Source organism: Streptomyces sp. NPDC002004 (genome assembly GCF_053593975.1).
The window spans coordinates 1-181,042 of the sequence record NZ_JBSFDP010000014.1 but is presented as its reverse complement, the minus strand read 5'-3'; the positions used below and the strand labels follow the sequence as shown (position 1 = coordinate 181,042).

Below are 181,042 nucleotides of genomic sequence, written 5' to 3'. Positions count from 1 at the left end.
GGCCGTCGGCGGGACCGCGCGGGCCGACGGGACGAAGGGCCGACGCGGGGGGGGCGGGCGTGGCGCGGCGGGCAGGCGCGGGGCCGAGGGGCAGCGCGGCGCGGAAGGCAGAGACGACGCGCAAGCCAGGCGCGGGGCCGAGGGCCGGTGCGGCGCGGACGAGGGGGCCGGTGGCGATGCGCGGGATGCACTGGCGGTGCGCGGGCCCGGCCGCGGCAGTGCGCGGGGGCCCGGCCCTCTCGGCCGACTGCCCGCTCAGCTTCCCGGCCCCCAGATCACCGCCCCCATCCACGCTGCCGTGATCAGCAGGCACGCGAACAGCTCCACGAGCACGCTCGTGCCGACGGTCCGCATCACCGTGCGCGTCGAGGCAACCGCCTCGCCGTGGCCGCCCAGCCGGATCCGTTCGGAGAGGTAGATGCCGCCGACGAAGCCGGGGATCGAGCCGAGCACGGGGATCAGGACGAAGCCGACGAGGGCGCCGGAACCCGCGTACACCGCCGTCCGGCGGGTGGCGCCGCTCGCGCGCAGCCGGCGGGGCGGCAGCTGCCAGCGCACCGCCTGGGCCACCAGGAGGACCAGGGTCGCTCCGACGAGCACCGACCAGGCCACGCCGTTGCGGTCCTGGAACGCCCACCACAGGACCGCGGCCCACACCAGCCACGCCCCCGGCACGCCCGGCACCAGCACTCCCGCCAGGCCGAGCAGCATCACGACGCCGACCAGCAGGAGTTCCCACGCTCCCATCTGCCCAGCGTGCCGGAGCCGGGGCGGCCCCGCAGTTCGCGGCGCCCTTTCGCGGGTATGCCCGGCCGTCGCACGGCGCCGTGAGGCGCCCCTCGCGACACAGCGCGACGGCCGCAGCGGGCCCCGGGTACCGACGGGGAGAGCCGGGCGGGCGTGCGGCGCTCACGGCATGAAGGACTTCACGACCCAGGACTTCACGGGCTTCAGCGCGCGAGCGCGCGCCCACCTCGGGACGCAGCGGCTGGGGCGCATGGCGACGGTGGCCCCCGAGGGCCAGCCCCGGGCGAACCCCGTCGGATTCTTCCCGTAGGACGACGGCACGATCCTCGTCGGCGGCCCGGCCATGGGCACCACCGAGAAGTGGCGCACAAGCACGGCCTCGGCAGCCACCTCGGCGACGAAGTCATCCGCCATCCATCCGCAGAAGGTGCTCAGCCGGGGGCTGGAGGACGTCGAGCAGGAGACGGGCGGGACCGCCTAGCGGGACCGCTCCAGCGCGAGCAGGTACTGCTTGCGCTCCAGGCCCCCCGCGTAGCCGGTCAGTGAGCCGTCCGCGCCGATGACGCGGTGGCACGGGCGCACGATCAGCAGCGGATTGGCGCCGATCGCTCCGCCGATCGCCCGTACGGCGGCACGGGACGCCCCGATACGTGCGGCGATCTCGCCGTAGGTGGCGGTCGCGCCGTACGGGACGTCGTCGAGCGCGGCCCACACCGTGCGCCGGAAGTCGGTGCCGTCGGCGTGGCACGTCAGCGTGAACTCCTTCAGCTCCCCGGCGAAGTACGCCACGAGCTGTGCCTCGGCGTCACGGAACCGCTCGGGGGCGTGCCGCCATTCCGGCCGTACGCTCCGGCCGCCCTTCTGCCCCGGCACGGACAGCGAGGTCAGCGCGCCGGACTCGTCGCAGGTGAGCAGGAGTTCGCCGAGCGGGCTGTCGAGCGTCGTGAAGTACGTGACGGGGGAGGTCCCGGCCACGGGCGGCCGGGCGGCCGTCGCAGGGCTCGGGGTGCCGGTGGCCGTGCTGCGGGTGCTGGTCATCGTTCGTCCCACTCTCGTGCGGTGCTGAGGTGTCGCAGGGCGTAGGAGCGCCAGGGGCGCCAGGTGTCGGGGGCGCGCTCGCCGGGCGGGACCGTGTCGGGGTCGCCGAGGGCGCGGGTGCGGACGGCGGCGGCGGTACGGGCGTCCACGCCCGGCAGACGGAGCAGGGCGCGCTGGGCGTCGTCGCGGTCGGCGCCCGCGTCGAGGCGCAGGGTGCCCTCGGCGAGGGCGGAGGCGAGGCGGCCGACGGGGGTGCCGGGTTCGGCCGCGGCCAGGGTCTCCGGCGTGGGGAAGACATGGGTGAGGGCTCCGCAGGGGGTGCCGAGCGCGGTGCCGTACCGCTCGACGAGACGGCGCGCCCCGTCCGCGCCCGCGAGCGCGCGGACCGCGAACTCCTCGGGGTCGGCGCAGCCGGGCGAGCGCAGTCCGGGGCGGGCGGCGACGAGCGGGGCGAGCACGGGATCGGCGCCGAGCCGTTCGTCGACGGCGTACGGGTCGGCGTCCAGGTCGAACAGCCTGCGCAGCCGCTGCACCGCCGTGGTCAGGTCGCGAAGCTCGGTCAGATGCAGCCGTGCGTCGAGCCAGCCGCCCACGGCCGGGGAGCCGGTGGGTACGGCCTCGTCGACGGCGACGATGCCGGTGCCGTGCGGCAGGCGCAGGGTACGGCGGTACGTACGGGTGCCGGGGGCGCCGCCGACGTCCTCGATGCCGGACAGCGCCTCGCCGGCGAGCAGGTCGAAGACGGCGCCGGCCTGGTAGGGACCCCGGTACGCGAGCCTCAGGGGAATCCCGGCGGCGGGTGTGCCGCTGCGGGGGGCGTCGTCGGCGGACGTACCGGTGCGCGGCAGGTCGGCGGCGGGTGCGGCCGTACGGCGGGCCTGTGCGTCCCGGCCGGGCGCGAGGGTCCGCAGGGCGGTCGGCGTCATGTCGTACACCGCCCGGACCGTGTCGTTGAACTGCCGGACGCTGGCGAACCCGGCTGCGAACGCGATCTCCGTGACCGGCAGACCCGTGGTCTGCAGCAGCACCCGGGCCGTGTGCGCGCGCTGGGCGCGGGCGAGGGCGACGGGGCCCGCTCCGACCTCGGCGGTCAGCTGCCGCTGTACCTGGCGGGCGCTGTAGCCGAGCCGGACCGCGAGCCCGGCGACGCCTTCGCGGTCGACGACCCCGTCGCCGATCATCCGCATCGCGCGGCCCACGACGTCCGCCCGGACGTTCCAGTCGGCCGAGCCCGGGACCGCGTCGGGGCGGCAGCGGCGGCAGGCCCGGAAGCCGTGTCGCTGGGCCGCGGCGGCGGTGGCGTAGTACCGCACGTTCTGCCGCTTCGGCGTCACCGCCGGGCAGCTCGGGCGGCAGTAGATGCCCGTCGTCCGGACGGCGAAGAAGAACTCGCCGTCGAACCGGGAGTCCCGGCTGCGTACGGCCTCGTACCTGGTGTCTTCGTCCATCACGCCTCCCAGTGTGCGGGGGCGCTGCCGCGCGGGCTGGCGGGTTTCGGACACGACGTTGCCCCCGTCGCCGGGGGCCCGGCCACGCGCGGTGCCGAGGGCCCGGGTCCTCCCTCGCCCCCTGCCCGGGGGCGCCGCCGGCCCGCCCCCGGGACCGGGACGGGCGACCGGTGGCCCGCCCGGGGTGCGCTCCGGGCTGCCGACCGCCGGGCGCCGCTGCCCCCTCGTCCACGGGGGCCCGCCGGTCTCCACCGCGGGGGCGACCCGCCACCGCGGCGGGAAGGCCGACCGGCACCCAAGCGGCACCCCCGCCGTCGGCCACGCCTCACCGCCGACGGGCGGGACCAGCCCGGTCGGGTACGCCCGGCCGGGCCCGGGCCGGCTCCGCACCATCGCGCCCCGCAGCTGGTCGTCGTCCGGCCGCGACGGGAGGAGAGCGGTCGGCGTGGCCCGGCGGGCCGCCACGGCGGGAGGGCCGCCGGGAGCCGGGACCCCCTCGGCGCCGCGGTGGGGCGCCTGCCGAAGGCCGGCCGGTACGGCCTTGGGCGGGCGCTGTGGGTGCGGGCCGCTCGGGGTGAGGGCCGCCGGGGTCAGTGGAAGCGACCCTGTTTGATCTGCATGGCGGCGCGGCCGTCCGCGCCCTTGCGCTTCCAGTCGCGGCGCATCTCCGCGCGGAGCCTCGCGTCGGTCTTGGCGACGATGCGCTGGTTCTCGCGCAGGAGCTTGCGATAGCTGTCGAGGCGGCGCTCGGGCAGGGTGCCGTCGGCGAGGGCCGCGCGTACCGCGCAGCCGGGTTCCGCCTCGTGGGCGCAGTCGTGGAACCGGCAGTCGCGGGCAAGGTCCTCGATCTCCGCGAAGACCTGTCCCACCCCGCTGCCCGCGTCCCAGAGCCCCACGCCGCGCAGCCCCGGCGTGTCGATGAGCACGCCGCCGCCGGGCAGGACGAGCAGGTTCCGGGTGGTCGTGGTGTGTCGGCCCTTGTTGTCGATGTCCCGCACGGCCTCGACGTCCATGACGTCCTCGCCGACGAGCGTGTTGGCCAGGGTCGACTTGCCGGCGCCGGACTGTCCGAGCAGCACGCTGGTGCCGTCGGCGACGAGGGCACCCAGCACATCGACGCCGTCCCGCGTGGTGGAGCTGACGGGCAGCACCTGCACCCCGGGGGCGACGGTCTCCACGTCCTCGACGAGATGGCGGAGCGTGACCTGATCGGGCACGAGGTCGGCCTTGGACAGCACGATGAGCGGCTGCGCCCCGGACTCCCGGGTGAGGGCCGAATCGTGCAGCAGCGCATCACCGGTCGAGCTGGACATCGCGAGGGCGAGGAACCGCTCGATCCGCCCGAGATCGAGTTCGACCGCGAGCGACACACAGATGACGATGTGATCGATGTTCGTGGCCAGCACCTGGCCTTCGGAACGCTTGGACGACGTCGACCGCACGAAAGCAGTACGGCGCGGCAGCAGCGTCCGCACGTATCGAGGGTCGCCGACGGCATCGACGGCGACCCAGTCACCGGTGCACACGACCTTCATCGGATCCCGTGGGACGACGAATTCGGTATCGGCCCGCACCGTGCCGTCCGGGGTGACGACATCGCACTGGCCGCGGTCGACCCGCACAACACGGCCGGGCACCAGCCCCTGCTCGGCGTACGGAGCGAACTCGGCGGACCAGCCTTCGTCCCACCCGTAGGAGGCGAGGGGGTGCTGGGCATCGGAAGTGGAAGAGGTGTCGAGCGAAGCGTGGAACAAGGGGAACCCTTCGAAGGGTGGCCCCGGCGGCGCGCTCGGCGCGCGGCAGATGTGTGGATGTCAGCCGGAGACCACAGGGGCGGAAACGATGATGAACTCCTGAATGCGGGCAGCGCCCGTCACCGTGACAGTCATCAATGTCCTCACCTCCTGCTTCCTCAACGAACCAACACCGTTCCCTCGGGGACGGAACACGACCGTGCCCAGGAACGAGGAAACCGTAGCCCCACCCCTGGGCACGCCGCCAGCGATTAACTGTCCAGGCTCATCCGTACGACGCCCGCAGCCGGTGGACGACCTCACGCCGCGACGCGTACGGCGTTCTGTGCGAGGTTCCTGGGGGCTGCGGGCATCAGCTGCGCGGACCGTGTCCTGGCCGCGGCCCGCCGTCCCGGATCCGGCAAACGGCGATGATGTGCAGGGCCGAATCGGAGCCGGGACCGCGGGGCCGCAGCTGGGGTCCGGTCAGGCGGTGGCCAACGCGCACTGGCCTCGGTCGGCCTTCATCGGTCCGGCGGCGCTGGGACGGACCTCGAAGTCGAACATGGCGGTGGGCACGTACAACGAGCAACAGGCGTTGGGGATGTCGACGATGCCGCTGATACGTCCCTCTATGGGGGAGGAGCCGAGCAGCAGGTAGGCCTGCTCTCCGCTGTAGCCGAACTTCTTGAAGTACTCGACGGCGTTGAGGCAGGCCCGGCGGTAGGCCAGCGTCGCGTCGAGGTAGTAGTTCGTGTCCGTGTCGTGGTCGACGGAGATCCCGATGAAGGTGAGGAACTCCGTGTACCTCGGCTCGACGTTGCCCGGTATGAACACGGGGTTGGTGGAGATGCCGTACGTCTCCATGCCGCCCTTGATCAGGTCGACGTGGAAGTCGATGAAGCCGCCCATCTCGATGGCGCCGCAGAAGGTGATCTCTCCGTCGCCCTGGCTGAAGTGCAGGTCGCCTCCGGAGAGCTTGGCGTCCTTGACGTGCACGGGGTAGAAGACCCGCGAACCGCGCGTGAAGTTCTTGATGTCGTGGTTGCCTCCGTTCTCACGGGCCGGAACCGTGCGTGCGCCTTCCGCGCCGATGCGCTTGGCGAGGTCTCCGGTGGCCGTGCCCGCGAGTGCGTTGGTGCTGTCCGGCGGTACGGCGAGTGGCGGGACCCGGTTCGGGTCGGTGTCGATCAGCGCCTGCTCGCGGGCGTTCCAGCGGGCGAGCATCTCGGCGGACGGGGCGGTTCCGAACAACCCGGGGTGGGTGATGCCGGTGAAGCGGATCCCGGGAAGGTGGCGGGAGACCGCCTGCTGTCCGTGGAAGTCCCATATCGCCTTGTAGGCGTCCGGGAAATAGTCCGTCAGGAAGCCGCCGCCGTTGGCCTTGGCGAAGATTCCGGTGTAGCCCCATCCCTGGCCCGCCGCGTCCCCGGTCTGCTGCGGCACGGGGCCGAGGTCGAGTATGTCGACGACGAGCAGGTCGCCGGGCTCGGCGCCCTCCACGCCTATGGGACCGCTGAGCATGTGAGGGATGGTCAGGTCGATGTCGCGTACGTCGTTGGCGGTGTCGTTGTTGCCGACCTGGCAGTCGGTCCAGTCGCGGCATTCCATGCGGAACTCCGCTCCCGGCTTCACCATGGCGACGGTGGGGACGTCCGGGTGCCACCTGTTGTGTCCGGGAACATCCTGGTCACGCATCGACTTACTGTGGTCCACATTGAAGATGACTTCTGGCATAACAGCTCCTCGTTTCCGATCCCGTCACGTTTGTGCGCCCACGCTTCCGGCCGCCGGGGCAGCCGGGGACGGCTGCCGCGAGTTCCGGGTGAGCGGCCACAGAGCCGCGAACACCACCACGCCGAACACCGCCAGAGCGATGGCGGTTTCGGTGGGGCTCACCCAGTAACCGGAGAGCAGCAGTGCCGCGGGAATCACGCCTGTGACCCAGCCCTCGATCGCCGTGACCCAACCCGTATAGATTTTGAGGCTGTCCATCTTGAGACCGAGCAGCAGGAAGAACAGGAACCACAGGAACGCCCAGTAGAGCCAGATGACCCCGAACGGGTAGTCCCTGAAGAGCCGGAAATTGACGAACGAGTACCCGAGAGCCGCCACCGCCACGAACAGCGAGTAGTAGCCGACGCCGGTACTGTCGAGTCCGGCGAGTAGGCCCACACCTACATACAGGTAGGTGAAGCCGAACAGATAGATGCCGGATGCCGCCAAAATCCCTCTGGGGTCGCCTGCGGCGACGAAGATGAGATAGGTCGGCGTCAACACCTGCAGTGCGCCCACGAAGAGGTTGAACACCGCTGCCGCCTTGGCGTCGACCTTCCCGAGCAACAGCATTCCGTTGATGAAGAGCACCGCACCGACGAAGAGCAGTCCCACGTTCTGCACGGGGACACACCTCCTAACTCCGCGCAGACGCCCTCAGGGACGCGGCAACCGCGAGAGCGCGGGGTGCTGGTGCCGTGGCACCCTTGTGCGCGGCGGCACTTCGGAGACTACTGCCGGGGCCTCACGGGCCTGCTCCTCCTGGTCATGAAGGGCGGCGACCGCCGGCGAGGTCAGAGTGAGGCCGGGCGACGAGTACACACGTCTCGCAGCGCCTGCACAGACAGGGCAGCCATACGTCGCGGGCGCCGTCCCGATCGCCAACTTCACGTCGAAAGGCCCACATCGGCTGCATAGATATTCATAGGTTGCCATCAGCAGCCTTCCGGATTCCGGTGGACGCTGGCCAACCCGAGTACGTGCGGTGCACACCCGACTGGCGCACGCCACAGCGCATTTCCTACCTTCAAGGAGACGTCTCGTAATTCCACGTGTCAAGTACTGGACGACCGGGCCCGGACCTTCTCGGACCGACCCGACGACGAGCGTCGTCGCTGCTGCCGCAAGACCCACCGCGAGACTCGGAACGGCGTACAGCGGGGATTTGCCCGACCTGCCCCTTCTCACGCAGGTGGACCACCTCGTAACCGAATGTGGAGAACAGCCGTACAGGCGCCGCAGAAACCGACTCCGGCAACGGTCACGACCTGCTCCGGCAGTGCATGCCGTGCAACGAGACCGAGAAGAAGCCCCAGTACGAACACCCCGGACGCATTGACGCCGAACGTCGTCCACGGAACGTCGCCCCCGAGTGGGGGAAGGCCGGCCCCCGTGCGTAACGGGCCGTCCCGCCCGGCAGGCCACCGAGCGCGACCGCCACCGGCACGTCCCCGCGCAGACGTGCGCGGAACGGCTCCCGAACTCCCGTCAGAGGCCCCATGGAAATAGCCGCATCCCTATCCATCGGAACACCTCCCCCTTATCTCCGGGGATTGCAGCGCCGACGCACACTCGACTAAAATTCAAGATCATCGGTGTTCATCGGTTTGCCGGTGCCCTACCCGTTCACCGGAGCAGTGGCCCCACCGATGGAGGACGGCCATGGCAAAAATTCTTGCGGTGCTCTATCCGGACCCCGTGGGCGGTTATCCTCCGGACTACGCCCGCGACGAGATTCCCACCATCACCGGCTATCCGGGCGGTCAGACCGCGCCGACCCCGCAGGCCATCGATTTCACCCCGGGGCACCTCCTCGGCTGCGTCTCAGGAGAACTGGGGCTGCGCCGGTTCCTGGAGGACCGGGGTCACACCCTCGTCGTCACGAGCGACAAGGAAGGGGCGGATTCCACACTGGACCGCGAACTCCCCGACAGCGACGTGGTCATCTCGCAGCCGTTCTGGCCCGCCTATCTGACCCCAGAACGCATCGCCGCGGCTTCCCGGCTCAGACTCGCGATCACCGCGGGGATCGGGTCGGACCACGTCGACCTGCCGAGCGCCATCTCCCACGACATGACCGTGGCCGAGGTGACGTTCAGCAACAGCATCAGCGTGTCGGAGCACGCCGTGATGCAGATTCTCACTCTGGTGCACAACTACATGCCGGCTCACGAGTGGGTGACCGCCAAGAAGGGCTGGAACATCGCCGACAGCGTCTCGCGCGCCTACGACATCGAAGGCATGGACGTCGGCGTCCTCGGCTCCGGCCGAATCGGCCAGGCGGTACTGCGCCGCCTCAAGCCGTTCGACGTCACGCTGCACTACTGCGACGTGCACCGGCTGCCCAAGGATGTCGAGAAGGAGCTGGGGCTGACCTGGCATCCCGACGTCCGGTCGCTGGCCTCCTCCATCGATGTGCTCTCGATCCACACTCCGCTGCATCCACAGACGAAGAACCTCTTCGACGACGAACTGATCGGGGCCATGAAGCGCGGTTCGTACATCGTCAACACCGCACGGGCGCTCATCGTCAACCGGGACGCCGTGGTGCGGGCCCTCAACAGCGGCCAACTGGCCGGTTACGCCGGTGACGTCTGGTATCCGCAGCCCCCACCGCCCGACCATCCCTGGCGCACCATGCCCTACGAGGCGATGACGCCGCACGTGTCCGGGTCGACCCTCTCGGCGCAGGCACGCTACGCGGCCGGTACACGGGAGATCCTGGAGTGCTGGTTCGACGGGCGCCCCATCCGTCCGGAGTACCTGATCGTCGAAGGCGGTGGGCTCGCAGGGACGGGCGCGAGCTCCTACACGGTCGCCGGATGACCGGCACGGGCGGAGATGACGTCCGGCGGACAAGAAATCAGCCCAAGATTCAATAGAAGATCCACCACCCCGGCTGTGAGCCGATTCACGGACGATTTACTGGACGGACACGGGCGAGGCCTTTAGCGTCCATAAATAGATTTCTTTTCATTATGCAGAGATACCGGCGCCGCGCGTATTCTCTCGTAAGAAAACCAGGCGAACGCCGGGAAGGTGGATCAGTGAGCATGGACGCAGTGTGGGTCCGGGGCGTGACCGGCATCCAGATGCACCACGTGACCGACCTCCAGGACGCCGGCAGGTTTTTGGGCAACGCAGCGATGGCCCTCCGGGCCGCGCACGTAAGGACCGGCGCCGACCGGTACTCCGGCATCGCCGCCGAGCTCAAGGCTCTGGTGGAGCGAGTGCGTGAGCTGGAGGACGAGGCGCGGTCGAGCATGCACGAACTGCACTCCACCGACCCCGAGCGGTTCGTCCGCTGCCGGGACGGCCACGAGCCGTGGCCCGGCGAGATCCCGGCAGGATTCATCCCGCGCCACACCTGCAAGGACGAGTGCCTCTACCACGACCGCGAGGTCCTCGAAGCGATCATGCAGTGCACCTGCGGCCGCCCGCCGTGCCAGGCCTGCGAGATCGGCGGGAAGCTCTGACGAGCCCCTGGGCTCCCGTCGCAGAACCGGATCGAAACACCACCTGATCACTTACGGCCCGGATCACCCCACTCGCGGTGATCCGGGCCTGCTGTGACCACAACCACGTCACCCGACTCCAGCCGCTGCTCGATGCCGTCCCCGCCGTGGACAAAGGCCGGCGGGGACGGCCACGCCGCAAGCCCGGCTCACATGTCGCCGAGCGCGGTTTCGGCGGTGCCGAGCCGCCACGGCCGTGACAGTGCGGCCGACAGGGCCGTGACGACGAGCTCGATTCGGCTCGCCCCGATCCCACCGCCGCGCAAGTCGCGGCGCTCCCCCGGGCGAGGGCCACGAACCGTTCGATGCGGCCGAGGTCCAATTCCGCGGCGACGGACACCGCGACGATCGCATGGACGGCACCGAACCGCGCACCCGCCTTCCGTTCCGGGGCCGGTTTCCGTCGCAGTCGAGGAGGCTGTCCGTTTCTGCCCATCGGGGGTCGCGATCTCACCTCGTTCGCCCGATCGGATCCGGCAACCATGGAGGCCCGCTCGGCAGACACGTTCTGCCGCCCCCACCAGAACGGACATGCCTCATGAACAACAGGGATCTGGTCCTCAAGGCCGTGGGCGAGATGTTCGGCGACAAGGACCCCTCCGCGGTGGACCGCTGGGTCTCGCCGTCGTTCAGGCAGCACAGCACACTCGCCGCCGACGGCCCCGACGCCCTGCGGGACCTGGTCTCCTCGCTGCCCGCCGACTTCCGCTACGAGCGTGCCCGGGTCATCGCCGACGGAGACCTGGTCGCGCTGCACGGCGTCCACCACGGCCTCGGCCCCGCGCCTCTGGTCGCCTTCGACCTCTTCCGTGTGGAGGACGGCAGGCTCGCCGAGCACTGGGACGCCCTGGCGCCGGTGGTCGAGGACACCGTCAGCGGCCGCTCCCAGACCGACGGCCCGACCCGGGTCGGCGACCCGGCGAACACCGAGGTGAACCGCAAGCTGGTCTCCGAGTACGCAGAGAAGGTGCTCAAGGGCGCCGAGTACTCCGCGGCGGCCGACTACACCTCCACCGAGACCTACCTCCAGCACAACCCGGACGCAGGTGACGGCCTCGACGGCTTCGGCGTTGCCGCCGACAAGTGGGCCGAACAGGGAAAGAGCGTCGTCTACCGGACGATCCACCGGGTCGTCGCGGAGGGCGACTTCGCTCTGGTGCAGGCCGAGGGGGAGTTCGGCGTTCCGGTCGTCTACTACGACCTGTTCCGCATCGCCGGCGGCAGGATCGTCGAGCATTGGGACGTCATCCAGGAGATCCCCGCCGAACTGCCGCACGGCAACGGTCTGTTCTGAGCACGGATAGCAGCACGACCGTCCCCCTCGCGTGAGGAGACCCAGGACTCATGGCCGCATCGATGACCGAGACCGAATGGCGCGCCTTTCTCGGCGCAGGCACCCGGGCCGCGAAGGTCGCCACCACCCGGTCCGACGGGCGCCCGCATGTGGCACCCGTCTGGTTCCTGCTGGACGGCGACCACATCGTCTTCAACACCGGCAGGAACTCCGTCAAGGGCCGTACGCTGCTCCGCGACGGGCGGGTCGCCCTGTGCGTGGACGATGACCGGCCGCCGTTCTCCTTCGTCGTCGTCGACGGCCGGGCGCAGGTGAGTGAGGACGTGCCGGAGGTCCGCGACTGGGCGGCCCGGATCGCCGCCCGCTACGTGGGAGCGGAGCGGGCGGCGGAGTACGCCGACCGCAACGGCGTGCCGGGGGTCCTCCTGGTGCGGATGTCGATCGACAAGGTCACGGCCGTCAGCGGCGTGGCCGACTGACGTGCGGCTCGCTCCGGTCCACGTCCACGTCTCCCGGACAGCTCACTCCGGCTGCGCGGCGGCCCCCGAACCCGCCCCGCCGACGGTCTCCGGAACCGCCTCCGGGTTCGCGTCCGGCGACAGGCTGTCCATGAAGGAACTCACCGAGAACACCGCCCGGCCCGGGCCCGCCGGACCGTATCCGGGCGGGGAGGACAGGCCGAACTCGTCCATCGTCGCCCGGTACGCCTCCAGGAGGCGGATGTGGTACTCGAGCGGCGCGCCCTGGGGGTTGGCCTTCCCGAGGGGCGTCGTCGGCTCGGGGCACCACGTGGTGAAGCGCGGTGTGATGCCCTGCGACATGAAGAAGCGCAGGCCCTCCGTCGTGGAGGCGATGGCCTCGTCGACGGTCGTGAAGCCGAAGGGCTCGGCCATCTCCACGCCCGCCACGAAGTTGGGGATGACGTTGCGGGCGCCGAAGATCTCCGCCGAGTCGAGGATGCGGCGGTGCCACTCGTCCCGGCCCACGTACCGCTCCTTGCCGGGGCAGTAGAGCTCGAACAGGCGGCGGTCCCAGACCTCGTAGTTGGGGTGGTAGATCTTGACGCCGTAGTCGTGGAAGCGCTGGACGTCGTCCTTGGGGAGAGCCTGCGCCACGACCTTGCCGATCCAGCGGCCGGGGAAGCGCTCCTCGATGGCCTTGGCGTACTGCCCGTAGAAGTCGGCCTCGTCCTTGCCGCCGATGTGGGACGTGATGGCGCCGCCCGTGAGGGTGTAGGCGGTGGAGGCCTTCGCCGTGTCGTGCTCGTCGATGATGGCGAGCGCCTCCAGCACCTCCTCGACCGGCTTCACACCCGTGTAGGGGCGGCCCGCCGCCTTGTGCTGGCGCCAGTTGTGGTTGATGTCGCAGTACTGGCACTCCTCCTTGGCGCCGAAGTACTGGCAGACCCGGAAGACCGTCAGATAGATCAGGTAGCCCCACTGGATGGTGGGGGCCACCTCCATCACCGACTTGCCGTTGGCGAGGGTGTGCCGGTAGTAGTCCGGCATCGGGGGCAGGCCCACGTCGGCGATTCGGCTGCCGTCGAGGTAGAGGCCGAGCATGCCGTCCTCGGCGGCGGCGACGCGGTAGGGCGAGGACGGGTTCACCCGGACGGACACCACGGTGCGGCGCAGGTCGTAGGGGCCGCCGGTGAGCACGATCTCCTCCGGCGGACGGCGCAGCGCCGCGGCGCCCAGCTCGGGCAGCGTGCCGTGGTCGAAGGAGAAGATGAAGTACGACTTGGGCTTGACGTCGCCGGAGGCCTCGTTGGCGGTGTCGCTCAGCGCGGACTCGTCGAAGGCCAGGCCGCCCCGCAGCAGGTCCTCCTTGAACACGGCTTCCCGCGGCACGTGCGGGAATCGCTGCATCAGGTCCTCGACCAGGGCGGTGCGGCTCTGCATGGCGTTCTCCTCGCTCCTTCGTTCTTCGCTCCCGTGGGCGCCGGTGCTCCGGGGATCACGTTATGCCCCCACGAATCGGGCGCCCGCACCGGGGACCGTGAGGGTGTCCCCGTGCCGGGCCGGTTCCCCGGAGCGGGCCCCGTGCGCCGCGCCGGCTCCGCGCTCCCCGCGCCGGCCCGCGCGACCGGCCCTGCACACCACCGGTGCGCCCGGTCCGGCGCGGGGATCCCGAGTCCAAGGCGGGCGGGGAAAGTCCAAGAGGTCGGCCCGTGGCGGGCTTGTGCCGCGTGGGGCGCGCGGATCTGATGGACGCATGCCCTCCTACGTGGTCGCCTCGTCCGACGAAGACAGCACGCCGTACCACGACGACACCAGGCCGTCCTCCGACCGCCCGCTGCCCTACTACGAGGACGTCGCCCCCGGCACCGGGGCCCTCCCGCCCCGCGCCTGGTACGCGGCCTCCGACGCGGCCCGGCTCTCCCTGAACGGCACCTGGCGGTTCCGTCTGTCGGCGGCCGCGGACGCCGAGGACGAGGAATTCGCCCGTCCGGGGTACGACGCCGGCGCCTGGGACGGGATCGCGGTGCCCGGGCACTGGGTGCTCCAGGGCGGCGGCAGGTTCGGTGCGCCGATCTACACCAACCAGCTGTATCCGTTCCCGGTGGACCCGCCCCGCGTGCCGTCCGAGAATCCGACGGGCGACCATCTGCGCGCCTTCGACCTGCCCGGCGGCTGGCCGGACGGCGGCGGTGCCGTCCTGCGCTTCGAGGGGGTCGAGTCGTGTGCGCGGGTGTGGCTCAACGGCACGGACATCGGCGAGTTCAAGGGCAGCAGGCTGCCGCACGAGTTCGCCGTGGGGCATCTGCTGAAGCCGCGCGGGAACGTCCTTGCGGTGCGGGTGCACCAGTGGTCGTCGGGCTCGTACCTGGAGGACCAGGACCAGTGGTGGCTGCCCGGCGTCTTCCGTGAGGTGACCCTGCTGCACCGGCCCGAGGGGTGCGTCGCCGACTTCTTCGTGCACGCGTCGTACGACCACCGCGAGGGGACCGGGACGCTGCGCGTCGACGCGGACACGGACGGACGGGTCACCGTGCCGGAGCTGGGGATCGACGTCCCCACCGGGGGGACGGTCACCGCTCCCGTGGAGCCGTGGACGGCGGAGACCCCCCGGCTGTACGCGGGCGTGCTGGCCACCCCCGGGGAACGGGTGCCGCTGCGGATCGGTTTCCGGACGGTCGCCGTCGAGGACGGCGTGCTCACCGTGAACGGGCGACGGGTGCTGTTCCGGGGCGTCAACCGCCATGAGTTCCACCCGGACACCGGGCGGGCCGTGGACCTGGAGACGATGCGTGCCGACGTGCTGCTGATGAAGCGGCACAACATCAACGCCGTGCGCACCGCACACTATCCGCCGCACCCGGCGTTCCTGGACCTGTGCGACGAGTACGGGCTGTGGGTGATCGACGAATGCGACCTGGAGACCCACGGGTTCACCGGGGACGGCTGGCGCGGCAACCCGGTCGACGACGAACGCTGGACCCCGGCGCTGCTGGACCGCGCAGCGCGCATGGTCGAGCGGGACAAGAACCATGCGTCGGTCGTCGTCTGGTCGCTCGGCAACGAGTGCGGGACCGGGCGCGGGCTCACCGCGATGGCACGGTGGATCCGGGAACGCGATGCCGGGCGTCCTCTCCACTACGAGGGCGACCGGACGTGCAAGGACACCGATCTGTACTCGCGGATGTACGCCGACCACGGCGAGGTCGAGCGGATCGGGCGGCGCGAGGACGGCGGGCCCGAGGGGCGGCGTGAACTCCCCTTCGTCCTCTGCGAGTACGCCCATGCGATGGGCAACGGACCCGGCGGGCTGTCCGAGTACCAACGTCTGTTCGAGACGTACGAGCGGCTCCAGGGCGGCTTCGTCTGGGAGTGGATCGACCACGGGCTGAGGCACCCGGAGCACGGGTTCGCGTACGGCGGCGACTTCGGCGAGGAACTGCACGACGGGAACTTCGTCTGCGACGGACTGCTGTTCCCCGACCGGACCCCGTCACCGGGGCTGACCGAGTACGCGAAGGTGATCGAACCCGTCCGCATCGAGGGCGAGCGGGCGGCGGGGACGGTACGGGTCACCAACCTGTACGACTTCGCGGACCTCGGGCATCTCGCCTTCGAGTGGTCGTACCAGGTGGACGGCGAGACGGTCGGGTCCGGGCCGCTGGCCGTCGCGCCCCTCGCACCGGGCGAATCGGCCGAGGTGACGCTTCCGCCGCCGCCCGGGGTGGAAGGCGGCGGCCTGGAGACGGGCTGGACGGTGCGGGCGGTGCTCGCCGGGAACACGGCGTGGGGCCCGCGCGGCCACCCGGTGGCGTGGGGCCTGGTCCCGCACACCGCACGGGAGTTGCCGCGCGTCGCCGCAGGGGCGCGGCCCGTGCGCGAGGCGGGACTGGTCACGCTCGGGCCCGGTGCCTTCGACGGGCGCACCGGCGCACCGGTGTCCATCGGCGGCATCGAGGTGGCGGGGCTGCGGCTCGACGTGTGGCGGGCGCCCACCGACAACGACGAGGGCGCGAGCTGGCAGACCGGACAACGGCTCGGCACGGTCTGGCGCGAGCTGGGGCTGCACCGTATGCGGCACCGCGTGGACGCGGTGGAGGTGACGGACGACGCGCTGACCGTGCGCACCCGTGCGGCCCCGGCGGCCCGCGCGCTCGGCCTGCGCACCGTCCACCGCTGGACCTCCGACGGGGAGCGGCTGCGGCTGACGGTGTCGGTCGCGCCCGAGGGCGACTGGCCGGCGCCGCTGCCCCGGCTCGGCATCCGCTTCGGCCTGCCGGCGGCGTACGGCTCGGCGCGCTGGTTCGGCGGTGGTCCGGGCGAGGCGTACCCGGACACCCGGGCCGCGGCGCTGCCCGGCCGCTGGCGGGCCCGGGTCGACGACCTGCAGACCCCGTACGTCCGCCCGCAGGAGAACGGTGCGCGCGCGGACGTCCGCTGGGCCGAACTGTCGGGTCCGGTGGGCGGGTTGCGGATCGAGGGCGACGACACGTTCTGGTTCACGGCGCGTCGCTGGACGGCGGAGGACCTGGACGCGGCACGCCACCGCGGGGACCTCGCCCCGGGTGACACGGTGTGGGTGAACCTCGACCACGGCCAGCAGGGCATCGGTTCCCGGTCGTGCGGCCCCGGCCCGCTGCCGGAGCACGAACTGCACGTCGGACCCGCCGAGTTCACCTTCACGTTCTCGCACGTCCGTCGCGCATGACACCCGATTCGGGCCTTCCTCGCCCCTGGACCGGAATCCGCCAGGTCTCACGTGGCGCCCCGGGCGGAGGGAGCACACCGTGTCCCAACAGCATCTGTGGCGCCGGTTCGTGCCGACCGGGCCGGATGCGTCGCCCGGGTCGCGTCCGGGGCGGCTGGGCCGGATGGCTGGGCCGGATCGGCGGAGTGGCGGCGGCGTACGCGGTGTTCCAGTCGCTGGTGCAGGAACGCCTCGGTCTCGCTGCGGCGCACGAGCCGACGCGGCCGTGGCCCATCACGAGGGCTGCCGCCGGCCGGTTCTCGCCGGGGATCTCCAGGCTGTCCTCGCCGCTCGGGGACGGGTCCTCGTAGGTCTCGTACCCGCCGGAACGTCCGCGGTGCCGCCCGCCGCAGGCCGCCGTCGGAGGTACGGACGTCCTGCCCCACGGGTATCGGGCGCGCGGGCCCGGCGGCCCGTCAGACGGCCGCCGCGGTCTGGGTCCACAGCGCGAGGTCCCCGTCGCGCGGGCCGTGCACGGTGCGCGGCGGCCCCGACCCGAAGAGACGTACGGGATGGGTGGCGTCCCAGGCGGCCCAGCCGGGGTCGCCGTCGACGGCGAAGCGGAGCCAGGCCGAGTGCATCGCGTCGGCGAGGTCCTGCGGGGCGTCCGGGCCGGCGAGCCAGGCGGCCTCGGGGACGTGCAGGGCGTCGAAGACGAAGCCGAGTTCCAGGGCGTGGCAGGAGCCGAGGCCCGGAACTCCGGAGGTCCACTCGAACTCGTAGACGAAGGTGTCCGAGGGGGACGCCGAGCGGGCGCGGGCACCGGCGAGGTGGTGCAGCGGGAGCCGCAGCAGATGGTCGGTGATCATCTGGCCGACGATGTCGCCGCTGCCGGCGCCGGGGCGGCTCGCGCGGTACCCGCGGGGCACGTCGGGTCCGCAGCGGCAGCGGGCCATCGCGGCGGCCAGGGCGACCGGGCCGAGACGGTCGATGCGGTCGAGCAGGCCGGTGGGGGCGAGCCAGAGCTTGTACTCCTCGCTGGTCCAGCCGAGGAGCAGGTCCACGTCGCGGGCGGCGGTGCCGTCGACGAGCGCGGCCAGCGGGTCGTGGGGCACGAGGTCGCCGTCGACGACGACGCCGAACGCGGGGCCGCCGAGCAGCGGGCTGCTGCGGCGGGTGACCTCGGCCTGCGCGTCGAGCAGCGCGTCGCGGTCCACGGTCTCGAATGCGCGTGCCGTCGCCGGGACCTTCAGCCGGGCCGCCATCCGGCGCACCATCCGCCGCACCTTGTCCCGTTCGACGGCCTCGGGCGGACCGCTCTGGAGGACGGCCCGCCGGAACAGGCCCCGGGCACGGGGGCTCGCGAGCAGCGCGCCGATGCTGATGGCGCCGGCCGACTCGCCGAAGACGGTGACCCGTCCGGGATCGCCGCCGAACTCCGCGACCGTGTCCTGCACCCAGGCCAGCGCGGCGAGCTGGTCGCGCAGGCCCGCGTTCGGCGGCGCGTCCGGGAAGAGGCCGTAGCCCTCCACGCCGAGGCGGTAGTTGAGCGAGACGAGGACCACGCCGTCGCGGGCGAAGGCGGCGCCGTCGTAGACGGGCACCGCGGAGGAGCCCCTGGTGAGCGCGCCGCCGTGGATCCACACCATGACGGGCAGCCGGGCACCCCGGCCGGGCTCCGGCGTCCACACGTTGAGCGTGAGGATGTCGTCGCCGGGGATCAGCGGGTCGGCGAGCAGCTTCGCGTAGGCCTCGGTGTACGGCACCTGGGGCGAGGTCGGCCCGAACGCGCCGGCGTCGCGCACACCGTCCCACCGCTCGGGCGGCACCGGCGGCATGAAGCGCCGCCCGGGGCCGAACGGGGGCGCGGCGTACGGGACGCCGCGGAAAACGGCGACCGGCCGTCCGCCGCCCCGGGGGACCGTCTCGTACCGGCCCCGCACGGCCCCGTACGGCGTCGTGACCACCGGGTCGCGCCTGGCGTGCCCGCCGTCCTCGGGCTCCTGGGTGCTCAAGCGGCCACCTCCGCGGCATCGTGGGCGGGCCGGTCCGCACCGGGGGCGTCGAGATCGTCGTGGGGGTGCCGCATGGCCACGGACTCTAGTTCTTCGGGGGCGCAGGGCCCAAGGAGGCCACGGGTGCGGCCGGGACGCGGCGGTAAGTGCGTGGGCCGGGCGTGCCCGCCCCGGTGCCCGGGGCTCGGTCGCCGGTCGGTTGCGGGTCGCCCCGCTCGACCGGATCGGCCCCGGAGCCGCCCGGGCCGGAGCCGTCGTGCGTCGCGGTGCTCACCCTCACCCACCCGGGTGTCCGTTTCCTTCAAGACCGGGTGCCCGCGCCTTTCTACGCTGCGTCCATGGACAGCAATGACACCACCGGCAGCACTCCCCTGCCCCGTTTCGACGTCGTCGGCCTCGTCGTCTCCGACCTGGCCGCGTCCCTCGCGTTCTACCGGCGCCTCGGACTCGAGTTCCCCGAAGGAGCGGAGAGCCTTCCGCATGTCGAGGCCGCGCTGCCGGGCGGGCTGCGCCTCGCCCTCGACACCGAGGCAACGGTCCGCTCCTTCCACCCGTCCTGGCGGCCCCCGGCGGGTGGCGGGCGGGTGGGGCTCGCCTTCCGGTGCGCGGTTCCCGGCCAGGTGGACAGCGTGTACGCGGAGCTGGTGAAGGCCGGGTACCACGGTGAACTGGCACCGTGGGACGCCTTCTGGGGGCAACGGTACGCCGTGGTGCACGACCCGGACGGCAACGGCGTGGACCTGTTCGCACCGCTGGGGGACGACGGGGCCTGAGCCCCGGCTCGGCGAGACCCGAGCTCCGGCTCGGCGTGACGGCCCCGGGCCTGGCGCGGGGCGCGCGGCGCGGGCGCGAGGAACTGCCCTCAACTCCCGGCTCCCGGCTTCCGGCTCCCGGCCTCAGGTTCCGGAGCCCACCCCGGTGCGAGGGGCGGTGCTCCGGCGTCCGATCAGCTCCGTCACCGGAGCTCCCGCCAACTCCCTGACGTCCCTGGCCAGATGGGCCTGGTCGGCGAACCCGGCGCGCGCCGCCGTCTCCGCGAGGGGGACGCCGGACCTGGCCAGGGCGAGAGCGCGCTGGAGGCGGAGCACCCGGGCCAGGATCTTGGGCCCGTAGCCGAAGGCGGCGAGGGAACGACGGTGCAGCGCACGGGCGCCGAGGCCCACCGATGCGGCGGTCGCGGCGACCGGGCGGCCGTCCCCCAGGGACTCCACGACGGCCTTCAGCAGCGGGTCGAAGGGCTCGGCGTCGGCCGCCAGCCGCAGCGCCAGTGCGTCGAGGGCGGCAGCGGGCTCCGGAGCCGAGCCGACGCGCTCGCCGAGACGCCGCACCCGGGCGGCCGGCCACAGGTCCGCCAGGTCCACGCGCCGGTCGCGCAGCTCGTGCGCGGGCACGCCCAGCAGTGCCGGTGCGGTGCCGGGGTAGAAACGGACGCCCGCCCAGGGGCCCCTGGCTGCGGCGCCGGGGCGGTGGGCCTGTGTGTCGGGCCCGGCGACCAGGAGCCGGGTCCCGTTCCACAGCAGGTCCATGCATCCGTCGGGCAGCACCGCGTGCGGCATGCCGTCGGCGGGCGGGCCCGACCGCGTCCACAGGACGGCGCCCGGCACCCGGGACGCCCGTTCGGCGTATCCGGAGCTCATGTCGTCGAACGCCACGCACCGAAGGCTACGCTCCGGGCTCCTCGTCGTTGCTCCCCGGTGCGGGGCGTGCCCCGGAGCTCCTGGACTCGGGCGCCGACCGCGCCCTGCCGTTCTGTTTGGCATGGGTGCGCAGACGCGAGGTGACGTCGTCCGGGGGCAGGAACTTCGACCAGCGCTCGGGGAACTCCGACGGCATCTCGACGTCGAAGGCGGCGTCGTCCCCGTCGTCCCCTTCATCGGCGTCGGTGTCGGTGCCGGCGGTGTCCTGCGCGTGTCGGGCCGCCGCACGGGCCACGTACTCGGCGGCCAGGGCCTCCCGGAGCCGTTCGTTGGCGGCGCGGGCGGCGGCCGTCGCGACGGAGGGCCAGACGCGGTCGATGGCCGCGTTCACGGCGGCCCCGACCAGCACGGCGAAGGCCGACACACCGATCCACAGCAGGACGGCGACCGGGGCGGCCAGCGAGCCGTAGATGGTGGGGCCCTCCACCGTCTGGGTGAGGTAGATGCGCAGCAGGAAGCTGCCCAACACCCACATCGCGAGCGCGACCAGCGCGCCGGGGATGTCCTCGACCCAGGGTGAGCGCACGGGCACGGACACGTGATAGAGCGTCGTCAGGAAGACGATGGACAGCACGATCACGGTGGGCCAGTACAGGACCTGGACGACGGACGTCGACCAGGGCACCACCTTCATCACGGCGTCCGGGCCCACCACCATCAGCGGCAGCGCCACGGAGCCGATCAGCAGCGCCACGATGAACAGCAGGAACGACAGCATGCGGGTCCTGACGATCCCGCGGGCACCGTCGAGGCCGTACATGACCGTGATCGTGTCGATGAAGACGTTCACCGCGCGGGAGCCCGACCAGAGGGCGAAGAGGAAGCCGATGGAGATGACGTCGGGTCCGCCGCCTCGCACGATGCCGTTCAGGATGGGCCGTGCGATCTGGTTGACGCCCTGGTCGCTGAGGACCGTCCGGGACGCCTCCAGGAGGTTGTTCTCCAGACTGGCGATGCTGTTGGTGCCGGTCCAGCGGTCGACGTAGCCGAGCAGGCCGATCAGGCTGAGCAGCAGGGGCGGCACGGACAGCAGGGTGAAGAACGCCGCCTCCGCCGCCAGGCCGAGGATGCGGTACTCGATGCACGAATTGACGGTGTCCTTGAGCAGCAGCCAGGCAGTCCTGCGTTTGGAGACGTTCCTGTAGAGGGCGCGGGCCCGGTGGAGACGGCCACGCGGCCGATCAGGTGTTTCTTTTGCCTGGTGCACCTCCTTACCGTATCCGCATGGCGACCAGCACCCACACAGTGACCAATCAGCCTCCGCCCCTGGTCGGATACGACGTCTTCGCCGCGGACCGGGCGCTCGTCGAGGCCGTCGAGCGGCACCTGGACCCGGAGCTCGTCGAGGCGGCGCGCGACGAGCTCTCCCTGCTGGGCCGGACCGCCGGATCGGCGCAGGCGCAGGAGTGGGGCGTGCTGGCGAACGAGCATCCGCCGAAGCTGCGCACGCACGACCGCTACGGCCACCGCATCGACGAGGTCGAGTTCCATCCGTCGTGGCACCGGCTGCTCGGCAAGGGCGTGTCCGCCGGGCTCACGGCCGCGTGGGCGCAGCCGGGCGGGCATGTGCGCCGTGCGGCCGGGTTCCATGTGTGGTCGCAGGTCGAGGCGGGGCACGGCTGTCCGCTGTCGATGACGCACGCGGCCGTGCCGGCGCTGCGCACCGACCCGGAGCTGGCTGCCGAGTGGGAGCCGCGGCTGACCTCCCGGGTCTACGACGCGGGGCTGCGGCCGGCCGCGCAGAAGGCCGGCGTGCTCTTCGGCATGGGGATGACGGAGAAGCAGGGCGGCAGCGACGTACGGGCCAACACGACGCGTGCGGTGCCCCTGTCGGAGGACGGCACCTATGCGCTGACGGGTCACAAGTGGTTCTGCTCGGCGCCGATGTCCGACGGGTTCCTGGTGCTGGCGCAGGCGGTCTCCTCGGGGGACCGAGGGGGGCTCACCTGCTTCCTCGTGCCGCGGGTCCTGGAGGACGGGTCGCGCAACCCGTTCGCGATCCAGCGGCTCAAGGACAAGCTGGGCAACCGCTCCAACGCGTCGAGCGAGGTCGAGTTCGACGGCACCTGGGCGCGCCGGGTCGGCGAGGAGGGGCGCGGGGTGCGCACCATCATCGAGATGGTGGCGGCGACCCGGCTGGACTGCGTCCTCGGCTCGGCGTCGCTGATGCGCCAGGCCGTCGCGCAGGCGATCCACCACTGCACCCACCGCGAGGCGTTCGGCGGGAAGCTCGTCGACAAGCCGCTGATGCGCAATGTGCTCGCCGATCTGGCACTGGAGTCGGAGGCCGCGACGACGCTGGGACTGCGGCTCGCGGCGGCCTACGACAACGCCGAAGCCGGGGACGAGCAGGAGCGTGCGCTGCTGCGGCTCGCGGTGCCGGCCGCCAAGTACTGGGTGACCAAACGCTGTACGCCGCTCGTGGCGGAGGCGCTCGAGTGCCTGGGCGGCAACGGCTATGTGGAGGAGTGGGGCATGGCCCGGCTGCTGCGCGAGGCGCCGCTCAACTCGATCTGGGAGGGCGCGGGGAACGTCCAGGCCCTCGATGTGCTGCGTGCGCTCCAGCGCGAGCCCGAGGCGCTGAACGCGTTCCTGAGGGAGGTCGGGCGGGCGCGTGGTGCGGACCACCGCCTGGACGGGGCGATCAAGGACCTGCTGACCGAACTCGCGGACCTGGACGGCATCGAGGCGCGGGCCCGGCGTCTGGCGGAGCGGATGGCGCTGGTGTTGCAGGGGTCGCTGCTGGTGCGGTACGCGCCGCCGGAGGTCGCGGACGCGTTCTGCGGCTCACGGCTCGGTGCCGACTGGGGCAGGGCGTTCGGGACGCTGCCGCACACGCTGGACCTGGCCTCGGTCGTGGAGCGGGCCCGGCCCATCGGCTGACGGACCCGCCCGGGGACGGACGTATGCAGCGGGGGTGGTGCTGCGCCGACACGGCACCACCCCCGCCCATATGCCCCGTAGGCACATGCACACCGTTGGAGCACGGTGCAGGGGCAAGCCTGAGTCACCGTACGGCTGTTCGCCAGGGTTGCAGGAGGTTGCAACGCATCGGGCAACCCGGGCGCTTTCCAGCCGCACCCGGGGCACGATGAGTACGGGCACGGCCCGCTCCCCACAGCGCGGGGCCCGCTGCCCGGGGCAGGGGTGTCCGCGGGCGGAGGCCCGCCTCCGGACGGTGCGGGGAGGAACCGTTGACGTTGTCACCGATCGATCTGACGAGGCTCGCGGCAACGGATGCCGAGGGGGCGGCCCGGCTGCTCAAGGAGGTCCGGGCCGACGCGCTGTCCGGCCGGCGCCCCCGGATCGGCCCCCGCCGGGTGATCGGCGAGTCCTGGGAGCGGCTGCTGCGCGGTGGCGTCGACCCGGAGCACGACGTCAGGGCGGGGCTGCTCAGCCTGGAGGACATCGAGCACAGACGCCGCACGTCCCCACTGGCCGACGTGCTGCCGGTGCTGCGGCAGGGCCTCGTCTCGTTCGCGGACTCCGCCCACCACATCATGGTCGTGTGCGACGCCGAGGGCCGGGTGCTGTGGCGCGAGGGCAATGCGGCGGTGCTGCGCAAGGCCGACGGGCTGGGCTTCGAGATCGGGGCCGACTGGGGGGAGTCCGTCGTCGGCACGAACGGCGTGGGCACCCCGCTGGTGGTCCGGCGGCCGGTGCAGGTCTTCTCCGCTGAGCACTTCGTGCAGAGCCACCACTCGTGGACCTGCGCCGGGGCGCCCGTCACGGATCCGCGCACCGGGCAGCTGCTCGGCGTGGTGGACGTCAGCGGTCCCCTCGACACCATGCATCCGGCGACGCTCGCGCTCGTCGACTCGGTGGCGAAGCTCGCCGAGGCGGCCCTGCGGGAGCGGCACACTGCCACGCTGGACCGGCTGCGGTCGGTGGCCGCCCCGGTGCTCGCCCGGCTCGGCGGGCGCGCCCTGGCAGTGGATCCGCACGGCTGGGCCGCGGCGGTGACCGGGATGCCGCCGGTGGACCGGCTGGCGCTGCCGAAGTCCTTCACGGCGGGCCGGATCTGGCTGCCGGCGCTCGGGGAGTGCCTGGTCGAGCCGCTGCCCGGGGGCTGGCTGGTCCGGGTGCCCGACGAGCCCGACGCGCCGGCGGTGACCCGGGTCGTGCTGGACGTGCGCAGTCCGCGCCGCTGGTCGGTGACCGTGTCGGGCGGCGCCGGCGACTGGACGCACGAGCTGAGCCGGCGCCATGCGGAGCTGCTGTATCTGCTCGCCGTGCACCGCGGCGGGCGCAGCGCCGCCGAGCTGGCCGTCGACCTGTTCGGCGACCCGGCGCGCACGGTGACCGTGCGCGCCGAACTGTCCCGGGTACGCCGCTACCTCGGCGGTGTGCTCGCACACCGCCCGTACCGCTTCGGCGACGACACCGACGTGCGGGTGCTCCTTCCGGCCGATCCCGTGGACCTGCTGCCGCCTTCGACGGCACCGGCGGTGGTGGAGGCACGCGCCGGGCGCTCCCCCCACCTGTCGCGGGATGCTCGCCGGGCCGGGCGGTAGCCGCGAGCTGCGCCGGGACCGCGGTCTCCCACGCCGCGGAGGGCATGGGCGCGGAGGCGGCGGCGTGACGGTGGCCGTCGTGTCCGCGGTGCTTCCGCCGCGGCGGACATGCGATCCGCCGCGGCGCCAATCCAAAAGGACGCCGTCGACGTAGTACCCGACAGAGGCGCAATCCGGGGTGAGCCCGGGCGCCCGAGGCCGGTCCGCTGGTTCCCGGTCGGCGGGGACCTCGGACCGCAGGACGTGCTCCTCGTCCTCACGAGGCGACGACCGTGACCGTGCCGCGGTCGCGGCCATCCCTCTCGTGCCGCCGAGGGTGCACGAGACGATGGAAGAAAGGGGTGCATCCCCATGCGAGCACAACGCGCGAGGCGTCTCCTCGCGGTGTCCGCGACCGGCGTTCTGATGGCCGGCGGCGCCGCGATCGGCACGGCAGGCACGGCCCATGCCGCAGCCCCCGCCGCGCACACCCATGTGGTCACCGACATGTGCGGCAACTGGGGCAACAACTGCTTCGGCCGCGACGGCTTCCGCTTCAACCACGGGTTCCGTTTCGACAACCGCTTCGACAACCGGTTCGACAACCGCTTCCGCTTCGACCACCGCTTCGACAACCGCTTCGACAACCGCTTCGACAACCCCTTCTTCTTCGACCACGGCTTCAACCGCAGCGGCTTCGTGATCATCGTGGGCTGAAGCCGAACGGTTCGCTCGCAGTCCCCTCTGGTCGGGGGAGTGCGGCGGGCGGGCGCCACGGGACGCGCGGCCGATCATGTGCACCCTTCCGTACGTGGTGGGCGGGAGGGTGCCGGTCGTGGTGCGTCCGGTCCCCCGGCCGGCCCCGGTGCAGGCCGGCCGGACCGCTCCCGGTGCGCCGCGGTCGGCACCTGCGGCTTTGGTCCCGATGCGCGCCACGTGGTCCCATGGCCCTCATGAGCACCCTTACCGTGACCACCTGGTCCATGGAGCAGACGTCTCCCGCCGACCTGATCCCGGCGGCCGCACCGGAGGGGGACGTGCTGATCGTCCGGGCCGAGGTGCCCTCGCCGGAGTTCAGCCGCTTCCTCTATACGGCGGTCGGTGGCGACATCGGCTGGACGGACCGGCTCGGCATGACGTACGCGCAGTGGGCCGAGGCCCTGCGCAGGCCGGGCACGGAGACCTGGGTCGCGTACGAGAAGGGGACGCCCGCCGGGTACGTCGAGCTGGAGGCGCAGGAGGAGGGCGTCGTCGAGATCGTCTACTTCGGACTGATCCCGGCCTTCCGGGGCCGCCGCATCGGTGGTCACCTGCTGGCGTACGGGGCGGCCCGGGCGTGGGACCTGGCGGACCGCTGGCCGGGGCGCGCGCCGACGAAGCGGGTGTGGCTGCACACCTGCAGCAAGGACGGCGAGCACGCGATGGCCAACTACGAGCGGCGGGGCTTCAAGCTCTTCGACACCGCGGTGGAGCAGGAGCCCGAGGTGGCCACGCCGGGTCCGTGGCCGGGAGCGCTGGCCGGCTGAGCCCGCCCGGGCTTCCGGGCCCTGTGACCGACGACACCCCTGTCCCGACATCCGGGACAGGGGTGTCCATATTTTGGATAACGGTGGACTCGTTCTAGATCCCCGTGACACGCTTCCGTCATGTCTCGAGCTGGAATTGCCTTGGTGAGTCGGCGGCACGTCGACCTCGGCCGCATGTCCAGCGCCATCTGTCGCGCGAGCTGACACCCTCCAGCACCGCCGCGATCGATCGACTTTTCCCCGACCTGCGCAGCGCCGCGCCCTGAGCCGCGCCTGTGCGCATTCGTGCAGGTCAGAGCCGCTTTCCTGCCTGTCCCGAAGGACGTACCAACCATGGCCGCCACCCCGCAGAACCCTTCCGCCGCCACATCCCGCCGCAAGGCGACCCGGCACCGTGGCGAGGGGCAGTGGGCCAGGGGTCACTACACGCCCCTGAACGGCAATGAGCAGTTCAAGAAGGACGACGACGGTCTCAATGTGCGGACACGCATTGAGACGATCTACTCGAAGAACGGGTTCGACTCGATCGACCCCAACGACCTCCGGGGACGTATGCGCTGGTGGGGGCTGTACACCCAGCGCAAGCCCGGCATCGACGGCGGCAAGACCGCGATCCTGGAGCCGGAGGAGCTCGACGACGAGTACTTCATGCTCCGCGTCCGTATCGACGGCGGCCGTCTCACCACCGAGCAGCTGCGCGTCGTGGGCGAGATCTCGCAGGAGTTCGCGCGGGGCACCGCCGACATCACCGACCGGCAGAACATCCAGTACCACTGGATCCGGATCGAGGACGTCCCCGAGATCTGGAACCGGCTCGAGGCCGTGGGCCTGTCCACGACCGAGGCGTGCGGTGACACACCGCGCGTCATCCTCGGCTCGCCGGTCGCCGGGATCGCCGAGGACGAGATCATCGACGGCACGCCCGCGATCGAGGAGATCCACCGCCGGATCGTCGGCAACCCGGCCTTCTCGAACCTGCCGCGCAAGTTCAAGTCCGCCGTCTCGGGCTCTCCGCTGCTCGACGTGGCGCACGAGATCAACGACGTGGCCTTCGTGGGCGTCGAGCACCCCGAGCACGGCCCCGGCTTCGACGTCTGGGTGGGCGGCGGCCTGTCCACCAACCCGAAGATCGGCCAGCGCCTCGGCGCCTGGGTGCCGCTCGACGAGGTGCCGGACGTCTTCGAAGGCGTGGTCTCGATCTTCCGCGACTACGGCTACCGCCGCCTGCGCAACCGCGCCCGCCTGAAGTTCCTGGTCGCCGACTGGGGCATCGAGCGGTTCCGCGAGGTCCTGGAGGACGAGTACCTGAAGCGGAAGCTGACCGACGGCCCGGCGCCGGCCCAGCCCGTGCAGCGCTGGCGCGACCACGTCGGTGTGCACCGGCAGCAGGACGGCCGCTACTACGTCGGCTTCGCCCCGCGCGTCGGCCGCGTCGACGGCACACTCCTCACGAAGATCGCGGAGCTGGCCGAGGCGCACGGCTCCGGCCGGGTGCGCACCACCGTCGAGCAGAAGATGATCGTGCTCGACGTCGAGCAGGAGCAGGTCGACTCGCTCGTGTCGGGCCTGGAGTCGCTGGACCTCACCGTGCAGCCGTCGCCGTTCCGGCGCGGCACCATGGCCTGCACGGGCATCGAGTTCTGCAAGCTCGCCATCGTGGAGACCAAGGCGCGCGGCGCCTCGCTGATCGACGAACTCGAGCGTCGCCTGCCCGAGTTCGACGAGCCGATCACCATCAACCTCAACGGCTGCCCGAACGCCTGCGCCCGTATCCAGGTCGCGGACATCGGTCTCAAGGGCCAGCTCGTGCTGGACGACGACGGCAACCAGGTCGAGGGCTACCAGGTGCACCTGGGCGGCGCGCTCGGTCTGGAGGCCGGGTTCGGCCGCAAGGTACGCGGACTGAAGGTGACCGCCGCGGAGCTGCCGGACTACGTCGAGCGGGTCCTCACCCGCTTCCAGGCGGAGCGCGAGGACGGCGAGCGCTTCGCCACCTGGGCGGCACGCGCCTCCGAGGAGGCGCTGTCGTGAGCACCGCGAGCGAACGGGAGGACGTGGCATGAGTGAGCGTGCGGCGCCCTTCTACTGCCCGTACTGCGGCGACGAGGACCTGCGGCCCAGCGAGCAGGGCCATGGGGCCTGGGAGTGCGCGGCCTGCAACAGGGCCTTCCAGCTGAAGTTCCTCGGACTGCTGACCCAGGGACTGCGGCGCGGCGACGACGGTGGAGGGGAACGAACATGACGACCGCTCGGCAGGAGCGTACGGCGGACGAGCTCAGGACACTGGCGGAGCAGGCCGGACGCGATCTCGAGAACGCCTCCGCCCTGGACATCCTCACGTGGGCGGCCGACACCTTCGGTCCCCGTTTCTGCGTGACCTCCTCGATGGAGGACGCGGTGGTCGCCCACCTCGCCTCGCGCGTCATGCCGGGCGTGGACGTGGTGTTCCTGGACACCGGCTACCACTTCCCGGAGACCATCGGCACCCGCGACGCGGTCGACGCCGTGATGGACGTCAACGTCATCACGCTGACGCCGCGCCAGAGCGTGGCCGAGCAGGACGCCGAGTACGGCCCGAAGCTGCACGACCGCAACCCCGACCTGTGCTGCGCACTGCGCAAGGTCAAGCCCCTCGAGGAAGGCCTGGCCGGGTACGCGGCCTGGGCGACCGGGCTGCGCCGCGACGAGTCCCCGACCCGCGCGAACACGCCGGTCGTCGGCTGGGACGAGAAGCGGCAGAAGGTGAAGGTCTCGCCGATCGCCCGCTGGAGCCAGGACGACGTCGACGACTACATCGCCGAGCACGGGGTGCTCACCAATCCGCTGCTCATGGACGGCTATCCCTCGATCGGCTGCGCGCCCTGCACCCGCCGGGTGCTGGAGGGCGAGGACGCCCGCGCCGGCCGCTGGGCGGGCCGCGGCAAGACCGAGTGCGGGCTGCACGGCTGACCATGACCGCGATACAGGATTCTCAGGAGAGTCAAGTGACGGGAGCCACCATCTGGCTCACGGGTCTGCCGAGCGCCGGCAAGACCACCATCGCGTACGAGCTGGCGGGCCGGCTGCGCGAGGAGGGCCATCGCGTCGAGGTGCTCGACGGCGACGAGATCCGCGAGTTCCTCTCGGCGGGCCTCGGCTTCGGCCGCGAGGACCGGCACACCAACGTGCAGCGCATCGGCTTCGTCGCCGAGCTGCTGGCGTCGAACGGCGTGAAGGTCCTGGTGCCGGTCATCGCCCCGTACGCGGACAGCCGCGAGGCGGTACGAAAGCGCCATCAGGCCGAGGGCACACCGTACGTGGAGGTACACGTGGCCACGCCGGTGGAGGTGTGCTCCGTACGTGATGTGAAGGGCCTGTACGCCAAGCAGGCCGCGGGCGAGATCTCCGGTCTGACCGGGGTCGACGATCCGTACGAGGAGCCCGAGACGCCGGATCTGCGGATCGAGTCGCAGAACCAGACCGTGCCGGAGTCCGCCGCGGCGCTGTTCGCGCTGCTCACCGAAAGGGGTCTCGCATGACGACCGTCGCCCATGTCGCAGAGGGGACGTCCAGCCCCTACACGCTGACGCACCTGGACGCGCTGGAGTCCGAGGCGGTGCACATCTTCCGCGAGGTGGCGGGCGAGTTCGAGCGGCCGGTGATCCTGTTCTCCGGCGGCAAGGACTCCATCGTCATGCTGCACCTGGCGCTGAAGGCCTTCGCCCCCGCGGCCGTCCCCTTCTCGCTGCTGCACGTGGACACCGGGCACAACTTCCCCGAGGTCATCGAGTACCGCGACCGTGTGGTGGCCGAGCACGGACTGCGCCTGCACGTGGCATCGGTGCAGGACTACATCGACCGCGGTGTCCTCAAGGAGCGCCCGGACGGCACCCGCAACCCGCTGCAGACCGTGCCGCTGACGGAGAAGATCCAGTCGGAGCGGTTCGACGCCGTCTTCGGCGGCGGGCGGCGCGACGAGGAGAAGGCCCGCGCCAAGGAGCGGGTGTTCAGCCTGCGCGACGAGTTCTCGCAGTGGGACCCGCGCCGCCAGCGGCCCGAGCTGTGGCAGCTCTACAACGGCCGCCACGCCCCCGGTGAGCACGTGCGGGTCTTCCCGCTGTCCAACTGGACCGAGCTGGACGTCTGGCAGTACATCGCCCGTGAGGGCATCGAACTGCCCGGGATCTACTTCGCGCACGAGCGCCCGGTCTTCAAGCGCAGCGGCATGTGGCTGACGGCCGGCGAATGGGGCGGCCCGAAGGACGGCGAGACGGTCGAGAAGCGGCTCATCCGCTACCGCACCGTCGGCGACATGTCCTGCACCGGTGCCGTCGACTCGGACGCCACCACGCTGGACGCCGTGATCGCCGAGATCGCCGCCTCCCGGCTCACCGAGCGGGGCGCGACCCGCGCCGACGACAAGCTGTCCGAGGCCGCGATGGAAGACCGCAAGCGCGAGGGGTACTTCTAACCATGAGCACGACCACGACCGAGGAACTCTCGGCCACCACGCTGCTGCGGTTCGCCACCGCCGGCTCCGTCGACGACGGCAAGTCGACCCTGGTCGGACGGCTGCTGCACGACTCCAAGTCGGTCCTCGCGGACCAGCTGGAGGCCGTCGAGCACGCCTCCCGCAACCGCGGCCAGGACACCCCCGACCTGGCCCTGCTCACCGACGGCCTGCGCGCCGAGCGCGAGCAGGGCATCACGATCGACGTGGCGTACCGTTACTTCGCCACTCCGCGGCGCCGGTTCATCCTCGCCGACACACCCGGCCATGTGCAGTACACGCGGAACATGGTCACCGGCGCGTCCACCGCCGAACTGACCGTGATCCTCGTCGACGCCCGCAACGGCGTCGTCGAGCAGACCCGCCGCCACGCCGCCATCGCCGCGCTGCTGCGCGTGCCCCATGTCGTGCTCGCGGTGAACAAGATGGACCTCGTCGACTACGCCGAGCCGGTCTTCGCCAAGATCGCCGAGGAGTTCACGGCATACGCCACCGAGCTGGGCGTGCCCGAGGTCACCGCGATCCCGATCTCGGCGCTCGCCGGCGACAACGTCGTGGAGCCCTCCGCGACCATGGACTGGTACGGCGGCCCCACCGTTCTGGAGCACCTGGAGACCGTCGCCGTCAGCCACGACCTGGCGCACTGCCACGCCCGGCTGCCGGTGCAGTACGTGATCCGGCCGCAGACCGCCGAACTCCCCGACTACCGGGGCTACGCGGGCCAGATCGCGGCCGGCACCTTCCGGGTCGGCGAGGAGGTCACCGTCCTGCCGTCGGGGCGCACCTCGAAGATCGCCGGCATCGACGTGCTCGGCGAGTCCGTCGACGCCGCCTGGACGCCGCAGTCCGTCACCCTCCTGCTGGAGGACGACATCGACATCTCCCGGGGCGATCTGATCGTCCCGAGCGGTGACGCGCCGGCGACCACGCAGGACGTCGAGGCGACGGTCTGCCACGTCGCGGACCAGCCGCTCACCGTCGGCCACCGCGTGCTGCTCAAGCACGGCACCCGCACGGTCAAGGCGATCGTCAAGGACATCCCCTCGCGGCTGACCCTCGACGACCTGTCCCTGCACCCGCACCCGGGGCAGCTCGTCGCCAACGACATCGGCCGCGTCAAGATCCGCACCGCCGAACCGCTGCCGGCCGACTCCTACGCAGACTCGCGCCGCACCGGCTCGTTCATCCTCATCGACCCGTCCGACGGGACCACGCTCACCGCAGGCATGGTCGGCGAGTCGTTCGCCGCGCCGGAGCCGGTCAAGTCCGAGTCCGACGACGACGGGTGGGACTTCTAGCCATGACCACCAAGGACGTCTACTCGACCTTCGCCAAGGAGGGCGGCCGCGTGGGCAGCGGCGCCCTCGGCAGCGGTCAGGGCGGAGTCGCGCGATGTGCGCGATGACGTACGCGCACTGCATGCGCGCCCTGACCCCCCACGCCGTTCGAAGGAAACGAAGACATTCCGTCCCCCGGCCACGCCCCTGAGAGCGTGACCGCCGGGCCACCGAGAGGACACCCTCCCGTGCCTGCCAGTTCCCGCGCGTCCCTGCGCCGCGGCCTCGTCGCCGCCACCACCCTGCCGCTGCTCGCGCTCGCCGCCACCGCCTGCGGCTACGGCTCCACCGCGGACGCCGAGAAGAACGACAACGCCCAGGTCGCCGCCGGGGCCAAGAAGATCGACGGCCTCGGCTCCGTCAAGATCGGCTACTTCGGCAACCTCACCCACGCCACCGCCCTCGTCGGCCGCCAGCAGGGTCTGTTCCAGAAGGAGCTGGGTGCCACCAAGGCGCAGTACACGACCTTCAACGCCGGGCCCTCCGAGATCGAGGCGCTCAACTCCGGCTCCATCGACATCGGCTGGATCGGCCCCTCGCCGTCCATCAACGGCTACACCAAGTCCCAGGGCAAGAGCCTGCGCATCATCGGCGGCTCCGCGTCCGGCGGGGTGAAGCTGGTGGTCAACCCGAAGAAGATCAAGAGCCTGAACGACATCAAGGGCAAGAAGATCGCCACCCCGCAGCTCGGCAACACCCAGGACGTGGCCTTCCTCAACTGGATCGCCGAGAAGGGCTGGAAGGTCGACGCGCAGAGCGGCAAGGGCGACGTCTCCGTCGTCCGCACGGACAACAAGATCACCCCGGACGCCTACAAGTCCGGTTCCCTCGACGGCGCCTGGGTGCCCGAGCCGACCGCGTCCAAGCTGGTCGCCGAGGGCGGCAAGGTGCTGCTCGACGAGTCCTCGCTGTGGCCCGACAAGAAGTTCGTGATCACGAACATCATCGTGTCGCAGAAGTTCCTCGAGGAGCACCCGAAGGTCGTCGAGGCCGTGCTGCGCGGCTCGGTCAGGACCAACGCGTGGATCAAGTCCAACCCGGACAAGGCGAAGGCCGCGGCGAACGCCCAGCTGAAGGCCGACTCGGGCAAGGAGCTCCCGGCGGACGTCCTCGACCCGGCCTGGAAGTCCATCCAGACCACCGACGACCCGCTGGCCGGAACCCTCGGCACCGAGGCCGCGCACGCGGTCAAGGCGGGCCTGCTGGACAAGCCCGACCTGAAGGGCATCTACGACCTCAGGCTGCTGAACAAGGTCCTCAAGGACGAGGGCCGGCCGACGGTCGCCGACGCCGGTCTCGGCGTCAAGTAGAGCCCGGAAACCGACAGTTCCCAGGAGGTGACGACCATGGCCACCACCCTCGCCAAGGCCGCTGACGGCGTCGCAGCGGCCGGCCAGGCCGCGCGGATCGAGCACGTCTCGAAGTCCTTCGCCGGGCCCGCCGGGCAGCAGCTCGTCCTCGACGACATCACCCTCGATGTCGCACCGGGCGAGTTCGTCACCCTCCTGGGGGCTTCCGGTTGCGGCAAGTCGACCCTGCTCAACCTGGTCGCCGGGCTGGACGCCCCGACCGCGGGCAGTATCACGACCAACGGCCGCCCGGCCCTGATGTTCCAGGAGCACGCCCTGTTCCCGTGGCTGACCGCGGGCAAGAACATCGAACTCGCCCTCAGGCTCAGGGGCGTACCGAAGTCCGAGCGCCGTGCGCAGGCCGAGGAGCTGCTGGAGCTCGTACGTCTGAAGGGCGCGCACGGCAAGCGGGTGCACGAGCTCTCCGGCGGAATGCGGCAGCGGGTCGCGCTGGCCCGCGCGCTCGCGCAGGACAGCGGGCTGCTCCTCATGGACGAGCCGTTCGCGGCGCTCGACGCGATCACGCGGGACGTCCTGCACGACGAGCTGACCCGTATCTGGCGCGAGACGAAGCTGTCGGTCCTGTTCGTCACGCACAACGTGCGCGAGGCGGTGCGGCTCGCACAGCGCGTCGTCCTGCTGTCGTCCCGGCCCGGCCGGGTGGCACGCGAGTGGACGGTCGACATACCGCAGCCGCGGCGCATCGAGGACGCCGCCGTGGCGGAGCTGTCGCTGGAGATCACCGAACAACTGCGTGGGGAGATCCGCCGCCATGGCCAGCACTGACACGACGACGGACCGCACACCCGAGGGCAAGGCCGACACCGACGCCCACGACCTGGCCGGTCTGGAAGCGGGCCTGGACGCGCTGGAGGCCGTTCAGACCAGCCGTACGCCGCTGCGCGAGACCTTCGTACGGAAGATCCTGCCGCCGCTCGTCGCCGTCGCGCTGGTGCTGGTGGTGTGGCAGGGGCTGCTCTCCTTCCGCGTCGTCACCGACCCGAGCAAGCTCCCCTCGCCGTCCGCGGTGTGGGGCGAGGTGACCGACGCCTGGCTGCAGGGCACCCTGCTCGACTACATCTGGACCAGCGTCTCGAGGGGCCTGCTCGGCTTCCTGCTGGCCCTCGCGATCGGCACGCCGCTCGGTCTGCTGGTGGCGCGCGTCAGGTTCGTGCGCGCGGCCATCGGGCCGATCCTGTCCGGCCTGCAGTCCCTGCCCTCCGTGGCGTGGGTGCCCCCGGCCGTGATCTGGCTCGGCCTCAACGACTCGATGATGTACGCCGTGGTCCTGCTCGGCGCCGTCCCGTCGATCGCCAACGGCCTGGTGTCGGGTGTCGACCAGGTGCCGCCGCTCTTCCTGCGGGCGGGCCGCACGCTCGGCGCCACCGGGCTGCGCGGCACGTGGCACATCGTCATGCCGGCGGCCCTGCCCGGCTATGTGGCCGGCCTGAAGCAGGGCTGGGCGTTCTCCTGGCGGTCGCTGATGGCCGCGGAGATCATCGCGTCGTCGCCCGACCTGGGCGTGGGGCTCGGGCAGCTGCTGGAGAACGGCCGCAACACCAGCTCCATGTCGCTGGTCTTCCTCTCCATCTTCCTCATCCTGACCGTCGGCATCGCCATCGACCTGCTGATCTTCAGCCCGCTGGAGCGGTGGGTGCTGCGCAGCCGCGGACTCCTCGTGAGGAGCTGAGTCGCCATGCACCGCCCGGTCCTCCTGGTCATCGCCCACGGCAGCCGCGACCCGCGCCATGCCGCGACCGTGCACGCCCTCGTGGAGCGGGTGCGGTCGCAGCGGCCCGGGGTGCGCGTGGAGACGGGGTTCCTGGACTTCAACGTCCCCTCCGTGCGGGGTGTGCTGGAGTCGCTCGCCGCGGAAGGGGTGCGCGACGTCGTCGCCCTTCCGCTGCTGCTGACCCGTGCCTTCCACGCCAAGGCGGACATTCCGGCGGTGCTCCGGGCGGCGCCGGCCCGGCTGCGGATCCGGCAGGCCGATGTGCTCGGCCCGTCGCCGCTGCTGACGGCCGCGCTGGAGCGACGGCTGTACGAGGCGGGGCTCGACCCCGCCGACAAGGCCTCGACCGGGGTCGTGCTGGCCTCGGCGGGCTCATCGGACCCGGAGGCGATCGCAGTGATCGCTGAAATCGCGCGGGAGTGGCGGCGTACCGGTTGGTGCGCCGTGCGGCCTGCGTTCGCCTCCGCATCCCTTCCCCGCACGGAGGACGCGGTGCGCGCCCTCCGTGCGGAGGGGGTCGACCGGGTCGCGGTCGCCCCCTATGTCCTCGCGCCCGGTTTCCTCCCGGACCGCATCGCCCGCGGCGCCGCGGAGGCCGACGTGCTCGCCGACGTGCTGGGGGCGGCGCCGGAGGTGGCGCGGGTGCTGCTGGAGCGGTACGACGGGGCGGTGGCGGCCGAGAGGCCGATGGCCGTCCCGGCGTAGGCCTCGGGCCGGCCCGGGGAACGGTGTCCCTGGTCGGGGTCTCCCCTCTGTGCACCCCGGCCCGGGCTTCCACGCCTACGCGCGGTGGGTGCACCTGCGGCGCCGGCGGTTGACCGAGGGTGGTTGGGTGCGCCGTTTGTCCGTCGTGGGTCGGGTGCGCGCCGCTTGTCCGTCGTGGGTGGGGTCGCGCCGCTTATCCGTCGTGGGTCGGGGTCGCGTCCGGCCTGCGGTGCTTGGGCGGTGCGCCTCGCCTCGTGGTGGGTCGGGTGCGCGCCGGGACCTCCGTCCTCGGACCGGCGCGCCTCCGTCACACGTTCAGCCACTCGGCACTTGCGCGCCGGCCACTGCGGGCGGAGGTCCCGCCACGCCCCCTCCGGCCGGTTCGGCGGCTTTCCTGCCGTGGCGGGTGCGGTGATGAGGGGCCCGCTCCTCGCTGTGGGCAGTCGTTCCGCTGGGCGGAACGGGTGGGCACAGCCCCCGGTGCCGGGTGCCGCTGAAGGAGGCCGGATGTGGTGCCGGGTAGGCGGGGCGCCCCCGGCGCCGGGAGGCCGGCGTGCGACGTGCGGTGTGGTGCCGGGCGGGCCAGGGTCCTGGGTGGCCCCGGCTGGGGCCCGGGGCCAGGGGTGCTCCCCGGGTGGGGTCAGGTGAGGCGGAGGGTGCCCGTTCGGGTTCGCTTGAGTTCGAAGAAGTCCTCGTGCGTGGCCAGGACACGGAAGCTGTCGAAGAGACGGGCCGCCTCCTCCCCGCGCGGGATCCCCCGCAGCACCGGCCCGAACCACACGGTGCCGTCGACATGGATCGTGGGCGTACCGACGTAACCGCCGGTGCCGGACTCCGTGCCGGCCTCGTGGCGGCGAGCCACCTCCGCGTCGTACGAAGCGTCCCGCGCCGCGTCCGCCAGCTCCGAGGGAAGACCCAGCTCGGCGAGCGCCTCGGTCACCACCGCGTCGAAGTCCTCGTTCTTCTGTCCGTGGATACGCGTGCCGAGCGCGGTGTAGAGGTCGCGCAGCACCTCCTCGCCGTGCCGCCGCGCCGCGGCGACCGCGACCCGGACCGGTCCGACGGAGTTGTCCACGAACTCCCGGTACCACTCGGGCAGTTCCTTGCCGAGGTTGTGCAGGTACAGGCTCATCACGTGGAAGCGCAGGTCGATCGGGCGTTCGCGCTCGACCTCCAGCATCCAGCGGGAGGCGATCCAGGCGAAGGGGCAGGCGGGGTCGAAGTAGAAGTCGACGCGGGTATCGGTGGTCATGACATGGACGCTATCGGCGCGGTGGCGCACCGCACTGGGCCACTTCGGACCACTCCGCACGGGCCATTGTGCTCACCGCCTACCGGGGCGGCGCGTCGGCGCCGAAGCGGGTTCCCTGGTGGAAGTAGAGCCGCCAGCCCCGCTCGGTGAGCCGCCACAGGGAGCTGCGATGGGCCCGGCGGCCCGCGACGTCCGTGTCGTACGTCAGGTGGACCACGTCCGGGGCGAGCTCGACGCCCCGGACGTGGGACATCGCACCGGGGCCGACGGCGGAGTCGGCCTCCGCCGCGAGCGACTCGATCATCGCGTCGCGGTCCCAGCGCCGCCCGGAGGCTCCGAACTCGGTGAACTCGGGGTGCAGCAGCTCGTCGACGAGCCGCGGGGAGCGGCGTATGCCGGGGTCGAGGAGGCGGAGTTCCGCCTGGATCGCGGCCTCGACGGCCGGCGTGCGCTCAGTCACGGGTGAGCTCCACCAGCTTGGTGACCGTGTTCCAGTTGCGGGTGGTCGCGACGAGGCCCCGGTACAGGCGGGGGCGGCCGAGTGCCTCGGCGAGCTTGGAGCGGCCGAGGCCGTCCGGGACGTACAGATAGAGCTCGCGCTCGCCGATGCGGAACTCCTCCGGCAGGAAGGCCCCCACGTCGACGGACTCGAACCTCTCGGGTCCCACGGGCTCCGAGAGGTAGGTGACGTGCAGCTGCTTGGCCTCCAGCTCGGCGGCCGGGAAGGGGCAGCGGTCGACGACGCCGGCGAGATAGGCGTGGTCGCGGACGAGCACGTCGACGGTGAAGCCGAAGTTCTTCTCGATCGCGGCCGTGAGTCCGGCGGCCAGCCGGTCCGCGTCGTCCTCGCCGCTGCGGAACACGGCGTTGCCGCTCTGAAGGTACGTCGCGACGTCGTCGTGTCCGAGCTCGCCGAGGATCCTGCGGAGCTCGGCCATCGGGAGCTTCTTGGCGCCACCCACGTTGATGCCGCGCAGCAGCGCCGCGTATGTCGTCGTCATGGGCACACCATAGGGCGGCCGCCGTGCCCCGTGGGGGTGGGCACGGCGGCCGCCGGTTCATGGGAAAGGTACGCCGGGGCCTCCCCCGGCGCACCGTCCGTTGCTACTCGACGATCTTGAGCAGCTTGTTCGGGGTGCCCGCACCGGGGTTGGAGATCTTGTCCGGGGTCGCACCGTCCGTCAGGGCCTTGGCGACCTCCTCGGGCTTGGCGTCCTTGTGGCCCGAGAGGTAGACGGCGGCGGCACCGGTGACGTGCGGGGTCGCCATCGAGGTACCGGAGATGGTGTTGGTGGCGTCGTCGCCGGTGTTCCAGTCGGAGGTGATGTCCGAGCCGGGGGCGTAGATGTCCACGGCCGAACCGAAGTTGGAGAAGTCCGACTGCTTGTCGTCCTTGGTGGAGGAGGCGACGGTGATCGCTTCCTTGACCCGGGCCGGCGAGCCCTGGCCCGCGTCGGCCGACTCGTTGCCCGCGGCGACCGCGAAGGTGACACCGGAGGCGATGGCCTTGCTGACCGCGTCGTCGAGGGCCTGGTCGGCGCCACCGCCGAGGCTCATGTTGGCGACGGACGGGCCCTGGTGGTTCTTGGTGACCCAGTCGATGCCCGCGACGACCTGCTCGGTGGTGCCGGAGCCCTGGTTGTCGAGCACACGCACGGCCACGATCTTCGCCTTCTTGGCGACGCCGTGCGCCTCACCGGCGATGGTGCCGGCCACGTGGGTGCCGTGGCCGTTGCCGTCGTCGGCGTTGTTGTCGTTGTCGACGGCGTCGAAGCCGTAGGAGGCACGCCCGCCGAAGTCCTTGTGGCTGATGCGCACACCGGTGTCGATGACGTAGGCGGTGACGCCCTCGCCCGCGCTGTCCGGGTAGGTGTACTTGCCGTCGCCCTTGGTGTCGGCCTGGTCGATGCGGTCGAGGCCCCACGACGGCGGGTTGTCCTGCGTGGCGTCGATGTGGAACTTCTTGTTCTGCACGACCTTGGACACGGACGGGTCGGCGGCCAGGCGCTTGGCCTCGGTCTCGGAGAGGCCGGAGGCGGAGAAGCCGTTGACGGCGGAGCTGTAGTTCCGCTTCAGGGTGCCGCCGTACTCCTTGGCGAGGTCCTGCTTGGCGTCCGCGGACGCCTTCTTGTCGAGCATCACGATGAAGCTGCCCGAGACGGCGCCCTTTGCCTCGAGCCCGTACACCGTGCCCTCGGCCGGTGCACTGGCACCCGCGAAGGAGCCGGCGAAGACGGTCACGCCGATCGCGGTCGCAGCGGTGGCTATGCCCGCAGTGAGCTTGATCGTCTTTGCGCGCTTGTGAGTTGCCATGAAGAGGGATCTCCTCGTGGTGTTTTTGTGGGGGGAACCCCGAGGATCTCCGGAAGATCTCCGGGGGTTGACTCGAAACCCTGTCGGATTGACGGGAGCAGATCAAGGGCTACATGCACCTGTGACTTGTTCAACAAGGGTTCGTAATAACAAATCGGACGAAATTCCACAGCCGGGCATGCGACAACCCCCACGGGGTACCCGGAAACAGGGTGCAACCTCATGTGGATGTAAGGGGCTTCGTCCTTCTTCGGGAGGAGACGGCCCCGGTCCATCGGGGGGAGAACTCGGGGTCCCGGCTCACCGGGCAGCACGACGAGCGGTCCTCGTCCGGACCGTACGGTCGGCGTGGAGCGGGCGGCAGGGGGCCGCCCGCGGTCACGAGGGGGACGGCCCGTCATGGGGAACGGACGAACGCCGGTACGGGGCCTGGCCGCCCGCGCCGGAGGCTGGAGCGCACGGCACAGATGGGCGGCCGTCGGGATCTGGGTGCTGTTCGTCGTGCTGGCGATGGGCCTCGGCTCCGCGGCCGGACGCGTCGACGTCAAGGAGAGCGGACAGCTCAACGGCGAGACGAGCCGGGCGGCGCGGATCGTCGAGGACTCGGGCATCGAGCAGCCGGCCGACGAGAGCGTGCTGCTCCAGGCACGGCGCAGCGGCCTCCAGGCCGGCGATCCGGAGTTCCACAAGGCGGTGGACGCGGTCGTCACCGCCGTCCGGCGCACGGGCAGGACCACCCATGTGACGTCCCCGTACGACACGAGGACCGTGTCGCGGGACGGGCGCAGCGCACTGGTCCGGTTCGACATGCGCGGGGACGCCGCGACCGCCGCGGAGCGCGTCCAGCCCGTGCTCGACGCGGTCGCCGGGGTCGCGAAGGAGCATCCGGCGCTGCGGATCGAGGAGATCGGCGGCGCGAGCATGGGCAAGACGTTCAAGGACGCGTTCGGCGACGACTTCCAGCAGGCCGAGTACTCGGCGGTTCCGGTGGCGCTGGGCATTCTGCTGATCGCGTTCGGCGCACTGGTGGCGGCACTGCTGCCGGTGGCGCTCGCGGTCACCGCGATCATGGCGACGATGGGTCTGATGGGAATCGTCAGCCACCTCCAGCCGATGAGCGACAACGCCAACTCCGTGATGCTGCTGGTGGGTATGGCGGTCGGCGTCGACTACTGCCTGTTCTATCTGCGGCGCGAGCGCGAGGAGCGCGAGGCGGGCCGGGACCCGGAGACGGCGCTGCGGATCGCGGCGGCCACGAGCGGCCGGGCCGTGATCGTGTCGGGTGTGACGGTGTGCGTGGCGATGGCGGGCATGCTGTTCACCGGGCTCGCCGAGTTCGAGGCGATGGGCCTGGCGTCGCTGATGGTGGTCGCCGTCGCGATGGTCGGCTCGGTGACGGTGCTCCCGGCGCTGCTGTCGCTGCTCGGCGGGCGGGTCGAGAAGGGCCGTATCCCGTTCCTGCGCAGGAGCGGGAGCGGGAACCACGGCCGTGGCTCCGCGAACGGGAGCCGTGTGTGGGGAGCCGTGCTGCGCGTCGTGCTGGCCCGGCCCGTGGTCTCGCTGGTGGTCGCGGTGGGCGCGCTGGTCGCGATCGCCGCTCCGGCGCTCGGCATGAGGACGCAACAGCTCACACTGGACCAGGAGTTCGGTGACTCACTGCCGATCGTGGCGACGTACAAGCGCGTCAACGAGGCCTTCCCCGGTGGTTCGGAGCCCGCCCGGGTGGTCGTGAAGGCGGACGACATCAACGCGCCGAAGGTGCGGGCCGCCCTGGAGGACTTCCGGGCGCGGGCGGTCAGTTCGGGCGCGTCGCGCGGTCCGGTCGAGGTGACGGTGCACGCGGCGCAGAACGTCGCGTTCGTGTCGGTGCCGCTGGTCGGCGGGTCCGACCTGGACAGGGCCGGCCGGAGCCTGGACGTCATCCGTGACGAGGTGCGTCCGGCGACGCTCGGCAAGGTGGCGGGGGTCGAGGCCCCGGTGACCGGTCAGGTCGCGGGGTCGAAGGACTTCAACGACCAGCTCATCGGGTCGGTGGCGCCCGTGTTCGCGTTCGTGGTGGTGTTCGCCTTCCTGCTGATGCTGCTGTCGTTCCGTTCGCTGACGATCGCCGTGACGTCCATCGTGCTCAACCTGCTCTCGGTGGGCGCCGCGTACGGCATCCTGGTCGCGGTCTTCCAGCACGGCTGGGGTGCCTCGCTGGTCGGCGCGGAGGGCGTGGGCGCCATCGTGACCTGGCTGCCGCTGTTCCTGTTCGTGATCCTCTTCGGGCTCTCGATGGACTACCACGTGTTCGTGGTGTCCCGGATCCGCGAGGCGCGGCTGCGGGGGCGTACCACCGAGGACGCCATCACGCACGGCGTGGTGACGACGGCGGGTGTGGTGACGAGCGCCGCGGTCATCATGGTCGCGGTGTTCGCGATCTTCGGAACGCTGTCGATGCAGTCGATGAAGCAGATGGGCGTCGGCCTCGCGGCGGCGGTGCTGATCGACGCGACGGTCATCCGCGGGGTGCTGCTGCCGGCGGTCATGGCCCTGCTCGGCGAGCGCAACTGGTACCTGCCGAGGTGGCTGCACCGGCTGCCCGATCTGACGCACGACGAGGAGCCGGCACCGGCCGTGGCGCCGCGCGCTACGGCGGGCGAAGAGGTACGGGTCTGAGGCGTGCACCCGAGGCATGCGACAGGGACGGTGTGCGGCCGGGGCGGGCGCTCCGGCCGCACAACCACTGTCCGTGGCTCAGGCGGCGGGGGTGACGTCGAAGGAGTCGAGGGTCCGGCCGAAGTCGCGCGTCGACAGCAACAGCTTGTACACAATCGCGAGTTCGAAGAGGAGGAGCATGGCGCCGGCCGCGAGCGTCGCGGCGACCACCTGGTCGAGCAGCGGTCCGACGACGAAGACGGCCATCTGGAACTCGATGCCGCTCACCAGATGCGTACGGATGCGATGACGCAGGAGGAAGGAACGGGCCCGCAGGTACAGGGGGAAGCGGTGGCGGAACTCCTGGTGGAGGTCGATGACCCGGGCGGGCTGCACGGGGAGCGACGGGGGCGCGGCGTCCGGGCCTGACAAGGGGTACGCGGCGTCGGGGCCGGACGAGGAGTGACCGGCGTCCGGGCCGGAGAAGGGGTGCACGGTCTCCGGGCCGGCCGCCGACTCCGCGGCCGCGACGGCGCGGGCCGGGCCCGCCTCGGCCGGGGCGCCGGCCTCGGCCGCCCTGCGCAGGTCCTGTTCGACGTCCGCCTCGGGGTTGGCGCGCAGCAGGTCCTCCATGAAGGCGACACCCGCGGAGTCCTCGGCCCGGCGGGCCTCCCGCATGCGGGCCTTGATCTGCTTGCGCATGGTGTGACGCGTCTTGAAGATCTCCAACGAGTTGATGTAACGCAGGCCGTCGAGGGAGACGACGACAGCGGCGAGCCAGATGTAGCGGATGTCGCCGGTGCGCTCGTACTGACCCGCCATCAGCGCCACGCCACAGGCCATGACCCGGACACGGTCGAAGATGTAGTCGAGCCAGGCGCCGAACACGGAGCCCTGCCCGGTCAGTCGGGCCACCTTGCCGTCCATGCAGTCCAGGACGAAGCTCAGGTGGTAGACGAGCGCCCCCGCCACGAGCCAGTGCCACTCCCCCATGGCGAAGCAGGCGGCCGAGCCGAGGCCCAGCAGCAGCGCAGCCCAGGTGATCTGGTTCGGGGTGATGCGCGTCCACTTCGCCGTGACCCGCACGAGTGGCGTGGCGACCGGGTCGACGAGCAGCACGGTCCACCACGCGTCGCGCTTCTTCTGGGTGATGCGGCGGACCTCGTGCAGGGGCGGTATGTCTCGGGGCATGGGCGGGTCAACTTCCTGCGTCAACGGAGAGTTCACCTCACGCTAAGAAGCGGTTCTCACCATGTTCAAGAAGTCCCCTGCGCAACCTTTGACCGGGGGTAAGGGTCTTACGAAGCAACCGGGTCCATGCCCGTCGCCCGCCTCACGCGCCCCTTTCGTCCGGCGCACACCGGGCTCAGGAGTCGCGCTCCGGGAGTTCGGCCTCGATGAGGTCGGCGGCCCGCTGCGTGCCGCCCTCGGCCGCCATCTCCTTGCGGATTCCGGCGAACCGGCGCTCGACCTCCGGATTGTCGACGAGGGAAAGGACGGCCTCGCGCAGGGCGCTCGCGGTGGCCTCCTCCATCGGTACATGGCGCGCGACGCCGAGTCCCTGGAGCATGTCGGCGTTGCCGAACTGGTCGGCTGCCTGCGGTACGGCGACCATCGGCGTCCCGGTGGCGAGCCCTTCCTGGCAGCCGCCCGCGCCCGCGTGCGTGATGAACGCGTCGGCCTGCCTGAGGATCGCGAGTTGCGGCACCCAGGAGTGCACCTCGACGTTGGCGGGCAGGGTGCCGAGTTCGGCCGGGTCGACGAACGCGCCGATCTGGAGCACCATGTGCCAGCCCGGCAGATCCCCGAACGCCTGGACGCATGCGCGGTAGAAACCGGGCTGCTTGGTGAACGCCGAGCCCAGTGAGACGAGCAGTACCTTCTCGGCGTGCGCGGGCCGCTGCCAGTCGCCCTGGCTCGCCCGGTCGCCCTGACAGGCGCCGACGAAGGTGTTGCGGGTCTCGTCGACGCGGTCGGCGTTCGGCTGGAGCACCTTCGGGATGAGCACGAGACAACGGTCGGGGACGCCCATGAAGTCCTCGACGGTGATGTCCATGCCGTTGTCCGTGATCCAGCGCTCGAACGTCTCGTAGAAGACCTTGCCGCGCGGCGTCTGCTTCATCGGCTCGAACATCGGTTTGCCGACCTCCTCGTGATAGCCCTCCCAGGCGACGAGGTTCGGGGAGAGCTGCACGATCGGTACGTCCCAGCGGTGGGCCAGCACCCGGGCCGGATAGCCCGTGATGTCGTACAGGACGAGGTCCGGCTCGTCGCCCGCGTACAGCTCGGCGAGCTGCGGCAGGGCCTGCATCGCGTCGGTCAGGAACGGCTCGAGGTTGTCCACCAGTTCGGTGCCCCAGTCGTCGGGATCCCCGTCCATGGGCAGCGTCGAGTTCCAGATCCGGGGCTCGGCCCCGGTCTCCGCGACCTTTTCGGCGAAGGCCGGCGGGATGGCGTACGTGACCCGGTGCCCGCGTGCGACAAGCTCGCGGATCACCTCGATGCTCGGGTTCACATGGCCGTGGGCCGCGATCGAGAACATGGCGATGTGGGCGCGGTGCTGCGTGAAGTCCGTGGTCATGCCGTCACCCTAAACGAGACGATACGTCTCGTCCACTGAATTGATGTGCCCCCGTCCCCGTGCGGACACTCGCCGTGAGGGTGTCGCACGCACCTCGCCTCCCGCCCCACCTGGGCGAATGCGACACTGGCCGGCGGATGCCCACGGGGATCCGGGGTCGTACGACAGGTCGTGGGAGAAGCGGGAGGCGGCTGATGGACGAGGCGCGGGCGCGGGAGGTGCTGGCCGCCGCGGGTGTGCTGCCGGGCGGCGGGGCGGCGGACGCGGAGCTGCTGGCCCTGGGCGAGAACGCGGTGTTCGGCGCCGGCGACCTGGTGGTCAAGATCGGGCGGAGCCCCGAACTGCTGGAGCGGGCACGGCGGGAGCTGGCCATCGCCGAATGGCTCGCGGAAGCAGAAGTTCCGGCGGTTCGGGCGGCCGAGGCGAAGCCGCTGCTGGCGGACGGGCACCCGGTGACCGTGTGGCGACGGCTGGCCCCGCCGGTGCGCGCCGCGGGAGCCCGCGACCTGGCCGAGCTGCTGCGGATCGTGCACGCCCTGCCCGCGGCCCCCTTCACGCTGCCCCGGCGCGAACTGCTCGGTGGCGTCGAGCGCTGGCTCCGGCTCGCGGGCGACGCGATCGACCCGGCCGACGCAGCGTATCTGCGCGAGCGCCGCGACGGGTTCGCGGAGGCGGCAGCCGCGCTCGCACCGCACCTGCCGCCGGGGCCGATCCACGGCGACGCGCTGCCGCGCAACGTCCATGTGGGCCCGGACGGCCCGGTCCTGGTGGACCTGGAGACCTTCTCGTCGGACCTGCGCGAGCACGACCTCGTGGTGATGGCACTGTCCCGCGACCGGTACGGTCTCGCCCCCGAGGAGTACGACGCGTTCACCGCCGCCTACGGCTGGGACGTGCGCGCGTGGGACGGATGCGCGGTGCTGCGCGGCGCCCGGGAGACCGCGAGCTGCGCCTGGGTCGCCCAGCACGCTCCCAGCAATCCGAAGGCGCTCGCGGAGTTCCGCCGCCGGGTGGCCTCACTCCGCGACGGGGACACGGCGGTGCGGTGGTACCCCTTCTGACGGCCCGGGCGCACGGCCCGCGCCCGTCAGGGGTACGGACCGGCAGGTCGCCGTCCGTCAACGGCACATGCGGTGCCTCAGGCAGCGTCCGCTCGGGCATGGGCCCGGACTTCTTCGAGGTATCCGGCGATGGCGTCCCGGTTGCGGGCGAGGCATTCGATGCGCCGGTCCATGCGGTGAAGCTCGGCTTCCAGTGTCGCGATCATCTCGGGCTCGGCGTCGGAGAAGACGATGAGCCGGGGCTTGTCGAGGCAAGGCAGAATCTGCTTGATGATGCGGGTCGGCAACCCGGCGTCGAGCAGCCCGCGGATCTGCAGGACGCGGTCCACGAACCGTTCGTCGTAGCTGCGGTAGCCGTTCGCGCAGCGTTCCGACACGATGAGGCCCTGCTCCTCGTAATAGCGCAGGAGCCGGCGGGAGACGCCGGTCCGCTCGGAGAGCTCCCCGATGCGCATGTGCTCCACCTCACGCGGTGTCAGGTTGACCTTCACATCGATGTGAAGGTTTGAGCATACCTGCCATGACAAACCAGAGCACCGTTGAGCCTGTTGACGGGCAGGTACCGACCAGCGACGAGAAGCTGCCGATGGCGGCACTGCTGGCGCTGGCCACGGCCGTGTTCATCACCAGCCTGACCGAGACGCTTCCCGCCGGAGTGCTCCCCGCGATGAGCGGCAGCCTCCATGTGAGCGAGTCCGCGGCAGGTCAGTCCGTGACGGTCTACGCCGTCGGCACCGCCCTCACCGCCATACCGCTCACCGCCGCCACCGCGGGATGGCGGCGCAAGCGGCTGCTGTTGACGGCCATGGCCGGATTCGCGGCGGCCAACACCGTCACGGCCCTCTCGTCCGCCTACCCGCTGACCCTGATCGCCCGGTTCGTCGCCGGAGTGGCCGCGGGACTCGCCTGGGCCCTGCTGGCCGGCTATGCCCGCCGCATGGCACCGGCCCAACTCCAGGGAAAGGCGATCGCCGTTGCCATGGCCGGCGTCCCCGTCGCCCTCTCCCTGGGTGTCCCCGCGGGCACCTTCGTCGGCCAGGCCCTCGGCTGGCGGGTGGCCTTCCTGATCATGACGGGCCTCACCCTCATCCTGCTCGGCTGGATCACCGCGACCGTCCCGGACCACCCGGGGCAGCTTGCGGAGGAGCGGCCCCGGACACTGCGGGCGCTCGCCGTCCCGGGCGTGGCACCGGTCCTCTTCGTCACTCTCGTCTTCGTCCTCGCCCACACCATCCTCTACGCCTACATCGCCACCTTCCTCGACCACATCGGCATGGGCGAGTCGACCGACCTGGTCCTGCTGACCTTCGGGATCGCCTCCCTGCTGAGCATCTGGTTCACCGGAGCCCACATCGACCGGCGGCTGCGCACCCTCACCATCGGCAGCGTCCTCCTGGTCGGCGCCGCGGCCGCCGTGCTCGCCGTGCCGACCCGCACCGGCGCCCTCGTCTATCCTGCGGCGCTGTTGTGGGGCCTCGGCTGGGGTGGCGTCCCCACCCTGCTGCAGACTGCCGCCGCGGACGCCGGAGGCGGCGCTGCGGACGCCGCCCAGGCCATGCTGGTCACCCTGTGGAACGCCGCCATGGCCGCGGGCGGAGTCATCGGCGGCATCCTGCTCGGCACCCTGGGCGCGACGTCCTTCCCCTGGAGCGTTCTCCTGCTGCTGATACCGGGCCTCATCGCCGCCGTGGGCGCCCGTGCTCACGGCTTCCCGGCCGAGCGCCCGGGCACGGCCGCGTGAATCCGGGCCCCCGTGGGGCGCGGGCGCACTCCAGCACCGGGCCCACGGGGACCGCCCGCAGAAACAGCCGGGAGCAACCGGTCCGTTCGGAGCTCCACGTGCCGGCCCACCCCTCGGCAATCGATCCGTCCGGCGCCCATCTGCCCCGCCCCACCCGTCAACTGCCCGTGCGCCGCCGGGATTCCATGGCCGCCGGCCGTCACCCCACGGGTTGCACCAGCTCGCGCAGCGGCCATGTCCCCTCGACCACGGCCTGCTCGTCGCCCTTGCGGCGCAGGAAGGCCTGGAAGTCCGCGGCCCACTCCGCGTACCACTCGATCTGCCGCCGGTGCAGCTCCGCAGGGCCGAGGGCGGCCACCTTCGGGTGGCGCTCGGCTATCGCACAGGCGAGGCGGGCCGCCGCGAGCGCGTCGGCCATGGCGTCGTGCGCGGTGTCCAGCACCGTGCCGTACTCGGCGCAGACCGCTTCCAGATTGCGCTTGCCGCGGCGATAGCGCTCCACCCGGCGGTCGATCGTGTACGGGTCGATGACGGGCGCCGGGTCCACCCCGCCGAGGCGGTCACGCAGTGACGGCAGCCCGTACCGTCGCAGCTCCGCGGAGAGCAGGGTCAGGTCGAAGGCGGCGTTGTACGCGACGACCGGGACGCCCGCCTGCCAGGCCGTGACCAGGGCAGCCGCGATCGCGTCCGCGACCTGGTCCGCCGGGCTGCCTTCGGCGGCCGCGCGTGCGTTCGTGATGCCGTGCACCGCCACCGCGTCCGCCGGGATCGGGACCCCCGGGTCGGCCAGCCACTCCCGGTGTCCGACCGGCTCTCCGCCCTTGACCTCGATCAGCGCGCCGGTGACGATGCGCGCCTCGCGCGGATCCGTCCCGGTCGTCTCCAGGTCGAAGCCGATCAGCAGCTCGCGGTGCCAGGCCATGGCGGCCCCCTCCTTCGTGGTGCGTTCCCCCAGTGGTCATCACCCTCGCACGAGCCACTGACAATCCGCCCCGGGCCTTCCGCTCGTGTGCCGTCCGGCACCTCGCAGGCCGCCTCCGCCGACGGGACACACCGTGCCGGGAGCAGCGTCCGCCGGCGCGCCCGTCACGACACCGGCCGGGAATCCGTCCACGCCGATTCGAACTCCTCGCGATACACCTCAAAGAGTCCCCCTTCGCCCTGTTCGCCTGGTTTGACCACGCGACGGCCGCCCCGGAGGACGAGGACGGGCGTCTCCAGGCCGCGGGTACTCCGGAGGTAGGACTGGACGACCGCTATGCCGTCGGATCCGTCGCCGTCGACGAGATAGGCGGTGAAGCGCGGGGTCTCGTCGAAGACCTGGATCTCGAAGGCGCCCGGGTCGCGCAGCCGGGAGCGCACCCGGCGCATGTGCAGGATGTTCATCTCGATGGACCGGCCCAGCTCACCGCGTTTGAGGCCGAGCTCCCGCTCGCGGCGCTTCACGGCACTGCTGGCCGGGTTGAGGAACAGCAGCCGCACACGGCAGCCGGACTCGGCGAGCCTGATCAGACGGCGCCCCGAGAAGTTCTGCACCAGCAGATTCAGGCCCGTGCCGATGGCGTCGAGGCGCCTGGCATCGCCGAAGATGTCCTCGGCCGGGAACTGCCGCAGCAGCCGCACCCGGTCGGGGTGCACGCCCACCACGTCCGCGTACCGGTCGCCGACCAGGTCCTCCACGGCATCGACGGGCAGCCGCCGCGCCGACGGCGCGTCCGAACCCGCCCCCAGCATCTCCAGGAGCCGCGCCGAGGCGCGCTCGGCCTGGGCGAGCACGGCTTCCGACAGCGCCCGGTTGCGCGAGACGACGTTCCGCGTGACCTCCAGCTCGTCCAGGGCGAGTTCGACGTCGCGCCGGTCGTCGAAGTACGGCTCGAAGCAGGGCCAGTGCTGCACCATGAGTTCGCGCAGCTGCGGCAGTGTGAGGAAGCTCAGGACGTTGTCGTCCGCGGGGTCCAGCAGATAGCCCTTCCGGCGGCTCACCTCGCGCACGGCGACGGCCCTCTGGACCCACTCCTGGCCGGCGGGCCCGGCCGCGGCGACGACCCAGTCGTCGCCGTGGACGGGTTCGTAGACGGGCCGCAGAACGGCGGCCACGACGGCCCGCAGCCGCTGCTCCACGAGGTTCAGCCATATGTAGGCGCGGCCCGCGCGTTGAGCGCGCGTACGCACCTCGCTCCAGGCGTCGGCGCCCCAGTCCAGTTCGGGTCCGATCTGCGATCCCATCTCCACCGGCCGCGCCAAGGACACCGCTCCGGGCGGGACCTCCGTGGAGCCCTCCTCGTGACCCTCGTCACCAGGAGGCAGCTCCAGCCCTCCCGAGCTCACCCGCGCACCGCCTTCCGCCCCCGAGCACCCCTATTCAACGATCAAGGAAGGGTACTCCGGGAGCGGTCCGCGGTGCAGCCGGATGCACAGGGCAGTTTCTCAACTCCGGGGACGGGGCTTGCCGTTCTGATCGGCGAGGTCGGCCGGAGTGAGCGGATTCATAGCGGTCACATCGCGCGGGACGAGCGAGAACCCCTGCCAGTGCACCGGCATCGGCTGCTGGTCCTCGTCCCGGGCGACATGGTGGAACCCGATGTTGACCCAGGTGATCGGATGCGTCAGCGTCTCGCCGTTCACCCACTTGTCGACGGTCGTCGGAACGCCGGTTGCGCAGGACGGGTTGTCGCTCGCGTACTGCTCGCACTTGCGGTACTGCGTGAAGTACACGTCGTGCCGGGTGAAGGCCCGGCCCAGGAACTTGCTGGTGTGTCCGGGCACGATCTCGTACGACCTGGGGTGGCCGTCCTTGTTCTTGCCCGCGGTGCTGACGACGCGCCACCAGCGCATGTCCTTGGCGTCGCCCGCGAGTTCCTTGGTGACGGGGGTGCGGGTGGTCTTCGTGGTGGGGCTGCCGTTGCCGTGCGGCGCGGTCACCTGGGAGTCGTACTGCTCGACCCGGCTCTTCGAGGAGCCGTCGAGGCCGAAGTCGAGCCGCCAGAAGACGTTGTGGCTGTGGCTGGTGGCGTAGGAGCGGGCGCCCTTGCCGATGGGCCAGCCGCGGCCGTCACCGGCGTCGTAGTCCCACGGCGAGAGGCTGCCCGTGGCGCCGACGTTGGAGCTGATGGCGCCGTCCGACGAGAACCGCCACTCGGTGATGTACTCGTACCAGGAGGCCTTGTTGACGGTGTAGACGAGCAGGTCCTTGCCCTGGGCGCTGTAGAGCTTGCCGCTCCCGCCGGTGCTGTCGTCGTCGTGGAGGCGGTAGGCGTGGCCCCGCGCGCGGGTGGTGACGCAGATGCCGTGCACATTGCCCACGTCGGGCACCTTGACGGTCTTGATGGTGCCGCCCGGGCATTCCGAGGGGCGCAGGTTCTGCAGGGAACGGCCGAAGTCGGTGCCGGTGACGTCGTCGTACTCGTTCTTGCCGTCGTCGTAGGGCACGTGGACCTGCCCGAGCCGGGCGGTGGTGAGCACGGGTATGGGCTTGGGCTCGCTCTTCGGCTGATAGCCGACCTTGTCGAGGACGAGGCCGGAGAGCGTGTTGTAGTGCCAGCACATGCGCCAGGTGGTGCCGCCGTCGAGCGTCTGGTCGATGCGGTAGGCGGCGCTGCAGTCGGCGGCGGCCGCGGACGGGCGCGGGGCGGCCGGGGCGGACCCGGCGGCCGATGCGGACCCGGCGGCCGCCGCGACGGCCAGCAGCGCGCCGGCTCCGAGGGCGAGTGCGGCCCGCGCGCGGACGCGCGAGAGTCTTTCTACGAGCATGCGAAGGGCTCCTCGTACGAGAAGGACACGGGTGAGGTGGCTCAGCGGAGGCGGCCGACGGTGTGCGCGCTGAGGTCGACGACCATCGCGCGGGTGTCGATCCACGGGCCGTTCCTGACCTTGGCGACGACACGCAGGCACCGGTGCTCGCCGCAGGCGGTCAGGCCGGACGGCACGTGCGCGACGGTCTCCTTGCGGAAGACCATGCCGCTGAGCTCCAGCTGGCCCGGGCCGGTGAGGGTCTTGCCCGTCGCGTTGCGGTAGTCGGCCTTCAGCCCCTTGCCGAGCGGGTCACCGATCAGCAGCCGGACGGCCTCGCGCAGCTCGTCGGGGCTGGGCGGCGGCTGTACGCCGTGCGCCCGCTCGGTGTCCACGACCTTGCCCGCGGCCAGATCGACGGTCTTGGTGATCACCGTGTCGCTCTTGTAGTCGTACGAGACGACCTCGGCGCGGCGGTCCGCCGACGCGCCCGCCCCGTCCGGTTCGGCGAGGTTCGTGGAGAGGTGCTGCGGGCCGCGGTCCCCCTCCGCGTCCCTGGCCGCCGCGCGCAGGCCGCGGTCCACGGCGATCCGCTCCGCGCGGGCGATCTCGTCGTCGGTGAGCGGGTCGCTGCCGACTCCGCTCGCCCCCTCGTGGGGTGCGGCCTCCACACGGCCGTCCGGCGCGACCGCGTCGCGCTGTGCGGCGCCCGCGGCGGCCGTTCTCTTTCCGTTCGAATCCCCCGGGCCCCCCGAGCCCGGAAGGGTGATGGCGACCATCAGGGCGGCACCGGCCGCCGCGACCGCCGCGCCCGCCACCACCTTCCCCAGATGGCGTCCGGCTAACGCGCGCACATCCTCCCCCAATTCCCCCTGTTGTCACCGCAGTGGGCATATGGCATATGTGGTCACCCTGTAGGACGTCCGGAAGTCCTAGGAGGTTCCGCCACTTTCGGGGAGACTCGGGCCGGAGTGGCCCCCACCCCCCGGGCCGGAAGTGGAAGAGTCGTATCCATGCAGGTCTGGCCTGGACAGGCGTATCCCCTCGGTGCCACGTACGACGGCGCCGGAACCAACTTCGCGGTCTTCTCGGAAGCCGCGCACCGGATCGAGCTGTGTCTGCTGCACGACGACGGCTCGGAGACGGCCGTGGAACTGCGCGAGACGGACGCGTTCGTGCGGCACGCGTACCTGCCCGGCGTCATGCCGGGGCAGCGCTACGGCTTCCGGGTGCACGGCCCGTACGCGCCCGAACGGGGGATGCGCTGCAACTCCGCGAAGCTGCTGCTGGATCCCTACGCGCGGGCGATCAGCGGATCGATCCACTGGGGCGAGGCGGTGTACGGCTACCACTTCGGTTCCCCCGACCGGCGCAACGACATGGACTCGGCGCCGCACACGATGTCCTCGGTGGTGGTCAACCCGTACTTCGACTGGGGTGACGACCGCCGCCCGCGCACCGACTACCACCGCACGGTGATCTACGAGGCCCATGTGAAGGGCCTGACGATGCGCCACCCGGCGCTACCGGACGAGCTGCGCGGCACCTACGCGGCGCTCGCGCACCCGGCGATCCTGGAGCATCTGACGGAACTCGGCGTGACGGCACTGGAACTGATGCCGGTCCACCAGTTCGTGCACGACCACCGCCTCGCGGACATGGGCATCAGCAACTACTGGGGCTACAACACGATCGGCTTCTTCGCCCCGCACAACGCCTACGCCTCCTGGGGCGACCGGGGCCAGCAGGTGCTGGAGTTCAAGTCGGCCGTGCGCGCGCTGCACGCGGCCGGCATCGAGGTCATCCTGGACGTGGTCTACAACCACACCGCCGAGGGCAACCACCTGGGTCCGACGCTCTCCTTCAAGGGCCTCGACAACGCCTCGTACTACCGGCTCACGGACAATCCGCGGTATTACATGGACACCACGGGCACCGGCAACTCGCTGCTGATGCGCTCCCCGCACGTGCTCCAGCTCATCATGGACTCGTTGCGGTACTGGGTCAGCGAGATGCACGTCGACGGCTTCCGGTTCGACCTCGCGGCGACCCTGGCGCGGCAGTTCCACGAGGTGGACCGGCTGTCGTCGTTCTTCGACCTGGTGCAGCAGGACCCGGTGGTCTCGCAGGTGAAGCTGATCGCGGAGCCCTGGGACGTCGGCGAGGGCGGCTACCAGGTGGGCAATTTTCCGCCGTTGTGGACCGAGTGGAACGGCAAGTACCGCGACACGGTGCGCGACATGTGGCGGGGCGAGCCGCGCACCCTCGCCGAGTTCGCCTCACGGCTGACCGGCTCGTCCGACCTGTACCAGTCCGACGGGCGCCGCCCCATCGCCTCGATCAACTTCGTGACCTGCCACGACGGCTTCACTCTGCACGACCTGGTCTCGTACAACGGCAAGCACAACGAGGCCAACGGCGAGGACAACCGGGACGGCGAGAGCCACAACCGGTCCTGGAACTGCGGCGTGGAGGGCGAGACCGACGACGAGGCGGTCCTGGAACTGCGCGAGCGGCAGATGCGCAACTTCCTCGCGACGCTGATGCTGTCCCAGGGCGTGCCGATGATCAGCCACGGGGACGAGTTCGCGCGCACCCAGCGAGGTAACAACAACGCCTACTGCCAGGACAACGAGCTGTCCTGGGTGGCGTGGCCGGAGGACCCCGAGGAAGCCGAGAGGCGCCTGTCCTTCGTCCGCTCGATGGTGTGGCTGCGCCGTGACCACCCGGTGTTCCGCAGGCGCCGCTTCTTCCACGGCCGACCGGTCGAGGGCACGCACGACGAGCTGTCGGACATCTCGTGGTTCACCCCCGAGGGCGAGCAGATGCGGCAGCGCGACTGGAGCGCCTCCCACGCGCGGGCGCTCACCGTGTTCCTCAACGGCAACGCGATCTCCGAACCCGGCCCGCGCGGGGAGCGCATCGCGGACGACTCGTTCCTGCTCATGTTCAACGCGTCCCCGGAGTCACTGGACTTCGTGGTGCCGGTCGACCACGGCCACCAGTGGCAGGTCGTGGTCGACACCGCCAGGAAGGAGACGGTGACGCCGGGCATGGGCGAGAAGGTGTCCGCCGGGGACCGGCTGACCCTGGTCGACCGGAGCATGACGGTGTTGCAGCGGCCGGCCTGATCACGGTGTCCGGCTCGGTCCGGGCCATCACGGTCCCGGGCCGTCACGGTCCCGGGTCGTCACGATCCTGGCGGGCGCCGGGCCGGTCACGGCCCTGCGGGGGCCGGACGCTGCTCCTGCGGGACGACTCCGGGCTCGGCGCCCCGGGGGTGGTGCGGGGCCGGGCGGGTCGCCAGGGCGATGGCGAACGCCAGCCCGGCCGCCGTGCTGGCCACGGCGAACGCGGCGCTCGCCCCGTACGCCTCGGCGAGCCGGCCCGCGCCGAGGACCGAGAGTGCCTGTCCGCCGACGACCGCGCTGGTCGCGAAGGCCATCGCCTCCGCGAGCCGGGACGGCGGCACGGCGCGTTCGGTGAGTCCGAACGCGGTGATCAGATGCGGTGCGTACGCGACGCCGAGCACCGTGACCTCGACGTACAGCGCCTCCAGGCCGTCCGCCCACAGCAGCGGAAGGGACAGCAGCAGGGCGGCGCCTGTGGCCAGACGCCAGCGCAGCCGCAGTCCCATGCGGGCGGGGACGGCGGCCAGGGACAGACCGGCGACGGCGCTCATGACGCCCATGGCGGCGTACACGAGGCCGGCCTGGTCCGGCTGCCCCAGCCGCTCGGTCAGGGCCGCGATACCGGCCTGGCAGGCGCCGAACATGGCGCCCTGGAGGGCGAGGGCAGCCCGCAGGCCGTGGACGGAGCGGGGCATGCGCGGACGGGTCCGCGACGCGCGCCCCGGCCGCTCGGCCGCCGCGTCCGCCGCTGCCGCCCCGGCCGTTCGGGCCGTGGGGTGGAGGGCGAACCCACTGCCGCACACGGCAACGAGGAGCGCCGCCGCGCCCAGGGCGTACGCCGGATGAGCGAGCACCGAGGCGAGGCCGACGAGCCCGGGGCCGAGCACGAACGCGGTCTCGTCGAGGGTGCCTTCGAACGACAGTGCGGCGTTGAGGAGTCGTTCGTCGGCGTCGGCGCGGTGCGCGAGGGCGACGAGGCGCGTCCTCGCGAGCGGGCCGATGACGGGCACCGCGGCGCCGGCGAGGGCGCCCAGGGCGATGAGCACCGGCGTGCCGAGCCCGGCCAGGGCGCCGGCGACCAGGCCCGCGACGGCGAGCCCGTCGAGCAGCGAGAGGCACAGCACCACGGACCGTTGGCCGTACCTGTCCGTCAGCCGTCCCACGACCGGCCCGCAGGCCACCTGGCCGGCCGCGAGCGCGCCGCCGACCGCACCGGCGGTGCCCAGGGAGCCGCTGGTCGCGGCGACGAGCAGCACGCTCCCGAACTGGATCATCGCGACCGGCAGGCGGCCGAGGAAGGAGACCACCGGGAGCAGGGCCCCCGTCAGGCCGACGACCTTGCGATAGGTGTCCAGGGTGCCCTGGGACGTGGTTGCCATCGTTCGAACGCTAGTCACGCGCGCGGGGCCACCTGCATGCGCCGATGACACGAAACACGCCCATCCGGGTACGTACGTTCGCATGACCCCTGAACGCTCCGAGCATGTGATCCCCGCGCCGCCGACCGCGACCTACCGGCTGCAGTTGCAGCCGGGGTTCCCGTTCGCCGCCGCCGAGGCCGCCGTGCCGTACCTGGCGTCCCTCGGTGTGTCGCATCTGCATCTGTCGCCGGTGCTCGAAGCAGTGCCCGGGTCGACGCACGGCTACGACGTGGTGGACCACACGCGCGTGCGGGGCGAGCTGGGCGGCGAGGACGGACTGCGGTCGCTGTCCCGGACCGCGCGGGACCACGGTCTGGGTCTCGTCGTGGACATCGTCCCCAACCACATGGCGGCGGTGCCGCAGCTCAACCGCCCCCTGTGGGAGGTGCTGCGCGACGGCCCCGAGTCGCCCTGCGCGCGCTGGTTCGACATCGACTGGCAGGCACACGACGGGCGGGTGCTGCTCCCGGTGCTCGCGCACCGGATCGGGGAGGAACTGGACGAGCTGGAGGTCGACGGGGACGTCCTGCGGTACGGGGAGAGTTCGTTCCCGCTGCGCGCGGGCACCGGGAAGCTGCCGCTGCCGCAGTTGCTGGACGCACAGTGGTACCGGCTCTGCTGGTGGCGGCTGGCCCGGACGGAGCTGAACTACCGGAGGTTCTTCACCATCTCGGACCTCATCGGGGTGCGTGTGGAGGACCCCGAGGTGTTCCGGGCGACCCACGCGAAGATCGTCGAGCTGCTGGACGAGGGCGTGGTGGACGGGCTGCGGGTCGACCATCCGGACGGGCTCGCCGACCCCGGCGTGTACCTGCGCCGTCTGCACGAGGCGACGGGCGGCAAGTGGACCGTGGTCGAGAAGATCCTCGCGGACGGGGAACGGCTGCCCGACGCGTGGCCGGTCGCGGGCACCACCGGGTACGACGCGCTGCGGCACGTGGACGGCCTGTTCACGGACCCGGAGGGGGCGGGTGAACTGCGGGAACAGTACCGGCGTTTCGCGGTTCCCGAGGCCGATCTGGGCGGCGACTGGACGGCGACGGTGCGCCGCGCGGCGTACGAGGTGGTCCGGCACGAGCTGGCCGCCGAGGTGGAGCGCCTCACCCGCGCGGGGCACCGCATCTGCTCCGCCGACCCCGCACTGCGCGACCGCGCGCCGTGGGCGCTGCGCACCGCGATCGAGGAACTGCTCGTCCGCCTCCCGGTGTACCGGCCGTACGCCTCGGGGGGCGCCGAGAGCGTCCTGACGGAGGAGGCAGCCGCCGACGCGAGGCGGGCGTTCGACGTGCCCGAGGAGGCCGCCGCGGTGGACGTCGTACGGGATCTGGTGCTCGGCCGACTGGGTCACGGGCCCGACGCCACGGGGTTCCGCGCGCGGTTCGCGCAGATCGCCTCGGCGCTGCGTGCCAAGGCCGTGGAGGACACCGCGTTCTACCGGTACCCGGCGCTGCTGTCGGCCACGGAGGTGGGCGGCGCACCCGGCTCCCCGGCGGTGGCCCCGGAGACGTTCCACGCGTTCTGCGCGCGCGTGCAGCACGACTGGCCGCTCACCGGGACCGTGCTGTCCACGCACGACACCAAGCGCAGCGCGGACGTACGGGCCAGCATCGCCGTCCTCACCGAGTGCCCCGGGGAGTGGGCGGAGCTGCTGGCCCGGGTGACCGAGGCCACCGGGCGCGGGGGCGGCGCCGGCGCGCCCGACGGAGTGATCGCCTGGGCGGCCTGGCAGACGGCCGTCGGCTGCGGGTTCCCGTATCCGGAGCGGGTGGGCCCGGCGCTGTTGAAGCACGTCCGCGAGACGGGGCTGCGGACCAGCTGGACCGAACAGGACGCCGACTACGAGCAGGCCGTCACCCGGTTCGTGGAGGCGGGTCCCTGCGGGCCGCCGCTCTACACGGTCGCGGAGTTCACCTCGCGGGTGCGGCCCCAGGTGCGGGCCAACGTCCTCGGGATGGCACTGCTGCACCTGGCGATGCCGGGGGTGCCCGACGTCTACCAGGGGACGGAGAGCGAGTACCGGGTGCTCGTCGACCCGGACAACCGCCGAAGGGTGCGCTTCCGCCGGAAGTTCCTGGAGGACGTCGAGTCCGGCCGCCGCCCCAGGGATCTGTCCGCCGAGAAGACCGCGCTCACCATGGCCGCGCTGCGGCTGCGCGCCCGCCGCCCCGAGGCGTTCGGCGAGGCGGCCACGTACGAGCCGCTGCACGCCCGCGGCGCGGCCGCCGCGCACTGTGTGGCGTTCGTACGCTCCTCGGAGGTCCTGTGCGCCGTCACGCGCCTCTCACGGCGGCTGGCCGACGCCGGGGGCTGGCGCGACACGGAGCTGGAGCTGCCGGAGGGCGTGTGGCGCGATCTGCTCACTCCGGGGCGCGAGTTCACCGGGCGGGTGCGCGTGGCGGATCTGTTCGCGGACCTGCCGGTGCTCCTCCTGGAACGGGCGCACGGCGGGTCCGGCGCCAGGACGCCGGCATGAGCGGCCGGCCCGCCGCCCCGTCCCGGCTCTCCGGCCCGTCGTCCTCGACGGCGGGCACGGAGGACTCCCCTCGTACGGAGGACGCTGCTCGAACGGCAGGCCTCCCGCGCGCGGGGGACTTCCAGGCAGCCCACGGCCCGAGGGCGAAGCCCCCACGTGTCCGGCCGACCTCCACTGCTCCTGCCCCGCCGAAATGCGCCGGGACGAGCAACTCCCCGAGGTCGGCTGCCCGTTCGACGACCCGACGGCGGCTGGCCGCCGCCCGGACCGGGTCCAGGCAGAAGCAGCTGTTGCAGGAGGGGGCGAGGATCTGCACCGGGCTGTGCAGCAGATCGCCGACGAACACCGCCCGGTCGCCGTCGGACTCGAGCCGCAGCACCGACGAACCGGGCGTATGGCCCGGCGCGGACTCGAGGGTGAGGTGTTCGTCGATGCGGTGGACGCCGTCCCACAGCACGGCCTGCCCGGCGCGGTGGACCGGCGCGACGCTGTCCTGGTAGATGAGCCGGTCGTCCTCGCGCAGCCCGTTCCCGTACGCGTTGTCCGGGCCGAAGTGGAAGTCGTCGGCGGTCGGCAGGAGGTACAGGGCGTTGGGGAACGTCGGCGCCCACTCCCCCGTGGCACCCGTGGTGTTCCACCCGACGTGATCGCCGTGGAGGTGCGTGTTGACGACGACGTCCACGTCCTCCGGGCGGACTCCGGCCCTGGCCAGGCGGCCGAGGAAGTCGCCCTGCCAGCGATGGAACATCGGCGAGCCCGGCCGCTCGCGCCCGTTGCCCACCCCGGTGTCGACCAGAACCGTCCGTCCGCCACTGCGCAGCACCCAGGTCTGCAGCGCGACCACCGCCCGGTCGCCTTCCGGGTCCCAGTGGTCCGGCGCCAGCCAGTCCCCGTTGTCCTGCCACAGCTCGGCCGGGGACTCCGGGACCAGGCCACGGGCGGGCGCGAACGCCCCCTGCCATTCGACGACGCGGATGACCTCGACATCGCCCAGCATGATGCTCTGCACGCTCTCTTCGTTCATGCCGTCGACGCTAGGCAGGTCTACCGAGCCTCTCAATGCTCTTCCGGCTCATCCTGATACGCATCCGTCTCACCCTTGAGCTCATGGGTACGCTGACGGGATGGACGTGGTGAGCGATGCCGTCTCGGCCGTGCGCGTGGGACGGCCCTCCTCCAACCGGGTGCGGGTCGGAGGAACTTGGTGCACCCGGCTCGCCCCGTACGACGGCGCGGGGTTCCACGTGGTCCTCAAGGGCCGCTGCCGGCTGCTGACCGACGATGGCGCCCCGCTCTCGCTCGGCGCCGGTGATGCAGTGCTGCTGCCGCACGGGACGGAGCATGTGCTCGCCGACGCCGGCACCGACGCGACCGCCGCGGAACGGGCGGTGCCGTTCGAGCGCTGGCTCGACGGGAGCATCCCCCCTCCGCCCCGGGCAGGTGCCGGCGAGGTGGAACTGCTGTGCGGCAAGTACCGGCTCGACCGCAGCCGGGCCCATCCGCTCCTGGCGGAGCTGCCGGAGGTCGTCCATCTCCCCAACCGGATCGGCACGCACCCCGAACTCCGCGCCGCCATCGACCTGCTGGGCGGCGAACTCGGCGAGCAGCGGCCCGGAGCCTGTATTGCGGTCCCCAGCCTGCTCGACCTGCTCCTCGTGTACATGATCCGCTCGTGGATGGCCGAGGGCACCGCCGGCGTCTGGCCGAGCGTCCTGGGCGACCCGGTGGCGGCCGCCGCCCTGCGGGCACTGCACTCGGACCCGGCCGCCCCGTGGACCAACGAGCGCCTGGCCGGCGAGGCAGGAGTGTCCCGCCCCACCCTGGCCCGGCGGTTCACCGCCCTGGTGGGCCGTCCTCCGATGGCCTACCTCACCTGGTGGCGGCTCACCTTCGCCGCCGCTCTCCTCCGCGACACCCCGGACCCGCTCGCCACCATCGCCCGCCGCGTCGGCTACGGCACCCCCTATGCCCTCTCCCACGCCTTCAACCGGGAATTCGGAACCACACCGGGACGGTACCGGGCGGAGGCAGCGGGACGCACATGAGGACACCGGCCGGCGGCGACACTCTGCGCAGCCACCGGCACGTCCCCAAGAGCGCGTCACCAGGCGGCAGATGCACCCGCTCCCCAGGCCGTCCGGGGCGATCGACGGCGCGTTTGCCGCGCTCGCGGGCCGTCGGCCGCACTGTCGAAGACGGCTCGGCGGGGGGTCGGCGGGGGGACGCCTTCTTGACAGTCGACGCCGTCCGTGGAGTACTGCGGATTGCGACGGCGGGCGGGCCAGACGGGGGTGAGTCACCTGACGGAGCAGCGCTACCCCAGTGCGACCGAGCTCGTCGCGTCCGCGCGGGCGCTGGCCGGGCACCGTCCTGAGCTGAGCACACTGCGGCAGATCGGCACCTCGCGCGCGGGCAGACCGCTGCACCTGTTGTCCGTCGGGCACGCACGCAGTGCGGTGCTCGTGGTGGCGGGGGCGCATGCCAATGAGCCGACCGGGGGCTCGACGCTGCTGCGGCTGGCCGAACGGGCCCTGCTCGAACCGGCGTTCCGGGCCGGGACGTCCTGGCACTTCCTGCTGTGCGCGGACCCGGACGGCGCGAGCCTGCACCGTACGCCCGCTCCGCGCACGCTGCTGGACTACCACCGGCACTTCTTCCGCCCCGCGGGCCCGGAGCAGCCCGAGTGGTCTCCGTCGGTGCTGCCGCCCGACCGGCTGCCGCCCGAGACGCGCGCGCTGACCGGGGTCATCGACGAGGTGCGGCCCTACCTCCAGGTGTCCCTGCACGGCACCGATCTCGGCGGCAGCTGGGTACAGCTGACCAAGGACATCCCCGGGCTCGCCGAGCCGTTCGCCAAGTCGGCGGCCGAGCTGCACATTCCGGTGGAGACGGGGGCCTCGGACGCGGCGGGGTGGCCCGCATCGGGGCCGGGGGTGCATGTGATGCCGGCGCCGGGCTCGGACGCCGCCTTCCCGAGCCTGCCGGACGACGCCCGGCACAGCACCTGGCACCACGCACACCGGTACGGCGGGCTGACGGCGGTCGTCGAGGTGCCGATGTGGGCGAGCGATCTGGTGGACGACCCGGCACCGCATCCCGCGCCGGCCGAGGCGATGCGGCGGCTGTCCCTGCGGCTGCTGCGGGACACCCGGCTGGTGGAGGACGTCCTCGCGGACGCGCTGCCCCGGCTCACCGGCGCGGAGGGGCCGTTGCTGCGGGCCTCGCGCTGGGCGCTGGCTCTCGTGCCGGGCCTCGCGGACGACTGGATGCGGCTTCCGCCCGCCGGGGCGACCATGGCGTACATCGGCAGCATCGACGCCTTCGGGCGCCGGCTCCCCCTGCGGGCCGCCGCGATGCTGCTGCGGGTGCTCAAGGATGCGGACGACCGGGCCGCCCCACGGCTGGAACAGCTCGTCGTCGAGTGGTGCGACGCCTTCGCCGAGCGCTTCCGGGCGCGCTGGGTGCCGCTGGACCACCAGGTGGAGCACCAGTCCCGCACGGTGGCGGCGGCGGCGCGGCACGCGCGCGGGAGGACGTGACGGGCCCCTGTGTGCACATCGGTGCACGGGTCGGCACGACGGGACCCGCGTACACGTGTCGGCGCGAGGGGATCCGCGTGCCCGGGACGGCGCGACGGCACCTGCCGACGGGCACCCTCGTGCCCTCGGGGGGCGGGACGGCACCGTGAAGACCGAGCTCCCGGGCGTCAGTTGCTCGCGAGCCGGAAGCCCATCCGTCCGAAGCTCACCTGGTCGCCGTCCCGGACGACGGCCGCGCCGACCACCCGCCGGCCGTTGACGGTCGTGCCGTTCATGGAACCGAGGTCGCGCAGCACCCAGATGCCGCCCTGCCGGGTCAGCTCGGCGTGCACCCGCGACACCGACTCGTGGCTCAGCCGCAGGCCGTTCGCCGGGTCACGGCCGATGCGCAGCGTCTCGGGGCCGCCCGGCTGGGGCAGCAGCAGCTTCGGCAGCTGCTCGGACCGCCAGGCCCTGCGCAGCCGCACCGTGAATCCGGAGAGCGCACCCACGGTACCGAGGACCATCCGCGACCAGCGGCCCTCGGTGTGGAGGTCGGCGGTGAGCTGCGCGAGCTCGTCCGATCTGCGCGCGGCGAGGGCCAGCTCCATGCGGCGGACGAACGTGTCGTGCGACAGCTTCCCCTGGGCCACACCCTCCCTGAGCGCACGCAGCGCCGTGTCGCGCTCGGCGTCCGACAGCCGCGCGGGGGAAGGGAGGGACTCGAAAGACGACGTCACGAAGGTGATTGTCATTCAGTGTGCCCGGGGTGTCCAGAAAACCGGTTCGCCGGCGGCGTACGGCGCTGCCGGGCTGCGCGGACTGCCCACTGTGCGCGGGGACTTGTCCATGATCCGGTTCGCGGTCCGTCCGCCCGCCGACGGGGACACGGACCTCCTGGCGCTCGGCCGCCCCGTCGCCGCGGCGCTGCGCCGCAGCCCTTGGGGCACCCACGGGCTGCACGCGTCGTCGGACGCGAAGGGCCCGACGCGGCGGCCGGGGAGGCACCGGACCGCCGCCGTCGCCCGTCCCCCGCGCGCGGCGGCACGCGCGTTCACTCCCGCGGGTGAGCCCGTTGCGCGGCACGTGCCTGCGCACCGTCCGAGCGGGCCGGCACCGGGTTCATCGGCGTGGAGCCCGGGCAACGGGGCCACGGACACGCATGCGACCTGCTCGTCGAGCGGCCCGCCTCCCCGTGGAGCCGGGGCGCCGGGTCCGTCGCGGGCGCGGCGGACGACGGGAGCCTCCCCGTCTCCGCCCCCTCCGCCCGCGCGGCACATCCGGTGATGGGGAAGCGGATCGATCTCATCTGACGCACCATGGACGGGACGTCACGCTGAGCAGACGAGGGGGAACCGTCCGTGCAGTTCGAGGTGTGGGCACCACAGGCCGACCGGGTCACGCTCCACGTGGAGGGCGCACCGCGCACCCTGGAGCGTGATCCCGGGCGTGCGGGATGGTGGACCGGCGAGGCGGATGCCGTGGACGGTGCGCGCTACGGGTTCGCGGTGGACGACGGTCCCGTGCTCCCGGATCCGCGTTCCCGGCGGCAGCCGGACGGCCCCGACGGGCCGAGCGCGGTCGTCGACCAGGGCAGGTACGCCTGGCGTACGCAGTGGGCGGGCAGGGACCTGCCCGGTGCGGTCCTGTACGAGCTGCACGTGGGCACGTACACGCGGGAGGGCACCCTCGACGCCGCCGCCGGACGGCTCGGGCACCTCGCCGAGCTGGGCGTCACCCATGTGGAGCTGATGCCGCTGTGTCCCTTCCCCGGGCGGCACGGCTGGGGGTACGAGGGTGTCTCGCTGTGGGCGGTCCACGAGCCGTACGGCGGCCCGGAGGCGCTGAAACGGTTCGTCGATGCCGCGCACGAGCACGGTCTCGGCGTCGTCCTGGACGTGGTGCACAACCACCTGGGTCCCTCCGGCAACCATCTGCCCGCGTTCGGGCCCTACTTCACGGACACCCACCACACGCCCTGGGGCGCCGCGGTCAACCTCGACGCACCGGGGTCGGACGAGGTGCGCGCGTACCTGCTCGGCAGCGCCCTGGCGTGGCTGCGGGACTACCGCCTCGACGGGCTGCGCCTGGACGCGGTGCACGCGCTGTGCGACACCCGCGCGCTGACGTTCCTGGAGGAGCTGTCGACGGCCGTCGACGGGCTGTCCGCCGAGCTGGGCAGGCCGCTCTTCCTGATCGCCGAGTCGGACCTGTGCGACCCCCGCGTCATCACCCCCCGCGCGCGGGGCGGCCTCGGCATCGACGCCCAGTGGAACGACGACTTCCACCACGCCCTGCACACGGCCGTGACAGGCGAGTCCCGGGGCTACTACGCGGACTTCGCCGCGGCGCCCTTCGCCGCGCTCGCGAAGACGCTGACGGGCGGCTACTTCCACGACGGCACCTATTCGAGCTTCCGCGGCCGCCACCACGGCCGCCCGCTGGACCGGGCGCGGACCTCGGCGCACCGGCTGCTCGGCTACGCGCAGACCCACGACCAGGTGGGCAACCGCGCCCAGGGCGACCGGCTGTCGGCGACGCTCTCCCCCGGCCTGCTGGCCTGCGCCGCCGCCGTGACGCTCACCGCCCCCTTCACACCGATGCTCTTCATGGGCGAGGAGTGGGGCGCGGGCACGCCCTGGCAGTTCTTCACCGACCACACCGATCCCGAGCTCGCCGAGGCCGTACGGCGCGGCAGGCGGCGGGAGTTCGCGGGGCACGGCTGGGCCGAGGAGGACGTGCCCGATCCGCAGGATCCGGCGACCCGGGAGCGCTCGTGCCTCGACTGGGCGGAGCCGGGGACGGAGCCGCACGCGCGGCTGCTCGCGTGGTACCGGCAGCTGATCGCGCTGCGGGGCACGCAGCCCGACCTGGCCGATCCCGATCTGGGCGCGGTGCGGGTGTCGTACGACGAGGAGGCGCGCTGGATCAGCTTCCGCAGGGGCGACGTCCGGGTCGCCGTGAACCTGTCCAAGGAGCCGGTGCGGATTCCCGTCGGGACCCGGACGGTGCGCGTACTGGCAGCGTGGGAGCCCGTGGGGCTTCCCGGCTCCGACGGACTGCTGCACGTACCGGCCGAGTCGGCGGCGGTGCTGGCCCAGCCCTGACAGGGGTCCCGGGGAGCTACTCGTCCTCCTCCGGCAGGTCCGTGACGCGTTCCAGCAGGATGGGCTCCCAGGCGTGGCGCAGCTGGAGCCGGAGGAGCGACAGGGGCGTGCCGACCGTGCCGTGCAGGCGCTCGGCGAAGCGGAGGACGGTGTCGCAGCGGGCGAGCCAGAGGCCCCGCAGCCCGTCCCGGGCGCCGTAGCCGGCCAGCGTGGCCGCCCGCACGGCGGCGGGCGCCCCGACGGCACGGGCGAGGCCCGCGATGTCCTCGGCCGGATCCCCCACCAGCGCGTCGGACCAGTCGAGGATCCCGCACACCCGCCCGTCGGCGGTCACCCGCAGACGGTCGCCGGTGAGGCGGTGGTGGACCAGGAACGCCGCGGGCCCGGGCGCCAACTGGGCGAGGGCCTGCGGCGTGGGCTGGGCCAGCCGGGCGGGGTCGAACTCGCCGTCCGCGGCGAGCGGTCCGGCCGCCCGGGTCGCAGCCGCGCGCAGCGCCTCCAGGGAGCGCGCGGGTACCCGCGGCAGCCCCAGGGTCGCCGCCTGCGCCACGGGTACCGCCCGCAGACCCGTGAGGAGCGTCGCGAGGTCCGACTCACCGGCCGCCGACACGGCCCGCTCGTCGGCGGCGACCCCGGGCAGCTTCCTGTCGAGGGTGAAGGCGAGCCCCGGCGCCCATTCGCCCGACCCGGCACTGACCGGCACCGGCACGCCGACGTGCGGGCGGACCAGGTCGCGCAGCCGGAGCTCACGGCGCTGTCCCGCGGACGCGGCCCGGTCCCGGGCGAGCCTGAGAACATGGCGGCTGCCCACCCACCAGGCGTACGGTTCGCCGCCCTCGTGCACGGGACGCACGTCCGGGACCGCGCCGGTCCCGCCGAGGACGGAGCGGACGATCCGGTGGACGTCGTCCGCGGTCGGTGGCTGCTGTCGCATCGCTCGCCCCTGATCGCTCACTGCCCCGCTGTTCACCTGCCCGAGTACCCCGGCCGCGGGCCGGCCGCCGCTACCGCACGATCGCCATCTCGCGCGCGGTCGTGTTGAGGCGCCGCCCGCCGTCCTCCGTGACGGTCACGATGTCCTCGATCCGCACCCCGAACCGGCCCGGCAGATAGATGCCGGGCTCCACCGAGAAGCACATGCCCGGTACGAGGGTCTGCTCCTCGCCCTCGACCATGTACGGCGGTTCATGGGTCGTGACGCCGATGCCGTGGCCGGTGCGGTGGATGAAGTGGTCGCCGTACCCGGCGTCGGCGATATGGGCCCGCGCCACCCGGTCCACCTCCTGGCAGGCGATTCCCGGCCGCACCGCCCGGCAGGCGGCGTCCTGGGCGGCCCGCACGACGTCGTGGACACGCTGCTCCTCGGCGCTCGGCTCGCCGACGTGGACCGTCCGGGAGGTGTCCGAGCCGTAGCCGTGCATCAGGCCCCCGAAGTCGAGGACGACCATGTCGCCCTGCTGGATGACACGGTCGCCCGCCTCGTGGTGCGGGTTGGCGCCGTTCGGCCCGGACCCGACGATGGTGAAGTCGACCTGGGAGTGTCCGAACTGCCGCAGCAGAGCGGCGAGATCGGCGGCGACCTCGCTCTCCCTGCGACCGCCGAAGGGAACCTTCAGGATCTCCTCGTACGTCGCGTCGGCGGCGGCACCGGCCGCCGCCAGGCGGCCGAGTTCGGCGGCGTCCTTGACGGCGCGCAGCATGGGGAGGGCCGTGGTGAGGGCGACGTAGGACGCGTCCGGCAGTTCCTGCTGGAAGCCCAGCAGGTGCAGGGCCCAGGTGTCGTCGCTGACGCCGAAGCGGCCGGCGCGCTCCAGGTGGGGCACGATGGCCGCATAGGGGTCCTCGCCGTCGGTCCAGTCGCGCAGCGCGAGTGCGGGCGCGCCGACGCACTTCGCGGCGTCGGGGGCCTCCAGAGTGGGCACGACCAGTACCGGGTCCTGTCCCGCGGCCAGGACGAGCACCGTCAGGCGCTCGGTCGTCACGGGCCGGTAGCCGGTGAGCCACGTCAGGTCGGGGCCCGGCGCGACGAGCAGTCCGGCGAGCCCGGCGTCGGCGGCGGCCCGTACGGCGCGGTCCATCCGGGCCTTGTAGTCGTCGGCGGTGAAGGGCGCGGGCGTGCCGGTCATAGGGGCCTCCAGGCCAGCGAGGGCGGACGGGCCCGGCAGGCCTCGTGGGTCCGCCGGGTGTGCGGTCCGCCCGGTGCGGGTGTGCCGGGTGTGCGGTCGGCATCCAGATCTACCAGGTGTACGGGCGGCATCCATGCTCATCCGGCCCACGGGCAGCATCCTGCCCGCCCGTGGGGTTCCCCGCGAGCCGGGCCGGCGGACCGTCCGGACGCCGCCGCGCAGGGGGTCAGCCCTCCAGGGCGAGCCTGGCGCCGAGGATCAGCAGCACTCCCCCGGACACCTGTTCCAGCCTGCGGCGCACTCCGGCCCGCGACAGCACGGCCTTCATCCGGCCGACGAACCACACGTACAGGCTGTAGTAGCCGACCTCGAAGACGGCCCACAGGGCGGCCAGCCCCACCATCGCGGGCAGGTGCGGGGCGCCTTCGGGCACGAACTGCGGGAGGAAGGACATCGCGAAGACGGCGGCCTTCGGGTTGGCGAGGTTCAGCAGCAGCCCGGCCCGGTAGGACGCGCCGTCCGACTTCGGGCGTCCTTCCCAGCCGCCGCTCTCCTCGCCCCTCGTGCGCCGGGCGCGCCACAGCGCCTGGGCGCCGAAGCAGACGAGGACCGCGGCGCCGACGTAGCGGATCACGTCGTACGCCACCTGCGAGGCGGCGAGCAGTGCGGTCAGGCCGAGGGCGGCGACGACGCCCCAGATGAACACGCCCGTCTCGTTGCCGAGCACGGTCAGGAATCCGGAACGCCTGCTCTGCAGGGACTGCTTGATGATCAGCACCGTGCTGGGTCCGGGCGAGGCGGCGATCAGCGTGCAGGCGCCGAGGAAGGCGAGGAGGGTGCTCAGCATGCCGCCCATCGTGGGGCGCGGACCCCGGGGACGGCCAGCGAATTTCACGGGTGGCCGGGCGCTCGACGGAGGCGGGGTACGGCCGGGGATCAGAGCCGTGCGGCACCCGGGTGTCGGTGGCCGGTGGCATGATGGCCGGGCCGGTTCAGGTGACGGGTGGGCAGGGGGAGCGCATGACCGAGCCGTCCGCGGTGGAGCGCCTGTACTTCGGTGCCGACGACGCCGAGAGCGACATGTCGACCGGTCTGCTGCGCCGGGGCTTCGTCTCGACGCCCCAGTACCGCAGCGCGCTGTCCGGGCACAAGATGCTGGTGATCGGCCGCAAGGGGTCCGGCAAGAGCGCCATCTGCATGCACCTGTCCGCGGGAGACGGACACCGGGGCGACACGGTGCTCATCACGCCGGACGGCGCCACGAGCGAGGTGATACGCCACTTCGACCCGGTGGGCCTGACGGGCGACACCGCCAAGTCGCTGATCTGGCGGTACGTCTTCGCGGTGCACGCGGCCCGCCATCTCGTCGACCACGCCAAGGAGGCGCACACCGGCAGGACACCCGGCTCGGTGAAGGCACTGCGGGAGTTCCTGAAGAAGAACGGCGAGCTGTCCAAGGACCTGTCTGGGCCGGGGACGGCGAGTCAGCTCGCGCGGGCGGCACAGGGGCTGCGTACGTCGCTGTCCCTGGAGGCCTTCGGCATCAAGGCCGGGGTGGACCTCGCGAAGCAGCCGGCCGAGGGCGCGCAGGCGACCCAGCAGCTCGGCGTCGTCGAAAGGGGCGTGGCCGCGGCCTTCGAGGAACTCGGCTGTGCCGACCTGCATCCGCTGCTGCTGCTCGTGGACCGGCTGGAGCAGGTGTGGTCGGCGGAGGGCGACAGCAACTCCATGGTGATCGGGCTGCTGCTCGCGGCCAAGCACGCCACCGCGCTCTACGGCGGTGCACTGCGCTGTCTGCTGTTCCTGCGCTCCGACATCTACGACTCGCTCGCCTTCGTGGAGGCCGACAAGTTCCACGGTGACGAGCTGCGCATCGAGTGGTCCGAGACCCAGCTGAAGGAGCTCGCGCTGGCGAGGGCCCGGGCCTCCGCCGGGGCGGAACTCACCGAGGAGCGGCTGTGGCAGGACGTGTTCCCGCCCACCGTGCGAGGCGAGCCCACGCCGCGCTATCTGTTCGAGCGGTCGCTGCCCCGGCCGCGCGACGCCATCCAGTTCCTCAACGAGTGCCGGGACCGGGCCTTCGGGCACGGGCACGAGCGGATCCACGAGAGCGATGTCGTCGAGGCCACCAAGCAGTTCTCGCTGTGGAAGCTCAAGGACCTGGTCAACGAGTACCTGATCGCCCACCCCTTCCTCGAACAGCTCGTTCCGCTGTTCCAGAACTCCGGTTATCTGGTGATACGCAGCTCGCTGGCCCACCGCTTCGAACCGGTCGCCGGGACGCTGCGCGACCAGTTCCCCGCGTATGCGTATGCGCTGCATCTGCCGGGGATCCTCGACACGCTCTTCTCCGTGGGGTTCCTGGGGGTGCGCAGGCACAGCGGGGTCGAGTACGCGGGCGGCAACAGGCTCACGATCCAGCCGCACGAGCTGGAGTTCCACATCCATCCGTGCTTCCGCGAGGCGCTGGGCGCGACCCGGGCCGTGCATCTGCATCCGTACGACCCCACGACCTCGCTGACGCAGATCGCCTCCGGGAACGCGCTCTCCCTGGGCGGGGGGACCCGCCCGAGCCGTGAGTACGTGCTGCTGGAGCGGCTCAGGGGCTCCTGCCGCTCGATCCTCGCCGAGCTGGGCAAGGCCCCCGAACTGCCCCAGGAGCTGCGGGTGCAGATCCAGCGCGACATGACCCTGGTGATGGACACCGCGACCGGTGCCGGGCGCGGGCCGGGCGCCGCGGGGGACGCCCGGCATGTCGTGCTCTCCGCCGCGTCGTACTTCGCCGGCCTGGCCGCCCAGTTGTACGCCAGTGGGGTCGACGCCGTGAGCGGTGCCGGAAGCATGGTGCGGCGCATCGAGGACGAGTCGCAGCGCATGTTCCGCCTGGCGGGCGGCACGACGGGCGGCAGCGGCAGCGGCGGGGGGACCTCCTCGGGGCTCTAGGTAGTGTGCCGGTGCCCATCGCCGGCAGTGGTCATCCGGTCGGTGCGGGCGCTCCCTTCCACGGGAAGGGAAGCCGGGTCGGGTGCGCCGGGATCCGCGTCGGGAACACCGGGGGCGCCGCGGTGGGCGCCCCCGGGACCGGCACGGGGGACATCCGCGCCGTCCCCGGATCACGGGACAGGAACTCCTCGTCGTACCGCCGGCAGCCCTGGTGCCAGGTGAGGATGCCGGACATCCAGTTCTCCAGCTCCTTCACATGGCCCGCCAGCACGTCGCGCGCCTCGTCGTCCAGTTCGAAGTCGTCGTAGAGCACGGGGAGTTCGTGGGTGACGACATGCTGGAACTGGCGCAGGCGGCCGTTCATCAGGTCGTGGACGACGGCCACCGCGGTCGGGTAGTCGCAGGCGAAGAAGTTCTGCACGACCAGGACGCCGTTGTGCAGCTCGCCCTCGAACTCGATCTCCTTCTGGTAGGAGAACAGGTCGTTGCACAGCATGGCGTAGTCGGCGGCGGAGTTCTCCAGCGACCGCATCGGGCCGGTGTCGAAGATCTCCGCCGGCACTCGTCCGCCGTGCGAGATGCGTGCCAGCGCCATCGTCAGTTCTGCGCCGAACGTCGCACGGCGCATCTCGATGTAGTCCACGGGATCGGGGATGCGGTGTGCCAGCTGGTTGTCGAGCTCCCAGTGCCAGCTGTCGAGCATGACGTCGACACCGGCCCGGAACGTCTCACGCTCCCGCGGGGTCATCGGCCGCGCCGTGCGCTCCCACAGATCGGCGAGTCCCCGCTCCAGCCCGTTCGCGGGAACCCCGCCCCCCGCCATGTCGAGCGGCATCAGCGACTTCAGCCGTTCCGTGCACATACGGGCGCCCACCAGGTCACGGGGCCGGCCGAACACCGCCGGGTAGTAGTCGTCGGCGTACGTCCCCCAGGCCAGCCACTGCGAGTCGATGTCGAGTGCGTCCGGGGTGGCGTCCGGGTGGAGTCCCGCGGCGCACAGCGGCAGGTCGTGGCGGAGCAGCGCCGGTTCGTCCCACACTCCCTCACCGAGGATGCCCATGCGTGCGCACCACTCGACCAGGTTCGCCCGGGCGCCGTGCAGATGCGGGCTGAGCGTCGTCTCGTACGGCAGCTCGAAATCGGGCAGCAGCGACGGGCCGACCCGCTGGAACGGCAGGTGGGAGTGACGGCGCAGCCGGTTCGCGCCCAGGGCCGCGAGGAGTGCGGGGACGTCGGCCGACGAGGTGCCGACGCCCGTCGGACCGCCGAGCAGCGGGTTCCCGGTGGCAGCGTTCTCGTTCATGTAGCGGCTGGAACGCAAGTGCCATTCGTGGCCGCCGGACTGCCAGTCCTGGAGGCCCTTCACATAGTCCGCGACCGCCGCGCACTGTGCGGGGGTGAGTCCCTTCTCGGCGCACAGGAGGGGCAGTTCGGTCAGGGCGGTGTTCTCGAACTGCTGCAGGCGCGAGGTGATGAGGTCGTTGACGGCCTCCGCCGCCTCCGGTGTCGTACAGCCGAGGAAGGTCTCCAGGACCAGTACGCCGTTGCTGAGCTCGCCCTCCTCCTCGATCTCGCGCTGGTACGAGAAGAGGTCGTTGCGCAGATGGACGCCGTCCGAGAAGGCGTCGGTGAGCACGCGCAGCGGGCGGGAGCCGGCCACAGTCTCCGGGATCTCCGAGGTGGCGTACTCGATCAGACCCGCCGACCACGGGGCGCCGCCGACCTTGCGGCGCATCTCGATGTACTCGACCGGGTTGGCGATGCGCCCTTCGTTGATGTTGGAGAGCTCCCAGAGGGATTCGTCGAGGAGGTTCCTCGTGGACTCGGCGAAGCGTTCCCGCCAGGCGGGCGACATCGACGGGACGGTGCGCGCCCACAGGTCGGCGAGGCCCGCCTCGACCGGATTCTCCGGGTCGGGGAAGGGGTGGGACGCGTCCTCGAAACCCATCGGCATGAACATACGAAGCCGGTCCAGATGGGCCTTGCCGGCCTCGCGGTCCTGGCTGCGCTTGAACATCTCCAGGAAGTGGTCGTCGAAGAAGAAGACCCAGACGTACCAGTCGGTGACCAGGGACAGGGCGTCGGCGTCGCAGTCGGGGTGCGTGTAGGCGCACAACAGGCCGTAGTCGTGGGCATCGAGGTCCGCCTGCTCCCAGACGCCGGAGCCCTCCAGCATGCCCATGTCGCGGGCCCATTGGACGGAGTGGGCTCGTGCCGCGTCGAGGTGCGGGTTCAGACGGGGCGGGTGCGGCAGGTAGAACCGCGGAAGATCGAACGGCTGGCTCATGGCCCCGGCCCTACCCGCGGGCCCGGGTGCACATCCTCGGCGTCGGCCATGATCGCACCTTCGCGTGAACGGGTGCGTGGGGGTCGGTGGTTGGGGGAAGGGGGGGCACGACCACGGCGGCGCAGGCCTGCACCGCCGTTCACCGTCCCCCGTCCCCTCCCCGGAACCGTGGGGCTCCGCCCCGGACCCGTATCGGCCTGAACGGCCTCGTCCTGCGTACGCCGAGGGGCCGTCCCGCCGAGGAGCGGGACGGCCGTCGCGTACGGCCTATGCCGGGAGTGGCGCCACCTCCCGGTGAATCGGCACCCCGCCACCCGCCAGAGGGACCCCCGACCCCCCGTGCCGGGCCGCGATGATCTCCGCCGCGATGGAGAGCGCCGTCTCCTCGGGCGTCCGTGCCCCGAGGTCGAGACCGATCGGCGAGCGCAGCCGGGCGAGGGCCGCATCGGGCACGCCCTCCTCCCGCAGACGCGCCAGCCGGTCCCTGTGGGTGCGCCGGGACCCCATGGCCCCCACGTAGCCGACCGGAAGCCGCAGCGCCAGTTCGAGCAACGGCACGTCGAACTTCGGGTCGTGGGTGAGCACGCACAGCGCCGTACGCCCGTCGAGACGCCCCTCCCGCGCCTCGCCGTCGAGGTACCGGTGCGGCCAGTCGACCACGACGTCGTGCGCATCGGGGAACCGCGCCGCCGTGGTGAACACGGGGCGGGCGTCGCACACGGTGACGTGGAAGCCCAGGAACCGCCCGGCGTGCACCAGCGCGGCGGCGAAGTCGATGGCACCGAAGACGAGCATCCGCGGCGCCGCGGCCGCCGACTCGACGAACAGCGTCACGGGTTCACCGCACACACCGCCCTCGGTGCCGATCCGCACGGCCGCCGTGCGGCCCTGTACGAGCAACGCCGCGGCCTCGGCCGCCGCGGTCGCGTCGAGTTCCGCGGCGCCGTGCAGCGTGCCCTCGTACGTCCCGTCGGGGCGAACGGCGAGGGCCCCGCGGCCGAGCAGGTCCTCGGGACCGCCGGCGACGCGGGCCAGTGCGACGGTGCGCCCGTGCGCGGCGGCGTCCAACGCGGCCCTCAGGGCAGGTCGCGCAGGATCCGTCCGCCGCATCGGCGTGACGAGGACGTCGAGTACGCCACCGCAGGTGAGCCCCACGGCGAAGGCGTCGTCGTCGCTGTACCCGAAGCGGTGCAGGACCGGGACGCCGGTCTCGATCACTTCCAGGCACAGTTCGTACACGGCACTCTCGACGCATCCGCCCGAGACACTGCCGAGGGCGGTACCCGTCTCGTCCACGGCCAGGGCCGCGCCGGGGGGCCGGGGGGCACTGCCGCTCACCGACACCACGGTGGCGAGCGCGAAGTCCCGCTCCCGCAGGCACCATTCGCGGAGCTCGGACGCTATGTCCAGCATGGCGTTACCTGACCTTCGGAAGACCGTCGAATGACTGTCGAACGACCGTTGGCCGGCCGGTGGACGCGCCGCGAGATCGTCACGGGGCGCCCGGAGGGCCGGAATGGCTCTGCCGGGACGGCTCGGCCGGTGGGCCGGGCCGGTGGATGAACCGGATCGGTGCACGAACCGGATCGGAGGGTGAACCTGATCGGTGGTGAACCGATCAGCGGATGAACTCGCGCTGCAGCGGCCTTCGAGCGTGCTGCGGCGGCAGGGGCAGCGCGTCGGAGCGGCCCACGCGGTCCACGTGCTCCACCCGGCCCACCCGTTCGGCGCCGGGGTTCCGCTCCGCCGGGCCGGCCGGGTCCACCCCGGCGGCCTGCTCGACCCCGGGCAGCCGACGGGTCCCGCCCGCCGCACCGGGGCTGTCGACGCGCGTCGCACGGTCGATGCGTCCGGCCCGGTCGACACGCGTTGACGATTCGGCGAACCGGCGTCCCCGCACGGCAAGAAGCGTGGCCGCATGGGCCACGCTGGCGAGCGTCACGTGATGGTGCCAGCCCCGGAAGGACCGGCCCTCGAAGTCCCGGATGCCCACGGCCTCACAGACGTCGACGAAGTCCAGGGCCACCCGGTCGGTCAGCTTGGCCAGCAGGAACAGCTGGGCCAGCGGCATGTCCTGGATGTTGGTGATCCAGAACTCGGAGGGCAGCGGGTTGGCCGCCTCCGCCCAGGCTCCCAGCAGCACCAGCGGCTGCGGTGCGACGGTGACCCGGTCGTCCCCGGGCGCCGCGTGCACGGCCGCCGCGGCCAGCGGCGTGACGACACCGTCGGCCCTGCCGTGGCGGGGCCATTCGACGAGCCGCCGCTGGGAGCGGAGCGAGTCGATCAGCTCGCGGGCCGATGCGGTGTACAGAGTGGGCCTCTGACGTCCCGTCGCGGCAAGGGCCACGGGAAGCGAGCCGTCGACCTTCAGGACGAACGGGATGTCGTACAGCGCGAACGTCTCCATCGTCTGCGGCAGATCGGCGTTGGACACCTCCATGACGACCGGGCGTCGCTGGAGCTGCCAGGTCTCCGACATGTGCAGGACCGCATGGATGGCGTCCTGGGCCGGGGTGCGCGAGCGTGCGGTGTCCGGGATTCCGGCCCTGCGGCGGCGCAGCAGCTCCGTCGTCCAGGGGCGCGGCAGGGTCAGGCTCCACTCGACGGGGAAGCTGGCCTCGCTGGATGCGAGCCAGACCCCGGCGGCCTGCTGACAGTTGGCCATGCGGCCGAGCTGGGGGACGAACTGCCGGCCCACGCCGACCGACCGGTCCCCCGCCTTCTCGATGATCATGGGTTGCACGACCCAGGCCAGCGGCCGCTGCACGGTGCGCTCGAGGTGCTGGGCCAGTGAACGGCGCACCGGCGTCCAGTCCCAGGGTGACTTGCTGATGAACTGCTGCAGGCTCTGCTCCACCGAACCCGCATCCGCCCCCGCGATGTTACGGATTGTTTTCTTGCCCGTGGTTGACACGAGGCCGTGCAGATAGACTCGAGCCCAATTCCGCTGATCCCGCCTGGGTAATGATTCGAAGAAGAGGGAAATCATCGCCTCGATGAGCGCGGAGATTTCCCTCGTCGAGTCTATCGGGAGTGTGTCGCTCGCCATCTCGCCTCCCCCGCTAGTGGCTTGATCCAATACCCTACTTGACCAATTGCCACGGCCGTAGGGCGCCGCATCTACTTCATGAGGTCACTGGCTTTGTCCGGTTTCACCCCCTGCCGAGGGGGTCGTTCGGGGTCGAGCAGCCTCAACATCAGTACAGAATTGAACTGAAGGCAGTACGTCGTGCGGCGCGCCAACTGGCGGAATTCACCGAGATCCGTCACCGGTCGCGATCGCAGGTCCCATCGCACACCGGAAGGAGGGTTGTGTGAAGGTCCTGTGACGGGATGGCGGGAAATCGTCGCCCTGTCCGAAGACGTTCGGCGCGATGACCTGAAACATGCGGTTGACAGCGTTCAGGGAATCGTTGTTGCCGCGGGCAACTGTTCTCCTGCGTCACTCTCGTCACTTCGGTCACCGTCGTCGACGATCAGCGGGATGGGGATCTGGTTGGCCGCGTAGTAGACGGCGATGAGGCCGTGGGCCACCAGGGTGAGGGGGGCCGAGAAGAAGGCCAGGAGGAGGGCGAGCGGGTAGGCGATGCAGCCGAGCCCGAAGCGCATCCGGGTGGCGCGGGCGCCGTCCTTGTCGACGTGGTCGTGGAACAGGTGGCCGAACCTGGTGACGTACCACCAGAAACCCAGGAACGCCACCGCGTACAGCACGGTGAGTGCGCTGTAGAGGATCGCCGCGATCTTTGCCGCCCCGGAATCGTGCAGATGGTCCGCCAGCACGGCGGTGGTCCAGGGAATGACCGAAACCACCATCAGCACCATGAGGTTGAGGAAAAGCAGCGGCCGGTCGACCTTCTTCAGATGACTGAAAATGGTGTGGTGATTGACCCACATGACGCCGATGACCAGAAAGCTCACGACATACGCGGCGTAATGCGGCCACTGTTCGGCGAGGCCGTGCCAGAGTTCCGTCCCGTGGTTCTCCGGAACCTTGATCTCCAGGACGAGAATCGTGATGACGATCGCGAAAACACCGTCGCTGAACGCCTCTACCCGCCCCGTCTCCCTTTCCATGTCTCCCCCCTCGGTCGCACGGAGAGGCCCCCGGGGCCTCTCCGCACACGTTACCGAAGATTTCCTCCTCAGCTACCGAAACCCGCCGTCTGACGCCAGATGAGACCGTCCTTCACGACGAGCGTCCCGAATGCGTGCTCGGGTTCTCCGTTCAAATTCATGATCGCGCGGTAGAAGATGGTGTCGTCCGTCTCGACGTACTCCTGGAGTTCCACCAGGGTCGGCTTGAGCGTGAGGTATCCGGTGAACGTCTCACGGACGGCGTCGATGCCCTCCGAGACACCCTCGAAGCGGAGCAGCACCGCGTCGTCGGTGTAGTTCTTCATGACCGCGTCGATGTCGAGAGCGGCCAGGGCCTCCATCTGGCGCTGGAAGACCGGGTGCAGCGTGGAGATGTCGTAGGTGGGCATGTGCAACTCCTCTTCTTTGGTGGGCGGATGACTCAACTCGGTGTGGCGCAGGCCGCGCCCTGTGCACTGCCCCCCAGCGGGAGCCGGACGACCATGCGGGTGTCGCCGGGCACGGAGCGGGTGGTGATCGAGCCGTGGTGGCGCTGGGTCACGATCCGGTAGCTGAGGTGCAGGCCGAGACCGGTGCCCTTGCCCACGTCCTTGGTCGTGTAGAACGGCTCGAAGATTCGGGGGAGTATGTCCTCGGGGATGCCGTTGCCGGTGTCGGCGACCTCGACGACCAGGCAGGTGCCCTCCACATGGGCGCGCAGCGTGAGGGTGCCCTTGCCGTCCATGGCGTCGACGGCGTTGTCGATGAGGTTCGTCCACACCTGGTTCAGCTCGCTGGGGTACCCCATCAGCCGTGGCAGTCCGTCGGCGTACTCACGGACGATCTGCACGGCGTCGAGCTTGGAGCGCAGCATCGTGACGGTGTTGTCGATGCCTTCGGTGACGGAGAACTGCTGCTCGGGCGCCCGGTCGAGGTTGGCGTAGTCGCGGGTGGCGGCCACCAGCTGGGAGATACGGGGGCCGGCGGCCCGGAGCTCCGCGGTGAGCGACCGGGTCTCCAGGACCGCCCCGAGGTGGTCCAGGGCGGCCGGCAGCGCGCCGTCGCCCACCGGGTCCAGGCGTTCGCGCAGCCAGTCCAGGTCGAGGCCCAGGTCGGCGATGCCCGCGGCCAGCAGGTCGGGCCGGTCCGCGCCCATCTCGTCCGCCCAGTCGGTGAGTTCGTCCTCCGCGTCGGCCTGGGCGACCGGGTCGGTGTCCGCGGGCGGCGGCACGGCGTCCAGGTCGGCGCTGAGCCGGTCGAACGCGGCGCGCTCGCCGGGGTCCGCCGCCGCGCCCCAGGCGTGCGCCGACATGGTGAGCCGGTCGACTGCGGTTCCGAGCTCCTGGGCGGCGCGGGCGACGGCGGCCGCGGGGTTGTTGAGTTCGTGCGCGAGTCCGGCGGCGAGGGTGCCGAGCGCCTCCACGGTGGCCCGGTTGCGCGCCTGGACCTCGGAGGACTTGATGCGCCAGGCGAGCACGGGCAGCAGCACGGCCGCCACACCCTGGCAGCGGGCCAGCATCTCGAAGAAGACGTCCTTGGGGTAGGCGAGCACGGTCGTCGGGCCGCTCACGGCGACCGTCGCGACATAGCCGCCCTCGGTGAGCAGCGGCAGTTCACCGGTGAAGCGGTGTGCGGCGGAGGGCTTGTTGTCGTGCTGCTCGGCGGGGTCGTCGTGGGTGGAGTGCCGGGTCAGCACCTCCTCGCGGCCGTCGACGACCTTCGTGACGACCAGGCCGCCGTCCAGCAGGACGTAGAAGTGGGTCGCCTCCTCGCCGTCGTGGAAGAGGATTTCGCCGTCCTGGTACACGGCGGGGTGCGAGACCGAGGTGAGCCAGTCCAGCTGGTCCTCGGTGAGCCCCGCGAAGATCTCCAGGGAGCGCAGGGTGTCCCGCAGCTCTCCGGTCGGCCCGGAATCCGTCACTGTGTCTTCCTTTCGGTACCCGTTCGAGGAGCCGGCCCCGCGTCGGCGTCCGGAGCGGCCCCCGTACCGGGGCCGGAGGCCGCGTCCGCCGCGGTGTCCGCCGCGGTCCCCGCGGCCGCAGCCGGCGCCGGGCCCGTCCCCGGGCCGGAAGCGGCGCCCTGTGCCGGGCGCCGGGCCAACGCCGCCGTCGCCGCCAGCGCGATCGCGCACATCGCGGCCACCGCGGCCATGAAGCCGACGGAGGCGTTCCGCAGCCCGTAGCCGTTGCTCAGCATCCCGGCCGTCACGGCGGGGACACTCATGGCCAGGTAGCCGAACACATAGACGGCGGCGGTGAGTTCACCGCGCCGGCCCGGGTCGGCGAGACCCATGAGGGCACGGAAGGCGCCCAGGAAGGCCGCGCCCCAGCCGCTGCCGAGGACGGCGGTGGCGATGAGGAAGACGGCCGCCGACTCGGTGCCGAGGGCGAGCAGCACCAGACCGAGCCCGGTGATGAGCAGGCCGAGCCCGACCATCGCTGTGCGCAGCGGACGGACCGAGCCGAGCAGCAGCTGGGTGACGGTGGCGGCGCCGGCGAGCAGGCCGACCGTGGCCCCGCCGATCAGGTAGTTGCTGCTGTTCAGCAGGGACAGCACGAGCTTGGGGCCGAGCGAGAGGTAGAAGCCGCCGACGGACCAGACGGCGACGATGGTGAGCGCCAGCACCAGGAACCGCCGCCGCACGGCGGCCGGGACCCGAACCCGGTGCGGGGTGATCCGCATGGGGCCGCCCGCTCCCGGAGCGGTCTCCGGCAGCCGGAGCAGGCCGACCAGGGTGACCGCGAAGGCGCCGCAGAGCACGAGGTAGGTGAGTGCGGTCGGCGCGGGTGCGTACTGCACCAGGAGCCCGGCGCCGAGACCGCCGAGGCCGATCCCGACGGTCGGGCCCGCGCTGTTCACCTGGGCGCCGAGCGCGGGCCGCGCGGCCGGGGCGAGTTCCAGGAGCGCCGCACCCATCGCACCCGTGGCGAGGCCCACGGCGAGGCCCTGCACGACCCGGGCGAGGAGCAGCCAGGCGATTCCCTGGGCGCCCGCGAACAGCAGCATGGACACGATGGCGAGGACCAGCGACGCCATGAGGACGGGCCGGCGTCCGAGGGTGTCCGAGAGCGATCCGAAGACCAGCAGCGCGGCGAGCACGGAGACGGCGTAGACGCCGAAGACCACCGTGATCATGCCGGAGGAGAGGTGCCATTTCTCCTGGTAGAGGACGTAGAGCGCGGAGGGCGCGGAGGACGAGAGCATCAGCAGCACGAGCACGGCGCCGACCAGCCAGAAGGCGGCGAGCCCGGGCGGGCGTGCGGTGCGGGGGCCGGGTAAGGATCCCCGGCCGGATGCATGGGGGGTGGTTCGGGACGGCGAGGTCACCGTGTGAACTCCTCGGTACGCGGGGCCAGCCAGAGTCCCGCCAGCGGCGGCACGACCAGTCGGGCGTGCGCGGGCAGGCCCTGGCCGGGGATGGGTACGGCACGTACGGTGCCCAGGTTGCCGACGCCGCTGCCGCCGTAACAGTGGGCGTCGGTGTTGAGCACTTCGGTCCATGCGCCCGCGTGGGGCAGAGCGAGACGGAAGTCCTCGTGCACGACCGGGCTGAAGTTGAACACTCCCACGAAGGGGGTGCCTTCGTGGTCGTAGCGGATGCAGGACAGGACGTTGCGGGTGTTGTCGTCCGGGTCGATCCAGCGGAATCCGCCCGGGTCGCTGTCACGCTGCCACAGCGCCGGGGTGGCCCGGTAGGTCGCGTTCAGGTCGCGCACCAGGCTCCGCACACCGCGGTGGAAAGCACCCTGGGGGTGTTCGCCGGAGAGAACGTCCCAGTCCAGGCCCGCGTCGTGCCACCACTCCCCCGGCTGGGCGAATTCCTGTCCCATGAAAAGGAGTTGCTTGCCCGGATGGGTCCACATGAAGGCGTAATAGGCGCGCAGTCCCGCGAACTTGCGCCAGCGGTCCGTGCCGTGCATCTTGGTGAGCAGACTGCCCTTGAGGTGCACCACCTCGTCATGGCTGAGCGCGAGCACGTAATGCTCCGCGTAGGCGTACATCATGGCGAACGTCATGCGGTGGTGGTGGTACTGGCGGTCGATCGGGTCCTCGGCCAGATAGGCGAGGGTGTCGTGCATCCACCCCATGTTCCATTTCAGGTCGAAGCCGAGTCCGCCGTGTGCCGTGGGCCGGGTGACACCGTCCCACGCGGTGGATTCCTCGGCGACCGTGACGGAGCCGGGGACGTACTCGTGCACGGTGTCGTTGAGTTCCCGCAGAAACGCGACCGCTTCGAGGTTCTCCCGGCCGCCGTGCACATTGGGTGTCCAGCCGCCGGGGCCGCGTGAGTAGTCGAGGTAGAGCATCGAGGCGACGGCATCCACGCGGAGCCCGTCGACGTGGAATTCCTCCAGCCAGTAAAGGGCGTTGGCGACGAGGAAATTGCGCACCTCCGGCCGCCCGTAGTCGAATTCGAGGGTGCCCCAGTCGGGGTGCTCGGCGCGTCGCGGGTCGGGGTGCTCGTAGAGCGGGGCGCCGTCGAAGCGGGCCAGCGCCCAGTCGTCCTTCGGGAAGTGCGCGGGCACCCAGTCGAGGATGACGCCGATGCCGGCCCGGTGCAGCGCGTCGATCAGGTGCTTGAAGTCGTCGGGAGTGCCGAGCCGTGCGGTGGGCGCGTAGTACGAGGTGATCTGGTAGCCCCAGGAGCCCCCGAAGGGATGCTCCGCAACGGGCAGCAGCTCGACGTGCGTGAACCCCATCTCCTTCACGTACGCCGGGAGTTCATCCGCGAGTTGCCGGTAGCCGAGGCCGTGGTGCCAGGATCCGGCGTGCACTTCGTATACGGCCATGGGCCGTTCGTGGGCGGCGCCACCGCGCTGTTCCAGCCACTCCGCGTCACCCCATGCGTACGCGGAGGTGTGGACGAGTGAGGCGGTGCCGGGCGGCGCCTGTGCGGCGCGGGCGTACGGGTCGGCCTTGCGCCGGGTGTGCCCGTCGGCGCCGTCGACCTCGTACTGGTAGGGGCAGCCGTCGGGCACCCCGGGGACGAAGAGCTCCCACACGCCGCTTCCGCCGACCCGGCGCATCGCATGGGCAGCGCCGTGCCACTGGTTGAACGCGCCGACCACCCGCACTCCGCGTGCGTTCGGCGCCCACACGGCGAAGCCGACGCCGTCGCCCCTGCGGTGTGCGCCGAGCACCTGCCACAGCCGGCGGTGCCGCCCCTCGGCGAGCAGGTGCAGATCCAGCTCGCCGAGGAGCGGAGCCGGGGGCGGGACCGCGGGGCGACCGGGCGCGGACCCGGGCTGCGGCGGGGGCGACGATGCCGGGCGGTCCGGCACGGTCATCGTCATCGGGCCGCCCCCTTGCCGGCCGTCCGCACCAGCAGGATCCGGGCGACGCTGCCGCGCGGGTCGAGCAGCACGTCATTGGTGCGGCCCCAGCGGTACCGGCCGCCGCCCAGCGCGTCGTGCACCATGAACGTGTCGGCGGGCCGCAGCCCCAGCGCCTCGGTGTCGAGGGTGATCCGGGCCCGCTGTGCCCGGTGCGGGTCGAGGGTGAGGACGACCAGTACGAGGTCCTCGCCGCCGTCCTCGGTGGCGGCCCGCTTCGAGAAGCAGATCACCCGGTCGTTGTCGGTGGTGTGGAAACGCAGATTGCGCAGCCGTTTGAGGGCCGGGTGGCGACGGCGCAGCCGGTTCAGCCGGGTGATCAGCGGCGCGAGACTGCGCCCGGTCGCCTCGGCCGCCGCGTGGTCGCGGGGCCGGTACTGGTACTTCTCCGAGTCCTTGTACTCCTCGCTGCCGGGCGCCGCGGGCTCCGCCTCGCAGAGTTCGAAGCCGGAGTAGACGCCCCAGGTGGGCCCGGCCGTCGCGGCGAGCACCGCGCGGATCTCGAAGGCGGCACGGCCGCCGGTCACGAGGTGGGCGGGGAGGATGTCGGGGGTGTTGACGAAGAAGTTCGGCCGCAGGTAGTCGGCGGCGGGATTGCCGTCCAGGCCGGCCAGTTCGCCCAGGTACTCCTCCACCTCGGTCTTGTCGGTGCGCCAGGTGAAGTAGGTGTACGACTGGTGGAAGCCGATCCGTGCGAGGCTCTGCAGCATGGGCGGCCGGGTGAAGGCCTCGGACAGGAAGATCACATCGGGGTCGGTGGCCCGGATGTCGGCGAGCAGCCGGTCCCAGAAGAACAGCGGCTTGGTGTGCGGGTTGTCGACGCGGAAGATGCGCACGCCCTGCGCCATCCAGTGCCTGAGCACCCGGGAGCACTCCTGGAGGATGCCCTCGGGGTCGGTCTCGAAGCTCACCGGATAGATGTCCTGGTACTGCTTGGGCGGGTTCTCGGCGAAGGCGATGCTGCCGTCCGGCCGGTGCGCGAACCACTCGGGGTGCTGGGTCACCCAGGGGTGGTCGGGCGAGCACTGGAGCGCGAAGTCCAGGGCGACCTCGAGGCCGAGGTCCCGGGCCCTGGCGACGAAGGCACGGAAGTCGTCCAGGGTGCCGAGGTCGGGGTGCACGGCGTCGTGCCCGCCGTCGGGCGAGCCGATGGCCCAGGGCGAGCCGGGGTCGTGGGGGCCGGCGGTCAGGGTGTTCCCGGGGCCCTTGCGGTGGGTGGTGCCGATGGGGTGGACGGGCGGCAGGTACACCACGTCGAAGCCCATGGCGGCGATGGCGTCGAGCCGCTCGGCCGCCGTGCGGAAGGTGCCCGAGCGCATCCGTCCGCCGACGACGCGGGCGCCCTCGGAGCGCGGGAAGAACTCGTACCAGGAGCCGAACAGGGCGCGCTCGCGGTCGACCTGGAGCGGCAGTCCCGGGCTGCGCGTGAGGTGCTCGCGCAGCGGGTGCGCGGCGAGCGCCTCGGCGGCCCAGGGACTCGTCGCCTGGGCCAGCCGCTCGGCGGGCGGGCGGGCCGGGTCGCGGAGGATGTCGGCGAGCTTGACGTAGACGTCGCAGGGGTCGTCGGCGGCCTCGAAGTCGTGGGAGTGTCCGCGCCCCGTGGTCCGCCGCTCGGCGGTGAGCCGTCCCGCCGCGCGTTCCAGCAGCAGGGCGCCTTCCAGCAGGGTGAGTTCGGGCTCGACGCCCGCCGCGACCTTCGCGCGGGCGGCGCGCAGCCAGGTGGCCAGGGGGTCGGTCCAGGCCTCGACGTGGTACGTCCACGTGCCTTCCGTGTCGGGGGTGATGACCGCCGTCCAGCGGTCCGTGCCGCGCACCGCCTCGGTCATGGGGACGCGCCGGACGCGGCGGCCCTTGCGGCGGGGGCCCGGGCCCCAGAGCACGACCTCGGCCCCGAGGACGTCGTGGCCCTCCTTGAACACGGTGGCCGCGACGTCGACGGCCTCCCCCGCCACCGCTCTGGCGGCCCGCGCTCCGCCGTCCACCTGAGGACGGATGTCGGTGACCACGATCCGGCCGATACCGGACCCTGCGGACGACTTCCGGGACTTGCTGGACGCGTGGCTCACCACTGTTGTGCTCCCCGTGTGTGTCGCTGGCGGTGTGCGGTGGTCACCCGGCGGGCCGGCCCCGTGCCGGTCCGCCGGGCGGGCCGCCGCCGGGCCAGGTCCGGTCGTTCGGTGTGCCGCCTACAGCGCGGCGCACCCCCCGACGAACGGACCTAGCCGGCGGTGGCCCTGGCCAGGGCACGTGCGGTGAGCACCCCGGCCAGATGGCCCAGGTACTCGGCCGATGTGCCCCGGCCGGGGACGAACAGGTCCCCCGGCTGGGTGCGGAAGGCGGCCAGCACCTCGTCGGTGCCGGTGGGTCCGCCGGTCAGCAGTTCCTCGACGCCGTGCAGCCGCGTCACGCGCGCCGTGGCTCCGGTGACCGCGATGCGCAGGCCGGTGACCGTGCCGTCGGGGGCACGGGTCGCCCGGACCGCCACCGCGCACACCGGATAGCGGGTGGCGCGGTCGGCGGTCTTCTCGAAGGCGCTGCGCCAGGTGTGCCGGCGCACCGGCAGTTCGACGGAGGTGACGATGGTGTCCTCGGGCAGACCGTCCCGGGCGTACGCATCGGCGGGCAGGGTGCTCTGGCCGCCGTGCCCGGCGAGGTGCAGCGTCGCATCGGCGGCGAGCACCGCGACCGGCAGGTCGGTCGCCTTCCCCCAAGCGCTCGACGCCGCTCGAGCAGGGGGGACCCCCATCGTCGCGGCGAGGTTCCCGCCGACGGTGCCGAGGTTGCGGACCTGCGGGTCGCCGTTGGCCTGGGCGGCCTCGGCGAGCGCGGGGGCCTCGCTGCGTACCAGCGGGTGCGCAGCGAGTTCCGCGAGCGTGGTCAGGGCGCCGATGTGCAGCCGCCCGTCGTGGGTGCGCCGGATCCCGCGCAGGGCGGCGATGCCGCGGATGTCGACGAGCCGGTCCGCCGTGCCCTCGCCCGTTCTCAGGTCGACGAGGAGGGACTGCCCGCCCGCGAGGACGCGGCTTCCCTCGGCCGCGAGCAGGGCGGTGGCCTCGCCGAGCGTCGCGGGCTTGACGTAGTCGAAGTCGGTGAGGATCACTGGGCTGCTCCTGACGTCCCGTTCAGCGTGCGCCACACCTTCTCCGGCGTGAGCGGCATGTCGATGTGCTGCACGCCCAGGTCGGACAGCGCGTCGACGACGGCGTTGGTGACGGCGGCGGCCGGCGGCACGGTGGCGATCTCGCCCGCGCCCTTGGCGCCGAGCGGGTTGTGCGGGCTCGGGGTGACCGTCTTGTCGAGCGTGAAGTGCGGCACGTCGGCGGCCCGCGGCAGGGCGTAGCTGCGCAGGTCGGAGGTGAGCAGGCGGCCGTCGTCGTCGTACTGCGCGGCCTCCATGAGGACCTGGCCGAGGCCGTGGGTGATGCTGCCTTCGATCTGGCCCTGGACGATCTTCGGGTTGCCGATGTTGCCCGCGTCGTCGACCGCCGTGTAGCCGACGACCTCGGTCTCGCCGGTGAGTTCGTCGATCTCGACGACCGCCACATGGGTGCCGAACGGGTAGTTGAAGTCCGGCGGGTCGAAGTGGGTGGTCTCGTCGAGGGCCGGCTCGATCTCGTGCGGGAGGTTCCAGCCGTACCAGAGGGCCATGGCCATGTCGGAGAAGGACTTGGCGTTCTCCTCGTCGCCCTCGACGAACACCTTGCCGTTGGCGTAGACGACCTTGTCCTCGGAGACATGGAACATCGCGGCGCCGGCCCGGCGCATCTTGTCCTTGATCTTCTGCGCGGTGAGCGCGACCGCGGGGCCCGCCATGCTGTAGGAGCGGCTGCCGTAGGTGCCCTGGCCGTACGGGGCCTTGAGCGTGTCGGCCTCCAGGACCTGGACGGTCGCCGGGTCGATGCCGAGCTGGTCGGCGGCGACCTGGGCGAACACGGTCTGGTGGCTCTGCCCCGTGGACGCCGAGCCCACGGTCACCGTCACCTCGCCGGTGGGGTGCACCCGGATGTTGCAGCTCTCCCAGGTGCCGCCGAGCATGCCCTCCTGGGACATACGGGTGGACGGCCCCACACCGCAGATGGCGACGTAGGTGGCGATGCCGACGCCGAGCCGCTTGCCGCGCCGGCGGGCATCGGCCTTGCGCAGGTCCATGTCGGCGTACCCGGCGAGTTCGAGGGCCTTCTCGAAGTTCTCCTGGTAGTTACCGGAGTCGTACGTCCAGCCGAGGCCGTTGTCGTACGGGAACTTGGTGGCCGGCACCAGGTTCTTCCGGCGTACGGCGGCGGGGTCGATGCCGATCTCGTCGGCGTACTTGTCGACGAGCCGCTCCATCAGGAACGCGGCCTCGGCGCGTCCGCTGCCGCGCTGGGCACCGAGCGGAACGGTATTGGTGAACGCCGCGTACACCTCGCAGAAGGCGGCGTCGACGTCGTACATGCCGGTGATGCTGCGGCCCATCAGGGCGGTGGCGACACCGGGGCCGATGGTCGAGGGGTAGGCGCCGAGGTTGGCGTAGCTGGTGCAGCGGACGGCGGTGATCCGGCCGTCGCGGGTGCCGGCGATGACGGCGTGCTGGCGGTGGTCGCGGCCCTGCACGGTGGAGTTCATCAGGCCGGTGCGGGTGTCGACCCACTTCACCGGCCGGTTCAGCGCCTTGGACAGCAGCAGCACCAGTGCCATGTCGGGGTAGAGGTAGCCCTTGGTGCCGAAGCTGCCTCCGACGGTGGGGGCCACGACGCGGAGCTTGTTGAAGGGGATGCCGAGGACCAGCGCGGCCAGCAGGAAGCGGTGGTTGTGCGGGCCCTGGGTGGAGGCGTAGAGCGTGTAGTCGCCGGTGGTGATGTCGTAGTGGCCGACGGCGCCGCGCGGCTCCATGGGGCTGTTGATGGTGCGCTGGTTGACGAGGTCCAGCTCGACGACGACCTCGGCGTCGGCGATGTTGCGGTCGGTGCGGTCCTTGTCGCCGCACGTCCAGTACGCGTTGAGGTTCTTCGGCACCGCCTCGTGCAGCTGCGGGGCGCCGTCCTCGATGGCCTTGTCGGCGCGGGTGACGACGGGCAGCGGCTCGTAGTCGACGACGATGGCCTTCAGTGCGGCGGCCGCCTGCTTCGGGGTCTCCGCGACGACGGCGGCGATCGCGTCGCCCACGTGCCGGACGACGTCGCCGGAGAGCACGGGCCGGGCGCCCGGCAGACCGTAGGGGTGCGGCGGGAAGTGGCTCTCCACACCGCCGGGGATCCAGATGCACGGCAGTGGCATGACATCGGGGAAATCGGCCGCGGTGACGACCTTCAGGACGCCGGGCATCGCCTCGGCCGCCGAGGTGTCGATGCCGTTGATCCGGGCGTGGGCCTGGTCGCTGCCGAGGATGGCCATGTGCGCCATGCCGGGGAGCCGTACGTCGGCGACGTAGGTCGCCTCACCGCGCAGCAGCTGCTCGTCCTCGCGAATGTCGAGCGGTGTGCCGAGCAGGCCGCCCGTGGTGCCGGTGGAACGTTCCTCCGCTGTGGTCATGACGACTTCACTCCTTCGCCGCCGGGGCGACGGGTTCGCCCTGCTCTTCGACGGTCGGGGCGCAGGCGCGCTGCACCCCGCGGACGACGCTGTGGTAACCGGTGCAGCGGCACAGGTTGCCGGTCAGCCACTCCCTGATCTCGTGCTCGGTGGGCGCCGGGCGTCCTGCCTGCTCGAGCGAAGCCGAGGGCTTGGGGGCATCGGCCCGGTCGCCGACGAGTTCGCTCAGGGCCATGATCATGCCCGGGGTGCAGAAGCCGCACTGGGTGCCGTGCTCGGCCCGCAGCGCCTCCTGGAGGCCGGTCAGCTCACGGCCCTCGCCTATCCCCTCGATCGTGGTGACCTCGGATCCGTCCGCCTGGACGGTGAGCAGCAGGCAGCTCTTGACCGACTTGCCGTCGAGTTGCACGACGCAGGTGCCGCACTGGCCGGTGTCGCAGCCGACCTTGGTGCCGGTCAGCCCGAGGCCGTCCCTGAGGCGCTCCACCAGGAGTTCACCGGGCTCGGCCTCGACTTCCTCCAGGGCCCCGTTCACATGCAGGGATATCTTCATGACCACGCCCTTTTCCAACCTGTCAGGGGTCTTTCAGAATCCGAGGACGACATGGGCCTGCCGTTCGGTGAGCGGTTTGTTGAAGAGTGGTCCGCCGGGCTGCTGAAGCAGCCCACCGGTGTGCAGCGAACCCGTGTCGAGCGGCGCGAATCCCAATTCTGAAATAATTCCGGAAACCGTCTTCTTGGCTTCCCCGTCATCTCCCGCGACATAGTGCGCCAGCCGCTCTCCGGTGTCCGTGGCGGCGCGCCCCGCGGTGGCGAGGGTTTCGAAGTACATGGTGTTGAGCGACTTCACCAGGCGCGCCCCGGGGTACCACTCGGCGACGAGCTCGCTGGATCCGCGGTCGCCGAGGTCCAGCGGCAGCCCTCCGGAACCGAAGGCGTTCATGGCGTCCACCAGCACTTTTCCTTCGACGGACGCGGGGGACAACAGACCCTGGGCGCTGCGGAACGGCACCATCAGCACCAGCAGTTCGGACTGCCGCGCCACTTCGTCGGGGGTGCCGGCGGACGCGGCGGGACCGAGTTCGCCGAGCAGCGGTCCGAGCCGCTCCGGCCCGCTCGCATTCGCGATCCTCACCTCGTGCCCGGCCGCCACGAACAGCCGGGCGAGTGTGGATCCGATGCGGCCGGCACCGATGACACCAGTCTTCATCCGAGCAGCACCTCACATGTCATTACCGAATTGCCGGTACGCGCGTGACTGAATTCCTATGGCCAACACATACTTGCGGACGACCTGAGGTCCGAACCAGCGACGCACCCCATTCCAGCCACACTTGGTCAAGTCTGAAATTACTTGGTGAGGTTCGGTGCCGTACTGGGTGAGGTCGGCGCCCGGCGGGCCACCAGGCCGGCCGTGCCCGGGCATGCCGGACGGCCCCCGCCGCGCACCCGGCGGGGGCCGTCACAGCCGCTCCACGACGGCGGGTCAGTCCATGCCGACCCAGACCGACTTGGTCTGGCTGTAGCTCTCCAGGGACTCCGGTCCGCACTCGCGGCCGAAGCCGGAGGCGACGTATCCGCCGTACGGCACGGCGGGGTCGTACTGGTTGTAGCAGTTGACCCACACCGTGCCCGCCTGGATCTGCGCGGCGACGCGGTGGGCCCGGCGCAGATCGGTCGTGTGCACGCCTGCCGCGAGGCCGTAGGCGCTGTCGTTGGCGATCCGCACGGCCTCCTCCTCGGTGTCGAACGGGATGACGCAGAGGACCGGCCCGAAGATCTCCTCCTGCGCGATCCGCATGGAGTTGTCGACGCCGGTGAAGATCGTCGGCAGGTAGTAGAGACCGTCGTGCGACGCGCCCTCGGGGACCCAGGGTTCACCGCCGACACGGACGGTCGCGCCCTCCTTGCGCCCGAGCTCCACGTACGAGCCGACCTTCTCGAACTGGCCGCGGTGGGCCAGCGGCCCGAACAGGGTCTCGGGGTCGCGGGGGTCGCCGGGCCTCAGCGCGGCGGCGCGGGCGACGAGCCGTTCCACCATCTCGTCGTGGACCGAGCGGTGCAGCAGCAGCCGGGAGCCGGCGGTGCAGATCTCGCCCTTGTTGTAGAAGATGCCGAAGAAGGCGAGCTCCTCGGCGGCGTCCAGGTCGGCGTCCTCGAAGACGATGTTCGCCGACTTGCCGCCCAGCTCCATGGTGACCTTCTTCAGGGTCGCCGCGGCCTTGCGGATGATGCCCTGCCCCACGGCCGTGGAGCCGGTGAAGGCGATCTTGTCGATGCCCGGGTGCTCGACCAGGGTCTCGCCGAGCTCCACACCGGGCCCGGTGACGACGTTGAGGACCCCGTCGGGGGCGCCGGCCTCCTGGAACAACTCCGCGATCTTCAGGGCGGTGAGCGGAGTCGCCGGGGACGGCTTGTGCACGACGGTGTTGCCGGCCGCGAGGGCCGGCGCGATCTTGGTCATGGAGAGCAGCAGCGGGAAGTTGAACGGCGTGATCGCGGCGACGACGCCGAGCGGCTCCCGCAGGGTGTAGGCGAGCTGTCCGCCCGCGGGAGCGCGCGTGGCACCGTCCATCCGGGTGGCCGCGCCGGCGTAGTAGTGCAGCAGCCGGGCGGCCATCGGGACGTCGACCGTGCTGGAGAAGGCGAACGGCTTGCCCATGTCCACCGTCTCCAGCAGGGCGATCTCGTCGTTGTCGCGTTCGATCAACTCCCCCACGCGGGTGAGCAGTCTGGCCCTTTCGTGGTCGGCCATCCGCCGCCACGGTCCGTCGTCGTACGCGGCGCGCGCGGACTTGACCGCGGCGTCGGCGTCCGCCTCACCGGCCTGGGCGACGGGCGCGATCTCCTGCCCGTCGATGGGGCTGACGGTCGGCTCGGTGCGGCCGTCGCGGGCCGCCACCCAGTCGCCGTCGATGAAGAGCTTGCCGGGGTCGGATAACGGATGGTCGCTGAGAGCGAGCTTGGTCATGACTGCCTTCCGGTGGGGGGTCGAAGCGTGCGGCCTAGGCCGCGCCGAGCTGTTCGAGGAACGTCTCGGCGAGCGCCTTGGACGAGTACGGGTTCTGCCCGGTCGTCAGATTCCGGTCCACCACGACGTGCGAGTCCCAGATCAGATCGGCCTTCTCGTACCGGGCGCCGAGCCGGGTCAGCTCCGCCTCGAGGATGAACGGGAGCCGTCCGGCCATGTTGGTGACCAGTTCCTCGGCGTGCGAGAACGCGGTCATCCGGTAGCCCTCGAGGGGCCAGTGGCCCTCGCCGTCGCGCAGCGCGAGCAGCGAGGTGTGGCCGTGGCAGACGGTGGCCAGCGGCTTGTTGCTCGCCAGCCACCAGCGCAGGATCTGCGCCAGTTCGTCGGACTTGGGCAGGTCACCGATAGCACCGTGCCCACCGCTGATGTACAGACCGTCGTAGCCCGCGATGTCCTTCTCGCTGAGGCTCTCCAGCGCGATCGGGCTCTTCAGCTGCGAATTGGCGTCGATGGCCCGGACGTACTCGGCGGCGTACTCCGCGTCGTGGTTCTCGGAGCCCTGCGGGCGGACGTACTGCAGGAACTGCGGGTCGATGCTGGTCTGGTCGACGGACGGGGTCCTGCCGCCGATGGTGGCGACGTCCACGACGTGGCCGGCGTCCTTGAAGATCTTGTAGGGGACGACGAACTCCTCCGCCCAGAAGCCGGACGGGTGCTGCTCCCCGTCCAGGAGGTGGAGCGTGGCCTTGGCCGTCATGATGACGAGTATCTTCACGGCTGTTCTCTCCTTCGCGAATGGCAATGGTGCTGCCTCGGTCCGGCGTCTTCGATTTGACCACGCCGTACCGCTCTTTTTCGAGAGTCTTTACTCGAACTCCCGATACTTCGTCACGTGCGGTGATTCACCTTTCATGCACGTGGCTTCCGGATGAACTCGGGGTTGGATTCCGGATGGACGTATAGATGGTGTGCGTCTGTTCGGCGACCGCGCTCCATGTGAATTCGCGTTCCGCGCGTTTGCGGCCGTTCTTGCCCATGCGGGCGGCCTTGTCGGGGTCGGCGAGCAGGGTGTTGATGCGGTCGGCGAAGTCCTTGGCGAACATTTCCGGCTGGACCGGATCGCCGGTTCCGCTGTCGTCCGGGGCGATGGGCACCAGGAGTCCGGTGACCCCGTCGTCGACGACCTCGGGGATGCCCCCGGTCGCCGTCGCCACCACGGGCGTCCCGCACGCCATCGCCTCCAGGTTGACCAGGCCCAGCGGCTCGTACACCGAGGGGCAGGCGAACACATCGGCGAAGGTCAGCAGTTGGCGCACTGCGCGCAGGGACAGCTGCTGCCGTATCCACACCAGGTCGCAGCCCTCCTCCCGCAGCCCGGCCGCCAGCTCGGCGAACTCACGGTCGATCTCCGGTGTGTCGGGCGCCGAGACGGCCATCACCAGCTGGGTGCCGCGCAGCAGCCTGGGCGCGGCCCGCAGCAGATGGATCAGACCCTTCTGCCGGGTGAGCCGGCCGATGCAGACGACGGTGTGCCTGACGTCGTCCGTTTCGGTGCGGATGCCGAGGCGGGTCAGCTCGTCGGTGCCCTCGTCCGGGCGGTAGACACCGGTGTCGATGCCGTTGCGGATGACGGTCACCCGCTCCGGGTCGAGCTCCGGGTAGCAGCGCAGGACGTCCTTGCGCATCGCCGACGACACGGCGACCACACGGTCGGCGCCGAGCAGCGCAGTCCGCTCGCTGAACGTCGACAACTCGTAGCCCCCGCCGAGCTGTTCCGCCTTCCAGGGCCGCAGCGGCTCCAGGCTGTGCGTGGTGACGACGTGCGGCACGCCGTGCAGCAGCTTGGCGAGGTGCCCGGCGAGGCCGGCGTACCAGGTGTGGCTGTGCACCACGTCCGCACCGCCCGCCGCCTGTGCCATCGCCAGTTCCACACCCATGGCCCGCAGGGCGCCGTTGGCGCCGCGCAGGGTCTCGGGCTCGGGGTGGGCGAAGACGCCCGGTTCGGTGCGGGGCGCGCCGAAGCAGTGCACGTCGACGTCGGTGAGATGGCGCAGATGGCGCACGAGCTGGTCGACGTGCACCCCCGCCCCGCCGTAGATCTCGGGTGGGTACTCCCTGGTCAGCAGGGCAACGCGCATACGTGTGGACTCCTTTCCGCGCACGGCGGGCTCGTCGGGTACTGGGGAGGCGCCGGATGCCCCGGTCACAGGCATCGCAGCAGATCGCGCACGCCGGACAGGCTGGTGCCCTGCGGGATGCGCGCGCCCGGCCCGATCTCCAGCCGCGGGAAGGCGCTCACCCCCCGCAGCCGGGTGCCCGGCCGCACCCGCACCTCGTCGCCCAGTGCGCAATAGTCGTCGAGCACGACGGGCCGTTGGAGCGTGGAGCGCACGTCGACCATGGAGCCGAGGAACACGTCGGTGAGCCGGGCTCCGGGGCCGATGATGCTGTGGTCGCCGCAGGCGACGCCGCGCAGCGTGCTCTGTTCGCCGATGTCGACGCCGTCGCCGATGTCGGACTCGACGAGCAGGACGCCGGGGCCGATCTCGACATCACGCCCGATCCGCACCCCGGGGCCGATCCGGACGCTGCCGTCCTCGATTTTCTCGGCCAGGGTGCGCCCGCTGACCTGGTCCTTCATCTCCAGGCTCGACGCGTGGATCCGATGGCCGCCGTCGGGCCCGGCCGGCCCGCCGAGCTCGGACGTCAGCAGCGGGTAGCGGTCCAGCAGGACGTCCTTGAGTGTCTCCAGATAGTCCCGTGGGCTGCCCAGGTCGCCGAAGCGCGCGATCGGATGAGCCAGCACCCGGTGCCCCCGCCGCACCAGGTACGGCAGCAGGTCGCCGCCCCAGTCGAGCCGCCGCCGGGCTAGCGCGGCGAGACCGGGATCGCGGACGGCCATGCGCAGCCGGTCGCAGTCGATCAGGTACATCCCGGCGTTGGTGTGCACCGGGTCGTCGACGCTGCCCCAGGTCATGGACCGGACGACGTCGAGGGACGGCTTCTCCAGGAAGCCGCTGACCGTGTCCCCCGGACCCACCTCCAGCACCCCGTACTTGCCCGCGGCCTCCGCTCCGGGGCGCGGCACGGTGGCGACGGTGACGTCGGCGCGGGCCGCGCGGTGCGCACGGACCATGGCTCCGAGGTCGAAGTCGAAGACGGAGTCGGTCGGGAAGACCAGCGCGAGTCCGGTCAGGTCCCAGTACTCGAGGCAGCGCAGAGTGGCCTCGCCACTGCCCGTGTTCTCGTGGTCGAAGCGGGTCCTGGAGTAGCGCACGCTGACACCGTGCTGCTCGCCGTGGGCCAGGATCGCCTTGGTCTGGGCACGGTTCTCACGGCCGTTGGCGACGATGTAGTACTGCCGGACCCCCTGGCTCCTGAGCGAGGTGACCGCCCATTCGATGAGGGGATGTCCTGCCAGTTGCATGGCCGCCTTGCTTCTGAGGTAGTCGGCGGAATTGAGGGTGATCGGACGGGCCCGCACACCCTGGCCGCCGGCCAGGGCTATTGCCGGTATCGATTCCATCTGGTTTCCCTGTTCCCTACGCTTCCGCCCGTTCCTGCGGAGCCTTTCGGTCCGGTGGAACGAGTGCGGAAATGATCTTCCGGAATTCCGCCACCAGTGGATGACCGGGGCAGGCTTCCGCGAATATCTGCTCACCACCGAGCGCCGCGAGTTCAGCGACGTACGGCAGAATTCCGGCCGTGGGCGCGCCATATGCGCTCTCGGCCTTCTGGCGCATGATCGTCGGGTCGACGCCCTCGGGGGCCATGCTCACCACCAGGGCGCGACGGCAGGCGAGTTGCCGGGCGAGCGGCGCGATCTCCTCGGCGCCCGCCAGGTCGATGCGGTCGGCGCGCAGTGCGATGGCCAGTACGTCGGCGCTCGCCATGGCGGTGACCGTCTCGTTGTTGAGTCCCGCGTGCGTGTCCAGCAGCAGGACGTCCAGGTCGTAGAAGTCCGCCAGCCGGCTGAAGGCCTCGGGGAGCAGGCCCACGTCGTACCCGGTCGCCATGATCTCGCCGAGCGAGGAGGTGGCGGTCCTGGCGGGAACCAGGTAGAGCCCTTCCGGGCCCACCCGGTGCGCGGCGTCCTCGATCTCGCAGCGCCCCAGCAGATAGTCGGTGAGCGAGCACTCCTCGGGCGGCAGGTCGAACAGGACGTCCAGGGTCGGCGACTGGATGTCCATGTCGACGAGGGCGACGCGCCGGCCCTCGGCCGCGACGAGGAGGCCCATGTTGGCGAGCATCGTCGACTTGCCGGTGCCTCCGCGGTGCGAGTGCACCACGACGGTACGGGCCATCACGCCACCGCCGTGACGGGTGCGGGCCGGCCGGTGCGCGGACGGTGCAGGGCGAGCATGGTGACGTCGTCGTGCTGCTCGCCCTCCGCGGTGTGCGCGCGCACCGCCTCGTCGAGACGTTCGAGAGCCACCCGGCCGCGTGGCGCGGGCCCGGACAGGAGCTCCAGCATCCGCTCCTCGCCCAGGAACCGGCCCCGGGGACAGCGCGCCTCCGGCACCCCGTCGGTGTAGACGAACAGCGTGTCGCCCGGGTCGAGCTGGGCGTATCCGAGGGCGTAGGTGCAGTCCGGCAGAACGCCCACGGCCGGCCCGGTGGTCTCCAGAGGAATCGGTTCGCCACCGTCGGCGTCGAGCAGCAGCGGCGGGTTGTGGCCGCCGTTGATGTAGACGAGGCTGCCGGTGGCCGGATCGAGGACGCAGAAGAACAGGGTGGCGAAGTAGCCCTGGCGCAGATGGTTGCGGGTGAGGTAGCCGTTCGTGGCGGTGACCGCGTTGAGCAGCGGTGTGGCACCCACCACGGGGATGCCGGCGCGCTCGGTGGCCATCGCGGGCCCTGCGGCGACCAGGTGCTGCAGGCCGCTGTGCTCCGCGGTGTGCCGCAGCAGGCTGCGGATCAGCGCCATGAACAGTGCGGAGCCCACACCCTTGTCGCACACGTCGGCCACCACGATGGCCAGGCGCCTGCGATGCACCATCTCGAAGACGTCGTAGAAGTCGCCGGCGACCTGGCGGGCCGGCCGGAACATGACGTCGATCTCCCAGCCGTCGGGCACCGGGAGCGCGTCGGGCAGGAAGCCGGCCTGGATCTCGCGGCCGATCTCCAGCTCTCGTTCGTAGCGGATGAGTTCGGCCCGGTCGTCGGCCTCCTGGACCGAGCGGCCGAGTTCCGCGCGCCCGGAGCAGCTGGTCAGCCGGGCCCCCACCAGGGCGGGCAGGAAGGGCGGGACGAGATAGTCGTGGCCGAGCCGTATGTGCGCCCCCAGGGCCTCGAAGTCCGACTCGGCGTACACGACGACGACGGGCGACCCGCCGCGTTCGCGCAGTCGCCGCACCACCTCCCGTACGGCCGCGGGCTCGCTCTGCGCCGGAGCCATGAGCACGTCGGCCGCGGGCAGCGCGGCGACGGGCCCGCTGCGCAGCTGGGCGAGCGTCCGGTGGGTCAGGGTGGCGTCCGCGCCCTCCAGGGCGTCGAGCAGTTCCTGGGGAGGGGGCGGGCGCTCGGAGACGATGAGCACCGTCGTGGTGGGCATGTGGCGTCCTGCTCTCAAGGTCGTGCGGACGCGCCGCCCGTCGGTCGTCCGGGTCCGGTGCGGACCGCGAGCGTGCTGATGTTGCGTCCGTCGAGATAGGCGTAGGTGAATTCGTCGACGCTGGTGAGCGCGAGGTGCACGCCGAGGCCCCCGATGCGCCGCCGCTCCAGCGGCACCCCCGGGGTCGGTGCGAGCCGCCCGTCACGCGGGTCGAAGGCGGGCGCGGTGTCCTCGATCCGCACCCAGACGCGGTCGGCGTCGAAGCCGCCGCGCACGACGATGTCACCGGGGGCGGCGGCCGGGCCGCCGGAGGAGCCTCCGCTGCCGGGGCAGCCCCCGCCGCCGTACCCGTGCGTCACCACGTTGGTCGCCAGCTCGTCCACGGCCAGCCGCAGACGGTAGGCGAGGGGGCCGGGGAGTCCGGCCCTGCGTGCCAGCGCCAGCACGTACCCGGCGATGTCGTTCAGCGCCCCGAGCGCGGCGGGCACCCGCAACTCGGGTGCCCGCGCGGTCAGTTGGACCACCTCATCCATCGGCCAGCACAATGCTGCGGTCGAGGCCCGCGGTCCGGATGGTCCGGGCCACCGGCTCGCTGGCGCCCACCACCCGGATGGTCACGCCGTCGGCCACCTTCTGCTGGGCGAAGACCAGGGAACGCAGCCCGGCGCTGGCCATGTAGCTCACCGCGTGCATCCGGATCTCCACGGTGCCGGTGCCGTGCCCGGCGGCCTTCTCGATGGTCTGGTGGAACTCGGGCGCGGTGTGGGCGTCCAGCTCGCCGGAGAGCTCGATCACCGAGACGTCGCCGGCGACGGACAGGGATACGGAAAGCGGCATGTCAGGCTCCTTGGCTTGAGGACGCGGGCTCGCGCCCGACGAGGACCACGACGGAGCGCGGCCCGATCAGATAGCTCCCGGGGTTCTCCAGTTCGGGCTCCGCACCCAGCGGGTGCAGATCGTCGGGCGCCGCGGCCCCGCTGTCGGCGAACAGATGCCAGCTGCGGCCGCCGGGCAGCTCCGGCAGCTGGAGGTCGTGCGCCTCCCAGTGGGAGTTCATCGCGACGTACACGACGTCCTCGTCACCGGTGCCGCTGCGCATGACGGCCAGCAGCCGGCTCTCCTCCGACCAGTCCGGCTCCCACGCCCGCTCGCCGTGCCAGCTGATGTCCGGCAGCCCGGTGGTGGGCACCTGGGTGCCGGAGGCGTGCTGGGTGGCGCGCAGCTCGGGGTGGGCGCCCCGGAAGGCGATCAGCCCCTGGGTGAAGCGCAGCAGTTCCGCATTGCTCTGCGCCAGCTCCCAGTTCACCCAGGAGAGCTCGTTGTCCTGGCAGTACGTGTTGTTGTTGCCCTGCTGGGTGCGGCCGAACTCGTCGCCCGCGAGGATCATCGGAACACCCTGGCTGGTGAGCAGGATGGCCATGGCGTTCTTCATCTGGCGGGTGCGCAGCGCGTTGATCCCGGGGTCGTCGGTCGGCCCTTCGGCGCCGTGGTTCCAGCTGTTGTTGTCGTTGGCGCCGTCGTTGTTGTCCTCGCCGTTGGCGTGGTTGTGCTTGTCGTTGTACGACACCATGTCGGCGAGCGTGAACCCGTCGTGCGCGGTCAGGAAGTTGACCGACGCGGTGGTGCCGCGGCCCGCGTACAGGTCGGGCGAGCCGGCGATCCGGGTGGCCAGGTCGCCGATGACGCCGGAGTCGCCCTTGATGAAGCGGCGCACCGTGTCCCGGTACTTCCCGTTCCACTCCGCCCAGCGCCCGTACGCGGGGAAGCTGCCGACCTCGTAGAGTCCGGCCGCGTCCCAGGCCTCGGCGATCAGCTTGGTGTGCCGCAGCACCGGGTCGTGGGCGAGGGTCTCCAGCAGCGGCGGGTTGGGCAGCGGGGTGCCGTCCAGGGCCCGGCCGAGGATCGCCGCCAGGTCGAAGCGGAAGCCGTCGACGTGGTAGTCGGCGACCCAGTGGCGCAGACAGTCCAGGACGTACTGCCGCACCACGGGGTGGTTGCAGTTGACGGTGTTCCCGGTGCCGCTGAAGTTGAAGTAGTACCCCTCGGGCGTGAGCATGTAGTACGTGGCGTTGTCGAGCCCCTTGAAGGAGATCGTCGGCCCGTGCTCGTTGCCCTCGGCGGTGTGGTTGAAGACGACGTCGAGGATCACCTCGATGCCGGCGGCGTGCAGGTCCTTGATCAGGGTGCGGAGTTCGTCGCCCTGCATCCCGTACCGGCCCGTCGCCGCGTAGCCCGCCTTCGGCGCGAAGAACGAGACGGTGTTGTAGCCCCAGTAGTCGTAGAGCCGCTCCCCGGTGTCCGGGTCGGTGCGCGGGTTGTCGGTCTCGTCGAACTCGAAGATGGGCAGCAGCTCGATGCAGTTGACCCCGAGCTCCTTGAGGTACGGGATCTTCTCCCGCAGGCCCGCGAAGGTGCCCGGCGCCTTCACCCCGGACGAGGCGTGCCGGGTGAACCCGCGCACATGGGTCTCGTACACGACGAGGTCCTCGGCGGGGATGCCCGGCGGGGTGTCGTCGCCCCAGTCGAAGTCCTGCAGGCAGACCCGCGACCGGTAGGGGTAGACGTTGTCCCAGTCGGGCTCGGTCCCCCACACGTCACGTCCGGAGATCAGCCGGCCGTACGGGTCGCTGAGGATCTGCCGCGGGTCGAAGCGGTGGCCGGACACCGGGTCGAAGGGACCGTCGGCCCGGAAGCCGTACTCGATGTTCTCGTGGTCCAGGCCGAACACGGTCATCGCGAAGACGCTGCCGGTGCGGAACTCGGGCGGGAACTCCAGTTCCGCCATCGGCTCCGCCGCGCCCCGCTCGAACAGCACGAGCGTCATCGACGTCGCCTGGTCCGAGTAGACCGCGAAGCTCACGCCTCCGGGGACCACGAACGCCCCGAAGGGGTACGGCTTGCCGGCACGGACGCCGTACCCGCCCACCTGGTGGGTCGGGTAGGCGTCGATGCGGCGGAGCGTGTCCAGGGGCTCCGTGGTCATGTCGCGGCCTGTCCTGCCTTGGAGGCGGTGCGGGCCTCGTCGGTCTCGAAGAAGTCGAGGAAGCCGGTCGCCGACATCACGAACCGGACCTCCTCACCGACCCCGTGCAGCGTCACGGCCGCGCCGGAGTGCTGGGCCTCGCGGTAGACGACGAGCAGGGTGCGCAGCCCTGCGCTGGAGACGTAGCCGACCGCGTTGAGGTCGATCCGGAGCGTTTCCCCCGAACGCACCAGTGGCAGCAGTCGTTCCAGCAGCGCGCCGGACGTCTCGCTGTTGATCTCGCCGGCGAGGGCGAGCACGGTGGCCGCCTTGGTCCGCCGCTCCTTGAGCGCAAGAGTCATCGGTTGTCCTTCCCCGTTGACACCGGACGCAGCCGCACCTTGACCCTGACCCGCTCGGTGACGTCGGGAAGTTTCACGGTGAGGTCGTCGGCGTCGAAGTTGTCGTATTCCTGTCCGTCGATCTCGACGGACGCGATCCTGATCGAGCCGGCCGGGAGCAGGTCGGGAGAGACCCGCAGGATCCGGTCGGGCAGGTCGGACGGGTCGGGCTTGAAGTGGAAGTCCATCTCCCGTCCGTTGATGAGCAGGTTGTTGTACACCGCGGCCAGGTAGCAGAGCTCGGCCGAGTGGTACATCGACATCGAGTGGCTGCCCTTGAGCCGCTCGGTGCCCAGCAGGTACGGGGTGCCGCTGGCGAGGACGTTGAAGTACACAGCACCCTCGTCGTGGTCGAGGAAGAAGGTGTTGTAGAACGCCTCGGCCTGCCGCGCCTCGCGCCTGAAGTCCTCACCGCCGACCGTGCCGAACAGGATCAGGTAGGCGAGGATCGCCTGCTCCTGCTGCCACCAGGCCTTGCGGTCGTGCCAGGCGAACCGGTACTGCTGCTCGCCGTCGCCGCGCAGCCGCTCCACGACGTCGTACCAGCCGCCGCGCTGCACGTCGCTGCCCACCTCGGGCATCAGCTGGCCGATCTGACGGGCCAGCTCCTCGTACGCCGGCTTGGCCTTCAGCGAGTTCATCCGCATCAGGTTCCAGGCGATCTTGAGGTTGTGGCCGACGACGGCGCGGTTCTGCTGCCAGCTGTGGGTGGTGTCGTGGGACCAGTCGCGGTTGAAGCGCTCCTGGACGAAGGGGCTGTTCTTGTAGTCCGGGAACTTGTCCGCGATGGTGTCGAAGGTGTACTCGAGGAAGTCCGCGTACTTCCGGTCGCCGGTGGCGAGGTACAGGTTGATCAGGTACGCGGGCGCGTGGTCGCCGACCGAGTTCCAGTTCTTGCGCTCCCGGTTCTCGCCCAGCGACTCGTGGTCGGCGCTGAACAGGATCGGGTCGATGTGGGAGAAGTAGCCGCCCTGCTCCCGGTCGAGGAAGAACTTGTCGAAGAGCCGCACCGTGGCGTCCGCGTCGTTCTTGATACGGGCGTCGCCGGTGACCCGGTAGGTCTGGATGGGCCCGGCGAGCGCATAGATCTGCTCGTACATCGGGATCGCGTCGTAGTCGTCGGAGAACTCCGAGGTGAACAGCTTGCGTTCGCTGTCCCCGTCGACGCTGATGCCGTGGTACCAGTAGACGACGTCCTCTTCGGTGTCCACGACCCGCATGTGCTTGCGCAGGTACTCGGTGCCGCGCTCGGCGACCTCCAGGTACTCGTCCTTGCCGGTCAGCAGGTATGCGGAGGCCATGCCGTAGACGAGCCGGGAGATCGTGTCGGTCTCCTGGACGTGGCTCGCGGTCTTGTCGCCGCCGAGGCGGAGCTGGGTGCGGTACTCGGCGAAGTCGACCGGCCCGTCACCGAACTGCGCCTTGCGGTAGAAGGTGGCGAGGGACTCGATCTGCTTGACCCACCAGCCGCCCTCCTCGAACCGGAAGTCCTCGGCGCCACGGCCCAGGAACACCAGCCGCTTGGCCTCGAACCGGCCGCCGTTCTCCGGGTAGTGGACGCCGTACACGAAGAGGAACCGGCCCGGCGAGAGCATCTCGTCGATGTGGCCGGACGCGTCGACGTAGGGCTCGTCCAGGTTGCGCACCAGCTCCGCGCTGGGACCGCCGTCGAGCGCGACGTCGAAGCTGCGGCCGTCCGCGGTGTGCAGCTTCAGCAGCCGGGCTCCGGAGTCGAAGTGGTCGACGTATCCGGCGATCGTGTCGGAGAAGGAGAAGGTCACGGCCTCAGCCATGTCGGGCACCGTCCTTAGTGTCTGTGTCTGCGTCGTCTGCGTCCTCGTAGCCCTGGCTCACCTCGACGATCACGCCGTCCGGGTCGCGCAGCCACACGGTGCGCCAGCCGCAGATGAAGTCGTCGAAGCTCAGCGGGCCGAGGGTGATGTCGGCCTCGTCCCCCAGCTCCGCCAGGAACGCGTCGACGTCGTCGGTCTGGAAGGCGAGGTGCCGCATGACGCCGGGCTCGCCCGGGCCGTCGTTGACCGCGACCGCCGCGGGCTCGGACGCGGCGGGGAACAGCTCCAGGTAGGCGTCGCCCTTGCGCAGGAAGACGATCTCGGAGTCGCCCAGGTCGACGACCCGGGCGCGGGTGAAGCCGAACAGGCGGGTGTAGAAGTCCTCGGTGGTCTTCTGGCTCTTGCAGTTGAGACCGACGTGCGACCACCGCATCAGGACCCACCGCCCCGGGCCGCGAGCAGCTCGATGATCCGCCGGGCGAACAGGTGGTGGTGCTGGCCGGTGCGTCCGGTGACCAGGTCGCCGTCGACCACCACGTCCTCGTCGACGTACTCCGCGCCCATGTTGCGGACGTCGCCGACCAGGTTGTTGTGGCAGACCACCTTGCGCCCGCGGACCTTCTCGGGGATCGAGGCAGCCAGCCACATGCCGTGGCAGATGATGCCCTTCAGCACGCTGGGCTCGTCGAACGCACGGCGCAGGAACTCGGTCGCCGGGGCGAGCCGGTCGACGTCCTCGGTGTAGCGCAGCCGGTCCGAGACCATGCCGGAGGGCACGATGACGGCGGCGTACCCGCGCAGCCGGTCGTCGCTCAGCCCCTCGAAGGTCTTGTCCGCGGTGAACGGGGCCCGGTACTCGTGCCCCTGGAAGGTGATCGAGTCGTTGCCCCACAGCCGGGTCAGGAAGTCGACCTCGGCACCCTCCTCGGCGAACCGGCGCTGGTAGTAGGCGATCTCCGGCTCGAAGAAATCGCTCTCGATGAGGACGGCGAGTCGTACGCCGCTCAGCTGTCCGTCGCGCAGCACCACGTCAGACACGGGAGACCCCCTTGATCAGGTCGGCAGCACGCTCGGCGATCATCACGATCGCGGTGTGGCAGTTGCCGGACGGCACGGCGGGCATGACACTCGCGTCCACCACGCGCAGGCCCTGGACGCCGTGCACCCGGAGCTCGGGGTCGACCACGGACAGGTCGTCGACGCCCATCCGGCAGGAGCCGGCCTGGTGGTGGTAGCTCTCCGCCTTCTGCTTGACGAAGGTCCGCAGCTCGTCGTCGGTGACCGTGCCGGGGCCCGGCTGGAGCTCCTGCTTGTACCAGGGCTTGAACGCCGAGGTGGCGAAGATGTCACGGGCGATCTTCACGCCCTGGACCATGCGCTCCAGGTCCCACTGGTCGCCCAGGTAGTTCGGGTTGATCAGCGGCCCCGCGAGCGGGTCGCGGCCGGCGAGCCGGATCCAGCCGCGGGACACGGGACGGACGACGCCCGGCAGGATGCTCACCGTGTTGGGGTGGTTCTGCCCGACGATCACGTCGAACGGCACGTGCACGAAGGCGATCTGGAGGTCGGGCGCGGGCAGCCCCGGCTGCGAGGCGAGGAACAGCGCACTCTCGGAGAGGTTCTGTGCGGGCGGCGGCAGCTCCTGGGAGACCTCGGCCATCAGCCCGGTGAGCACGTGGTTGTGGAAGTTCTCGCCGACTCCGGGCACCGCGGCCGTCACCGGGATCTCGAACTCCCGCAGGTGGTCGGGGTTGCCGATGCCGGAGAGCAGCAGCAGCTTGGGCGACTCGATGGCGCCGGCGGCGACGATCACTTCGCGGCGGGCGCGCACGGTGTGCGTGCCGGGCGCGCCCGCCGCGCCGTTCACCGTCCGCCCCGGCACATCGGCCGGGTCGGCGCCCTGGACGTACTCGGCGCCGACGCACCGGTCGCCGTCGAAGAGCAGCCGGGTGGTCTGCGCGCTGGTCCGCAGCGTCAGGTTGCGGCGGACCAGCGCGGGCTCCAGATAGGCGGCGAGGGTGCCCTGCCGCTTGCCGTCGGCGACGTCGATGTGGTGCCAGCCGGTACCGAACAGACCGCGGTCGGGGCCGTCGGTGTTGAAGTCGGCGATCTCCTGGTGACCGAGTTCGACGGCCGCGTCGATGAAGGCGCGCGAGACCGGGTTGGGGCCGTGCGCACCCGCGTTGGTGATGCGCTGGGGCCCCTTGGTGCCGGTGGTCGGCGCGGTGACGTCCTCCTGCGCCTCCAGGAGCGCGAAGTACGGCAGCACGTCCTGGTACGACCAGCCGGCGGCGCCCTGGTAGGCCCAGTTGTCGAAGTCCGAGGCATGGCCCCGGATGTGCATCATGATGTACAGGTTGCTGCTGCCGCCGGGGGCCTTGCCGCGCGGCTCGTAGGTGCTGCGGCCGTCGAGGCCCGGCTGCGGGACGCTGGTGTAGCCCCAGTCGATCGGGCCGCCCAGCAGCTTGTACCAGGACGACGGGTCGTCGACCTCGGGCGGTATGCGGTTGCCGCCCGCCTCCAGGACCAGCACCGTGGTGTCCGGGTCCTCGGAGAGCCGGTTGGCCAGGACGCCGCCCGCCGCTCCGGCGCCGACGACGATGTAGTCGTACTCGCTCTCGCGCTCCGTCATCAGTGGCTCCCTCAGACCTGCGACAGGACCTGGAACGGCACCGTGTCGTGGTAGTTCGCCATGTACGCGATCTTGCCGTCGACGATCCGGAAGAAGTTCATGACCTCGGCCTCGATGGCCTTGCCGGACGCCTTGCTGACGGCGGTGAGGTGCGACACCGCGGCCGCCTTCTCGCCGTCGGCGTCGACGATGAAGTGCACCGGCTCGTTCCGGAAGGACGCGTACATGTCCCCCATGCCGGCCATCATCGAGCGGAGCTTGGCCAGCCCCTCGATGTGTCCGGCGAGCTGTTCGTCCATGATCTGGTCATCGGCGAACAGGTCGCACCAGCGGTTCCAGTCGCCGGCGTTGGCGTACTCGTAGTACTTGGTCAGCACCTCACGGGCGTCCATGCGGTGTCTCCCCTCTCCTCGCTGTCGTGGCGGTCGCGGTGCAGTCAGTCGGCGGTGCGTGCCCCACCGGGGCCGAAGGGGGCGAAGAACTGGCTGAAGGCGGTGGCGTCGTCGCCGAACAGGCCGTCACGGCCCTCGACGATGCGCCCGTCGCGCCAGCGCATGAAGTGGAAGACCGTGGAGTCCAGCCGGTCGTACGGGGACCGGCTGTCCTCGGGGGCGCCCGCCCGCAGGCCGTAGTTGTGGCACACGTCGGCGGAGCAGTCGTCGCCGACGAGGATCACCTCGCGCTCCATGCGGAACGTGCCGCCGGTGACCTTGCCGGTGCGGGCCATCAGGTCGAGGAACGCGTCCAGGGACTCGTACCAGCCGGCCAGCGGGTGGTTGCCGGGGACCAGCCAGCGCAGGTCCTCGGCGTAGTACTGCACGATCCGGCTGCGGTCGCCGGAGCCGAGCGCCTGGTAGGCGGCCTCGACCCGTTCCCGTGTCACCTTCGTCATCGCCGTCTCCTCCTCGCGCCTCAGAGGGAGCCCGACCCGGGCATCGGGTCGAGGGCGTTGACGGTGTAGGTCCTGATCCGCGGGCCGTTCTCGCCCGGGACGACGATCCAGGTCTGGTCGGCGTCGAAGCCGAGCCACTCGCTCTTGGCGGCCGGTGCCTTCCAGACCTTGGCCTGCCAGTTGACGATGACCTGCACGATCGCGCGGTCGCCCTCGATGACGGGCTCGACCTTGGTGACGGTGTGCACCTCGTCGAAGAACAGGTGGGTGACGGCCTCGTACCAGCGTGCGAACCCGTCGTGGCCGATGAAGGTGTCCTCGGGGACCTTGAACTCCAGGTCCTCGGTGAGGAACGGCAGCACCTCGTCCAGCGGGATGTGCTGGTCGAGGGCCGCGTACCAGTTCTCGGCGAAGGTGCGGATCGCGGCCTCGGTCAGCTGCTGGGGCATGCGGGCCTCCTTTCGTGCGTGCGTCGTGCGTACGGACGGCACGTAGCGGCCGTGCGTACGGATCGGATCGGGTGGCGTCAGATCTGCAGGTCGACCAGGAACGGACCCTGGTGGTCGAGCATCCGCCGCACCGCGTCGGCCGCCTGCTCGGGCTTCTCGACGCGGATGCCGTCGGCGCCGAGGGAGCGGGCGAGCCCGGCGAAGTCGATCTCCGGGTGGGCGAGGTCGAAGGAGCGCGGGAAGGCGTGCTGCGGGATCTCCCGCTCCTTCCAGTACTGCGCGATGTTGTCGTCGAGCAGCCGGTACTTGTGGTTGTTGCAGACCACGAACTTCGCGGCGATGCCGTACCGGGCGGCCGTCCACAGGGCCTGGTAGGTGTACATGGAGCCGCCGTCGCCGGTGAAGCCGACGACCGTGCGGTCCGGGTGCGCCAGCTTGGCGCCGACCGCGCCGGGGATGCCGACGCCGAGGGAGCCGCCGCGTGTGACGTGGTAGTCGCCGGGGCGGTCCGGCGGGAGGTACCGCGTGACGAGCGGGGAGCTGGTCAGGGCCTCGTCGAAGACGATGAGGTCGCCGCCGGTGCGCTCGGCGAGCGCGTGCAGGAACGCCTCGATCGTCGTGCCGTCGTGGCTGCCCCTCAGGAACTCGGCCCGCGCACGGTCGCGCTGGGTGGTGCGGGCGGCCAGGCGCTCGGCGGCCTCGGTGCGCCGGTCCGGCGCGAGCCGCCGGTCCAGCGAGGTCGCGAGTGCGCGCAGCGCGGCCTTGGGGTCGGCCACGATGCCGAGGTCGACCGGGAAGTTCTTCGCGATCTCGTACGCGTTGAGGTCGATGTGGACGATCTTCGCGTCCTTGCCGAAGGGGCTCGCCAGCTCAGGGAAGACCTCCGGGAACACATAGGTGCCGACGATCAGGACGGCGTCCGCGTCCTGCACCAGCTCCTTGCTGTGCTCGCCGAACATATGGCCGGTGGCCCCGCGGTGGAGCGGGTGCGACGCGGCCATGGTGACCTCGGAGAAGTCGACGTCCCACACGTCGGCGCCGAGCAGTTCGGCGACGGCCGTGAGTTCGGCCTGCGCCCCGGCGAGGCTCACCCCGTCCCCGGCCAGGATCAGCGGGCGGCGGGCCCCGGCGAGCAGCGCGGCGGCCTCGCCGACGCTCGCGTCGGAGGGGGCGCCGTCGGTGCGCGGGATCGCGGTGGGCACGACGGGCTCGTCGTTCGGCGCGTCGAGCACGTCCATGGGGAGCGCCACGAAGACGGGGCCGCGCGGCGGTGTGAGCGCGATCTTCACGGCGCGGCGCACGGTGCGCAGCACCGACGCCGGGTCGGTCACCCGGGTGGCGTACTTGGTGACCGGGCGCGCCATGGCGACCAGGTCGGAGGCCATCTGGGCGTCCATCACGTCGTACTTGACGCCGGCGTCACCGGCGACGACGACGAGAGGGGTGTGGCCGCGCAGCGACTGGTAGAGCATCCCGATGCCGTTGCCGAGCCCGACGCCGGAGTGCAGCTGGAGCAGCGCGGCCCCACCGGTGGCCCGTGCGTATCCGTCGGCGATCCCTGCGGCCACCGTCTCCTGGAGCGAGAGGATGTACTGGAACTCCTCGGCGTTGTCGGCCGCGTCCAGAAATCCCTGTTCCACTGTGCCGGGATTTCCGAACATGAAGTTCAGGCCATCCGCCTTGAACTGTTCTATGAGCTTCGTCTTGCCCGGATCTGCCGTCATGAATTGCCTCCGGATTTCCACGGACTCCTGCGGTGCGTCTCTCGGTGAATTACCAGCCGTATCGGGTGAGGCCGTTCTCCAGGACCTCGACGATCTTCTGGCCGGTCAGATACGAGTCCGGGGTCGAACGGCCCGTGACGAACGGGTAGTCGACGATGACCGAGAGCGGGTGCCCGAAGTTCCCGTGGTACGCGCCGTCCGGGCCGGTGGCGTCGCGCAGGATGTACTCGAGCGGGTACGGCGGCGGGCCCATGTTGAAGTCGGTGCCGAGGAACCCGGTGCCGTCCTTGTAGTCGTACTCCTTGCAGTGCCCGGTGACGTGCTTGCCCCAGATGATGGACTTGCGGTCGCCCCAGTCGCGGGCGAAGGCGAGGCAGGCGACGCCGTAGCACTCGGCGGCGACCACCTTGCCGGCCTCCTTGAAGGCCAGGATCAGGGCGTGCACGCGCTCGTTGTTGGCGAGGTCCGCGATGGGACCGCTGCCTCCGACGACGAGGATCGCGTCGTACTCCCGGACGTCCTCGGCGAGCCGGTCGAGGTCGCGGTGGTACTGCTCCAGCTTGCGCAGGTAGCCCTCGTCGCTGGTGTACGGGCGCTCCGGCGCCCAGCTGGAGATGTCGAGCGACTTGTCGAGCCGGCCGCCCTCGTCGAACTCGCGGCCCAGCCGGGCGTTCTCGGCCGTGGTCACGCTGCGGCCGAGCGGCGGGTCGATGTAGTTCTCGTCGAGACTCGGCGGAAGGGCGTGCGCCCGTTGTCCGGTGGGGGTCGCGAAGACCACCTCATAACCTTGCTCATCGAACTTGGAAACCGGGCCTATGAGTTCTTCGGCCCAATATCCACGCTCGGAGACAATGACCAGAATCTTCCTGCTCACGGATCCCCTCCTGGCGCAGCCTTTGTCGTTTGGCGCCACCAACACTGCGGGGCACGGGGGCCACTGTCAAAGTCATGTGACTCGACTACGTGAGGTAGAAATTTGAACTCCGTCGGGAGGTCAGGAAGTCGAAGACGGACCTCATGAAGTAGTAAGAGAACTTCAGGAAGTCGCGGTGGGACTACCTGATGTCGGGTGAATCCGGAAAGGGAGCGTGGCAGGCCCACCTAGGGTGTTGATGTTGTCCGACGCGCCGTGCGGCAGACCGTCCGTCCCCCACCCCGTCCCGTCAGCACGGCCCGGCCCGGCCCGGCCCCGCATCCGTGCACCGCACGCCCCCTCCCCCCACGCCGTTCCACCGTTCCGCCGTTCCCACCGACCCACCGGACGACGTCCGGGCCCCCCGACCCGAAGGACTGCCGATGACCAGCAGGTGTACCCATCTGGATCAGATACGCCCGGTGACGGCCGGCACCGAGGGCTGCGAGGAGTGCCTGGCCCTCGGCGACACCTGGGTCCATCTGAGGATGTGCCTCAGCTGCGGACATGTCGGCTGCTGCGACTCCTCCAAGAACCGCCACGCCACGAAGCACTTCCACGCCACCGAGCACCCGATCGCCGCGTCGCACGAGCCGGGCGAGTCCTGGGTCTGGTGCTACGTGGACCGACTCATGATGGAGCTGGCATGAACAGGGGAAAGCACAGCAGGACGAGCCGCGGCGGCATCATGACCGCCGAGCGCACCGAGGGCGCCCGCCCCGCCAAGTCCGTACGCGCCGAAGCGGCCACCACCGACGAGGGCCGCAAGCCGGTGATCCTCGCCGTCGACGACGATCCGCAGGTGCTGCGGGCGGTGCGCCGCGACTTACGCAGCGCCTACGGCGACCGGTACCGGGTGCTCGGCGCGTCCTCCGCCTCCGACGCACTGAAGATCCTCGACTCGCTGGACGAGCGCGGCCACGACCCGGCGCTGTTCCTGGTGGACCAGCGGATGCCGGACATCACCGGCGTGGAGTTCCTGCTGGAGGCGGTCAGCCGCTTCCCCGACGCCCGGCGGGTGCTGCTCACCGCGTACGCGGAGACCGACGCGGCCATCACCGCGATCAACCAGGTCCGGCTGGACTACTACCTGATGAAGCCGTGGGACCCGCCGCACGAGCGGCTGTTCCCGGTCCTCGACGACCTGCTCTCGGACTGGCTGGCCAGCTACCGCCCGGCGTACGACGGCATTCTGGTCGCGGGTCATCTGGTGGCGCCGGGCACACACGCGGTACGGGACTTCTTCACGCGCAACGGCCAGCCCTTCAAGTTCCTGAACGTGGAGCGCGACGCGGAGGCCGCGACCCTGCTGTCGCAGCTGCCCGACGCGACGCTGCCGCTGGTGCGGTTCCCGGACGGCACGCTGCTGTCCGCGCCGACGGACGCCGAACTCGCCGAGCACCTGGGCCTGGCGACGACCGCCTCACGTCCGCACTACGAGTGCGTGATCGTGGGTGCGGGGCCCGCCGGACTCGCGGCCGGCGTGTACGCCGCGTCCGAGGGGCTGAGCACGCTGATGGTCGACTCACGGGCGCCGGGCGGACAGGCGGGCACGTCCTCGCTGATCGAGAACTACCTGGGCTTCCCGTCCGGCCTGTCGGGCGGTGACCTGACCCGGCGGGCGACCATCCAGGCGACCCGGTTCGGTGCGGAGATCCTGCACCCCGTCGAGGTCACCTCGCTCACTCGCGACGATCCCGCCAAGATCCTCACGCTGACGGACGGCACGGAGATCAGCGCCGAGACCGTGCTGCTGTCCACGGGGGTGGCCTACAACCGTCTTCCGGCGGAGGGCGCCGAGAAGTTCGAGGGCGCGGGCCTCTACTACGGGGCGGCGACGACCGAGAGCTCCGCCTGCATCTCGCAGCACGTGTTCATCGTCGGCGGCGCCAACTCGGCGGGCCAGGCGGCGGTGCACTTCGCCAAGTACGCGGCGCAGGTGACGATCCTGGTGCGTGCGGACTCGCTGTCGGCCAGCATGTCGCAGTATCTGATCGACGAGATCGAGCGGACGCCCAACATCGAGGTCCGGGTGCGGACCACGGTGAAGGAGCTGAGCGGCGGCGAGCACCTGGAGCGGATCGTCCTGCACGACGCGGGAACCGGAGAGACCGGCGAGGTCCCGTGCCGGTTCATGTTCACGTTCATCGGTGCCCGTCCGCACACCGACTGGCTGGACGGGATCGTCGAGCGCGACGACCACGGGTTCATCCTGACCGGCTCCGACCTGGTCTCCAACGGCGGGGAGCTGCCGGCGGAGTGGCCCCTGGAGCGTGCCCCGTACCCGCTGGAAACCAGCGTGCCCGGGGTCTTCGCCGCCGGTGACGTCCGCGCCCACTCGGTCAAGCGGGTCGCGTCCGGCGTCGGCGAGGGCGCCATGGCGATCTCGCTGATCCACCGGTACCGGTCCATGGGCTGAGTCGCCACCGGCGGCGACGTGGGGCTGCCGCCCCGTGGTGCCGTCCCGCCCGGTCTCCGCCGCTCCGTGCACGACGACCGCTCCACGCACGACGACCGCTCCACGCACGACAACTGCTCCCGAGGATTTCCGCTCTGAGCGATGGGCGCGCCTTTCGCTTGCCTGGGCGACGTATGCGAGTAACGTTGCTTACATGATTACAGCGGAACAGCGCGACAAGCTCCGCGGCTGGTTCGCCGGCCGCCTGCCGGAAAACCTCTTCGAGGACCTGGTCGAGGTGACGGTGGACCGCGAGGAGATCACCGTCATCGGCCGCATCCCGGAACCCCGGCTCGCCGACTCCGCGTCGGCGGCCGAGAAGGAGGCGGCCGTCCAGGGCCGTGTCCAGGAGTTCCGGGAGCGCACCCGCGACGAGCGGATGGCCGTGGCACGCGAGGCCGAACACCGATTTCGCAAGAAGGTCTCGTGGGGCGTGGAGTGCGGCGGACACCGGGCCCTGTTCACCCATGTCGCCGCGCCCGTGATGACCCGGCTGCGCCAGCCCGAGCGTCAGGTGCTCGACACACTGATCGCGGGCGGCGTGGCCCGCAGCCGCAGTGACGCGCTCGCCTGGTGCGTCCGGCTCGTCCAGCGTCACACGGACGAGTGGCTGACCGACCTGCGCGACTCGCTGGAACAGGTGCAGCGGGTCCGCGCGCAGGGCCCCGACGCCGAGTCGACCGACCCCGGCGACGACGGGTCCGGGACGTCGTCCGAATAACCGCCCCGACGGCGTTCCGTTTGAGCGGTCCGCCTGACGGGCGGCGATCAGCGGGGCAAGCTTGCCCGGAGGACCCGAAGTCCGAGCCTGCCCCGAGGACCAGAACCAAGGGAGAGTCAGATGACCACCACCGTCGAGTACATCCGCTACCGGATCGCCTTAGACGACCAGCAGGCCTTCGAGGAGGCCTACCGCACGGCCGCCGAGTCGCTGGCCGCTGCTCCCGAGTGCATCGACTACGAACTGGCGCACTGCCAGGAGGAGCAGGACCGGTACATCCTGCGGATCCGCTGGACGTCGGTCGAGGACCACATCCAGGGCTTCCGCAGGGGCGAGCACTTCCCCGCCTTCTTCAGCGCGATCCGGCCGTATGTGTCGTCGATCGAGGAGATGCAGCACTACCTCGCCACCGACATCGTGGGTACGGGAAAGGCCGCGGGAGAGCAGCCGTGACCGACCAGTCCGTCGAACAGGCCACCGCACAGACCGCCGAACAGACCGCCGTGGACGGGCAGCACGCGCCCGACAAGCCCGGCACGCCCACGATCTACGAGTGGATGGGCGGCGACAAGGCCCTGAACCACCTCACCGAGGTGTTCTACGGCCATGTCATGAAGGACCCGATCCTCGCACCCGTCTTCGTCGGCATGGACGAGCGCCACCCGCAGCACGTCGCCAAGTGGCTGGCCGAGGTCTTCGGCGGTCCGTCCGTCTACACCGAGGACCGCGGCGGCCACCCGCACATGGCCGAGCGTCACCTCGGCCGCCGCATCACCGAGGAGCAGCGCCGCCGTTGGGTCGACCTCCTCCAGGACACCGCGGACGAGGTCGGCCTGCCCACCGACCCGGAGTTCCGCGGCGTCTTCCTCTACTACATCGAGTGGGGAACGCGCATGGCGCTGATCTACTCGGGCGAGAACCCGCCACCGGTGGACGCGGCCGATGTGCCGCGCTGGAAGTGGGGCCAGACACCGCCCTGGCAGCCGAACGGCTGACCACCCCGTGCGCGCCCTTGTGGCGGGCGCGCGCCCGGGTCACCGTAGTCGCGGGAGGCGCCGTCCGGCGCCTCCCGTCGGCGGCTCGGCGAACGGAGTCAGCATGGCGGTGTCCTCGGCCCTCCCCCCGGAATCCCCGGCCTTCTCCCTCCCCCATGAACTGCACGGCGACGGACCGCACAAGGTGATCGCCGTGCACGGGTGGTTCGCCGACCGTTCGGCGTACGCCCCGGTGCTCCCGGACCTCGACCGGGCGTCCTTCCAGTACGCGGTCGTGGATCTGCGCGGGTACGGCGAGGCCAAGGACGCGACCGGCGCGTACACCACCGCCGAAGGCGCCGCCGATGTGCTCGCGCTGGCGGACCGCCTCGGCTGGGAGCGCTTCTCGGTGGTCGGCCACTCGATGGGCGGCAGCGTCGCCCAGCGCGTCCTGGCCGCCGCGCCGCACCGGCTGCGCCGCCTGGTCGGCATCTCGCCGGTCCCGGCCTCCGGCCTCCCGCTCCCCCCTGAGCAGTGGGAGCTCTTCTCGGACGCCGCCCATACGCCGGGCAACCGCCGCGCCATCATCGACATCACCACCGGCGGTGCCCGGCCGGGCGCCTGGCTCGACCGCATGGTGGACCGCTCCGTCGGCCGCAGCGAGGCCAAGGCGTTCCGTGCCTGGCTCGACTCCTGGGCGGGCGACGACTTCCACGGCGAGGTCGAGGGGGCGACGGTCCCCGCGCTCGCCGTCGTGGGCACCCTCGACCCGGCGCTCTCGGCCGATGTGATGCGCGGGACGTGGATGCGCTGGTACGCCGCTGCCGAACTGGTGGAGCTGGAGTCCGCCGGGCACTACGCCATGGACGAGGCGCCGCTCGACCTCATCCGGGCGGTGGAGGACTTCCTACGGGCGGACGAGGACCGAGCGACACCCGGCAGGGAGGCGGCGAACGCGCAGGAGGGGGCGGGGAGATGAGCGGGGGCGGCGGAGCGATGGAGCGGGGCGGCGTCGAGGCCGCCGTACCGGGACCGGGAGCGGCCGGGCCGGACCGGAGCCCGGCGGTCCCGGCCGGGCGCGACGCGAACGGCAGCGGCCGGACGGCCGACGCAGCCGGGGCCGGCGAACGGGACGCGGACGCCCACGGCGTGGCGGACGTGCCGGACGTCTTCGACCCCCGGCAGTACGCGGCCGGGGTCCCGTACGACCGCTACCGGCTGCTCCGCGACCACCATCCCGTGGCGTGGCAGGCGGAACCGGAGGTGCTGGGCTGGCCGGCCGGGCCCGGGTTCTGGGCGGTCACCCGGCACGCCGACGTCGTCCGGGTGCTGAGGGACCAGACGACGTATTCCTCGTATCTGGGGGCCACTCAGATCCGCGACCCCGATCCGGCGGACCTCCCCTTCATCCGCCGCATGATGCTGAACCAGGACCCGCCGGACCACGGGCGCCTGCGACGCCTGGTGAGCCGCGCGTTCACGCCGAGGCGCGTGGACCGCTTCGCCGTGGTGGCCCGGGACCGGGCCCGCACCCTGCTGACCCGGGCGGCCGACTCCGGGGGCGCCGTCGACCTGGTCGCCGCGGTCACCGACGACTACGCCCTGCTGAACCTCACCGATCTGCTGGGCGTGCCGGTGAGCGACCGGGGCCTGCTGCTCGACTGGACCCACCGGGTCATCGGCTACCAGGACCCGGACGAGGCGGGCCGGGCGGTGCTGGGCCCCGACGGCAGGCCGGTCAATCCGCGCTCCCCCGCGATGCTGCGGGACATGTTCGACTACGCGGGCTCGCTGGCCGCGTACAAGCGCCGCCACCCCGCCGACGACGTCATGACGACCCTGGCCACCGACCCCGAACTGACCACCCCCGAACTGGAGATGTTCTTCTTCCTGCTCACGGTGGCGGGCAACGACACCGTACGCAGCGCCGCACCCGGCGGGCTGCTGCTCCTGGCGGAGAACCCGGATGCGTACGCCGCCCTGCGGTCGCGCAAAGTCACCCTCCACACCGCGGTGGACGAACTCCTGCGCCGCCATCCCCCGGTCCTGTCCTTCCGCCGCACCGCCGTCCGCGACACCACACTGGCCGGGACCCGCATCCGCGCCGGCGACAAGGTGGTCGTCTTCCATGCGTCGGCCAACCACGACGAACGCCTCTACCCCGACCCGCACCGTCTGGACCTGTCCCGCACCCCCAACCCCCATGTCTCCTTCGGCGACGGCCCCCACATCTGCCTGGGCGCCCACTTCGCCCGCCTCCAGCTGCACACCCTCTACGCGGAGACCACGCGGATGTTCCACTCCCTGACGCCGGCGGCGCCGCCGCGCCGCCTCGTGTCGAACTTCATCAACGGACTGAAGGCGGTGAGCGTGTACGCGTCCCGGTCGCGGACCGAGGGTGCCTGACGCCGGCGGTGGTGCGGGGCACACACGCGTCCGGCCGGCCGTGGACGGGTCCACGGCCGGCCGGAGGGACGGTGCCGGTGTCAGCCCTCGTCGGGCGTCAGCCGCAGCGAGATGCTGTTGATGCAGTACCGCTGGTCCGTGGGCGTCGCATAGCCCTCGCCCTCGAAGACATGGCCGAGGTGGGAGCCGCAGCGGGCGCAGCGGACCTCCGTACGGACCATCCCGTGGGAGCGGTCCTCGATGAGCTCGACGGCGTCGGTGTCCTTGGGGTCGAAGAACGACGGCCAGCCGCAGTGGGACTCGAACTTCGTGCCGGAGGTGAAGAGCTCGGCGCCGCAGGCGCGGCACGAGTAGACACCCTCGGTCTTGGTGTCGGTGTACTCACCGGTGAAGGCGGGCTCGGTGCCGGCCTGGCGCAGGACCGCGTATTCCGCCGGGGTCAGCTCCGCACGCCACTGCTCGTCCGGCTTGTCGACGTCGTAGGACATCAGGGTCACTTCCTCACTGCGAGAGGCGGGCCAGGATCTGCGGGCCGAGCTCCGTGACATCGCCCGCGCCCATGGTGAGAACGAGATCACCGGGCTTCGCCATTCCCGCGATCACATCGGCGACGGCGGCCTTGTCGTGGACCGGCTGCACGTCCGCGCCCGCGGCCCGGGCCGCGTCGATGATGAGGGCGCTGGTGATGCCGGGGATCGGGTCCTCGCGCGCGGGATAGATGTCGAGGACCACGGAGGCGTCGGCGAGTGCGAGGGCGGCGCCCATCTCCTTGCCGAGCTCCTGGGTGCGGGAGAACAGGTGCGGCTGGAAGACGACCAGGATCCGGGCGTCGCCCGCCGCCGCGCGCATCGCCTCCAGGTCGGCGGTCATCTCGGTGGGGTGGTGCGCGTAGGAGTCGATGACCTGGACACCCGCCTCCTCGCCCTTGAGCTGGAGGCGGCGCTTGACGCCGGTGTACGAGGCGAGGGCGGGAGCGAGGTCCGCGGCGGGGACGCCGAGGGCCGCGCCGGCCGCCAGCGCGGCCACCGCGTTGGCCGCGTAGTGACGGCCGGGGACCGACACGGTGAAGGTGAGCGGCACGCCGTCCAGCTCGGCGGTGACCTCGCTCTTCAGGCCCTGCGGGGTGATGGAGAGGATGCGGACGTCGGCGTCGTCGGACTCGCCGTACGTCACCACACTCACGTCGCGGGTCCTGACGCGGCGCGTCAGCTCACGGGCTCCCTCGTGGTCCGCCGAGATCACGAGCGTGCCGCCCGCGACGATGCGGTCCACGAACGTCTCGAAGGACTCGTAGATCTCGTCCATGGAGGCGTAGTTGGCGTGGTGGTCGAGCTCCACGTTGAGGACGATGGCGACCTCGGGCGCGTACTTGTGGAAGCTGCGGTCGCTCTCGTCCGCCTCGGCGACGAAGATCTCGCCGTCGCCGTGCAGCGCGTTCGAACCGGGGGCGTCCAGGTCGCCGCCGATCGCGTACGACGGGCTCAGCCCGAGCGAGGACAGGGACACGGCCAGCATCGACGTGGTCGTCGTCTTGCCGTGCGTACCCGCCACGGCGATCGGGCGCAGGCCGTCCATCAGGGACGCGAGCGCGTCGGAGCGGTGGACCACCGGGATGCCGAGCTCGGCGGCGCGGGCCAGCTCGGGGTTGTCGGCGCGGATCGCGGACGAGACGACGACGCTCGTCGCATCCTCGGCGAGGTGGCCGGCCGCATGGCCGATGTGCACCGTCACGCCCAGCTCGCGCAGCGCCTCCGCGGTCGCGGAGTCCTTGGCGTCGCTGCCCGCGACCTCGGCGCCCCGCTGGGCGAGGATCTTCGCGATGCCCGACATTCCGGCTCCGCCGATCCCGATGAAGTGCGGTCGGTCCATGGCGGCAGGAAGGCCGGGTGCCATGCGTGTCTCCCCAAGTGCTGTGCGGTGTGATGCGGGTACGTCCGAGGGGCCAGCCTATGCCTTGCGGGCGCGCCGCACGGCCAGGCCCCGGTACCGGCGGGGACGGCGTCGCTCCCGCGTGCCGCCCCCGCCGCCGACGCTACGCCTTGCTGTGCGAGAAGAGCTTCAGGACCGGTACGCCGACCTTGTGACGGGCTCGTGACGCCCAGTCGCGGTGGAAGAACTCCTCCACGTAGTGGGGATCGGTCAGCACGATCACCTCGTCGGCGCCGGTCTCGTCGACCATCGTCTTCAGGGCGTCGATCGGGTGGTCCTCGATCAGCCTTCCCTCCGCCGTGCAGCCCGCCGCGCGCAGCGCCCGCAGCGAGACGTCGAGCGCCGAGCGGCCGAGCGCCGCGGCGTCCTTGCCCTCGGGGGTCTGCCCCTCGTGACGGGCCTCGTCGAGTTCGCCGAGCGCCACGTCGTCGATGGCTCGCAGCAGCCGGTCGGCCTGGTCCCCGCGGGGCTGGAGCAACAGGTGGAAGACGACCTCCTCGTCCCCGTGCAAGGTGGTGACGAACTCCACGTCGGCGGACGTCAGGGCCTTCTCGATCATCAATACGCTCGTGAACACACCAGGCGCCCTTCTCCTCCGGTGGGCCTCCTCGCAGGGCCCGTGCGGAAACCATCCTGCCCCGTAAGCACCCGGGGACTGCGAGATCTAGTGTGCCCGCCGGATGCTGATCGGAATGGATGATTCCGGACGATGATCGTCGGGGCACGTCGGCGGGCACCCCGGCGGCACACCGCCGAGCGGACCGACCACCCGAGCGGCACACCCGCCGCCGCGGTGCCGCACGCCGCCGCGGCGCCCCGTCCGCCGTCACGGCGGACACGCCCGTCGGGCCCCAGCGGCGGACCCCACGGCTCCGTCCGGCCCCGGGCGGCCGTCCGGGGCGCGGGCTCCTGTGTGAGGCCGTCAGCGTGAGGCCGTCACGCCTGCCCCTGCCGGGCACGTGCGTACCGAAGGAAGAGGAAGCCCTCCTCCTCCAGTACCGACGCCAGGGCCAGCCGCTCCGGCACGGCCATCGGCGGCCCCCCGGCGATCCGCTGGGCGGTCCCCGCCGTGAGCATCGGCGACAGGGTCAGGCACAGCTCGTCCAGCACCCCAGCGGCCACGAACTGGCCGAGCACCCGCGGTCCGCCCTCGGTCAGCATGCGCCGCATCCCGCGCTCCGCGAGCGCCTGGACGACCCGCTCCGGCTCGGCCCCCTTGCCGTCCCCGGCCACGACGACCTCGACGCCCGCCTCACGCGCGGCGGCCACCCGGTCGTCGGGCGCGGCGGCGCCGGTCACCACGAGGGTCGGCACGAGGGGCGAGGTGAAGAGCGGGAGGGAGAAGTCCAGGTCCAGGCTCGCGGTGACCACCGCGATCGCGGGTGCGGGCCCCTGCCCGGCGGCCGCCCGCCGCGCGGCGAAGGCCTCGCGCGCCCGCGCGGGGCGGTACCCCTCCTGACGTACGGTCTCGGCGCCGACGATCACCACGTCGGCGAGGCCGCGCAGCGTGCCGAAGACACGCATGTCGGTGGCGGAGGATATGGGCTGGGACTTCCCGTCGTGCTGGCCCGCCCCGTCGAGCGTCGAGACCATGTTGGCGCGCAGCCACACGTCCCCGCCCGGGTACGCATACGCCTGCGCCAGCTCGTCCAGGTCCCACTCGTGGTCGGCGAGGCCCCCCGGACCCGCCCCGTCGGCTGTTTCGTGCGTCACAGGGAACAGTCGTCGCATGTCGTGCAGTCTCGCACGCGGCATAGAGTTGGGAAGCGTGTCCTCCTCCACCGCCTCCCTGGGGCAGAGCATTCCCGGCCAGAGCCCCGCCGCCGACGCCACGGGCCCGCTGTCGCTGTGCGCCCGTGAACCGCATGTCCCCGCGGACCGTCTGGTCGCCGAAATGGTGCCCCCGCCGCGCTTCGACGCGGTCCGCTTCGAGACGTACATACCGGACCAGAAGCAGCCCAGCCAGTCCGAGGCCGTGCGCGTGCTCGGCGACTTCGCCGGCGGGCTCGGCGGAGCGCATGCCTCCGGCGCCGGCAAGGGTGCCGGGCTGCGCAAGTGGTTCGGCAGGAAGCCCGCGGCCCCGGCCGGCCCCCGCGGCATGTACCTCGACGGCGGCTACGGCGTCGGCAAGACCCATCTGCTCGCCTCCCTCTGGCACGCCACCCCGGCCGCGCCCGAGCAGAAGGCCTTCGGCACCTTCGTCGAGCTGACGAACCTCGTGGGCGCCCTCGGCTTCCAACAGACCGTGCAGACGCTGAGCGGCCACCGGCTGCTGTGCATCGACGAGTTCGAGCTCGACGACCCCGGCGACACGGTCCTCGTGTCCTCGCTGCTCGGCAAGCTCGTCGAGGCGGGCGTCGCGCTCGCCGCGACCTCCAACACCCTGCCGGGCAAGCTCGGCGAGGGGCGCTTCGCGGCCGTCGACTTCCTCCGCGAGATCCAGGGGCTGTCGGCGCACTTCAGGACGCTGCGCATCGACGGCGACGACTACCGCCACCGCGGGCTGCCCGAGGCTCCGGCGCCGTTCTCGGACGAGCAGGTGACGAAGACGGCGTACGCGACGCAGGGTGCGTCGCTGGACGACTTCCCGCATCTGCTGGACCACCTGGCCCGTGTCCACCCGAGCCGCTACGGCGCGCTGACGGACGGCCTCGGTGCGGTGTGCCTCACCGACGTACGCCCGGTGCCCGACCAGTCGACGGCCCTGCGGCTCGTCGTCCTCGCCGACCGGCTCTACGACCGCGAGGTACCGGTCCTCGCGTCCGGGCTGCCGTTCGACCGGCTGTTCAGCGAGGAGATGCTGAACGGCGGGTACCGGAAGAAGTACTTCCGGGCGATCTCGCGGCTGACCGCTCTGGCTCGCGACGCGAAGGGGCTCGTGGCGGCGTAGCCCGGCCCCGGCCCCGCCGCTCCGGCGGGCACCCTCACCGTGCCCGTCCGTCACCTTCCGCCGTACAGCACGCCGTCCGCCCCGGCCCACGGCGCCCGTCCGCCCCGGCTCACGGCAGCAGCAGCCGGACCTCCGTGCGGCCCGGGCGGCTGGCGAGGGACACCTCGCCGCCGTGGGCCGTCGCCACCGCCGAGACGATCGCGAGGCCGAGACCCGTGCCGCCCGCCGTGCGCGAGCGGCTGTGGTCGGCGCGCGTGAAGCGGTCGAACACCGTGGCCCGGATCGGTTCCGGAACGCCCGGGCCGTCGTCGGCGACGGTCAGCTCGGTACCCGTCCGCCCCTGGGCGAGACGGAGCGTGACGGCCGTGCCCCGTGGAGTGTGCACCCGGGCATTGGCCAGCAGATTGGCCACGACCTGGTGCAGCCGGTGCGGGTCGCCCGTGACGACGACCGGCTCCTCGGGCAGCTCCAGCCGCCAGTGGTGGCCGGGGCCCGCGGCCCGGGCGTCGTCGACCGCGTCCAGGGCGAGCCGGGTCAGATCGACCGATTCGCGGGCCAGCGGGCGCCCTGCGTCGAGGCGGGCCAGCAACAGCAGATCGTCGACGAGTCCGCCCATGCGTTCCGACTCGGACTGGATACGGGTGAGCGCGTGGCGCACCTCGCCCGGGACCGCGCCCGGGTGCTTCAGCGCGAGCTCGGCGTGCGCGCGCACGGTGGCGACGGGAGTCCGCAGCTCGTGGCTGGCGTCGGCCGCGAAGTGCCGCAGCCTCTCCTCGCTCGCGTGACGCCGGGCGAGGGCGTCGCCCACATGGCCGAGCATCCGGTTCAGGGCGGTGCCGACCTGGCCGACCTCGGTGCGCGGGTCGGTGTCCGGGACCGGATCCGGCATGGCCACCTCGCCGCTGGCGAGCGGGCGCCGCGCCACTTCGGCGGCGGTCGCGGTGACCCGGTGCAGCGGGCGCAGCGAGAGGCGGACCCACAGGGCCCCGGCCACACCCGTCGCGGCCAGCGCCGCCGCGAAGACCACCGCCTCCACGAGCTCCAGCCGGTGCACGGTCTCCTCGACGGGGTGCAGCGGGAGCCCCGTCATCAGGACGTCGCCGTCGTCGCCGGGGACCGCGGCGACCCGGTAGGGGCCGAGCGCGGTGAGCCGGATGCCGTGGCCGCGCCCGTCGGCGGGGACGGCGGCCAGGGCACGCCGGTCGCCGACGGTGAGCGGGACGGACGCGTGGGTCTCGTCGTGGACGACGGCCGCCGCGGTGGTGGCGCCGCGCAGCAGGCGGGCGCCGAAGGTGCGGTCGGCCTGGCCCCGGGTGTCGGGGCCGTTGTCGCCGTCGGGCCGCCTCTCGTGCTCCAGGCTGGCGGCGAACCGTCCGTGGGCGGCCGCCAGCTGCTGGTCGACCCTCCCGACCAGGAAGCCCTGCAGCGCGGCGGCCGTGGTGATCCCCACCGCCAGGCAGGCGAGGGCGAGCAGCACCACGAGTCCCGCGGTGAGGCGGGCCCGGAGGGTACGGGGCAGCGGTACCCGGCGCGCCGGCCGCCTCACGACGCCCGGTCCGGCTGGAGCACGTACCCGACGCCGCGGACCGTGTGGATCAGCGGCGGGCGGCCCGCGTCGATCTTCTTGCGGAGGTAGCTGATGTACAGCTCGACGACATGGGAACGGCCGCCGAAGTCGTAGGACCAGACGCGGTCGAGTATCTGCTGCTTGGACAGGACCCGGCGCGGGTTGCGCAGCAGGAATCTGAGCAGTTCGAACTCGGTGCGGGACAGTTCGACGGCGACTCCGCCCCGGCTGACCTCGCGCGCGTCCTCGTCCATGACCAGATCCCCCACGACGAGGCGCGCTCCGTCGCCGGGCTCGCGGGCCATCCCGGCCCGGCGCAGCAGACCGCGCAGCCGGGCGACGACCTCCTCCAGACTGAACGGCTTGGTCACGTAGTCGTCGCCGCCGGCGGTGATGCCCGCGATACGGTCCTCCACCGCGTCACGCGCCGTGAGGAAGAGCACGCACACCTCCGGCAGCACACCCCGCAGCTCGCCGAGCACCTGCAGCCCGTCCACGTCCGGCAGCATCCAGTCCAGCACCACCGCGTCGGGGCGGAAGTCCCGGGCGGCGGCGAGCGCGGTGGTGCCGTCGGCGGCCGTGCGTACCTCCCAGCCCTCGTACCGGAGCGCCGCGGACAGCACCTCGGTGAGGTCGGGCTCGTCGTCGACGACGAGGGCGCGCACCGGGGAGCCGTCGGGGCGGCACAGCGTGGGAGCAGCGTCGGAGGGAGTGGTTCCGGGTCGTTCCATGGTCCCTCCAGCATGACCCCGGGCGCCGGGCTGCGGGCACCGCCGACCTCTGAATTCCCTGTGAATCGGATCCCACAGCGGGGGCCGGGCGCTCGTTCAGAGGGTTTTCAGAGACTCGGTTGCGACGCTGACCACCCCGTTCGTCCCCTCGAGCCAGGAGGAGCCCGTGGTCACCAGCACCGTTGTGACCGACGACACCGCCATCAGGTCCCGCAAGGCGCCACCTCGGATCCCCGTGCCGCTCGTGGCACGTCTGCTGATCCAAGCCGGTGCGGCGGGTGTCCTCGCGCTGTGGTGGACCAACACGTCCGCAGTCGTGGGCATGGCGGGATGGCTCACGAACGCCGCCCGCATCACGGGCCTGCTCGCCGGATACGCCTGCGCGGTACTGCTGGTGCTCATGGCGCGCGTGCCGCTCCTGGACCACGGCATCGGCTCCGACCGGCTGGCCCGCTGGCATGCGCGCGGCGGCCGGTACACGGTGTGGCTGGCACTCGCGCACACCCTGCTGATCATCGAGGGCTATGCCCTGGGCGCGCACATGGGCGTGATCCGCCAGACCACCACCCTGGTTCTCCACTATCCGGAGCTGCTCAAGGGCACCGCCGGATTCCTGCTGCTCGTCACGACGGGTGTGCTGTCCGCGCGGGCCGCCCGGCGCAGGCTGAGCTACGAGACCTGGCACTACCTGCACTTCGCGACGTATCTCGCCGTCTTCCTCGTCTTCGGGCACCAGCTCGCCGACGGCGCCGACTTCGCCGGCAGCCGTCCCGCGCGGCTCGCCTGGTACGCGCTGTATCTGGGCGCCGCCGGACTGGTCCTGTGGTTCCGGTTCCTGGTGCCGGTCCGGCGCGCGCTGCGGCACCGGCTGCGCGTCGTCTCCGTACGCCCCGAGGCCCCGGGCGTCGTGTCCGTCCTGCTGTCCGGGGAGCGCCTCGACGAGCTGCGGGCGCGGCCCGGACAGTTCTTCCGCTGGCGCTTCCTGACCACGGGCCTGTGGTGGACGGCGAGCCCGTACTCGCTGTCGGCGCCGGCCGGTGCGCGGCTCCTGCGCATCACCGTCAAGGCGGCCGGGTCGCACAGCGCGGCCGTCGCGGACCTCGCGCCCGGGACCCGCGTGTGGGCCGAGGGACCGTACGGGGGGATGACCGCAGCCCGTGCCGCGACCGGGAAGTCGCTGTTGCTGGCGGGCGGTGTCGGGGTCACGCCCCTGCGCGCGCTGTTCGAGACGCTGCCCGGCGACACGGTGCTCGTGCACTGGGCGCGGCGCCCCGAGGACCTGGCGCTGCGCGGCGAACTCGACGCGATAGCGACGGCCCGCGGCGCCCGGGTGCACTACTCCGTGGACGAACCCGCCGAGTACGCCGTGCCGATGACGGGCCGGGCCCTCGCCCGCCTGGTGCCGGACATCGCCGAACGCGACGTCTTCCTGTGCGGACCGCCGGGCATGACCGACGCCGCACTGCGGGCCCTGCGCGGCGCGGGGGTGCCGCGCCGCCGTATCCACCACGAGTCGTTCGCCTTCTGACCCGTCTGTCGCACCGCCCTCGCCCAAGGAGTACTTCCCGTGCGCCGAGTCGCCGTCACCACCCTGTCGACCGTCGCGGGGGTCGTCCTGCTGCTGTCGCTCAAGCCGCACACCAGCGCGCCCCCTGCCTTCTCCGCGCCCTCGCCTGCGCCCTCGCGGCCCTCGTCGCACGCCTCCGGCCCGGCCACCCGCACCGGCACGTTCACCGGCGACGTGATCTCCACCCGCTACGGTCCGGTCCAGGTCGCGGCCACCCTCCGGGGCGGCCGGCTGACCGCCGTGAAGGTCCTGCGGACGCCCTCCGACAACGGCCGGGACCGCGAGATCGCCGCCTACGCCGTTCCGCGTCTGAACGAGGAGGCTCTCGGGGCGCAGAGCGCGCACATCGACGCGGTGTCCGGGGCGAGTTACACCAGCCAGGGGTACATCACCTCGCTGCAGAGTGCTCTGGACCGGGCCGGTGGGTGAGGCCGCGCGAACGTCCCGGCGGGCCGGTCTGCGGCACGTCGAACACGTCATGGGTACCGTCTTCTCCTTCGACGTGCGTGACACACAGGCCCCCGCGGTACGCAGGGCACTGGCGGAAGCCGTGGCATGGCTGCACCACGTCGACGCCGTCTTCTCGCCGTACCGCTCCGACAGTGCGGTGAGCCGGCTCGCGCGCGGCGAGACGACCGTCGAGCACTGTCCGCCCGAGGTGGCCGAGGTGCTGGCGCTGTGCGAAAGGGCCACCGAGGTCAGCGGAGGCTGGTTCTCGGCGACGGCCGGGGGGCGGCTGGACCCGTCCGGGCTGGTCAAGGGATGGGCGGTGGAACGGGCTTCCGACCTGCTGTACGCGGCCGGGGCGCACCACTCGTGCGTCAACGGCGGCGGTGACCTGCAACTGCGCGGCGGGGCCGCACCGGGCGAGCCCTGGCGGATCGGGATCGCGCACCCGCTGCGGCCCGGCAGGCTGCTCACGGTGGTCAGCGGGCGGGACTTCGCCGTCGCCACATCCGGCACCGCCGAGCGCGGCCACCACATCCTCGACCCGCGCACCGGTCTCCCCGCCGGCTCGAACCTGGCCTCGGTCACGCTGATCGGCCACCGCCTCACCGAGACCGACGCCCATGCGACCGCCGCCTTCGCCATGGGCGACCGTGCACGCGCCTGGGTCGCCACCCTTGCCGGCCACGAGGCGCTGGGGGTCACCGCCGAGGGAGAGACCTGGCGGAGCAGCGGCCCGGCGGCGTGACCGGGGTACCGCGCGGGGCGTCCGGCGCACGCCGACCGGCCGCCCGCGACCGCACCGATCCCCGCTTTCCGCACCGGCCCCCGCGGCGCGGGAGGCGGCCGCGCGCGCAGGCGCGGCCCGGCCGATACTGCAGACAGGGCCGGATGCGGGACAGCGCACGGCCATCCGTGGGGCCCCCGTACGTGCATCGGACGCGCCGGGCCGACGACACACCGTGATGGAGATATGTTCAGCCGGTGATCATTCTTGTACGAAGAGTTGCCGCTGTCTGTGCGACGGCCGCCCTGGGGGCCGCGCTCGCCGGATGTGGTGGCGCCGAGCAGCCGGGGGCCCCGGGCCGCGCAGCCGCCACCGGGTCGTCCGCCGTCCCGTCGGCCGCCGGGCCGCCCCGGCTCACGCCCGGCGCCGGTGGGCTGACCCCCGTCTTCATGAACGGGCCCCGCGACAAGGACAAGGTCGTCGCGCTCACCTTCGACGCCGACATGACCGCGGACGAGGGGCCGCGCGCCGAGGCGGGCGAACACTTCGACAACCCTGCGCTGATGACGACGCTGCGTCGCCTCAAGGTGCCGGCGACGATCTTCATGACGGGCCGGTGGGCGGACGAGTACCCGGACGAGGCGCGCTCCATCGGCAAGGACCCGCTGTTCGAGATCGCCAACCACTCCTACAGCCACTACGCCTTCACATCGAGCTGCTACGGGCTGCCGGAGGTGGCCGAGGGCTCGATGAAGTCGGACGTCGACCGTGCGTACCAGGCCTTCCGCAAGGCGGGCGTGACGAACGCGCTGCCGTACTTCCGCTTCCCGGGCGGCTGTTACAACGACCGTGCGCTGCGGGCACTGACCCCCGAGGGCATCACGGCCGTGCAGTGGGACGTGGTGAGCGGGGACGCCTTCGCCACCGACGCGGACGCCGTCGCACGGCAGGTGCTGGACGGGGTGAAGCCGGGGTCGGTCGTGGTGATGCACTGCACGCACAGCGCGGCGCCCACCACGGAGACCGCGGTGCGCACGATCGTGCCCGAGCTGCGCAAGCGCGGGTACCGCTTCGTGAAGGTGTCCGAGATGATCGGCGAGACGAACCGCAGCGCCGGACCGACGGCCCGGGCGAGCGCCACGGCCCGCTGACGCGGCCGCCGCGGCCCCGCCCGCGCACACGGCCCGACGGGCCGGGCCCGGGGCTGTCTACCCTGGGCCCATGGACCACGACGACGACGGCTACTGCGCGGCCCCGGCACCGCACGGCCCGCCCGCCCCCGCGGAGGGTGAGGAGTTCGCCGAGTGCGTGCTATGCCGGGAGCCGACCGAGTATCCGGAGTCGCACAAGGGCATCACCCTGTGCCCGGTCTGCGAGTGGCAGGAGGCGCAGCGGACCGCCTGCTCGGGCTGAGTCCCGCCGCCCGGGAGCAGGGTCGCATCGCCCGTCCCGGCCCCCGTCACCGGCCCGCCGGACCCCGAAGGCCTCCTGGCAGACTGGTCGGGTGAGCAGTCAGGAGAGCACGACCAGCACGTCCGCCGTACCCACGGCACAGGCCGCCGCACCCGGGGCGCGGACGGACAGCCCCTTCCGGACGGAGCCGAACGCACGCGACCACGCGCCGCAGTTCGTGCTGCCGCTGGTCGTACGCATCGAGCGGGCCGCTCCGCCCGCACGCACGGACGCGCTGGAGACCGCCGCCCGGGCGGTCCTGGCGATGCTGAGCGACGCCCGGTCGCTGGGCGAGGGGCCGTGGGCGCAGGCCGTTCGGGACTGGCAGGACGCCCGTATCCGCAAGGTCGTGCGCCGGGCCCGCGGGGCCGAGTGGCGGCGCGCGGAGGCCCTGGACGGCATCACGGTCCCGGGCAGGTCCGCCGAGGTGCGCGTCTTCCCTCCGGTCCCCCTCGACGGCTGGCCGAAGGACCTGGCGCGGCTCCAGGTGTCGGGCACGGACCTCGACGACCCGGAGCCCCCGGCCGAGCCCGACCCGGGCATCCCGGTGCTCCGGCTCAACCCCGGGATCGGGATGTCGGCCGGCAAGGCGATGGCCCAGGCGGGTCACGGCGCCCAACTCGCCTGGTGGGAGCTCTCGGACGAGGAACGCGGGGCCTGGTGCGACGCCGGTTTCCCGCTCGCCGTGCGCACCGCCGACCCGGCCCGCTGGCCGCACCTGACCACGAGCGGCCTCCCGGTCGTCCGTGACGCCGGCTTCACGGAGATCGCGCCGGGCTCCTGCACGGTGGTCGCCGACCACCCGGCACTGCACCGCCGGGGTTAGAGGCCGGCCGGGACCGGGCGGCCGCAGGTGGTGCATGCAGAGCGACGGCAGTCACCGGCAGCATGCGGCGGGCGTGATGGCAGGATGGGGGCGTGGTGACGCATCAGCCGTGGACCGGGCTCCACTGTGATCTCCTGGCCGCCGGGGCAAGGGTGTACGGTCCGGGCGGCTTCACGTGCTCGCAGCCGGTGCCCGAACCGGAGAGCGCCGAGTACGCGGCTCACGGGTTCACGCTCGACGGGCTCTCGGTCAGGTTCCGCGTGGCAAAGACCACCCCGACGAAGCCCGGCCAGTTCGTCACCGTGTGGCAGCGGTCCCCGCAGGGGCCGATCCGGCCCTTCGACACCGACGACGGAATCGACCTCGTCGTCATCAGCAGCCGCGACAGCGGCCACTTCGGACAGTTCGTGTTCCCGCGCGAGGTGCTGTGCGAGCGCGGGATCATGTCCCGCAGCGGCTCCGCCGGGAAGCGAGGGTTCCGCGTCTACCCGCCGTGGGTGACCACGACCAATCGCCAGGCACGCAGCACTCAGGCGTGGCAGGTGAACCACTTCCTGCACCTCGGCGAGGACGGGCTCGTCGACCTGGCGCGCGCCCGCGCCCTCTACCACTCGTAGGTCCGCGCTCCGGTCCCCGCGTCCGGCTGCCCGTCGTCTCCCCCGAACCGCGCCGCGGGTGCGCCCCCTTGAACGTGTCCGGGCCGCCCTCCGTATCTGCGTCGGGGGCCGCCGTCCGCCGCCTGCCGCGGCCTGGTGGTGAGGACCGTCGCCACCGGCAGGCGCCCTCACCGCGGCCTCCGGGGCAGGACGGCACGGAGCGGACGGAACCTCAAATGTAGCTCTGAAGGTGCCCTCCGCCGGGTTCGGAGGAGCCGGCCGGGGTCATGACACCGGCACCATCGCGATGACGGAGGAGGGGGCATGGAGCGTCTGGGTACGGGGATCGGCTGGCGGCCGGAGATCGCGGACGCCGTGGAGCGGATGCCCGGGGTCGACTGGGTCGAGGTCGTCGCGGAGAACCTGTGTCCCGGGCATCTCCCGGAGTCCCTGGTGCGCCTGCGGGAGCGGGGGGTCACGGTCGTACCGCACGGGGTGGGCCTCGGTCTCGGCGGCGCGGAGCGGCCGGACGCGGGCCGTCTGGCCGAACTCGCGGCGCGCGCCGAGGCACTCGGCACTCCGCTCGTCACCGAGCACATCGCCTACGTACGGGCCGGTGGCGCGCTGACCGCGTCGCCGCGGCTGGAGGCGGGCCATCTGCTGCCGGTGCCCCGGACCCGGGACGCGCTGGAGGTGCTGTGCGCGAACGTCCGTATCGCCCAGGACGCGCTGCCCGTTCCGCTCGCGTTGGAGAACATCGCGGCGCTGATCTCCTGGCCCGGCGAGGAGATGACGGAGGGACAGTTCCTGTACGACCTGGTCGACCGGACGGGCGTGCGCCTCCTCATCGACGTGGCCAACCTGCACACCAACCACGTCAACCGCGGCGAGGACCCGGCGAAGGCCCTCGACGAACTCCCCGTCGAGGCCATCGCCTACGTCCATGTGGCGGGCGGCCTCGAACGCGACGGCGTCTGGCACGACACCCACGCCCACCCGGTCCCCCGCCCCGTTCTCGACGTGCTCGCCGATCTGGCGGACCGGGTGACCCCGCCCGGGGTGCTCCTGGAGCGGGACGAGAACTTCCCGGCCCCCGAGGAGCTGGAACGCGAACTGGACGCCATACGGTCGACGGTCGCGGCCCGCACCCCGAGGACCGCGGACATCTCCCCCCGCCCGTCCTCCTCCGCCCCCGTCCCGGCCGCCGAGCCGGAGTCCGCGCGTCAGCGCCTGGGCATCGCCCAGGCCGCGCTCCTGTCGGCCCTCACCGCGGGGACGCCCGCCCCCGAGGGGTTCGACCGGGCACGCCTCGGGGTGCAGAGCCGGGCGCTGGCGGGAAAGCGCGCGGGGGTCGTCGGGAAGGTGGCGCCCGAGGTGCCCGAGATCGTCGGTGACACCTACCGGGACGAGTTCCTCGCGTACGCCCACGGCCACCCGATGACCGGTGGCTACCGGCAGGACGCGCTGGAGTTCGTGGGGTGGCTGCTGGACGCGGGGCGCCCGGCGGACCCCGTGGCGCACCGGCGGCTGAGCGACTGGTGGCTGGAGCGATCGGGCCCGAAGCCGCGGTCCGGCCGCCCGGTCGCGCGGCTGATCCGTGCGGCACGCCACGCCCTGGCCGGGGCCTGATCGCCCCGCACGCCCCATGGGAGCGCCGGGCTGCCGGGAAGCGGAACATCACCGGCCGGCAAAAGCCCGGTCCACATACTGAAGAAGGCATGGCGCAGGGCCGAAGGTTCGCATAGAAACACGCCATGTTCTGGCTCCCCTTGTTGCTGATCGCCTGGGCCGCGGCCGGCCTCTCCTGCGCCCGGCTGTGCCTGGCCGCGTCCCGTGCCGCCGCCACCGACCCGGGCACCGACCCCGGGCACGAACTGACGGTGTACGAGGCGGCGTTCCTGTCGGGCGGCCCCGTACGGGTCGCCGATGTGACCCTGGTGTCGATGGCGCGGCGCCGCCGCCTGCTGCTCGCACACACCGGATGGGCGACCGTCGTGGACCCCGAGGGCCACGACGCCATGGAGTGTTCCGTGCTAGACGCGATCGGCCCGGAGGGCCAGGCGCGCATCGCCCCGGTGCGGACCACGGCGGCCACCGCCACGGCGATCCGCGCGCTCGGCGACGCACTGGTCGCCGCGGGGCTCGCCGTGTCCGACGACGCGCGGACCAACGTCGGACTCGCGGTCCGCCAGGTGCGGGCCGCCGCCGTCGCGGTCCTCGCCCTCGGCGGCGTGGCCGTCCTGATGCCCGGTCAGGTCGTGCAGAACACCCCGGGCCCGGTCGCCGCCTGGTTCGCGCTGCCGTTGGTCCTCACCCTGTCCTGTCTGGTGATCGCACGCTGGGAGGCCCATCCCTACTCGCGCTGGGCCTCCCCCGCGGGACAGCGGCTGCTCGGCCGGCTGCCCCGCCGTCCCGGCGCCGACGACCGTTCCTTCCTGAGCGCCGTCGCCGTGGGCGGGGTGCGGGCCACCAGGGACGAGGTCCTCAGGGCGGCCTTCGCGCACCGGGTCCAGTGAAGGCCGCAGGCCCGGGCCCGGTGAGAGCCGGACCCGGGCCGGTCGCGTGCGCCATCAGGGGGCATTGAGCCCGACACCTGCGGCCGGTGCTTCGCTTCAGCCTCTTCCAGTCTGATTATCCCTTTTATTCTGCCCGTTCTGTGAGGTGACGCACCGTCGCCCGCAGTGGACCGAAGGGATGCGGGAGAGCGATGAGAGCTGCCGCCCTCTGGGGAACCGCCGGATCCGTACTCCTGACCGCCGTCGTCGCCGCCCCGGCGAGCGGCACCGCCGTGTCCCCGGGCGGCCCGGGCGCGGCGGAGGCCCATGGCGCCGCCGAGGCGCGCGGCACCGCCGTCGCCGCGCAGCGCGCCGCGTCCGCCGGGATCGCCTTCGGCGCCTGTCCCGCGTCGGAGCACCTTGCCGCCGAACTGACGTGCGGCACCGTCACCGTCCCGCTGGACTACGCCCACCCCGACGGAAAGCAGATCAGACTGACCGTCAGCCGGGTCGGGGCGACCAGGACGTCGGGGGGCCGACACCCCAGGACCGTCGCCCGCCAGGGCGCCCTCGTCTACAACCCGGGCGGCCCCGGAGCCTCCGGCATGTCCTTCCCCGAGGTCTCCGGCCTGTCCGAGTGGCGCCGCATCTCCGCCGCCTACGACCTGATCGGCTACGCCCCGCGCGGCGTCGGCCGCTCCGCACCGCTGTCCTGCCAGGACCCCAAGCAGTACGTGAAGGCACCCACGCAGTCGCCGCGCGACCCCTCCGACTCGTACAAGAGGGAGCGGATGGCGCAGGCCCAGTCGTATGCGAGGGGCTGTGCCCGCCGCGCGAAGGACGCGCTGCCGTACTACTCGACGCTGAACAACGCCCGCGACCTGGATGTGCTGCGCGCCGCGCTCGGCGAGCGGCAGATCACGTTCATGGGCGCCTCGTACGGGACGTACGTCGGCGCCGTGTACGCCACGCTGTACCCGTCGCACGTGCGGCGGATGGTCTTCGACTCGCCCGTGAACCCTGCTCCGGACCAGATCTGGTACCAGAACAACCTGGACCAGTCGGCCGCGTTCGAGGGCCGCTGGGCCGACTTCCGCGCCTGGGTCGCTCGCAACGACGCGACGTACCACCTGGGGAAGACGCCCGCCGAGGTGCTGGGGAGCTATGAGCAGGCCCGTGCGCGCCTGGCCGCCGAGCCCGCGGGTGGCAAGGTCGGCCCCGGCGAACTGCAGGCCGCCTTCATGAAGGCCGGCTACTACGACGCGTACTGGCCGACCCGGGCCGCGGCGCTGTCCGCGTTCCTCAAGGGCGACGCCGGGCAGCTGACCCGTGAGGCGGCACCGGTGGCCGGGGAGGCGGCGGCGATGGAGAACGCCAACGCGGTCTACACGGCCGTCGAGTGCAATGACGCGCCCTGGCCGACGGACTGGCGCACCTGGGACCGCGACAACACCCGCCTCGCCCGCGTCGCCCCCTTCGTGACCTGGGAAAACGCCTGGACGAACCTGCCGTGCGCCTACTGGTCCGCGCCCCGTCAGAAGCCCGTCGACGTGCGCGCGGCGTCGAAGGGGGCACTGCCGCCGACGCTGGTCCTGGCCGCCGAACGGGATGCGGCCGCGCCGTACCCCGGTGCGCTGGAGCTGCACCGCCGGCTCGCCGGCTCGGCACTGGTGACGGAACAGGGCTCCGGCACCCACGGCATCGGCGGCGGCGCCAACACCTGCGTCAACGCCTACCTGGCCGACTATCTGGTCGACGGGCGGCTTCCGCTCCAGCGTGCGACGGCGTGCGCCCCGCACGCCGAGCCCCGGCCGGTCGCGCGGGCAGACACCGGGGGCCGGGGCACCCGGCGCCCCCCGGTGCGCTGACCGGCGCCACAGTGCTTCCGCGGCGGGTGCGGGATGTCAGGCCAGGCCCGCGACCAGGTCCGCCACGGTCTTGCGGCGGCCCGTGAAGAACGGGACCTCCTCACGGACGTGGCGGCGGGCCTCCGAGGCGCGCAGGTGACGCATGAGGTCGACGATGCGGTACAGCTCGTCGGCCTCGAAGGCGAGGATCCACTCGTAGTCGCCGAGCGAGAACGAGGCGACCGTGTTGGCCCGCACGTCCGGGAAGCCCCGGGCCATCTTGCCGTGGTCGGCGAGCATGGTCCGGCGCTCCTCGTCGGGCAGCAGGTACCAGTCGTACGACCGCACGAAGGGGTAGACGCTCACGTAGTTGCGGGGCGTCTCGTCGGCGAGGAACGCCGGGATGTGCGAGCGGTTGAACTCGGCGGGCCGGTGCAGCGCCATGTTCGACCACACCGGCTCCAGGGCGCGGCCCAGCTTCGTGCGGCGGAAGAGGTTGTACGCCTCCTGGAGCTGGTCGGCGGTCTCCGCGTGCCACCAGATCATGAGGTCGGCGTCGGCGCGCAGACCGGACACGTCGTAGGTACCGCGGACGGTGACGTCCTTCGCGGCGAGCTGGTCGAACAGCTCCTGGACCTCGTCCGCGTAGCCGGTGCGGTCCTCGGGCAGGACGTCGCGCAGCTTGAAGACGGACCACAGCGTGTAGCGGATGACCTCGTTGAGGTCCTTGGCCTTCTTGCCGATGTTCGGGATCTTTGCGGGGGCGTCGTCACTCATGGGGTCATTCTCCCGCGCCGCCGTGCATGCTCTGCACCGGGTTCCGCCTCAGCTCCTCGATCCCGGTGAGGTCCCCGCCGATGGCGTCCACGGCCGCGTACGCGCTCGCGATGCAGGCCGGGATGCCGACGCCGTCGTACGCCGCGCCGCACACGGCGAGACCCGGCAGCTCGGCGATGTGCTCACGGACGCGGGCCACGCGGGCGTGGTGGCCCACCGGGTACTGCGGCAGCCCGTCCTGCCAGCGGGTGACGCGGGTGGCCACCGGCTCGGCGTCCAGCGCGGTGGCCTCGCGCAGATCGCGCCGGGACACCTCGACCAGGTACTCGTCCTCGCGGCCCAGGTCCTGCGTCTCGCCGTACCGTCCGACGGACGTGCGCAGCACGAACAGGCCGGGGTCCTGCGCGCCGACCCAGGCCCATTTCTGCGAGGCGAAGGTGGACGCCTTGATGGTGCGCCCGTCGACCGGCGGCACCAGGAATCCGCTGCCGGCGGGGAGCGCGGCCACGTCGGTGCGCCGGTAGGCGAGAGTGATCAGCGCCATCGAGGCGTACTCGACGGTGCGCAGCTCGGCGGCGGCCGCGGGCGACTCGTCGTCGAGGAGCCGGGCGGCGGCGGGGGCGGGCAGGGCGAGCACGACGGCGTCGGCGTCGAGGACGCGGTCCCCGGCGACGACACGCCAGTGCGTGTGCGGTCCGGGAGCCGCACCACCGGTGCCGGCCGCGGCCGGCACCGTCACCCGGCGCAGTTCGGTCACCGGGGTGCCGAGCAGGATCTCGCCGCCCCCGGCCCGCACCGCGTCGGCGACCGCGAGCGGGAGGGTGCCGACGCCGCCGTCGATGCCCATGAAGACCGGACCGGTCTGCTGCCGGGCGGCCGCGCGTTCCTGGATCTCGCGCACGCCCTGTGTGAGCGAGTCGTGGGCGCGGGCGGCCTCGAAGAGCTGCGGAACGGCGGCGCGCATCGAGATGCGGTAGGCGTCGCCCGCGTACACGCCGCCGAGCAGCGGCTCGACGAGCCGGTCGACGACCTCGCGGCCGAGCCGCTCCGCGACGTACGCCCCCACGGCCGCGTCGTCACCGATCTCGGTGCGCGGCAGCGTGCGGTCCTCCTCGATCCGGCGCAGTCCGTCCTCGGAGAGCACTCCGGCGAGCGCCGATGCGGCACCGGGGACGCCCATGACGTGGCCCTTGGGCATGGGGCGCAGCGCGCCGCGCGTCCAGATCGACGCGGTCGAGGTGGCGGGCGGCTGCAGCCGGTCCCCCAGTCCCACCGCGCGCGCCAGCGCGACCGCTTCGGGGCGCCGGGCGAGCATCGACTCGGCGCCCAGGTCCACGCGGGCGCCGGCGATCTCCCCGGGGAGCAGCTTGCCGCCGAGCCGAGAGGAGGCCTCCAGCACGGTGACACGGGCACCGGCGCCGAGCAGCCGGTGGGCCGCGGCGAGTCCGGAGATGCCGCCTCCGACTACGACGACATGACCCGACGACCGTGTGGCTGTGTCCGCTGAGCGCATGTCACCACTCTCTCAGACGGCCGGTGGCGGCCCTCGGGGCGCCGGGCCCCGGCCCCGGCCTCCCCTCGGCGAGCCGAGTCCCGACCGTGACCGCATCGGGACCGGGCAGCGACGTCCTCGGGGGGCCCTCGTGCGTCCAGGAGGCATCAGTACCGACGACACCTCCGGGGGTACACCTTGATGCCCATGTCCACCATCTCCATGCGGAACCGGCGCCGCCCGCGCGCCGTCACGGGCGCCCTGCTCGTCGCCGTCCTCACCGTCGCGGGATGCAGCGCGGGGGGCGGCTCCGGCTCGGCCGGGGACAAGGCCGCCGCCGAGCGTGGCCCCGCCCGGGCGGCCGGGCAGTACGGCGCGGCTGCGGACTCCAAGGCCGGCGGTGCCGCGGGGAACGGGAAGGGCGCCGGTACCCGCCGGCCCCTGCCCACCGGGGTCCACATCATCCGCACCGCGGAGCTCACCGTGCGCGCCAAGGACGTACCGCGGGCCCTCGACGCCGCGCGTACCGCGGCGGAGTCCGCGGGCGGGATCGTCGGCGACGAGACGACGGACCGGGACGCGCAGGGACACGAACGTTCCCGGATCGTGCTGCGGGTGCCGCAGGACCGGTACCAGGACGTCCTCGACCGGCTGTCCGGCACCGGCAGGCTGCTCCGGCGCACGGTCCATGCCAAGGACGTCACCGACCAGGTCGTGGACGTCGACAGCCGCGTGCGGTCGGCGCGCGCGAGCGTCGACCGGATACGCGCGCTGATGGACCGGGCCACGAAGCTGAGCGACGTGGTGTCGCTGGAAGGCGAGTTGAGCTCGCGTCAGGCCGATCTGGAGTCGCTCCTCGCGCAGCAGGCCTCGCTGAAGGACCGCACGAGTCTCGCCACGATCACCCTGTCCCTCACCGAGTCGCCGGTGAAGAAGGCCGAGAAGCCCGACGACGAACCGGGGTTCGTGGACGCGCTGGCGGGCGGCTGGCACGCCTTCGTGACGATGCTGCGCTGGCTCGCCGTCGCGCTGGGCGCGGTGCTGCCGTTCGTGGCGACGGCCGCGCTGCTGCTCGCGCTCTGGGTCCGGTTCGCCGGTCCGCGGCGGCGCGGCGCGGCGGGCGTCGCAGCGGCGGCCGTCGGCCGGCAGCGCACCGCCGAGCCGGCGGCGGAGGAGTCCGGGCGGGAGTGAACTCCCCGGGGTCGGCGCTGAACCGCCTTACGGGCCACGCGAACCTCTGATCTACTGCCAAGCCACCGGCCAAAGCCACCGGCTGAAGGAGAAGGCAAGTGCCAGAGCGACTCGTGGTCATCGGCGGCGACGCGGCGGGCATGTCCGCCGCGTCGCAGGCCCGCCGGCTCAGGGGCCCGGACGAGCTGGAGATCGTCGCGTTCGAACGCGGCAACTTCACCTCGTACTCGGCGTGCGGCATCCCGTACTGGGTGAGCGGTGACGTCCCCGACCGGGACCGTCTGATCGCCCGCTCCCCCGAGCAGCACCGGTCCCGGTCCATCGACCTGCGGATGCGGACCGAGGTCACCGAGATCCATCCGCCGGGCAACCGTGTCAGCTGGCTCGATCTGGAAACGGGGCGCGAGGAGTGGCTCGGCTACGACCACCTGGTGATCGCCACCGGGGCGCAGCCGCTGCGGCCGCCGCTGCCCGGCATCGACGCGCCCGGTGTGCACGGCGTGCAGACCCTCGACGACGGCCAGGAGCTCCTGGACCGCCTCGGAACCACCCCGGGCCGCCGCGCGGTGGTGGTCGGCGCGGGCTACATCGGCGTCGAGATGGCCGAGGCGATGCTCAAGCGGGACTACGAGGTCACCGTCGTCAACCGCGGCCAGGAGCCGATGGCCACGCTCGACCCGGACATGGGCCGCCTGGTGCACGAGCAGATGGCGGCGATGGGCATCGCGATGGTCAACGACGCGGCCGTGACCAAGATCCTCACCGGTGACCACGGCCGGGCGCGTGCCGTGGCCACGGACGACGCCGAGTACCCGGCCGACGTCGTCGTCCTCGGCATGGGCGTGCGCCCCGAGACGGATCTGGCCCGCGCGGCGGGACTCCCCGTCGGCGACCACGGCGGACTGCTCACCGACCTGGCCATGCGCGTGCGCGGCCGGCAGAACATCTGGGCGGGCGGAGACTGCGTGGAGGTCCTCGACCTGGTCTCGGGGCGCGAGCGCCACATCGCGCTCGGCACCCACGCCAACAAGCACGGCCAGATCATCGGTACGAACATCGGCGGCGGCTACGCCACCTTCCCGGGCGTCGTCGGAACGGCCGTCAGCAAGGTGTGCGACCTGGAGATCGCGCGCACGGGGCTGCGCGAGAAGGACGCCCGCGCCGCCGGCCTGCAGTACGTCACCGTCACCGTCGAGTCGACGAGTCGCGCCGGCTACTACCCCGGCGCGGGCGCCATGACCGTGAAGATGCTCGCCGAGCGCCGCACGGGCCGTCTCCTCGGTACGCAGATCGTCGGCCGCGAGGGCGCCGCGAAGCGCGTCGACATCGCGGCCGTCGCGCTGACGGCGGGCATGACGGTGGAACGGATGACGACGCTCGACCTCGGCTACGCCCCGCCCTTCTCACCGGTGTGGGACCCGGTCCTGGTGGCGGCCAGGAAGGCGACGGCGGCGGTGCGGGCGGCGGGCGTCTAGGGGGCGGACCCCCGCCCCCCGGACGGGGCGGACCCCCGCCCCTGCATCCGGGGGGCGGGCGGAAGTCCGACGGAGTGCCCCGGTGGCGGCGCGGACCCGGGCCGCGCCGCCGGAACTACCGCGCGGTCCGCTCGTGGACGTGCTCCACGAGCCGGGTGAGCGCATCCGGGTCGGTGGTGGGCAGCACACCGTGGCCCAGGTTGAACACATGGCCCTCGAGCCCGCTCGCCGCGGTGAGGACCTCGTCGGCCTTGGCCCGGACGGCCTCGGGCGACGAGAAGAGCACCGCGGGGTCCAGGTTTCCCTGGAGCGCCTTGCCGGGCCCGACGCGCCGCGCCGCCTCGTCCAGCGGTACGCGCCAGTCGACGCCCACGACGTCCGCCCCGGCCTCGCCCATCGGGCCGAGCAGTTCGCCGGTGCCCACGCCGAAGTGGATGCGCGGCACCCCGTACCCGGCGACCGCGTCGAAGACCTTCACCGACGCCGGCATGACGGACCTGCGGTAGTCCGCGGGCGCCAGCGCGCCGACCCATGAGTCGAAGAGCTGCACCGCGGACGCGCCCGCCTCGATCTGCACCTTGAGGAAGGCGGCGGTGATGTCGGCGAGCCGGTCGAGCAGGTCGGCCCAGAGCTGCGGGTCGCCGTACATGAGCGCCTTGGTGTGCTCGTGGTTGCGCGACGGGCCGCCCTCGACGAGGTAGCTGGCCAGCGTGAACGGCGCACCGGCGAAGCCGATGAGGGGCGTCGCACCGAGCTCGGCCGTCAGCAGTCCGATGGCCTCGGTGACGTAGGAGACGTCCTCGGGTGTGAGGTCCCGCAGCCGGGCGAGGTCCGCGCGCGTGCGGATCGGGCTCTCGACGACCGGCCCGACGCCCGGCTTGATGTCGAGGTCGATGCCGATGGCCTTGAGCGGTACGACGATGTCGCTGAAGTAGATCGCCGCGTCCACGCCGTGCCGGCGCACCGGCTGCAGGGTGATCTCGGTGACCAGTTCCGGCCGCATGCACGACTCGAGCATGGGGATGCCCTCGCGGACCTTGCGGTACTCGGGCAGCGAGCGCCCGGCCTGCCGCATGAACCACACCGGGGTGTGGGGCACGGGCTCGCGCCTGCACGCCTTGAGAAAGGCGGAGTCCTTGACTGTCGGCTGCTGGCCCGGGGCGGGGGCGTCCCCGGCTCGAGCGGAATCGAGGTCTCGGGGGTGTTCGTTGGCACTCACGCGGAAAGTCTCGCATGCGTGAGGAGCGGGATCCGGCCAGCCCTCACACCGGTGGGTGTCTCTCCCTGCACGAAGCGCCCGTTCCCCTTAATGTTCCCGGCATGGCTGCGGCTCAGGGACGACTGTCGGACGGCGCTGACGGAATGGACGACCAGGAGGGCAATCCGCGGAATCCCGCGGACACCGCCCCACTGCCGTTCCGGGCGGCCGTCGACGCACTGCGGATGGCGCGGCTGCGGCCCGAGATCGAGATCGAGCCGACGAGCGCGCCGCGGCGTCTCGCGCCGTTCGCGTACGCGCTGGAGGCCACTGTCGTCGCGGACGGCGAGGACCTGGCCGACGGGCGTCTGGTGCTGCTGCACGATCCGGCCGGACACGAAGCCTGGCAGGGAACGTTCCGTCTGGTCACGCTCGTCCGGGCGGAGCTGGAGCCGGAGATGGCGGCGGATCCGCTGCTGCCGGAGGTCTGCTGGTCGTGGCTGACCGGTGCGCTCCAGGCACGCGGTCTGTCGTACGGGCAGCCGAGCGGCACGGTCACCCGTGCGGCCTCGCACTACTTCGGGGGGCTGTCGGAGCGCCCGCCCGCGTCGCAGATCGAGATCCGCGCGTCGTGGACGCCGCGCGAGGGGATGGGCGGGGTGCCGGACACCACGGCGCACCTGGGGGCGTGGTGCGACCTGCTGTGCCAGGTGGCGGGCCTGCCGCCGGCCGGCCCGGCTCCGGACGGCGGTTCGGTGGTGTCGCTCCCGCAGCGCCGGGGCCCGCGGACGCCCTGACCGCCCCGGGCGCGGGACGCGGACGCCCGGGGCGACGGGGCGCGGGACACGGTCGCCGTCGGGCCAGGGGCGCGGGTGCTGCGGTCGGTACGGACGGCGGCAGCGGCGAACGTCGACGCACCCGCCGGGCGAGTACGGAAACAAGGGGTACGGTCACGAGCCGCGGGGACGCCGGTCGTTCCGGTCGTCAGCCTGCCGTGCAGAAGTGACCACTTTCGGAACCGTAACCAGGCCTATTCGATCTTCGGATGATCGATCGCACGTCCGAATTGCACGAATTGTTCTCACTAAATCGTGATCTTTCTCTAAAGCCGCGCGGGTTTGATGCCGAAGACGTCTGTGACCTTGCAAACACGTTTCGTCCCGGCTTCATCCCCGAGCCGGTCCCGTCCCGCAACCCCAGGAGGCCTGGTGTCCGTTCTCCTCGAGCAGCCCGCAAGCCTGGTCGCCTACCGCCCGAACAAGCCGACCGCCATGGTGGTCGTGGCCGACCCGCGCGTCCGTTCCACCGTCACGCGTCACCTGTGGGCGCTCGGAGTGCGCGATGTCATCGAGGCCTCGTCCATCGCGGAGGCTCGTCCCCGCATCGGCAACCCCCGCGACATCTGCGTCGCCGACGTCCACCTGCCCGACGGCAGCGGGCTGACCCTGCTGTCCGAGACCCGAGCCGCGGGCTGGCCCAACGGCCTCGCCCTCTCCGCCGCCGACGACATCGGCGCCGTCCGCAACGCCCTCGCGGGCGGTGTGAAGGGTTACGTCGTCACCGGCACCCGTACGAATGTGGGACTTCCCACCCGCCCCGGCGCCGCCCCCATCGGTGCCGCCGCCGCCCGTATGCACCGCCGCCCCCCGGGTGCCCCGAGCCACCCGGGCGGCTACCGCGAACTGTCCGGCCGTGAGGTCGAGGTGCTGCGACTGGTGGCGGAGGGTCAGTCGAACAAGGCCATCGGTGTCTCGATGGGCCTGTCCGCGTTGACGGTGAAGAGCCATCTCGCACGCATCGCGCGCAAGCTCGGCACGGGTGACCGTGCGGGCATGGTCGCGGTTGCGCTGCGGACCGGGATCATTCACTGAAGTTGACCGGTTTACGACGCTGAGGTGCCCGTCGACGGAACGTTCCGTCGGCGGGTGCTCTGTTCACACGGATACCCTTGACAGGTGACCGACGCCCAAGACACCGCAGCAGACAGTCCACTGCGAACCACCGGGGGCGCCCCTCCGGACGACGGCGTCGCTGTGGAAGGGGTGCCGATCCCACTGCTGGAGCCCCGCGACGGCATCCCGCCCGTCGTGGCCGACGAGGCCGCACTGGCCGAGGTGGTCGCGGCCTTCGCCGCCGGCACCGGGCCGGTCGCCGTCGACGCCGAGCGCGCCTCCGGTTACCGCTACGGCCAGCGCGCCTACCTGGTGCAGCTGCGCCGCGAAGGCGCCGGCACCGCACTGATCGACCCGGTGGCCTGCCCCGACCTGTCGGGCCTCGGCGAGGCGCTCGCGGGTGTGGAGTGGGTGCTGCACGCCGCCACCCAGGACCTGCCCTGTCTGCGCGAGATAGGAATGGTCCCCACCCGCATCTTCGACACCGAGCTGGCCGGGCGGCTCGCCGGGTTCCCCCGGGTCGGGCTGGGCGCGATGGTCGAGAACGTCCTCGGCTACGTCCTCGAGAAGGGCCACTCCGCCGTCGACTGGTCGACCCGGCCGCTGCCCGAGCCCTGGCTGCGGTACGCCGCGCTCGACGTCGAGCTGCTCGTCGACCTGCGGGACGCCCTGGAGAAGGAGCTGGACCGGCAGGGCAAGCTGGAGTGGGCCCGGCAGGAGTTCGACGCGATCGCCTCGGCGCCGCCCGCCCCGCCCCGCAAGGACCCGTGGCGCCGCACCTCCGGGATGCACAAGGTCCGCCGCCGCCGGCAGATGGCCGTGGTCCGGGAGCTGTGGCAGGCCCGCGACCGGATCGCCCAGCGCCGTGACGTCTCCCCCGGCAAGGTGCTCGGGGACGCCGCGATCGTCGAGGCCGCCCTGTCGATGCCGCCGAACGTTCAGGCGCTCGCCGGGCTCTCCGGATTCGGGCAGCGGATGGGCCGGCGTCAACTGGAGCAGTGGCAGGCGGCGGTCGACCGGGCCAAGGGGTTGACGGACGCGGAGCTTCCGCAACCGGGACAGCCTGTGACGGGTCCGCCCCCGCCGCGCGCCTGGGCCGACAAGGACCCGGCCGCCGCGGCACGCCTCTCGGCCGCCCGCGCGGCGGTGTCCTCGCTCGCCGAGCGACTGAGCATGCCCCAGGAGAACCTGGTCAGCCCGGACACGGTCCGACGGGTCTGCTGGGAGCCGCCGGCCGACCCCTCGGTCGAGGCGGTCACCGCCGCCATGCAAGGGCTCGGCGCCCGCCCGTGGCAGGTCGAGCAGGTGGCGCCCGTACTGGCGGACGCCCTGCGCGTCGAAGCGAAGCGGGCCTGACCCACGGCTCTCACGGCACCGGGTCCCTCACGGGATCCCGGTGCCGCTCCTTTTGCGCTCACGTCCCCTCCCGGGCACCGCACCCCCGAATCCCGGGTCCCGCCGGAGTTCACCCAGTGTGACGTTCGCCGCTCCGGCCACGGGGACTACCCCGCTTGGTTACCCGCAAGTAGCATGAGGGAATGAGCGCGCGCTCAGCCACGCGCTCCGCAGCAGTGCCACCCCGCACAGGAGGAGAGCCATCGTGCCTCGTACCGTCAGGGACGTCGTCTTCGTCGACGGCGTCCGTACCCCGTTCGGCAAGGCGGGCCCGAAGGGCATCTACCACGAGACCCGGGCCGACGATCTCGTGGTGAAGGCCATCCGGGAGCTGCTGCGCCGCAACCCGGACCTCGACCCCAAGAAGATCGACGAGGTCGCCATCGCCGCGACCACGCAGATCGGTGACCAGGGTCTGACCATCGGCCGTACCGCCGGCATCCTCGCGGGTCTGCCGCAGTCCGTCCCCGGTTACTCCATCGACCGCATGTGCGCCGGCGCCCTGACCGCCGTCACCTCGGTCGCGGGCAGCGTGGCCTTCGGTGCCTACGACATCGCCATCGCCGGCGGCGTCGAACACATGGGCCGCCACCCGATGGGTGAGGGCGTCGACCCCAACCCGCGCTTCGTGTCGGAGAAGCTCGTCGACGAGTCGGCCCTCTTCATGGGTATGACCGCCGAGAACCTGCACGACCGCTACCCCACGATCACCAAGCAGCGCGCCGACGAGTACGCCGTGCGCTCGCAGGAGAAGGCCGCCAAGGCGTACGCCAACGGCAAGATCCAGCAGGACCTGGTGCCGATCTCGGTGCGCCGCACCAACCCCGACGCCGGCGAGACCGGCTGGGGCCTGGTCACCGCCGACGAGCCCATGCGTCCGGGCACCACGCTGGAGAACCTCACGGGCCTCAAGACGCCGTTCCGCGTCCACGGCCGCGTGACGGCCGGTAACGCCGCGGGCCTGAACGACGGCGCGACCGCCTCGCTCATCGCCTCCGAGGACTTCGCCCGCGAGAACAACCTCCCGGTCAAGATGCGCCTCGTGTCGTACTCCTTCGCCGGCGTCGAGCCCGAGGTCATGGGCTACGGCCCGATCCCGGCGACCGAGAAGGCCCTCGCCCAGGCGGGTCTGTCGATCGACGACATCGGCCTGTTCGAGATCAACGAGGCCTTCGCCGTCCAGGTCCTCGCCTTCCTCGAGCACTACGGCATCGCCGACGACGACGCCCGCGTCAACCAGTACGGCGGCGCCATCGCCTTCGGTCACCCGCTCGCCTCCTCCGGCGTGCGTCTGATGACCCAGCTGGCACGCCAGTTCGAGGAGCAGCCGGAGGTCCGCTACGGCCTCACCACGATGTGCGTCGGCTTCGGCATGGGCGCCACCGTGATCTGGGAGAACCCGCACCACAAGGACGCCGGAGGCAACAAGTGAGCACCACCGCTGAGCTCCTGAAGGGCGCGGCCGAGCTGTTCCCGGACGAGGTCGTCACCCAGGCGCACGTGCGCCACCTCGACCTCCCCGGCGGCGCGGGCAGGTTCGCCCTCATCACGCTGGACAACGGCTTCGACCACACCAAGCCGACCACCTTCGGCCCGCAGTCGCTCGCGCACCTCAGCACCGCGATCGACCAGGTCGAGGCCGAGGCCGCGAACGGTGAAATCGTCGGTGCCGGCATCACCGGCAAGCCGTTCATCTTCGCCGTCGGCGCCGACCTCAAGGGCGTCGAGCTGCTGAAGCAGCACGAGGACGCGCTGGCCATCGGCAAGGGCGGCCACGACGTCTTCAAGCGGCTGTCCGCACTCGCCGTCCCGACCTTCGCGTACTACAACGGTGCGGCGATGGGCGGCGGCGTCGAGGTCGGTTTGCACTGCTCGTACCGCACGGTCTCGAAGGCCATCCCGGCCTTCTCGCTCCCCGAGGTCTTCCTCGGCCTGGTCCCCGGCTGGGGCGGCTGCACGATCCTGCCGAACCTGATCGGTGCCGACAGGGCCGTCTCGGTGATCATCGAGAACTCGCTCAACCAGAACAAGCAGCTCAAGGGCAAGCAGGTCTTCGAGCTCGGCATCGCCGACGCGATCTTCGAGGGCGCCGACTTCCTGGAGCAGTCGCTGATCTGGACCGCGGCCGTCCTCAAGGGCGAGATCGCCGTCGAGCGCGCCGAGATCGACCGCGGCGAGGGCTGGGACCAGGCCGTCGCGCGCGGCAGGTTCATCGCCGACTCCAAGGTGCACGGCGCGGCCCCGGCCGCGTACCGCGCCCTCGACATCATCGAGGCGACCAAGGACGGCGACCTCCAGAAGGGCTTCGACGCCGAGGACCAGGCGCTCGCCGACCTGATGATGGGCGGCGAACTCCGCTCCGGCATCTACGCGTTCAACCTGGTGCAGAAGCGCGGCAAGCGTCCCGCCGGTGCGCCGGACAAGAACCTGGCGCGTCCGGTCACCAAGGTCGGTGTCGTCGGCGCCGGTCTGATGGCCTCCCAGCTCGCGCTGCTGTTCCTGCGCCGTCTGGAGGTGCCGGTCGTGCTGACCGACATCGACCAGGAGCGCGTCGACAAGGGTGTGGGTTACGTCCACGCCGAGATCGAGAAGCTGCTCTCCAAGGGCCGCATCAACCAGGACAAGGCCAACCGCCTGAAGGCCCTGGTCTCCGGTGTCCTGGACAAGGCCGAGGGCTTCTCCGACGCGGACTTCGTCATCGAGGCCGTGTTCGAGGAGATCGGCGTCAAGCAGCAGGTGTTCGCCGAGGTCGAGGCGGTCGCCCCCGCGCACGCCATCCTCGCCACCAACACCTCCTCCCTCTCCGTCTCGGAGATGGCGTCGAAGCTGAAGCACCCCGAGCGGGTCGTCGGCTTCCACTTCTTCAACCCGGTCGCGATCCTCCCGCTGCTGGAGATCGTGCGCGGCGAGAAGACCGACGACGCCTCGCTGGCCACGGCCTTCGCCGTCGCCAAGAAGCTCAAGAAGACCGCGGTGCTCACCAAGGACGCCCCGGCGTTCGTCGTGAACCGCATCCTCACCCGCTTCATGGGCGAGATCCAGAACGTCATCGACGAGGGCACCCCGGTCGAGACGGCCGAGAAGGCCATCGAGCCGCTCGGTCTGCCGATGTCCCCGCTGGTGCTCCTGGAGCTGGTCGGCCCGGCGATCGGTCTGCACGTCTCCGAGACGCTGAACCGCGCCTTCCCGGACCGCTTCACGGTGTCGCCGAACCTGAAGGCGGTCGTGGAGGCCGGCAAGCGCGGCTTCTACGTGTACGACTCGGGCAAGCCGGAGCTGGACCCCGAGGTCGCCGCGCTGCTGAAGCAGGGCGACGTCGTGCTGACCGAGGCCCAGGTGCGCGACCGCGTCCTGGACGCGGTGGCCCAGGAGATCGGTCTGATGCTGGACGAGGGCGTCGTCGCCGAGGCCCAGGACATCGACCTGTGCCTGATCACCGGCGCCGGCTGGCCCTTCCACCTGGGCGGCATCACGCCGTACCTGGACCGTGAGGGCGTCAGCGAGCGCGTCAACGGCAAGCGGTTCCTCGCGCAGGGCGTGGCGAGCGTCCCGGCGTAACCGCCGACCGGCAACGACGAAGGGGCCGTACGGGAATTCCTCCCGTACGGCCCCTTCGTGCTGTGCGGTCAGAGCCGCTTGGAGCTGCGGAACAGCTGCGCGTAGAAGCCGTTGCCGTCCAGACGGGACGTGCCGCCCTTGTCGCCCATGGTCGGCCCGTTGACCTCCTTGCGGCTGGAGATGAACATCTTGTGCCCGTCGGTGTCAGGACCCAGGTACAGGGCGGCGTGGTCGATGTGGTTGCCCGTGTGGTGGTCCATCTTGAAGAACAGCAGGTCTCCGGGCTGGAGCACGTCGATGTTCTTCGGCCGCTCGTACCAGGGGGCCGGTCCGGACAGCGGGATGATGGTCGTGCCGGCCTTGGAGCGGGCCATGCCGTTCGCGGTGCGCGGCAGGCCGTCGCCGACGCTGTCGGACGCCATCAGCGGATAGCGAGCGCGGTAACCGAAGACCGTCCGGATGAAGCCGGAGCAGTCGATGGCACGGTAGCGGGCCTTGTCCGGCTGCACGGTGGTGCCGTTGCGGAAGGTGTAAGGGATGCCGAGGTAGTCGAAGAAGTCGGACTGCTCCAGCAGCGGGGTGCCGCGGTGCTGGGAGAGGTCCGGGTTGACCGGTCCGAACTTGGCGTCGCCCGCGTAGGCGATGCCTTCCTCGTCCTTCTTCACGGGGGCGCCGTCCACGTACTGGAAGGCGAACGCGAAGATGTCGTCCTCCTGGCTCCCGTAGTACTTCTTGAACCAGTCCTTGAACCACTTCTCCTTCTCGGCCCCGGGCCGCCACGGCTCCGGCATCAGCCGCACCCAGTTCTCGGTGACGATGCGGGACTGCGTGTTGGCGGGCTCGGTGAAGGTGCGGCTCGGGCCGCGCAGGGTCGCGGTGCGCGCCCCGTCGGTGAAGGTCGCGAGGACCTCACCGCCCTGGGTGCGCAGGATCGAGCGGTTCGGGTTCTTCAGGCGTTCCCAGGTCTTGGCGCCCTTGGCGCCGCCGCCGTTCTCCAGGACCGGGCTGTCGGTGACGGTCTGCACGGCGGGTGCCTTCGCCTGCTCGTCCTTGCGGAGTTCCACCGTCAGATAGGCGCTGCTCCCGAGGAGCGCGAGCACGGTGACGGCATGCAGGACGGGGCGTTTCTTCTTGGCACTCATGAGGTCTGCTCCGATGGTCGGGTCAGGCGGACGGCATGACGCCGAGAAGGATCCCGGCGGTGAGGACGACGTACGACATCAGCGTCACGGAGCCGACGGCCATCACCGTGGCGCCCCGGGGCTGCCGCACGAGCTGGTAGGCGATCAGGCCGGGGACGATGAAGCCGAGCGTCTGGTTGGCGTACATCAGCGGGAACTCCAGGGACAGCACGATCATGACCGTGCCCTGGATGATCACGCCGAGCAGCACCACCGCGGCGAACAGGCGCTTGCCGTAGAGGATCACGAACTTCTGCATCAGCAGGGTGCCGACATAGGTCAGGACGGTGACTCCGACGACCATCGCGGCACGCTGCAGGTCCTCGACGAGGGTGAGCGCGAGCCAGCCCGGGGTGATCATGCCGCCGGGCGAGAGGTTGGTCGTCAGGTAGCACACCAGTGAGAAGAGCAGCCCGATGGCGATGCCGACCGCGGCGATCTCGGGGGTGAGGACGGAGGGGATCAACGGTGCTCTCCTGGGCTGTGCCACTGCTCGGGGTCGTCGGCGGCGGATGCGGGCTGGACGCGGGGCTCGAACAGGCCGCGGGGGCGGTCGGGTTCGGGCTGCGGGGCGGGGTGCGCCTGGGGCGCGGGCGGTGCGGGCGCGAGGTGCTCCTCGTGTGCGGGAGCGGGCGGCGCTCCGGCGGCCACGGGTGCGGGGAGCGCGTCCGGCCAGGGCTCCCGGGCCTCCGGGTAGGGGTGGTCGGCGGTGCGCTGGACCGGCACGTGCGGCTGGGCCCCGTACCGCGTCTCGTAGGCCTCGGAGTACGGCCGGTACGGGTCGATGTGCGGGGCGTACAGCCGCATCGTCTCGGCGGGGTCCGCACCGGTGGCGAACTGCGGCGCCGCGGCCGGGGCCGGGGCCGTCGGCTCGTCGTCGCTCTCGTCCGCGGGGAGCTCCGCGAGGTGTTCGAGGAGCACCTCGCCCTGGCCGTGGATGTTGCCGATGGCGACGAGCGAGGACTCGGGCCCGAGGTGGCCGATCAGCTGCGCCATGAACTCCTCGGGGTCGCGCCGGTCACCGCCGAGGTCGACCGCCCGGCCGCGGTACTCGGCCGGAATGGCGTCGATCGCGCTCTTGGCCGGGTGGCCGATGACGAACACCTGGTCCGGGTCGAGGTCGGGAATGATCTCGCCCATCTGGCCGTTGCGCTCGACGCGGTCGGGGCGGCAGTTGATCACGACGTTCAGCGGCCGGTGGATGGCGCCGAGGTCGAGGAGCTGGTTGATGTTCATCAGCGTCGACTCGGGGTCGTTGGCCGCGAAGACGTTGGCGAAGCGGAGCTTCTTGCCGTCCTCGGTGACGTACCGCTCGACCGAGAGGACACCCGGGTCCGGCGGTGCGTCGTACATGCCCTGGAGCGCGGTCTTGCGGTCGACGCCGACGAGGTCGGCGACGGTGAGCGCGATCGCCACGTTCTCCTTGAACGTGAACCAGCTGAACCCGCGCAGCTCCTCGTCCGTGACGGTCTCGGGGTCGGCGTAGATCAGCTTGCAGTCCCGGGCGTCCGCCTCCTCCTGGAGGATGTGGAAGCGGTCCTTCTCGGCGGTGACGCAGATGCCGCCCTCCGGCATGGACCGGCACAGCGACCGCGCCACGTCGTCGAGGGTGGGGCCCATCTCGGCGAGGTGGTCCTCACGGACGTTGCACAGCACGCCGATCGTGGAGCGGATCAGCTTGGACTGGTTGATCTCCTGGAGGGCCGGCATGACGGCCATGCACTCGATGACGAGCGCTTCGGGGTTGTACGCGGCGGCGCGCCGGACGATGCCGATCTGCTCCACCACGTTGGCGATGCCGAACTTGCGGTAGACGGGCTCCTCGGTGGCGTCCGGGTGGATGAACCGGGCGGCCGTGCCCGTCGTCTTGGCGACCGTGGTCAGTCCGCCACCGCGCAGTGCGCCCGCGCAGAGGCGGGTGATGGAGGACTTGCCGCGGATGCCGTTGACGAGGACGCGGGTCTTGATGATCTCGAGGTTGGTGAAGTGCCGTCGCTGTTCGACGATTCCGGCCACCAGGAGGATGGCACTGCACACCACCAGCACGGTGTAGAGGAAAAGCACGCTGGTTCAGTTCCTTCCGGCGGTCGCGGCCGCGGACGGCGCGCCGTCCCGCCTGCGCTGCTGGCCCGGCAGTTGCTGGCGGATGAGCTCCAGGCTGCGGGTCACGGCGCCGACCTCGTCGTGGTGGTGCGGGAAGAGGACGGTCTTCCGGTCGCCGTCCGCCAGCGCCTCGGCCTGGTCGGCGAGCTTGCGCAGGGGGCGTACGACGACGATCTGCAGCCAGCCCAGGCAGGCCGCGGCGGCCGTGATGCCGAGCAGGCCGGCGAGGACGGTGCGGTTCTGCAGGCTGTACGCGGGGATGGGGAGCCCGGAGGCGGGCTGCCAGCTGACCACGGTCCAGCCGAGGGACTTGGCGGCGCCGCCGCCGACGAACGGGGCCGCGGCCGCGATCCGGATGTCGTCGCCGTGCCGGTACATCACACCGCTGGGCTTCGGGGCGAGGCCGACCTTCTGGTTGCTGCCCTCGACGAGCTCGTCGAGACGGTCGTCCGACAGCTCGTGGAAGGCGAAGTAGCCGTTGTTGCCGCCGAGGACGCGGTGGTCGGCGTCGACGACCCGGACCTGGCCGAGACCGGGCCGCTTGAGCAGTGAGTTCAGGAACTCGATCCGGAACTCGCCGACGACGGCGGCTCCGTGCCGGCCCGGGATCTCGGCGGTGCCCATGATCACCGGCTTCTTGTCCGCCTGCAGCACACGGATCGGCCGTTCGACGTCGGGGCCCTTGCCGGACGTGCTGTGGATGTCGTCGCCGGCCCTGGCGAGCACGCGTCCGTCCCCGTCGAGGACGTAGAGCGAGTCGTACCGCGGGTGATCGGTCATCGTGCGTTCGAGGACCGCGGCCATCTGGGACGGCTCGGTGCGGTTGCCGATGAGCGTGGCCACCGACGCGAGGTCGGCGTGGCCCTCGTTGAGGGCGCGCCGCACCCGGTCACTGAGGGTGTCGGTCCGCTCGCGCTGGTCGTTGACGACCTGCTGCGGTACGACGACGGAGTCGCCGGCGCGGTTGAGCAGCAGCATCAGCGGCGCGGACCAGGCGAGCAGCAGCACGGCGCAGATCGCGAGCAGCGTGCTGGTGCCGAAGCGGCGCTTGCCGCGGCCGGCCACGGCGGGCTGCGGCGGAGAGGGCTCGCCGATGAGCTGGTGGCGCAGCCGTTCCAGCGCGCGCCCGATCCGCGCGGTCTCGCCGAACCTGGGCGCGGTGACCGGGCGGGTGAGGTCGCCGCGGGTGAGGCGGCGGCTCTCCAGGAACAGCCGGATCAGCGGACGCTGCACCGTGCCGAGCAGCAGGGCGACGGCGAGCCCGCCGATCAGCAGCAGGGCACCGGCGGCGAGGAGCCCGAAGACGGGGCTGCTGGTCGTGGTGGGGTCCTCGGCGACCTTGACCATGGCGACGACTGTGAGGCCGAGGCCGGTGGCGACCGTGGTCTCGCCCGGTTCGGGCGAGGAGAGCGTGGCGTATCCCGCGACGGTCCGGTCCCCGAGGTACCGGTGGGCGCTGATGAGATGGCCGCTGACGCCGAGGAAGCCGCCGGAGCCGGGCTCCTTGGCCTTCCGCGGGTCCAGCTTCGCGCGTTCCGCCGCGGTTCGCGCGAAGGTCTTCATCTGCTTGTTGGACTGGTCGACCTCCTGGCGCTGGAGGTCGGTGAGGACCTGCTCGGGCTCCGGGATGCCGTCGGTGCTGAGGATGTGGGCCTGCTGGTCGATGACGGCGATGGCCCGGAACTTGCCGAGGCTGATGCCGGGGAACTTCAGGCTGCTGGAGGCGATCAGCAGTTGCTGGGGGCGGCCGTCCCAGGTGAGCAGCGCGAAGGTGAGCAGGCGCGTCTCGCCGTTCTGGAGGCGGACCATCCGGGGCGCCAGACCGTTCTCGTCGCCGAGCTTGCTGCGGTCGATCGCGGTGAGGGGGAGGCTCTCGCCGCGTGCGGCGAGCAGTTTGCCGGACTTGATCTCGACGACGCCGGTGCCCATCCATTTCTGGTAGACGTTGCCGAGTTTGTCGAGCACCGCGTCGGGGGAGACGGGATCCGAGGCGTTGAAGAGTCCGGCCGACCTGGTGAGGTCGGTGACGCTCTCGTCGATGGAGGCGCGCAGGGCGATGGCGCCGTCCTCGGCGAAATGCTGCTGGGAGTTGAGTACGGCTTCGGGGACGCTGTCCTGGCCTACCCGGCCGAGCGTCAGGGCGGTGATGCCCGCCAGGGCGAGGAGCAGGGCCGACAGCAACGCGATGGGCGGCCGTATGCCACCCAACAGGGACATGTCAGCCCTTCGGCGGACCTTGTGCCGCCGCTTCGGGCGCGAAGCGGCCAAGGGGGGCTCCTCTCCTGAGGTGAAGGCATGCCTGGTCGGGCATGCGGACGCAATGGACCGACGGCGCACATCCGTGCGATCCAGAAACCTTTGACCACCAGAGGGATCAAAGGGTTGTACGAGATTAAGAAAAACGTGAGAGGACGGTCAGAAAGAGACCACCAGACGGTCAGACGGTCGGACCGCCCCCGAGGTTCACTCCGGCAGGGGTTCCAGTGGCTTCAGGCCGTCCTCGGCCGCGCCGCGGTTGAGCATCGTGCCCTCGGTGCGCTCGAACGCCAGCCGGTAGCGTGCGCGTTGCTGCGGGCTGAGCTTGTCGGGATGGCGCAGCGCGGCGGCGATGTCGACCAGCCGGTGGTCCCTGACGGCCCCTTCGGGGAGCTTGCCCGACTCGTCCGGCTCCGGCGGAATGTCCGTGAAGGTCGGTACGTACTTGGCTTCGACGTCCCACTTGCCGTCCCGCTTGGTGAACGTGAACCAGCCGATCACGCCCTCCTCGGTCAGACCGTTCGGCACGTCGTGCCGCGCGATCTGGTTGCCGAGTCCGTACGCGATCCAGGTGCCGTCGACCTTCTCCATCGGCTGCACGACGTGTGCGTGGTGGCCGATGATCAGGTCGATCCCGGTCTCCCGGGCCAGCCGCCGGCCGAGCGTGAGCTGCGAGCGGCTCGGGTTGGGCCAGTTCTCGCGGCCCCAGTGGATGCTGAGGATGACCACGTCGGCGCCCTGCGCACGGGCCCGCTTCTCTGCGGCCTTGATCGCGTCGAAGGAGGTCTGGTGGACCAGCCAGGGCTTGTCCTTCGGCACCTCGTTGCCGTTGAAGCCGAAGGCGAAGGAGATCTGGGCGACCTTGACGCCCTTGACGTCGATGATGTTGGTCTTGGCCTCCTCGGCGGCGTTGCGCGCCGAGCCGGTGTGCTTGAGGCCCGCCTTGTCCAGCACGTTCAGAGTGTTGACGACACCCTTGAACCCGTGGTCGAGGGTGTGGTTCGAGGCGGTCGAGCAGGTGTCGTAGCCGACGTGCTTGATCGTGGTGGCGATCTGAGGCGGCACGAGGAACCTCGGGTAGGTCTCGAACGGCCCGTGCGGCTTGCCCGCGACCGGTTCGAAGTGGCATATGGCCAGGTCGGCCTTGCTGATGACGGGCTTGACCCCGGCCATCATCGGGTCGAAGTCCAGCCCCGCCACACCGTTGCCCGTCACCTTGGCGTCCTTGCGCGCCTGCTCGGTGAGCTGCGGGTGGATCAGGATGTCGCCGGCGGCCGCGACGGTGAACGTGGGGCCGGTGGCGGCGGCCTTGTCGTCCGAGCCGAAGGGGCCGCAGGCGGCGGAGCCCGCGAGCAGCGCGAGCATGACTGTGCCGGTCGTCAGTGACCGGGCGGAAAGACGTCTCATCACGCGGATATCTTTATACAACTATGACCGCGAACCGGACCAAGACGATCACTATCGCAATAGTTGTTGTAGTGATTGCTGCCACTCTCACCGCACTCCTGGCGATCATGAACCACCAGGACGGCCCGAACCGGGCCACCGGCCCCGTCGACGACCGCCGCCGCAGCGGCGTCGACCTGGACCGCCGGGTCGCGGACTACACCGCCCGCTTCGGCCGGGACACCGGGTACAGCGAGCCGACGAGCGCCGACCGCAGGACGATCGCCGAGGGGGTCGGCCTGCTGCTCGACGGACACCGGAGCCAGGCCCAACAGCGGCTCTCCGACGTGGACTTCGAGATCCGGACGATCGTCGACAGCGCCACCGGACGCCGCTACGAGGAGGTCGCCGACCGTACGGACGACAGCCCGACGCCCCGTGGCTGGGGCCGGGTCTACATCGGCCTGGACTCCCCCGCCCGCTGGTCCGTGCAGGTACCGCACCCCGTCGCCGACGCCCACACCGAACACCTGGGCGTGCGGGTCCTGCGCGGCTCCCAGGGCGGCGTACTGGTGATTGCTGGCGCGCATCGCAAAGCCGGGGACGGTAATGCAGCGGATGTGGCGCACCGCCGGGACACCGTCTTCAACGCCATCTGCGACGAGCTCACCCTGCATGGACTGCCCGGTGTCCAGGTGCACGGGTTCGCCGACGACTCGGCGCCGCGGTACGACGTCATCGCTTCCACGGGCAAAGGCCGGATCGCGCGGAACGAGGGCCGCGGGCTCGCCGACGCACTGCACGCCCGCGACTTCGCCGTGTGCCGCGCCTGGGTGCGGTCCTGCCCGCTCGCGGGGCACACCAATATGCAGGGGCGGGCCGCGGCCGACCAGCGCGTCCCCTTCCTGCACGTCGAGTTCAGCAACCGGCTGCGTACGAACGACGGGCTCATGGCACGCGCGGTGGAGGCGGTGAACGTGGTCACCTCCCGCTGGGCCGTCCAGCCGGTGCACAGGAGCTGAACGGGGCGGCCGCCGGGCGGGGCCGTTCAGGTGATCTGCGGCGGGCCGGGCCGGGTCAGCGGGGCCCGGCACCGCGGACGGTCACCCGGGCCACGCCCGGGGCGCCCGGGACGGGCGGGAAGGGGGCGGCCCCGGCCGTGGCCCGTGCCACCCTTGGCCCCATGAGCGAACGCCTCGTCGTGGTCGACGGCGCCAATGTGGTGGGTTCCGTACCGGACGGCTGGTGGCGCGACCGCCGGGGCGCCGCGGAGCGCCTGCGGGACCGTCTCACGGCGGCCGCGCAGCAGGGGCTGCCGGGCCTCCCCGGGCCGCTCGACATCGTCCTGGTCGTCGAAGGCGCCGCCCGCGGCGTCCCCTCCGTGCCCGGCGTACGCGTGGAGGACGCTCCGCGCAGCGGTGACGACCGCATCGTGGATCTGGTCGCAGGTGCGGACCGCCCGGTGGTCGTGGTCACGGCGGACCGGGAACTGCGGCGGCGGGTGACGGAGCTCGGCGCGGACGTGGTCGGCCCGCGGACCGTTCAGGGCTGAGACGGCGGAGGGGTCCCGCCCCGGGTGGGCCATGTGGGGCCGGGCTTCGCAGGGGGCCGGCGCCTGGCCAGCCGACTGTGCGACCGCCCGTACAGGAAGTACACGACGAAGCCCACGATCATCCACCCGGCGAACCGGATCCACGTCTCCACGGGCAGATTGAGCATCAGCCACACGGTGGCGGCGATGGATGCAATGGGGACCACCGGCACCCACGGGCACCGGAACGCGCGGTGCAGGTCGGGCCGGGTACGGCGCAGGATGATGACGCCGAGCGCGACCACCACGAAGGCGAAGAGCGTGCCGATGTTCACCAGCGTCGCGAGTTCGTTGATGCTGGTGAAGCCGGCGACGATCGCGATGACGACGCCGAGCAGGATCGTCGGCCGGTACGGCGTCCGGAACCGTGGGTGGGTGACCGAGAAGAACCGCGGCAGCAGCCCGTCGCGGCTCATCGCGAAGAACACCCGGGTCTGGCCGAGCAGCAGGATCATGCAGACCGTGGTGAGGCCGATCGCGGCGCCGAAGCTGATGATGCCGGCGTACCAGGGGTGGCCCACGGCCTTGAAGGCGTCCGCGAGCGGCGCGCTGACGGACAGCTGCGTGTAGTGCTGCATACCGGTGACGACGAGCGACACGGCCACGTACAGCACGGTGCAGATCAGGAGGGAGCCGAGGATGCCGCGCGGCATGTCGCGCTGCGGATGGCGGGTCTCCTCGGCCGCCGTGGCCACCACGTCGAAGCCGATGAAGGCGAAGAACACCACGGAGGCGGCGGTGAAGATGCCCAGCACGCCGAAGTTGGTCGGCGCATAGCCGAACATCAGCTCGACCAGGGGTGCTGCGAGCCCGTTGCCGGAGGGCTGCGGCTGCGCCGGCGGGATGAACGGCTTGTAGTTGGCCGACGTGACGAAGAACAGCCCCGCGACGATCACGATCAGCACCACCACCACCTTGATGACGACGACGATCGCGGTGACGCGTGCGGAGAGCTTGGCCCCGAGCACCAGGATGACCGTGAGGAGCAGCACCAGCCCGAACGCGAGGATGTCGAAGCCGAATCCGGGCCCCGCGTCGGGCCCCGACAGCGCGGCGGGCATGTGCCAGCCGACGTTGTCCAGCAGCGACCTGACGTAGCCGGACCAGCCGACCGCCACGACCGCCGTACCCAGCGCGAATTCGAGGACCAGGTCCCATCCGATGATCCAGGCGGGCAGTTCGCCCAGTGAGGCGTACGAGAAGGTGTAAGCCGATCCCGCCACCGGGACCGTGGAGGCGAACTCGGCGTAGCAGAGTGCGGCCAGCGCGCAGACGATGCCGGCCACGACGAAGGCGAGCGCCGTGGCCGGGCCCGCCGTCTCCTTGGCCACCTTGCCGGTGAGCACGAAGATGCCGGTGCCGATGATGACGCCGACACCGAACACCGTGAGGTCCCAGGCCGACAGGGACTTCTTCAGGGCGTGCTCGGGCTCGGTGGTGTCCTCGATGGACTGTTCGACCGTCTTGGTCCGGAACAGGTCGGGGCCCGCACCGGACGTCTGTTCTGTGGTCACCGGCGTACCTCCGTACCCATGGGTCCTACGCTCCATGGTCGAAGGGTCGACGCCAACACGCTCGTCGTACGGACTGCTTTTCACACGAAAGGGCGCGAAACTCCATATGCGCCCCTTCCCGACCGGGTGACCGGCCGACCCGTACGCCGTTCGGGGGCGGGGCGGTTCGGAGCGGGGGCGGCGCCCCGGTCACGGGAAAGGGCGGGTTCGGGGAAGCCCGTGGGCCACGCTCCCCGATCCCGCCCGATCCGCAGGACGCTCCCTAGTCGCGGACGGGGTCCACCGTGTCGCCTGCGACCTCGCGGTCGAAGCGCCCGTCGAGCTTGGCGACGAGCCCGGTCACCTGGCGCGCGATGTCCGGCGCGGTGAGCCCGATCTCGGCCATGACCTCCTTGCGCAGGGCGTGGTCGAGGAACCGCGAGGGGATGCCGAAGTCGCGCAGCGGTACGTCGACGCCCGCGTCCCGCAGCGTCTGGGCTACGGCGGAGCCGACACCACCGGCGCGCGAGTTGTCCTCGACGGTGACGACGACCCGGTGCCGCTCGGCGAGGGGCGCCAGCGCCTCGTCGACCGGCTTGACCCACCGCGGGTCGACGACGGTGGCGGTGATGCCCTGCTTGTTGAGCAGCGACGCGACCTCGAGGCACATCGGCGCGAGCGCACCGACGGAGACGATGAGCACGTCGGGCCTGTCGGTGCCCGCCTCGCGCAGCACGTCCATGCCGCCGACCTTGCCGACGGCCGGCACGGCGGGTCCGACGACACCCTTGGAGTAGCGCAGCACGGTCGGCGCGTCCTCGACCTCGACGGCCTCGCGCAGCTGGGCGCGCAGCTGCTCGGCGTCGCGCGGGGCGGCGATCCGCAGCGTGGGCACGAGCTGCAGCATCGACATGTCCCACATGCCGTTGTGCGAGGCGCCGTCGTCGCCGGTCACACCGGCGCGGTCCAGCACGAAGGTGACACCGCACTTGTGCAGGGCCACGTCCATCAGCACCTGGTCGAAGGCCCGGTTGAGGAAGGTCGCGTAGACCGCGAAGACGGGGTGCAGGCCCCCGGTGGCGAGCCCGGCCGCGGAGACCGCGGCGTGCTGCTCGGCGATGCCGACGTCGTAGATCCGGTCGGGGAACGCGTCGGCGAACTTCTTCAGGCCCACCGGCTGGAGCATGGCGGCGGTGATGGCGACGATGTCCTCGCGCTCCTGGCCGAGCCTGACCATCTCGTCACCGAAGACGGAGGTCCAGCTGGCGGCGGAGGCCTTGATCGGCAGGCCGGTGTCGGGGTGGATCGGACCGATGCCGTGGAAGCGGTCGGCCTCGTCCTGCTCGGCGGGCTTGTAGCCGCGCCCCTTCTCGGTGAGGCAGTGCACGATGACCGGGCCGTTGAACCGCTTGGCGCGGGACAGCGCGGACTCCAGGGCCTCGACGTCGTGGCCGTCGATCGGGCCGACGTACTTCAGGCCGAGGTCCTCGAACATGCCCTGCGGGGCGATGAAGTCCTTCAGACCCTTCTTGGCGCCGTGCAGGGTCTCGTAGAGCGGCCTCCCGACGACGGGCGTGCGCTCCAGGAGGTCCTTCGTACGGGCGAGGAACTTCTCGTAGCCGTCGGTCGTGCGCAGCGTCGCGAGGTGGTTCGCGAGGCCGCCGATCGTCGGCGAGTACGAGCGCTCGTTGTCGTTGACCACGATGACGAGCGGGCGGTCCTTGGCGGCCGCGATGTTGTTGAGCGCCTCCCAGGCCATGCCGCCGGTGAGCGCGCCGTCGCCGATGACGGCGACCACGTGGTCGTCCTTCTTCAGCAGCTGGTTGGCCTTGGCGAGGCCGTCGGCCCAGCCGAGGACGGTCGAGGCGTGGCTGTTCTCGATGACGTCGTGGTCGGACTCGGCGCGCGAGGGGTAGCCGGACAGGCCGCCCTTGGCGCGCAGCTTCGAGAAGTCCTGGCGGCCGGTCAGCAGCTTGTGGACGTACGCCTGGTGTCCGGTGTCGAAGAGGACCTTGTCCTTCGGCGAGTCGAACACACGGTGCAGCGCGATGGTGAGCTCGACGACGCCGAGGTTGGGGCCGAGGTGGCCGCCGGTCTTGGACACCGCGTCGACCAGGAAGGTCCGGATCTCTCCGGCCAGCTGGTCCAGCTGCTCCGGGGTGAGCCGGTCCAGATCACGCGGTCCCTTGATGCGGGTCAGCAGCGGCACCCGTGCCTCCTTGCAGTAGAGCTTTCCGAGCCTTGCCGGGTCTGTCGAGATCCGATGAGTCTAATGTTCCGCTCCCGGGGCCCGGTGCCCGGCACTGGGGGTGTGCGCCATGCGAAAGATCACGCAAAGAACGCACGAAGAGGCCCGGCGCCGGAATCTCCGGCGCCGGGCCTCCGCGGCGGGGGGTTAGGCGCGGCCCGCCGACTTCTGTGTCTTGCGGGTGACGGCGTCGATGATGACCGTGGCGAGCAGCACGCCACCGGTGATCATGTACTGGACCGGGGAGGCGACGCCCTGCAGCGCCAGGCCGTACTGGATCGACACGATCACCAGGACGCCCAGGAGGGCGTTCCAGGTGCGGCCGCGGCCGCCGAAGAGGCTGGTACCGCCGATGACGGCGGCCGAGATGGCGTTCATCAGCAGCTCACCGGAGCCGGCGCCCTGGTTGGCGGAGGCGATCTTCGAGGCGATGAACAGACCGCCGATCGCCGCGAAGGTACCGGAGATCGCGAAGACCGAGATCCGGATCATCGCCACGTTGATGCCCGCACGCCGGGACGCCTCGACGCTGCCGCCGAGCGCGAAGACCTTGCGGCCGTAGGAGGTGCGGCGCAGCACGAAGTCGGTGAGCAGCAGCAGGGCGAGGAAGATCACCACGGCCAGCGGCAGGCCCTTGTACTGGTTGAAGACGGCCGCGACGGCGAACGCCACGACGGCCAGCAGCACGGTGCGCAGGATGGTTTCGCTCAGCGGGCGGGACGGCACTCCGGCGGCCTCGCGGCGGCGGTTGCCGAGGAACGAGCCGAGGAAGTACACGACCACGGCGACGGCGGCGAGGCCGTAGGCGGCCGCGACATCGCTGAAGTAGTAGCCGGTGAGCTTGCCCACGACCCCGTCCGGGTCGAGGTTGATGGTGCCGTTGCTGCCCAGGATCTGCAGCATCAGGCCGTTCCAGAACAGCAGACCGGCCAGCGTGACGGCGAAGGCGGGCACGCCGATCCTGGCGAAGACGAAGCCGTGGATCGCGCCGGCGACCGCGCCGGTGAGGATGGCCAGGAAGAAGGCCAGCCACTCGTTCATGCCGTGCGTGACGTTGAGCACGGCGAAGGTGGCGCCCGCGAGACCGCTGACGGAGCCGACGGACAGGTCGATCTCACCGAGCAGCAGGACGAAGACGATACCCACCGCGATCATGCCGGTGCCGACCATCGCGACGGAGATGTCGGAGAGGTTGCCCGCGGTGAGGAAGTTCGAGTTCAGGGACTGGAAGACGGCCCAGATGACGACCAGGCCGATGATGACCGGAAGGGACCCCAGGTCACCGGCCTTCATCTTGCGCTTGAACTCGGTGACGTAGCCGGTGAGGCCCTGCTCCCGGACCAGCAGTCGCGGGTCGACCGCGACATCGGAACCGGCGGCCGCCTCGGGGTTCTCCACGACGTGGTCGTCGGGGGCCGCGGAGGTCTTGTCGATGCTCACTTCTTGATCTCCCCAGTGGTGCGCGCCGCGCGACGGGTCACGGCGTTGTCCGTGGCGCCGGTGATGGCGGAGATGATCTCTTCCTGCGAGGTCGACTTGACCTCGAAGACGCCGTTGTTGCGCCCCAGGCGCAGCACGGCGACCTTGTCCGCCACGGCCTTCACATCGGCCATGTTGTGGCTGATGAGGATGACCGCGTGGCCGCGCTCGCGCAGCCGCTCCACGAGGTCGAGGACCTGCGCGGTCTGCTCGACACCGAGCGCGGCGGTGGGCTCGTCCAGGATGACGAGCTTGGGCTCACCGAGCATCGAACGGGCGATGGCGACGGTCTGCCGCTGGCCGCCGGAGAGCGAGGCGATCGGGATGCGGACGCTGGGGATGCGGATCGACAGCGTGTCGAGCAGCTCGCGCGAGCGGCGCTCCATCTCGACCTCGTCCAGGATGCCGCGCTTGCGCAGCTCCCGGCCCAGGTAGAGGTTGCCCACCACGTCGATGTTGTCGCACAGCGCGAGGTCCTGGTAGACGGTCGCGATGCCCAGGTTCTGGGCGTCGTGCGGCTTGTTGATCTGGACGGCCTTGCCCTCCCATTCGATGAGGCCCTCATCGATGGGGTGCACGCCGGCGATCGTCTTGACCAGCGTGGACTTTCCGGCACCGTTGTCGCCGACCAGGGCGACCACCTCACCGGCGTGGATCTCAAGCTCTACGTCGGTGAGCGCCTGAACGGCACCGAATCGCTTGGAGACCCCGCGCAACGCCAGCACGGGCGTAGCGGACACGTGAACCATCTCCTTCGCCGCCTGACCCGGCGGGAGGTTGAACCAATGAAAAGAAGCGTTTCTGCCCGGCGCCCCGCCGGAAGCTGCGGGGCTGTTCGGTGGTGGGGCACCGGGCAGGCCTGGGTGAGGGGCCCCGGGGGCCCACTCGCCCGGTCGGACCTGCCGGGCCGGACCTCGTGGGTCCGGCCCGTCGTCCTTACTTGGTCAGACCGAGCTTGTCGCAGGCGGCCTTGTACTTCGCCGTGCAGATGTCGTCGATCGTGTAGACGCCGTCCTTGACGACGGTGTCCTTGATGTTGGCCTTCGTCAGGGAGACGACCGGAACCAGGACCGACGGGACGCCCTTGGTGGTCGGGCTGTCGACGGAGCTCTTGGCGATCGAGTCCAGCTTCTTGCCCTTGGCCAGCGCGACGGCCATCTCGGCGGCGGCGTCGGCCTCGGGGGCGTACGGCTTGTAGACGCTCATGTACTGCTCACCGGAGACGATGCGCTGCACGCCCGCGATCTCGGCGTCCTGGCCGGTGACCGGCGGGAGCTTCTTCAGGCCGGCGGCCTTCAGGGCCGTGATGATGCCGCCCGCCATGCCGTCGTTGGCGGAGTACACGCCGACGATCTTGTCCTTGCCGAGGGCGGAGATGGCGCCCTCCATGTTGGCGTTGGCGTTCTCCGGCTTCCACTCCTTGGTGTCGTACTCCTTGCCGATCTTCACCTTGCCGTCGAGCTCGGCGTGCGCGCCCTTCTTGAAGAGGGCGGCGTTCGGGTCGGTGACCGAACCGTTCATCATGACGATCTTGCCGGACTTGGCCTTGCCGCCCAGGGCCTGCAGCAGCGCCTTGCCCTGGACGTGACCGACCTGCTCGTTGTCGAACGAGGTGTACGCGTCGATCGGGCCCTCGGCCAGGCGGTCGTACGCGACGACGGGGATGCCCGCGTCCTTGGCCTTCTTCACCGAGCCGGCGATGGCCTTCGAGTCCACCGCGTCCACGATCAGCACGTCGACCTTGTTGGTCACCATCGTGTCGACCTGCTGGTTCTGGGTGCTCGCGTCCTGCTTGGCGTTGGCGTAGACGACCTGGGCCTTGCCGTTGGTCAGCTCGCTGACCTTCTTCTCGATCAGCGGCTTGTCGAACTTCTCGTAGCGCGCGGTCTGGTTCTCCGGCAGGAGCAGCCCTATCTTCAGCGCGTCGCCCTTGGCGGTCCCGCTCTTCTCGGCCTTGTTGCCCGACTCCTTGGCACTTCCACAGGCGGCCAGCGAAACAGCCATGGCACCCGCGGCAACGGCAACGGCGGCACGACGCATACGCGTGTTCACTTCAGAAACCTCCCTGACGAGGCCGCGACGGTGCGGCCGAGGTGGCTGGAAGTCAACTCGGCCGCAACGCCACCGTCAAGGAGTAAATCCTTAACGAGATGACAACGGTGCCATGCGTGAACTAAGTGAAGACAGGTTGAGCCACCGGACGGGACTCGTCCAAAAGGGTTGAATCACCCATTTCACTCAGTGCCAGCGCAAGAGCTCCGAGCACCTCGGCGCGGCCGCCAAGTGCCCCTGGCAGGACGGAGAGTTGACGTGCCGCACTGGGGATGGCGTACCTCCCGACGGACTCCCTGATGGGCCCCAGAACCAGCTCGCCGGCCTCCGCAAGATCACCCCCCAGCACCACACGGCTGGGGTTCAACAGATTGCAGAGATTCGCCACGCCGCTGCCGATGTGGCGTCCGACGTCGGCGATCACGCGCCGGCAGCCCGGGTCGCCGTCACGTGCCAGCCGGACCACTCCTTCCATGGTCAGATCGGTGCCGTGGCTCGACTGCAGGAGTGGCAGGACGTACCGGGCGGCCGCGAAGGTCTCCAGGCAGCCGCGGTTGCCGCAGCGGCAGACGGGCCCCGACTCATCCAGCGTAATATGCCCGATTTCTCCCGCCGTGCCGCCCGGCCCGCGATAGATCTGCCCGGAGATCACCAGACCGGCTCCCACACCGCTCGCGACCTTGATGTACGCAAGGTCGCGCACGCCGCGTCCGGCCCCCCAGACCAGCTCCCCGAGGGCGCCCAGGTTGGCGTCGTTGTCCACGTGCACCGGTACGCCGAGCCGCCCCCGCAGCTCCTCGGCGGGCTTGGTGCCGGCCCAGCCCGGCAGGATCGACGTCGAGCCGAGCGTGCCGGACTCCACGTCGATGGGTCCCGGCACGCCGAGCCCGACCCCGGCGATCTTCGTACGGTCCACCCCGGTGGCCGCGATCAACCTGTTGACCAGCCCCTCCGCCCGGTCGAAGCCCTGCGCGGCGGAGGCGTCCACATCCAGCGGCTCGGACTCCTCGGCGAGTACCTGGTGGGCGAGGTTGCCGACGGCCACGCGCAGATGCGTGTGCCCGAAGTCGACCCCTATGACGATGCCCGCGTCACCGCTCAGCGAGACGCTGCGAGCCCGGCGGCCGCCCGCCGACGTGGGCGTGACCTCGACCGTCCCCCCGTCCTTCAGCTCCCGGACGATATTGGAGACGGTCGCCGCGGACAGCCCGGTCGTGCGCGCGATCTCGGCCTGCGTGAGCGAACCGGCGAGCCGTACAGCCCGTACGACGCGCTCGAGATTGGCTCGGTGCAGCGACGACTGCGACCCCGGAGTCTCCATCGACTCATCCACTCCTGCCCTCTGCCGGGCGGCATCGATGCCGTCCGGTGGCCTGGATCACACCAGTGGGACCCCGGCCATTTACAAGTTGTGAACTCCAAGCTCCGCTGGATGGGTTATCGCAGTCAAGTCCTTGAGAGATATCCGGTGGACTGCGCGACGAGGTTCCCCTCGGCGGTACGGCGCCTTCCGGTGCCCTTCACGGCCGCACGGAACCCGGGGGCGGCAGGCCGGCTTCGGCCATCACCGCATGTCACCGTACGTGTCGGACGGGCTACGACGCCGGCGCCGGGCGCGGGCACAGGGGCCGGCGGTCAGCCGCAGTCGGCCTGCGGTCGGTCGGAGCCGGTTGCGCGGCGTCGGCTCCGGCGGGGACGGCGGCGGCGGTAGGAGAAGGTGACCGCGCCGAGCAGCGGGCCCCACAGGACGAGGGGCTGGTAGAGGATGCCGACCACGAGGTTCCCCGTGTCGGTCATGTTCTCGTGCGGGAACGTCCACCACCAGGGAAGACCGGCCCAGAGCACCGTCAGCGCCACCGCACCGAGCGCGGCCGGGACGACGGCGGCCATCGGGTGGACGGGCCGGCCCCCGATCAGGGGCATCCAGCGCGGTACGACGTCACCCCACGGCCTCACCAGGCCGATCGTCAGCAGCGCCGCGAGCTCGCTCGCGACGCTCAGGGTCAGCATCCACAGCTTCGCGCCGGGCGTCTGGAAGGGCGCGAATCCGTCGTGGGTGTACCCGGCCGGGTGGCCGAGCACCAGCGCGATGCGCCACAGCCCGCTCGGCAGGACGACCAGCGTGGTCAGATGCGCCGCCAGGACCGCCCAACGGGGCGGCTGTGCGGCGGAGTTCGCGGTGGCGGGGACGGCTCGGGTGGTCATGCGGCCGATCCTGCCGAACCGCGCGGCGCACGGCGTCGGCCTGTGCGCCCGGACCCGATGGTCCGGACGCACGACCCCGGGACGGGGCGCTCGCCCGCACGGCGGACCGGCCGCCCGACTCCGGGACGATGTGCGGACGGGAGGGAGGAGGTCGAGGGCACGGCTGCGCGCCGTCGGGCCACAGCGACGACGACTTGCCCGCCGTCGGCCGTCCCTCTTCCTCTCCTCCCCCTCCCCTGGGCCGTCCTCGCCGTCACTGCGGCTTGGCGGCCAGGAAGGTCGCAACTCTCCTCTTCATGCCTTCTCCGGGCTCCTGCACCAGTCGCGCGGTGACGACCAGCCCGGCCCGATGCGGCATTTCGGCGAACACGGCCGGCATCGCGCGCGACAGGGGATCCAGCTCGGCGGGCGACTTGACGCGCGCGGCGTAGTCGACGGCGACGGTGTCGTACGACTCGCGGACGGCGGTGAGATGGGAGGGCTCGGTCATCCTGCGAATCCAGGCGAGCGGTCCGACAGAGGTCCGCCGCGGAGACGGTCACTCTCCCCCGCCCGCCGGCTCCCGGTGAACACGGCACCGCGAGCCGTCCCCCGCGCAGGGACCAGACCCGGCGAGCCACGCCCCGCAGGGAGACACGGCCCCGCGAGCCACGCCCCGCGGAGGGGCATGGCCCGCACGGGCGCCGGGGCGGCCGGTGCCGTGGCTACTTCAGTGCGCCCGCCGTCAGCCCCGCCACCACCTGCCGCTGGAACACGATGTACGCCGCCAGCACCGGCAGCATCGCCATGACCAGTCCGGCGAACAGGCCCGACCAGTCGCCCTTGTAGCCCTGGGACGCCGCGAGCTGGACCAGACCCTGGGTGAGGACGCGTTTGTCCGGGTCCGTGTTGAGGACCGTCGGCAGCATGAACTGGTTCCACTGGCCGAGGAAGTTGAAGATCCCCACGCTGATCAGGCCGGGCTTGGCCATGGGGAGCATGATCTGGAAGAACGTACGGCTGTGCGATGCGCCGTCGACGAAGGCCGCCTCGGCCACCGATGTGGGCAGCGTGCGGAAGAAGGCGGTCAGGAAGAAGACCGTGAACGGCAGCGAGTACGCGATGTAGACCAGGATCAGGCCGTGGATCGTGTTCAGCAGACCGAGGTTGTTGGACACGTAGAACAGCGGCACCAGCGCCAGCATGATCGGAAAGCTCATGCCGCCGATGAAGAGGTAGTAGATGAAGCGGTTGCCCGGGAAGTCGAAGCGGGCCAGGACGTAGGCCGCCATCGAGCCGAGGACCAGGGTGCCGATGAGTGAGCCCGCCACCACCAGGACGGTGTTCAGGAAGTAGTCGCTCATATTGGCGTCGGTCCACGCCCGCACCCAGTTCTCGAAGTGCAGCTTGTGCGGCAGGGACCAGGGCGAGCTGAAGATCGAGTCGTCGTCCTTGAAGGACGTCATCACGGCCCAGAGCAGCGGCATGACCACCATGAACGCCCAGATGATCAGCATGCCGTGCGAGAAGACGTTGAGCACGGTGCCCTCGGTCCTCGGCTTGGCCGGCCTGGCCGGGACGTCGACCTTGGCTATCGGCGCGTCGGCGGGAGTGGGGGTGTCGGTGGTCGTCATCAGTACTCCAGCCGCTCGCGCCGGCCCAGCCGCATCACGACGGCCGCGAAGGCCAGCGTGACGACGAGCAGGGCGACGCCGATCGTGGTTGCGTAGGCGGCCTGGCCGTCACGGAACGCCTTCTGGTACACGTACAGCACCATGACGGTGGTGGAGTAGTCGGGGCCGCCCGGGCCCGTCGTCATGATCTGCACGACCGCGAACGACTCGGCGCCGAGGGCCATGATGCCCATGTAGACCCAGCCGGACTGCACGGTGTCCCAGAGCAGGGGCAGGGTGATGCGGAAGAACGTCGTGACGCGGTTCGCGCCGTCCAGGAGCGCCGCCTCGTAGAGCTCCGCCGGGATCGACGCCATGCCCGCCGAGAACAGGACCACGAAGAAGCCGACCGTGGACCACACCAGGACCGCCATCACGCACCAGAGTGCGAGGTCCGGGTCACCCAGCCACAGGGGCTGGATGCTGCCCAGGCCGATCGCCTTCAGCGCCGAATTCAGTGCGCCGCTCTCCGGGTTGTAGGCGAAGGCGAACAGCAGGGCCACGATCGCGATCGAAAGGACCTGCGGGAAGAAGTAGACGATTTTGTAGAAGGACGATCCGCGGACGCCCGCGACCACCCCTCCGCCTTTTCTGGCACGCCCGCCCACATTGATCATGTAGGCGAAGAACAGCGCCAGGCCGAGTGTCACCAGCGGCAGCAGCAACGCGAACAGCAGACTGTGCTGCAACGACTTCCAGAAGACGTCGTCGTGCCACATCCGGCTGTAATTGTCGAAGCCGACCATTTTGAAGTCCGGGCTCAGGCCTGTCCAGTCCGTGAACGAGTAGTAGATGGACTGGATGAACGGCCAGATGACGAAGAGTGCGTACAACGCCAGTGGGACCGACAGAAATCCCACGATGAACCGGTACTTACCGTGCTGCATTACTTCCGACCCCGATCTCTGCGCGGGTGCCGCCGCTGGTGACGAGGGCTCACTGGTGCTTGTAGTGCTTGATCGAGTTGTCCTTGGCGGCCTCGTCGGCGTAGCCCTGGATCTTCTTGATCGCCTCGGCCGGGGTGAGCCGGCCGGCCATCATCTCGCCGAGGCCGGAGACACCGATCTTCTCCTTCTGGAGCTGCACGTACCAGTCCTGCAGACGCGGGTTCAGCACGTTCTGGCCGGCCTTCTTCAGCGCCGCGACACCCGACTTCAGGCCCGGGGTGAGCTCGATGCCGTCGGTGCCGCCGTTGAAGGCGGTCAGCGACTTCACCTTGGTGGTGAAGTTCTTCGACGAGGCCTCGCTGAGCATGATGCGCAGCTGCTCCATGCCGCCCTCGGCGTTCTTCGCCTGCGCCGGCACGACGAAGGGCTCACCGCCGGACGCCCAGATGGTGCCGAACGGCATCTTGTCGGAGCTGTCCAGGCCGGTGGGCGCGGAGACCGCGAGGTCGAAGTCGGCGGGGATGACCTTGGCGGACTCGTTCTCGACCCAGGAGCCGTTCGGGATGAACAGCGCCTTGCCCTTGGCCCAGGCGGTCTGCGACTGGATGTGGTCGAGACCGGGCGTGCCCTTGAGGATGTAGCCCTTCTTGAAGAGCTCGTAGTACGCCTCGAAGCAGGCCTTGACCGCGGGGTGCTTCCACGCGTTCGGCTCGAGGTTGTCGATCGCGTCGAGGACCTCGCGGCCGCCGACCTTGCCGATCATCGGGTAGAGCGAGAAGGGCAGGTAGTACGGGTACTTGCCCGCGTACGTCCAGCCGGCCATGCCCTTCTTCTTGGCCTTCTCGCAGACCTTGAGCATGTCGTCCCAGGTCTCGGGGTACTTCTCGTCGAGCGAGTCCAGGGCCTTCTGCGAGTACCAGACGCCGTACACGGTGTAGGCGTAGTACAGGATCCAGACCTGCTGGCCGTCGAACTGGCCCATCTCGACGATGCCCGGGCGCAGCGTGTCGCGGACCTTCTTCGACGGGTCGTCGATGGAGGGCGCGTCGAGGAGCGGGGTGAGGTCGGCGAGCTGCTTCTTGCCGACCAGGACGCCCATGTCCATCTGCTCGGCGCCGGAGTTGTCGATGAGGTCCGGCGGGTTGCCCTGGTTGAACCGCGGCTGGAGCGTGGACTGGATCTTCTGGGTGGGCGTGAACTTGACCTTCGGGGCCTTCGGGAAGTTCTTCTCGTAGACCTTGATCGCGTCCTTGGCGTAGTCCTGGCCGAAACCGCCGTCGAAAAGGACGAATTCGAACTGTGCGGTCTCATTGACCCCGAGCGGGTTCTTCGCGCTCTTCTTGCCCTTCGCGACCTTCTTGTTGTCGTCTCCCCCGCCGCTGGCACAAGCGGACAGGAAGCTCATCGCGGGCACGCTGATCAGGCCGAGTGCAGCAGACCGCCTGATCAGATCGCGCCGTCCGACACCCGCACCGTTCTGTTCCGAAGTGGATCCCATGCTCAAGTCCTCGCCTTCTCCAGGACTCAGGCGGTGAACCGGACCCTCCCCGGCACCGCGGGCCTTATGAAGCTGGGTCGTGCACAAAGTCGGGGATCGGCCGGAATGCACGGCAGTCGGCGCTCCTTGCGCGCCGTGCCGTTTCCCCCCATCCCCCGGGTGGTCCGCGCCCTGTCGAACGGCTACGCGGACGCCGACAGGTATAGTCCACTTCCGGAGGCAGGGGCAAGATCGAATGCAGGGTTGGCCGCCAGTCTTTCCCGAGTTGAGACCTCCCGGATATATGAGCCGGCTGTGCCGTCGCCGAGCCCTCGTCCCGCCTCCGGCGGGGCCCGCCGAACGGGTCACGGGCCGGCCCGCAGGACCCGGACGCCACGCCCGCCACTTCCAACACCCTTGACATGCATGGGCACTTGCCGCCCTACTGGTCCTTGCTCAGCAGATTGACAACGTTGTCTGACTGTCTGATCGCAAGGAGGGGCTCAGGAATGCAGCGCGGAACGCGCAGAGCGCGGCACGGAGGCAGAGCGCGGCGGAGAGCGGGAACCACGGCCGTCCTCGGGACGGCCGTCCTCCTGCTCGTGGGGACGGCCCAGGGCACGGCCCTCGCCCGGCCGCCCGCGCCACCGAGCGGCGACCGGACGTTCAGTTCCTCGTTCGAGGCGGACGACCCGGCCCCGACCTGGCTGAACACCGTGGACACGGCGCCGGACGGCAGCAAGCGGGCGTCCGGCGTGGACGGCGGGTACAGCGCGGGCATCCCGGGCAATGTCACCGATCATGTGACGGATCTGCGGGCGAGCGGCGAGAACACCGGTTCGGGCGAGGTGAAGGAGAACCTCGTCGACGGCGAACCGAGCACCAAATGGCTGACCTTCGCCCCCACCGGATGGGTCGAGTTCGACCTGGACGCGCCGACGAAGGTCGCGGCCTACGCGCTCACCTCCGCCAACGACCACGACGAGCGCGACCCCCGGGACTGGACGCTCCAGGGCTCCAGCGACGGCAAGGACTGGAAGACCCTCGACACCCGCTCCGGCGTCACCTTCGCGCAGCGGTTCCAGACCAGGACGTACGACATCGCCACTCCCGTCGCGTATCAGCACTTCCGGCTGGACATCACCGGGAACCACGGCGCGGGCGACGCGACGCAGCTCGCCGATGTGCAGTTCTCGACGGGGGGCGGTGCCGATCCCACTCCCCCGGACATGCTGACCCTGGTGGACCGCGGCCCCAGTGGGTCGCCCACCGCGAAGGCGGGCGCCGGCTTCACCGGCAAGCGGGCCCTGCGGTACGCGGGATCGCACCGGGGCGGCGGCCGGGCGTACTCGTACAACAAGGTCTTCGACGTGAATGTCGCGGTGAACCGCGACACCGCCCTGTCGTACCGGATCTTCCCGTCGATGGCCGACGGCGACCGGGACTACGACGCCACGAACGTGTCCGTGGACCTCGCGTTCACCGACGGCACCTGTCTGAGCGGTCTGCACGCCGTGGACCAGCACGGCTTTCCGCTGACGCCGCAGGGACAGGGCGCCGCCAAGGGGCTCTACGTCAACCAGTGGAACAACGTCGTCTCGCGCATCGGCTCGGTCGCGGCCGGCAGGACGGTCGACCGCATCCTCGTCGCGTACGACTCCCCGAAGGGCCCGGCGAAGTTCCGCGGATGGCTCGACGACATCGCGCTGCGGACCGCGCAGCCCGAGAAGCCGAAGGCGCATCTCGCCGACTACGCGGTCACCACCCGCGGCACCAACTCCAGCGGCGGCTTCTCGCGCGGGAACACCTTCCCCGCGACGGCCGTGCCGCATGGGTTCAACTTCTGGACGCCTGTGACCAACGCATCGTCGCTGAGCTGGCTGTACGACTACGCGCGCGCGAACAACGCGGACAATCTGCCGACGCTCCAGGCGTTCAGCGCGAGCCATGAGCCGAGCCCCTGGATGGGCGACCGGCAGACCTTCCAGGTGATGCCGTCGGCCGCGTCCGGCACGCCGGACACCGGCCGCACCGCCCGTGCGCTCGCCTTCCGGCACGAGAACGAGACGGCGCGCCCCTACTACTACGGGGTGCGGTTCGAGAACGGCCTCAAGGCGGAGATCGCGCCCACGGACCACGCAGCGGCGATGCGCTTCACCTACCCCGGTGACGACGCGAGCGTCATCTTCGACAACGTCACGGAGCAGGCGGGCCTCACCCTCGACAAGGAGCACGGCATCGTCACCGGGTACTCCGACGTGAAGTCGGGCCTGTCGACGGGGGCGACGCGGCTGTTCGTCTACGGCGTGTTCGACGCTCCGGTCACCGGCGGGGACTCCAGCGGGGTGAAGGGCTACCTCCGGTTCCGTCCGGGCTCCGATCACACGGTCACCCTGCGCCTTGCCACCTCGCTGATCGGCGTCGACCAGGCCAAGGACAATCTGCGGCAGGAGATCCCGGACGGCGCCTCCTTCGCCGACGTCGAGGCGGGCGCCCGGAAGCAGTGGGACGACCTGCTGGGCCGGGTCGAGGTCGAGGGCGCGAGCACCGACCAGCGCACCACCCTCTACTCCAGCCTCTACCGGCTGTATCTGTACCCGAACTCCGGCTTCGAGGAGGTCGGCGGCCGGCCGCAGTACGCGAGCCCGTTCTCACCGATGCCCGGTCCCGACACCCCGACGCACACCGGCGCGAAGGTCGTCGACGGCACGGTGTACGTCAACAACGGCTTCTGGGACACCTACCGCACCACCTGGCCCGCCTACTCCCTGCTCACTCCGAAACAGGCCGGTGCCATGGTCGACGGCTTCGTGCAGCAGTACAAGGACGGCGGCTGGACGTCGCGCTGGTCCTCGCCCGGCTATGCGGACCTGATGACCGGCACGTCGTCCGACGTGGCGTTCGCCGACGCGTACGTCAAGGGCGTGCACTTCGACGCGAAGGCCGCGTACGAGGCGGCCGTGAAGAACGCGACCGTGGTCCCGCCGTCCTCGGGCGTCGGACGCAAGGGCATGGCGACCTCGCCCTTCCTCGGCTACACGAGCACCGCCACCGGCGAGGGCATGTCCTGGGCGCTCGACGGCTACCTCAACGACTACGGCATCGCACGGATGGGCCGGGCCCTGTACAGGAAGACGGGCGAGAAGCACTACGAGGAGGAGTCCGCGTACTTCCTGAACCGTGCCCGCGGCTACGTCCGTCTCTTCGACGACAAGGCCGGCTTCTTCCAGGGCCGTGACGCGAAGGGCGCCTGGCGGGTCGACTCCTCGGCGTACGACCCGCGCATCTGGGGCTACGACTACACGGAGTCGAACGGCTGGGGCTATGCCTTCAGCGCCCCGCAGGACTCGCGCGGCCTGGCCAATCTGTACGGCGGGCGGGCCGGTCTGGCGAAGAAGCTCGACACGTTCTTCTCCACCCCGGAGACCGCGACGTCCGATGTGGCCGGTTCGTACGGCGGCATCATCCACGAGATGACCGAGGCCCGCGACGTCCGCATGGGGATGTACGGCCACTCCAACCAGCCCTCGCACCACATCGCGTACCTGTACGACGCGGCCGGGCAGCCGTGGAAGACGCAGGCGAAGGTCCGCGAGGTGCTCTCGCGGCTCTATCTCGGCAGCGAGATCGGGCAGGGCTACCCCGGCGACGAGGACAACGGCGAGATGTCGGGCTGGTACGTGTTCTCCGCGCTCGGCTTCTATCCGCTGGTGATGGGCAGCGGCGAGTACGCGGTCGGATCGCCGCTGTTCACGAAGGCGACCGTGCATCTGGAGAACGGCCACGACCTGGTGATCAAGGCCCCGGAGAACAGTGCGAGGAACGTCTATGTGCAGGGGCTGAAGGTGAACGGCAAGGCGTGGACGAAGACCTCGCTCCCGCACGAGCTGATCGCCGGGGGCGGGGTCCTGGAGTTCGACATGGGCCCGAAGCCGTCGTCGTGGGGCACCGGCAGGGACGCGGCGCCCGTCTCCATCACACAGGACGACAAGGTGCCCTCGCCCCGCACCGATGCGATCAAGGGCGACGGGCCCCTGTTCGACGACACATCGGCCACGGACGCCACCGTCTCCTCGGTCGAGCTGCCGGTCACCGGGGACACCCGGGCCGTGCAGTACACGCTGACGTCGTCCTCCGACCACGCCGAGGCTCCCCGGGGATGGGTGCTCCAGGGGTCGGCGGACGGCACGGCGTGGAAGACGCTCGACAAGCGGTCCGGGGAGGCCTTCGCCTGGAACAGGCAGACCCGGGCGTTCACGGTCGGGACCCCGGGGACGTACCGCCACTACCGGCTGGTGCTCGACGGGGCGGCGACCCTCGCGGAGGTGGAGCTGCTGTCCTGACCGGCCCGGCGTGAACGACCGCAGGGCCACCCCCCGGTGAACGGGGGGCGGCCCTGCGGCTTTCGCTGTGGGAGCCCTTACTTGCGGATCAGGCTGCGCAGCACGTACTGCATGATGCCGCCGTTGCGGTAGTAGTCCGCCTCACCGGGGGTGTCGATGCGGACGACCGCGTCGAACTCGACACCGGTGTCGGTGGTGACCTTGACCGTACGCGGCGTGGTGCCGTTGTTCAGCTCCTCGACGCCGGTGAAGGAGAAGGTCTCCTCGCCGGTCAGACCGAGGGACTCGGCGGAGGCGCCCTCCGGGAACTGGAGCGGGAGCACGCCCATGCCGATGAGGTTCGAGCGGTGGATGCGCTCGTACGACTCGGCGATGACGGCCTTGACGCCGAGCAGCGCGGTGCCCTTGGCGGCCCAGTCGCGGGACGAGCCGGAGCCGTACTCCTTGCCGGCCAGGACGACCAGCGGGATGCCCTGCTCGATGTAGTTGCGGGAGGCGTCGTAGATGAACGACACCGGCGCGTCGGCCTGCGTGAAGTCGCGGGTGTAGCCGCCCTCGGTGCCCGGCGCGATCTGGTTGCGCAGGCGGATGTTGGCGAACGTACCGCGGATCATGACCTCGTGGTTGCCTCGGCGGGAGCCGTAGGAGTTGAAGTCGCGGCGCTGGACGCCGTGCTCCGTGAGGTACTGGCCCGCCGGGGTGTCGGCCTTGATCGCGCCGGCCGGGGAGATGTGGTCGGTGGTGACCGAGTCGCCCAGCTTGGCGAGGACGCGGGCGCCCTCGATGTCGGTGACCGGGGTGGTCTCCATCGTCATGCCCTCGAAGTACGGGGGCTTGCGGACGTAGGTGGACTCCGCGTCCCACTCGAAGGTGTTGCCGGTCGGGATCGGCAGCGCCTGCCACTGCGCGTCGCCCGCGAAGACGTCCTGGTAGGACTTGTTGAACATGTCCTCGCCGATGGCGTTCGCCACGACGTCGTTGACCTCGGCCTCGGTCGGCCAGATGTCCTGCAGGTAGACCGGCTTGCCGTCCTGGTCGATGCCCAGGGCGTCCTTGGTGATGTCCACCTTCATGGAGCCCGCGAGGGCGTAGGCGACGACCAGCGGCGGCGACGCCAGGTAGTTCATCTTGACGTCGGGGTTGATCCGGCCCTCGAAGTTGCGGTTGCCGGACAGGACCGAGGTGACGGCCAGGTCGTGGTCGTTGACGGCCTTGGAGACCTCGTCCGGCAGCGGGCCGGAGTTGCCGATGCAGGTGGTGCAGCCGTAGCCGACGAGGTTGAAGCCGACCTTGTCGAGGTAGGGGGTCAGGCCCGCCTTGTCGAAGTAGTCGGTCACGACCTTGGAGCCCGGGGCGAGCGTGGTCTTGACCCACGGCTTGCGGGTCAGGCCCTTCTCGACCGCCTTCTTGGCCACCAGCGCGGCGGCGACCATGACGTACGGGTTCGAGGTGTTGGTGCAGGAGGTGATCGCGGCGACGGTGACGGCGCCGTGGTCGATCTCGTAGGTCGAACCGTCGGGGGCGGTGACGGTGGTCGGACGGGTCGGCACGCCGTTGGCGGCGGCCGGGGAGTCGGAGGCCGGGAAGGACTCCTCGCCCGACTCGTCCGCGGTGTCGACGTAGTTGCGCACGTCGAGGGCGAACTGCTGGGCGGCGTTCGCGAGGACGATGCGGTCCTGCGGGCGCTTCGGGCCTGCGATCGACGGGACGACCGTGGAGAGGTCCAGCTCGAGCTTCTCGGAGAAGTCGGGCTCGGCGGCCGGGTCGAGCCAGAGGCCCTGCTCCTTGGCGTACGCCTCGACGAGCGCGACCTGCTGCTCGGAGCGGCCGGTCAGGCGCAGGTAGTTCAGGGTCTCGCCGTCGATCGGGAAGATCGCGGCGGTGGAGCCGAACTCCGGCGACATGTTGCCGATGGTGGCGCGGTTGGCGAGCGAGGTGGCGGCGACGCCCTCGCCGTAGAACTCGACGAACTTGCCGACGACGCCGTGCTTGCGCAGCATCTCGGTGATGGTCAGCACCAGGTCGGTGGCGGTGGTGCCGGGCTTGAGCTCACCGGTGAGCTTGAAGCCGACGACGCGCGGGATGAGCATCGAGACCGGCTGGCCGAGCATCGCGGCCTCGGCCTCGATGCCGCCGACGCCCCAGCCGAGGACGCCGAGGCCGTTGACCATGGTGGTGTGCGAGTCGGTACCGACGAGGGTGTCGGGGTACGCCTGGCCGTTACGGACCATGACGGTGCGGGCCAGGTGCTCGATGTTGACCTGGTGGACGATGCCGGTGCCGGGCGGGACGACCTTGAACTCGTCGAAGGCGGTCTGGCCCCAGCGCAGGAACTGGTAGCGCTCCTTGTTGCGGCCGTACTCCAGCTCGACGTTCTGGGCGAAGGACTCGGGCGTGCCGAACTTGTCGGCGATGACGGAGTGGTCGATGACCAGCTCGGCCGGGGCCAGCGGGTTGATCTTCGCCGGGTCGCCGCCGAGCTCCTTCACGGCCTCACGCATGGTGGCGAGGTCCACGACACAGGGCACACCGGTGAAGTCCTGCATGATCACGCGGGCCGGCGTGAACTGGATCTCCTGGCTCGGCTGGGCCTGCGAGTCCCAGTTGCCCAGCGCCCGGATGTGGTCGGCGGTGATGTTGGCGCCGTCCTCGGTGCGGAGCAGGTTCTCCAGGAGAACCTTGAGGCTGTAGGGAAGGCGAGCAGAGCCCTCGACCTTGTCCAGCCTGAAGATCTCGTACGACTCGTCGCCCACGCGCAGCGTGCTGCGGGCGTCGAAGCTGTTCGCCGACACGACAGTCTCCTTCATATATGTGCGCGTAACCACCGCATCCTGCCGCCACGACGTGTCGCCGATCCGCTAAGGTAAGGCTAAGTTAGGTAACCCTTACCAAAAGGGCGGCTGCAGTGCGCCTCCGGCAGATATCTCGATGTCGAGATAACTCTAGTACATCGCCCCCACCATGGTCATGCCCGCCCCGGTGCGCGGCATCCGGAGCCCCCGGCCACCCGCGGCCCCGCCGGGCATTGCGCCATCCGTGTATACCTGAAGAAATGAGACAGAAGGGTATAAAGTCGCTCCTAGCTGGCATCTGACGCATTATCGGATATGACACGAAGTAGCCGATGGGTGGCCCCGATTGTTGCCACATCTCATATCCGATATAGCCTCAACTCATGACCGACGACTACCTCGTACGCATCGGCAAGCTCATCCGTGACGCCCGGCAGCACCGGGGCTGGACACAATCGCAGTTGGCCGAGGCACTGGGCACCAGCCAGAGCGCCGTCAACCGCATCGAGCGCGGCAACCAGAACATCAGCCTTGAGATGATTGCCCGTATCGGGGAGGCGCTGGACAGCGAGATCGTGTCCCTCGGCTATGCCGGTCCGATGCATCTTCGCGTGGTCGGCGGCCGTCGGCTGTCCGGCTCCATCGACGTGAAGACGAGCAAGAACGCCTGTGTGGCGCTGCTCTGCGCGTCCCTGCTGAACAAGGGCCGCACCGTGCTGCGCCGCGTCGCGCGCATCGAGGAGGTCTACCGGCTCCTGGAGGTCCTCGGCTCCATCGGCGTCCGCACCCGCTGGATCAACGACGGCGTGGACCTGGAGATCGTCCCTCCGGCGGAGCTGGAGATGGAGGCCATCGACGAGGAGGCGGCCCGCCGCACCCGCTCGATCATCATGTTCCTCGGCCCGCTGCTGCACCGTATGGACCAGTTCAAGCTGCCGTACGCGGGCGGCTGCGACCTCGGCACCCGGACCATCGAGCCGCACATGATCGCCCTGCGCCGGTTCGGCCTGGACATCACGGCGACCGAGGGTCTGTACCACGCCCGGGTCGAGCGGGACGTGACGCCCGGCCGGCCGATCGTCCTGACCGAGCGCGGCGACACCGTGACCGAGAACGCGCTGCTGGCCGCCGCGCGCCACGACGGCGTCACCGTCATCCGCAACGCGTCCTCCAACTACATGGTCCAGGACCTCTGCTTCTTCCTGGAGGCCCTGGGCGTGAAGGTCGAGGGCATCGGCACCACCACGCTCACCGTGCACGGTGTGCCCACCATCGACGTCGACGTCGACTACTCGCCCTCCGAGGACCCGGTCGAGGCGATGAGCCTGGTCGCCGCGGCCGTCGTCACGGAGTCGCAGCTCACCGTGCGCCGCGTGCCGATCGAGTTCCTGGAGATCGAGCTGGCGGTCCTCGAGGAGATGGGCCTCGACCACGACCGCTCCGCCGAGTACGTCGCCGACAACGGCCGCACCCGGCTCGTGGACCTCACGGTCCGGCCCTCCAAGCTGGAGGCGCCGATCGACAAGATCCACCCGATGCCCTTCCCCGGCCTGAACATCGACAACGTCCCGTTCTTCGCCGCCATCGCCGCCGCCGCGCAGGGCAAGACCCTCATCCACGACTGGGTCTACGACAACCGTGCGATCTATCTCACGGACCTGAACCGGCTCGGCGGGCGCCTTCAGCTCCTCGACCCGCACCGGGTCCTCGTCGAGGGCCCCACGCGCTGGCGCGCCGCCGAGATGATGTGCCCGCCCGCGCTGCGCCCCGCCGTGGTCGTCCTGCTCGCGATGATGGCGGCCGAGGGGACCTCGGTGCTGCGGAACGTGTACGTCATCAACCGCGGGTACGAGGACCTCGCGGAGCGCCTGAACTCGGTGGGTGCGCAGATCGAGACGTTCCGGGATATCTGAGCGCTCTTTCGGAGGAATGTCGCCGCACTCTTGCTGACCAGCGTGAATGCTTTTCAGCAAGAGTGCGGCGGCTCCTCTGGCACTCTTCTGGGACTTAGGCATCAACCGCGCGCTCCCCATCGGCGAGGCATTGCGAAGACCGCATCGACGGCCGCGTCACCAGGCGGTGGCAGCCGTCGTGATTGGAGACGACGTACTGGTGGTCATGACGTCCACGCTGCCAGGTGCGTGGTGGTGGAGACCAGGTCCGGCGCGCTTACAACGGGTCTCTGCGCGAGGCGGGGTCCACCGAGCCCTCCCCGCAGACCCTCAGCCGGTTCTGCCGCAACGGTCAGGTCGATCCCGCTACGCCTTTCCGGCACTCCCCCGCAACGACGACACGACAAGCCGCCCGTACCGGGTAGTGAGGACTCCCGCCGTGGCGACGACGGACATGCCTATGGCGAGGAGCAGGTGTGTCACGGAGTGGTCGTCGAGAACCTGAAGGATGCCAAGGGCGGTGCCGAGCGGCAGGCCGAGAATCGTGAGGACACCGAGTGCACCGCTGATCTGCTGACTTTCCTGCGTCTGCACAAGCCTGCTGTAGTCAGCGGCTTCGGCAAGGATCTCCTGAAAGCGCGCAGGCAGCCGGTACTGGTTCTGGAACGCGAGCAGGAGGTCGTTCGCGGGGCCGTGAGCGGTCAGGTGCTGCCGCCAGTACGTGCTACGGAAGACTGCGATGTTCCGCTCCAGTGTGGCAACGCGGCGGGCCAGCCGCGAGAACGTGAACACCTCGGAAAGCTCGTCGGTCAGCTCGTCGATGTGATCGCGCTGGAGGGCACCGAGGAGCAGGGCATCGAGATAGACGGTACGGGAGTGCAGCGCGCCGAACTCGAAGAAGTCGCCCGTACCGCTGTCAGGACGATGGCCGAGGAAGGCGGCTCCCTGCCGCAGCACCAGGGCGCTCCAGTCTGCCGAGATTCGCAAGACATCCTTGAGCTGATCGTTCGCAGTCTCCGGCGGGAGAGGGAAATCGTCCGGCGTGGAGCGCGACGCAAGCTGCCACAGCCATCGGTCCGCGGTCGCGGGCAGATCCCCCTCGATGCCGTGGCGAAAGGCAGAAGCATGCTGCGCGGTCGGGGCCATGAACGCGATGGAGTACGGCCGGGCGATGGCGAATGGTGCGCTGGAGTTGCGTGCGTCGGCTATGCCGGCGAGCAGCGTGGCCGGGTCGAATTCACCGGTCAGCGGATCGTCGGCGGAAGTCTGCCCCCGTCCGGCCAGTGCCCGCAGAACAGGCAACAGGGGGCGCTCCGCGCTGAAGTGCATGACAGCAAGGGCATGTTCGGGCCTGCGGGCGGTCGCCGCGCGCAGGATTTCCATGCCGAGCAGGTGCAGCCCGTCCTGTTTGATATCCAACGGAAGGTACCAGCGGCGCGCACGTCCCGGGGCCCCGTAGAGGGCCCGCGCGGAGGCGGGGGCGAAATAGGTGGACCGGGTTTCGGCGTCGGTCCGACGGCTGCCCAACTCGAACGGAAAGGGGCCTTCGCTCCAGCCGGGGACGCGAAGCAGCCGCACCGGCAGGACGACCGTCAGTTCCTGACGTGCACCCGTGACGCCGTCAAGCGGCGAAGTGCTGCTGGTCACCGGTAGTACTCCGCCGGGTCAGGCTGGTCGAGGCGGATGACGAACTCCGCCCGGTCGGGGCTCTCGGCGCGGATGTGGAAGCGGACGCGTTCGCCGGTGCGGACGGTCCGGAATCCCTCCGTCACAATCTGGCGGTAGTCGAAAGTGTAGTACCGCTCGTCCTCGTCGTCCCGCACGATGTACAGGCCGGAGGAACCACTGAGTCCTCCTCCGTTGGGGCGCCTGTCGACGATGGTTCCGTGGCGCGGTCCGCCGCCGGTCATGCTGGTGTCTCCTCTGTTTCCGGGCCGTCGGTGATGTCCTGCACGCACCGGAATCCGACCGCGTTGCTCCCGCCGCGCTTGCGGTAGATGCCCTTTGAGCTGGCCTGCACGGCCCGCATCGGGTTGTCGTAGCTGCCGCCGCAGATGACGGCCTCACCGGGGTCGGTGAGGCTGGTGGAAGTCCACTCCCAGCAGTTGCCGACCATGTCTCGCACGCCAAACGGTGAACGGTTGTCCACGCGTTCGCCGTCCGGTGTCACCCCTGCCCGGCGTAGTGCGTCGTCCGCGAAGTCGCGGTACCACGCCTGGTACGTCACGACAGGTCGGCCGACCCAGGAGTCAGCGCAGTTGACGGCTCGATCGTCGGGATGATCCCCCCAGGGAAAAAGTCGGCCGTCCGCTCCGCGCGCGGCAGCCTCCCATTCGAGAGATGTCGGCAGGCGCTTGCCTTCGAACGCGGCGAAGGCGTGCGCGCTCCACCAGTTGACGCAAATCGCGGGGTGAGCGTCGTAGCGAGGATTGGTGTAGAAGTCGGGCCGCCGCAATCGATCGGTCCAGGGGCGGTGAGTGACGTGGGCGGGCTGGTCGGGGTGGTCCCACTCAGAGGTGCCGTCCGCGTTGAGAGCGTTGAGGAAGCGGCGGTAGCGTGCAACGGTCACGGCGTGCCGGTCGAAGAGGACGGGGCGCGGAACCCGGCGGAGCAGTAGTCGTTCGGCCGGACCGACCAGGTATGTAGCGGCAGGCACCACACAGTCGTCCGTCTCGGGACTTGTGGGCATTCCGGCAAGGAAGGCACGCACTTGTTCGGTGAGGAAGGGGCCGCCTGCAACGTCCGCCGCCGTGTCACGGCCCGACTCGGCGAGGTGCCGGGCGGCCAGCAGTTCCTGGTATGCCGTGTGCGCGAACGCGACGTGGTCCGGGCCGACGGGTCGCAGCAGCGGCGCAAGGACACAAGTGTCGAGGCTGAGGATCCCGGCGCTGAAGGCGTCGGCGCCCAGTAGCCGGTGGAGGTCGAGAAACGAGAAGACGGTCCGGTCGGTGAGGAACGCGTGTCCGAACACGGCCGGTAGCCGTTCTTCCAGATCGGGTCGGCCCCGCTCGGCCAATGTCCGGGTGATGTGGGCGCCGAGGATGTGCGCGAGCGGCTGCCCCGACGGAAGTGCCAGTGCGGCGCTGAGCCGCCTCTCCAAAGGGGTGGCCCCCGGCTCGGCCAGGCGCACCACATGGAAGTGCGGAACGCGTGACGGTTCGACGCCGTTCGCGTACATCTGCTCGACCAGTTGCTCGGAGCGTCCGGCGCCGCTGTCCAGCAGCTGACGCACTTGGGGCGAGTCGGCGAGGAAGGACACTCGCGAGCTCATGACCACCGCTGACTCGGCGGACAGGACGGCGGCAAGATCGGTGAAGAGCCGAAGGAAGCCGGCTGGGCTGGCTTCCTCAACGCCTTCGTCGACCGCGTCGAGCACACACAGCGCGGAACCGGAACGGATCAGGAAAAGGAAAAGGTCGTAGGCGCGCGAGCGGTCCGCTGCCATGGCTGGCGCCAGGAGGCGAGCCGCGTATTCGGAGAACGGCTCATCCCTCGGTTTGAGGCCGAGGTCGAAGTAGAAGCGGAAGCGGCGGATGTCCGGACTCACAGCGAGTGAGCGCAGGAGGGCGCTCTTACCGCTCCCCGGACGACCCGTTACCAGGACGTTCGCACTGCCGTGCACGAGGCGAGCCAGCAGCTCGGCCGCGTCCTCGGAGCGCTCCACACGCGGTTCCCCGGTGTGGGGGTCGGTGGACATGACAGCCGCGGCAACCGTGGTCCATGGTTCAGCTGGTTCGGGGGACAGGAGACCGGCGAGATGCGTTTCAAGATTGACGATGGTGTCGATGAAGCCCTCGTAGCGCACGATCCGGAGATCCATGCCCAGCATCTGGTGGAGAGGTCCGGTCGCCGTGTCGTCCCCCACGTCGTCCAGGATGACGAACCAGGTGAGCTTGGGCAGTCGGGTGCGGAGCAGCTGCCCCCCTGTGGAGGCGAGGACGGTACCAAGGTCGTCCGCCTTCCTGGAGAGCATCAGCTCCACGTACTCCAGGCGCATCCCTGCCTCACGGCAGAACAGCTGGTACACCGTGTCGGGGCTGAGGACGAACCGCTTGGCCTGGCGGTAGCCCAGGGTGACGTACAGCCCGGCCAGGAATTCGCAACGGCGCGCCACTTCGGATGCCATGTCAGGTTCACCGCCGAGCAGCGCCGCGCTTCCCGTGTCGGTGAACCACACCAGTACGTCGACGAGTCTGCGGACCGCCAGTAGCCCGTCCTCGTCGCTGATGTCGTACCCATCGTGCGTGGATCGGTTGCGAAGCCGCCGGATGTCCTCGAGCGCGTCAATGACCGTGCTGCTGCGGATGTGCGGACGGCAGCGCTTGACGAGGTCGTTCAGGGCCTTCGTTGCGGGGTCGCCCTCGATGTCATGGTGACGCCACAGCTCTTTGAGAAGCTTCTCGGTCAGCTTTCCGACCAGGGCGACCGCGTTCTCGGGGTATCCGTCGTTGAGGGACCGCAGTGGCCGTTCGAGGTCGAGCCCTAATCGTTCGGCGATTCGCGAGTGATCGTCGAGTTCACTCCGCAGACGCCGCAGCCGCTCGTCCACCACCGTGCTCACGCGCTCTCGACTCCTCGCTTGCCGAGGATGAATGCGAACCGGTCGGGAAACACCAGGACCGGCTCCGGGTGAGCGACTCGCATCTCTTCGATGCCCTTCTCGATCTCGCTGTCGGTGAAAGTGGAGAGAAGCGACATGTAGCGGGCACGGACCATGCCGAAGTATTTGTCCCGCTCGATGCGCAGCTCGTGCTCGACGTGGGTGAGCGAGGTTTCCAGTCCGGCTGCGCGCAGGTGTCCCTCGATGCCGGTCGGGTCAGGCTGCAATTCCTCGAAGCGCGCTAGGGCAGCCTCGAAGAGCGGGTACCGGATGGTCACCGGAAGCATCACCACCAGCATGCGGCCGCCGGGCGCCAGCCGGCCGGCCAGACATCGAAGCGTGTGCGCGGGGTCAGCCACATGGTGCACGGACTCCTTCAGCCACATGGCGTCGAGTTCCCCGTACGACAGAATGGCGCGCCCTCCGGCAAGGTCCTCGGCGGAAGCGACGACCGGTGTCAGACCAGGTGGTGGCGGACTGCCGAGCCGACGGAGCATCGCCTCTGACGGATCGATGCACAGAACGGGATGTTGAGGCGTGACCTGCCTCACCACTTCCCTGGCGAACAGGCCTGTGCCCGAGCCGATGTCGGCGATTCGGTCCGTGGGGCTGAGCTGCAGCGCCTCGGCGATCCGCCCAGACATCCAGGGAACGTAGTTCGGGTCGTAGACCCAGTGCTCGTCGTACTCGGCTGCCAGCTCCTGGTAGTGGCCCCGCACATCACGCCGCTCCACGATCCCCCTCGTGTCCCGCATGTCCGGTTGTGCCGTGCCGGATCCCGGCAGGTTATCGCGGGTGCAGAAGCGGCGACAGTGCGTAATCGGTCGGGGGTGAGCGGCACCCGACTTCGTCGACACACGAAGGTGAACTCGTGGGCATCGAGCGAACGCGTACACCTCACGCGGGGGAACTTTTCGCGTTGATCGGTCCGGTGAACAGGGGGCTTCTAGTGCTGTGACCGGGAAGGTTTACCGGGAAGATATTCGTTCCCGCGGTCGGGCCATTCGGAGGCCAGGTGTCCCGCAGGGGTCGGTGTGGCTGGTCGCTGCGGGACCACATGATGGTCAGCGGGGCTGATAGTTGAGAGTTCCGAGGGGCCAGCTCGTGGACAGCCAGGTCGTGATGGTCGCGTGCAAGGGCGCGTCCATCTCGGCTTTGTCGGCACGGACCCAGGAGCGGACGTCGGTGTCGTGGTCGTCGCTGCGGGAGGGATAGATATAGACGCA

Annotated in this window: 149 protein-coding genes and 1 pseudogene; 59 read left to right on the top strand and 91 right to left on the bottom strand. The window is 71.2% G+C overall.

Features of this window, described 5'->3' with window-relative positions; translation table 11 throughout:
* Nucleotides 1-255 precede the first annotated feature (255 nt).
* The 8 genes from ACWCP6_RS22265 to ACWCP6_RS22230 form a co-directional block, all read right to left on the bottom strand.
* Nucleotides 256-747: a DUF456 domain-containing protein gene (locus tag ACWCP6_RS22265; RefSeq protein ID WP_450934227.1), complete on the bottom strand. Its 492-nt coding sequence runs from the start codon at nucleotides 745-747 to the stop codon at nucleotides 256-258.
* Nucleotides 748-909: 162 nt separating this feature from the next.
* Entirely contained in the window at nucleotides 910-1,161 is a 252-nt protein-coding gene (locus tag ACWCP6_RS22260) for a hypothetical protein (RefSeq protein WP_450934235.1), read from the bottom strand.
* 63 nt (nucleotides 1,162-1,224) lie between these two features.
* Complete coding sequence (locus ACWCP6_RS22255; protein ID WP_450934226.1) at nucleotides 1,225-1,785, bottom strand: methylated-DNA--[protein]-cysteine S-methyltransferase; 561 nt, start codon at nucleotides 1,783-1,785, stop codon at nucleotides 1,225-1,227.
* Entirely contained in the window at nucleotides 1,782-3,233 is a 1,452-nt protein-coding gene (locus ACWCP6_RS22250; protein ID WP_450934234.1) for an AlkA N-terminal domain-containing protein, read from the bottom strand. The genes ACWCP6_RS22255 and ACWCP6_RS22250 overlap by 4 nt, the downstream gene beginning before the upstream one ends.
* Nucleotides 3,234-3,823: 590 nt before the next feature.
* Entirely contained in the window at nucleotides 3,824-4,987 is a 1,164-nt protein-coding gene (gene rsgA / locus ACWCP6_RS22245) for a ribosome small subunit-dependent GTPase A (protein WP_450934225.1), read from the bottom strand.
* A gap of 465 nt (nucleotides 4,988-5,452) precedes the next feature.
* A complete protein-coding gene (gene fmdA / locus ACWCP6_RS22240) occupies nucleotides 5,453-6,703 on the bottom strand; it encodes a formamidase (RefSeq protein WP_450934224.1) in 1,251 nt (416 codons plus the stop codon).
* A gap of 24 nt (nucleotides 6,704-6,727) precedes the next feature.
* The gene (locus tag ACWCP6_RS22235; RefSeq protein ID WP_450934223.1) at nucleotides 6,728-7,366 is read right to left on the bottom strand and encodes an AmiS/UreI family transporter; all 639 of its coding nucleotides are present in this window, start codon (nucleotides 7,364-7,366) and stop codon (nucleotides 6,728-6,730) included.
* A gap of 33 nt (nucleotides 7,367-7,399) precedes the next feature.
* Nucleotides 7,400-7,678, bottom strand: coding sequence for an FmdB family zinc ribbon protein (locus tag ACWCP6_RS22230; protein ID WP_450934222.1), 279 nt, complete (start codon nucleotides 7,676-7,678; stop codon nucleotides 7,400-7,402).
* Nucleotides 7,679-8,404: 726 nt separating this feature from the next.
* On the opposite strand from ACWCP6_RS22230, the gene ACWCP6_RS22225 reads away from it, so the two are divergent.
* The 4 genes from ACWCP6_RS22225 (at nucleotide 8,405) to ACWCP6_RS22210 (ending at nucleotide 12,030) form a co-directional block, all read left to right on the top strand.
* Complete coding sequence (locus ACWCP6_RS22225) at nucleotides 8,405-9,568, top strand: NAD-dependent formate dehydrogenase (RefSeq protein ID WP_450934221.1); 1,164 nt, start codon at nucleotides 8,405-8,407, stop codon at nucleotides 9,566-9,568.
* 227 nt (nucleotides 9,569-9,795) lie between these two features.
* Nucleotides 9,796-10,218 (top strand): hypothetical protein, encoded by a 423-nt coding sequence (locus ACWCP6_RS22220; protein WP_450934233.1) that lies wholly within the window; start codon nucleotides 9,796-9,798, stop codon nucleotides 10,216-10,218.
* 577 nt (nucleotides 10,219-10,795) lie between these two features.
* Nucleotides 10,796-11,551 carry a nuclear transport factor 2 family protein gene (locus ACWCP6_RS22215; protein WP_450934220.1) on the top strand — a complete coding sequence of 252 codons (756 nt, stop codon included), beginning with the start codon at nucleotides 10,796-10,798 and terminating at the stop codon, nucleotides 11,549-11,551.
* A gap of 50 nt (nucleotides 11,552-11,601) precedes the next feature.
* Nucleotides 11,602-12,030 (top strand): PPOX class F420-dependent oxidoreductase, encoded by a 429-nt coding sequence (locus ACWCP6_RS22210; protein ID WP_450934219.1) that lies wholly within the window; start codon nucleotides 11,602-11,604, stop codon nucleotides 12,028-12,030.
* Between the two features lie 42 nt (nucleotides 12,031-12,072).
* Here ACWCP6_RS22210 and ACWCP6_RS22205 read toward each other — a convergent pair whose 3' ends face one another.
* A complete protein-coding gene (locus ACWCP6_RS22205; RefSeq protein ID WP_450934218.1) occupies nucleotides 12,073-13,452 on the bottom strand; it encodes a radical SAM protein in 1,380 nt (459 codons plus the stop codon).
* A gap of 313 nt (nucleotides 13,453-13,765) precedes the next feature.
* Between ACWCP6_RS22205 and ACWCP6_RS22200 the strand changes: the two genes are divergently transcribed.
* A complete protein-coding gene (locus ACWCP6_RS22200; RefSeq protein ID WP_450934217.1) occupies nucleotides 13,766-16,717 on the top strand; it encodes a glycoside hydrolase family 2 TIM barrel-domain containing protein in 2,952 nt (983 codons plus the stop codon).
* Between the two features lie 455 nt (nucleotides 16,718-17,172).
* Here ACWCP6_RS22200 and ACWCP6_RS22195 read toward each other — a convergent pair whose 3' ends face one another.
* Nucleotides 17,173-18,663, bottom strand: a complete 1,491-nt coding sequence (locus ACWCP6_RS22195; RefSeq protein WP_450934232.1) for a carboxylesterase/lipase family protein — start codon at nucleotides 18,661-18,663, stop codon at nucleotides 17,173-17,175.
* Nucleotides 18,664-19,049: 386 nt separating this feature from the next.
* Between ACWCP6_RS22195 and ACWCP6_RS22190 the strand changes: the two genes are divergently transcribed.
* Entirely contained in the window at nucleotides 19,050-19,484 is a 435-nt protein-coding gene (locus ACWCP6_RS22190; protein WP_450934216.1) for a VOC family protein, read from the top strand.
* A gap of 123 nt (nucleotides 19,485-19,607) precedes the next feature.
* Here ACWCP6_RS22190 and ACWCP6_RS22185 read toward each other — a convergent pair whose 3' ends face one another.
* Nucleotides 19,608-20,348 carry a helix-turn-helix domain-containing protein gene (locus ACWCP6_RS22185; protein WP_450934231.1) on the bottom strand — a complete coding sequence of 247 codons (741 nt, stop codon included), beginning with the start codon at nucleotides 20,346-20,348 and terminating at the stop codon, nucleotides 19,608-19,610.
* Nucleotides 20,349-20,373: 25 nt separating this feature from the next.
* Entirely contained in the window at nucleotides 20,374-21,615 is a 1,242-nt protein-coding gene (locus tag ACWCP6_RS22180) for a YihY/virulence factor BrkB family protein (protein ID WP_450934215.1), read from the bottom strand.
* Nucleotides 21,616-21,632: 17 nt separating this feature from the next.
* Here ACWCP6_RS22180 and ACWCP6_RS22175 point away from each other — a divergent pair, with 17 nt between their 5' ends.
* From ACWCP6_RS22175 to ACWCP6_RS22105, 15 genes are all read left to right on the top strand, one after another.
* Nucleotides 21,633-23,291 (top strand): acyl-CoA dehydrogenase family protein, encoded by a 1,659-nt coding sequence (locus tag ACWCP6_RS22175; RefSeq protein ID WP_450934214.1) that lies wholly within the window; start codon nucleotides 21,633-21,635, stop codon nucleotides 23,289-23,291.
* 311 nt (nucleotides 23,292-23,602) lie between these two features.
* Entirely contained in the window at nucleotides 23,603-24,922 is a 1,320-nt protein-coding gene (locus ACWCP6_RS22170) for a GAF domain-containing protein (RefSeq protein ID WP_450934213.1), read from the top strand.
* Between the two features lie 351 nt (nucleotides 24,923-25,273).
* On the top strand, nucleotides 25,274-25,618 hold the full coding sequence (locus ACWCP6_RS22165) for a hypothetical protein (RefSeq protein WP_450934212.1): 345 nt from the start codon (nucleotides 25,274-25,276) through the stop codon (nucleotides 25,616-25,618).
* A 236-nt stretch (nucleotides 25,619-25,854) separates the two neighbouring features.
* On the top strand, nucleotides 25,855-26,427 hold the full coding sequence (locus ACWCP6_RS22160) for a GNAT family N-acetyltransferase (RefSeq protein ID WP_450934211.1): 573 nt from the start codon (nucleotides 25,855-25,857) through the stop codon (nucleotides 26,425-26,427).
* A 120-nt stretch (nucleotides 26,428-26,547) separates the two neighbouring features.
* The gene (locus tag ACWCP6_RS22155) at nucleotides 26,548-26,631 is read left to right on the top strand and encodes a putative leader peptide (RefSeq protein ID WP_443077216.1); all 84 of its coding nucleotides are present in this window, start codon (nucleotides 26,548-26,550) and stop codon (nucleotides 26,629-26,631) included.
* Between the two features lie 129 nt (nucleotides 26,632-26,760).
* The gene (locus ACWCP6_RS22150; RefSeq protein WP_450934210.1) at nucleotides 26,761-28,458 is read left to right on the top strand and encodes a nitrite/sulfite reductase; all 1,698 of its coding nucleotides are present in this window, start codon (nucleotides 26,761-26,763) and stop codon (nucleotides 28,456-28,458) included.
* A gap of 28 nt (nucleotides 28,459-28,486) precedes the next feature.
* A complete protein-coding gene (locus ACWCP6_RS22145; RefSeq protein WP_450934209.1) occupies nucleotides 28,487-28,669 on the top strand; it encodes a hypothetical protein in 183 nt (60 codons plus the stop codon).
* Complete coding sequence (locus tag ACWCP6_RS22140; RefSeq protein ID WP_450934208.1) at nucleotides 28,666-29,376, top strand: phosphoadenylyl-sulfate reductase; 711 nt, start codon at nucleotides 28,666-28,668, stop codon at nucleotides 29,374-29,376. Before ACWCP6_RS22145 ends, ACWCP6_RS22140 begins: the two co-directional genes overlap by 4 nt.
* Nucleotides 29,377-29,378: 2 nt before the next feature.
* Nucleotides 29,379-29,945, top strand: coding sequence for an adenylyl-sulfate kinase (gene cysC, locus ACWCP6_RS22135; protein WP_450934207.1), 567 nt, complete (start codon nucleotides 29,379-29,381; stop codon nucleotides 29,943-29,945).
* A complete protein-coding gene (gene cysD / locus ACWCP6_RS22130; protein WP_450934206.1) occupies nucleotides 29,942-30,877 on the top strand; it encodes a sulfate adenylyltransferase subunit CysD in 936 nt (311 codons plus the stop codon). Before cysC ends, cysD begins: the two co-directional genes overlap by 4 nt.
* 2 nt (nucleotides 30,878-30,879) lie before the next feature.
* A complete protein-coding gene (locus tag ACWCP6_RS22125) occupies nucleotides 30,880-32,214 on the top strand; it encodes a sulfate adenylyltransferase subunit 1 (RefSeq protein WP_450934205.1) in 1,335 nt (444 codons plus the stop codon).
* A gap of 227 nt (nucleotides 32,215-32,441) precedes the next feature.
* Entirely contained in the window at nucleotides 32,442-33,563 is a 1,122-nt protein-coding gene (locus ACWCP6_RS22120; RefSeq protein ID WP_450934204.1) for an aliphatic sulfonate ABC transporter substrate-binding protein, read from the top strand.
* 36 nt (nucleotides 33,564-33,599) lie between these two features.
* Nucleotides 33,600-34,388, top strand: a complete 789-nt coding sequence (locus ACWCP6_RS22115; RefSeq protein ID WP_450934203.1) for an ABC transporter ATP-binding protein — start codon at nucleotides 33,600-33,602, stop codon at nucleotides 34,386-34,388.
* Nucleotides 34,375-35,292, top strand: coding sequence for an ABC transporter permease (locus ACWCP6_RS22110; RefSeq protein ID WP_450934202.1), 918 nt, complete (start codon nucleotides 34,375-34,377; stop codon nucleotides 35,290-35,292). Before ACWCP6_RS22115 ends, ACWCP6_RS22110 begins: the two co-directional genes overlap by 14 nt.
* Before the next feature lie 6 nt (nucleotides 35,293-35,298).
* Nucleotides 35,299-36,039, top strand: coding sequence for a sirohydrochlorin chelatase (locus ACWCP6_RS22105; RefSeq protein ID WP_450934201.1), 741 nt, complete (start codon nucleotides 35,299-35,301; stop codon nucleotides 36,037-36,039).
* Nucleotides 36,040-36,679: 640 nt separating this feature from the next.
* Here ACWCP6_RS22105 and ACWCP6_RS22100 read toward each other — a convergent pair.
* The 4 genes from ACWCP6_RS22100 to ACWCP6_RS22085 form a co-directional block, all read right to left on the bottom strand.
* Nucleotides 36,680-37,291, bottom strand: coding sequence for a mycothiol-dependent nitroreductase Rv2466c family protein (locus ACWCP6_RS22100; protein ID WP_450934200.1), 612 nt, complete (start codon nucleotides 37,289-37,291; stop codon nucleotides 36,680-36,682).
* Between the two features lie 79 nt (nucleotides 37,292-37,370).
* On the bottom strand, nucleotides 37,371-37,751 hold the full coding sequence (locus tag ACWCP6_RS22095; RefSeq protein ID WP_450934199.1) for a nuclear transport factor 2 family protein: 381 nt from the start codon (nucleotides 37,749-37,751) through the stop codon (nucleotides 37,371-37,373).
* The gene (locus tag ACWCP6_RS22090) at nucleotides 37,744-38,292 is read right to left on the bottom strand and encodes a DUF1697 domain-containing protein (protein ID WP_450934198.1); all 549 of its coding nucleotides are present in this window, start codon (nucleotides 38,290-38,292) and stop codon (nucleotides 37,744-37,746) included. The genes ACWCP6_RS22095 and ACWCP6_RS22090 overlap by 8 nt, the downstream gene beginning before the upstream one ends.
* Before the next feature lie 103 nt (nucleotides 38,293-38,395).
* Nucleotides 38,396-39,604, bottom strand: a complete 1,209-nt coding sequence (locus ACWCP6_RS22085) for a S8 family peptidase (protein ID WP_450934197.1) — start codon at nucleotides 39,602-39,604, stop codon at nucleotides 38,396-38,398.
* Nucleotides 39,605-40,003: 399 nt separating this feature from the next.
* Between ACWCP6_RS22085 and ACWCP6_RS22080 the strand changes: the two genes are divergently transcribed.
* A complete protein-coding gene (locus ACWCP6_RS22080; RefSeq protein WP_450934196.1) occupies nucleotides 40,004-42,262 on the top strand; it encodes an MMPL family transporter in 2,259 nt (752 codons plus the stop codon).
* A 78-nt stretch (nucleotides 42,263-42,340) separates the two neighbouring features.
* Here ACWCP6_RS22080 and ACWCP6_RS22075 read toward each other — a convergent pair whose 3' ends face one another.
* Together ACWCP6_RS22075 and mgt are read right to left on the bottom strand one after the other, a co-directional pair.
* Nucleotides 42,341-43,432 (bottom strand): CDP-alcohol phosphatidyltransferase family protein, encoded by a 1,092-nt coding sequence (locus tag ACWCP6_RS22075; RefSeq protein ID WP_450934195.1) that lies wholly within the window; start codon nucleotides 43,430-43,432, stop codon nucleotides 42,341-42,343.
* A gap of 175 nt (nucleotides 43,433-43,607) precedes the next feature.
* The gene (gene mgt, locus ACWCP6_RS22070; RefSeq protein WP_450934194.1) at nucleotides 43,608-44,822 is read right to left on the bottom strand and encodes a macrolide-inactivating glycosyltransferase; all 1,215 of its coding nucleotides are present in this window, start codon (nucleotides 44,820-44,822) and stop codon (nucleotides 43,608-43,610) included.
* 194 nt (nucleotides 44,823-45,016) lie between these two features.
* Here mgt and ACWCP6_RS22065 point away from each other — a divergent pair, with 194 nt between their 5' ends.
* Nucleotides 45,017-45,883, top strand: a complete 867-nt coding sequence (locus tag ACWCP6_RS22065; protein ID WP_450934193.1) for a phosphotransferase enzyme family protein — start codon at nucleotides 45,017-45,019, stop codon at nucleotides 45,881-45,883.
* Between the two features lie 77 nt (nucleotides 45,884-45,960).
* Here the strand turns inward: ACWCP6_RS22065 and ACWCP6_RS22060 are convergent, their stop codons facing one another.
* Nucleotides 45,961-46,338 carry a MerR family transcriptional regulator gene (locus tag ACWCP6_RS22060; protein ID WP_450934192.1) on the bottom strand — a complete coding sequence of 126 codons (378 nt, stop codon included), beginning with the start codon at nucleotides 46,336-46,338 and terminating at the stop codon, nucleotides 45,961-45,963.
* A gap of 65 nt (nucleotides 46,339-46,403) precedes the next feature.
* On the opposite strand from ACWCP6_RS22060, the gene ACWCP6_RS22055 reads away from it, so the two are divergent.
* Nucleotides 46,404-47,624 (top strand): MFS transporter, encoded by a 1,221-nt coding sequence (locus ACWCP6_RS22055; protein ID WP_450934191.1) that lies wholly within the window; start codon nucleotides 46,404-46,406, stop codon nucleotides 47,622-47,624.
* Between the two features lie 199 nt (nucleotides 47,625-47,823).
* Here the strand turns inward: ACWCP6_RS22055 and ACWCP6_RS22050 are convergent, their stop codons facing one another.
* The 4 genes from ACWCP6_RS22050 to ACWCP6_RS22035 form a co-directional block, all read right to left on the bottom strand.
* Nucleotides 47,824-48,546: an exonuclease domain-containing protein gene (locus ACWCP6_RS22050; RefSeq protein WP_450934190.1), complete on the bottom strand. Its 723-nt coding sequence runs from the start codon at nucleotides 48,544-48,546 to the stop codon at nucleotides 47,824-47,826.
* Between the two features lie 164 nt (nucleotides 48,547-48,710).
* Nucleotides 48,711-49,952 carry an SAV2148 family HEPN domain-containing protein gene (locus ACWCP6_RS22045; RefSeq protein WP_450934189.1) on the bottom strand — a complete coding sequence of 414 codons (1,242 nt, stop codon included), beginning with the start codon at nucleotides 49,950-49,952 and terminating at the stop codon, nucleotides 48,711-48,713.
* Nucleotides 49,953-50,051: 99 nt separating this feature from the next.
* Nucleotides 50,052-51,374 carry a copper amine oxidase gene (locus tag ACWCP6_RS22040; RefSeq protein ID WP_450934188.1) on the bottom strand — a complete coding sequence of 441 codons (1,323 nt, stop codon included), beginning with the start codon at nucleotides 51,372-51,374 and terminating at the stop codon, nucleotides 50,052-50,054.
* 41 nt (nucleotides 51,375-51,415) lie between these two features.
* Nucleotides 51,416-52,207 (bottom strand): Tat pathway signal sequence domain protein, encoded by a 792-nt coding sequence (locus tag ACWCP6_RS22035; protein WP_450934187.1) that lies wholly within the window; start codon nucleotides 52,205-52,207, stop codon nucleotides 51,416-51,418.
* A 159-nt stretch (nucleotides 52,208-52,366) separates the two neighbouring features.
* On the opposite strand from ACWCP6_RS22035, the gene glgX (ACWCP6_RS22030) reads away from it, so the two are divergent.
* A complete protein-coding gene (gene glgX / locus ACWCP6_RS22030; RefSeq protein ID WP_450934186.1) occupies nucleotides 52,367-54,484 on the top strand; it encodes a glycogen debranching protein GlgX in 2,118 nt (705 codons plus the stop codon).
* Between the two features lie 86 nt (nucleotides 54,485-54,570).
* Here glgX (ACWCP6_RS22030) and ACWCP6_RS22025 read toward each other — a convergent pair whose 3' ends face one another.
* Nucleotides 54,571-55,863 (bottom strand): MFS transporter, encoded by a 1,293-nt coding sequence (locus ACWCP6_RS22025; protein WP_450934185.1) that lies wholly within the window; start codon nucleotides 55,861-55,863, stop codon nucleotides 54,571-54,573.
* An 82-nt stretch (nucleotides 55,864-55,945) separates the two neighbouring features.
* Between ACWCP6_RS22025 and treY the strand changes: the two genes are divergently transcribed.
* Nucleotides 55,946-58,378 carry a malto-oligosyltrehalose synthase gene (gene treY / locus ACWCP6_RS22020; protein WP_450934184.1) on the top strand — a complete coding sequence of 811 codons (2,433 nt, stop codon included), beginning with the start codon at nucleotides 55,946-55,948 and terminating at the stop codon, nucleotides 58,376-58,378.
* Between the two features lie 124 nt (nucleotides 58,379-58,502).
* On the opposite strand, the pseudogene ACWCP6_RS22015 reads toward treY, so the two are convergent.
* Nucleotides 58,503-59,402 (bottom strand): annotated as a pseudogene (locus tag ACWCP6_RS22015) (MBL fold metallo-hydrolase); the annotation flags it as partial.
* A 100-nt stretch (nucleotides 59,403-59,502) separates the two neighbouring features.
* On the opposite strand from ACWCP6_RS22015, the gene ACWCP6_RS22010 reads away from it, so the two are divergent.
* Together ACWCP6_RS22010 and ACWCP6_RS22005 are read left to right on the top strand one after the other, a co-directional pair.
* Entirely contained in the window at nucleotides 59,503-60,423 is a 921-nt protein-coding gene (locus ACWCP6_RS22010) for an AraC family transcriptional regulator (protein WP_450934183.1), read from the top strand.
* Between the two features lie 246 nt (nucleotides 60,424-60,669).
* Nucleotides 60,670-61,917 (top strand): M14 family zinc carboxypeptidase, encoded by a 1,248-nt coding sequence (locus ACWCP6_RS22005; RefSeq protein ID WP_450934182.1) that lies wholly within the window; start codon nucleotides 60,670-60,672, stop codon nucleotides 61,915-61,917.
* A 167-nt stretch (nucleotides 61,918-62,084) separates the two neighbouring features.
* Here ACWCP6_RS22005 and ACWCP6_RS22000 read toward each other — a convergent pair whose 3' ends face one another.
* Complete coding sequence (locus ACWCP6_RS22000) at nucleotides 62,085-62,636, bottom strand: DUF1707 and FHA domain-containing protein (protein ID WP_450934181.1); 552 nt, start codon at nucleotides 62,634-62,636, stop codon at nucleotides 62,085-62,087.
* Between the two features lie 621 nt (nucleotides 62,637-63,257).
* Here ACWCP6_RS22000 and treZ point away from each other — a divergent pair.
* Entirely contained in the window at nucleotides 63,258-65,003 is a 1,746-nt protein-coding gene (gene treZ, locus ACWCP6_RS21995) for a malto-oligosyltrehalose trehalohydrolase (RefSeq protein ID WP_450934180.1), read from the top strand.
* A gap of 16 nt (nucleotides 65,004-65,019) precedes the next feature.
* Here the strand turns inward: treZ and ACWCP6_RS21990 are convergent, their stop codons facing one another.
* The 3 genes from ACWCP6_RS21990 to ACWCP6_RS21980 all read right to left on the bottom strand — a co-directional run bounded on the left by ACWCP6_RS21990 (nucleotide 65,020) and on the right by ACWCP6_RS21980 (nucleotide 67,976).
* On the bottom strand, nucleotides 65,020-65,937 hold the full coding sequence (locus tag ACWCP6_RS21990) for an aminoglycoside phosphotransferase family protein (protein WP_450934179.1): 918 nt from the start codon (nucleotides 65,935-65,937) through the stop codon (nucleotides 65,020-65,022).
* A 70-nt stretch (nucleotides 65,938-66,007) separates the two neighbouring features.
* Nucleotides 66,008-67,129, bottom strand: coding sequence for an aminopeptidase P family protein (locus ACWCP6_RS21985; RefSeq protein ID WP_450934178.1), 1,122 nt, complete (start codon nucleotides 67,127-67,129; stop codon nucleotides 66,008-66,010).
* A 226-nt stretch (nucleotides 67,130-67,355) separates the two neighbouring features.
* Entirely contained in the window at nucleotides 67,356-67,976 is a 621-nt protein-coding gene (locus ACWCP6_RS21980) for a LysE family translocator (RefSeq protein WP_450934177.1), read from the bottom strand.
* 173 nt (nucleotides 67,977-68,149) lie between these two features.
* Here ACWCP6_RS21980 and ACWCP6_RS21975 point away from each other — a divergent pair, with 173 nt between their 5' ends.
* Nucleotides 68,150-70,072, top strand: coding sequence for a P-loop ATPase, Sll1717 family (locus ACWCP6_RS21975; RefSeq protein WP_450934176.1), 1,923 nt, complete (start codon nucleotides 68,150-68,152; stop codon nucleotides 70,070-70,072).
* Between the two features lie 31 nt (nucleotides 70,073-70,103).
* On the opposite strand, the gene ACWCP6_RS21970 is transcribed toward ACWCP6_RS21975, so the two are convergent.
* The 32 genes from ACWCP6_RS21970 to ACWCP6_RS21815 form a co-directional block, all read right to left on the bottom strand.
* Nucleotides 70,104-72,359 (bottom strand): terpene synthase family protein, encoded by a 2,256-nt coding sequence (locus ACWCP6_RS21970; RefSeq protein WP_450934175.1) that lies wholly within the window; start codon nucleotides 72,357-72,359, stop codon nucleotides 70,104-70,106.
* Nucleotides 72,360-72,626: 267 nt separating this feature from the next.
* Complete coding sequence (locus tag ACWCP6_RS21965; RefSeq protein ID WP_450934174.1) at nucleotides 72,627-73,772, bottom strand: XdhC family protein; 1,146 nt, start codon at nucleotides 73,770-73,772, stop codon at nucleotides 72,627-72,629.
* Between the two features lie 205 nt (nucleotides 73,773-73,977).
* Entirely contained in the window at nucleotides 73,978-75,348 is a 1,371-nt protein-coding gene (locus ACWCP6_RS21960; RefSeq protein WP_450934230.1) for an IS701 family transposase, read from the bottom strand.
* 413 nt (nucleotides 75,349-75,761) lie between these two features.
* Nucleotides 75,762-76,433 (bottom strand): TMEM175 family protein, encoded by a 672-nt coding sequence (locus tag ACWCP6_RS21955; RefSeq protein WP_450934173.1) that lies wholly within the window; start codon nucleotides 76,431-76,433, stop codon nucleotides 75,762-75,764.
* Nucleotides 76,434-76,501: 68 nt separating this feature from the next.
* Nucleotides 76,502-76,843 carry a nuclear transport factor 2 family protein gene (locus ACWCP6_RS21950; RefSeq protein ID WP_450934172.1) on the bottom strand — a complete coding sequence of 114 codons (342 nt, stop codon included), beginning with the start codon at nucleotides 76,841-76,843 and terminating at the stop codon, nucleotides 76,502-76,504.
* A gap of 32 nt (nucleotides 76,844-76,875) precedes the next feature.
* Nucleotides 76,876-78,354, bottom strand: a complete 1,479-nt coding sequence (locus ACWCP6_RS21945) for an ATP-binding protein (protein ID WP_450934171.1) — start codon at nucleotides 78,352-78,354, stop codon at nucleotides 76,876-76,878.
* Nucleotides 78,351-79,760: an MFS transporter gene (locus ACWCP6_RS21940; RefSeq protein WP_450934170.1), complete on the bottom strand. Its 1,410-nt coding sequence runs from the start codon at nucleotides 79,758-79,760 to the stop codon at nucleotides 78,351-78,353. Before ACWCP6_RS21940 ends, ACWCP6_RS21945 begins: the two co-directional genes overlap by 4 nt.
* On the bottom strand, nucleotides 79,757-81,727 hold the full coding sequence (gene glgB, locus ACWCP6_RS21935; RefSeq protein ID WP_450934169.1) for a 1,4-alpha-glucan branching protein GlgB: 1,971 nt from the start codon (nucleotides 81,725-81,727) through the stop codon (nucleotides 79,757-79,759). The genes ACWCP6_RS21940 and glgB overlap by 4 nt, the downstream gene beginning before the upstream one ends.
* Complete coding sequence (locus ACWCP6_RS21930; RefSeq protein ID WP_450934168.1) at nucleotides 81,724-83,832, bottom strand: maltotransferase domain-containing protein; 2,109 nt, start codon at nucleotides 83,830-83,832, stop codon at nucleotides 81,724-81,726. Before ACWCP6_RS21930 ends, glgB begins: the two co-directional genes overlap by 4 nt.
* A 152-nt stretch (nucleotides 83,833-83,984) precedes the next feature.
* A complete protein-coding gene (locus ACWCP6_RS21925) occupies nucleotides 83,985-84,866 on the bottom strand; it encodes an FAD binding domain-containing protein (protein ID WP_450934167.1) in 882 nt (293 codons plus the stop codon).
* On the bottom strand, nucleotides 84,863-87,277 hold the full coding sequence (locus ACWCP6_RS21920) for a xanthine dehydrogenase family protein molybdopterin-binding subunit (RefSeq protein WP_450934166.1): 2,415 nt from the start codon (nucleotides 87,275-87,277) through the stop codon (nucleotides 84,863-84,865). The genes ACWCP6_RS21925 and ACWCP6_RS21920 overlap by 4 nt, the downstream gene beginning before the upstream one ends.
* A 7-nt stretch (nucleotides 87,278-87,284) precedes the next feature.
* Nucleotides 87,285-87,830 (bottom strand): (2Fe-2S)-binding protein, encoded by a 546-nt coding sequence (locus ACWCP6_RS21915; protein ID WP_450934165.1) that lies wholly within the window; start codon nucleotides 87,828-87,830, stop codon nucleotides 87,285-87,287.
* 33 nt (nucleotides 87,831-87,863) lie between these two features.
* Nucleotides 87,864-88,487, bottom strand: coding sequence for an NADPH-dependent F420 reductase (locus ACWCP6_RS21910; protein WP_450934164.1), 624 nt, complete (start codon nucleotides 88,485-88,487; stop codon nucleotides 87,864-87,866).
* Between the two features lie 276 nt (nucleotides 88,488-88,763).
* Nucleotides 88,764-90,248 carry an aldehyde dehydrogenase family protein gene (locus tag ACWCP6_RS21905; protein WP_450934163.1) on the bottom strand — a complete coding sequence of 495 codons (1,485 nt, stop codon included), beginning with the start codon at nucleotides 90,246-90,248 and terminating at the stop codon, nucleotides 88,764-88,766.
* 34 nt (nucleotides 90,249-90,282) lie between these two features.
* Nucleotides 90,283-91,023 (bottom strand): type 1 glutamine amidotransferase domain-containing protein, encoded by a 741-nt coding sequence (locus tag ACWCP6_RS21900; protein WP_450934162.1) that lies wholly within the window; start codon nucleotides 91,021-91,023, stop codon nucleotides 90,283-90,285.
* 127 nt (nucleotides 91,024-91,150) lie between these two features.
* On the bottom strand, nucleotides 91,151-92,386 hold the full coding sequence (gene glgA, locus ACWCP6_RS21895; RefSeq protein ID WP_450934161.1) for a glycogen synthase: 1,236 nt from the start codon (nucleotides 92,384-92,386) through the stop codon (nucleotides 91,151-91,153).
* 65 nt (nucleotides 92,387-92,451) lie between these two features.
* The gene (locus tag ACWCP6_RS21890) at nucleotides 92,452-93,774 is read right to left on the bottom strand and encodes a sugar phosphate nucleotidyltransferase (RefSeq protein ID WP_450934160.1); all 1,323 of its coding nucleotides are present in this window, start codon (nucleotides 93,772-93,774) and stop codon (nucleotides 92,452-92,454) included.
* Nucleotides 93,775-93,790: 16 nt separating this feature from the next.
* Nucleotides 93,791-94,552 (bottom strand): MinD/ParA family ATP-binding protein, encoded by a 762-nt coding sequence (locus ACWCP6_RS21885; RefSeq protein WP_450934159.1) that lies wholly within the window; start codon nucleotides 94,550-94,552, stop codon nucleotides 93,791-93,793.
* Nucleotides 94,552-95,802, bottom strand: coding sequence for a PP2C family protein-serine/threonine phosphatase (locus ACWCP6_RS21880; protein WP_450934158.1), 1,251 nt, complete (start codon nucleotides 95,800-95,802; stop codon nucleotides 94,552-94,554). Before ACWCP6_RS21880 ends, ACWCP6_RS21885 begins: the two co-directional genes overlap by 1 nt.
* Nucleotides 95,803-95,816: 14 nt before the next feature.
* Nucleotides 95,817-96,335 (bottom strand): ATP-binding protein, encoded by a 519-nt coding sequence (locus ACWCP6_RS21875; RefSeq protein ID WP_450934157.1) that lies wholly within the window; start codon nucleotides 96,333-96,335, stop codon nucleotides 95,817-95,819.
* On the bottom strand, nucleotides 96,328-96,639 hold the full coding sequence (locus ACWCP6_RS21870; protein ID WP_450934156.1) for an STAS domain-containing protein: 312 nt from the start codon (nucleotides 96,637-96,639) through the stop codon (nucleotides 96,328-96,330). The genes ACWCP6_RS21875 and ACWCP6_RS21870 overlap by 8 nt, the downstream gene beginning before the upstream one ends.
* 1 nt (nucleotide 96,640) lies before the next feature.
* Nucleotides 96,641-98,785, bottom strand: coding sequence for a glycogen debranching protein GlgX (gene glgX / locus ACWCP6_RS21865; protein WP_450934155.1), 2,145 nt, complete (start codon nucleotides 98,783-98,785; stop codon nucleotides 96,641-96,643).
* On the bottom strand, nucleotides 98,782-99,126 hold the full coding sequence (locus tag ACWCP6_RS21860) for an STAS domain-containing protein (RefSeq protein WP_450934154.1): 345 nt from the start codon (nucleotides 99,124-99,126) through the stop codon (nucleotides 98,782-98,784). Before ACWCP6_RS21860 ends, glgX (ACWCP6_RS21865) begins: the two co-directional genes overlap by 4 nt.
* On the bottom strand, nucleotides 99,123-100,958 hold the full coding sequence (locus tag ACWCP6_RS21855; RefSeq protein ID WP_450934153.1) for an AGE family epimerase/isomerase: 1,836 nt from the start codon (nucleotides 100,956-100,958) through the stop codon (nucleotides 99,123-99,125). Before ACWCP6_RS21855 ends, ACWCP6_RS21860 begins: the two co-directional genes overlap by 4 nt.
* Entirely contained in the window at nucleotides 100,951-101,391 is a 441-nt protein-coding gene (locus tag ACWCP6_RS21850; protein ID WP_450934152.1) for a VOC family protein, read from the bottom strand. Before ACWCP6_RS21850 ends, ACWCP6_RS21855 begins: the two co-directional genes overlap by 8 nt.
* Nucleotides 101,391-101,996 (bottom strand): DJ-1/PfpI family protein, encoded by a 606-nt coding sequence (locus ACWCP6_RS21845; protein ID WP_450934151.1) that lies wholly within the window; start codon nucleotides 101,994-101,996, stop codon nucleotides 101,391-101,393. The genes ACWCP6_RS21850 and ACWCP6_RS21845 overlap by 1 nt, the downstream gene beginning before the upstream one ends.
* Nucleotides 101,989-103,590: a GMC family oxidoreductase gene (locus ACWCP6_RS21840; protein WP_450934150.1), complete on the bottom strand. Its 1,602-nt coding sequence runs from the start codon at nucleotides 103,588-103,590 to the stop codon at nucleotides 101,989-101,991. Before ACWCP6_RS21840 ends, ACWCP6_RS21845 begins: the two co-directional genes overlap by 8 nt.
* Before the next feature lie 11 nt (nucleotides 103,591-103,601).
* Nucleotides 103,602-103,982 carry a nuclear transport factor 2 family protein gene (locus tag ACWCP6_RS21835; protein WP_450934149.1) on the bottom strand — a complete coding sequence of 127 codons (381 nt, stop codon included), beginning with the start codon at nucleotides 103,980-103,982 and terminating at the stop codon, nucleotides 103,602-103,604.
* 44 nt (nucleotides 103,983-104,026) lie between these two features.
* Nucleotides 104,027-104,482, bottom strand: a complete 456-nt coding sequence (locus ACWCP6_RS21830; protein WP_450934148.1) for a nuclear transport factor 2 family protein — start codon at nucleotides 104,480-104,482, stop codon at nucleotides 104,027-104,029.
* A gap of 20 nt (nucleotides 104,483-104,502) precedes the next feature.
* Nucleotides 104,503-104,931 carry a nuclear transport factor 2 family protein gene (locus tag ACWCP6_RS21825; protein WP_450934147.1) on the bottom strand — a complete coding sequence of 143 codons (429 nt, stop codon included), beginning with the start codon at nucleotides 104,929-104,931 and terminating at the stop codon, nucleotides 104,503-104,505.
* A 77-nt stretch (nucleotides 104,932-105,008) separates the two neighbouring features.
* Nucleotides 105,009-106,655: a thiamine pyrophosphate-binding protein gene (locus tag ACWCP6_RS21820; protein WP_450934146.1), complete on the bottom strand. Its 1,647-nt coding sequence runs from the start codon at nucleotides 106,653-106,655 to the stop codon at nucleotides 105,009-105,011.
* A 49-nt stretch (nucleotides 106,656-106,704) separates the two neighbouring features.
* Nucleotides 106,705-107,529, bottom strand: coding sequence for a type 1 glutamine amidotransferase domain-containing protein (locus ACWCP6_RS21815; RefSeq protein ID WP_450934145.1), 825 nt, complete (start codon nucleotides 107,527-107,529; stop codon nucleotides 106,705-106,707).
* A 422-nt stretch (nucleotides 107,530-107,951) separates the two neighbouring features.
* Between ACWCP6_RS21815 and ACWCP6_RS21810 the strand changes: the two genes are divergently transcribed.
* From ACWCP6_RS21810 to ACWCP6_RS21780, 7 genes are all read left to right on the top strand, one after another.
* A complete protein-coding gene (locus tag ACWCP6_RS21810; protein WP_450934144.1) occupies nucleotides 107,952-108,218 on the top strand; it encodes a UBP-type zinc finger domain-containing protein in 267 nt (88 codons plus the stop codon).
* Between the two features lie 38 nt (nucleotides 108,219-108,256).
* Nucleotides 108,257-109,987 (top strand): FAD-dependent oxidoreductase, encoded by a 1,731-nt coding sequence (locus tag ACWCP6_RS21805; RefSeq protein WP_450934229.1) that lies wholly within the window; start codon nucleotides 108,257-108,259, stop codon nucleotides 109,985-109,987.
* A 193-nt stretch (nucleotides 109,988-110,180) separates the two neighbouring features.
* Entirely contained in the window at nucleotides 110,181-110,747 is a 567-nt protein-coding gene (locus tag ACWCP6_RS21800) for a hypothetical protein (RefSeq protein WP_450934143.1), read from the top strand.
* A gap of 120 nt (nucleotides 110,748-110,867) precedes the next feature.
* Nucleotides 110,868-111,200, top strand: a complete 333-nt coding sequence (locus ACWCP6_RS21795) for a putative quinol monooxygenase (protein WP_450934142.1) — start codon at nucleotides 110,868-110,870, stop codon at nucleotides 111,198-111,200.
* Nucleotides 111,197-111,742, top strand: coding sequence for a group II truncated hemoglobin (locus tag ACWCP6_RS21790; protein ID WP_450934141.1), 546 nt, complete (start codon nucleotides 111,197-111,199; stop codon nucleotides 111,740-111,742). Before ACWCP6_RS21795 ends, ACWCP6_RS21790 begins: the two co-directional genes overlap by 4 nt.
* A gap of 103 nt (nucleotides 111,743-111,845) precedes the next feature.
* Nucleotides 111,846-112,700, top strand: coding sequence for an alpha/beta fold hydrolase (locus ACWCP6_RS21785; protein ID WP_450934140.1), 855 nt, complete (start codon nucleotides 111,846-111,848; stop codon nucleotides 112,698-112,700).
* Nucleotides 112,697-114,127: a cytochrome P450 gene (locus tag ACWCP6_RS21780; RefSeq protein ID WP_450934139.1), complete on the top strand. Its 1,431-nt coding sequence runs from the start codon at nucleotides 112,697-112,699 to the stop codon at nucleotides 114,125-114,127. Before ACWCP6_RS21785 ends, ACWCP6_RS21780 begins: the two co-directional genes overlap by 4 nt.
* An 80-nt stretch (nucleotides 114,128-114,207) precedes the next feature.
* On the opposite strand, the gene msrB is transcribed toward ACWCP6_RS21780, so the two are convergent.
* The 4 genes from msrB to ACWCP6_RS21760 all read right to left on the bottom strand — a co-directional run bounded on the left by msrB (nucleotide 114,208) and on the right by ACWCP6_RS21760 (nucleotide 117,787).
* A complete protein-coding gene (gene msrB, locus ACWCP6_RS21775) occupies nucleotides 114,208-114,615 on the bottom strand; it encodes a peptide-methionine (R)-S-oxide reductase MsrB (protein ID WP_450934138.1) in 408 nt (135 codons plus the stop codon).
* 13 nt (nucleotides 114,616-114,628) lie between these two features.
* Nucleotides 114,629-116,020, bottom strand: coding sequence for a UDP-N-acetylmuramate--L-alanine ligase (gene murC, locus ACWCP6_RS21770; RefSeq protein ID WP_450934137.1), 1,392 nt, complete (start codon nucleotides 116,018-116,020; stop codon nucleotides 114,629-114,631).
* 139 nt (nucleotides 116,021-116,159) lie between these two features.
* Entirely contained in the window at nucleotides 116,160-116,633 is a 474-nt protein-coding gene (locus tag ACWCP6_RS21765) for an indole-3-glycerol phosphate synthase (protein WP_450934136.1), read from the bottom strand.
* A gap of 359 nt (nucleotides 116,634-116,992) precedes the next feature.
* On the bottom strand, nucleotides 116,993-117,787 hold the full coding sequence (locus ACWCP6_RS21760) for a pyrimidine reductase family protein (RefSeq protein ID WP_450934135.1): 795 nt from the start codon (nucleotides 117,785-117,787) through the stop codon (nucleotides 116,993-116,995).
* Nucleotides 117,788-117,824: 37 nt separating this feature from the next.
* On the opposite strand from ACWCP6_RS21760, the gene zapE reads away from it, so the two are divergent.
* Nucleotides 117,825-118,946, top strand: a complete 1,122-nt coding sequence (gene zapE, locus ACWCP6_RS21755; RefSeq protein WP_450934134.1) for a cell division protein ZapE — start codon at nucleotides 117,825-117,827, stop codon at nucleotides 118,944-118,946.
* A gap of 109 nt (nucleotides 118,947-119,055) precedes the next feature.
* On the opposite strand, the gene ACWCP6_RS21750 is transcribed toward zapE, so the two are convergent.
* On the bottom strand, nucleotides 119,056-120,492 hold the full coding sequence (locus ACWCP6_RS21750; RefSeq protein WP_450934133.1) for a sensor histidine kinase: 1,437 nt from the start codon (nucleotides 120,490-120,492) through the stop codon (nucleotides 119,056-119,058).
* On the bottom strand, nucleotides 120,489-121,244 hold the full coding sequence (locus ACWCP6_RS21745) for a response regulator transcription factor (protein ID WP_450934132.1): 756 nt from the start codon (nucleotides 121,242-121,244) through the stop codon (nucleotides 120,489-120,491). The genes ACWCP6_RS21750 and ACWCP6_RS21745 overlap by 4 nt, the downstream gene beginning before the upstream one ends.
* A 166-nt stretch (nucleotides 121,245-121,410) precedes the next feature.
* Between ACWCP6_RS21745 and ACWCP6_RS21740 the strand changes: the two genes are divergently transcribed.
* The 10 genes from ACWCP6_RS21740 (at nucleotide 121,411) to ACWCP6_RS21695 (ending at nucleotide 131,222) form a co-directional block, all read left to right on the top strand.
* Complete coding sequence (locus ACWCP6_RS21740) at nucleotides 121,411-122,772, top strand: ferredoxin reductase family protein (protein WP_450934131.1); 1,362 nt, start codon at nucleotides 121,411-121,413, stop codon at nucleotides 122,770-122,772.
* Between the two features lie 39 nt (nucleotides 122,773-122,811).
* Nucleotides 122,812-123,240 (top strand): FMN-binding protein, encoded by a 429-nt coding sequence (locus ACWCP6_RS21735; RefSeq protein ID WP_450934130.1) that lies wholly within the window; start codon nucleotides 122,812-122,814, stop codon nucleotides 123,238-123,240.
* Nucleotides 123,241-123,289: 49 nt separating this feature from the next.
* Nucleotides 123,290-124,006: an FAD:protein FMN transferase gene (locus tag ACWCP6_RS21730; protein WP_450934129.1), complete on the top strand. Its 717-nt coding sequence runs from the start codon at nucleotides 123,290-123,292 to the stop codon at nucleotides 124,004-124,006.
* 236 nt (nucleotides 124,007-124,242) lie between these two features.
* Nucleotides 124,243-125,136: a polysaccharide deacetylase family protein gene (locus ACWCP6_RS21725; RefSeq protein WP_450934128.1), complete on the top strand. Its 894-nt coding sequence runs from the start codon at nucleotides 124,243-124,245 to the stop codon at nucleotides 125,134-125,136.
* A 70-nt stretch (nucleotides 125,137-125,206) separates the two neighbouring features.
* Nucleotides 125,207-125,398, top strand: coding sequence for a hypothetical protein (locus ACWCP6_RS21720; RefSeq protein WP_450934127.1), 192 nt, complete (start codon nucleotides 125,207-125,209; stop codon nucleotides 125,396-125,398).
* A 91-nt stretch (nucleotides 125,399-125,489) separates the two neighbouring features.
* Nucleotides 125,490-126,263 carry a peptidyl-tRNA hydrolase gene (locus ACWCP6_RS21715; RefSeq protein WP_450934126.1) on the top strand — a complete coding sequence of 258 codons (774 nt, stop codon included), beginning with the start codon at nucleotides 125,490-125,492 and terminating at the stop codon, nucleotides 126,261-126,263.
* Between the two features lie 92 nt (nucleotides 126,264-126,355).
* The gene (locus ACWCP6_RS21710; RefSeq protein WP_450934125.1) at nucleotides 126,356-126,880 is read left to right on the top strand and encodes a MepB family protein; all 525 of its coding nucleotides are present in this window, start codon (nucleotides 126,356-126,358) and stop codon (nucleotides 126,878-126,880) included.
* A gap of 303 nt (nucleotides 126,881-127,183) precedes the next feature.
* Nucleotides 127,184-128,488 (top strand): DUF692 domain-containing protein, encoded by a 1,305-nt coding sequence (locus tag ACWCP6_RS21705; protein WP_450934124.1) that lies wholly within the window; start codon nucleotides 127,184-127,186, stop codon nucleotides 128,486-128,488.
* A 125-nt stretch (nucleotides 128,489-128,613) separates the two neighbouring features.
* Nucleotides 128,614-129,375 (top strand): TIGR04222 domain-containing membrane protein, encoded by a 762-nt coding sequence (locus ACWCP6_RS21700; protein ID WP_450934123.1) that lies wholly within the window; start codon nucleotides 128,614-128,616, stop codon nucleotides 129,373-129,375.
* 191 nt (nucleotides 129,376-129,566) lie between these two features.
* Nucleotides 129,567-131,222, top strand: a complete 1,656-nt coding sequence (locus tag ACWCP6_RS21695) for an alpha/beta hydrolase (protein WP_450934122.1) — start codon at nucleotides 129,567-129,569, stop codon at nucleotides 131,220-131,222.
* Nucleotides 131,223-131,258: 36 nt separating this feature from the next.
* On the opposite strand, the gene hemQ is transcribed toward ACWCP6_RS21695, so the two are convergent.
* Complete coding sequence (gene hemQ, locus ACWCP6_RS21690) at nucleotides 131,259-131,978, bottom strand: hydrogen peroxide-dependent heme synthase (protein WP_450934121.1); 720 nt, start codon at nucleotides 131,976-131,978, stop codon at nucleotides 131,259-131,261.
* A 4-nt stretch (nucleotides 131,979-131,982) separates the two neighbouring features.
* On the bottom strand, nucleotides 131,983-133,491 hold the full coding sequence (gene hemG, locus ACWCP6_RS21685) for a protoporphyrinogen oxidase (protein ID WP_450934120.1): 1,509 nt from the start codon (nucleotides 133,489-133,491) through the stop codon (nucleotides 131,983-131,985).
* Between the two features lie 186 nt (nucleotides 133,492-133,677).
* Here hemG and ACWCP6_RS21680 point away from each other — a divergent pair, with 186 nt between their 5' ends.
* The gene (locus ACWCP6_RS21680; RefSeq protein WP_450934119.1) at nucleotides 133,678-134,661 is read left to right on the top strand and encodes a DUF4349 domain-containing protein; all 984 of its coding nucleotides are present in this window, start codon (nucleotides 133,678-133,680) and stop codon (nucleotides 134,659-134,661) included.
* A gap of 98 nt (nucleotides 134,662-134,759) precedes the next feature.
* Entirely contained in the window at nucleotides 134,760-136,136 is a 1,377-nt protein-coding gene (locus ACWCP6_RS21675) for an FAD-dependent oxidoreductase (protein WP_450934118.1), read from the top strand.
* 115 nt (nucleotides 136,137-136,251) lie between these two features.
* On the opposite strand, the gene hemE is transcribed toward ACWCP6_RS21675, so the two are convergent.
* Nucleotides 136,252-137,355 carry a uroporphyrinogen decarboxylase gene (hemE, locus tag ACWCP6_RS21670; RefSeq protein WP_450934117.1) on the bottom strand — a complete coding sequence of 368 codons (1,104 nt, stop codon included), beginning with the start codon at nucleotides 137,353-137,355 and terminating at the stop codon, nucleotides 136,252-136,254.
* 101 nt (nucleotides 137,356-137,456) lie between these two features.
* On the opposite strand from hemE, the gene ACWCP6_RS21665 reads away from it, so the two are divergent.
* From ACWCP6_RS21665 to ACWCP6_RS21645, 5 genes are all read left to right on the top strand, one after another.
* The gene (locus ACWCP6_RS21665; RefSeq protein WP_450934116.1) at nucleotides 137,457-138,131 is read left to right on the top strand and encodes a DUF3000 domain-containing protein; all 675 of its coding nucleotides are present in this window, start codon (nucleotides 137,457-137,459) and stop codon (nucleotides 138,129-138,131) included.
* Nucleotides 138,132-138,542: 411 nt separating this feature from the next.
* Nucleotides 138,543-139,205, top strand: coding sequence for a response regulator transcription factor (locus tag ACWCP6_RS21660; protein WP_128374800.1), 663 nt, complete (start codon nucleotides 138,543-138,545; stop codon nucleotides 139,203-139,205).
* 84 nt (nucleotides 139,206-139,289) lie between these two features.
* Complete coding sequence (locus tag ACWCP6_RS21655; protein ID WP_450934115.1) at nucleotides 139,290-140,582, top strand: HRDC domain-containing protein; 1,293 nt, start codon at nucleotides 139,290-139,292, stop codon at nucleotides 140,580-140,582.
* Nucleotides 140,583-140,826: 244 nt separating this feature from the next.
* A complete protein-coding gene (locus ACWCP6_RS21650; RefSeq protein ID WP_450934114.1) occupies nucleotides 140,827-142,053 on the top strand; it encodes a thiolase family protein in 1,227 nt (408 codons plus the stop codon).
* The gene (locus ACWCP6_RS21645; RefSeq protein WP_450934113.1) at nucleotides 142,050-144,179 is read left to right on the top strand and encodes a 3-hydroxyacyl-CoA dehydrogenase NAD-binding domain-containing protein; all 2,130 of its coding nucleotides are present in this window, start codon (nucleotides 142,050-142,052) and stop codon (nucleotides 144,177-144,179) included. Before ACWCP6_RS21650 ends, ACWCP6_RS21645 begins: the two co-directional genes overlap by 4 nt.
* 68 nt (nucleotides 144,180-144,247) lie before the next feature.
* Here the strand turns inward: ACWCP6_RS21645 and ACWCP6_RS21640 are convergent, their stop codons facing one another.
* The 5 genes from ACWCP6_RS21640 to ACWCP6_RS21620 form a co-directional block, all read right to left on the bottom strand.
* A complete protein-coding gene (locus ACWCP6_RS21640; RefSeq protein ID WP_450934112.1) occupies nucleotides 144,248-145,321 on the bottom strand; it encodes a C40 family peptidase in 1,074 nt (357 codons plus the stop codon).
* Between the two features lie 22 nt (nucleotides 145,322-145,343).
* On the bottom strand, nucleotides 145,344-145,826 hold the full coding sequence (locus tag ACWCP6_RS21635) for a poly-gamma-glutamate biosynthesis protein PgsC/CapC (protein WP_450934111.1): 483 nt from the start codon (nucleotides 145,824-145,826) through the stop codon (nucleotides 145,344-145,346).
* Nucleotides 145,823-147,424, bottom strand: a complete 1,602-nt coding sequence (gene pgsB, locus ACWCP6_RS21630) for a poly-gamma-glutamate synthase PgsB (protein WP_450934110.1) — start codon at nucleotides 147,422-147,424, stop codon at nucleotides 145,823-145,825. The genes ACWCP6_RS21635 and pgsB overlap by 4 nt, the downstream gene beginning before the upstream one ends.
* 6 nt (nucleotides 147,425-147,430) lie before the next feature.
* Nucleotides 147,431-149,680: a HAMP domain-containing protein gene (locus tag ACWCP6_RS21625; RefSeq protein WP_450934109.1), complete on the bottom strand. Its 2,250-nt coding sequence runs from the start codon at nucleotides 149,678-149,680 to the stop codon at nucleotides 147,431-147,433.
* 246 nt (nucleotides 149,681-149,926) lie between these two features.
* On the bottom strand, nucleotides 149,927-151,126 hold the full coding sequence (locus ACWCP6_RS21620; protein WP_450934108.1) for a CapA family protein: 1,200 nt from the start codon (nucleotides 151,124-151,126) through the stop codon (nucleotides 149,927-149,929).
* Between the two features lie 71 nt (nucleotides 151,127-151,197).
* Between ACWCP6_RS21620 and ACWCP6_RS21615 the strand changes: the two genes are divergently transcribed.
* On the top strand, nucleotides 151,198-152,127 hold the full coding sequence (locus tag ACWCP6_RS21615; RefSeq protein WP_450934107.1) for a hypothetical protein: 930 nt from the start codon (nucleotides 151,198-151,200) through the stop codon (nucleotides 152,125-152,127).
* 161 nt (nucleotides 152,128-152,288) lie between these two features.
* On the top strand, nucleotides 152,289-152,657 hold the full coding sequence (locus ACWCP6_RS21610) for an NTP pyrophosphohydrolase (protein WP_450934106.1): 369 nt from the start codon (nucleotides 152,289-152,291) through the stop codon (nucleotides 152,655-152,657).
* On the opposite strand, the gene ACWCP6_RS21605 is transcribed toward ACWCP6_RS21610, so the two are convergent.
* The 11 genes from ACWCP6_RS21605 to ngcE form a co-directional block, all read right to left on the bottom strand.
* Nucleotides 152,648-154,210 (bottom strand): amino acid permease, encoded by a 1,563-nt coding sequence (locus tag ACWCP6_RS21605; protein ID WP_450934105.1) that lies wholly within the window; start codon nucleotides 154,208-154,210, stop codon nucleotides 152,648-152,650. The two genes, ACWCP6_RS21610 and ACWCP6_RS21605, sit on opposite strands and share 10 nt — an antisense overlap.
* Before the next feature lie 262 nt (nucleotides 154,211-154,472).
* The gene (gene dxs / locus ACWCP6_RS21600; protein WP_450934104.1) at nucleotides 154,473-156,398 is read right to left on the bottom strand and encodes a 1-deoxy-D-xylulose-5-phosphate synthase; all 1,926 of its coding nucleotides are present in this window, start codon (nucleotides 156,396-156,398) and stop codon (nucleotides 154,473-154,475) included.
* 186 nt (nucleotides 156,399-156,584) lie between these two features.
* Nucleotides 156,585-157,877, bottom strand: a complete 1,293-nt coding sequence (locus ACWCP6_RS21595; RefSeq protein WP_450934103.1) for a sugar ABC transporter permease — start codon at nucleotides 157,875-157,877, stop codon at nucleotides 156,585-156,587.
* Complete coding sequence (locus ACWCP6_RS21590) at nucleotides 157,874-158,665, bottom strand: ATP-binding cassette domain-containing protein (protein WP_450934102.1); 792 nt, start codon at nucleotides 158,663-158,665, stop codon at nucleotides 157,874-157,876. Before ACWCP6_RS21590 ends, ACWCP6_RS21595 begins: the two co-directional genes overlap by 4 nt.
* 187 nt (nucleotides 158,666-158,852) lie before the next feature.
* Entirely contained in the window at nucleotides 158,853-159,956 is a 1,104-nt protein-coding gene (locus ACWCP6_RS21585) for a substrate-binding domain-containing protein (RefSeq protein WP_450934228.1), read from the bottom strand.
* 133 nt (nucleotides 159,957-160,089) lie between these two features.
* The gene (locus tag ACWCP6_RS21580) at nucleotides 160,090-161,289 is read right to left on the bottom strand and encodes an ROK family transcriptional regulator (protein WP_450934101.1); all 1,200 of its coding nucleotides are present in this window, start codon (nucleotides 161,287-161,289) and stop codon (nucleotides 160,090-160,092) included.
* A gap of 314 nt (nucleotides 161,290-161,603) precedes the next feature.
* A complete protein-coding gene (locus ACWCP6_RS21575; protein ID WP_450934100.1) occupies nucleotides 161,604-162,173 on the bottom strand; it encodes a hypothetical protein in 570 nt (189 codons plus the stop codon).
* A 253-nt stretch (nucleotides 162,174-162,426) separates the two neighbouring features.
* The gene (locus ACWCP6_RS21570) at nucleotides 162,427-162,663 is read right to left on the bottom strand and encodes a hypothetical protein (protein ID WP_450934099.1); all 237 of its coding nucleotides are present in this window, start codon (nucleotides 162,661-162,663) and stop codon (nucleotides 162,427-162,429) included.
* Between the two features lie 214 nt (nucleotides 162,664-162,877).
* Nucleotides 162,878-163,786, bottom strand: a complete 909-nt coding sequence (locus ACWCP6_RS21565) for a carbohydrate ABC transporter permease (RefSeq protein WP_450934098.1) — start codon at nucleotides 163,784-163,786, stop codon at nucleotides 162,878-162,880.
* Entirely contained in the window at nucleotides 163,786-164,712 is a 927-nt protein-coding gene (locus ACWCP6_RS21560; protein WP_450934097.1) for a carbohydrate ABC transporter permease, read from the bottom strand. Before ACWCP6_RS21560 ends, ACWCP6_RS21565 begins: the two co-directional genes overlap by 1 nt.
* Before the next feature lie 49 nt (nucleotides 164,713-164,761).
* Nucleotides 164,762-166,210, bottom strand: coding sequence for an N-acetylglucosamine/diacetylchitobiose ABC transporter substrate-binding protein (gene ngcE / locus ACWCP6_RS21555; RefSeq protein WP_450934096.1), 1,449 nt, complete (start codon nucleotides 166,208-166,210; stop codon nucleotides 164,762-164,764).
* 488 nt (nucleotides 166,211-166,698) lie between these two features.
* On the opposite strand from ngcE, the gene ACWCP6_RS21550 reads away from it, so the two are divergent.
* Nucleotides 166,699-170,532: a GH92 family glycosyl hydrolase gene (locus ACWCP6_RS21550; RefSeq protein WP_450934095.1), complete on the top strand. Its 3,834-nt coding sequence runs from the start codon at nucleotides 166,699-166,701 to the stop codon at nucleotides 170,530-170,532.
* A gap of 77 nt (nucleotides 170,533-170,609) precedes the next feature.
* Here the strand turns inward: ACWCP6_RS21550 and acnA are convergent, their stop codons facing one another.
* Complete coding sequence (gene acnA, locus ACWCP6_RS21545) at nucleotides 170,610-173,324, bottom strand: aconitate hydratase AcnA (protein ID WP_450934094.1); 2,715 nt, start codon at nucleotides 173,322-173,324, stop codon at nucleotides 170,610-170,612.
* Between the two features lie 383 nt (nucleotides 173,325-173,707).
* Here acnA and ACWCP6_RS21540 point away from each other — a divergent pair, with 383 nt between their 5' ends.
* A complete protein-coding gene (locus tag ACWCP6_RS21540) occupies nucleotides 173,708-175,237 on the top strand; it encodes a helix-turn-helix domain-containing protein (protein WP_450934093.1) in 1,530 nt (509 codons plus the stop codon).
* A 345-nt stretch (nucleotides 175,238-175,582) separates the two neighbouring features.
* Here ACWCP6_RS21540 and ACWCP6_RS21535 read toward each other — a convergent pair whose 3' ends face one another.
* Genes ACWCP6_RS21535 through ACWCP6_RS21520 form a run of 4 tightly spaced genes read right to left on the bottom strand, consistent with a single transcriptional unit; the run spans nucleotide 175,583 to nucleotide 180,550 of the window.
* A complete protein-coding gene (locus ACWCP6_RS21535) occupies nucleotides 175,583-176,863 on the bottom strand; it encodes a hypothetical protein (RefSeq protein ID WP_450934092.1) in 1,281 nt (426 codons plus the stop codon).
* Nucleotides 176,860-177,126 (bottom strand): hypothetical protein, encoded by a 267-nt coding sequence (locus ACWCP6_RS21530; protein WP_450934091.1) that lies wholly within the window; start codon nucleotides 177,124-177,126, stop codon nucleotides 176,860-176,862. The genes ACWCP6_RS21535 and ACWCP6_RS21530 overlap by 4 nt, the downstream gene beginning before the upstream one ends.
* Complete coding sequence (locus tag ACWCP6_RS21525) at nucleotides 177,123-179,777, bottom strand: SUMF1/EgtB/PvdO family nonheme iron enzyme (RefSeq protein ID WP_450934090.1); 2,655 nt, start codon at nucleotides 179,775-179,777, stop codon at nucleotides 177,123-177,125. The genes ACWCP6_RS21530 and ACWCP6_RS21525 overlap by 4 nt, the downstream gene beginning before the upstream one ends.
* Nucleotides 179,774-180,550 (bottom strand): class I SAM-dependent methyltransferase, encoded by a 777-nt coding sequence (locus ACWCP6_RS21520; protein WP_450934089.1) that lies wholly within the window; start codon nucleotides 180,548-180,550, stop codon nucleotides 179,774-179,776. Before ACWCP6_RS21520 ends, ACWCP6_RS21525 begins: the two co-directional genes overlap by 4 nt.
* Nucleotides 180,551-181,042 lie beyond the last annotated feature (492 nt).

Bases quoted from the DNA above. Each gene is read 5' to 3' on its own strand.
- ACWCP6_RS22265 (WP_450934227.1), bottom strand. From the start codon at position 747: ATGGGAGCGTGGGAACTCCTGCTGGTCGGCGTCGTGATGCTGCTCGGC.
- ACWCP6_RS22260 (WP_450934235.1), bottom strand. From the start codon at position 1,161: ATGGCGGATGACTTCGTCGCCGAGGTGGCTGCCGAGGCCGTGCTTGTG.
- ACWCP6_RS22255 (WP_450934226.1), bottom strand. From the start codon at position 1,785: ATGACCAGCACCCGCAGCACGGCCACCGGCACCCCGAGCCCTGCGACG.
- ACWCP6_RS22250 (WP_450934234.1), bottom strand. From the start codon at position 3,233: ATGGACGAAGACACCAGGTACGAGGCCGTACGCAGCCGGGACTCCCGG.
- fmdA (WP_450934224.1), bottom strand. From the start codon at position 6,703: ATGCCAGAAGTCATCTTCAATGTGGACCACAGTAAGTCGATGCGTGAC.
- ACWCP6_RS22230 (WP_450934222.1), bottom strand. From the start codon at position 7,678: ATGGCAACCTATGAATATCTATGCAGCCGATGTGGGCCTTTCGACGTG.
- ACWCP6_RS22225 (WP_450934221.1), top strand. From the start codon at position 8,405: ATGGCAAAAATTCTTGCGGTGCTCTATCCGGACCCCGTGGGCGGTTAT.
- ACWCP6_RS22220 (WP_450934233.1), top strand. From the start codon at position 9,796: ATGGACGCAGTGTGGGTCCGGGGCGTGACCGGCATCCAGATGCACCAC.
- ACWCP6_RS22215 (WP_450934220.1), top strand. From the start codon at position 10,796: ATGAACAACAGGGATCTGGTCCTCAAGGCCGTGGGCGAGATGTTCGGC.
- ACWCP6_RS22210 (WP_450934219.1), top strand. From the start codon at position 11,602: ATGGCCGCATCGATGACCGAGACCGAATGGCGCGCCTTTCTCGGCGCA.
- ACWCP6_RS22205 (WP_450934218.1), bottom strand. From the start codon at position 13,452: ATGCAGAGCCGCACCGCCCTGGTCGAGGACCTGATGCAGCGATTCCCG.
- ACWCP6_RS22200 (WP_450934217.1), top strand. From the start codon at position 13,766: ATGCCCTCCTACGTGGTCGCCTCGTCCGACGAAGACAGCACGCCGTAC.
- ACWCP6_RS22190 (WP_450934216.1), top strand. From the start codon at position 19,050: ATGGACAGCAATGACACCACCGGCAGCACTCCCCTGCCCCGTTTCGAC.
- ACWCP6_RS22185 (WP_450934231.1), bottom strand. From the start codon at position 20,348: ATGAGCTCCGGATACGCCGAACGGGCGTCCCGGGTGCCGGGCGCCGTC.
- ACWCP6_RS22175 (WP_450934214.1), top strand. From the start codon at position 21,633: ATGGCGACCAGCACCCACACAGTGACCAATCAGCCTCCGCCCCTGGTC.
- ACWCP6_RS22165 (WP_450934212.1), top strand. From the start codon at position 25,274: ATGCGAGCACAACGCGCGAGGCGTCTCCTCGCGGTGTCCGCGACCGGC.
- ACWCP6_RS22160 (WP_450934211.1), top strand. From the start codon at position 25,855: ATGAGCACCCTTACCGTGACCACCTGGTCCATGGAGCAGACGTCTCCC.
- ACWCP6_RS22155 (WP_443077216.1), top strand. From the start codon at position 26,548: ATGTCTCGAGCTGGAATTGCCTTGGTGAGTCGGCGGCACGTCGACCTC.
- ACWCP6_RS22150 (WP_450934210.1), top strand. From the start codon at position 26,761: ATGGCCGCCACCCCGCAGAACCCTTCCGCCGCCACATCCCGCCGCAAG.
- ACWCP6_RS22145 (WP_450934209.1), top strand. From the start codon at position 28,487: ATGAGTGAGCGTGCGGCGCCCTTCTACTGCCCGTACTGCGGCGACGAG.
- ACWCP6_RS22140 (WP_450934208.1), top strand. From the start codon at position 28,666: ATGACGACCGCTCGGCAGGAGCGTACGGCGGACGAGCTCAGGACACTG.
- cysC (WP_450934207.1), top strand. From the start codon at position 29,379: ATGACCGCGATACAGGATTCTCAGGAGAGTCAAGTGACGGGAGCCACC.
- cysD (WP_450934206.1), top strand. From the start codon at position 29,942: ATGACGACCGTCGCCCATGTCGCAGAGGGGACGTCCAGCCCCTACACG.
- ACWCP6_RS22125 (WP_450934205.1), top strand. From the start codon at position 30,880: ATGAGCACGACCACGACCGAGGAACTCTCGGCCACCACGCTGCTGCGG.
- ACWCP6_RS22115 (WP_450934203.1), top strand. From the start codon at position 33,600: ATGGCCACCACCCTCGCCAAGGCCGCTGACGGCGTCGCAGCGGCCGGC.
- ACWCP6_RS22110 (WP_450934202.1), top strand. From the start codon at position 34,375: ATGGCCAGCACTGACACGACGACGGACCGCACACCCGAGGGCAAGGCC.
- ACWCP6_RS22105 (WP_450934201.1), top strand. From the start codon at position 35,299: ATGCACCGCCCGGTCCTCCTGGTCATCGCCCACGGCAGCCGCGACCCG.
- ACWCP6_RS22100 (WP_450934200.1), bottom strand. From the start codon at position 37,291: ATGACCACCGATACCCGCGTCGACTTCTACTTCGACCCCGCCTGCCCC.
- ACWCP6_RS22090 (WP_450934198.1), bottom strand. From the start codon at position 38,292: ATGACGACGACATACGCGGCGCTGCTGCGCGGCATCAACGTGGGTGGC.
- ACWCP6_RS22085 (WP_450934197.1), bottom strand. From the start codon at position 39,604: ATGGCAACTCACAAGCGCGCAAAGACGATCAAGCTCACTGCGGGCATA.
- ACWCP6_RS22080 (WP_450934196.1), top strand. From the start codon at position 40,004: ATGGGGAACGGACGAACGCCGGTACGGGGCCTGGCCGCCCGCGCCGGA.
- ACWCP6_RS22075 (WP_450934195.1), bottom strand. From the start codon at position 43,432: ATGCCCCGAGACATACCGCCCCTGCACGAGGTCCGCCGCATCACCCAG.
- mgt (WP_450934194.1), bottom strand. From the start codon at position 44,822: ATGACCACGGACTTCACGCAGCACCGCGCCCACATCGCCATGTTCTCG.
- ACWCP6_RS22065 (WP_450934193.1), top strand. From the start codon at position 45,017: ATGGACGAGGCGCGGGCGCGGGAGGTGCTGGCCGCCGCGGGTGTGCTG.
- ACWCP6_RS22060 (WP_450934192.1), bottom strand. From the start codon at position 46,338: ATGCGCATCGGGGAGCTCTCCGAGCGGACCGGCGTCTCCCGCCGGCTC.
- ACWCP6_RS22055 (WP_450934191.1), top strand. From the start codon at position 46,404: ATGACAAACCAGAGCACCGTTGAGCCTGTTGACGGGCAGGTACCGACC.
- ACWCP6_RS22050 (WP_450934190.1), bottom strand. From the start codon at position 48,546: ATGGCCTGGCACCGCGAGCTGCTGATCGGCTTCGACCTGGAGACGACC.
- ACWCP6_RS22040 (WP_450934188.1), bottom strand. From the start codon at position 51,374: ATGCTCGTAGAAAGACTCTCGCGCGTCCGCGCGCGGGCCGCACTCGCC.
- glgX (WP_450934186.1), top strand. From the start codon at position 52,367: ATGCAGGTCTGGCCTGGACAGGCGTATCCCCTCGGTGCCACGTACGAC.
- ACWCP6_RS22025 (WP_450934185.1), bottom strand. From the start codon at position 55,863: ATGGCAACCACGTCCCAGGGCACCCTGGACACCTATCGCAAGGTCGTC.
- treY (WP_450934184.1), top strand. From the start codon at position 55,946: ATGACCCCTGAACGCTCCGAGCATGTGATCCCCGCGCCGCCGACCGCG.
- ACWCP6_RS22010 (WP_450934183.1), top strand. From the start codon at position 59,503: ATGGACGTGGTGAGCGATGCCGTCTCGGCCGTGCGCGTGGGACGGCCC.
- ACWCP6_RS21990 (WP_450934179.1), bottom strand. From the start codon at position 65,937: ATGCGACAGCAGCCACCGACCGCGGACGACGTCCACCGGATCGTCCGC.
- ACWCP6_RS21985 (WP_450934178.1), bottom strand. From the start codon at position 67,129: ATGACCGGCACGCCCGCGCCCTTCACCGCCGACGACTACAAGGCCCGG.
- ACWCP6_RS21980 (WP_450934177.1), bottom strand. From the start codon at position 67,976: ATGCTGAGCACCCTCCTCGCCTTCCTCGGCGCCTGCACGCTGATCGCC.
- ACWCP6_RS21975 (WP_450934176.1), top strand. From the start codon at position 68,150: ATGACCGAGCCGTCCGCGGTGGAGCGCCTGTACTTCGGTGCCGACGAC.
- ACWCP6_RS21970 (WP_450934175.1), bottom strand. From the start codon at position 72,359: ATGAGCCAGCCGTTCGATCTTCCGCGGTTCTACCTGCCGCACCCGCCC.
- ACWCP6_RS21965 (WP_450934174.1), bottom strand. From the start codon at position 73,772: ATGCTGGACATAGCGTCCGAGCTCCGCGAATGGTGCCTGCGGGAGCGG.
- ACWCP6_RS21960 (WP_450934230.1), bottom strand. From the start codon at position 75,348: ATGATTTCCCTCTTCTTCGAATCATTACCCAGGCGGGATCAGCGGAAT.
- ACWCP6_RS21955 (WP_450934173.1), bottom strand. From the start codon at position 76,433: ATGGAAAGGGAGACGGGGCGGGTAGAGGCGTTCAGCGACGGTGTTTTC.
- ACWCP6_RS21950 (WP_450934172.1), bottom strand. From the start codon at position 76,843: ATGCCCACCTACGACATCTCCACGCTGCACCCGGTCTTCCAGCGCCAG.
- glgB (WP_450934169.1), bottom strand. From the start codon at position 81,727: ATGACGATGACCGTGCCGGACCGCCCGGCATCGTCGCCCCCGCCGCAG.
- ACWCP6_RS21920 (WP_450934166.1), bottom strand. From the start codon at position 87,277: ATGACCACAGCGGAGGAACGTTCCACCGGCACCACGGGCGGCCTGCTC.
- ACWCP6_RS21915 (WP_450934165.1), bottom strand. From the start codon at position 87,830: ATGAAGATATCCCTGCATGTGAACGGGGCCCTGGAGGAAGTCGAGGCC.
- ACWCP6_RS21910 (WP_450934164.1), bottom strand. From the start codon at position 88,487: ATGAAGACTGGTGTCATCGGTGCCGGCCGCATCGGATCCACACTCGCC.
- ACWCP6_RS21905 (WP_450934163.1), bottom strand. From the start codon at position 90,248: ATGACCAAGCTCGCTCTCAGCGACCATCCGTTATCCGACCCCGGCAAG.
- glgA (WP_450934161.1), bottom strand. From the start codon at position 92,386: ATGCGCGTTGCCCTGCTGACCAGGGAGTACCCACCCGAGATCTACGGC.
- ACWCP6_RS21890 (WP_450934160.1), bottom strand. From the start codon at position 93,774: ATGGAATCGATACCGGCAATAGCCCTGGCCGGCGGCCAGGGTGTGCGG.
- ACWCP6_RS21885 (WP_450934159.1), bottom strand. From the start codon at position 94,552: ATGGCCCGTACCGTCGTGGTGCACTCGCACCGCGGAGGCACCGGCAAG.
- ACWCP6_RS21880 (WP_450934158.1), bottom strand. From the start codon at position 95,802: ATGCCCACCACGACGGTGCTCATCGTCTCCGAGCGCCCGCCCCCTCCC.
- ACWCP6_RS21875 (WP_450934157.1), bottom strand. From the start codon at position 96,335: ATGGATGAGGTGGTCCAACTGACCGCGCGGGCACCCGAGTTGCGGGTG.
- ACWCP6_RS21870 (WP_450934156.1), bottom strand. From the start codon at position 96,639: ATGCCGCTTTCCGTATCCCTGTCCGTCGCCGGCGACGTCTCGGTGATC.
- glgX (WP_450934155.1), bottom strand. From the start codon at position 98,785: ATGACCACGGAGCCCCTGGACACGCTCCGCCGCATCGACGCCTACCCG.
- ACWCP6_RS21860 (WP_450934154.1), bottom strand. From the start codon at position 99,126: ATGACTCTTGCGCTCAAGGAGCGGCGGACCAAGGCGGCCACCGTGCTC.
- ACWCP6_RS21855 (WP_450934153.1), bottom strand. From the start codon at position 100,958: ATGGCTGAGGCCGTGACCTTCTCCTTCTCCGACACGATCGCCGGATAC.
- ACWCP6_RS21850 (WP_450934152.1), bottom strand. From the start codon at position 101,391: ATGCGGTGGTCGCACGTCGGTCTCAACTGCAAGAGCCAGAAGACCACC.
- ACWCP6_RS21840 (WP_450934150.1), bottom strand. From the start codon at position 103,590: ATGACGGAGCGCGAGAGCGAGTACGACTACATCGTCGTCGGCGCCGGA.
- ACWCP6_RS21835 (WP_450934149.1), bottom strand. From the start codon at position 103,982: ATGGACGCCCGTGAGGTGCTGACCAAGTACTACGAGTACGCCAACGCC.
- ACWCP6_RS21830 (WP_450934148.1), bottom strand. From the start codon at position 104,482: ATGACGAAGGTGACACGGGAACGGGTCGAGGCCGCCTACCAGGCGCTC.
- ACWCP6_RS21825 (WP_450934147.1), bottom strand. From the start codon at position 104,931: ATGCCCCAGCAGCTGACCGAGGCCGCGATCCGCACCTTCGCCGAGAAC.
- ACWCP6_RS21820 (WP_450934146.1), bottom strand. From the start codon at position 106,655: ATGACGGCAGATCCGGGCAAGACGAAGCTCATAGAACAGTTCAAGGCG.
- ACWCP6_RS21810 (WP_450934144.1), top strand. From the start codon at position 107,952: ATGACCAGCAGGTGTACCCATCTGGATCAGATACGCCCGGTGACGGCC.
- ACWCP6_RS21805 (WP_450934229.1), top strand. From the start codon at position 108,257: ATGACCGCCGAGCGCACCGAGGGCGCCCGCCCCGCCAAGTCCGTACGC.
- ACWCP6_RS21800 (WP_450934143.1), top strand. From the start codon at position 110,181: ATGATTACAGCGGAACAGCGCGACAAGCTCCGCGGCTGGTTCGCCGGC.
- ACWCP6_RS21795 (WP_450934142.1), top strand. From the start codon at position 110,868: ATGACCACCACCGTCGAGTACATCCGCTACCGGATCGCCTTAGACGAC.
- ACWCP6_RS21785 (WP_450934140.1), top strand. From the start codon at position 111,846: ATGGCGGTGTCCTCGGCCCTCCCCCCGGAATCCCCGGCCTTCTCCCTC.
- ACWCP6_RS21780 (WP_450934139.1), top strand. From the start codon at position 112,697: ATGAGCGGGGGCGGCGGAGCGATGGAGCGGGGCGGCGTCGAGGCCGCC.
- msrB (WP_450934138.1), bottom strand. From the start codon at position 114,615: ATGTCCTACGACGTCGACAAGCCGGACGAGCAGTGGCGTGCGGAGCTG.
- murC (WP_450934137.1), bottom strand. From the start codon at position 116,020: ATGGCACCCGGCCTTCCTGCCGCCATGGACCGACCGCACTTCATCGGG.
- ACWCP6_RS21760 (WP_450934135.1), bottom strand. From the start codon at position 117,787: ATGCGACGACTGTTCCCTGTGACGCACGAAACAGCCGACGGGGCGGGT.
- ACWCP6_RS21745 (WP_450934132.1), bottom strand. From the start codon at position 121,244: ATGGAACGACCCGGAACCACTCCCTCCGACGCTGCTCCCACGCTGTGC.
- ACWCP6_RS21730 (WP_450934129.1), top strand. From the start codon at position 123,290: ATGGGTACCGTCTTCTCCTTCGACGTGCGTGACACACAGGCCCCCGCG.
- ACWCP6_RS21720 (WP_450934127.1), top strand. From the start codon at position 125,207: ATGGACCACGACGACGACGGCTACTGCGCGGCCCCGGCACCGCACGGC.
- ACWCP6_RS21705 (WP_450934124.1), top strand. From the start codon at position 127,184: ATGGAGCGTCTGGGTACGGGGATCGGCTGGCGGCCGGAGATCGCGGAC.
- ACWCP6_RS21700 (WP_450934123.1), top strand. From the start codon at position 128,614: ATGTTCTGGCTCCCCTTGTTGCTGATCGCCTGGGCCGCGGCCGGCCTC.
- ACWCP6_RS21695 (WP_450934122.1), top strand. From the start codon at position 129,567: ATGAGAGCTGCCGCCCTCTGGGGAACCGCCGGATCCGTACTCCTGACC.
- hemQ (WP_450934121.1), bottom strand. From the start codon at position 131,978: ATGAGTGACGACGCCCCCGCAAAGATCCCGAACATCGGCAAGAAGGCC.
- hemG (WP_450934120.1), bottom strand. From the start codon at position 133,491: ATGCGCTCAGCGGACACAGCCACACGGTCGTCGGGTCATGTCGTCGTA.
- ACWCP6_RS21680 (WP_450934119.1), top strand. From the start codon at position 133,678: ATGTCCACCATCTCCATGCGGAACCGGCGCCGCCCGCGCGCCGTCACG.
- ACWCP6_RS21665 (WP_450934116.1), top strand. From the start codon at position 137,457: ATGGCTGCGGCTCAGGGACGACTGTCGGACGGCGCTGACGGAATGGAC.
- ACWCP6_RS21640 (WP_450934112.1), bottom strand. From the start codon at position 145,321: ATGAGTGCCAAGAAGAAACGCCCCGTCCTGCATGCCGTCACCGTGCTC.
- ACWCP6_RS21625 (WP_450934109.1), bottom strand. From the start codon at position 149,680: ATGTCCCTGTTGGGTGGCATACGGCCGCCCATCGCGTTGCTGTCGGCC.
- ACWCP6_RS21620 (WP_450934108.1), bottom strand. From the start codon at position 151,126: ATGAGACGTCTTTCCGCCCGGTCACTGACGACCGGCACAGTCATGCTC.
- ACWCP6_RS21610 (WP_450934106.1), top strand. From the start codon at position 152,289: ATGAGCGAACGCCTCGTCGTGGTCGACGGCGCCAATGTGGTGGGTTCC.
- ACWCP6_RS21590 (WP_450934102.1), bottom strand. From the start codon at position 158,665: ATGGTTCACGTGTCCGCTACGCCCGTGCTGGCGTTGCGCGGGGTCTCC.
- ACWCP6_RS21585 (WP_450934228.1), bottom strand. From the start codon at position 159,956: ATGCGTCGTGCCGCCGTTGCCGTTGCCGCGGGTGCCATGGCTGTTTCG.
- ACWCP6_RS21580 (WP_450934101.1), bottom strand. From the start codon at position 161,289: ATGGAGACTCCGGGGTCGCAGTCGTCGCTGCACCGAGCCAATCTCGAG.
- ACWCP6_RS21575 (WP_450934100.1), bottom strand. From the start codon at position 162,173: ATGACCACCCGAGCCGTCCCCGCCACCGCGAACTCCGCCGCACAGCCG.
- ACWCP6_RS21570 (WP_450934099.1), bottom strand. From the start codon at position 162,663: ATGACCGAGCCCTCCCATCTCACCGCCGTCCGCGAGTCGTACGACACC.
- ACWCP6_RS21565 (WP_450934098.1), bottom strand. From the start codon at position 163,786: ATGACGACCACCGACACCCCCACTCCCGCCGACGCGCCGATAGCCAAG.
- ACWCP6_RS21560 (WP_450934097.1), bottom strand. From the start codon at position 164,712: ATGCAGCACGGTAAGTACCGGTTCATCGTGGGATTTCTGTCGGTCCCA.
- ngcE (WP_450934096.1), bottom strand. From the start codon at position 166,210: ATGGGATCCACTTCGGAACAGAACGGTGCGGGTGTCGGACGGCGCGAT.
- ACWCP6_RS21550 (WP_450934095.1), top strand. From the start codon at position 166,699: ATGCAGCGCGGAACGCGCAGAGCGCGGCACGGAGGCAGAGCGCGGCGG.
- ACWCP6_RS21540 (WP_450934093.1), top strand. From the start codon at position 173,708: ATGACCGACGACTACCTCGTACGCATCGGCAAGCTCATCCGTGACGCC.
- ACWCP6_RS21530 (WP_450934091.1), bottom strand. From the start codon at position 177,126: ATGACCGGCGGCGGACCGCGCCACGGAACCATCGTCGACAGGCGCCCC.